The 230,686-nt window shown below is 40.2% G+C and carries 204 protein-coding genes, 6 pseudogenes and 1 riboswitch (2 of these 211 only partly in view); of the genes and pseudogenes, 48 read left to right on the plus strand and 162 right to left on the minus strand.

Translation table 11 applies throughout. From position 1 onward, the window contains the following. Together LC040_15400 and LC040_15405 are read right to left on the minus strand one after the other, a co-directional pair. Nucleotides 1-1,802: the 5' portion of an S-layer homology domain-containing protein gene (locus LC040_15400; protein WLR50633.1), read on the minus strand. The gene continues 244 nt to the left of window position 1, outside the view; 1,802 of the gene's 2,046 nt are visible here — the first part of the coding sequence; the start codon lies at nucleotides 1,800-1,802; the stop codon falls past the left edge of the window. An 84-nt stretch (nucleotides 1,803-1,886) separates the two neighbouring features. Then, the gene (locus tag LC040_15405) at nucleotides 1,887-3,803 is read right to left on the minus strand and encodes a S41 family peptidase (GenBank protein ID WLR50634.1); all 1,917 of its coding nucleotides are present in this window, start codon (nucleotides 3,801-3,803) and stop codon (nucleotides 1,887-1,889) included. A gap of 131 nt (nucleotides 3,804-3,934) precedes the next feature. Here LC040_15405 and secA2 point away from each other — a divergent pair. Both secA2 and LC040_15415 read left to right on the plus strand, forming a co-directional pair. Continuing rightward, a pseudogene (gene secA2, locus LC040_15410) lies at nucleotides 3,935-6,313 on the plus strand (accessory Sec system translocase SecA2). A gap of 57 nt (nucleotides 6,314-6,370) precedes the next feature. Then, complete coding sequence (locus tag LC040_15415; GenBank protein ID WLR50635.1) at nucleotides 6,371-7,279, plus strand: accessory Sec system S-layer assembly protein; 909 nt, start codon at nucleotides 6,371-6,373, stop codon at nucleotides 7,277-7,279. Between the two features lie 84 nt (nucleotides 7,280-7,363). On the opposite strand, the gene LC040_15420 is transcribed toward LC040_15415, so the two are convergent. From LC040_15420 to LC040_15435, 4 genes are all read right to left on the minus strand, one after another. Beyond that, entirely contained in the window at nucleotides 7,364-9,334 is a 1,971-nt protein-coding gene (locus LC040_15420; protein ID WLR50636.1) for a hypothetical protein, read from the minus strand. After that, on the minus strand, nucleotides 9,309-10,211 hold the full coding sequence (locus LC040_15425; GenBank protein ID WLR50637.1) for an ABC transporter ATP-binding protein: 903 nt from the start codon (nucleotides 10,209-10,211) through the stop codon (nucleotides 9,309-9,311). Before LC040_15425 ends, LC040_15420 begins: the two co-directional genes overlap by 26 nt. Further along, the gene (locus LC040_15430) at nucleotides 10,204-10,593 is read right to left on the minus strand and encodes a GntR family transcriptional regulator (GenBank protein WLR50638.1); all 390 of its coding nucleotides are present in this window, start codon (nucleotides 10,591-10,593) and stop codon (nucleotides 10,204-10,206) included. Before LC040_15430 ends, LC040_15425 begins: the two co-directional genes overlap by 8 nt. A 167-nt stretch (nucleotides 10,594-10,760) precedes the next feature. Next, nucleotides 10,761-12,656, minus strand: coding sequence for an FAD-dependent oxidoreductase (locus LC040_15435; GenBank protein ID WLR50639.1), 1,896 nt, complete (start codon nucleotides 12,654-12,656; stop codon nucleotides 10,761-10,763). 148 nt (nucleotides 12,657-12,804) lie between these two features. Here LC040_15435 and LC040_15440 point away from each other — a divergent pair, with 148 nt between their 5' ends. The 3 genes from LC040_15440 to LC040_15450 are packed head-to-tail and all read left to right on the plus strand — an operon-like array spanning nucleotide 12,805 to nucleotide 14,887. Beyond that, nucleotides 12,805-13,842 (plus strand): Ig-like domain-containing protein, encoded by a 1,038-nt coding sequence (locus tag LC040_15440; protein ID WLR50640.1) that lies wholly within the window; start codon nucleotides 12,805-12,807, stop codon nucleotides 13,840-13,842. Then, complete coding sequence (locus LC040_15445; GenBank protein ID WLR50641.1) at nucleotides 13,839-14,519, plus strand: Ig-like domain-containing protein; 681 nt, start codon at nucleotides 13,839-13,841, stop codon at nucleotides 14,517-14,519. The genes LC040_15440 and LC040_15445 overlap by 4 nt, the downstream gene beginning before the upstream one ends. Nucleotides 14,520-14,578: 59 nt before the next feature. Continuing rightward, a complete protein-coding gene (locus LC040_15450; protein WLR50642.1) occupies nucleotides 14,579-14,887 on the plus strand; it encodes a hypothetical protein in 309 nt (102 codons plus the stop codon). Nucleotides 14,888-14,935: 48 nt separating this feature from the next. Here the strand turns inward: LC040_15450 and LC040_15455 are convergent, their stop codons facing one another. The 3 genes from LC040_15455 to LC040_15465 form a co-directional block, all read right to left on the minus strand. After that, nucleotides 14,936-16,414 (minus strand): copper amine oxidase N-terminal domain-containing protein, encoded by a 1,479-nt coding sequence (locus LC040_15455; GenBank protein ID WLR50643.1) that lies wholly within the window; start codon nucleotides 16,412-16,414, stop codon nucleotides 14,936-14,938. Nucleotides 16,415-16,594: 180 nt separating this feature from the next. Beyond that, entirely contained in the window at nucleotides 16,595-17,155 is a 561-nt protein-coding gene (locus LC040_15460) for a competence protein ComK (GenBank protein WLR50644.1), read from the minus strand. A gap of 293 nt (nucleotides 17,156-17,448) precedes the next feature. Next, entirely contained in the window at nucleotides 17,449-18,789 is a 1,341-nt protein-coding gene (locus LC040_15465) for a CAP-associated domain-containing protein (GenBank protein WLR50645.1), read from the minus strand. A gap of 180 nt (nucleotides 18,790-18,969) precedes the next feature. Here LC040_15465 and LC040_15470 point away from each other — a divergent pair, with 180 nt between their 5' ends. Further along, nucleotides 18,970-20,154, plus strand: a complete 1,185-nt coding sequence (locus LC040_15470) for an acyltransferase (GenBank protein ID WLR50646.1) — start codon at nucleotides 18,970-18,972, stop codon at nucleotides 20,152-20,154. A 20-nt stretch (nucleotides 20,155-20,174) separates the two neighbouring features. On the opposite strand, the gene LC040_15475 is transcribed toward LC040_15470, so the two are convergent. From LC040_15475 to LC040_15540, 14 genes are all read right to left on the minus strand, one after another. Continuing rightward, nucleotides 20,175-21,242: an SEC-C domain-containing protein gene (locus LC040_15475; GenBank protein ID WLR50647.1), complete on the minus strand. Its 1,068-nt coding sequence runs from the start codon at nucleotides 21,240-21,242 to the stop codon at nucleotides 20,175-20,177. A 69-nt stretch (nucleotides 21,243-21,311) separates the two neighbouring features. Beyond that, nucleotides 21,312-22,775 (minus strand): S8 family serine peptidase, encoded by a 1,464-nt coding sequence (locus tag LC040_15480; GenBank protein ID WLR50648.1) that lies wholly within the window; start codon nucleotides 22,773-22,775, stop codon nucleotides 21,312-21,314. Between the two features lie 114 nt (nucleotides 22,776-22,889). Continuing rightward, complete coding sequence (locus tag LC040_15485) at nucleotides 22,890-24,821, minus strand: SEC-C domain-containing protein (protein WLR50649.1); 1,932 nt, start codon at nucleotides 24,819-24,821, stop codon at nucleotides 22,890-22,892. Nucleotides 24,822-24,943: 122 nt separating this feature from the next. Continuing rightward, a complete protein-coding gene (locus tag LC040_15490) occupies nucleotides 24,944-26,110 on the minus strand; it encodes a glycosyltransferase family 2 protein (protein ID WLR50650.1) in 1,167 nt (388 codons plus the stop codon). A gap of 40 nt (nucleotides 26,111-26,150) precedes the next feature. After that, on the minus strand, nucleotides 26,151-27,242 hold the full coding sequence (locus LC040_15495; protein WLR50651.1) for a GNAT family N-acetyltransferase: 1,092 nt from the start codon (nucleotides 27,240-27,242) through the stop codon (nucleotides 26,151-26,153). 4 nt (nucleotides 27,243-27,246) lie between these two features. Beyond that, on the minus strand, nucleotides 27,247-28,368 hold the full coding sequence (locus LC040_15500) for a hypothetical protein (GenBank protein WLR50652.1): 1,122 nt from the start codon (nucleotides 28,366-28,368) through the stop codon (nucleotides 27,247-27,249). Beyond that, on the minus strand, nucleotides 28,334-28,966 hold the full coding sequence (locus LC040_15505) for a sugar transferase (GenBank protein ID WLR50653.1): 633 nt from the start codon (nucleotides 28,964-28,966) through the stop codon (nucleotides 28,334-28,336). The genes LC040_15500 and LC040_15505 overlap by 35 nt, the downstream gene beginning before the upstream one ends. Before the next feature lie 24 nt (nucleotides 28,967-28,990). Continuing rightward, a complete protein-coding gene (locus LC040_15510) occupies nucleotides 28,991-29,659 on the minus strand; it encodes a hypothetical protein (protein ID WLR50654.1) in 669 nt (222 codons plus the stop codon). Nucleotides 29,660-29,661: 2 nt separating this feature from the next. Continuing rightward, nucleotides 29,662-30,582, minus strand: a complete 921-nt coding sequence (locus tag LC040_15515; protein WLR50655.1) for a CoA ester lyase — start codon at nucleotides 30,580-30,582, stop codon at nucleotides 29,662-29,664. 6 nt (nucleotides 30,583-30,588) lie between these two features. After that, nucleotides 30,589-31,041 (minus strand): MaoC family dehydratase, encoded by a 453-nt coding sequence (locus tag LC040_15520; protein ID WLR50656.1) that lies wholly within the window; start codon nucleotides 31,039-31,041, stop codon nucleotides 30,589-30,591. Continuing rightward, nucleotides 31,016-31,858: an aldolase/citrate lyase family protein gene (locus LC040_15525; protein WLR50657.1), complete on the minus strand. Its 843-nt coding sequence runs from the start codon at nucleotides 31,856-31,858 to the stop codon at nucleotides 31,016-31,018. Before LC040_15525 ends, LC040_15520 begins: the two co-directional genes overlap by 26 nt. A gap of 269 nt (nucleotides 31,859-32,127) precedes the next feature. After that, nucleotides 32,128-33,930 (minus strand): transglutaminase domain-containing protein, encoded by a 1,803-nt coding sequence (locus LC040_15530; protein ID WLR50658.1) that lies wholly within the window; start codon nucleotides 33,928-33,930, stop codon nucleotides 32,128-32,130. Nucleotides 33,931-34,116: 186 nt separating this feature from the next. Next, nucleotides 34,117-34,722 carry a hypothetical protein gene (locus LC040_15535; GenBank protein ID WLR50659.1) on the minus strand — a complete coding sequence of 202 codons (606 nt, stop codon included), beginning with the start codon at nucleotides 34,720-34,722 and terminating at the stop codon, nucleotides 34,117-34,119. Continuing rightward, nucleotides 34,697-35,209 carry a hypothetical protein gene (locus LC040_15540; protein ID WLR50660.1) on the minus strand — a complete coding sequence of 171 codons (513 nt, stop codon included), beginning with the start codon at nucleotides 35,207-35,209 and terminating at the stop codon, nucleotides 34,697-34,699. The genes LC040_15535 and LC040_15540 overlap by 26 nt, the downstream gene beginning before the upstream one ends. A 252-nt stretch (nucleotides 35,210-35,461) precedes the next feature. Here LC040_15540 and LC040_15545 point away from each other — a divergent pair, with 252 nt between their 5' ends. Beyond that, nucleotides 35,462-37,081: a hypothetical protein gene (locus LC040_15545; GenBank protein ID WLR50661.1), complete on the plus strand. Its 1,620-nt coding sequence runs from the start codon at nucleotides 35,462-35,464 to the stop codon at nucleotides 37,079-37,081. Nucleotides 37,082-37,180: 99 nt separating this feature from the next. Here LC040_15545 and LC040_15550 read toward each other — a convergent pair whose 3' ends face one another. The 5 genes from LC040_15550 to LC040_15570 form a co-directional block, all read right to left on the minus strand. Then, entirely contained in the window at nucleotides 37,181-38,059 is an 879-nt protein-coding gene (locus tag LC040_15550; GenBank protein WLR50662.1) for a hypothetical protein, read from the minus strand. Next, a complete protein-coding gene (locus LC040_15555; protein WLR50663.1) occupies nucleotides 38,056-38,838 on the minus strand; it encodes an ImmA/IrrE family metallo-endopeptidase in 783 nt (260 codons plus the stop codon). The genes LC040_15550 and LC040_15555 overlap by 4 nt, the downstream gene beginning before the upstream one ends. Continuing rightward, the gene (locus tag LC040_15560; protein ID WLR50664.1) at nucleotides 38,831-39,217 is read right to left on the minus strand and encodes an XRE family transcriptional regulator; all 387 of its coding nucleotides are present in this window, start codon (nucleotides 39,215-39,217) and stop codon (nucleotides 38,831-38,833) included. The genes LC040_15555 and LC040_15560 overlap by 8 nt, the downstream gene beginning before the upstream one ends. A 231-nt stretch (nucleotides 39,218-39,448) precedes the next feature. Further along, a complete protein-coding gene (locus LC040_15565) occupies nucleotides 39,449-40,336 on the minus strand; it encodes a tyrosine-type recombinase/integrase (GenBank protein ID WLR50665.1) in 888 nt (295 codons plus the stop codon). Between the two features lie 29 nt (nucleotides 40,337-40,365). Further along, entirely contained in the window at nucleotides 40,366-41,208 is an 843-nt protein-coding gene (locus LC040_15570; protein ID WLR53313.1) for a helix-turn-helix transcriptional regulator, read from the minus strand. A 79-nt stretch (nucleotides 41,209-41,287) separates the two neighbouring features. Between LC040_15570 and LC040_15575 the strand changes: the two genes are divergently transcribed. The 3 genes from LC040_15575 (at nucleotide 41,288) to LC040_15585 (ending at nucleotide 47,326) form a co-directional block, all read left to right on the plus strand. After that, nucleotides 41,288-45,367, plus strand: a complete 4,080-nt coding sequence (locus LC040_15575; protein ID WLR50666.1) for a hypothetical protein — start codon at nucleotides 41,288-41,290, stop codon at nucleotides 45,365-45,367. 338 nt (nucleotides 45,368-45,705) lie between these two features. Beyond that, complete coding sequence (locus LC040_15580; GenBank protein WLR50667.1) at nucleotides 45,706-46,563, plus strand: tyrosine-type recombinase/integrase; 858 nt, start codon at nucleotides 45,706-45,708, stop codon at nucleotides 46,561-46,563. A 13-nt stretch (nucleotides 46,564-46,576) separates the two neighbouring features. Then, the gene (locus LC040_15585; protein WLR50668.1) at nucleotides 46,577-47,326 is read left to right on the plus strand and encodes a hypothetical protein; all 750 of its coding nucleotides are present in this window, start codon (nucleotides 46,577-46,579) and stop codon (nucleotides 47,324-47,326) included. 238 nt (nucleotides 47,327-47,564) lie between these two features. Here LC040_15585 and LC040_15590 read toward each other — a convergent pair whose 3' ends face one another. The 10 genes from LC040_15590 to LC040_15635 all read right to left on the minus strand — a co-directional run bounded on the left by LC040_15590 (nucleotide 47,565) and on the right by LC040_15635 (nucleotide 64,831). Then, complete coding sequence (locus LC040_15590) at nucleotides 47,565-48,563, minus strand: Rpn family recombination-promoting nuclease/putative transposase (GenBank protein WLR50669.1); 999 nt, start codon at nucleotides 48,561-48,563, stop codon at nucleotides 47,565-47,567. 38 nt (nucleotides 48,564-48,601) lie between these two features. Beyond that, nucleotides 48,602-50,128: a YifB family Mg chelatase-like AAA ATPase gene (locus tag LC040_15595; protein WLR50670.1), complete on the minus strand. Its 1,527-nt coding sequence runs from the start codon at nucleotides 50,126-50,128 to the stop codon at nucleotides 48,602-48,604. After that, nucleotides 50,088-50,675: a transposase gene (locus LC040_15600; GenBank protein WLR50671.1), complete on the minus strand. Its 588-nt coding sequence runs from the start codon at nucleotides 50,673-50,675 to the stop codon at nucleotides 50,088-50,090. Before LC040_15600 ends, LC040_15595 begins: the two co-directional genes overlap by 41 nt. Before the next feature lie 272 nt (nucleotides 50,676-50,947). Then, nucleotides 50,948-51,388 (minus strand): hypothetical protein, encoded by a 441-nt coding sequence (locus LC040_15605; GenBank protein WLR50672.1) that lies wholly within the window; start codon nucleotides 51,386-51,388, stop codon nucleotides 50,948-50,950. Nucleotides 51,389-51,406: 18 nt separating this feature from the next. Further along, nucleotides 51,407-53,944, minus strand: coding sequence for an Ig-like domain-containing protein (locus LC040_15610; GenBank protein WLR50673.1), 2,538 nt, complete (start codon nucleotides 53,942-53,944; stop codon nucleotides 51,407-51,409). Nucleotides 53,945-54,651: 707 nt separating this feature from the next. After that, nucleotides 54,652-55,074, minus strand: a complete 423-nt coding sequence (locus tag LC040_15615) for a hypothetical protein (protein ID WLR50674.1) — start codon at nucleotides 55,072-55,074, stop codon at nucleotides 54,652-54,654. A gap of 1,087 nt (nucleotides 55,075-56,161) precedes the next feature. Beyond that, nucleotides 56,162-60,244: an Ig-like domain-containing protein gene (locus LC040_15620; protein WLR50675.1), complete on the minus strand. Its 4,083-nt coding sequence runs from the start codon at nucleotides 60,242-60,244 to the stop codon at nucleotides 56,162-56,164. A gap of 45 nt (nucleotides 60,245-60,289) precedes the next feature. Further along, a complete protein-coding gene (locus LC040_15625) occupies nucleotides 60,290-60,670 on the minus strand; it encodes a hypothetical protein (protein ID WLR50676.1) in 381 nt (126 codons plus the stop codon). Between the two features lie 26 nt (nucleotides 60,671-60,696). Beyond that, nucleotides 60,697-60,948, minus strand: a complete 252-nt coding sequence (locus LC040_15630; protein ID WLR50677.1) for a hypothetical protein — start codon at nucleotides 60,946-60,948, stop codon at nucleotides 60,697-60,699. Between the two features lie 76 nt (nucleotides 60,949-61,024). After that, a complete protein-coding gene (locus LC040_15635) occupies nucleotides 61,025-64,831 on the minus strand; it encodes an S-layer homology domain-containing protein (protein ID WLR50678.1) in 3,807 nt (1,268 codons plus the stop codon). A 430-nt stretch (nucleotides 64,832-65,261) separates the two neighbouring features. Here LC040_15635 and LC040_15640 point away from each other — a divergent pair, with 430 nt between their 5' ends. Then, on the plus strand, nucleotides 65,262-65,783 hold the full coding sequence (locus LC040_15640; protein ID WLR50679.1) for a C40 family peptidase: 522 nt from the start codon (nucleotides 65,262-65,264) through the stop codon (nucleotides 65,781-65,783). Nucleotides 65,784-66,416: 633 nt separating this feature from the next. Here the strand turns inward: LC040_15640 and LC040_15645 are convergent. From LC040_15645 to LC040_15955, 63 genes and pseudogenes are all read right to left on the minus strand, one after another. Beyond that, nucleotides 66,417-69,599, minus strand: a complete 3,183-nt coding sequence (locus LC040_15645) for an S-layer homology domain-containing protein (protein ID WLR50680.1) — start codon at nucleotides 69,597-69,599, stop codon at nucleotides 66,417-66,419. A gap of 230 nt (nucleotides 69,600-69,829) precedes the next feature. Further along, complete coding sequence (locus LC040_15650) at nucleotides 69,830-70,003, minus strand: hypothetical protein (GenBank protein ID WLR50681.1); 174 nt, start codon at nucleotides 70,001-70,003, stop codon at nucleotides 69,830-69,832. A 99-nt stretch (nucleotides 70,004-70,102) separates the two neighbouring features. Continuing rightward, a complete protein-coding gene (gene fabZ / locus LC040_15655) occupies nucleotides 70,103-70,534 on the minus strand; it encodes a 3-hydroxyacyl-ACP dehydratase FabZ (GenBank protein WLR50682.1) in 432 nt (143 codons plus the stop codon). Nucleotides 70,535-70,548: 14 nt separating this feature from the next. After that, a complete protein-coding gene (locus LC040_15660) occupies nucleotides 70,549-70,890 on the minus strand; it encodes a hypothetical protein (GenBank protein WLR50683.1) in 342 nt (113 codons plus the stop codon). Nucleotides 70,891-71,040: 150 nt separating this feature from the next. Continuing rightward, entirely contained in the window at nucleotides 71,041-71,346 is a 306-nt protein-coding gene (locus LC040_15665; GenBank protein WLR50684.1) for a DNA-directed RNA polymerase subunit beta, read from the minus strand. Nucleotides 71,347-71,371: 25 nt separating this feature from the next. Next, nucleotides 71,372-72,214: a flagellar hook-basal body protein gene (locus LC040_15670; GenBank protein ID WLR50685.1), complete on the minus strand. Its 843-nt coding sequence runs from the start codon at nucleotides 72,212-72,214 to the stop codon at nucleotides 71,372-71,374. 15 nt (nucleotides 72,215-72,229) lie between these two features. After that, nucleotides 72,230-73,063, minus strand: coding sequence for a flagellar hook-basal body protein (locus tag LC040_15675; protein ID WLR50686.1), 834 nt, complete (start codon nucleotides 73,061-73,063; stop codon nucleotides 72,230-72,232). 81 nt (nucleotides 73,064-73,144) lie between these two features. After that, entirely contained in the window at nucleotides 73,145-74,146 is a 1,002-nt protein-coding gene (locus LC040_15680; GenBank protein WLR50687.1) for a rod shape-determining protein, read from the minus strand. A gap of 159 nt (nucleotides 74,147-74,305) precedes the next feature. Beyond that, the gene (spoIIID, locus tag LC040_15685; GenBank protein ID WLR50688.1) at nucleotides 74,306-74,578 is read right to left on the minus strand and encodes a sporulation transcriptional regulator SpoIIID; all 273 of its coding nucleotides are present in this window, start codon (nucleotides 74,576-74,578) and stop codon (nucleotides 74,306-74,308) included. A 309-nt stretch (nucleotides 74,579-74,887) separates the two neighbouring features. Further along, complete coding sequence (locus tag LC040_15690; protein ID WLR50689.1) at nucleotides 74,888-75,550, minus strand: 3'-5' exonuclease; 663 nt, start codon at nucleotides 75,548-75,550, stop codon at nucleotides 74,888-74,890. A gap of 33 nt (nucleotides 75,551-75,583) precedes the next feature. Next, the gene (locus tag LC040_15695) at nucleotides 75,584-77,530 is read right to left on the minus strand and encodes a DUF294 nucleotidyltransferase-like domain-containing protein (GenBank protein ID WLR50690.1); all 1,947 of its coding nucleotides are present in this window, start codon (nucleotides 77,528-77,530) and stop codon (nucleotides 75,584-75,586) included. Further along, nucleotides 77,499-79,173 (minus strand): annotated as a pseudogene (locus LC040_15700) (sodium:solute symporter family protein). Before LC040_15700 ends, LC040_15695 begins: the two are co-directional and overlap by 32 nt. An 82-nt stretch (nucleotides 79,174-79,255) precedes the next feature. Continuing rightward, complete coding sequence (locus tag LC040_15705; GenBank protein WLR50691.1) at nucleotides 79,256-79,558, minus strand: DUF4212 domain-containing protein; 303 nt, start codon at nucleotides 79,556-79,558, stop codon at nucleotides 79,256-79,258. An 85-nt stretch (nucleotides 79,559-79,643) separates the two neighbouring features. Beyond that, entirely contained in the window at nucleotides 79,644-79,826 is a 183-nt protein-coding gene (locus LC040_15710; GenBank protein ID WLR50692.1) for a hypothetical protein, read from the minus strand. A gap of 427 nt (nucleotides 79,827-80,253) precedes the next feature. Beyond that, the gene (locus LC040_15715) at nucleotides 80,254-80,559 is read right to left on the minus strand and encodes a hypothetical protein (GenBank protein ID WLR50693.1); all 306 of its coding nucleotides are present in this window, start codon (nucleotides 80,557-80,559) and stop codon (nucleotides 80,254-80,256) included. A gap of 268 nt (nucleotides 80,560-80,827) precedes the next feature. Then, the gene (locus LC040_15720; GenBank protein WLR50694.1) at nucleotides 80,828-81,649 is read right to left on the minus strand and encodes a M23 family metallopeptidase; all 822 of its coding nucleotides are present in this window, start codon (nucleotides 81,647-81,649) and stop codon (nucleotides 80,828-80,830) included. Nucleotides 81,650-81,760: 111 nt separating this feature from the next. Continuing rightward, nucleotides 81,761-82,786 (minus strand): stage II sporulation protein D, encoded by a 1,026-nt coding sequence (gene spoIID, locus LC040_15725; protein WLR50695.1) that lies wholly within the window; start codon nucleotides 82,784-82,786, stop codon nucleotides 81,761-81,763. 107 nt (nucleotides 82,787-82,893) lie between these two features. Next, nucleotides 82,894-84,213: a UDP-N-acetylglucosamine 1-carboxyvinyltransferase gene (gene murA / locus LC040_15730; protein ID WLR50696.1), complete on the minus strand. Its 1,320-nt coding sequence runs from the start codon at nucleotides 84,211-84,213 to the stop codon at nucleotides 82,894-82,896. A gap of 161 nt (nucleotides 84,214-84,374) precedes the next feature. Continuing rightward, on the minus strand, nucleotides 84,375-84,767 hold the full coding sequence (locus LC040_15735) for a YwmB family TATA-box binding protein (protein ID WLR50697.1): 393 nt from the start codon (nucleotides 84,765-84,767) through the stop codon (nucleotides 84,375-84,377). Beyond that, entirely contained in the window at nucleotides 84,760-85,116 is a 357-nt protein-coding gene (locus LC040_15740; GenBank protein WLR50698.1) for a hypothetical protein, read from the minus strand. The genes LC040_15735 and LC040_15740 overlap by 8 nt, the downstream gene beginning before the upstream one ends. Before the next feature lie 224 nt (nucleotides 85,117-85,340). Then, nucleotides 85,341-85,574, minus strand: a complete 234-nt coding sequence (locus LC040_15745; GenBank protein ID WLR50699.1) for a DUF1146 family protein — start codon at nucleotides 85,572-85,574, stop codon at nucleotides 85,341-85,343. 66 nt (nucleotides 85,575-85,640) lie between these two features. Next, nucleotides 85,641-87,149, minus strand: a complete 1,509-nt coding sequence (gene nuoN / locus LC040_15750) for an NADH-quinone oxidoreductase subunit NuoN (GenBank protein ID WLR50700.1) — start codon at nucleotides 87,147-87,149, stop codon at nucleotides 85,641-85,643. A gap of 4 nt (nucleotides 87,150-87,153) precedes the next feature. Further along, complete coding sequence (locus tag LC040_15755; protein ID WLR50701.1) at nucleotides 87,154-88,671, minus strand: NADH-quinone oxidoreductase subunit M; 1,518 nt, start codon at nucleotides 88,669-88,671, stop codon at nucleotides 87,154-87,156. Then, a complete protein-coding gene (nuoL, locus tag LC040_15760) occupies nucleotides 88,668-90,539 on the minus strand; it encodes an NADH-quinone oxidoreductase subunit L (GenBank protein WLR50702.1) in 1,872 nt (623 codons plus the stop codon). The genes LC040_15755 and nuoL overlap by 4 nt, the downstream gene beginning before the upstream one ends. Nucleotides 90,540-90,687: 148 nt before the next feature. Next, on the minus strand, nucleotides 90,688-91,002 hold the full coding sequence (gene nuoK, locus LC040_15765) for an NADH-quinone oxidoreductase subunit NuoK (protein ID WLR50703.1): 315 nt from the start codon (nucleotides 91,000-91,002) through the stop codon (nucleotides 90,688-90,690). After that, the gene (locus LC040_15770; GenBank protein ID WLR50704.1) at nucleotides 90,999-91,511 is read right to left on the minus strand and encodes an NADH-quinone oxidoreductase subunit J; all 513 of its coding nucleotides are present in this window, start codon (nucleotides 91,509-91,511) and stop codon (nucleotides 90,999-91,001) included. The genes nuoK and LC040_15770 overlap by 4 nt, the downstream gene beginning before the upstream one ends. Beyond that, nucleotides 91,508-91,927 (minus strand): NADH-quinone oxidoreductase subunit NuoI, encoded by a 420-nt coding sequence (nuoI, locus tag LC040_15775; GenBank protein ID WLR50705.1) that lies wholly within the window; start codon nucleotides 91,925-91,927, stop codon nucleotides 91,508-91,510. Before nuoI ends, LC040_15770 begins: the two co-directional genes overlap by 4 nt. Nucleotides 91,928-91,972: 45 nt before the next feature. After that, on the minus strand, nucleotides 91,973-92,977 hold the full coding sequence (gene nuoH, locus LC040_15780; GenBank protein ID WLR50706.1) for an NADH-quinone oxidoreductase subunit NuoH: 1,005 nt from the start codon (nucleotides 92,975-92,977) through the stop codon (nucleotides 91,973-91,975). After that, nucleotides 92,977-94,077 carry an NADH-quinone oxidoreductase subunit D gene (locus LC040_15785; protein WLR50707.1) on the minus strand — a complete coding sequence of 367 codons (1,101 nt, stop codon included), beginning with the start codon at nucleotides 94,075-94,077 and terminating at the stop codon, nucleotides 92,977-92,979. The genes nuoH and LC040_15785 overlap by 1 nt, the downstream gene beginning before the upstream one ends. Nucleotides 94,078-94,082: 5 nt before the next feature. Continuing rightward, entirely contained in the window at nucleotides 94,083-95,351 is a 1,269-nt protein-coding gene (locus LC040_15790; GenBank protein ID WLR50708.1) for an NADH-quinone oxidoreductase subunit C, read from the minus strand. After that, a complete protein-coding gene (locus LC040_15795; GenBank protein ID WLR50709.1) occupies nucleotides 95,348-95,866 on the minus strand; it encodes an NADH-quinone oxidoreductase subunit B family protein in 519 nt (172 codons plus the stop codon). Before LC040_15795 ends, LC040_15790 begins: the two co-directional genes overlap by 4 nt. Then, nucleotides 95,857-96,231, minus strand: a complete 375-nt coding sequence (locus tag LC040_15800) for an NADH-quinone oxidoreductase subunit A (protein ID WLR50710.1) — start codon at nucleotides 96,229-96,231, stop codon at nucleotides 95,857-95,859. The genes LC040_15795 and LC040_15800 overlap by 10 nt, the downstream gene beginning before the upstream one ends. A gap of 235 nt (nucleotides 96,232-96,466) precedes the next feature. Beyond that, nucleotides 96,467-96,868, minus strand: coding sequence for a F0F1 ATP synthase subunit epsilon (locus LC040_15805; GenBank protein WLR50711.1), 402 nt, complete (start codon nucleotides 96,866-96,868; stop codon nucleotides 96,467-96,469). Between the two features lie 86 nt (nucleotides 96,869-96,954). Continuing rightward, nucleotides 96,955-98,373 carry a F0F1 ATP synthase subunit beta gene (gene atpD, locus LC040_15810; GenBank protein ID WLR50712.1) on the minus strand — a complete coding sequence of 473 codons (1,419 nt, stop codon included), beginning with the start codon at nucleotides 98,371-98,373 and terminating at the stop codon, nucleotides 96,955-96,957. 81 nt (nucleotides 98,374-98,454) lie between these two features. Then, nucleotides 98,455-99,321: a F0F1 ATP synthase subunit gamma gene (locus LC040_15815; protein WLR50713.1), complete on the minus strand. Its 867-nt coding sequence runs from the start codon at nucleotides 99,319-99,321 to the stop codon at nucleotides 98,455-98,457. Between the two features lie 104 nt (nucleotides 99,322-99,425). Continuing rightward, nucleotides 99,426-100,937: a F0F1 ATP synthase subunit alpha gene (gene atpA / locus LC040_15820; protein ID WLR50714.1), complete on the minus strand. Its 1,512-nt coding sequence runs from the start codon at nucleotides 100,935-100,937 to the stop codon at nucleotides 99,426-99,428. A gap of 17 nt (nucleotides 100,938-100,954) precedes the next feature. After that, entirely contained in the window at nucleotides 100,955-101,500 is a 546-nt protein-coding gene (locus LC040_15825; protein WLR50715.1) for a F0F1 ATP synthase subunit delta, read from the minus strand. Continuing rightward, the gene (atpF, locus tag LC040_15830) at nucleotides 101,497-102,024 is read right to left on the minus strand and encodes a F0F1 ATP synthase subunit B (GenBank protein WLR50716.1); all 528 of its coding nucleotides are present in this window, start codon (nucleotides 102,022-102,024) and stop codon (nucleotides 101,497-101,499) included. Before atpF ends, LC040_15825 begins: the two co-directional genes overlap by 4 nt. A gap of 227 nt (nucleotides 102,025-102,251) precedes the next feature. Next, a complete protein-coding gene (atpE, locus tag LC040_15835; protein WLR50717.1) occupies nucleotides 102,252-102,464 on the minus strand; it encodes a F0F1 ATP synthase subunit C in 213 nt (70 codons plus the stop codon). A gap of 49 nt (nucleotides 102,465-102,513) precedes the next feature. Beyond that, a complete protein-coding gene (gene atpB / locus LC040_15840) occupies nucleotides 102,514-103,224 on the minus strand; it encodes a F0F1 ATP synthase subunit A (protein WLR50718.1) in 711 nt (236 codons plus the stop codon). A 23-nt stretch (nucleotides 103,225-103,247) separates the two neighbouring features. Beyond that, nucleotides 103,248-103,616, minus strand: coding sequence for an ATP synthase subunit I (locus tag LC040_15845; GenBank protein WLR50719.1), 369 nt, complete (start codon nucleotides 103,614-103,616; stop codon nucleotides 103,248-103,250). After that, a complete protein-coding gene (locus LC040_15850) occupies nucleotides 103,616-103,840 on the minus strand; it encodes an AtpZ/AtpI family protein (protein ID WLR50720.1) in 225 nt (74 codons plus the stop codon). The genes LC040_15845 and LC040_15850 overlap by 1 nt, the downstream gene beginning before the upstream one ends. A 220-nt stretch (nucleotides 103,841-104,060) precedes the next feature. Next, nucleotides 104,061-106,256, minus strand: a complete 2,196-nt coding sequence (locus tag LC040_15855; GenBank protein ID WLR50721.1) for a S8 family serine peptidase — start codon at nucleotides 106,254-106,256, stop codon at nucleotides 104,061-104,063. A 108-nt stretch (nucleotides 106,257-106,364) separates the two neighbouring features. Next, nucleotides 106,365-107,510 carry a UDP-N-acetylglucosamine 2-epimerase (non-hydrolyzing) gene (wecB, locus tag LC040_15860; protein ID WLR50722.1) on the minus strand — a complete coding sequence of 382 codons (1,146 nt, stop codon included), beginning with the start codon at nucleotides 107,508-107,510 and terminating at the stop codon, nucleotides 106,365-106,367. A 15-nt stretch (nucleotides 107,511-107,525) separates the two neighbouring features. After that, on the minus strand, nucleotides 107,526-108,155 hold the full coding sequence (gene upp, locus LC040_15865; GenBank protein ID WLR50723.1) for a uracil phosphoribosyltransferase: 630 nt from the start codon (nucleotides 108,153-108,155) through the stop codon (nucleotides 107,526-107,528). Nucleotides 108,156-108,563: 408 nt separating this feature from the next. Then, on the minus strand, nucleotides 108,564-109,805 hold the full coding sequence (gene glyA / locus LC040_15870) for a serine hydroxymethyltransferase (protein ID WLR50724.1): 1,242 nt from the start codon (nucleotides 109,803-109,805) through the stop codon (nucleotides 108,564-108,566). A gap of 218 nt (nucleotides 109,806-110,023) precedes the next feature. Further along, nucleotides 110,024-110,587, minus strand: coding sequence for a TIGR01440 family protein (locus LC040_15875; protein ID WLR50725.1), 564 nt, complete (start codon nucleotides 110,585-110,587; stop codon nucleotides 110,024-110,026). Nucleotides 110,588-110,620: 33 nt separating this feature from the next. Further along, on the minus strand, nucleotides 110,621-111,067 hold the full coding sequence (gene rpiB / locus LC040_15880; protein WLR50726.1) for a ribose 5-phosphate isomerase B: 447 nt from the start codon (nucleotides 111,065-111,067) through the stop codon (nucleotides 110,621-110,623). An 89-nt stretch (nucleotides 111,068-111,156) separates the two neighbouring features. Continuing rightward, nucleotides 111,157-111,609: a low molecular weight protein arginine phosphatase gene (locus LC040_15885; protein WLR50727.1), complete on the minus strand. Its 453-nt coding sequence runs from the start codon at nucleotides 111,607-111,609 to the stop codon at nucleotides 111,157-111,159. A 147-nt stretch (nucleotides 111,610-111,756) separates the two neighbouring features. Next, a complete protein-coding gene (locus tag LC040_15890) occupies nucleotides 111,757-112,314 on the minus strand; it encodes a manganese efflux pump MntP family protein (GenBank protein WLR50728.1) in 558 nt (185 codons plus the stop codon). A gap of 91 nt (nucleotides 112,315-112,405) precedes the next feature. Next, a complete protein-coding gene (locus tag LC040_15895; protein ID WLR53314.1) occupies nucleotides 112,406-113,452 on the minus strand; it encodes an L-threonylcarbamoyladenylate synthase in 1,047 nt (348 codons plus the stop codon). 194 nt (nucleotides 113,453-113,646) lie between these two features. Next, the gene (gene spoIIR, locus LC040_15900; protein WLR50729.1) at nucleotides 113,647-114,252 is read right to left on the minus strand and encodes a stage II sporulation protein R; all 606 of its coding nucleotides are present in this window, start codon (nucleotides 114,250-114,252) and stop codon (nucleotides 113,647-113,649) included. Nucleotides 114,253-114,324: 72 nt separating this feature from the next. Beyond that, nucleotides 114,325-115,203, minus strand: a complete 879-nt coding sequence (prmC, locus tag LC040_15905) for a peptide chain release factor N(5)-glutamine methyltransferase (protein ID WLR50730.1) — start codon at nucleotides 115,201-115,203, stop codon at nucleotides 114,325-114,327. Further along, on the minus strand, nucleotides 115,200-116,270 hold the full coding sequence (prfA, locus tag LC040_15910; protein ID WLR50731.1) for a peptide chain release factor 1: 1,071 nt from the start codon (nucleotides 116,268-116,270) through the stop codon (nucleotides 115,200-115,202). The genes prmC and prfA overlap by 4 nt, the downstream gene beginning before the upstream one ends. A gap of 273 nt (nucleotides 116,271-116,543) precedes the next feature. Then, entirely contained in the window at nucleotides 116,544-116,993 is a 450-nt protein-coding gene (locus tag LC040_15915) for a hypothetical protein (protein ID WLR50732.1), read from the minus strand. Between the two features lie 73 nt (nucleotides 116,994-117,066). Continuing rightward, nucleotides 117,067-117,693, minus strand: a complete 627-nt coding sequence (locus tag LC040_15920) for a thymidine kinase (GenBank protein WLR50733.1) — start codon at nucleotides 117,691-117,693, stop codon at nucleotides 117,067-117,069. A gap of 169 nt (nucleotides 117,694-117,862) precedes the next feature. After that, nucleotides 117,863-118,063, minus strand: a complete 201-nt coding sequence (gene rpmE / locus LC040_15925; protein WLR50734.1) for a 50S ribosomal protein L31 — start codon at nucleotides 118,061-118,063, stop codon at nucleotides 117,863-117,865. A 101-nt stretch (nucleotides 118,064-118,164) separates the two neighbouring features. Next, on the minus strand, nucleotides 118,165-119,448 hold the full coding sequence (rho, locus tag LC040_15930; GenBank protein WLR50735.1) for a transcription termination factor Rho: 1,284 nt from the start codon (nucleotides 119,446-119,448) through the stop codon (nucleotides 118,165-118,167). 323 nt (nucleotides 119,449-119,771) lie between these two features. Then, nucleotides 119,772-120,743 carry a class II fructose-bisphosphatase gene (gene glpX / locus LC040_15935; protein WLR50736.1) on the minus strand — a complete coding sequence of 324 codons (972 nt, stop codon included), beginning with the start codon at nucleotides 120,741-120,743 and terminating at the stop codon, nucleotides 119,772-119,774. 69 nt (nucleotides 120,744-120,812) lie between these two features. Then, nucleotides 120,813-122,096 (minus strand): UDP-N-acetylglucosamine 1-carboxyvinyltransferase, encoded by a 1,284-nt coding sequence (locus tag LC040_15940; protein WLR50737.1) that lies wholly within the window; start codon nucleotides 122,094-122,096, stop codon nucleotides 120,813-120,815. A 262-nt stretch (nucleotides 122,097-122,358) separates the two neighbouring features. After that, nucleotides 122,359-123,009 (minus strand): fructose-6-phosphate aldolase, encoded by a 651-nt coding sequence (gene fsa, locus LC040_15945; GenBank protein WLR50738.1) that lies wholly within the window; start codon nucleotides 123,007-123,009, stop codon nucleotides 122,359-122,361. A 140-nt stretch (nucleotides 123,010-123,149) separates the two neighbouring features. Next, entirely contained in the window at nucleotides 123,150-124,013 is an 864-nt protein-coding gene (gene fba, locus LC040_15950) for a class II fructose-1,6-bisphosphate aldolase (protein WLR50739.1), read from the minus strand. Nucleotides 124,014-124,284: 271 nt separating this feature from the next. Continuing rightward, entirely contained in the window at nucleotides 124,285-124,650 is a 366-nt protein-coding gene (locus LC040_15955) for a response regulator (GenBank protein ID WLR50740.1), read from the minus strand. Nucleotides 124,651-124,924: 274 nt separating this feature from the next. Between LC040_15955 and LC040_15960 the strand changes: the two genes are divergently transcribed. Next, entirely contained in the window at nucleotides 124,925-125,452 is a 528-nt protein-coding gene (locus tag LC040_15960) for a DUF2529 family protein (GenBank protein WLR50741.1), read from the plus strand. 36 nt (nucleotides 125,453-125,488) lie between these two features. On the opposite strand, the gene LC040_15965 is transcribed toward LC040_15960, so the two are convergent. From LC040_15965 to LC040_16005, 9 genes are all read right to left on the minus strand, one after another. Further along, complete coding sequence (locus tag LC040_15965) at nucleotides 125,489-127,090, minus strand: CTP synthase (GenBank protein ID WLR50742.1); 1,602 nt, start codon at nucleotides 127,088-127,090, stop codon at nucleotides 125,489-125,491. A 286-nt stretch (nucleotides 127,091-127,376) separates the two neighbouring features. Then, nucleotides 127,377-127,925 (minus strand): DNA-directed RNA polymerase subunit delta, encoded by a 549-nt coding sequence (rpoE, locus tag LC040_15970; GenBank protein WLR50743.1) that lies wholly within the window; start codon nucleotides 127,923-127,925, stop codon nucleotides 127,377-127,379. A 494-nt stretch (nucleotides 127,926-128,419) separates the two neighbouring features. Further along, complete coding sequence (locus LC040_15975) at nucleotides 128,420-131,668, minus strand: methylmalonyl-CoA mutase family protein (GenBank protein ID WLR50744.1); 3,249 nt, start codon at nucleotides 131,666-131,668, stop codon at nucleotides 128,420-128,422. 27 nt (nucleotides 131,669-131,695) lie between these two features. Next, nucleotides 131,696-132,343 (minus strand): TetR/AcrR family transcriptional regulator, encoded by a 648-nt coding sequence (locus tag LC040_15980; protein WLR50745.1) that lies wholly within the window; start codon nucleotides 132,341-132,343, stop codon nucleotides 131,696-131,698. Nucleotides 132,344-132,421: 78 nt separating this feature from the next. Continuing rightward, nucleotides 132,422-133,561, minus strand: a complete 1,140-nt coding sequence (locus LC040_15985) for an acyl-CoA dehydrogenase (GenBank protein ID WLR50746.1) — start codon at nucleotides 133,559-133,561, stop codon at nucleotides 132,422-132,424. A gap of 44 nt (nucleotides 133,562-133,605) precedes the next feature. Next, on the minus strand, nucleotides 133,606-134,745 hold the full coding sequence (locus tag LC040_15990) for an acyl-CoA dehydrogenase (protein ID WLR50747.1): 1,140 nt from the start codon (nucleotides 134,743-134,745) through the stop codon (nucleotides 133,606-133,608). Between the two features lie 53 nt (nucleotides 134,746-134,798). Next, complete coding sequence (locus tag LC040_15995; protein WLR50748.1) at nucleotides 134,799-135,647, minus strand: 3-hydroxybutyryl-CoA dehydrogenase; 849 nt, start codon at nucleotides 135,645-135,647, stop codon at nucleotides 134,799-134,801. 97 nt (nucleotides 135,648-135,744) lie between these two features. Continuing rightward, entirely contained in the window at nucleotides 135,745-136,923 is a 1,179-nt protein-coding gene (locus LC040_16000; GenBank protein WLR50749.1) for an acetyl-CoA C-acetyltransferase, read from the minus strand. Nucleotides 136,924-137,014: 91 nt separating this feature from the next. Beyond that, nucleotides 137,015-139,129 carry a (Fe-S)-binding protein gene (locus LC040_16005; protein WLR50750.1) on the minus strand — a complete coding sequence of 705 codons (2,115 nt, stop codon included), beginning with the start codon at nucleotides 139,127-139,129 and terminating at the stop codon, nucleotides 137,015-137,017. A 356-nt stretch (nucleotides 139,130-139,485) separates the two neighbouring features. Here LC040_16005 and cls point away from each other — a divergent pair, with 356 nt between their 5' ends. Together cls and uvsE are read left to right on the plus strand one after the other, a co-directional pair. Beyond that, nucleotides 139,486-140,673, plus strand: coding sequence for a cardiolipin synthase (cls, locus tag LC040_16010; protein ID WLR50751.1), 1,188 nt, complete (start codon nucleotides 139,486-139,488; stop codon nucleotides 140,671-140,673). 19 nt (nucleotides 140,674-140,692) lie between these two features. Beyond that, complete coding sequence (uvsE, locus tag LC040_16015) at nucleotides 140,693-141,658, plus strand: UV DNA damage repair endonuclease UvsE (protein WLR50752.1); 966 nt, start codon at nucleotides 140,693-140,695, stop codon at nucleotides 141,656-141,658. A gap of 6 nt (nucleotides 141,659-141,664) precedes the next feature. On the opposite strand, the gene LC040_16020 is transcribed toward uvsE, so the two are convergent. The 5 genes from LC040_16020 to speE form a co-directional block, all read right to left on the minus strand. Beyond that, nucleotides 141,665-142,426, minus strand: coding sequence for an alpha/beta hydrolase (locus tag LC040_16020; GenBank protein WLR50753.1), 762 nt, complete (start codon nucleotides 142,424-142,426; stop codon nucleotides 141,665-141,667). Between the two features lie 146 nt (nucleotides 142,427-142,572). Continuing rightward, on the minus strand, nucleotides 142,573-144,243 hold the full coding sequence (gene argS / locus LC040_16025; protein WLR50754.1) for an arginine--tRNA ligase: 1,671 nt from the start codon (nucleotides 144,241-144,243) through the stop codon (nucleotides 142,573-142,575). Between the two features lie 2 nt (nucleotides 144,244-144,245). Beyond that, nucleotides 144,246-144,677 (minus strand): DUF1934 domain-containing protein, encoded by a 432-nt coding sequence (locus LC040_16030; protein WLR50755.1) that lies wholly within the window; start codon nucleotides 144,675-144,677, stop codon nucleotides 144,246-144,248. Between the two features lie 124 nt (nucleotides 144,678-144,801). Continuing rightward, nucleotides 144,802-145,674: an agmatinase gene (gene speB, locus LC040_16035; protein WLR53315.1), complete on the minus strand. Its 873-nt coding sequence runs from the start codon at nucleotides 145,672-145,674 to the stop codon at nucleotides 144,802-144,804. Between the two features lie 21 nt (nucleotides 145,675-145,695). Then, nucleotides 145,696-146,523 (minus strand): polyamine aminopropyltransferase, encoded by an 828-nt coding sequence (gene speE, locus LC040_16040; protein WLR50756.1) that lies wholly within the window; start codon nucleotides 146,521-146,523, stop codon nucleotides 145,696-145,698. Nucleotides 146,524-146,853: 330 nt separating this feature from the next. Here speE and LC040_16045 point away from each other — a divergent pair, with 330 nt between their 5' ends. Beyond that, nucleotides 146,854-148,902, plus strand: a complete 2,049-nt coding sequence (locus LC040_16045) for a PBP1A family penicillin-binding protein (protein ID WLR53316.1) — start codon at nucleotides 146,854-146,856, stop codon at nucleotides 148,900-148,902. A gap of 216 nt (nucleotides 148,903-149,118) precedes the next feature. On the opposite strand, the gene LC040_16050 is transcribed toward LC040_16045, so the two are convergent. Then, nucleotides 149,119-149,625: a YwhD family protein gene (locus LC040_16050; GenBank protein WLR50757.1), complete on the minus strand. Its 507-nt coding sequence runs from the start codon at nucleotides 149,623-149,625 to the stop codon at nucleotides 149,119-149,121. 172 nt (nucleotides 149,626-149,797) lie between these two features. Here LC040_16050 and LC040_16055 point away from each other — a divergent pair, with 172 nt between their 5' ends. Next, entirely contained in the window at nucleotides 149,798-149,986 is a 189-nt protein-coding gene (locus LC040_16055) for a 2-hydroxymuconate tautomerase (GenBank protein ID WLR50758.1), read from the plus strand. Between the two features lie 40 nt (nucleotides 149,987-150,026). On the opposite strand, the gene LC040_16060 is transcribed toward LC040_16055, so the two are convergent. The 3 genes from LC040_16060 to LC040_16070 all read right to left on the minus strand — a co-directional run bounded on the left by LC040_16060 (nucleotide 150,027) and on the right by LC040_16070 (nucleotide 152,282). Continuing rightward, on the minus strand, nucleotides 150,027-150,545 hold the full coding sequence (locus tag LC040_16060) for a YwgA family protein (protein WLR50759.1): 519 nt from the start codon (nucleotides 150,543-150,545) through the stop codon (nucleotides 150,027-150,029). Between the two features lie 17 nt (nucleotides 150,546-150,562). Continuing rightward, nucleotides 150,563-151,855, minus strand: coding sequence for an HD domain-containing protein (locus LC040_16065; protein ID WLR50760.1), 1,293 nt, complete (start codon nucleotides 151,853-151,855; stop codon nucleotides 150,563-150,565). A gap of 199 nt (nucleotides 151,856-152,054) precedes the next feature. Next, a complete protein-coding gene (locus LC040_16070; GenBank protein ID WLR50761.1) occupies nucleotides 152,055-152,282 on the minus strand; it encodes a DUF1450 domain-containing protein in 228 nt (75 codons plus the stop codon). Nucleotides 152,283-152,584: 302 nt separating this feature from the next. On the opposite strand from LC040_16070, the gene LC040_16075 reads away from it, so the two are divergent. Both LC040_16075 and LC040_16080 read left to right on the plus strand, forming a co-directional pair. Continuing rightward, on the plus strand, nucleotides 152,585-153,217 hold the full coding sequence (locus tag LC040_16075) for an RsfA family transcriptional regulator (protein ID WLR50762.1): 633 nt from the start codon (nucleotides 152,585-152,587) through the stop codon (nucleotides 153,215-153,217). A 159-nt stretch (nucleotides 153,218-153,376) separates the two neighbouring features. Continuing rightward, complete coding sequence (locus LC040_16080; GenBank protein ID WLR50763.1) at nucleotides 153,377-154,201, plus strand: biotin/lipoate A/B protein ligase family protein; 825 nt, start codon at nucleotides 153,377-153,379, stop codon at nucleotides 154,199-154,201. Between the two features lie 48 nt (nucleotides 154,202-154,249). Here LC040_16080 and pta read toward each other — a convergent pair whose 3' ends face one another. Next, a complete protein-coding gene (pta, locus tag LC040_16085) occupies nucleotides 154,250-155,221 on the minus strand; it encodes a phosphate acetyltransferase (GenBank protein WLR50764.1) in 972 nt (323 codons plus the stop codon). Nucleotides 155,222-155,510: 289 nt separating this feature from the next. Between pta and LC040_16090 the strand changes: the two genes are divergently transcribed. The 3 genes from LC040_16090 to gerQ all read left to right on the plus strand — a co-directional run bounded on the left by LC040_16090 (nucleotide 155,511) and on the right by gerQ (nucleotide 157,336). Continuing rightward, on the plus strand, nucleotides 155,511-156,254 hold the full coding sequence (locus tag LC040_16090) for a heme-dependent peroxidase (GenBank protein WLR50765.1): 744 nt from the start codon (nucleotides 155,511-155,513) through the stop codon (nucleotides 156,252-156,254). Nucleotides 156,255-156,429: 175 nt separating this feature from the next. Further along, on the plus strand, nucleotides 156,430-156,861 hold the full coding sequence (locus LC040_16095) for a cell wall hydrolase (GenBank protein WLR50766.1): 432 nt from the start codon (nucleotides 156,430-156,432) through the stop codon (nucleotides 156,859-156,861). Nucleotides 156,862-156,895: 34 nt separating this feature from the next. After that, nucleotides 156,896-157,336, plus strand: a complete 441-nt coding sequence (gene gerQ, locus LC040_16100) for a spore coat protein GerQ (GenBank protein WLR50767.1) — start codon at nucleotides 156,896-156,898, stop codon at nucleotides 157,334-157,336. Between the two features lie 50 nt (nucleotides 157,337-157,386). Here the strand turns inward: gerQ and LC040_16105 are convergent, their stop codons facing one another. Continuing rightward, nucleotides 157,387-157,761, minus strand: coding sequence for a DUF423 domain-containing protein (locus LC040_16105; GenBank protein WLR50768.1), 375 nt, complete (start codon nucleotides 157,759-157,761; stop codon nucleotides 157,387-157,389). A gap of 90 nt (nucleotides 157,762-157,851) precedes the next feature. Next, nucleotides 157,852-158,175, minus strand: coding sequence for a YwdI family protein (locus tag LC040_16110; protein ID WLR50769.1), 324 nt, complete (start codon nucleotides 158,173-158,175; stop codon nucleotides 157,852-157,854). A gap of 99 nt (nucleotides 158,176-158,274) precedes the next feature. Between LC040_16110 and LC040_16115 the strand changes: the two genes are divergently transcribed. Continuing rightward, nucleotides 158,275-159,147 (plus strand): DMT family transporter, encoded by an 873-nt coding sequence (locus LC040_16115; protein ID WLR50770.1) that lies wholly within the window; start codon nucleotides 158,275-158,277, stop codon nucleotides 159,145-159,147. A gap of 46 nt (nucleotides 159,148-159,193) precedes the next feature. Here the strand turns inward: LC040_16115 and LC040_16120 are convergent, their stop codons facing one another. From LC040_16120 to LC040_16150, 7 genes are all read right to left on the minus strand, one after another. After that, on the minus strand, nucleotides 159,194-160,246 hold the full coding sequence (locus LC040_16120) for a DctP family TRAP transporter solute-binding subunit (GenBank protein ID WLR50771.1): 1,053 nt from the start codon (nucleotides 160,244-160,246) through the stop codon (nucleotides 159,194-159,196). 62 nt (nucleotides 160,247-160,308) lie between these two features. Next, nucleotides 160,309-161,583, minus strand: a complete 1,275-nt coding sequence (locus LC040_16125; GenBank protein ID WLR50772.1) for a TRAP transporter large permease — start codon at nucleotides 161,581-161,583, stop codon at nucleotides 160,309-160,311. Between the two features lie 59 nt (nucleotides 161,584-161,642). After that, a complete protein-coding gene (locus LC040_16130; GenBank protein WLR50773.1) occupies nucleotides 161,643-162,158 on the minus strand; it encodes a TRAP transporter small permease in 516 nt (171 codons plus the stop codon). A 403-nt stretch (nucleotides 162,159-162,561) separates the two neighbouring features. Then, nucleotides 162,562-162,957 carry an OsmC family protein gene (locus LC040_16135; GenBank protein WLR53317.1) on the minus strand — a complete coding sequence of 132 codons (396 nt, stop codon included), beginning with the start codon at nucleotides 162,955-162,957 and terminating at the stop codon, nucleotides 162,562-162,564. A 143-nt stretch (nucleotides 162,958-163,100) separates the two neighbouring features. After that, nucleotides 163,101-163,844, minus strand: a complete 744-nt coding sequence (locus tag LC040_16140; protein ID WLR50774.1) for an arylamine N-acetyltransferase — start codon at nucleotides 163,842-163,844, stop codon at nucleotides 163,101-163,103. A 118-nt stretch (nucleotides 163,845-163,962) separates the two neighbouring features. Continuing rightward, complete coding sequence (locus LC040_16145) at nucleotides 163,963-164,118, minus strand: hypothetical protein (GenBank protein WLR53357.1); 156 nt, start codon at nucleotides 164,116-164,118, stop codon at nucleotides 163,963-163,965. A gap of 80 nt (nucleotides 164,119-164,198) precedes the next feature. Further along, a complete protein-coding gene (locus tag LC040_16150; protein WLR50775.1) occupies nucleotides 164,199-165,395 on the minus strand; it encodes a GNAT family N-acetyltransferase in 1,197 nt (398 codons plus the stop codon). Nucleotides 165,396-165,543: 148 nt separating this feature from the next. Here LC040_16150 and LC040_16155 point away from each other — a divergent pair, with 148 nt between their 5' ends. Together LC040_16155 and LC040_16160 are read left to right on the plus strand one after the other, a co-directional pair. Further along, complete coding sequence (locus tag LC040_16155) at nucleotides 165,544-166,353, plus strand: DUF4397 domain-containing protein (GenBank protein ID WLR50776.1); 810 nt, start codon at nucleotides 165,544-165,546, stop codon at nucleotides 166,351-166,353. 238 nt (nucleotides 166,354-166,591) lie between these two features. Beyond that, nucleotides 166,592-166,876: a spore morphogenesis/germination protein YwcE gene (locus tag LC040_16160; GenBank protein WLR50777.1), complete on the plus strand. Its 285-nt coding sequence runs from the start codon at nucleotides 166,592-166,594 to the stop codon at nucleotides 166,874-166,876. 44 nt (nucleotides 166,877-166,920) lie between these two features. Here the strand turns inward: LC040_16160 and qoxD are convergent, their stop codons facing one another. The 5 genes from qoxD to LC040_16185 form a co-directional block, all read right to left on the minus strand. Then, entirely contained in the window at nucleotides 166,921-167,205 is a 285-nt protein-coding gene (gene qoxD / locus LC040_16165; protein WLR50778.1) for a cytochrome aa3 quinol oxidase subunit IV, read from the minus strand. 1 nt (nucleotide 167,206) lies between these two features. Next, nucleotides 167,207-167,821, minus strand: a complete 615-nt coding sequence (gene qoxC / locus LC040_16170) for a cytochrome aa3 quinol oxidase subunit III (GenBank protein WLR50779.1) — start codon at nucleotides 167,819-167,821, stop codon at nucleotides 167,207-167,209. 13 nt (nucleotides 167,822-167,834) lie between these two features. Next, on the minus strand, nucleotides 167,835-169,778 hold the full coding sequence (gene qoxB, locus LC040_16175; protein ID WLR50780.1) for a cytochrome aa3 quinol oxidase subunit I: 1,944 nt from the start codon (nucleotides 169,776-169,778) through the stop codon (nucleotides 167,835-167,837). An 18-nt stretch (nucleotides 169,779-169,796) separates the two neighbouring features. After that, entirely contained in the window at nucleotides 169,797-170,684 is an 888-nt protein-coding gene (qoxA, locus tag LC040_16180) for a cytochrome aa3 quinol oxidase subunit II (GenBank protein WLR50781.1), read from the minus strand. A 283-nt stretch (nucleotides 170,685-170,967) separates the two neighbouring features. Then, nucleotides 170,968-171,978 carry an acyltransferase family protein gene (locus tag LC040_16185; GenBank protein ID WLR50782.1) on the minus strand — a complete coding sequence of 337 codons (1,011 nt, stop codon included), beginning with the start codon at nucleotides 171,976-171,978 and terminating at the stop codon, nucleotides 170,968-170,970. A gap of 470 nt (nucleotides 171,979-172,448) precedes the next feature. Between LC040_16185 and LC040_16190 the strand changes: the two genes are divergently transcribed. Further along, nucleotides 172,449-173,795, plus strand: a complete 1,347-nt coding sequence (locus LC040_16190; GenBank protein ID WLR50783.1) for a YjiH family protein — start codon at nucleotides 172,449-172,451, stop codon at nucleotides 173,793-173,795. Between the two features lie 35 nt (nucleotides 173,796-173,830). Here LC040_16190 and LC040_16195 read toward each other — a convergent pair whose 3' ends face one another. After that, entirely contained in the window at nucleotides 173,831-175,567 is a 1,737-nt protein-coding gene (locus LC040_16195; GenBank protein WLR50784.1) for a sigma-54-dependent Fis family transcriptional regulator, read from the minus strand. A 211-nt stretch (nucleotides 175,568-175,778) separates the two neighbouring features. Between LC040_16195 and LC040_16200 the strand changes: the two genes are divergently transcribed. Beyond that, nucleotides 175,779-177,308 carry an aldehyde dehydrogenase family protein gene (locus LC040_16200; GenBank protein WLR50785.1) on the plus strand — a complete coding sequence of 510 codons (1,530 nt, stop codon included), beginning with the start codon at nucleotides 175,779-175,781 and terminating at the stop codon, nucleotides 177,306-177,308. Between the two features lie 23 nt (nucleotides 177,309-177,331). Then, on the plus strand, nucleotides 177,332-177,697 hold the full coding sequence (locus LC040_16205; GenBank protein ID WLR50786.1) for a DUF779 domain-containing protein: 366 nt from the start codon (nucleotides 177,332-177,334) through the stop codon (nucleotides 177,695-177,697). Between the two features lie 38 nt (nucleotides 177,698-177,735). Here the strand turns inward: LC040_16205 and LC040_16210 are convergent. Continuing rightward, nucleotides 177,736-178,834 (minus strand): annotated as a pseudogene (locus LC040_16210) (NADH:flavin oxidoreductase). A 139-nt stretch (nucleotides 178,835-178,973) separates the two neighbouring features. Here LC040_16210 and LC040_16215 point away from each other — a divergent pair. From LC040_16215 to LC040_16235, 5 genes are all read left to right on the plus strand, one after another. Then, a complete protein-coding gene (locus LC040_16215) occupies nucleotides 178,974-179,186 on the plus strand; it encodes a gamma-type small acid-soluble spore protein (GenBank protein WLR50787.1) in 213 nt (70 codons plus the stop codon). 116 nt (nucleotides 179,187-179,302) lie between these two features. Then, the gene (locus LC040_16220) at nucleotides 179,303-179,905 is read left to right on the plus strand and encodes a class I SAM-dependent methyltransferase (GenBank protein WLR50788.1); all 603 of its coding nucleotides are present in this window, start codon (nucleotides 179,303-179,305) and stop codon (nucleotides 179,903-179,905) included. 334 nt (nucleotides 179,906-180,239) lie between these two features. Continuing rightward, nucleotides 180,240-181,796 carry a BCCT family transporter gene (locus LC040_16225; protein ID WLR50789.1) on the plus strand — a complete coding sequence of 519 codons (1,557 nt, stop codon included), beginning with the start codon at nucleotides 180,240-180,242 and terminating at the stop codon, nucleotides 181,794-181,796. A gap of 119 nt (nucleotides 181,797-181,915) precedes the next feature. Beyond that, on the plus strand, nucleotides 181,916-182,116 hold the full coding sequence (locus tag LC040_16230) for a DUF2892 domain-containing protein (protein ID WLR50790.1): 201 nt from the start codon (nucleotides 181,916-181,918) through the stop codon (nucleotides 182,114-182,116). 234 nt (nucleotides 182,117-182,350) lie between these two features. Beyond that, nucleotides 182,351-183,754: an MFS transporter gene (locus LC040_16235; GenBank protein WLR50791.1), complete on the plus strand. Its 1,404-nt coding sequence runs from the start codon at nucleotides 182,351-182,353 to the stop codon at nucleotides 183,752-183,754. Nucleotides 183,755-183,801: 47 nt separating this feature from the next. Here LC040_16235 and LC040_16240 read toward each other — a convergent pair whose 3' ends face one another. From LC040_16240 to LC040_16260, 5 genes are all read right to left on the minus strand, one after another. Then, the gene (locus LC040_16240) at nucleotides 183,802-185,523 is read right to left on the minus strand and encodes a pyruvate oxidase (GenBank protein WLR50792.1); all 1,722 of its coding nucleotides are present in this window, start codon (nucleotides 185,521-185,523) and stop codon (nucleotides 183,802-183,804) included. 155 nt (nucleotides 185,524-185,678) lie between these two features. After that, nucleotides 185,679-187,532, minus strand: coding sequence for a sodium:proton antiporter (locus LC040_16245; protein ID WLR50793.1), 1,854 nt, complete (start codon nucleotides 187,530-187,532; stop codon nucleotides 185,679-185,681). 244 nt (nucleotides 187,533-187,776) lie between these two features. Next, nucleotides 187,777-188,238 carry a methylated-DNA--[protein]-cysteine S-methyltransferase gene (locus LC040_16250; GenBank protein ID WLR50794.1) on the minus strand — a complete coding sequence of 154 codons (462 nt, stop codon included), beginning with the start codon at nucleotides 188,236-188,238 and terminating at the stop codon, nucleotides 187,777-187,779. A gap of 93 nt (nucleotides 188,239-188,331) precedes the next feature. Further along, complete coding sequence (locus tag LC040_16255; protein ID WLR50795.1) at nucleotides 188,332-189,444, minus strand: stalk domain-containing protein; 1,113 nt, start codon at nucleotides 189,442-189,444, stop codon at nucleotides 188,332-188,334. 90 nt (nucleotides 189,445-189,534) lie between these two features. Continuing rightward, nucleotides 189,535-189,617: riboswitch (cyclic di-GMP riboswitch) on the minus strand. Between the two features lie 108 nt (nucleotides 189,618-189,725). After that, a complete protein-coding gene (locus tag LC040_16260; protein WLR50796.1) occupies nucleotides 189,726-190,244 on the minus strand; it encodes an acyl-CoA thioesterase in 519 nt (172 codons plus the stop codon). 173 nt (nucleotides 190,245-190,417) lie between these two features. On the opposite strand from LC040_16260, the gene LC040_16265 reads away from it, so the two are divergent. After that, on the plus strand, nucleotides 190,418-191,491 hold the full coding sequence (locus LC040_16265) for a lipocalin family protein (protein ID WLR50797.1): 1,074 nt from the start codon (nucleotides 190,418-190,420) through the stop codon (nucleotides 191,489-191,491). Here LC040_16265 and tatC read toward each other — a convergent pair. The 5 genes and pseudogenes from tatC to LC040_16290 all read right to left on the minus strand — a co-directional run bounded on the left by tatC (nucleotide 191,475) and on the right by LC040_16290 (nucleotide 196,677). Next, nucleotides 191,475-192,248: a twin-arginine translocase subunit TatC gene (gene tatC / locus LC040_16270; GenBank protein WLR50798.1), complete on the minus strand. Its 774-nt coding sequence runs from the start codon at nucleotides 192,246-192,248 to the stop codon at nucleotides 191,475-191,477. The genes LC040_16265 and tatC overlap by 17 nt on opposite strands. 68 nt (nucleotides 192,249-192,316) lie before the next feature. Then, nucleotides 192,317-192,496, minus strand: coding sequence for a twin-arginine translocase TatA/TatE family subunit (locus LC040_16275; GenBank protein WLR50799.1), 180 nt, complete (start codon nucleotides 192,494-192,496; stop codon nucleotides 192,317-192,319). A 20-nt stretch (nucleotides 192,497-192,516) separates the two neighbouring features. Then, complete coding sequence (locus tag LC040_16280) at nucleotides 192,517-194,124, minus strand: DUF839 domain-containing protein (GenBank protein WLR53318.1); 1,608 nt, start codon at nucleotides 194,122-194,124, stop codon at nucleotides 192,517-192,519. A 202-nt stretch (nucleotides 194,125-194,326) separates the two neighbouring features. After that, nucleotides 194,327-195,484, minus strand: a pseudogene (locus LC040_16285) (dicarboxylate/amino acid:cation symporter). Between the two features lie 293 nt (nucleotides 195,485-195,777). Next, a complete protein-coding gene (locus LC040_16290) occupies nucleotides 195,778-196,677 on the minus strand; it encodes a hypothetical protein (protein ID WLR50800.1) in 900 nt (299 codons plus the stop codon). A 339-nt stretch (nucleotides 196,678-197,016) separates the two neighbouring features. Here LC040_16290 and LC040_16295 point away from each other — a divergent pair. Both LC040_16295 and LC040_16300 read left to right on the plus strand, forming a co-directional pair. Further along, nucleotides 197,017-198,292: pseudogene (locus tag LC040_16295) on the plus strand (IS110 family transposase). 500 nt (nucleotides 198,293-198,792) lie between these two features. Further along, nucleotides 198,793-199,635: pseudogene (locus LC040_16300) on the plus strand (glycerophosphodiester phosphodiesterase). A 33-nt stretch (nucleotides 199,636-199,668) separates the two neighbouring features. Here the strand turns inward: LC040_16300 and LC040_16305 are convergent. Beyond that, complete coding sequence (locus LC040_16305; protein ID WLR50801.1) at nucleotides 199,669-200,565, minus strand: AEC family transporter; 897 nt, start codon at nucleotides 200,563-200,565, stop codon at nucleotides 199,669-199,671. A gap of 170 nt (nucleotides 200,566-200,735) precedes the next feature. On the opposite strand from LC040_16305, the gene LC040_16310 reads away from it, so the two are divergent. Further along, nucleotides 200,736-201,506 (plus strand): thermonuclease family protein, encoded by a 771-nt coding sequence (locus LC040_16310; GenBank protein WLR50802.1) that lies wholly within the window; start codon nucleotides 200,736-200,738, stop codon nucleotides 201,504-201,506. Here LC040_16310 and LC040_16315 read toward each other — a convergent pair. Beyond that, complete coding sequence (locus LC040_16315) at nucleotides 201,503-201,700, minus strand: DUF2188 domain-containing protein (protein WLR50803.1); 198 nt, start codon at nucleotides 201,698-201,700, stop codon at nucleotides 201,503-201,505. The genes LC040_16310 and LC040_16315 overlap by 4 nt on opposite strands. 226 nt (nucleotides 201,701-201,926) lie before the next feature. Here LC040_16315 and LC040_16320 point away from each other — a divergent pair, with 226 nt between their 5' ends. The 5 genes from LC040_16320 to LC040_16340 all read left to right on the plus strand — a co-directional run bounded on the left by LC040_16320 (nucleotide 201,927) and on the right by LC040_16340 (nucleotide 207,267). Further along, complete coding sequence (locus tag LC040_16320; protein WLR50804.1) at nucleotides 201,927-202,883, plus strand: SGNH/GDSL hydrolase family protein; 957 nt, start codon at nucleotides 201,927-201,929, stop codon at nucleotides 202,881-202,883. Nucleotides 202,884-202,906: 23 nt separating this feature from the next. Further along, entirely contained in the window at nucleotides 202,907-203,551 is a 645-nt protein-coding gene (locus tag LC040_16325) for a YpmS family protein (GenBank protein WLR50805.1), read from the plus strand. A 133-nt stretch (nucleotides 203,552-203,684) separates the two neighbouring features. Beyond that, the gene (locus LC040_16330; GenBank protein WLR50806.1) at nucleotides 203,685-205,340 is read left to right on the plus strand and encodes a methyl-accepting chemotaxis protein; all 1,656 of its coding nucleotides are present in this window, start codon (nucleotides 203,685-203,687) and stop codon (nucleotides 205,338-205,340) included. Nucleotides 205,341-205,538: 198 nt separating this feature from the next. Next, a complete protein-coding gene (locus tag LC040_16335) occupies nucleotides 205,539-205,721 on the plus strand; it encodes a small acid-soluble spore protein H (GenBank protein ID WLR50807.1) in 183 nt (60 codons plus the stop codon). 196 nt (nucleotides 205,722-205,917) lie between these two features. Then, nucleotides 205,918-207,267: an MFS transporter gene (locus LC040_16340; protein ID WLR50808.1), complete on the plus strand. Its 1,350-nt coding sequence runs from the start codon at nucleotides 205,918-205,920 to the stop codon at nucleotides 207,265-207,267. A gap of 22 nt (nucleotides 207,268-207,289) precedes the next feature. Here the strand turns inward: LC040_16340 and LC040_16345 are convergent, their stop codons facing one another. The 5 genes from LC040_16345 to LC040_16365 all read right to left on the minus strand — a co-directional run bounded on the left by LC040_16345 (nucleotide 207,290) and on the right by LC040_16365 (nucleotide 211,644). After that, nucleotides 207,290-207,955 (minus strand): TetR/AcrR family transcriptional regulator, encoded by a 666-nt coding sequence (locus tag LC040_16345; protein WLR50809.1) that lies wholly within the window; start codon nucleotides 207,953-207,955, stop codon nucleotides 207,290-207,292. Between the two features lie 244 nt (nucleotides 207,956-208,199). Further along, a complete protein-coding gene (locus LC040_16350; protein ID WLR50810.1) occupies nucleotides 208,200-208,652 on the minus strand; it encodes an OsmC family protein in 453 nt (150 codons plus the stop codon). Nucleotides 208,653-208,974: 322 nt separating this feature from the next. Beyond that, entirely contained in the window at nucleotides 208,975-209,556 is a 582-nt protein-coding gene (locus tag LC040_16355) for a hypothetical protein (protein WLR50811.1), read from the minus strand. 9 nt (nucleotides 209,557-209,565) lie between these two features. Continuing rightward, nucleotides 209,566-210,792 carry a ParM/StbA family protein gene (locus LC040_16360; protein WLR50812.1) on the minus strand — a complete coding sequence of 409 codons (1,227 nt, stop codon included), beginning with the start codon at nucleotides 210,790-210,792 and terminating at the stop codon, nucleotides 209,566-209,568. A 264-nt stretch (nucleotides 210,793-211,056) separates the two neighbouring features. Further along, a complete protein-coding gene (locus LC040_16365; GenBank protein ID WLR50813.1) occupies nucleotides 211,057-211,644 on the minus strand; it encodes a DNA-3-methyladenine glycosylase in 588 nt (195 codons plus the stop codon). Between the two features lie 123 nt (nucleotides 211,645-211,767). On the opposite strand from LC040_16365, the gene LC040_16370 reads away from it, so the two are divergent. The 3 genes from LC040_16370 to LC040_16380 are packed head-to-tail and all read left to right on the plus strand — an operon-like array spanning nucleotide 211,768 to nucleotide 214,051. Continuing rightward, complete coding sequence (locus tag LC040_16370; protein ID WLR50814.1) at nucleotides 211,768-211,887, plus strand: cytochrome c oxidase subunit 2A; 120 nt, start codon at nucleotides 211,768-211,770, stop codon at nucleotides 211,885-211,887. A 32-nt stretch (nucleotides 211,888-211,919) separates the two neighbouring features. Then, nucleotides 211,920-212,393 (plus strand): cytochrome c oxidase subunit II, encoded by a 474-nt coding sequence (locus LC040_16375; GenBank protein WLR50815.1) that lies wholly within the window; start codon nucleotides 211,920-211,922, stop codon nucleotides 212,391-212,393. Next, nucleotides 212,390-214,051, plus strand: coding sequence for a b(o/a)3-type cytochrome-c oxidase subunit 1 (locus LC040_16380; protein WLR50816.1), 1,662 nt, complete (start codon nucleotides 212,390-212,392; stop codon nucleotides 214,049-214,051). Before LC040_16375 ends, LC040_16380 begins: the two co-directional genes overlap by 4 nt. A gap of 152 nt (nucleotides 214,052-214,203) precedes the next feature. On the opposite strand, the gene LC040_16385 is transcribed toward LC040_16380, so the two are convergent. From LC040_16385 to LC040_16420, 8 genes are all read right to left on the minus strand, one after another. Next, on the minus strand, nucleotides 214,204-215,691 hold the full coding sequence (locus LC040_16385) for a glutamate synthase subunit beta (GenBank protein WLR50817.1): 1,488 nt from the start codon (nucleotides 215,689-215,691) through the stop codon (nucleotides 214,204-214,206). Nucleotides 215,692-215,710: 19 nt separating this feature from the next. Beyond that, nucleotides 215,711-220,294 carry a glutamate synthase large subunit gene (gltB, locus tag LC040_16390; GenBank protein ID WLR50818.1) on the minus strand — a complete coding sequence of 1,528 codons (4,584 nt, stop codon included), beginning with the start codon at nucleotides 220,292-220,294 and terminating at the stop codon, nucleotides 215,711-215,713. 319 nt (nucleotides 220,295-220,613) lie between these two features. Further along, a complete protein-coding gene (locus tag LC040_16395) occupies nucleotides 220,614-221,495 on the minus strand; it encodes an RNA methyltransferase (protein WLR50819.1) in 882 nt (293 codons plus the stop codon). Nucleotides 221,496-221,613: 118 nt separating this feature from the next. Further along, nucleotides 221,614-223,566 carry a TetM/TetW/TetO/TetS family tetracycline resistance ribosomal protection protein gene (locus tag LC040_16400; GenBank protein ID WLR50820.1) on the minus strand — a complete coding sequence of 651 codons (1,953 nt, stop codon included), beginning with the start codon at nucleotides 223,564-223,566 and terminating at the stop codon, nucleotides 221,614-221,616. A gap of 85 nt (nucleotides 223,567-223,651) precedes the next feature. After that, entirely contained in the window at nucleotides 223,652-224,374 is a 723-nt protein-coding gene (locus LC040_16405) for a sulfite exporter TauE/SafE family protein (protein ID WLR50821.1), read from the minus strand. 112 nt (nucleotides 224,375-224,486) lie between these two features. Then, the gene (locus tag LC040_16410) at nucleotides 224,487-224,681 is read right to left on the minus strand and encodes a DUF378 domain-containing protein (protein WLR50822.1); all 195 of its coding nucleotides are present in this window, start codon (nucleotides 224,679-224,681) and stop codon (nucleotides 224,487-224,489) included. A gap of 158 nt (nucleotides 224,682-224,839) precedes the next feature. Further along, nucleotides 224,840-225,370 (minus strand): GNAT family protein, encoded by a 531-nt coding sequence (locus tag LC040_16415; protein WLR50823.1) that lies wholly within the window; start codon nucleotides 225,368-225,370, stop codon nucleotides 224,840-224,842. A 121-nt stretch (nucleotides 225,371-225,491) separates the two neighbouring features. Further along, complete coding sequence (locus LC040_16420) at nucleotides 225,492-226,391, minus strand: LysR family transcriptional regulator (GenBank protein ID WLR50824.1); 900 nt, start codon at nucleotides 226,389-226,391, stop codon at nucleotides 225,492-225,494. 138 nt (nucleotides 226,392-226,529) lie between these two features. Here LC040_16420 and hutG point away from each other — a divergent pair, with 138 nt between their 5' ends. Then, a complete protein-coding gene (hutG, locus tag LC040_16425) occupies nucleotides 226,530-227,465 on the plus strand; it encodes a formimidoylglutamase (protein WLR53319.1) in 936 nt (311 codons plus the stop codon). A gap of 28 nt (nucleotides 227,466-227,493) precedes the next feature. After that, nucleotides 227,494-228,690, plus strand: a complete 1,197-nt coding sequence (gene gltS, locus LC040_16430; GenBank protein WLR50825.1) for a sodium/glutamate symporter — start codon at nucleotides 227,494-227,496, stop codon at nucleotides 228,688-228,690. A 137-nt stretch (nucleotides 228,691-228,827) separates the two neighbouring features. On the opposite strand, the gene LC040_16435 is transcribed toward gltS, so the two are convergent. Further along, nucleotides 228,828-229,697, minus strand: a complete 870-nt coding sequence (locus LC040_16435; GenBank protein ID WLR50826.1) for a DMT family transporter — start codon at nucleotides 229,695-229,697, stop codon at nucleotides 228,828-228,830. Nucleotides 229,698-230,203: 506 nt separating this feature from the next. Between LC040_16435 and LC040_16440 the strand changes: the two genes are divergently transcribed. Both LC040_16440 and LC040_16445 read left to right on the plus strand, forming a co-directional pair. Further along, nucleotides 230,204-230,677, plus strand: a complete 474-nt coding sequence (locus tag LC040_16440) for a ferritin-like domain-containing protein (GenBank protein ID WLR50827.1) — start codon at nucleotides 230,204-230,206, stop codon at nucleotides 230,675-230,677. Then, nucleotides 230,610-230,686, plus strand: partial view of a DUF2202 domain-containing protein gene (locus LC040_16445; protein ID WLR50828.1) — the start only. Its footprint extends 427 nt past the window's final position; the window shows 77 of its 504 coding nt (coding positions 1-77); the start codon lies at nucleotides 230,610-230,612; its stop codon lies off the right edge, out of view. Before LC040_16440 ends, LC040_16445 begins: the two co-directional genes overlap by 68 nt.

A 230,686-nucleotide genomic window follows, 5' to 3' on the forward strand; every position in this document is an offset into this window, starting at 1 on the left:
TAGTCATCCCCACCGAGGAAGCTGTCCGCTCGGAACATATGACCTGCAATTTTTTTACCCCAGAACGGGTCAGAAGCATAGTTCACATTCATCCCAACGCCCTTGTTACCGAGGAAGCCACCGCCATAGACAGAACCAGGCGTTAAATAGCGAGTCTTAATATAGTTGCCTGCATAATCTATGCCTTCATCAAAGTCTTTAAAGCCTGTTGCATACTTTAGTGGATCCGCATCAATTGCTTTAATGCCATATAGATTATGCTTTTGTTGTGCAACTTGACTCATACCCCAAGCACTTTCATGAATCGCATGTGAAAGCAAATAGAGGGCATTCACTCCATGTTCTTCCTCTGCTTCCTTGAATGCTTCCCCTAATCCAATAAGAGGTGACCCTGGCTTCATTTCTTCGACATAGCGATCTAAATCATCTGCACTGTAGCTCGTTTCTGTTCGTAGTGGCAGGAAGTTAAAGTATTGATAATAGACACCATCTTCAAAGTGAACGCCATCTTCACTGCGCGCTTGTTCACCTTCTTTTAAAAATGATGGAGCTTTCCCATATACATAGCTTTCAAAGCCAGTTCGTCGATAGATAACATGGATCAGCTTTCCACCTTGCACTTTATAGTAGGCACGGTTCTCCCCAACCATCATTTCTGGAATTAATACGACATCTTCATGGCGCACATAGCCGACATTATCAACTAATTTTATTTTTACTTTCTCTTCATCTGCCTCTAAGAATGTTAACTCTGTACCCTCTGCAACATAGTTCATATATTGCTTCATATCTTCATTGTAAATTCTTGTGAATTGCTTCGTAACTGCCATGCCACCCTTCATCCAGAAAACTTCACCATTGTTGAGAATAACCTGGTCTTCATCTTGTTCAAGCTCTTCCTTCGCTTCCCCATATGTCTTGAATGTGGCAAGTTTCTTAAGATCTTTTCCAGCTTCTATAACTGCAATGTCATACTGATAACGAGGCTCTTCTTGTTCTTCCTCTTGCTGTTCGTCAGGTTCAGATGGCTGCTCTGGTCTATTTGCTTCTTCTTTTTCTTGTTCCTCACGTTGTTGTCGTTCTTTTTCACGCTTTTCTTGTTCTCGTTGTTCCTTTTCTCGTTTTTCTCGTTCCCGTCTTTCCTTTTCACGTTGTTCTTTTTCTCTTTGTTGTTTCTCTTCTTCTAATCGCTGCTTCTCCAGCTCATGCTCCTTCAATAAACCGAGCATTCGATAAACTGTATGAGCAGCTTGAACACGAGTTACATTATCTTGCGGGCGGAATGTATTATCAGGAAAGCCGTTTATAATCTTCCATTGATACAAATGCTGCACAGGCCATAGAAGCTGAATTTTATCTTTATCTTTAAATGGAAGAGGTGTAATTTCGCGATTTAACCCTCGTAAGCGAATCGAGCGGTCGACAAGTGCCACCATTTCCTCACGTGTTAACGTTCGATCTGGGGCAAACTTTCCTTGCCCAATGCCATTAATCAAGCCGCTTGAAGCTGCTTTGTTTATGTCTGTGTAGTATGGGTGTGTTTCTGGGACATCAAAGAAAGAGGCATCTCCATCTGGCAAAACGAGAGAGCGGGCAATCATTGAAGCAAACTCTCCTCGTGATAACTGCTCATTTAAATAAGCACTACTGTTATCATCTTTCTCCACAATCCCTAACTCATGAAGTTCTTTCATCTCTTGTTGAATTTGCTCCTCGTAGGAACCAGCCGCTGATACGGTTATTGCATTTGGTATGAGTGTTATGATGAACACTGTCATAATCGATGAAAGCATCTTTTTCATTTCTTCAACCCTCTTTTTCTATAGTTTTGATGCTACTAACTAGATAATGCCGCCGCACGATAAGCGACGGCATTAAACAAACGTTTAATTAACTTCTTTAATTTCGAACGGGGCACTTCCTTTATCAATTACCATCGCACGATACAGGAAGGTTGCAAACTGACCGCGTGTGACAACTTTGTTTGGTGAAAATGTCGTTGGTGAACTTCCTGTCGTTATTCCTAAACGATAAATTGTAACGATATCATCCTTAAATTGTGACTGAGCTACATCTAGAAACGGTGCATCTGTTCCGCTTTTTTCAAAATGAAAAGCACGCGCAATAAGTGCCGCCATTTCTTCACGTGTTAGAATTTCGTTTGTACCAAATCGGTCTTCTGAACGGCCTTTAATAATACCTGTTTCCTTCATTGCTGCTACCGCTCCATAGTAGTAGGAACCTTTCTTCACATCATCAAACCCTGGGTTGCTTACATTTTCAGTGTCTAAATTCAAAGCACGCGCAAACATGACTGCTGCATCCTGCCTCGTTAAGTAATGATAAGGACCATACCTGCCATCACCTAATCCGTTCACAACGCCTTGATTTTTCAATACAGCTACAGGGCCTGTGAAGTAATTTGATAGTTTCAAATCATTAAACGGTACATAAGAAAGGTCCCGTCTGCCAAGTTCTTTAACGGTTGTAAATGAAAGAACACGCTTCGTTTCACCAGAACCGATTGTAAGGAGATAGGAACCATTACTCTTAAGCGCTTGTTGCGGGCTAATCTTAAAGGTTGTAAACGAAACAGGGTGAACGTGCAATGGCACCTGATCGCCACCAAGTTCATTCAGCTTAATTTGTTCCATTAATTTTGCAACATCATAGGGATTCTTCACTTGAAGAGTAAACACTGGATAACGTGGCCGCTTGGCAGAATCTTGCTGTACGACATCCCCTTCTGTTGCGAGCAGCAAAGCTTGGTGTGCAGCAAACAATGTTTGTTCTTCTGTCGTCTTCACATCAGGCTGAATTCCTTTTTCGTGAATCACATTTCCTTCAGGAGTATAGAAGCGGGCAACAGACAGCTTAAGCATGCCGCCGCTTTCCACATTAAACAATGTTTGCGCTAATCCTTTTCCATACGTTGTTTGTCCGTAAAGCGTTGCAGCACCATAATCCTGAACCGCGCCTGCAACAATTTCGGAAGCGCTCGCACTTGACTGATTGATTAACAAAGCAACCGGCTTACTTAATTGGATTGTTTGAGCTTCACTTGGGTATGTAAGTTGCTGACGGTCCCGACTTTCAACGATTAAAGAGTTTTTCACACCAGGAAAAAAACCTGCTACCTTCTGAGCACTCTTCAAGTAACCGCCACCATTATCACGTAAGTCAACAATCCAGCCGTCCACACCTTGTAAGGACTGGATTGCTTCTTTCATTTTATCTGGAGCATTTTCACTAAAGCTATAAAGAGCAATGTAGCCGATATTGCCAGACAACTTCTCTACTTCAACCACTGGCATATGGATTTCAGCTCGGTTCACTTGTACATCAAATGTCTTTTCACTAGAAGGACGATAAACTTTCAAGTTCACCTTTGTTCCAGGTAGGCCCTGAATAAGCATTGTCGCTTTCTCGGCAGGCTTTCCTTTCAATGAATGACCATCTGCTTCGATAATAATGTCACCTGATTGCAGGCCAGCAGCTTTTGCAGGACTTTCATCAAATAGAGAAACAAGTGCAATCCCTTCCTCTGCTTCACTGACGACAACACCTATCCCTGTATAGTTACGGTTAATCGAACTTTGAAACTGCTCGTATTCTTCTTGTGTAAAGTAGGTTGAATAAGGGTCCAAACCTTGCAAAATCGTATCAATTTCCGTCTGATCAATGACAGATTCTGACACCTCATCGACATAGTTTTCCTCTATCAGACTTCGTATCTCATCAATGTCAGCTGCTGAAGCAGTGCCAAACATGAAAAGAAATAGGACAAAGGCCTGAAATAACATTTTTATCCTAAAGGACCTATTCACGGAACTTCTTCCTCCATTCAGTCAAATAATAACAATTCACGACAACTCTGTTCATATTTATATTACATGATATACTATATTTAGAATTTTTGTAAGGAGCGAAAAACATGCTAAATACGATCAAAAAGCTTCTTGGCGACGAGCAACAGCGTAAATTAAAAAAATATTACAAAGTTGTTGAAAAGATTAATAGCTTAGAAGCAGAATATGAGCAGCTCTCGGATGAAGAATTAAAAGCGAAAACAGTCGAATTTAAAGAAGCATTAGCGAACGGACAAACGATTGATGATATAAAAGCAGAAAGCTTCGCAGTTGTACGCGAAGCCTCAAAGCGTGTTCTCGGAATGCGTCATTACGATGTACAGTTAATTGGTGGATTAGTCCTAACCGATGGAAATATTGCTGAAATGCCGACAGGTGAAGGAAAAACGTTGGTTGCATCTCTTCCAAGTTACCTTCGTGCACTCGAAGGCAAAGGTGTTCACGTTATTACGGTCAATGAATACTTAGCAAGACGTGACAGCGAAATGATTGGGCAAATCCATCAATTTCTCGGCTTAACAGTTGGCTTGAACGTGCCAATGATGCAGCCTACTGAGAAAGTTGCAGCCTATCAAGCGGACATTACATACGGTGTTGGTAATGAGTTCGGCTTTGACTATTTGCGCGATAATATGGTCGCTGACCCACGACAAAAGGTCCAACGTCCATACCATTACGTCATTGTGGATGAAGTAGACAGTGTGTTAATTGACGAAGCGAAAACACCATTAATCATTGCTGGTAAAACTAAGGTAAGCGCAGAGCTTCATTATATAGGCTCCCAAGTTGCACGTCGTTTCAAAGAGGGAGAAGACTTTACGTTCGATATCGAAACGAAAGCAACAAGCCTGACCGATCAAGGAATTGAGAAAATCGAAAACGCCTTTGGAATCGATAACCTCTATGATTTAGAGCATCAGACGCTTTATCATTATATGATTCAAGCGCTTCGTGCACATGTGATGTTTGAGCGGGATGTCGATTATATTGTCCAAGATGGTAAAGTTGTCCTTATCGATATGTTCACAGGACGCCCGATGGAAGGTAGAACGTTAAGTGACGGCTTGCATCAAGCAATCGAAGCAAAAGAAGGCTTAGAAGTAACGGAAGAAAACAAAACACAAGCATCGATTACGATCCAAAACTATTATCGTATGTACCCGGTTATTTCTGGTATGACAGGTACAGCGAAAACAGAAGAATCCGAGTTTCAACAATTATATGGCATGGACGTTATTCAAATTCCAACGAACAAGCCAAGAGCTCGTGAAGATCTTGAAGACCATGTATACGCAACGAAAGACCAAAAGTATACAGCTGTTGTCAATTTAGTACGTGAATGCCATGAGAAAGGCCAGCCTGTCTTAGTCGGTACAACCTCCATTCTTCAATCTGAAAAGGTTGCCGAATACTTAGATGAGGCAAAGCTTCCGTACCACTTGCTTAATGCGAAAAGTATTGAACAAGAAGTGAAGCTTATATCACTAGCAGGTCAAAAGAATCAAATTACAATTGCAACAAACATGGCAGGCCGCGGGACAGACATTATGCTCGGTGAAGGTGTCGCAGAACTAGGCGGATTATATGTAATCGGTACAGAGCGTCATGAAAGCCGCCGAATCGATAACCAATTAAAAGGACGTTCAGGCCGTCAAGGTGACCCCAGGAAAAACCCAATTCTTCATTTCCCTGCAGGATGACATGTTCCGTCGCTTTGCAAAGGAAGAAGTTGAGAAGAAAGAGAAAAAAATGTAAAAACAGATAACGACGGCTTAATCCAAGACAAGAAAATTCATGAGTTCGTCGATCGTGTCCAACGTATTTGCGAAGGCAGTAACTATGCAGTGCGTGAGTACAACTTAAAACTCGATAACGTCATCAACGAACAACGTGGAGTTATTTATACGTTACGCGACCGCATTCTAGAGAAAGAAGATATTATTTCACTTGTTACGCCAATGATTGATTCATACAGCAAGGCAATGGTGGAAGAGTATTGCTCAGAGGACCTTGTCCCAGAAGAATGGCCGTTAAAAGAACTAGAAACAAAGCTAAACCAAATCATTGTTTCACCACAAGTGAACTTAGGTAAGAATTTTATTGATGTAACAGAAGTCCAAGAAGAAGTTTCAAGTAAGGTCGAAAGCTATAAAGCAAACATTGAAGAGTTAAAAGAAAACCAAAAGCTTCAATTTGCTTTAAAACGCCTTGTGTTAATGGTGGTCGACCATCACTACACGAAACATTTGGAAAGTATGACACGTCTTAAAGAAGGAATCGGTCTTCGCCATTACCAGCAAGAAGACCCAATGCGCCTCTATCAAAAAGAAGGTCTTGAGCTGTTCAGCAAGTCATACAGCGAGCTTGAACGCGATGCAGCCTTCCAGCTTGCCCGCCTAGCGAAGCCTGTTTTTGAACAACAAGAACAAAAAGAAGAGAAATAAGCTATATGGCGGGTCTTACCCGCCTTTTCGGATTTCAATATTAGGAGGAATTCATTTATGCTATCGTTTTTCAAAAAACGCAAAGAAAAGTTAAAGAAAGAAGGTAACGACAGTACAGTTTCGTCTGAGGAACTATTAAATGAAAAAGACGAAAACGCAAAGGATGAAGAGATCGAAACGGAGCTTTCCGTTCATCCAAGCTGGCAGCTGAAAGAGGAACAGCTATATGTATACCGTTTCTTAAGCAATGACTGCGCACCACTCAAACCAAATCAGCTTTCCCTGTCAGGTATTGAGCTAGAAGAAAACGATGAAAATATACGGGTTACAGCGTTTGTACGAAACTCTCTATCTAAAGGTGTACGTTTAAAGGAAACGCCGCTTCTGTTAATCGGTCCTGAAAATGAAAAGCTTGGCCGCAAGACGTTTGACTTAGCGGAAATTGGTGAAATTCCAGCGAGAAGCAGCAGACCATGGCATTTCATCTTTCCGAAAGAGGACCTTTTCACAGAAGAAATTCCGAAAGAAGGCTGGAAGCTTGCATTTGAACTTAAACCTTCTTCTCGCAAGCATGAACTTGACTTAGCAGAAAGCTGGGAACAAAGTCTAGCTGAAGCGGATAAGCAAAAGTTAGGCGAAATGGTTTCCCAAATTACGCCTCCAAAACCGGGCGAAGTGAACTTCATGGGGCTTCAAGCAGCACGTAAAGACAACGGCGATTTGCATATCACAATGCTTATCCGTAACGGAAGTGAAAAGAACTTACACTTAAAACAGCTTCCTTTACAAGTTGAAGATGCTTCAGGCGAAGTTATCGCAAAAGGCGGCTTCACTCTCGGGGAATTCGAAGTAAAAGCAAACACAAGCAAACCATGGACATTTATCTTCCCTGCTTCCCTTCTTACAAAAGAAGACATCGACTTAAGCAAATGGAAGGCATATCCACCTCAACAGGAACAGAAATAAAATACGCAAAAAAGCCGTACCACATTTTTGAAGTGGTACGGCTTTTCTTTGCTTATCGCCTCTGACGCATTAGGACTGACGCTCTTAGCCAGCGTTCTCTTGAGCATCCTGCGAAAGGAATTTTGGCATGTGTTCGTTTGTGAATACGCCGAAGAAGGATTCTCCGTGGTTTAAGTTGAATTTCACGAAATATTGACCATTGCCGTGTTGGGCGGCTTCGTTTAATGCTTCTACAATCACATGGTCTTCATCCGAGGTGATTACTTTTTGAGCTGACTCTTTATTTTTAAATACTTCATATGGTGAATAGTAGTACTGACTTGCGTCTTCTTGTTTGACGACTTCAATTGAACGAACATCCTCAGGGAGAACTCGAGCGTTTGCGAAGTAACCTTTTTCTTTCAACCAGCCTTCGAGTTTCTGATAGGTTTTCTTCCAATCATAGTGCTGTACCATTCTATCTTCTGTATCTACTACTACTTCGATATCAGCCCAGTTTCTCTCAACATTCGCCATCTCTTCATATTCGAGTGAGAGAATTTCTTTCTTTAAAATTTGCTTCAACTCTTCCATTTCTTTTGGTTCAGCGATCACTGCCCTCTTTCGGCCAACGCCTGAAGGTGAAATAATGATTTGATCCGCTTGCTTGTCTAAAATGTGAAGCTGAAAATGACCGTATTTATATGGTTTTGACTCAAGTACAGGCTTTAATTGACTCGTAATCACCTGAGTTGGCACGGTGTATTCACGAACCATCATACTATCATCTTTCATTTTATAAGCAATGACAAAGTGTTGGCCTTGCACATGATTAGCAGGCTCCTCAGGCTGAGTCGTTACCACTTTTTCATGCAGGCTGCGCATATTTTGAATGTATTGCTCATCGTTTGAAAATGCTAATTCATCATTTTCTACTAAATTTCTTAACTCGTAAACATTATACCCGTAATAGACGCCTTCAACGACTTCTCCATCAGGTACATGTGTTTCATAATTGAAAACATCTACCTTAACGGCAACAACCAGCAATGCAATAATAACAGCATAACCAGCCATTTCAGCGGCTAGCTTAGGGCGAAAGATCCGCCATGATTTTTGCAAAATCATTTCAGCAGCACTGAAACCAAGAATTGCCCCAATCACATAGCCAACATACAACCACTCAGATTCTCCAGACCGCATACTAGCAAAATATGAACCTGCTAGGAGCATCGCACAGAAAGTAACACCGTATTTGAAAAGGGGCCGTAAGATTTGGAACGTAATCACTTGGGTAGCTGTTTCAATATGACGAGCTTTGTATAGAAGTAATCCAAACACAAACAGTGCGACTGTCATGACTGGATAGAAGATCATTTCCATTCCTGATAATGTATCGCCACGCATTTCAAAGATTCGAATAATCGGTGACCACTTCTCATACTGAGCACTCATCGCATACTCTGAAAAGCCATATAAAAACTGTGTTAATTGATAATTAATCATTACTAACAATCCTGTCGGTAAGAATAAAAGGATATAAGTAAGAATCCCTTGTGCCACTGACATCCCTGTTACAATCCCGACGAAGATTGTTGTGATAAAGAAAAAGAGTGTTAGCATGGAAACAATAACTGTCCAGCTCATAAGATCGTTAATTGTTAACAAAGTAGAATACGACACCATTTTGCTAACGAAAAATGTGATAACAGCTGTGAGCCATACTGGAAGCAACAGCATAATTACTCCGCTTAATGTATGGTTGAAATAGAGGGTACCTCTCTTTATCGGCAGGCTATGCATCATATCTGCGGCTTCCTTTGTTTGCAAGTAACGGAATAACAGTATACCTGCCGCAACCGGAACGGTACATAAGAAAAATGCTTGAAGCTCTACTTCAATATGAAAATATGTTTCAATATCATCCAGAACACGATATTCGTCTGAATCGATCATAAGCATTTGTGTTGGCAGGGCGAAAATTAAACCAATTAAATAGACGATACTTATCCACCCGTGCTGTCTTAAATCCTGTTTAATAAGCCCTGTATTAAATAAGGATATTTTCGATTTCATAGCCAATATCCCCCATTTCATAAATGAAAATTTCTTCTAGTGTGAGCGGCAGTAAGTCGAATACAAGCGGTTGTGCCGGCTCAACCTGTTGACGAATTTGTGCTTCGCTCCCTCTAACAATACAAAGCAACACACTGCCACGCTTTTCTCGGTACAGTACATCTAACTTGTTTAATACACGATCTGCTGTTTCTTCATCCGCAAAAGCCGCCTGGACCTTATGAGTATCTGCCTTCAAATCGTCGACGTCTTTCTCAACAATTAAAGTTCCTTTATGCATAATGCCAACATGATCACAAATATCTTCAATCTCACGCAAATTATGGGAGGAAATGATAACAGTCAGCTCGCGCTCAGCAGTATCTTGGAATAATAAGTTCTTAATCTTCTGTCTCATGACAGGGTCCAGACCATCAATCGGTTCGTCCAAGATAAGTACATCAGGCATCGCAGATAACGCAAGCCAGAAAGCAACTTGCCGCTGCATTCCTTTTGACAGCCGGTGAACCTTACGTGTCAGTTCGATTCCAAACACTTGCTGCAAACGTTCAAACCGTTCCTCGTTCCAGTTCTCATAAAAGCTTCGATAAAACTCAGCCATCTGCTTAATTGTTGCCTGCGGAAGAAAATAAAGGGCATCCGGAATAAAAATAACCCGCTGCTTTAGGGAAACATTCTCATAAATATTCTGCCCGTCAATATGTACGCTCCCCTTATTCGAACGATAAATACCGGCCAGCATCTTCAACAATGTCGTCTTTCCTGCTCCGTTCGAGCCAAGCAGACCATAGATGGAGCCTTTCTGAACAGACAAGCTTAGTTGTTGAACAGCTTCTTCCCGTTCAAATGCCTTTGTGACTTGCTTCACTTCAATCATCCTGACTTCCCCCTTCCGCTCGTTGCTGTGCTTCTTCAAACAGCTTCAATAAATCTTGTTGTGTTAAGCCGAGGTAGACGGCTTCGGCTAATAATTTCATTAATTCTTCTTTCATATCTGTCAGCTTATTTTCATTGTTCATGATTTCAATAGGCGCCACGAAATTTCCCTTCCCTTTAACGGAATATAAGTACCCTTGTCTCTCCAGCTCCCTGTACGCTTTCTGGATTGTATTCGGGTTAATCGTCAGTTCTTTTGCTAACATTCGTACAGATGGGAGTTTCTCGTCTGGCTGCAACACTTGGTTAATGATGAGTTCCTTCACCTTTTCAACCAATTGTTCATAGATGGGCTTTCTGCTGCGAACGTCTAAATCAAACAAATATCGTCGCCCCCCTTATATCTTTCACGTGTACTACGTGTATTAACTGTATTATTTAACTTAATACAGTTGTTATTGTAACGATAAAGGTAAGTTCTGTAAAGGAATTTTTTCAAAAAAATGAAAAGGCCAGACTCCTTTAGGAAGGAATCCGGCCTTACTTTTTTCTAAAAAAGTGTCGAGAAAACAAGGTAGTGTGGCAGTTTATTCATCGCTGTACCTTGCATGACCATATTCTTTTGTGTTTCGACTCGTTCCATGATAAAGCCGAGCCAGTAGTACGCTTCAGCATTTGTTAGTGGTTCGTTTTTATCTAAACGTTTCGTTAATTCATGGTCAACCCAGCCTTTATTATAGACGGTTTGCCATGGGTCTTCTGTTTGTTCACCCGTTATGCTAGCTACAATCAGTTGAGCCGCTTCATCACGAGTAATCGTCTTACTGTCACTCCACAAGCTCTTGTCTGTCAGAACCTTCTTATCAGCAATTCTTGAAAAACCATTTTGAAGGCTTGCTGCAAATTCTGAGGCTGCCATCTTTTCATCTGGATGAATGTCATTTTTGTAGCCGCCTTTAATTAAGCCCCATTCTAACAATGTCTTGAAAGATGGGTAGAACCATTTACCTTTGTAAGGGTAAGATAGCTTGTATTCTTTCACCTCAGCGCCTTGCTTCTTCAACCTCACTTGCACGGTATCAATTAACCATTTTGTTTTTGAAATTTCACGGAATGTTACATTTTCTTTAATTGCAAGGTCTGCTGCTACACCTGCCGCTTCAGCTACCGCCATCCCTGTTGGAATGACTCGCGCGCTTCCTGATGCGAGAGAATCATAGCCAGCTGAACGGCTTGCAACAAGTAATCCATCTACTTTTTTCGGAACGATAGAGCGGAATGGAATTGCGTATTGCTTCGGGTTCACGACAACCATCCCATAATCATTGACATTGGCTGCTTGAATATCAGCAGGATAACCGCCAAGTGCAATTTGATCCCAATGATCGCGGTTTTCCCAAACATCTCCTATGTCTAACGTATATTCAGCCTCGATGTGGCGTGTTTCTCGAACATACAACTCATTAGGATAGCTTGCAACCTGCGCATTTTCAAAACCAGGAAACTCTTTGCGCAGAAACTTCACAATTTGATTTGTTTCAACCTTGCCGCGCTTAATGGCATTTTGTTTTGATTGCTTGTCTAATCCATCGACACCAAAGATTTGCAATGCATTTATATAGACAGTACCATCTTCCTGTCTTGCAACATTTAAACCACGTAGGCGAGCTCTTTCTTGATTAGGCTTATAGAGATGATGCAAGTCGGTGAAGCCCCATGCCGCTGTTTTGTTAATGCCGCCTTTCCCAAACTTTTTCGTTTTGACGGCTTTCTTGATGCCATCCCAATCGACACCTTTTAAGTGAATCATTAAGGTAACCGCCATCTTATGATTATCAAGGCCAATATCTTCTTTTCCAACTGTGTATGGCACGCCGGCCATTGCAGCTATATCGGCATCTTGGGTCGCATCGATAAATTGCTTTCCATCAACTCTCACTTGATTGCCGTTACGGTTCACAACTAAGCCTGTTAGTTGATTATCTTTTTTGAGCACTTCTTTGACTTCTGTATTCGTCCAAAGGGTAATATTCGGCTCATCCTCCACAAGCTTATGAAATGCTTTTTTACCTTTTTTTACGTCAAATACAGATTTCCCCCCCACCATCTTATGCCATTCTTTGAAAATCCCTTCACTGACTGAGTTCCCATCAGCACCGTTCGGAATATCTAAGTAATTTAACTTTCCATATGTCATCAGTCCTCCAAGACCTTCCCTTGGAGCTACGAGCAATACTTTCGAACCGTTACGAGCTGCTGAAACAGCCGCTGCAACCCCCTCTGGCTCCCCACCAGTCACAACAACATCGTATGAATTTGTTGTGGATTCAGGTTCAAAGCCATTTACAATAAAAAAACCTACAAAAAATACCGATATAAATGTTAGCGGGTAGATCAGCTTCTTCATTTCTCCACATCCGTCCTTTTCTAGTTGTTGTTTCGTCATTATCACCCTGAAAAGAAAGCATCGTCCTTTCCAATAGAAAATCGAAGAAACCATGGTGCAAGTAGTTGTTTCGTAGTACACTTATGGATGAAGAAATCTTTTCCATACAATCAAAAACTTAACTTTTAGATAAAAAGAGTAACGAAAGGTGTGTAAGAAAATTATGAACGCTTCAAGCATTTTTTCGAGAGCGACATCCCTCTTTCTGAGTGTTTTATTGCTATTATCTGTCTTTTTTGCTTTTTCCCAATCAAACCAGGCAAATGCTGCCTCCTATGCAACGATTAAAGATACGAATGTTGATAACGGAGACAAACAGGTGCCGATTGATATTCAGCCGACGATTACTTTTAATGGCACTATCAAAAACTTTCATAAAGAAAAAATTTCACTAGGCCTAAAACAAACAGGTGATAAGTATAAAGAGATTGCGATTAAAGAGATTCGCAAATCAGCTGACAAGCTTATTATCATTCCCGAAAAATACCTTGAATTTAATGAAACATATAAGCTTGAGTTAGAAGATAATGCCGTTGAAATCGAAGGGAAAAACTATTACAAAAACAAAAAGACCATCCGCTTCGAAACAAACTACATTGATTTCTACGACTTAATGGTTGTAAATGACGCGAAGTTAGCAAACATCCTAAATACATATACCCCGCGTGAACTTAAAGTATTCGCCCCTGAGCGATATATTGAAGAAATCACTGTTTTACACAAAAAACGCGGAAAAGTAGAAGAAGATGCGCGCCAACAAGTAACCGACTCATTAACAAACATTGATGTCGTCATAAAAGAAGACACTAAGATTAACCGTGTTTTCATTAAAATTAAATATGACGGTCATACGATGCACTCAGCAAATGGAAAACTTCTTGAAGAAGACACAGGAAACAACAATAATAAACAGCAAACAGAAACCTATACAATTGGCTTTGGAAATTTACCATTAGCCTACGATTTAGTCGTAACAGCCTACAATGTGAAAAATGAAAAGCTTGATGAGCAAACAATTAAGATTGCTGCAGATGATAATTTGTTTTCAGAAGTGAGCGAGAAGTATGACTACAAAACAGCAGGCCTTGGCTATACACTATATGACCTACTGGCAAACGATACAGACTTTAATGACCTGCTAACGGAAAATGATATGCAGAAATTGAAGGTGCAAGTGATCCCATGAGAAAATTCCAGGTAATTGTTGTTAGTATGCTCACATTAGCTGCGACTATGTTCGTTTTGTTCGTAACGCCTATTCATTCTGCTGATTTCTCACGTTGGGAACAACAGCTCACAGAAAACCCAAAGAAGGAATGGAAGATCCATTTCAGTGAACCGGTTAAGCCGACAACTGTTTCAAGAGGAACTGTCTATATTACAAACAGTGATAGCGAAAAAATCAGAGCAACGGTAAAGGTTTCAGCTGATCGCAAATCGATTACAGTAAAGCCGCTTGTCACATATAAGCAAGGAGAAATGTACCGCCTGATAATTAAAAATGGGGTCACATCCAAAAATGCCGATAACCTTACGAATACTGTAGTGATGCCTTTCAAGTACGTAAAAGCAGCAAATAAATCATCATCAAGCTCTAACCCAACCCAATCTTCGAATAAACCAGCACTTAAAGAAGAAGGGTTCGATATCCAGGTGAAGCTCGGTGATTATGTTAACCAAGTAACCGTCACTGCAAATGATTATGTGTCGAAAGTGAAAGTGAATGGCTATGAACTTCACTACTTAGGAGACAATCAATATAAGCTGGGTCTATCCGGCTTAGAGAAAGGCAAACGACTTTATGTCCAAGGCTACAATAACAGCGGAAAGCTGGTTCATCGTGAGTACTATACGATTAAATAAGGGTGCGCGTTCTTGCAAACAAATGTTCGAACCGCCTCTTAACAGTTCGGAGGTTTACTATGCTTAAGAAAGCCCTCATTAGTACAGGCATTATGACCTTAATTATTATCAACTTGCTTCTTTGGCCGCATCTACTTCAAGAACGTGAGTCGAATCAAGGTATGGATAGCAGCAACACAGCTGCTGAAACATCAGCTCCTGCTCAACATCCGAATGAAGAAGATGGTAAATCAGCAGAGGAAGATAGCAAGAATGAGAAAGAAGAAGACGAAGAACAGACCGGAGATTCAGAAGAAGAAACACAATCCACTTCTTCAGACAAAGCCAATAAGACTCAGCCGAAGTTTCGGATTGTGAATATTGAGTAAAAAAAGACACCGAGTGGAGAGAAATTCTCCATACGGTGTCCTTTTGCTTTATTCGAAGTATACGTTTACTGTGCCATATTCTTTATTGTAATCAACTTTCGCGCCAATTTGTTCGGCGATGAAGGAAACAGGCACAAAGCTTGTTCCATTTTTCAACTCTACAGGAGATGTCATCATAAGCTTCTTGCCGTTTACTTTCACTTCTTTGCTGCCCACTTTGAAATCCATGTTTTTCTTACCAATTTGAACTTTGAATGATTGGTCCTTGCCGTTCCACTTCAGCTTACCATTCAGCCAATCTGTTACGTTTGCAATCGGTACCATCACTTCTCCATTTTTCTCATATGTAGCTTGTGGAAGCTCAACCCACTCAGTTCCTAATGTTGCAAATGTTTCATTTACAATGAACTCCGCACTGAACTCTTTCATTAGCAATTGCTTCACTGGTGTTTCATCAGGTAATGCCTTCACACGGTCAAGATCTTGAGCAAGCTCTTCCACATTAATTGCACGCTGAACCTTCGGAAGGTCAACCTGTCCACCAACATTCCAAACTAATGAATCGATATTAATTTCAGCATCTACACCTTCACCGCTTTCACGGTCAGTTACTGAAAGGGAAATCGTTGTATCTTCACTTGCAAGGTATTTCTTTTCTTTTGAAAGTCCTACTTCTGAAACAGCTTTGAAGTCAATATCCATTCCAGCCATTTCCTCAAGGCTCTCTTCTGTAAAACCATCGACATATGCTTTTGCTTGAAGCATGCCATTGCGTACTTCTTGAATTCCTTCAGTTAATTCCTCATCTGATGGCATTCCCGCTTCTTCTGGCATAAACGCCATGAAATCCTTTACTAATTGATCAAGCTTTTCGTATTCAGCAAGGTTTCCAAGTGTATAGGAAGCAAAATCTAAGATATTATTAATATCAAACTGTACTTCTACCATTCTTACTTTCTCATAACCTTCTGGTGTTTGGATATTCTTCCAGCCTTTATCATTAATATTCTCGATTGTATAATCGAACTGCATCATGTAGTCTTCCAAAGCACCCTTCATGAATTCACGGAGCTTCTTCTGATCAGCCATGCTCATTTGCATCGCACTAGCGTTATAACCTTCAGCTTCTGTTGTATCTACTTCGTAGTAGTACGGGTCAGCTGATGTTTTCATGAAAACCTTCTGCCCTTTCACGAGAATTTCTAGAGCTGCCTGCTCTTCGGCACTCCAGTATCCCATATCACGAAGTGGCTGATCATTAACAAGTGTCAGCTTCATATACGCTTCTTCTGCATTTGCTTGCTTCTGTTCCATCGTAATACCAGACTTCAGCATATCGAGAATCTGTTTCTCTTGCTCCTCAAGCTCTGCCCCTTTCACATCTGCGTTAACCGATAAGGTCATCTTTGATTCAAATGATTCATACTTCATGGAATTCATATAGACTTCTTTCAAAGAAGGATTAGTTGATGAACAACCAACCAACATAAGAAGTAACGAAACCATTACAAATAGTAACTTCTTCATCTAAATGTTACCGCCTTCCCTATTAATTTTTTTATGAAGATCATGCTCTCGCAAAACCTCTATCATATATAACGATCAAAAGGAAATATATGTTTCATTTTATTAAAAATTTCTATTATTGTCATTCTTTTTATTCATTCAAAAAGGACTGCCGACAAGGTGTCAACAATCCTCCCCCTACTAATCTCTTAGAGAACGCATCATCATAAACCAAATGGAGGGCGGCACCTCATCTTGAAATCCGTCCATAAAACGACGTATTAGTTCATCCCGGAGAAAAGCTGCTCGATAACGTTTCGTTTCAATGCTATTCGGCTGAAGAGCTACATCTAATTGGTTACCACTTCTAAACGTAATTCGTGTCTGCTTTGCGTCGATCGCCTCGATTGAATCAATTTGAGCTAGTGAGACCCATTCACAATTTGAACTTAACGGAGAACGAAGTGGAATCATCACTAAGTCGTGTAATACTGATAGAGTTAGCGGCAACATTTGCTTTGCTTGCAAAATTTGTTTTGCAACATTCCAGCGGCCCCAAATATCACTACCATAATAGAGACAGCTCTCTTCCATTACTTTAATTGGCGGGCTCTCCAAATAGAGAACTCCCTGGTCATCCAAAATTTTCGAACAATGAAAAGCGTTCTTATTATAATACGACACAACTGCCTCAACCTTTTCATGAATAATAAAAGGTTTCGTTCGTTCTTTTCCCTTAAATTCCTCATTACCGTTCTTCATCCTACCCCTCCCTAAGTTGTTTTGTGAAAGATTTCACAAAACAATGAATAACGAAATATTCTTGAAAAAACACTGGGGATATCACCTCCACCTCGTTCTTGCTGTAGAACGGAGATGCTTTAAATATTTGAGGGCTTTCTGAAGATGAAACTGTGCGAGTTACATGAAGACTTTCAAATGGGGAACCTCAATAATTTACATTATACATGATTATTATCATTTTATGTAAATTATTTGACATTTATAGGGCAAAAAAACAAGAACCGTCGAAATAAACGGTTCTTGTTTCTCTTTTAATAAGGCGTATAGAAATTTTCCGCGTAATATGGCACATTTTGCTCGTTGAATGTGACGCCTACACCTAGGTGCGTAGGGGTATCGTGTAATATATTCTTGCGATGACCTTGGGAATTCATCCAAGATTCATGAACAGCAATGCTGTCGGGTTGGCCGTATGCGATATTTTCACTGGCAAAACGATAAGAAATGCCTTCATTTTTCATACGATCAAATGGCGATTCACCACGCTTATTTGTATGGGAGAAATATTGTTTCTCCGCCATATCCTTGCTATGTTTTCTCGCCGAAACAGCTGCTTTCTCACTCCATGTTAAGATGCTCTTTCCTTCGCGAACACGCACTGCATTAGTCAAATCAAAGATTTGCTTCTCATATGCCCGTGCTAATTTCTGATCAGCTTTTCCATAATAACCTGCTTTTCGTTCCATCATTTTCTTAGAAATAATGCTAAGCGCTGTTAATTGATTGTTCTGATGCTTGTCATAATAGAATGTTGTATACGTATTATTTAAGTCATACGTTCCTCGATTTTCTCCGCTCACACGCACATATGTCCCGTCTGACATTTTCATTGAATTCATCGGTTTGCCAAACTGATTCAACACAGATTGCTTGGATGTTTTCAATTTTATATTATGCTTTGAAGCGATGAGATCTTGATTTGTATACAAGCCAGCTACAGCATCATTCATATAAGCAACCATCACAAAATTTTTATAGTTTTGATGATATGTATGCCATGATAGCTCGTATTGATTCTCTGTGACGCGGTCGGCTTGTCCTAATTTCGCTTCTACCTCTTGCTTAGAATCTCCAATTTCAATTCCTTTAATTGAAAAGGCTTCTTGCTGGGGTGCTGTTTGCTCTGATGCAACAGCTTCTTTATTTTGTTTCGCTTGATTTTGCTCTGAAGCTTGTGCTTCTTGTTTTGGCTGTGCCTGTTTGGCTGTCTGCTGCTTCTCTTGAATTGTAAAATTCATTTTTACTCGTTCACCTAGGCCGCTTCCAGAGGTTGAGGCGATATTTTTTGATAAAACGAGTGTATATGTTTCACCAGGCTCATAAGCTTCCTGGCAGTCGACCACAATGGCTTTCTTGGAGTTACTCAGCTTTACTTCTACCTCTGAAACCCTTTGACCACTGTTGTCAACAACATAGATATTTTCTTTATTTATGGTGGACTGGTTTAACGGTGTACTGAATGTGATTTTCCAATCCTTCGTTGATGGGACATTCTCTTGATGTTCGATTGTCTTTGCTTCAATCGTATGCGGACTGAAGGAAAGCAAACTCGCTGTTAAAGCAAAAACTACAAACAAACGAATACACTTCATGCTGCACGTTCTCCCTTTCCCTCTTTAATGACTCAACAAAATTTTCGAAAAACAATTTGAAAAACTGTCAGTGAAGGGGCTCAGAAAAACTTGGTAACTTCCGACGGAGATATATTCTCCACCTTTTGCGAATGACTAAATGACAGATGATTCATACTAACAAACAAAAGGTGAGCATACATGGAACCAAAAGCAGCACCACCAAAGCGAAAGCAAATTCCAGAAATCTTTCTAATTCGGGCGATTGCCATTATCGCTGTTCTTACCGTTCACTCTACAGGCAGACCTGTTGTCGGTCTAGATCCTCAATCTGACCTGTATGAAACATACAATTTCGTAAATATTGCCTTTAAGTACGGTACACCAACCTTTATTTTCTTGAGCAGCTTTGTAATCTTTTATAGTTATTACTACCGGCCTTTCGACGCAAAGCTTGTGACGCGTTTTTATAAACGACGCTTAATGTATATCTTGCTGCCGTACTTTATTATTTCAATGGCTTACTATGTTGTGAAATGGTATGCCTTTGACGGTGTGTTTCCTGGCTGGGGTCCTTTCGTATCTGAATTTATCATCAAATTGTTAAAAGGAAATGCCCACCCGCATCTTTACTTTGTCTTTATAAGCGTTCAGCTTTATTTGTTATTCCCATTACTGCTATGGATGTTCAAGAAATCAACCTTTCTTGCAAAGAATGCAATTTGGATCGGTTTTGTTATTCAATGGGCATTTATCTTTTATAACCAGCATTTCTGGCAGTATCCTGAGAAAGGGAGTATTTCACTCTCTTACATGTCATTCTATTTCACAGGAGCTTTCTTTGGCATTTACTATGAACAGGTACTTGACTGGCTGAAAGTTTCGAAGGAGAAGTTCTCCACATACGGCCTATCGTGGATTGCCTTATGGGTTACATGGGCTGGAGCTGTTTATTTTCATACGAAGATTTGGTATTTAACACGAGCAGGAATTGCGACTTTTAACAGCAATTTATATGAGCTATTGTGGAACGTACACACGTTAACAACAGCGCTTGTTCTCTTTCAATTGTCGTTCTTCCTGTACAGAAGACTTGCACCTTGGTTTACGAACCTGCTGATTCACCTTGGGGTTGTTTCATTCGGAATCTACTTGATTCATCCGTTCTTGCTCATGTGGTATGAGCAAAATATTCAAGTAGGCGACCCGACTCTGTATCATGCCGTCGTGTTCGGAGAATTTATTATTATGCTGATTCTATGCTGGAATATCGTCGGCTTCATCATGAAGCGGTTCAACCTTTCATGGGTGCTCTTTGGCGCTGCACCAAAACACGTCCCATATCTTGAAACGAACTCGAAAAAGCAAAAAGATTCACTGGCGTAATGCAGTGAATCTTTTCGCTTCTAATTCATCTTCTGCTCTAATTCTTGAACAGCACGATGGAATTCGCCTAATTCATCTTCTAAGACGGTTTCCATCTCACGGTATCTGGATGAAATACTGCTGCTTGTTGCATCGTATAGGTCACTTAATTCCTGCTGTGTCTTCGTATTCATCGACGTAAGCTGTGTAACTAAGTAATGAATTGCCGCTCCGTAAATTCGTTCATTGCGAATCTTTGGTGCTTTGCGAATACAGTACGTGTGCCACAATGAAAGACCGAACTGAGCAATTTCTTCAGGAATATTGTCCTTCTGGAATGCTTCCTTCAGCAAGCTCGCAACAGATTTCTCTTTCTCATTCTTCCATTCAAATTGTTCACCAGGACGAATTTCTAGCTTGCGATACAATGCTTCCCATACAAGCTGGAGATATGAATTCCAAAGCCAGTCTTGAAGTGTCTCTTCACCACTTGATTGGAATAAGCCTTTCAAATGTTGAACCACTAGATTTGTATCCTTATCTTGCAGAATAATACTTTCTTCAAAGACAACCCACTGCTCTTCATATGGCAGCATAAACCCGATTAACACATTACCCTTATTCGGCTGTTGTTCTTTAGTCAAATACTTCACCCTGCGCTCTTCACCAGAAAAGATATCAACGACATCGCATTCTTCCGTTGAAGATTCCACGACTTCACCGAAGAAGGGACCTCCATTATTCCAGCTTTGGACAATGTGACGAACTCTATCACGCTTCCATTTCCCGCTGTTCTTATGGATATACTCTTCCATAATCGTCTGGTCACCAGCTAACCGTTCATGCATTAGTGTCCATAAGATCGCTTGAAAGCTGAACATCGTCTGAGCTTGTTCTGGAATGTTCAATCCTCTTAACGCACTTTCAACAGAATTCCGCACTTGCATTTGATGATTTTTCGTTGTGAAATCAATTACATCTGCCTGAGCTTGTGACACTTCTTCTTCAATTAGCTGTGTAACTGAAACTGTCTGTTCCTTCATACAGCATTTCTTATATTTCTTCCCGCTTCCACATGGACACGGATCGTTCCGTTTGACATTTGACATATGTCAATCTTCACCCCTCTTTTCACATAACAAGAGAGCCGTATAACATTCACAGCTCTCCAATCTCTATCACTGTTCAATTGTGAACTCCATCATGACTGGCTTATTCATTGTTAATCCTGCTGCTGACGCAATATCAGCTTCCAAGTAGAGTGTATACTGCTCACCAAGACGATAACCAAACCTTGGAGGCTTGATCACAACTGTTTCCTTGTCTTCGCTCAACGAGACATCCACATCCACCAACTCAAATGCTTCATTTAATACAAACACATTCGACGACTCGAAGCTGTTTGCATCCATTGGTACATTGAAACGTACATGCCATATTTTATCATAATCAACGTCATAATGGGCATTCCAATTAATGTATAATCGGCTTTGAAGGGCATCAAGCGGCTGCACAATGCCATAACCATAATAATCATCTTTCCCCGGCACACCGCGATCCTCAGCTGTCTTGATGAATGTATTCAACACATCCTGCTGATTCATTTCCGGATAAAAAGATTTTAACACAGCTGCCGTTCCTGCAACGATTGGAGTTGAAAAAGAAGTGCCGTACTGAAATTCATAGCCTCCGTCTCTCGTTGTTGTTAAAATCTTCTCACCTGGTGCCGTTAAAACAACTCGGTCATTAAAATTAGAGAAGGTAGAGACTTTTCCAGATTCGCCAACTGAACCAATCGAAAGGACATTTTGATAGGAAGCAGGATATGAATAAGTATTATTCCCATTATTACCTGCAGCCGCAACTACAATAATTCCGTCCTCAATTGCTGTGTTTATGGCCTCACGTTCAAGCTCAGAGTAAGCAGTTGAACCCATACTAATATTAATAACATCAACCTCTTGCTCAATCGCATAGTTTATTGCACGAATAATATCTGACGTATAGCCTGTCCCATCACTAAACGTAACACGTAATGGCAAGATTTCAATCGGCACCCCACCTGTAACTCCTGCAATGCCTTCACGATTATTAATCGTTGCCCCAATAACACCAGAAACAGCCGTTCCATGGCCGTGCACATCACTTATATCCATATTATTATCGATAAAATTATAACCACCGCTAACCATTCTTCCAAGCAAATCCGGATGATTGATGTTCACGCCACTATCAATCACCGCAATCCGAACAACTTCACTGGAATTGTAATGCCACATATAAGGAAGCTCCAAAAACGGGATACTCCACTGATAGTTTAGATAAGGGTCATTGACCTTCTCTACATAACGCGGCTGATTCTCTTCAACGACCACATCAGGACGTGTCTTCCATTCTTTCATTAACTGCTGCTTCTTCGCTTTATCCTTAACCTTCAACACCCGCATCTGTACATGCTCTAAATATTCTTGCTCCTCACCTTTATCAAACGTAGATACGTTGTTTCCCTTATATTTCACCAACACTTCCTCACTGCGGGCTTCCTGCTTTTCCTTCTCACTCAATTGTTCCGCCGCAGCTTCCCCACTAGCAAAAACCATCACCAAGCAACATAAGACTATCATTCTAGTAAGTTTTCTCAAAGATGCCACCACCTTACTGCTCTAGTATGCTTATTTTACCACGAGAAAAGCCTCCCGTACTATTACGGAAAGCTTACAAGTTGGTGATGGTTTGGTGACAATTCTAATAGTTACTTACCCCCACTGCTTCGCCAACCAGTTCATCAATGATTCTTCACCGACCCATAGATGTGCATGGTCTTGGGCATAGACTTCTGCTTCTGTTACTCCGCCTACCGTAAGTTGAGAATGATAGCGTGAAGTAATTTCGCGTTTTCCTAATAAGAAGTCGAGCACATGTGGGTTTTGTTTCTTTGCTTCTTTTAGTAAATGAACTAGCTCGGTTGTGATGCCATGCTGCTGATAATGAAGATAAGCACGATTGTATTGAAAGCTTGCCATTCCGTCATTATCATAAGCTTCTAACAGCCTTTCCGCTTCCTCAAATAACTCCTCTTCAAGGTACGCAGTTAAAAGCAAGTACCGCACTCCTTGGTTATCATTAGGATTCAGCATTAACATTTCTTCATATTGATGCAGGGCTTCTTCTACATCATCAAGTAAATACAGTTGCTGGGCATAATTCATCTTCACCCGCATATACGGCCGCGTACTAACTTGCATATAGAAATCACCCTTATGCTCTTTAAAAAATGCTTCTCCTAAGTCCTTCTCACCTGCATCAACTCCCCGAGCATAAAAGGCAAGCTCATCTTCAGGACTTTCCGTTAATTCTGCCATAATGTTATATGCATCAGGACTATCTAAATGAAGTGACAATGCTTTCTTAGCTAATTCATACCGCTCCGGCGGATTAGCATCATATGCATCATACAACAGCATTTGCGCTTGATCCCGCTTAGACGCTGGATACCAAGACTCCCCTGGTTCGTCTCTCATAAATTCATTTATTTCTTCAACCGACTCAAAGTTTTTATCAGCCATCGAGCGTTCCATCATAAATAATTGTCTTTCTAGTCCCATTCTAGATGACGATTGCTCTGGCTCTTCTTCCTGCTCAATAGAAAGCATATCGACAATCTTGTCTTCTAATTCATCACCCATATCATTATACTTCGTAGAAATGCTATTCGCTGGCACGCCGTACAATTTACCTAACTCTGACTGGGTATACTGTTCAGGCCTCAAGATATCCATCACCAAATAATGCATCGATGCTGCGTACAACCGCTCGTTGCGAATACGCGGATTTCGTTGCTGACAATATTCAGACCAAAGAATTAAAGCAAATTGAATAAATGACGACTCTAACTTTTCCTTTGCAAACTGCTCTGTTATCAGCTCCGCCACAGCTTTATGCTTTTCATTGTTCCATTCCATCATTTCAGCCGGTTCGACTTCAAACTCACCAAACATTACCGCTCTCAGTATTTCAGCATAAGATGAATTCATCCATTCTCTTACTGAGTCGATTCCGCTGTTTGAATATGAAGTATGTAAATAATTCTTAATGCGGGGAGCATATTTCGAGAGTATATCAACTGATGTTGCGAAAAATGTCCAACTGTCCTCCAATGGGAGTAAAATACCGATACTAACACTTTGAAGTTCAGGCAGGTCCTCCTGACTATCCAGCTCGTAAATTTTACGTTCTTCACCAGTAAGATAATCTTTCAACACATAAGCCTTTTCTGCTTCAGAGGTTTCAATGACTTCTCCGATAAATGGTTCTGAATTTCCCCACGACTCTATTATTTCCCTTACACGAGTCCGCTTATATTTCGAGGCATTCTTCTTAATATAATCTTCTATAATTGTATGCTGACCATCTACAGCTTTCATGGCCATGATATAAAGATTTAACTCAAAGGCATAAAATTCCTCTTCCTCACCTTTACTTTCTATACCCTTTATCATCTGTCTCACTTCACGCCACAAGAACGTCTCATATTTCGTTAACCCATAATTGATGATATCCCTATAAGCATCGACAAGTTCTTTATGTATCAAATCCGTAATCGAAACCGTCTTCTGCTTCAAGCAGCATTGCTTATACTTCTTCCCGCTCCCGCATGGACACGGGTCATTCCGCTTTACCTTTGCCATTAATATTTCCGCTCCTTTCACGTACACCTGCTTTCATTGTAACGGCAGGGAAGAGACTTGTCATTTTAACGCCGAAAAAAAAGAGCAATTGTCTTATTAAGACGATTGCTCTTCTACTTTGTTTATCGTGTACTTTCGGCTTTTTCCCAGAAAGGCTTTGATTTTCCGGTTATTTGCCGGAAGACTCCAAGCATCTGTGCTAGCACTGTGATGCTATAATAATAGATCATATTTGGTATTCGGTTATTTATTTTGGCAATGTGCTTCACCAAGGCTACGCTATAAAAGATAACCTGGAAAAGCAATGTTAATTGGAAAAAGAAATGGAAAAATGCCAACGGAATATTGAGCAACAGAACCATCAAATGTGCTGACCATAAATTTTGCCGACAGAAACGATGACCAAAATAACAATAGCTAAACCACTTATGCTTGAAGAAGTTGTATAGTTGTAAGTTTGAAAACAAGGCTGTAAAGATGCTTCTCGACATTCTTACCTTTCGGCCAAATTCATCCTCAACAGTTGCGCCAGCCTTTTCATAAGCAATCGCATCTTTATTATAGATCGCTCTTTTGCCTTCTAACACATAATGTTTCGGCATGGCACCATCGTGGCACTTGATTGGGTCGAATTGATAATAGTCTTTCGTTCGGCATGCATATAACGCACCGTTCCCTGCTGTGACCGAGTGCAGCTTTGATTCAATCTCACGCATTTTCAAATCCCATTCCCAATAAGAGGACTCTGATTCACTCGTCCATTCGGCTTCTGCATTTACATATTTAAGCCTTCCTGTCACATAAGCAATATCGTCAGATGCGAAAGCAGACACTAATTCTTTAACAGCTTCTTTATCGAGCATAGCGTTTGCATCGGTCATCACGAGGATGTCACTTTTTGCGGTTAAGGCAGCTTCATTTTGTGCATTTGTTTTACCTTTTCGTTCTTTCACTTCATATAAGCGGATATTGAAATCCTTATGTTCCTTTATAAAGGCTCGAACAATTTCATTTGTCTGATCGGTGCTATGATCAGAGGAAACGAGAATTTCCAATTTTTCTTTCGGGTAATTTAGGCCAGTGACATTCTTCAACTTATTAAGAATCACTTTCTCTTCATTATGCGCAACAATCATAAGCGTTACCGTTGGTTCATGAGTTCGAGTTTTTATAATAGAAGGTTTGCGATTATATTTGTCAATAACCCTTAAAGATAGAGGGTAACCAACCATTGCCCAAACGATGATGAAAGCATTTATAACAAATAAAACGATCAACAGAACATACATCCCATTTTTCTCCTTTCAACCGTTCTGCCATTCAACAACCTTAAGATTTCAGTGCTGTCTTTGCTACAGGCTTTTTCGCCCGATACTGAGGAAAGAAGGTTGTCTCCAGATCAAATTCATCGTCAGCACTCCTAATTCCCATTAACTCCGTGTATTTCTGTTCGTCAAACACCTTTCTTCCAATTGAAAATGTATTGGCTGAATGTTTGTTAAAGGCTTTTTTGAATTTATATAAGCTGTCTTCTTTTCCGCCAAGACCGCCGCCTAAATGGAAGGTGGTGTACCCATTTTCAGCTCCCCAACATGCTGCTTCATACAGCAACAAGTTTGTAGCGGCATAGCTTTGGTATTCACGATCAGACGCTGACAAATGGTAATGAAGTTGTTGATTGCAAGCCAAAATAATGGACATCGCAATGATTTCACCTTGAAACATCGCATAGAAAAGGTAAGAATGATATTTCAAATCCTCCAGCACACTATGGTAAAATTCTTCTCCAAAGTAATAATAGTCATCTGCGTTATCCTTATCCATCGTAGCGTTATAAAGATCAATAAACTGGTCAAATAATTCAGGATTTCGTCCCCAGTAAATTTCCACTCCTAGCTTCTTTGCCTTCCTTATGACATTTCGATTTTTACCAGTCAGTTCATTCCAAATTTGTTCCGGACAGTCCAGATCAATGGAGATCGTCTTGCCTACTTGGAGCACATCATAGAGAGATGCAGCATTCTGATCATTTTTAAGGATTGGGTGAAAGCGCACGAACTCACTAATGATGCCATTGCTTCTACAATATGAATGATAGGCTTCCTTAAGTGACTGCAAGCTGCTGGCAGATGTGTCACCTTCGATTAAAAAACCCCCATATCCATACGGGGTGACGAGGTCAAAATATGAACGTTGAGGAATTTCACCTAAGAAATTCTCATCTCTTTCGATATCACGCTTCATGACCACATTGATTGCTCTTATACATTGATCCTCGTAATAGAAAAGGAGCGGTTCACCGTCTCCGTGAATGTGAAAAGCTTTCGTATAGCCAGATAAATAATATACATCAAAGTTCCGAAAGCTCTTAACAATCTCATCCCACTTCTTAGCTTCATTTATCGAAATAACCGATAGCATTTGTTCACTTCCTTATTTCTCTGTTCACTTTATGAAGAACCGATAGAATTCGCTCCATCTCTTTCTTTCCGTAACGCTGATCACATGGGATTGAAAGAATTGTGTTGTATATGTATAACGATTGTTTCAAGTGCTCAACTTTGATTTGCTTCGGTATCGGCCAATGAACCGGGCAATAAATCTTCTCCGAAATTAATTCGTTTCGTATCTCTGTTCTGCTCTTATTAATACGCACCGGAAAGAACATCGGACAATACTCTTCCGAAAATTCAGATAAGAACGGTTCTATCCCTGCAACATTCACGAGGCCTTCTAACAATGTATGATAGTTCGCTCGTCTTCTTTCAACTAAATCAGGAGCATCTACCAAATTGAGCACGTCCATCGATCTCTGCTCCATACAATAAGGTGCAAGATCGTCATCTAATAAAGCTTCAGCTTCAGAAAAACGCTGTAAGAAGCTTTCTTTCATCCGCTCATCATTGCTTTCTATAAATTGCCCCTTCACACATAAAGCTTCCCACCTTAACTTAGAGAACATTTCATTCGTAGTGTGCGGTGCTTTCATCTCTCTCTTTGGAGAAGCAGCAAAACCGCCGCTTGGAATACCGAACCACTTTCTAATGCTTCCTACATAAAAGTCATTTTGTTCAAACCTTTCAAAGCTAGAAAATAACGTATGTGTAACATCTTCGATAATGATTGTTGAGCGTTTCTTAAAATAATTAAGTACATCCGTTACATTAGCGTTCGTTGGAAAACCGTAATAGCCCATATGAACAAAAACGCCAATCTGTTCATCTTGGACGAGACTATCGATATTAGGTGATAGATCATCATTCAGTTCATAGAAATAACAAGTGTATCCTTGTTCAATAAATGGCAAAATAACAGATTCACAAATGTAAGCAGGCAACAAGACTGATTTAGATGTTGGGACGATTTGCTGCAGTATAAGTGTGATTGCTCCTCTACCGGATGAAGTTAAGACGGGGTTCCCAAACGTCGTTAACCACTTAGGAAATCCATCGATAGGAGCCTCTCCTACTGAATCTATCCAGAATTCACTGCCAATTTCCTTAACCGTTACTTCACATGACTGAATTTTGTTTTTTTCGATGTTCATGAAAATCCACTTCCATACTGCCTTCCCCTCTCGTTTGCACGCCGCTCTTTTGCAGCACCCTTACAATCGTGAGGAAGAATATTTTCAAATCAAAAAGAAAGGATATCCGTTTCACATATTCAACATCAAATGAAAATTTGTCTTCCCAGCTAATCGTGTTTCGACCATTCACTTGAGCCCAGCCGCTTATTCCAGGCCGAACGTTATGCCGCTTGATTTCTTCTTCATTATAGTAGGGGAGATATTTCACGGATAATGGACGTGGGCCGATAAAGCTCATTTCCCCTTTTAGAATATTCACCAGCTGCGGGAGCTCATCAAAGCTTGCTTTTCGGATAATTCCACCGATCTTCAACATTCTTTGGCTGTCAGATAGACGAACACCATCTTTGTGCGTCTGCGTTCTCATACTTCGTAACTTATAAATGTTGAACTCTCTATTATTAAACCCAATTCTCGTTTGCCTAAAGATTGGTGAAGCAGAGGAGTCCTCTAACATAATGAAGAGAGAAAGAATAATCAGAAGCGGTGATGAAATAACCAAGAGAAAAAAAGCCATTATTTTATCAAGAAAACATTTCATTTGGATATAATTCACATCTTCCCACTCCAATAAAGGTTCTTACAACGGCTTAATTGTTTTGTGAAATTCCTTTGCTGGATTACCGTACACCTTCTGATTTGAGTCCAAGTCTTTGATCACATTAGAAGCCATTCCAACAAAATTAAAGTCACCGACTTTTAAGTAATTATTGAACGTGCTATTTAAGCCAAAGAAATTCCCATCCCCAAACACAGAGGAGCTGCCTACAACATTATGAGCAGCTAGAAAGTTATAGGACCCTAGCTTTGTGTCATGACCGATTAAAGTGTTTGAATGGATTGTGCAATGATTGCCAAGCACAGTATTAGGGTTCACCACTGAATTAGCCATAATCGCAGTCCCATAGCCAATCTTGGCAGACCTTGCAACAGTTGCTGAATGATGAATGAATGTATAAAACTTCTCATCTGGAATGTTAAAGCTATGTAACAAGTCAATTCGTTCTTTCATTAAATCAGGTCGATACAATTGATAGATAAACTTCACATCATCATACTTCTTATATTTTTCATATGCTTCATACGTTTTGCATAAGATCGGAAAGTCATTAATGCTATCTCCTAGCGTCTCATCATCGAATGCAAACCCTAAGAATTCAACGCCACCGCTCTTGATTTGTGTGTCATAAATTTGCTCTGCAATTACAACAGCCGAGCCTCTCCCACCAATCATGATTACTTTCTCCACGACTACCCCTCCAAACCAATTGTCCTAACCTCAATTCCATCCTTCGCGAGTATATTTTCATAGCTACTTAACACTTTATAAGCGTTCTTCACTAGTGGTGGTCCGACAAACCTGCCATCCACGATCGCTACTCCTGAGCCATTTCGCTCCGATTCTTCGAAAGCTTCAATCATTTTCCTTGCTTCAATTATTTCTTGTTCTGTCGGCGAATAATACTTATGAACTAACTCCAATTCCTTTGGGTGCAGCACAAGCATCCCTTCAAAGCCTAATTTCTTAGCAATCTGTATATTTCTTTCAAGGTCTTCAAGATCATGTACCTTAATGTGAACCGTGTCGATCGGTATTACATTCTGACTTCGAGCTGCCATCGCAATCATCGAGCGCGCTGTAAAGATCGTGGAAGCTGTTTCATCATTTACTCCTTGAATATCCGTTAAATAATCTTCATTTCCGAATGCAATCGCAATTACTCTATCCGATGCCGCGCTAATCTCCTCTGCGTGCAGTACTCCCGATGCTGTTTCAATCAATGGAATAATCTTAAAGGTTCCAATCGGAAAGCCTTTTTCATATTCGATTGTTTCAAGGAGCTTGTCGATGAAATAAATATCCTGCCCGATGTTAGACTTCGGATAGACAAACCCGTCAACCCCTTCAATCGTTAGCTGACTGATATCTTTCAACAGTTCACCGCTTTCCCGGTCATTAATTCTTGGGAATATACGGCGGTTCGAAAACTTATTATTCCGAACAAAATGAACAATATTGTCCCGTGCGATCTGTTTATTAACCCTCGGCTGTACTGAATCTTCTAAGTCAAGCAACAATACATCTGCATCTGTCTTTATAGCACTTTCGATTAACTTCAGCTTATGACCAGGAACAAACATGAGTGAACGCATTGGATAATTGACGGTCATGTAGGCTTACCCCCGCTTTTTCAATAAGACTTTTCTTCGGAATGATAATACTTTCTCTTTGTGTTGATTCATCGCGACTGTTTCCACGTAAACAATCCCTCGATCATTTTTACTATTTGATTCACGCTTATCTAAAATTGTCGTTTCGGCATAAATCGTATCGCCAATAAAAACTGGTGATAAATGGTCCACGTTCTCATACATAAGGTTTGCAATTGCTTTCCCGCTAATGTCTGGTACTGTCAGCCCTACTGTTAAGCTAAATACAAGCGTACCTACGACAAGAATCTTCCCATGCTGTTGTTGTGACGCGTAATCTGCATTTGTATGTACAGGATGGTGATTCATCGTTAGTAATGAAAACAAATTATTATCACTTTCAAAGATTGTCTTAGAGGTCTTATGCGTAATCACTTCGCCAACTTCAAACTCTTCAAAATATCTCCCCATTTGTTCCATAGAGCGTCTTCCCCCACCTTACAATTCGTTTGATTTCTTCAAGGTGCATCTTTTCATAAACCCGGTCATTATAAGAAAAGAGCGCTTCTTTCCCCCTGATATTTTCTTCATAATATTGAAGCACCTTCTTATATTCATTGACTTCTTCCTCGGTGTAGAAGGACACAGACTTTAATACTTCTAATTGAAAAGGATGAATAAGAAACTTCGCTCGATACCCCATTTCAAACCCATCAAAGATCTCCTCTGTCAGAAGCTTCTCATTCCTTAAATGCGTCGAAACTACATCAATTGGTTCCACTCCATACGCCCGCGCAAGAAGCATGATATTCATCCGAATATGTCGCAAAAGCTTATAATCATTTTTCATACCTGTATCATAAGCAAAATCATGAAGGCCTAAGCTAACACCGTGAATCGACTGACTAAACGCTGCAAGTATCTTCTCCAATTCAATATAGGACCGGGCGTTTTCTAAGAGTAAAAGTACCTTCGCATCTCGATTGATTGTTAGAATCTCTTCGATAATACCTTCAATCTCTTGAAAACCAGCAAACTTCGGAATGACATATTGACTTATCCCAATTCGGCTGCTACTTAAAATAACTTGCCTTATCCCACTTTCAAGCAACGGAATGCGCAGCCAATCGGTTTCCTTAATCTCTATCTCCGAAAGCAGCCTTAACGATTGTTCAATATTCGAAGCTAAAACAGAATCTTCCAAATCAAACACCCGATAGTCAACCTGAGGAATCTTAGCGGCCTTCTCTATAAATCTTTGTTTATTTGCAGGTATGAATAAATAGCTCTTAAACATGTATCCTCCAACACCGTTTCTACAAAATATGTGCTACAATTCACAAACAACACCTTTATTCTTCAAACTACATTATGAAATTTTATGCAATACTAGTATTATTTTCACTGTTTTCTGGAAATATTTCAACCTTTTTTATTGAAATTATTACACTTTATTACATTTAAGGAGGTAATAAATACTACATTGTTTGTAGGAAAGGATAGAGTGAATGTTTCCTGCAAAAAAAAGAATGGCTAGGGAGGAACCCAAGCCATTCTTCAAAACGTTTAATCTACAATTGTAAACTTCATCGTCACCGCTTCCACCAAATTCTTCTCTTGAGCGGATCGTAAAGATTTCTCAATTACTAAGTAATATGTTTCACCATTTTCATATCCACCTGTTGGTGCGTCAACCTTTAATGTTTGCGGATCTTCATAATACATCCAGTTGATTTGCTTGTTGCCAAACCGGTCTAGCACATACACTTCGCTATCGCTAAGGTAGCTGTGCATATCTGTATTGAACTTAACCGTCCATTCCTTTGATGCTTCCACATCTGTATATGTGGCAAAGTGTTTGTATCCTTCTATTGGGTAAGTCAACTCTTCAGGAGCTTCCTCGACTTGCACAGTAAATGTTGTTTCGTGATTTTGATAGGTCACTGTAATCGTTGCCGTTCCACCAGAAAGTGAGATTAACTCTCCATTTTTGACACTCACTACTTCTGGGTTACTTATGGTAAATGCAGCGTCGTTTGTTATATCTTTTTGCAGGCCATTGCTTAATGTTGCGGATACAAGTAACGGCACGTTCGTTCCAACTTCTAGAGGTTCTGTCGGAAGCATTAACATATCAAGACTTGTTACCGTGATTGCATCTGAATACTCGATATCAAGTAATGTGAGCACATAATCTGTTTCATCAGTTCGACTATAAGCATCAATGCCATAATATAAATTCTCCGCTTCAGATTGGGATCTTGCATCATCAATTGCTTCAAGTAATATTTCTTTAACCGCATTTTCAGTTACATCCCCAACGAAACGCACGGAAAATTCATCTTCCATTTGTTGAAAGTGTTTTAGAATAAATGCTGTCAACTCAGCTTTTGTACTTACCGTATATTCTGAGGTTTGAAGGTGAAGCTCTAAACTTTTCGCTAGTGTATCATAACCGTTTTCCTCTAACGCCGCTACATAATCTGCATCAGCCGTTGGGTATGGCTTTTCTCCACCGTTCAGGCCGCCTTCTACCCAGTGATGGTCCTCAGCAATCATTTCATCTGTTAGCATGTAATAGTTATAAAGAGTACGCCCTTTTTCATCTGGAACCGGGTCATCCCATGTGGCGTCGAGGTGGTACCACTCACCATCTAGTTGGACGAGGTTCCAAGCATGTCCGATATCGCCTGCTGTCCCACTGATTAATCGGACTGGAATTTGCAATTCTTTTAACATATCATATACAAGCATCGCATAGCCGTTACATAAAGTCTCTCCGCCAGTAAGAGCGAAATATGGCGCATTCACCCCTTGATTATACGACTCATCATAGGCGACATTTAAAACGATATAATCATGTACTGCTTTTACTTTCTCATGCGTATTCATGCCTGGTGTAATGATTTCGTCAAGTATTACTGGAATACGCTCTCTTACATACTCTATTTGTTGTGCAGATTGATAATAATTAGCTGTGAAATTAATGCTATAGCTTGCCGTCGTTCCTGAGCCGCTATAACTGTATCCCCTCACATCATAGCTTAAATACTCATTCTCCAATAAAGTTTGTTCAATTGCTGTATCGATTTTGATCTTTAAATCCGACATATCTCCTGTGTACATAACGGTAAAGGAATTTTGTCGTGTTTCAAATCCTTCCCTAATTCGTTCTTTTAACTCTTCTTCATTACTTGCATCATAGATTTCAAGAATCGTTGACTTCTGCTTAGCTTCAAGATTAATCTTTCCGCCAAGCTTATTCGACCATTGGCCTTCTATCTTGGGTAATTGTTCAGCAGATACATTTCCTGTGCCCCAGACAGTGATGGAACAAATGAGCCCTAAAATAAGTATAATTTTCTTCATATCCCCCAACCTTTTTCTACAAAATAATTTCTTTTTTTCTATATATCTTATATCGGATGATTGAAAGAGGGATAAAGGATATAGTTAAGATTAAGTGAGAATTGGAGACAGCCTTCTTATTACCATTTAAAAAGATCCTTCTCATTTTTAACGAAAAGGACCTTTGAGATATTCTTTTCTACCTAACTATTTCACTGCTTGTAAAATGGCCGAAGCTGCGTTGACTCTTACATTGGCATCTGTAGATTGCAATTCTTCCTTAAGCACTTGCCATGCTTTCTCTACAAGTTCAGACCGGTCAAAAGAAGCTTTAGAAGGAGTTCCATTTAATAAGGACTCTAATTCAGCCAGATGAAATGGATATTTAAATTTTGTTACTGTAGCGCGATTACGAATATGTTCTTGTACCTTTTCATTTAACTCATTACGAGCTACTGTTACGAGCCATTCCACAGGTCGTTGGTGACACATGCCTTCTGAATCCGTATCAAACTCTTCTACATACTTATATTCACCGAGCTTCCCAATATGAACGAAGTCGCCTTCTGTTATCATCACAATATCCCCTGGCTTCATCGTATTCACAAAGGCATTCACAATTCCTTTATAATACGCCATCTTTTGACCAACATATGATGGATAGGCATGTGCCAACCGTGTTTCAATCTCTTCACTATCAACATCCTCAAGCGACCCGATATGCGGCCAGCCAATTGCGACAAATCCTTCTTCTAAGAATAACTGTAACCGTTCATACCCATGAGGCTTACTTTTCATTTGAAACAAATTCATTCTCGCGCTCTCCTTTCTTCTTCAAATGTATCTCAAGGTCTAACTCTTCAATCTCATATTTACATTTTGTAACGATCCCTCGATGATTGAGTGTTTCTAAGAGCTTCTCATTATAAAGGGATGTTCTTTCATTTATGACAAGCCACTTTACTGAACGTTGATGACAAAACCCATCATTCTCATTATCAAGTTGTTGAACATACTTGTAATCACCAACAATTCCAATACTAAGTAACGTTCCCTTACGAATAACAACTATGTTACCTTCCTGCATCGTATTAGAAAATGCCCAAACCGCTCCTAGGGCATTTCCAAGTTTCGCCCCACTTAGGTCATACACTTCACGCAATCGGTCCCGCAATTCTTCTTTCCTGATATCCTTTAAGCTTCCAATACCTGGCCAACCAATTCCAATACAGTCATCCGCTATAAATTGCTCATAACGCTGCACCCCATGGGGCTTTGTTTTCACTTGAAATAAATACACCCTAAACACTCCCTTAAAACCGTAATGGTTTATGTATTTATCTTACAATGAAATACATTTAAAAACAACCCTAAATACTCCTTTGGGTCCCAAAAGAATTAAACCTATGAATTAATGCTAATGAATCTTTTCTTCCTACGAACATTCACTATAAAAATACTATCATTTTTCCATTATAATCTATTTTGCTAATGTTCTTTTAGGTTATTTTTGCTATATTAGTTACAGATACTAGTATTTGGAGGGGGATAAATGAAGCGGTTATTCTTAATGTGTTTGGGTATACTGTTCTTTCTTTTGACAAGCACAAGCACTTATGCAGAAAGCATTAATCTTGTGCCTTATACAATTTTGGACAAGCATGAAAGCAATGTTTCGGCAATTGCTTACAGCCCAGATGGAGATCTAGTTGTGTCGGGAACGGAAGATGGAGAGATGATCATCTGGTATGCAAAATCTGGAGCAGTTATTGAGCAAATTCCAGCCCATTCAGACGAGGTAACAGATATTTTATTTACATATAACGGAAAGACAATTATCACAGCAAGCAGTGATCAAACAATTAAGATGTGGGATACGACAAGCGGAAGCGAACTTATAACGTTAGAGGGACACACTGGAACAATTGCAGCACTGACAATTGTCGATAATGGCGATACGCTCGTCTCAGGAGATTCGAACGGGGGATTATTCTTTTGGGATATCGGCACAGGTATTGAATTATCATCTGTTACAATGCCTGGAGGCGTTACAGATATCGCTTACTTAGAAGACGACGAAATACTTGCGATTGCGCTGGACAATAATAACCTGCAATTACGAAATGCAGAGAACGGTTCATATATTCGTAATATCCAAAACATCGTCGCGCAATCGAATAGCCGTGGTCTTAATCAAATTGTCTTCACAGCCGATGACAAACAATTATTCGGAAGCTCAGACTCGCTTATCAGCCAACCAATTGTCTTAGATGTTACGAATGATTATGAGAACATGACCTTAGAACCAGAACAATTCTTCAATGGTTATACAGATCGTGATGGGTGGAAGAACCTTATCATTAGTGCCAATAGAAAGTATATTGCATCCTTAGGCTCTTCAGCTTTCTCACACAGTGAAAATGTTTTCTATATCTATGATAGTTATACAGGAGAGCTTGTAACAAGCCTGTCGGTTAATGACCTTGAGAACAGTATTGAAGCAATTGCCTTTCACCCTGAATTAGATGGGTTTGCAGCTACGGACGGATCAGTTATTCGCTTATATGACACGAATAAACTGAAGGAAAGAAAGTCTCTTCGAAAGCTCGAATATTCACCTATTCATACTGTAATGGATATTGATTCGATCCAAACTATAACAGCTACCGCTACTTATGATGACGGCTCAACTGAAATGATTCCAGCCGATGAGATCGTATGGAGCACGACGAACTTCTCAGTGGCAATCGGAAATGAAGATACAATTATTGCGCGCGGAGAAGGAAAAGCAACACTAACCGCAAAGTACAAGATATTCAAAGAAACATTTACACTTGAAATAAAAGATTTCAAATTCACACCTCCAACCACTTACACAACATTCGAAACAGAGGTGGACATGCCTGTCAAAGCAAATAAGGAATGGAAGATCGAGTTCAATACAGAACTTGATGGAAATACAGTTAATGAAGAAACGGTCGGCGTTATAGCTAAAGACGGAACAATTATTGAAGTTGACGTCGTGCTTAATGAAGATAACAAAACAATTTCCGTGACACCAGCGTCTAACTATGCAAGTGGGGAATATTACTTGTACGTAAAGAAAGAAATCATGTCTCGGAATGAAGTTCAGATGAAGGAAAGCTTGCGGATGTGGTTTGAGGTAGAATAGAGGAAGCAAGTAGGAGGGGGGATTCCCCTCCCGACCTCTTACCTCACCGTATGTATGATTCCGTTATACTGCATGATCGGAGACTGCCCTCCATTTACTCTAATATATAACTTCAATCCCATCATTCATTACCATATGTTGAAAATCTGAATTGCTTATTTTCTCTTTTTGTTGATTTAAGTTCAGCAATTTGTTTACTTTTTTGAAATAACGAGTCTTTCTGTCTGCTTTTCTGTAGATCGAAATCAACTGAGCAAAGTCTTGTTGGTGGGAGTTGCTGCTGTAGGTGCTGTATAAAAGTCTGTCATTACTTGAAAAGTAAATATCGTTTGAAAACGGACTAGCTTTGGTAGTTGAAAAGTAGCTTCTTTCTACAAAGTCATATAAGTCATGATCCATGCCCACAAACGTAACTTGTGTTTGGCCCGGTAATTGTTCAATGATAGTTGAAACCCACAACAAGGATAGTTCTCCTCTATTTACATTCCCGTTCTCTAAAAGGAAGTCGTCATAAGCATTGAAAATCATTTGATCTGCTTTCGAAAAAAATTGTTTTGTTTCTTTTACTCGCTCTTTCAAGAGTTGGATACTTGTAAAAGCACGCTCGCTAGCTATGATAAATTTACTTCTTGCAGCACTTAGCTCGTAATCGACTTTAAGCAAGTCAATCAAATTTTCTTCCTTCACGTAGAGAACTTGATTGAATTGAGACAAGTAACTTAAATATCGACGTTCCTCATCTTCAAGCAATCTCATTTCTTTGGCAATTGTATCTGTAATCAGGATAGGTGTATTCTGAGCATAAGATAAAAAAAGAAGGGCATTATGATTTTTAAATGCTAATTCATGCGAGGATATCCCAGAAGTGTCATATAGATAAACTTCCTTTATCTCATCTAATACGTCCACAATTTCTTCAATATCTGTGATAAAGGATGTTTCTGTGTTAATGAATTGATTCAGAATACTTGTCGTCAATTTCTATTCTCCTTCCCATGAGTGAGAAAGAAACTGCGAATATCCTCTAACACATTCTCATTTGAATGCTGAGCTACAGCGGGTAAAGGATTATTCTTCATCAGTATTTCTAAACTTTTAAAGTTTGTATTGTTACTTGCCTCAAAGATATATGTGTCTTTGCCAAGGTTTTGAAATTCCTCGATAAAGTTAATCTTCTTATGAAATAGAACTTCTAAATCTTCAATTTCAATAAGGTTAAGCTCATATAGTCTAATTAATACTGCTTTATAAGGTGCCTTGAATGCATTCATACAAAGTAAAACCTTATGAAAGAGCGTTTCTTCCTTATTTTCTGGGCCTGTAAAAAAAGCTCGCAGTTCATGCTCGTCTAGTAATAACAAAGAGGAGAAGTAATCCGCTTTTCTTTCACTGCTTCTATTATCAATATCAACCTCAATCAGATGCAGTTTACCTAATACTTCATTAATTGTAATCAAATGATATAACTCATGAAACAAAACAAAGTTTTGATAGATTCTTGGCTGAGCAGAATTAATATAACAAATGCTTTTCTTCGTATTGGTTGTCCGAATAAAGCCACCAAATGTGAAATCTTGAATAGGGGCTTCTATTAGATAGTGGTGTTGTTCAATATACTTTTTAACGCCATCTATTCTGTTCCAACCTTTTGGGTGGTAGTTTTGAATATACCGGTTCGCTGCCATATGGACTTCTGAGCGAATCTCTTTATTCTCTTGTAATAACTGAGGTAAATCTTCAAAGATAATTTCAGGCATTCGAGCTTTCCTCCAAGTTGTATGTTTCTATTAATTCACACACTCTTAAAAGCTGATGTAGACCTTCTTCTCCATCTTTCGATAAAGGCCCCGCAGAGAAAGCAATCGCTCTTAGATCTTCCTCTTTATTTGATTCATATTGAAAATGTGGATTTATAAAGTAGGTACTTTCAAGCCCTAAGACTTCCGCTAATCTAACTGCAAAATCAAGAACATTTGACCTTTTCTTATTCATGTAATCAGAGAAGTTAGATTCAGACATCCCCAGCTTCTTGGCCAGCCTTTTTCTTTTCAAGCCTTCTCCTTCGATAAATGTATGGATGTTTTCCAACGTTTGGGTCACGCGATGATCGAATGAATGTTCTTGTTTACCTTTCATGTTCATCATCTCCTTACAACTAGTATATCATGTACATCTTCCTTTCATCCATAATTACCGAATTAATATGCGAATATAACTATCCTATAACTAAAAAACCATTTAAAATTCCAAAATAATTCGTTATAAGTGAATTTGCACAGCAGGCTATCCACAATTATCCCTCTCAATTAGCTGCTGAGTCTCTCTAAAAAAGTGATCGCCTGTCGCAATCACTCTTCTTCATTCAAGTTATAATTTATCTACACATTCACGTAAGTCTTCCACTTTCAATTGTTGATACCGGGCGGTCGAGCGTAAATCTCGGTGCCCAAGTATCGATGCGATATATTTCTGATCCACACCTCGTAGTGTTAAATGTGTTGCTGTACAGTGACGCAAGGTGTGAGGGGTTACTCTTTTTTCTATTCCTGCTAACTGGACAATTTTCTTTAAGTTCTTCCTAGCATCTGAAGCACTGACTGGTTGATGGATACTTCTTGGTGAGCGAAAAACAAAAGTGGATTGGTCATGTTCATTTTTTGCGAGAAAGAATTCAAGGAGTTCACACAACTTCTCGTTTAGAGGAAGATATAAGTCATGGCCGTTTTTCGTTTTTGATAGATAGAGCTTTTTATTCTTTAAGTCAATGTCTTCTTTCGGGAGAACTCGAATTGGGGTAATCCGACTGCCTGTGTAGTAAATTAAACTAAAGAATACGTGGTAAAATTCAGAATATTCCTTAGCAGCCTGTAATAATCGTTGCACTTCTTCAAAGTCCAAAACATTTGGCAGCTGAGAATGTACTTTCGGATGCTTGATTCTTGCTGCAACATCAATTTTGAAATCCATCTCATAGACGAGAAATTTATAGAATGATTTAAGAGTTGATAAGTTTCTGGCAATTGAGCTTGATTTCAATCCTTGCTCATCCAAGTACGTAAGGTAATCCAAAATATCTTCCTTCTGAAGCTCTTCTGTAAATACCCTGCCCTCATAGGAAGTAAAAATAAATTCGTTAAACTTCTTTAAGTCCTTTGCATAACCACTTATCGTTTCGTCTGAGTATTTTTGCCGTTTCAAGTGACGAAGAAATTTTTGTGAGTAAATGTGTAGATCAAACTGATTATGATGAAACATGGTCATTCCTCCAAACTACTTGCACTAAGTTATGATGAGACCTCTTCCGCTTCCTCGAGGAAATGATGCTGGCGCAGGAACCATTCAATTTTCGGGTCGCGAAATGTAGGCGATTGTTCGAGCCACCCATGGTTAATGACATGCTGATACATATCCACCGTGTTCAACAATGGACAGAACCATACAGCATGGATAACTTTGGCTTTCACTTCCATCGTGGGCAGCTTGGCCTCGTCTAATAAATAGAGACTGCACTCCCCTAGCCAATGTTCAAAATCAGCTAAACTTAGTTTGTCATTATAATGAAGAAACACGTCAAAACTTTGTGCATTAAAAGTCATTCGAAAGTAGACATCGCGCTTATCTTTATAGATATAACCTTCTGTTTCTGGTTCTGGTTTGAAGTCGAGCTGTTCTTTTTTGCTTTGGACAAGATTCAGCCAATAGTTTTTGATATCTAGGACCATTCTTTTTACTTCTTTAAGCTCGTATGGTTTTAAGAAGCTTTTCTGCACTTCGATAATACGCTTCTTAAATTCAGGTAATAAACGCAATCGTATAGCAGGGTGAACAGATTTGATTAGTTCCATAAAATCTGCAATATCAGTTTCTTCTATTATATAGGGCCCTGCTACAACATCTTCTATTTCTTGTTCTTCAGTTTTCTTACTGCGTAATTGATACAATTCTTCAACCTTCACTTCAAACACATCCGCCAGCTTCTCAAGTGTTGCTCTGGAACCTCCCCTTCTCCCTTGTTCCATTAATGTAATCATTTGATTGCTGACGCCGATTCTTTCTGCAAGCTGCACTTGTGTTAAGGAATTTTTCTTGCGATTGGACTTAATGAAATTTCCAAGTGCTGCAAACATTTTATCATTTGGCTTGTTCATCAATAACACCTCCAACCATTTGTTACCAATATGTACAGATTGAAGGATTTTTAAACTGTTGTTTGTAGGTCTTTTGGTCTATTATCTGTTAATTCTACACTTTTCTGTATCGTTAACGGCGATTAATGATACAAAGGAAATAAATGTAAGTTTTTCTGACGCAACTTCAATCACAGAAGATTCATTAGCACAAACTACATTAACTCTAACCCCTGCTGAAGGTGATGCTTTAACTGCATCTTACAAAGTCGGAAGTCTGGCTGAGAATTCAGCAGTTTTTGTCATTGATGCAGAAACTGTTGGGGAAGGTACATATACTGTAACTTCTGATTCTCTTATGATTCCTGAAGGTACAACAACAACGTATACAATGACAGCAACTGCTCTTGAAGCTGTTAACAATGCAGATGCTGAAACAATTCAAGCGGTATTAGAAGCTAATGCAGAAACTCTAAGCTTAAGCTTAGAAACTTACAATACCTTAGAAGATACGTATAAGTCAAAAGTTGGCACAGTTGTGTTAAATGCTAAGAGCATTCAACCAGGTGGCGAATACAGTGATGTAGCTGCAGTAAAGATTGCTTTTGATAATGCAGTGTCAAACCAAGCTGCTCTTCAAGCGAAAGCAAATGCAACAGTAGCCGTGAATAACGTTGAAATTGATGCTGAAGCTGAGGATATGGAAGCAGCAACTGCAGCTGCAATTGAAGAAATGCAGCAAGTGCTAGCTGAGAATGCAACAGTATTGGGTATTGACTTTACTGATTACGAAACACTTGTTCAATTCTCCAAAGATGCAGTAGCAAAAACACTTGTTGATGCTGCGGATTATACAAATGCAGCAGCAGTAAAGGCTGCTTTTGAAGCAGCTGTTAATACAGAATTGACAGCACTTAACGATGCGGTAGATGCAGTGAATGCTGCAAATGATGCAGCTGCTATGAAAACTGCTTTATCAGATAACACGGATGTATTAGCACTTGCAACTGGCGCTGATTCTGATTATGCAATGCTAAGTGAATCATCCCAAACAGCTGTAGCGAATGCTGTTCTTGAAAACCGTCCAGAAGATGACGAAGCAACTGAAAATGTTGATGAAGCTGGTTATAAAGGTCAAGCAGCGATTCAAGCAGCGTTTGATATTGCAGTAGCAGACCAAAAAGTAGAAGCTACAGCAGCAGCCGTTACAGCTGTAAATAATGCTTCTACAGCATCAGAAACAAAAGTAGCTCTTGAAGCAGGAGCAGAACTAATGGGGCTTAACCTAGAAGCTTACAGCGCGTTAGGTGATGATTCTCAATATCAGACAGCTGTAGCAGAAGCTGTTCTTGATGGAAAGGCAGTTCAAGCGAATGGTGAATATGCTACAGCAGAAGCTGTGAAAGCGGTATTTGAGGTAGCAGTTGAGAATGAATCTAGTGCAGCAATTAGCGATGTTGTAGCTACAGTAAATAATGTTGAACTTGCTGGAGAAGAAGCTACAGCTGAAGAAATCGCAACAATGAAAGCTGTATTGGAAGCAAATGCAGATGTACTTGGTCTTGAGATTACTGGTGAAGATTCAGCTTATGTCGCGTTAGGTGATGATTCTGCATATCAAACAGCTGTAGCAGAAGCAGTGTTAGAAAACCGCCCAGCTGAAGGGTATTCTACGACAACAAGTGTGAAAGCAGAATTTGATACAGCAGTCGACACACAAGCAGCAACGAAGCAAAGTGATGACTTAGCAGATGCAATCGCAGCAGTTAATAATGCAGCAGATGCAGCAGCATTAGAAACAGTGTTAGAAACAGAAGCTACTTATTCAGCTCTTGGCCTAGCTATAGGTGGAGAAGAAGCTACAGCATATGACCAATTGACAGATGCGGGACAAGATTATGTAGCTCAAGCAATCCTAGATGCGAAGTTATTACAGGACAATCAAGTGTACGCAAATGCTGAAGCAATTCAAGAGGAATTTAATACAGCGGTAACTTATCGTTCTCAGGTGGAAGCTGGTAAAGCTGTAACGGATGCAATCGCAGCAGTTAATGGCGCAGCAGATGCGGCAGCATTAGAATCAGTATTGGAAACAGAAGCAAACTATTCAGCTCTTGGTCTTTCTGTAGAAGAAGGCTCAGCATATGCTGAACTTCGCGACAATTTCCAAACAGAAGTTGCTGCAGCAATGCTTGAAGCAAAACCTGAAACGAACTTTGCAACAAAAGCAGCAGTTCAAACAGCCTTTACTACAGCAGTAACTGAGCAAACAGAAGCTCAAGAGGCTGAAAATGCAGCAATCACTGCAGTTAATGAAGTTAGCGTTACTGGAGAAACTGCAACGGATGCAGAAAAAGAGGCTATGGTAAGCGTATTAGAGGCAAATGCAGCAATCCTTTCTCTTGGTGATGAAGAAGCAGATATGCCATTAGCAGATTTCAATGCATTAAGTGAAGCAGCGAAGCTTTCAGTAGCAGAAGCAGTATTCACAGCTAGACCAGCTGAAGGGTTTGCACTAGATGTCGGTAAAACAGCGATTGAAACAGCATTTGAAGCAGAGGTTGCTACTCAGGTTGCTGCTCAAGCAACAGCGGTAAATGCAATTAATGCTGCAAGCACGACTGAAGCAATGATTACTGCTCTTACAGATAATGCAGATTCACTTGCATTAGACCTAACAGACTTTGAAGCTTTTGAAGAGCCAGTAAAAGCTGAAATTGCCCAAGTAGTAATTGACGGTAAGCTGGCTCAACCATCTCTTAGCTATTCTGGTGCAGCGCAAATCAAAGCAGTATTTACGAATGCTGTAGATGCTGTTCTTGCAGAAGAAGCGACAGAGGATCAAATCCTTGAAGCTGTTAATACAGCAACTGCAGAAACAATGCAAGAGGCTCTTCTTCAATACGCAACTAACCTTGATCTTGCAGTTGGTGAAGGTTCTGATTATGATAACTTAGGCGATGCTTACAAATCAGCAGTGGCAGTTGAAGTATTTGAGAATATTCCAGAAGATAATGCTGAGACTCCTGATACAAATGAATTTGGTTATGATACATTAGCAGCTATTACTGCAGCATTTAATACAGCAGTTAATAATCAAGAAGTTGCAACTGCAGTTGATAAAGTGAACGCTGCGTTAACTGTGTCGTCTACGCAAACAGCTCTTGGTAATAATGCTGAGTTGTTAGGTCTAGAAGGTTATGCAGACTTAACTGCTGAACAAAAGCTAGAAGTAGCAACAAAGGTTAAGAATGCCAAAGCGATTCAACCAAATGGTGAATTTGCAACTGCAGAAGCAATTCAAACAGTATTCAATAATGTTATCTACCCTACAAGTGCTGCTATTTCTGGCACATTAGCAGAAGCGACGTTAGATGGTGGTACTGTAACCGTTACTTTAACGAATGAAACATTTGAAGATACTTCATTAGACTTAGCAAACTTTGCGTTAAACAATGCTCCAACTGGTCTAACAGTTGAAGGTGTAACTTATGTAAACGATACTGAAGCTACAGTAGACCTTGCATTTGATGGTACTGACTTTGATACAGATGTGACGAACTTCAGTGTAACCGTTAATGCAAATGAATTAGCTGGTTCAGCAAACGTAACAAGTGATGACTTAACAATTAGTGCCGTGGATGAGGGCTTTAATAGCTTTAACTTAGCTGCAGCTGACGCTGGTGAAAAAGCAGATGGTACAGCTGGAAATGCTCTAACAACACCTGCAAATTCGCTAACATATGATACAGAAAACGATAAGTATGTATTAGATGTTTCTGGAGATGCAGCTGATAATGCTTTTGAGCTTTCTCTATCTGGTACAACTACAACTGATGTAGAAGATGCGACAGGAGCTAGTGCATACGAAGTATTCTTTAAGCAGGTCCCAGCAAGCTTTGATTACTATGCGGCATCTCCACAATATATGAAGGATACTTTACCATCTGCGGATACGCAAACAGCAATTGCTCGTATTACGGATGTAGGAGATACTCCAACATTGTTAGATGGTTATCGTTATAGCTCTGATAACAGTATTACTACTGGTATGTTGATTCCAAATGACTTCACACCAGGAATTTATGTCCTAGAAGTAGTACTTACTGACACTCGTGGTAACACAGTTACAAAAGAAATCACTCTTGAAGTTCAATAAGGGGACAGTCCCCCACCACAGTGAAGGACTAAAGTGTTAAAATAATATTTTTGATGAGGAATAGCTATACTGTTCCTCATCTTTTTTTGGACTTATACTTCCATATTTTACACCTTTAAAGATATTATGGATAAAATCTAGGTTTTTGACCTATGTAATGAGAATCATGATATTTCCATTTTAACTTCAAGACTATGCGTTTTAGCACACATCAAATGATCGTGTTTTGCCAATGAGCGTTAATAACCGATTAACAGTACAGTTTTTATAGATAAATAGTATTGGTATTGTTATTTGCATGTGATTAACGATACAAAAGACCTAAGGGGGAGATTGAGATGTTGTTTACGGATTGTGTGGAGCGATATTTGCTTCATTTACAGAGTAAGAATAAGAGTCCGCAGACGATTAATGGCTATAAGAAGGACTATCGCTATTTCAATACGTTCTTGGAGGAACGTTATAACGGTGTTGTCTATATCGATGAAATTACACATGAGGACCTTGAGAATTATCAGGTGTATTTGAGCTTTGAGAAGAAATTGAAGCCGCGTAGTGTGAATCGTTACTTGTCTAGTGTGCGTTCTTTGTTTGAATATGCGATGAAGAAGGATTGGATTGAGAAAAATGTAACAAAGAACTTAGATAACGTTAGCGTTCCTGTGAAAGAGCGTTCCTATCTAAATCATGACGAGTTAGAAAGGCTGTTTGAAGCGATTGACCATGATGTGATTAAAACGACGATTATTACGATGGCTTATACAGGGCTGCGCATTTCCGAGGCTGTGAACCTTACATTGGATGCTGTTAAATTGGATGAGCAGTATATCCGCTGCTTAGGAAAAGGAAATAAAGAACGTCATATTCCGATTTCAGGTAAGCTACTTCCAATACTAAGAGATTACTTGGAATACGTACGCGAAGCTTCATCAGAGTATTTCTTTGCGACGAGTAAGACGGGAAGCTTGTCTGCTGTATACGTAAATCGTGTTCTTCATCAGGCAGCTGACAAGATTGGGTTACAGAAAAGAGTATCTGCGCATATCTTAAGGCACAGCTTCGCGACGAACCTTGTGCATAAAAACGTGAATATTGTCGACTTGCAGCGACTTTTAGGGCACTCCTCTCTGCGGACAACTAGTATCTATGTACATACAAACCAAGAGCGCCTTAAGAGCGCTGTAGACTTGCTGTAGAGGGGTCTTTTTGATGGCAACTACAAAAGAATTAGAAAAACGAATAAATACGATACTGTTTGATTTGTCAAAAGGAATGGATAAGGATGAGGTTGCGCAAAAGTATGGGTATGCGACGTTTGAAACGTTAAGTACCGTTCTTAATCGACATGGCTATCGTTGGGATAAAGGAAAGAAGAACTTTGTAAAGCAGCCAAGTATTATTAACGAGGATATGAGAATGCAGATGAAGCCAAGAGGCAAGGTTGGAGAGGTTATTCAGCGGTTCGAGAAAGAAAAGGATGCTAGGAAGATTGCGAAAGAATTAAGCTTTAAGACACATCGTGATATGGCGAATTATATGGCTGAGAAAGGCTATACATGGGACAGTACAAAACAAAATTATGTGCTAGAAACAGGTTATGAACCAGAGCCCCAAACAACGGTTGAATATGAACCAGTTACTGTTGACGTCAATGACGTTCCTTCAAGCGAAGGTCTTAACCCTGAATATCTAGAGATCCTGCAGTTTCTGCAATTAAAGAGGGATAAGCTGTATGAGATTTTGTTGGAAGGAGAGATTGCGAGAACATTTCCGAATTATATTATCCCAGGGAAGACATTCACGAAATCGATTCAGATTACTGAAGGGTTAGACCAGCTGTTGAAAGCCTATAGTGAGGAGAAGAACGTGCCACAGAAGAACATTGTGCAAGTCGCATTGGTGGAGTTCTTTAATAAATATGGGTATGAGCATGAGATAGAGGCTTTATTTGGAAAATAGTGAGAAGCTAGATGCCTATTAGAAAGGGTAAATACCCTTTCTAATACCTTCGTATAGCGAAGGGTTGTTAAATGGGTGTAAGCGGAATTTGAGGCGTTTGGTATGGGTGTTAAGTATAAAGGTAGGTCTCTAGATGTGTAATAAATAAGAGAATGGCTCTTTACGGAGTCCATCCTCTTATTTTTTATTCAATATTGCTACCTGCCTTTATCACTTTATCTTAGTGGGAATGATTTGATTATTTCAGTTCTTCAATCTCCTCGACCGTTAACTTAGTGAATTTCGCAATTGTCTTCACATCAAGACCTTCTTTTAACATACTTAATGCTATCGCTCTTCTTTCTTCTGTCTTGCCCTCAACAATACCTTCAACTTTCCCTTCAGCTCTTCCTTTAAGCATTCCTTTCTTAATTCCTTTCTTAATTCCTTTCTCAATTGCTTCTTTCTCCCTCAGCTCAGCTTCTACTCTTGCGGCTTCTTCGTCCAGCACTTGCTTCAGGCGTGCTTCATAAGCCAATACTTCTTCATGTGAAGCACTCAGCAACTCCCAGCCTTGAAATGCTTGTTTTAGCGTCTTATCTTTCATGGCGATCTCCTCCAATTCTTTGTAGATGTCTTCGTAGACTTCTCCAATCCGGTGATCGACTACTCCTAATAACAACAGCCACCTGGCAAGCACGTCATTCCACGGGTCTAATTTATTTTCTTTCCAGTCACGAATCAGCTTCGGTATTTCTAAAAAGTGAAATTCCATGACATCGGTTAATTTAAATCGTTCTTCATCTTCATAAAGATGATAAATGGTATGAAACTTCTCCGTTTGATTAAACAAATTGAAATTCAAGATGTTAATCGCAATCACGGGTTGAAGTGTTTTATATGACATGTTCTTTTTGATGGGGGCACGATAAATACCTGACCAGTAATAGATAGAACGCTTAATCATATCATATTTATTACTAAACTGAATTTCAATGTTAATTTGTTGCTCATCATTCGTAATAGCAAGAATATCTAAGCGGGACTGCTTATCCTCCTGATATTCTCCGCCGGCTTCTGTATTGTAAAACGTAATGTCCTTAATACTTTCTCGACCGTTTCGGTTCAAGACAGCATTTAAGAATACAACGGTTATTTGTTTATTCTTTTTTGTTCCAAACAATTGTTTGAACGCATAATCCACCTTAAGATCCATCAACCGGCTCAACGGCACGCGTTTCAGCAGTCTTGTTTTCACTTGTATACCAACATCCTTACATCTTATTATACCACTTTTTATGCTTTCTTCTTCTGTCTGTCATGTTTATTCATTCTACGATAGGTCATCGCTTCCCATAATGCTTCATCTGTTATGTGTTCTTCATCTTGCAGGTCTGCTATTGTTCGAGCCAAGCGGATAATTTTCACTTGAACACGGTTGCTCCAATGCTGCTTCGTTGAAAGCTGTTGCAGCATGTGCTTCTGATTGGTTGTGAGCGGGGTTGTATGCTCAATTCGTTCATATGACACCTCTGCATTGCACTGTTCTTGCTGATATCGTTCATATTGCCTGTGGCGGGCCTTGGTCACTCGCTCGCGAACTGTTTCAGAGTCTTCATTGACTTCTGTACCGGCTTCCATGTTCACTGGACGCAGGCTTAATAAGAGATCCATTCGGTCGTGAATAGGACCCGAGACGCGGTTCTGATATGCTTTCACTTGCTTTGGGGAACAGGTACAGTAGTGTGTCTGGGAGCCGAGATGACCGCATGGGCAGGGGTTCATTGCACCGATGAGAATGAACTTAGCAGGGTATGTTACTGTCGAGTGGGCGCGGCTGATAGTAACTTTGCTTGTTTCAAGCGGTTGCCTCAGCATATCGAGTGTCTTCTTTGTAAACTCTGCCATTTCATCGAGAAAAAGGACGCCATGGTGAGCTAATGAGACTTCTCCTGGCTTCGGGTAGGAGCCGCCGCCAATTATCGCAACGGAAGAAGCAGAATGGTGAGGGTTACGGAATGGAGGATAGACGGTGGAATGAAGTGGTGCACCTGCTAATTGATAGAGACTGATTGTTTCCAGCTTCGCTTCGTTTGTAAGCGGAGGCAAGATTGTTTGAAAGGTTTGAGCAAGCAGGCTTTTTCCGCAGCCCGGTGGACCTGACATAAGCAAATGATGCCCGCCTGCCGCCGCTATTTCCATCGCTCGTTTGGCTTGCTCATGGCCGATAATGTGTTTGAAATCCTGATCATAAGCTGGTTGAATAGTAGTTCTTGTTTTACTTGGGGGAAGTGGTTGAAGCTGGAGGCTTTGCTGTCCTGTTAGGGAGTGGATAACGTCTTGTAGGTGTTGGACAAAGTGGAGCTTCACGCCGTCAATATATTCGAGCGGCAGGTTCTCATCAAAAGGAAGATATAAGTGCTCAATACCATTCTTCTTTGCAGCCATAATGGCAGGCAGCATCCCTTCGACAGGGCGAATTGTGCCATCTAGCGATAATGCACCTAGAAAAGCGGTTTTAGCTGGCAGGTCTTCAGCAAAATGATTGACTGATTTTAAAATTCCGATGGCCATGGCTAAGTCAAACATCGGTCCATTCTTCTTTTGTTCTGCGGGTGATAGGTTTATGATGATTTTTTTGTCAGGAAGCTCGACTCCAAATGAATGCAAGGCAGCTAACACGCGTTCTTTCGACTCCTTTACAGATGTATCCGGCAAGCCGACAATGCTCATTGCTTCCATGCCGGGAATCATTTGGACTTCCACATGCACAGTGTAGCCCTCAAGACCTTTCAATCCAATGCTCTTCACTGTTACGGCCATCAGCATCACTCCTCGTTTTCTCTTCGACAAAGCGGCGGTAATGTTCTTTCTCTGGTTCGGAAAAATAGGATAAAATTTTTGAAGTGGAGATGTGGTGGTTATCTTGATTGGAGATATATGAACGATAACTGCTCCAGCGGTAATTCTCTGGCTTACTCACCATGTTTGCTTCCAGAGGGTTTCGATGAATATAGCGGCTTACTTCGAGGAGGTAGTCAGATGTAGCAATAATTTCTGCCGCATAACGGCCTTGGAACACGTGTCCGACAAGGTGGTGACGGCGGTTGAATTCAATTGCGTAAAGCGAATGCCATTTCTTCATAATCGGTCCTGGTGGTGTCTTCGTCGTTTCAAGCAGAAGGTGAATGTGGTTTGTCATAAGGCAGTAAGCGTGGAGAATAAAGGGGAATTCAAAGCGGGCTTCTTCTAACAGTTCTAAATATCGCAAACGGTCTTCATCGTCATAAAACAAACTTGCACGTCTGTTTCCACGGGCAGTAATGTGATAAATCGCACCCGGAAACCAAACCCTAGGCTGTCGCGCCAAACGCATCATCCTTTCTTTCTAGCTTATCTTTCATTTATTCAATATCAAGGTGGAAATTCCTGCATAAAAATTGGAAAAGCAGAGAGTATTATCGAGGTTAACACGACCACCCATCCGCTTTATGTAGTTGCTAAATATGATTCTAGCAAGAACGAACTCAAAATCTATAATATTGTAAAAGGAGAGTCAATCATCTCGCGTGAATGATTGACTCTCCTTTTTATTTACAATAATTTAGCGCATTAACGCAGCGGGGGAATGTCCCCTTTCACTTATGGCATCTCACAATTCCAGATCTTCCATTCACCATCAATTCGTGTGAAGACCGCAATATTATTGTCGCCTTCTTTTGCTGCAAAATCACCGCTTTTGAAGAGGACAATCTTTTCTACCTGTTGGTCACCGAAAATTCCAACCTTATAAGTAATAGGCTCTTTGTACGTTATGATGATCCCTGACTCACTTTTTAGCGCTTTTTCCATTTTGCTATCATCATAGTAAAGGCGAAAGCGGTCGACCGCATTTTCTAATAAGCTACTAACATTTTGTTCATATTGTAATTGCATATCGCTTTCTTCTACAAAAGCTAACTTTCCGTCTTCAAATACTTCTACTGTAAATGCCACTTGCTCTACTCCTTTTGCTTCTTCTGTTTCGTTGCATCCAGTAAGCACTCCAACTGTCATGAAGAGAGCGAAAATCAAAGCTTTCATATTTTTACCCCTATCTTATTATTGTGCTTGAACACGCACATCATCAATTAAGACAGCAGTGTCATAGACTGTATCTGTAGCATCTGCAGCTGTGAATGTAAGAGTAACAACTTGGCCTTTGAAGCTTTCAGGAATATCAAAGCTATGTGACTGCCAATCAGTCATCCATACATCCCCTACATCAAATATTAGGTCAGGTGATACTGGAACAAGGTCTCCGCCAGGTTCTTCATACGAGCCTTCAGTAGGTTCATACCCTTCTTCCCATTCATTGTAATAAGAGTTTGAAGCTCCAAATTGTTCTGCTAACGAGTTGATTGTTAGATTAAGAACTAGAACTTCTTCTCCATCCTTAGAAGAAAGCGTAACATTGAATGGATCATCATAGTTGCTTCCTATATACTCTAAGAATTCCTCTGACATGTAATTCCAATCAAATGTCAACTTATCCGCAGTCTCACTAAGATAAAACGTCTGTTCAATCTGTCCAAGTGCTTCCGTATAACCTAAGCCAGTTGAAATGATTGCCATTCTATCTCCGTCCACGGGAGTTGAGACCACAGGGCTTCCGAGACTGTAAATGGCACGACCATCTCCAATTGCTTTCCAGCCTTGAAGAGAACTTTCGAAGCTTCCATTAATAAGGTTAGAAGCTACCCCAGGTTCTTCTTGTGGTGTGCTGAACTTAAGGTCACTGTCGCCTTTTAATTCCCACATAGCATTCAAAGAGTAATATGGATCATAAGCTGGCATTGCAAAGTAAGCATCACCGGTTGTCTTACCTTCATTAACTAGAAGCTCAACTAAACGGATAGACTGCTCATAAGCGAACTTACTCGTTACACTCTTATCATAACCGTAGTAAGCGCCTGCGCCTTTTTCACTGAAAGCATTCCAAAGGCTATCTGACATTGTACTTTCACATGAACTATTTACAATCACTGTATCATCAAACTGATCATCTAAATGCTTATTAAACCATTCATGATTAACAGCGTATACTGGCTCTTTCACTTTAACACCATTGTTTTCAGTTACAATCATATGCTGCGTTAGAACAACTTGTCCTAAGATTTGTTCTACTTCATATTTTGTGTTGTCGACTGTCTCACCTGTTAAGATCCACTTTCCAGCTGACCCGTGAGTTGAAATGACAACTAGACCGTAATCAGTCATTTCTTTAAGTGACTCAATATCCGCTTCTGTATTTGTTTTCTTTGTTACGTTGAAACCAAGCTGGGAGCTTGTAAGGATGTCGGCAATTTCTTCTGTTTCATCCCATGGATAGAATTCATTTTGGAAAGGAGCCCATAAGAAGGCTGAACGAGAACCAATTTCCTCATAATCTCCATCACTTTGCATTACGTTAAGTTGAACTGTCTCTATCGGAGGTGCCTCGGGAGCATTTTCTCCTGTTGTTTGCTTGTCAATTGGAACTTTAGGTTCTCTAACTCGTTCCTTCTTTTCTTCTTCTCTATTTTGGTCAGTAACTTCACTGCTATCTGCTTTCGGTACTTCTAATGAACGGATTCCTGCTTCTACATCTTCCTCTTGTACGATCTGAATCATTGATTTCAAGCCGTTTGTATGTTTGACTTCAATAACGCCCTCTTCTGTCTCTTCGTAGCTTTCTACATTGGCGTCTGAAGCTAGATTCGTCTCAACGATGTTAACAATTTCTTTGACTTCAACTTGAGTATTAGCTAATTGTTTCACCGCATCTGAAGTCTTTGTATGCGTTTGTACTACTTCTTTAACATCTTCCCCGTTGGAAGTTTGAATAATTGCTAATTCAGTTTGCGCAGACTGAGTTGTTCCTTCCTTTGTTGTTACGACAACTTTGAAGGTTATGTCTGCCTCTTGCGAATTATTAATCTTGTCATTTAACTTAATGGAGTATGTACGGTCTCCACGGATTTCATCCGCATGCTGTTCTAAGTCTCCGCTATCGAATAAATAATCAACTAGTTCCCAACCATTTGCTGTCTCTTTGTATAAAGCAACAGGAGATATACCAGTCGTTTCATTCGTTTCGGCTAATTCGCTCTCAGACTTATCCACTTCTATTGTCAAACGAATATCTTCGTCTGAATAGCCAACTGGGATACTTTCAGATGGAAGGAGCTGAACTTCATTAATAAAGTCCGTATCTGGTACACTTGGCGCAGCTACTGTTGTAAATTGCATACTTACCGGAGTAGTCATCGCAACTTGCTTTGTCGAATAAATCCCAGGCCCCACATAAAGCGTATAAGTTGTATTATATTGATAGGAACCACTTGGAGATACTGTAATCAAATCTCCATTTAATGACACACTTGTATCTACCTTTGTTCCATCATTTTTCTTCACGTAGACGGTATTACTATTAACCGATGAATCTTGTAAATCCACATTAAATGAAATATTCCATGTTTTATTGATTGGTTGGTCAAAGCGTGGTTCTAACGGTGTCCATTCTGTTCCTTGCGCAGCAGCTGATAAACTAGAAAATGATGCTACTAGCAAGATAACAGTAAGTAAGACTGATAAATGCTTTAATAATTTTCTTTGCACGAACTATATCCTCCTCATAATGTATCATAAAATTTCACAAATATGGTATTTCTACAAATGTGTAACTATTCCTGCCTTTATTTAATTGAACACAAAAAAAGTGATCGCTTAATTTTGAAAATATAGGATTATTTTATAGTGGTGCAATGCCAGTGGGACTGTCCCCAGTTACCTTATTAACAATCCCTTTCGCTTACATACATTTGTTTTCTATTATTTTTTAAAAAAGAAAAAGCTAAGCCCCATAGATTTCTCTACCGAGCTTAGCTTTATGAAAAAAGATGACATTTAAACAGTAACCAAAAAAGAAAAAAAGGCAAAAGAGCAGATTTGCCCTTCGCCTTCCTCTTTAGCACTTCACAGTACCGGGGGACAGCGCCGGGGGACTGTCCCCAAACCTGATTTAAATGATTAACGGAAAGTTGAAATGTAAGACTATAACAGTAGAATCGTTAACTAAAAAGCGAGGCACCCTAAGAAGAAAGAAGGAAAGGGTTAGAAAATATTAAATTAACGTAACAATTTCTGCTTTGCTTTAATATTTTCTATAAAAAAATGTAATAACCTCTTCGAAAATCTATAAAACTTTCGATAAATTTCAACATATTTCGGGGAGTGACAGGCACCCTATCAAAGCCCTTTCAAAAATTTTGGGAGTGACTGGCACGATTCCTTAGTTTCAAAATTTACAACACTATGATAAAATCTTATTCTAGGTACATCTTAATAAAGCTAGCTGTATTTGTAAGAAGATTTATTAATAACACACCAATTACCAAAGAATAAACGGGTATAATAAAGGTATTAAATGCTTCGGTTGGCCAATAAGAAATAAATATTGCAAGTAGGTTTAATCCACATATAACCAATAGTTGTCTAAAATAGTTTAGTAATGGCTCAGTTGATACTCCTTTTTCTTTAAGTAAAAAATTAAATGAAATTGTTACAGCTCCCAATCCTACTACAACTGCCATGCTTATACCCACAAATGATCTTAAAAACTGGACTAGAATTTCCTGAGTTTGTCCTACTACCAATAGAATCAATGCCGCTACAGCTAATATTAATATGATGCTTAATGTTAAATAACTACCTGCAACTTTATGAGTCAAATTCCAAACTTTTTTCATTTTAAAACCTCCTTATACTTCTATACGTTCACGAATACTTACTAGTTTCAAAATTTTAGAATTAATAGATTGTTTTAATACTCAAACTAACACAACTTTTACTCATATTCTTGCAGAAAGTGCGGATGCAGGAATAGAAGATGGTTGGAAAGACTATCAAGATTGTGAGTATTGCTTTGTGTATGGTCGTGATTATCTCGTATTCTTTGATGCGGATCTTGAGTGTCCTGATTATTCGGGGCTAGAAGAAGTCGTTAAGAAGCATTTCAGCAATTCATAAGCAAAATGCCCTCTAACCTAATGGAATGGCTAGAGGGCTTTGTTATTTCTTTTTTTTAGAAACATAGAAAAAGTCCTGTAGAGCTTTTCTACTAAGCTATCACTCTTCGACAAAATTCGGAGAGTGACAGGCACTGTTCCCATTGACTCTCCTTTTCTTTTACTCTATAAAACTTTCGACAAAATTCGGGGAGTGACAGGCACTCTTCCTTTACCAGTTACCCCATAGAAAAGACGGAGAGCATTTATCGCCCTCCGCTTTCCCTTTAGCACTTCACAGTGCCGGGGGACTGTCCCCAATACCCGAAAAGAAAACACCACCGTTTGGAAATGTCGCATTGTTAAAGAGAGAAGGAAAGAAAAAGAAAGATAAACATACACGCCGAGAAAAGTTAGGAAATTATTAATAAAAGGTAAAAAAAGGGAACAAGGTCAACTGAACACCCTGTTCCCTTTTTTTCTTATAAAGTCGAGAATTATATGGTAATTTTTTATATACTTTCAATTTATTAACTACAATGCAATGCCAGTGGGACTGTCCCCAATTTCCAGGTCTGCTAAACTATGAAAATGATTGATTTAAAACCATTATTAACAATCCCTTTTGCTTATATACATTTGTTGTCTATTATTTTTAAAAAAGAAAAAGCTAAGCCCCATAGATTTCTCTACCGAGCTTAGCTTTATGAAAAAGAAAGGTTATAAAAACAATAAGGCTGAAAATAAAAGAAGACAAAGAGCAACTTTGCCCTTTGCCTTCCTTGTTAGCACTTTACAGTGACGGGGGACCGTCCCCTAATTTTCAAAATTAATTGCCTTTTGAAATAGTAACTGTACCGCTGAAGCCGTTATTATTATCATCCATAAAGTCATCACCATCAATTGTGATAGTTGTAGTACCTGTGAATAATGCTGCGTTATTACCAAGAGTAATAATAACTTGATCATTTTCTGAATCATAAGATAGTGAAGCTTGATCCGCAGTTTTTAAAGTGTCACTAAATTGAGCAACACCAGATAATTCAAATCCAGAATATGGAAGCACTTTAGAAACTTCAATGCTATTGTCAGCAGAACCAGGTGTAGTATCTACGATAAGATCATTTAAGCTTCCTGTAGTTCCATCAGTTTTTTGAATTTCACTAAATACAACATTTCCTGTAGTAGAATTTACAGATTGAACAACAGCATAGCCTGTAGTTGATGCAGTTGCATCATGAATTCTTACATAGTCACCTGTCTCGAATTTGCCTGCATCCCCAGCTGTACTAAATGTAAGGTCATCTCCATCTGTATTATCAAATGCAAGTAAAGCATCTGTAACTGAAACAGTTGGTAATGCATCACCTTTAAGATCAGTGTTAAGTGAAAGAATTACTTTATCACCTTGATCCATACCATTACCATCTAAGTCATATGCTACAGCAGAAGTTAACTCAGGTTTTACAGAAGCTGTAGATTCAGTTTGGAATTGGATTTCGTAATCTGTACCTAAATCCTTAGTCGTATCTGCACTATCAGAACCTACCCCACTATCTACACCTAACTTATAAACTTTACCAGCTTCTAAGAATGTATCTGGAGTAACAATGATTGATTTTTTGTCGTCACTTAATTTGTAAGAACCAGCTACTTGAGTTGAATCAGTTACATTATAAAGGATAACGTCATCAGTTGAGTCTGCAGTAGATTTATTTGCTAGTGCTTGACTTCCTGTAGCGATATCAGCTGTGTCAATGGCTGTATTGAAATCAATTTTAATTTCCTTATTAACAGGAACATTTGCTTCTCCATCAGTGACTGTCGCACCAGTAACCGATAATGCTGGAGCTGCTCCTGCAGCAGTTGTGAATACATACTCAGTAGCCTTTAACGGATTACCAACTTTATCTCTAATTCCATTATTTGCTATTACTTTGTATTGAGTTGTACCTTCCAATGTTGCATCTGTTTCAGGAGTTAACATAACAGCCGGGATACGAGTAACTACGCTATTGTCAGATACTGTAACCTTGCGGTCAACTTTGATTGTAGTCTCACCAGTTCCTTGAGTAACTTCTACGACTTTAACAAATACATTATCAGTAGCAATCTTCAAGATGTCACCAGCAGCTACATCATCTACATTTGTTGTAGTTGAACCAGTACCAGCATCATCAATTTTAATTGTATCAACATTAGTGAAAGAACCTTTTACTGCAGCTGTATCACTTAGAGCAGTTGTAGTAGCAGATTTAGCAGTAATCTTATAAGGTGCTTTCGTTCCATCTGCTTTTGCGATATATAAAGTTTCATCAGTAACTGTTGTTAAATCAACATCAGATTGATCAAACTGAATAAATGCAGTTTCTGTTACACCAAATCCAGTATCAAACTTGAATGGTGTAGATGCAGTTGCGTCTGCTACACTTAGAGCTGGAGCTGGACCTGTAGTAAATGTTAACGATGAAGACTTAGCTTTATTACCATCAGCATCAGTGTACGCATCTGTTAATTTCAAAGTATAAGTATTGTTATCAGCTACTTCAGAAGCTACACCTGAAGCGTCTAATGTAACAACAACTTTATATTTACCAGTAGTAGCATCATTAACAATTTGTAAAGGTAGAATTGCTACCTCATCAGTTGTAGCAATTGTAAACGGTAATGCTTTATTAACAGCCATAGTTGTATCATTATCAGTATAAGCAGAAGCTACTGTACGGTAATAAACCTTATTACTATCAGATACATCCTTGATAGCAATAACTGTACCAACTGCAACGTCTTGGTTAAGGTCAATCATATTGATAGTTGTACCAGTGTCATTTACAGAGTCACCATCAGTATCAGACCCAGCAGTAGTACCTGCACTAGTTAATGCAGCAAAGTCCTTAACCTTACCCAATGTCTTTGTAGTACCGTCAGCAAGTTTTAAATCGTATAAGCTTGTAGCATCTTTATCAAGTACAAGTGCTTCATCATAGAAGAATTCTAATGTAGAAGCTTTAGATACTGATTTCGCATTGTTTTCTAATACTGTAGAACCTTGCTTCACTTCTGAAACTTTAGGAGATGTAGTATCACCTTCACCAGTTGCAAAGCTTAGCTTGTAATTTTCAGCTAACTTAACAGCAGTATCACCAGCAGCAGTATAATCTGTAACTGTTGAGCCAGTATCGCCACCACGTAAAATTAGTGAGTAACTGTTTGTTTTAGATAGTGATTGACCGCTTTTTAGCTTGAAAATAACTGTTTTCTTATCTGCAGAAAATTCTACATTAAATAATGCTGAAGCATCAACATAGTTACCAGTAGTTTCATTCTTTAAGAATACTGTTTTAGTTGTTACCGCAGTTGGACCAGCAGTAGCTTCATTACCAGTAGTGCTACTTAAAGAAATAGAACCAGTAGCAATTGGTTCACTAAATGTAACTTCTAAGTTATCTGTTAGAGCAATACCTGATGCACCATTTGAAGGTGTTGTGCTTACCACTGTAGGTGCTTCTACATCAGCTGTAGTGAAAGATACTGGATCTTGCTGAGTAAGCTTGTTGCCAAAGATATCTTTGATGCCATCATCAACAGATACTACTAATTGGTAGTTTGTTAAATCTTCTAGGTCTGCAGCTGGTGTTACCTGAGCAGTTTTAGCATCTGCATTATATACAACAGAAGCCTCTACAACTTCACCGCTATCAGCATTACGAAGTTTAATTGTTTCTTCGTTTACTGTGCTAGGATCGACAGCAACATTGAAATTAACTAACGCATTAAAACCGTAATTTGCAACAGTTCCATCGTTATTATATTTTGTGTCTAGTTTACCGTAAATGTTATTACCAGTTAGGTTTGTAGTACCGTCAGCAAGCTTAACACTTGATACTCCTACAGCCCCACTAGAAACACTGAAAGAATGAGTAAACGCATCTACAGTACGTCCATCCGCAGTTTTTAGTTCATTAACTTGAAGCTTATAAGTCTTACCAGTATTTAATGCTACTGAAGCGCCACCTAAGTCGATTGTAAGAGTAGACCCACTTGCTGAAACAGTATCAACTTCAATTGCTTTTCCATCTTCATCAACTAAAGTAACATTTGATTTAGAACCAGCAGCAAAGTTTAATGAACCGTTGTAAGTTACTACTAATTGGTTAATTGAAGAGCTTACAACAACTTCTCCAGCTTTTACATCTGTATCAATATTTGTTGGAGTATTATCTTTAACTGTTAAGTTTGTAGCGATTGAGTGGTTATTAGTAGAGAAAGTGTGTTCATAAGCTTCTTCAAGTGCAACGCCTTCAGCATCTTTTACAGCTGGCTTAACTACTAGCTTGTACTCTGTATTTACAGCAAGGTTTGAAGTAGGAACAACTTCTACAGTCTTCTTATCATCTTTTAAAGTTACTTTTACAGGAGTTACTGCACCGTCCTTAAGTAACTGAATGTTTGTAGAGTTAACTGTATCTGCATCTAATTCATTATTAAATGAAAAAGAGAAACCTTCGTTAATGCTAACTACTGAAGTATCTGTACCGTTAATCGCCGTTACCGATTCAACAGCAAGCTCAGCTGAAACTTCTTCACCATCGCCAGCTTCGTATTGAGTCGTTTCACCAGTTTCTGGATCTTTATACTCAACTGATGGAATTACTGATTGATCATCTAATGTAGTCGCATCGTTGTTGTACCAAACACCATTTGGTGCTTTCACGTAGACTTCGCCACCAGTGATAATTGCTTGTTGGATTTCTTGCATATTAGCTGCATCATTTGCATAATCAAGATCATAAGCTTGACCACCGATTACAACTGTTCCAGTTGGAAGTGCTGCAAATACACCTGGAGCAACTACTGATGCTGCTACAGCTGTTGTTACGGATGAAACTAGAAACTTTTTATAAGATTTCATCTAGGAATGCCTCCTTAGAGATTTTCAATTTAGTCATTAATGTTACTATTCAATGCCAATTACTTCTGGGGCTACAGGTGTGCTATCAGCTATTTCATTTCCATCCCCTGCTTCATACGATGTTTGAGTCACACCATCAGTGTATGTAACAGAAGGAATTAGAGAAATATTATTTAGCTTCGAAGCATCATTATTAAACCAAACCCCATTTGGTGCTTTTATATATACTTTTGGTGCCGGGCTTTGAAAAAGGTGAGATTTAATCTCATTGAAGTTGTTAGGATCATTAGCATAGTTTAAATTAAATGCATTTTCTCCAACAACAACTGTGCTATTAGGCATTTCAGCATAAGCTATATCGCCCAAACCTATAGAACTAATAACTATTGAAGAAGAAAAAATAATAGCCTTTACAGCTCTCTTCATAATTTTACTCCTATACCACACATATTTTAATCTAAAATAATCGTGTCTTCTTTTGTCACAGCACCATCATTATTTACAAACTTAACAACTACTTTACTTCCCTTTTCAGGCATAGGGAATATTGTAGTTGTTTGATTAAGTTCAACCTTTTTACTTAGTGGGTTGTTTTCCAGATCGAACACTTGATAATAATGAGCACCTGCTGGATCTTCTGTTCCAACAGTTATGCTGCTTCCAAAGAGCGCTTCTTGTAGAGAATATTGAATTGTTTGGCTCATTGGAATCTACCCCTTAATTCATTTTTAAGATTTAGGGTGAGGGGGAACTCCCCTCTCCCTAAACCTCTTCATTAATTTAGTCTAGAGTAACTACTTCTGAAGCTACTTCTGAACCGTCAGCTGCTAATAATTTAACAGTAACTTTTCCGCCATCAACTTGAGCTGGGAATGCAGTAGTAGATTCACCAACTGCAGTTTCAGCTGTTAATTGCTCAGCGCCGTCTTCAGTATAAACTACATAGTTCACAGCTTCGTCGTACCCAGTAGCTGTTACTGTAATTGTGCTACCGAACATTGCCGTTTCATTAGAAGCGCTGATTTCTTGAACTGTAGTGCCTTCTGGTTGAACAGTTACTACAAATGTAGTTGAAACTGTATCTTCACCATCATTTGCTGTAACAGTGATTGTTGCAGTACCTTCAGCGACAGGAGAAACTGTTACTGCTTCACCATCAACTGAAGCAGTAGCAACTGCTTCATCTTCAGAAGCAACAGAATAAGTTAACTCATCGTTATCAGCATCTGCAAACGTGTTGCTTATATCAACAGTTAGGTCATTACCTAATACTACTGATTTATCTGATACTTCATTAGCAACTGTTGGTGCATTGTTTGGAGTTTCACCACCACCAACGATATCAGCATTTACTGCTTCATCAAGGTCAACGCTTGTGCTGAACTCAAGAACTTTGTTGTTCGCAAGGTCAGTGAATGCATTGTTTTCAGAGAAGCTGATGTCAACATTGTCAGTATCGCTATCTTTAACGATAAGGATTAACTTATCATCTTCAACAGCTAGCTTGTAAGTTTCGTCTTCTCCAAGACCAGCATCATAGCTTACATCGTCGCCATCGCTCTCGATGTCAAGAGTTGTTGCAACTTTAGCTACGCTTACTGTGTCATCAAGCATTTCAGAGAAGCCAAGCGTGATACGGTATAGGTTATCTTCTGTATCTTTCTCTACATAGTAACCATCTTCGTAACCGTCAGTGTTTGCTTTATCATCATCTTCAAAGTACTCATCATCGAACTCAGGAGCAATTTCATCAGATACTAAGTACTTGCCATAGTCAAGTGTTTCGCCATATGCAGTATCAGTGTTATCATCTGAAAGCTCAGTAAGAACTAAGTATACATTTTCGCCGTTTAATTCAGCGTTATCTGATAGCTCATCATCTTCATCAAGAGTGATTGTAACTGTTTTGTCGTCATCACCGATTTCGATGTCATAAGCTAACTCAGTTCCATCTTCTGTTTCAAGGCTGAAGTTATCAGCGTTGAAGTTGTCGATACGCTTAGTGAATTCGAATTCAATTGTATCAACAGCAGTTGCTTCAACTTTGTTGTCGTCGATAGCAAGCTCGTTAGCAGTATCAGCTTCTACTAATGTTTTTGTTGCGTATGCAGCGTCAGTAAGGTCGCCATTCGCATCTTTCACACGTAGCATTGTGAAGCCTGGAAGCGTGAACTTACCTTCAGCATTCTTCCAAAGGTCATCTCCATGCTCATCAGTGTCAGCATAGATTTTGATTTCAACTTCTTCGTCATCGATTGTATCGATTTCAACGTCGAAACCATCTTCATCAGCAAGATCTTCTAATGTGTAATCCTTGCCATCCCACTTAACTGTGTAGTTAGCAAGATTGTCGATTGCATATTTGTCATCGCCAACAGTCATTTTGCGACCGAAGTCAGCATTAACTGTATATTCGATTTCATCTTCATCTTCATCGTCTACATAAAGTGCAGTATCTTCGTTAAGAACTTCATTAAGATCTACTGGATCTTCAACGTCAACTTCGAACTCTTCTTCAAGGCCGTCAGTTGCGTTAGCTTGCTCATCTTCTACACCATCGATAACTAATGTGTAAGTAGCAGCGCCTGAAAGCTCATCGCCTTTAAGGTCGATTTCAACAGTCTTGTCATCATTTTTCAATGTAACAGAGCTGATTTCAGTATCTTCTACTTCTTCACCATCAGCATCAAGGATTTTGTAGTTATCTTCATCAGTTGCAGAATCTTCGTCAACTGTTTCATCAAATTCAACTACGATTTCATCAGTAGTTGCTTCGATGTCTTCTACTTTTGGAGCTTCGTTGTCAACTGTTACGTCAACTGCAAAACGAAGAGTTTGCTCGTTTTGGTTACCCCAGTAATCTTCTAAAGCTTCATCTTCAATGTAGATATAAGCAGTTCCATCTGGAAGCTCGTTATCACTGTCAAAGTGAAGAGTTAACTCATTACCATCAAGTTCAACTTTATATGGGTTTTCTTTGCTGTTTGTATGGTAATAGTTGTCTAGGTCTGTATCAACATCACGAAGGTCTTTGTTGAAGATTAGAGTTACTTCATCTTCTTGTGCCTTACGGAAACCAACGATTTCAATTGGCTCATTGTTTTCTTCAACTGTTACATCAAAGCTTTCTTTCACAAGAGCAAAGTCAGCATAATCTTCGATACCGTTATCGATTGTAACTGTTAGTTCTTCGCCATCTTCGAAAGTTCCACCAACTTCGATGATTGCTTCTTTACCAGCATCTACAGCTTTCACATCGCGAACACGGTATGTTTTGTCACCGTCTTTTGATGTTACTTCATAGCTGTCATCATCAAGAAGAGCAGATTCAAATACGTCCATTGGCTCACTGAAGATTACTTTAACTGAATCTTCACCAATTACTTGAACATCTTCAACTTCTGGTACTTCTGTATCAGAGAACTCAAGGTCATATTCAAGCTCTTCACCAACTACAGCTTCGTCGATAATGATTTTGCCTTCTTCTTGGTTATCAACAGCATCATTTAATGTAAGAAGTGCGATGTTTCCATCCATGATTTTAACGTCAACAACTTCTACATCTTTGCCATTGCGAGTTTCAAGGTCTTTACCATCTGTATCTTCGAAAGAGTAGTTATCTTCATCTTCTACATCTTCGTTACCAGTTACATCTTGGTTGAATACAACCGCAACTTGACGAAGGTTTGGAGTTTCTACTTCAGCAACTGCAAGAGAAGTGAAGTCGAAGTCAAGCTCTACGCCGTTAACTTCAACAGTACCAACTTCACCGTCAAGGTCAGCGTGTGTGATTACAACTTCTTTACCGTTAGCTTCTACTGATTCTGGAGTAACTTTCTCTCCATCAACTAGAACGCGGAAGTTGTCAGCAGTTACTTCTTCACCTTCAGCAGGCATGTCTTTCAAAGTAACAACAAGAGTTTTGCTGTCTTTGAAGCGAAGGTCTGCTACTTCAAGCTTAGGAGCAACTAGGTCGCTATTAAGAGTTTCATAAATTACTTTTGCTGCTTCAGCACGAGTAATTGTGTTGTTCGGTTTGAAAGAGTTATCTTCGTAACCGTTGATTACACCTTCGTCAACTAGAGCTGCGATGTAACCTTTAGCCCAGTGTCCGTCGATGTCAGTAAGGCTTGAAGTGCCAGTTTCGCCTGCGTCATAAGACTCAGCTACCATCTTCGCAACTTCAGCACGAGATACTTTCTTGTTTGGTTGGAAAGTACCATCTTCGTAGCCATTGATTACGCCAGCTTCTGTAAGAGCTGCTACATAATCGAAAGCCCAGTGTCCAGCTGAAAGGTCTGAGAAGTTTGGATCTGCAGCACCTTCAGTGTCAAGGTTAAGTGCAGTAGCAAGAATTTTTGCTGCTTCAGCACGAGTTAGTTCACCTTGTGGTTTGAAAGAACCATCTTCATAACCATTTAAAATATTTTCGCTTGTTAGATAATCTACTGCTTCACTGAACCAGTCACCTGATTGAACATCAGTAAATGATGCTGCGCTAGCAAGTGGTGCTACAGCTGAAGCTACAACTGCAGTCGTCACAGACGTTGCAAGAAATTTACGGAACGATTTAGGTTGATACGCCATTCCTTAATTTGCCTCCCTTTATGTACTACATATTTTTTAATTTGACTAACCATCGGAAGATTCTGAACGAACTTCCTATAAGATTAGTAATTCCTGTCTTTTTAGCAAACTACAAAGCTAGTATAATTTCCAGTGGTGGAAGTGTCAACTAAAACGAGGAATCGTTTTCCATTGAATATTCTACCTATACCTGAAAATTAATGCAAGTGAGGAAATAAAGTTTTCTATTAGTAAATATTTATTCTTTCGACAATATTTCTCTCGCCTTACATTTCTCATTATATCTAAAACTGGAAGAATTTCGAGAGGGTGAGGCTATTTGTTACACAACTGTAAAATTAAACATATGCAAAATATGCTAAAATTCGCATTAGTGAGCTTGTTTTCCCTACTATTCTGACAATTAAATAACAAATCCGGAGGTGGTACTTTGCGATGTAAAAAAATCCTTGTAAAATTATTAGCGGTTTTTGTTACAATTTTTACACTCGCGCCGAATGCATTTGCAGCAGGTAACACAGAAAGCTTACTGCAAAATGCACAAGCATTGAAAGGAACACCATACGCAACTGGCGGTTCCTCGACGAATGGTTTCGATTGCTCTGGATACACTCAGTACGTATTTAATAAAGAAGGAATCAAAATTCCACGTACATCGAGCAGTCAATACAGTGCGGGAAAGAAAGTTTCAAAGAGTTCTTTAATAGAAGGAGATCTTGTTTTCTTTAATACAAGTGGAAATGGGATTTCACATGTAGGAATTTACATAGGGGAAGGTAAATTCATTCACTCTGCAACAAGCTACGGTGTGAAAGTATCAAGCATCAACGATCCATATTATTGGGGAAGCCGTTATGTAGGAGCTCGCCGCGTTCTTTCAGAAGAGAAACAGACTGAACAGCCGGTCGAAACGATTGCTTCTTCGGTTCAGGCAGTGGCAGTTGAACAATAGGTGTAAGTGATTTAAGTAATTACATACATAACTTTTTTATCTCTTGGCGATTTTGTCAGGGGATTTTTTGTTTTACAAATGTTGCAGGAATGTTACTTAAGTAAAGTGTTGGCAAGTGGGGGTGTAAGACTCCTAGGTTCATTCAATGATGGAAAACACGTGGGGCGGGGTGTGGGTGGTGACGCCGGTGGCGGTGTCAGACCCCTCGAAGGGATGAGTGGTTATTACGGTTGAGTAGGGTGCAGTTACACTTGGAATTGTGGAGGGGTCAGACACCTTGGTTTACTCAATGATGGAAAACACGTTATCCGGGGTGTGGGTGGTGACGCGGGTGGCGGTGTCAGACCCCTCGAGGGGATGAGTGGTTATTGCAGTTGAGTAGTGTGCGGTACCGGTTGGGATTGTGGAGGGGTCAGACACCTTGGTTTACTCAATGATGGAAAACACGTGGGGCGGGGTGTGGGTGGTGACGCGGGTGGCGGTGTCAGACCCCTCGAGGGGATGAGTGGTTATTGCGGTTGAGTAGGGTGCGGTTACACTTGGAATTGTGGAGGGGTCAGACACCTTGGTTCCCTCAATGATGGAAAAAATATAAAGAAGCAGCTGACTTTTGAGAGTCAGCTGCTTCTTTTTTTAGTCTAATTCGTCGATGTCTTTGTCGTCGCCTTCGGCTTGGATTTTGATATCCAAGTCTTTAATGACGTTATCATTTTCATCTGCAATTGGTGCTTTTTGTTCGATATATTCGCCGACTAGGTCTTCAACTACATAGTCTTCTAAGTCAACGACAAGATAAATTGTTTCGTTATCGACGTAAGCTGATAACACTTCATAGCGGCCATCGCCGACGTCGAAGGAAAGGCGTGTGACTGTTTTCGGATCAATATCGTCAGTGAATTCAATGCTGATCACGGCTTTGTCTGATTCTCCGATTGCTTCATGAACAAAGACTTGTTCTTCACCATCGTCTTCTTTCACCTTTGGTGCCACACTATCGGAAAGCTCTAAGCGGTCAAAGTCGAGCTTCTGACCGAAGCGATTTCTCGTATAGGTTGTGGAAGCTGCGGTAATATAGACTTTCTCTTTATCATATCTTCCGTCAGAGTCCAGCTTATCATCTAGTGTGATTGTAACAGTGACATCATCACTCTCTAGCTCAACATCTTCAATATCAATCGCTTCGCTTGAGGAATATTTGCCATTGTTGTCTTCATCAGCAAATACGATGAAGTCATCTTCTTCGAAATCATATACTTCATCTTCTAGTTCGAGCTCTAACGTGTCCTCGTCGATCATCTTGACTGTGTCATCTTTTACACCGAATGTAGATGTTGTATCGAGTGCCACTTTGTTTGCAAAGCTTGTTGTTTTGTTGCCGTCTGCATCTGCTACGCGGCCTACTGCAAGGGAAACATTGTCAAGGTCTGCATTTTTTGCGGCGTCGATAAGGTCTTCATAGAATGTTTTGACTGTGCCTTCTAGCTCGTCATCTTCTGCGATTATGATTTCAACTTTTTCGCCTTTGTTGTATGCGTTGATATCCACTTCGATATTATCTTCATTTTTTAGCGATTCAAGTAAGTAAGTATTGTCATCAACAGTTAGTTCGTACTTATCAAGTGAAGCGACAGAATAGGTGCCTGTCTCGGCCATTTCCCGTCCGTAATCAACGACAAGAACAACCTCTTCTTCATCGTCATCCCAGATTAAGCTTCCTTCGAAGTCACTTGGTGCGTCGATACTGCCCGCTTCAAACTTTAACGTTAGTTCGTCGCTTTCGTTATCATATAAATCTTCCATATTATCAACGAATAACGTATATTCACCATTACTGAATTCACCGTAGCGTTTATCAATTGTAAGGAGAACTTTGAATTCATCTGTATTCGTATCAGCAATCTCTGCCGTTTTGATGTAAAGGTCGTCGCCATCTGCATCAACTAATTCGTAGTTACGCTTGTCTTCTGCAATGTCTTCCTTAACCGGCTCATCGAAAATCACTTCAAGCTGCACATAGCTGCTGTTTGCATCGTCTTCATCTAGCATCTTTACTGATTTTACACTTGGTGCTGTGTCATCGTCTTGCAGTGCGACCTTCTTGCGGATTGTGCTATTTTCATTGCCCCATAGGTCTTGAAGGGCATCGTTATCAATAATTAACTCACCATCACCTGGGATCGGCTCGTCCTCATCAAATGTAATCACAATTTCATTACGCTTCGTAAGGGTAACGGATGCTGCGTCAATGCCTCGGTCTGTATGATGGAAGAAGCCTTCAATGTATCGCGTGTCTGCTAGTTCAATATCTTTGTTGAATACAAGTGTCGCTTTATTCGGATAGATATTCTTCACTTCGATAAGCTCTGGAGCAGATGTGTCGTAATCAACGTTGAAATCAAATTCCTGCTCTTCAAGCTTGAAGCCGAAATAATCACGTAAGTCATCATTTACAGTTAGGGTGTATGTTTTATTATCATCTAGTTCGTCGTATAGTTTTAAATTAGCCACTTTTCCATGTTCATAAACTTTCACTTCTTTCACACGCGGGCCATCTTCTAGATCGAATGCATCCTCAATATCGCGATTCGTTACTTCCTTGCCGTTCTCTGTCTTGAAGTTCATCGGTTCTGAGAACTCTACTTGAATAATATCCTCAGCAATTGCTTTTGCGTTTTCAATTTCAGGCGGTACGGTGTCACGCAAACGAATATCGAAATCTTCTTCATCGCCGGTAATGGCTTTATCAACTATCAGCTCGAACTTTCCTTGACGCGTTTCTTTTACCGTTAAGATAAGCTTGTTGTCCTGCAGTGTTGCATCTAATAGTTCAACCTCTTTGTCATCTGAATCTCTTAACTCATAGTATGTCAGGTTCTCAGGGTGTCCTCCGTCGAAGCGTGTATGGTTAAATGTTAGTTCAATTTGCTTTAAGTTCAGGGCTTCTGCTTTCTCAATCGCTAAGTCCAATTCTTCCACGTACACGGTAATGTATGCTTTCTCTTCTGTTCCATCTACTGTTCCAGTTAGTTCATATTTGCCTTCTTTGCTTGTATCGATACTGCTATTATTCCATTCGACGTTCGCTTCTTTTTTTGTACCGTCTTTGTATGTAACTTGAATTTTTTCTGGTAAATCGACCTTTCCGCCCACACTAATGACAAGATCATCCACTCGTTCTACACCAGCAATTTCACTTTCATTATGGTTGAAGCCTCGGAAGAAGAACGTCGCAAACTGCGCACGTGTCACCCCTTCATTCGGCGCGTATGTACCGTCAGTGTTCCCGGTTGTAATGCCATTCTGGTAAAGAATTTCGATATTCTTCCGGTGTTCATCTGATGCCTGTTCTAAGTCTGTCAGCGGCACGTCTACACCTGGTTTTTCTTCTAAGTTAAAGGCACGGACAAGCCATGTTGCCATAATTTCACGAGTTAATGCCTCTTTCGGTTCGAATGCTCCTTCCGCACCTGTAACAATTCCCGCTCCAAGCATCGCCGCAATCTTATCCGCATTCGGGGTTTGCGCATTAACATCAGAATAGGCTTTCAGCTTCTCAACCGCATCAACAGGCACGTCCAGCTTCAACGCACGCACAAACATAATCGCCGCATGCTCCCGCATAATCGTTTGATTCGGTTTGAACGTCCCGTCTGGATACCCGGTAATGACCCCTTTATCAACCAATGATTGAACAGGCTTATAATAAACACTTGTATCTTTCAAATCAGGAAAATAAGCTGCTGAAGCAGACGACACCGCAGTCGTCGCCGCTACCGCAGTAACCGCTGCTGTAGCTAGAAATTTTTTATATGACATCTTCATTCCCCTTTCCATTCATAAGACTCTAGATTCATAGATTAAGAACTAACTTGAAATAGAAGAAAGTTTTGGTAACTTTAGCTTACACTATGCAACAAGGCATAGGCAAGAAGACGAAAGCCCTTATCTATAGGACGAAGAAAATAATGGAAAGTTTTAGGGGAGGAGTGTGAGCCTTTCTCCAATAAAAAAGCCTGACCCCTCAATTGAGAGCCAGACTTGTTGAGTTATTCTGTCATTTCACCTTCGCCGCCGTCTTCACCATTGCCGCCATTCTCTTCTTGTTGTTGCTCCATTTCCTCTCCGCCTTCTTCAGGCTCTTCACCACCGCCGCAAGCAGTAAGAAGTGTTAACGCCATTGACGCTGAAAGAAATGCAGCAGCCCATTTTTTCATTTTCATCGTTCATTCCTCCTTTAGTATGTAAGCTCATAGATAGCCTACCCAGCAAGGAGGAAGAAAATTCTTAAGGTTATGTAAGGAATTTGTAAATAGCTATGATTATTGCTTGTCACCAAGCGCAAAGGTAATTTCTGTTTCACATACGACTTCACCATCAACCGTCGCAACGCCTTTACCCTTACCAATTGTTGCTTTACTGCGTGTTATTTCTACTTCTAAGCGCAGCTGGTCCCCTGGCTTCACTTGACGCTTGAATCGGCATTTATCAATTCCGCCAAAGAATGCAAGACGGCCTTTGTTTTCTTCTTTCTTCAGCATCGCCACTGCACCAACCTGAGCAAGCGCCTCAACAATCAATACGCCGGGCATAACCGGGTAATCAGGAAAGTGACCGTTGAAGAAATCCTCATTTGCCGTCACATTCTTAATCCCAACACAGCGTTTTCCTTCTTCAATCTCAACCACCTTATCCACCAACAAGAATGGATAGCGATGCGGAATAATCTCTTTGATTTCATTAATATCTAACATGATCTTCAGCTCCTTTAACAAAATGACAGGGAGAGCAATTTACTCCCCCTGCTTACTTCTTGCAGTTGTTGAATTTCCTTTATAGAAAGCTCTGTATACTTGGCAATTGACTCTAAGTCCATACCTGAAGCTAATAAGTTAAGAGCAATTGCTTTAGCTTTGGACTTTTCACCTTGAGCCAGCCCTTTTTTTAGTCCCTCTTCCCGACCTTCTTCCATTGCTTTCTGAGTTCGCAGCTCCGCTTCGCGGTGAAAGGAATATTCATCCAACACTTCTTTCAGCCTTGCTTCATATTCTAGCCTTGTGCGTTCGTCGCTACTCATCTTTTCCCAATTTCGAATGGCATCAATATCCAAGACACTCGCACACCATCCTCTAGCTTTTCCTCTATTATACCACACCCCACCCAACTAACCCCTAACCAACTAACCAATAAAAAGAACCAAAAAACAGGCACCCTAAACAAGGCCCCTGTCTCTCTTAACTTCTATTCTCTTCCACACCAGTTACTCAACTGGCGGGACATCTTCTGTAATCAAGTCAACGAGTTTCGTCCATGTTGACGTCTTAATTGCATCGAGTGGTTCTCCGTCACCAATCACTCCGTAGCCGACCATGAGGCCAGCTGTAAGGCTTAGTAGCATAAGTAGAATCACGATAACTAAGCGCATCCAAATTGGAATGAGGCGAGCGCGGCGTTTGCGAGGATACTTCTTTTCTTCTGAAGTTGATTGCTCCTCTTTGTGTTCTTGATGGCTCTTATTAAAGCGATTTGGCGGATCATCTGTTTTAAGCTGAACATCTGCTGACATTAGAAGTACCCTCCTTTCCTTTAGGTTATGTGCGAAGCCCGTTTACAAGCTGCATCATTTGATCAGAGATCGAAATGGATTTGGCGTTGAATTGATATTGACGCTGTGACGTCATCAATTCGGTCATTTCTTGCCCCATATCAACATTCGACATCTCTAGTGCACGCTGCTTCACGCCTACTTGCTGTGGGTCAGCTGGCGCAACAACGTCTTGCTCTGCAATCCCTAGTTCTTGAAGATTTGGCAGGGCGAACTGATTGTCACCTGCAGAAACGAGCAGCTGTGGGCGGATCACTTCACTTACAGCAATTTGCCCGGCATTTTGCTGCGGTCCTGTTGGCATGTCAATCATAATTTGCCCGCTTTCATCAATATTAATCTTTTCAAATCCAGCGGGGATCTGAATTGGGCCATTCGTGCCGAGCACACGATCACCATTTGCAGTGACTAAGTCCAGTACATTCGGGTTGCCTGCAGATGGTGAGACATAGAATGCTCCATCACGCGTATAGCGTGTTGTCACTTGTCCGTTATTATCGACAGACGAGATTTCAAAGAAATGATTTTCTTTTGCTAGCGCAAGGTCCAGGTCACGATCCGTTGTCTTAATACCGCCTTGTTCAAGCACAAGCTCTGTTTCAGACAAACGGGCTCCGACGCCTGTACGGATCCCATTTGGGGTACGGCGGCCTGTCTCTTCTGCTTCACGTCGTTGATTATCGAACTGCTGTACGAGCAAATCTTGAAAGTTCGTTTCGCGGCGTTTGTAACCGTTCGTATTCGAATTGGCCAAGTTGTGTCCGATTGTATCAATCTTACGCTGTAACTGTCCCATTGACACTGACGCATTAATCATTGAACGATTCATACTTTAAACCCCTTCCTATCTTACACGGCCTACTTCATTCACAGCCTTGTCCATGCTCTGGTCATATGCACGAAGGACACGCTGGTTCACTTCAAACGTCCGGTAAGCCGTCATCATATCTGTCATCGTCTGCTGCACATCAACATTCGAACGCTCTTCAAATCCTTGCTTTAAGGAATAAGCAATATCAGCATTTCCGATTGCACTGTTCAACGCACCACCGCCGTCAACTGCAAATAAGCCGTTTCCTTCCTTAATAAGCGCATCAGGATTATCCGCAAAGGTAACATTAATTTGCGCAACTTCCACTCCGCCTTCTAATACCGTTCCATCATCTCTTACCGTAAAGTCATTACCAAACAGCTGAATCGGATTTCCATCTGCACTCAGCACATAGTTCCCTTCGTTTGTCACAAGGCTTCCATTCGCGTCCAATGAGAAATCCCCATTACGAGTATAACGCGGCTCTCCATTCGCATTCTGCACTTCAAAGAACAAAGCACCCGGCAGATTTGTTTCTTCATTAATCGGTACATTCTGTGATAAGAGGGCAATATCCGTATTCCGGCCTGTTTGACGCAAATCTCCTTGCGTCATATTCGGAATCGTTTCCTGCAAGTATACCCCCGTATTAATCGGCCCTAATAATTTCGAATTCTTAAACGTACGATTATTTGGCATTTCTTCTGTATTATACACGCTCATTAACATCTCTGGAAACGCACGCAAGGATGCCCGGTCCGCCTTATAACCTGGCGTATTGGCATTTGATAAGTTATTTGTCAGCATTTCTTGACGACGCTGCTGCGCCATCATGCCTGCTGCTGCTGTATAGTAACCACGAAGCATGGTTTAGCCTCCTCTTTGCTTAGGGTCAGACCCCTCTGCTATATATGGAGTAGCCGAAAGGTTGGGTGGAGGGGTCAGACCCTATCCTAATCTATTCTTCGGCAACTTATCGATATTTTCAAGCATCATTCCTGTTCCCATTGCGACACAATTCATTGGATTTTCCGCAACGAATACAGGTACTTTCAATTCATCTGCCAGTAATTGGTCGATTCCATGCAGGAGTGCTCCGCCTCCAGTTAGAATGACACCTTTATCGATAATATCTGCCGATAATTCAGGCGGCGTTCGTTCTAAGACACTCTTTGCTGCTTGTACAATTAATGATACAGGCTCTTGGAGTGCATGTTCAATCTCTTGGGAACGGACGGTAATCGTTCTCGGCAAGCCGGATACCATGTCACGTCCGCGAATATCAATCTCTTCGTTGCGAGCTCCTGGAAATACCGTCGCAACTTGAATCTTAATATCTTCAGCTGTTCGTTCACCGATCAGCAATTTATATTCTTTCTTAATGTACGCAAGGATTTCATTATCGAACTTGTCCCCTGCCATTTTAATAGAAGAGGCGGTGACAATATCGCCCATCGAAAGAACGGCAACATCTGTTGTTCCACCGCCGATGTCGACAACCATATTTCCGCTCGGTTCGAATATATCCATCCCAGCACCGATTGCCGCAACTTTCGGTTCTTCTTCTAGGAAAACACGCTTACTGCCGCTCTTCTCAGCCGCTTCACGAATCGCCTTCTGCTCAACCGATGTAATATTAGTCGGGCAGCAAATCAATACACGCGGCTTCGAAAGAAATCCTTTCACATTAATCTTATCAATAAAATGCTTCAACATCGCTTCCGTCACTTCAAAGTCAGCAATTACGCCATCTTTGAGCGGACGAAGTGCAACGATATTTCCAGGAGTTCGACCTACCATTCGTCGGGCTTCTTCACCAACCGCAAGGGCCTTCCCTGTATTTCGATCGATTGCTACAACGGATGGTTCATCAAGAACAATCCCTTTTCCTTTCACATGTATGAGCACATTAGCTGTACCTAAATCGATGCCGATATCTCTCGCAAACATTCCTTTCGTTCCTCCCTATTCCATATCAGAAACAATTGTTCGAACATATTTCACTAATCATATATTTTACCACATAATCAATGGAAACAGAGAGATTCTGGCAAAAGTTTTGTGAAAATGTAACGATGTCTGAAGTCATCGAGAGATATCAGCATGATTTTATTTTACAAGTGTTTCAGTCTTTGCTGTTTGCTGGTACTTCATCTTTGTTGCTTCACCGCCTCGTAAGTGACGGATTGATTTATGATAATCTAAGATCTCCTTTACTTCATTTGCCAAATCGGGGTTAATTGCAGGTAGCCGCTCCGTCAAATCTTTGTGGACGGTACTTTTCGACACACCGAACTCCTTGGCTATCACGCGAACTGTTTTTCTCGTCTCCACGATATACTTGCCAATCTTGATTGTACGTTCTTTGATGTAATCGTGCACACCACTCGCCCTCCCTGGATTGGATGTGAGAAGTGTGAAATGAGACCTTGTGTGAAGCTCGAAGAACCAGTGAAGCTCGTTCACCTAAGAAAAACGAAAGCATCCATCTGACACCCCTGTTTTTCAAGCGGAAAATATGCTACAAACACTCTTCGAAGTCTACCCACGCTGCTCACCTCAACCACTCTCTTTGTCAGGTTTATAACAGTTTATTAACCAAAGAGTTCCAATATGCTAAAAAGTCAAGGAGGACAAGGGTTTTCGCGAAAAAAAGACTCCAAACTCACTAGCAGTTTGAAGTCTCTCTCGTTAAAATGACAGCGAACGTGTTTGACTGTCTGTTTCTTTCAATAATTCGCCCCACGTGTTACAGCCTCTATCCTGGAACAGGCGTAACAGCTCACTATATAAATGGGCGGTTGTTAACGCATCACCGATTGCGCTGTGACGCTCATAGATACGCGTGCCGAACGCCATCGCATAGCGTTCAAGCTCACGCATTTCCCATGAAGGTGCAAGGAAGCCAATTAAGTCGAGTGTATCAACGGTTGTCGGCTTCTTGAAGGCAAGCTTCTGCCTGCGGAGCTCATTCTTCAGCACCATAATGTCAAATTCAACGTAATGGCCGACAAGAGCAATACTTTCGTTACTTTGCACGAAGTCAAAGAAACGTTCGATCGCTTCCTGAGGCCCACTCGCTCCATCTACTTTATCTTGTGAAATCCCTGTTAACTCAACAATTTGCTGCGGAATTTCACGCTTCGGGTCGACATAGATTTGGAATGTTTCTTTATCCAGCACGTCGAACCCTCTCATATTCACCGCACCGATTTCAATCATCCGGTCAGTGGTGGCAACTTGAAACCCCGTCGTTTCTGTATCATAGACGGTAAAATTCAATTCTTCTAACGGCTTATTCAATGGAATGGACTCATCTAATGGACAATTTAATGATTTTCGAAGCCAGAACAAGCTTTCTCCCCCTCCCTTGTTCTACATTCTTCGCTAAGCCCGCAGTGCAAAGTCTGCAAGCATCTGACTTTGCAGCTCACGGAATGTCTTTAATGTGAGATCGAGATCGTCTTTCTCACGTGTTGTAATATGGGCAAATTGAAGAACGGACGATGTTTTTTCGCCCCGTTTATGTTGTTCATATTTCTGACGGACATAAATTTTCATAATTTCGTTGAATGCAATTTTCAAATCAGCCGCAAAGTTTTCTGAGATAACCCCGCGGGCAACCAAGCCTGAAATACGCTGCAGCGGTGTTCCTTCAACGATACCGTGGGCAAGCGAAAGAATTTGCAGGCTATGGTGAAAAGGAAACAGAATTTCCTTCTTCATATCGATCTTCTTGCGGTCCATGCGAAATAAGGCACGGAATGGATGTTCGAGCGATGGCACTGGGTGTTCCTTCTCCACTTCGGCCATTCGGTATAAGAAGATTTTCGAACGCTCCAGCTGGTCTTCAATCTGACGAATAAACTGCTCATGCAGATCGTCATCACCATACAGCTTGCGGAAAGAGAAGAAGTTCTGTGCAAGCAGGATATTGTCATTGGTTGTCTGCATAATCCATTGGCGCAGACGGCTGTTCCAGCGCGTTAATGAACCGCGCCACATCTCTTCACTTGCCATCATTTTTCCAAGACATCGAGCATAGCCAGCCGCTTCAAGGAATGAGACAATCTCAACCCCAAGCTTCTCGAAGTAAGCTTTAATTTCCGCTGCCTGCTCCTCTGTTCCATCTTCATAGACAAGAAAATGGTCTTGGTCTGTTAAGATAAACTGTTCGCCGCGCCCTGAGCTTCCCATCTGATACCAGCAAAACGCAACAGGCGCTGTAAGTCCTTCTCTTTCCTCTAATGACTGCACCGCCAGCTGTACGCAGCGCGTAACAAGTCTGTCATACAAGTTCGTAATCACTTCTAGAGCGTGCGTCATCGGCACTTCATCATTGATCATCGTCTCTAAGACGGAGTAGATCGCTGTTTTCACCTCTGGCAAGCTTTCCTCTGCCGCATGCTCAACCTTCTGAATTGTTTTCACCATGCTTTCGTTCCGCTTGCGCATTAAGTCATCGAACGTGACAACCCCGACGACTTCATCTTCTTCATTTACAACAGGCAGATGCTTAAAGCCGCTAAGAAGCATCATCGTAAGTGCATCATAATAATAAGCAAAAGGTGAAACAACCTTTACGTCCGAGGTCATAATATCAGTGACAGTTGCACCGAGCGGCTTTTGCTTCACAATTAGTCGTTTGACAAGGTCTTGTTCTGTAATAATCCCAACAAGTTCTTGACCTCTCATCACTAAGATCGAGCTTGTCTTATGATTGACCATTAGTGAAGCCGCTTCCTGGACCGTGCTGTCAGCTTCAATTGTTAACGGCGGCGATGTCATCAAATCCTGTACGCGCATCATGAACCGTTCACTCTCACCAGTCCGTCGCGCTAACTGAACCTGCTCGGCTAATGATGTGTAAATGTCCTTCAAGCGGGATACTGAGCTCCGCAAAAGGTACTCTTTCACCTCATTGTCATCCCAGCGCCTTTCAATCACTTCAAATGGAATGAACAACCCTGTTGCTTCTTCAACTGTCCGTGACGCCACCAATTCTTCATAACGTGATGTCGCCGAAACGCCTAAGAAATCAGCCATACTCGTAAAGCCAATCAGCTCACCAGACTGAACAACCTCCAACACTTCGATCTGATCTTCTTCATGATGATGCAAATAAATTTCCGCTGTTCCCTCTAGTAGTAAAATTAACCCGTCACGCGATTTGCTTACTTGAAAAATCACCTCATGCTGAGCATATTCTTGAATGCTACACAACTCCAAAAGCTCCATAACTTGGCTTAAGGCCACCCCTTTAAAGAAGGGGTGACCTTTCACAAATTGATATACACTTTCCTTATCCAATCTTTGTTTCTTCTGGGTCTTCATGCATCCATACCTCACCGTCTTTATAAGTCATTTGTTCTGGGTAACGCAGGTCAATAACTTCTTCCTGAATTTTCTGAGAAGGTGCTTTTGTCATTAAAGATACAACAACGTTAGCCAAAATACCTGCTGTTGCACCAAAAATTCCTGCGCCTGTGTCGATAATTCCCAAAATTGTGAAGCCGCCGAATTTCGCAGCAAAGATATAAGCCAGTGTGACAGTCAAGCCTGAAATCATACCTGCAACAACCCCAGGTCCATTCGCTCTCTTCCACCATACACCGAGAAGCAGTGCCGGGAAGAAGGAACCAGATGCAAGCGCAAACGCCCAAGCAACAATTTGCGTAATCGCACCAGGCGGGTCAAGTGCAACAAGACCTGCAACAACTGTCGCAATAACAATTGACCAACGACCAACAAGAAGACGTTTCTTATCTGTCGCTTGCGGATTAATCGTACGATAGTAGATATCATGTGCTAATGCTGATGAAATCGCGATCATAAGACCGCCTGCTGTTGATAATGCAGCCGCCATCGCACCTGCAGCCATAAGACCAATTACAAAGATTCCTAAGTTTGCAATCTCTGGTGTTGCCATTACGACAATATCATTACTAATTGTAATCTCTGTCCATTGAAGAACGCCGTCACCATTTCCATCTGCTAATGCAAGCTTACCTGTATCAATCCAAGCCTGTGTCCAAGCTGGTAATGAGCTAATTGCACTTCCAGCAACTTGCGTCATCAAGATAAAGCGTGAGAATGCCGCATAAGCTGGTGCTGAAAGATATAGCAAACCGATGAAAAGAAGTGCCCAAGCACCGCTCCAGCGAGCAGCTTTCATTGTTGCAACTGTGAAACGAACAATAACGTGAGGAAGGCCTGCCGTACCAGCCATCAGCGTGAACATTAACGCAATGAACTGCCACTTGGACCCATTTTCAAATGGTGTAAAATATTCTGAGAGGCCGAGTTCCCCTGTCAATTTGACCAATTTCATTCACAACTTCCCCATAAGAAAGCCATGGAATTGGATTTCCTTTTAATTGCATTGACATGAAGATAACTGGAACAAGGTAAGCAATGATTAACACGATATACTGTGCAACCTGTGTCCACGTAATCCCTTTCATTCCACCTAGTGATGCGTACGTTGCAATCAGCACAACCCCGATTAATGTACCAATCTTCGCATCTACTTCTAGCAAACGTCCGATTACAACCCCTGAACCAGACAATTGCCCGATTGAATATGTGAAACTAATAATGATTGTGGCAGCCGCAGCAAGCAAACGTGCCGTATTACTGTTGTAGCGGTCACCAATGAACTCTGGTACCGTATAGCGTCCAAATTTACGTAGTTGAGGCGCTAATAAGAATGTGAGGAATAAGTAACCACCTGTCCAGCCCATCAAGTAGGCTAAACCATCATAACCGAGAATCATAACAGTACCTGCAAGACCGATAAATGACGCAGCACTCATCCAGTCTGCCCCGATTGCCATACCGTTATAGATTGGCGGTACACCGCGACCTGCAACATAGAAATCAGATGTTGCTTTCGCTTTGTTATAAATAGCAATTCCAATATACAGTGCAAAAGTAGCAACTATAAGACCGGTTGATACAAGAAATTGAGCGTCCAATGATACTCCCCCTTTAAAAGTTGACCAAAATTGTAATGCAGTTCTCCCCCCTGCATCTATTTCTGTCTAAAACTTTCTTGAATCAGTGGTCTAGTACTTTGCCACTGCTTATTGTTTTATTTTTCGATTCGTCAATTCCAAACTTGCGGTCAATCGCATCACTTACGATTGCATTAACAAATAATAGAATGATAAAGACGACAATTGCACCTTGCGCTCCCATGAAGTAATGGAATGGCATTCCGTTAATCGTCATACCTGAGAACATATTTGCTCCAATAACAACGCCGAATGAAAGAATCATCCCAATCCCAATGTAAATGATGATGCTTGTCGTTCTTGCCCGAAAGTAAGCATCTGCTACTTGCTTGTCAATCTTTCTCAACTTATCTCTCCCCCTTGAATGTAAAGTCATCACATAGCAATCCAACAACTGCCGTCACTTCCCTTTGTCCATCACCCCCTTAAAGCTACTTTAGACTAAAGATAAACTGTACCGTTTCCCAAAACGGCATCGGCACCATTGCAACTTTGATAACCATATAAGCAAACAGTGCAGCAAACGGTAGTGCAAAGAAAATTTGTTTTTGTTTTTTCAATGCATACACAACTGAGAACACTGTGATTGCGCCAAACATTATGACAATCCACATATACTTTCTTCCCCCTGTATATCTTAAGTTTTTATATAACTTTATTAACGTGCTAAAGATAATGATCATGTGTATTCATGATAACGTTTTCATTTATGTAGAACAGGATAATTTCATGATGTTTTTTTTGCAGATGAGAGGTTGGCTTACTTTGTTTATATGATGAGCTACTAAGAAGTATTCGAAAAACATTGGCCAAGTGGATAAATTTGTGTAAGCGTTAACATTAGGTGAACGGGAAAGCTCTCCAATACGGAGAGCATTTGTTGAAATTTTCTGTTAATTGTATTTCATATGATATATGAGGTTATGACCTACCGTCAATATATTTTTTTGCACTTTTGTTATAAAATTTTGCAAATGAGATTAAAATCCAAAAAAATAATCAGCTATTGAGAACAATAATTGCTGCCTAGTTAATGCTTATTTATTTATACCTGGAGGCACGCCGTTCCTTTACGATCAGTGTTGCCACAACAGCAACAACCGCTATGACTACCAGCGCTAAAACGAATAAAACAGAGGTCTCATACATATTCACATCACCATTCAAGTTGGTTGTGTCCGAGGGTGAAAGATTTAACGAAGAGGAAATCGATGGCTCTGAACTAGCCCCACCTGAAGACGAAGAAGATGAGCCTTTCCGACTGAACCCATAATAAAGCACAAAGCCCCAAATCCCTACACTCATTGGGAGCAAAATAATTAACAGGGTTATTTTTATTTTTTTCATCAAAGGCGCTCCTCCGTTCCCACTTATCTAATATTATGATATCCCGAACCCCCTCACTCCGTAAGCGGCTTTCCACCTAGGACATTTTACATATATTAACTCTGATGATTCTAATGAAGGCGGTGTGAGCGAAGCCTGCTCTTGCTTCCGTTCAACGCCCCAATGAAAGGGAAGGCTCTGTTTCAGTGATACCTATTAACAACCTTAGCGCAGCTCCGCCCCTTTTCCATTAAAAAACCGTAAGCGGAATCCCGCTTACGGCTCTGTTTTATGCACCTTGGTTGTCTGTGTCAGTTGCTTCTTCTTGCTCTTGTGGTTGCTCTGTCGGTTCTTCCATAACAGGTTGTTCTTCTTGCTTCTCATCTTCTGTTACAGATTGCTGTTCTTGCTGTTTCGCATCTTCCACTAATTGTGAAAGCGGCTTATTCAAGTAATCAACAGGGTTAACCGCTACATCATTTGAACGAATTTCAAAGTGTGCGTGAATACCTGCTTCTTGATTGTAGACATTACGGCCAGCTGTACCAAGTACTTGACCTTGTTCAACTTCAGCACCTTGTTCAACTTTAACGTTTTCAAGGCTTTGGTAGACTGTTACAATTCCATCTTCGTGTTCAATTTCAACAACATTGCCAAGCAATGAATCTTTTTCAGCTTTCACGACTGTACCACTTGCTGATGCGACTACTTCAAATGCTTCCCCGTTTTCTGTTGCAAGATCGATTCCTGTGTTTTGGTAGTAAGTATTATTATAGAAAACGAGTGCTGCTTGCTGTTCTTCAGTCGTTGCGTCATAGTCGTAGAAATGCTTTTGAATGAACACACTGTTTTCGTTTTCTGCTGGCATTTGGAAGAATTCCTCTGCCATGTTAACAGGTACAGCTTCTTCGTCGCTGTAAGACACATCTGATTGACTTGGCTCTTCTACTTCAGCTGGAGATGTTTGGTCGTTACTGTTTTGGAACCAAAGCACTCCTGTCAGAATTAATGCTGCACTTGCTAAGTAGATTGCTGGAAAGACCCATTTTTTTCGAAGATAAGACTGAACCTTTGAACCTTGAGAAAGATTTTGTTTTTCTTCATCTCTCATGTTTTATCACCTCACGAATCATTCTGATCAGATCGGAGGTGTTATATACATTTTGCAAAAACTTTTTTTCGTTTATTTTTCGACAAATCTTTTGACTTTATGCATCGTTACTTATTTTTTCGCTGTGTACTTTGCGGCGAACGGTTCAATTGAAGAAATATTTGTGCCTTGATAATAATGAGCGATGATCTCTTGCACTTCTTTGCCTTCTGAAGCCATACCATTCGCCCCGTACTGACTCATGCCAACTCCATGCCCCCAGCCGCGCGTCGTTACAACAATTCGGTCACCACTTCGAGATAATGAAAAATCAGATGAGTTCAAATCAAGCTTCGTGCGCACATCACGACCGCTAAAGACTTCACCATTAATAGAAACCTTTGCAATTCGCTTTCCTTCTGTTCGTTCAATCACATTTCCGACCGCTTGATTTGAACCGAGCTGCACGCCAAGCTTCTTTTCAAATTCTTTTACTGGAAAAACTTTTGTAGCTGTGAATTTCGGTGATGTTTTGTCCCAAGGACTCTCTACACTGCGTAGATAAGGAAACGGATTCTGCCAATAATCCTCAGAATTCTCGGTATATCCGTTACTTGTCGAAAAGAAAGATGCCGTAATCGGTTGACCCTTATACGTGATCACTTTTCCTTTCGTTGCTTCGATTGCTTCATGTATCCGCTCCATCTTCCATTCATAATCCGCTCCCCAAATCTTCTTCAATTCGGCAGGACTCTTATACACTTGGTGCATGACGGTATCAGTGACAAGCGCTCCTTCTGGAAGACCAATTTTCTCATCATTCATCATTTGCTTCACAATATACGTTCGTGCAGTAAGGGCTTGGGCCTTCAATGCCTCTAGCTCAAACTCCGCCGGCATTTCCGAAGCAACCACCCCTGCTACATATTCTTCAAGAGGTACATTCTCGATGAGTTGGGCATTACTTCGATAGACAGCAACCTCCACAGCGGGGGCTGAGGTAGTTGTTTGTTTCTGAGAAGCTGCTGGTGTTGCTTCAGGCACAGGTTCTGGCCCTGAAACCTCTGATTTAAAAGGTATAACAAGCAAGCTTGGTAAGACCAATACAACTGCAAAGAAAATTGCGGCGAGGATAAGTAAAGGTTTCCATGCTCTCATTCATCCATTCCTCCAATTCAATATCGCTTGCACTAATATTGCTATGGGGATGGACAACCTTTTAGAACAAAAAAAGAAGAAGCCTTTGAATGACTTCTTCTTCTTTCTTATGCTAGGTCTTTTGCTTCGATTGTTACGCTTTCTTCACTAGCTGGCATTTCTGCCGGACCTTCTTTGATACGTTCGATGTCAGCCCCAAGTGCAGCTAACTTCTCTACGAAATCAACATAGCCACGGTCTAAATGATGAAGTTCAACAACACGCGTATAACCATCTGCAATAAGTCCTGAAATAATAAGTGCTGCTGCTGCTCGTAGGTCAGTTGCTGCAACTTCGGCACCTTGTAGTGAGACAGGTCCGTTAATAATAGCTGAGCGGCCTTCGATTTTGATATTACCATTCATGCGACGGAATTCCTCAACATGCATGTAACGATTCTCGAACACTGTTTCCGTAATCATACTCGTTCCGTTCGCCTGTAATAGCAACGCCATCATTGGCGCCTGCATATCAGTTGGAAAACCTGGGTGCGGCATTGTTTTAATATCAACCGCTTGAAGTTCGTCAGTAGGAAGAACACGAATGCCATCCTTCTCTACTGCAAAACGCACACCCATTTCTTCCATCTTAGCGATTAGTGAACTAAGGTGTTCAGGAATTGCTCCTTCTACGAATAATTCGCTTTTCGTTAAGGCTGCTGCGATTAGAAATGTTCCTGCTTCAATTCGGTCAGGAATAATGTTATGTTCAGCACCCTTTAACGACTTCACTCCGTCAATGCGAATCGTTTCAGTACCGGCTCCACGCACTTTGGCACCCATTTTATTCAAGAAGTTCGCCAAGTCAACAATTTCAGGCTCTTTTGCCGCATTTTCAATAGTTGTACGACCTTCTGCCAAAGTAGCAGCCATCATAATATTTTCCGTTGCTCCAACACTTGGGAAGTCGAGGTACACTTTCGCACCTTTCAACTTATCAGGTACAGTTGCTTCTATATAACCATTCCCAACTGTTACGACTGCTCCCATTGCTTCGAATCCTTTCAAGTGCTGGTCAATCGGACGAGATCCAATATTACAGCCGCCTGGAAGAGCAATGCGGGCGTGCCCAACACGAGCGAGCAATGAGCCCATCACTAGGACAGAAGCGCGCATTTTTCGCACGTATTCGAATGGTGCTTCAGTCGACAATGCACCAGTGGCATCTACGGTCACTTCTTTATTATGAAAGGAAACATCCGCATTCAAATAGCGTAATACTTCATTAATTGTGTAGACATCTGCTAATGGGGGTGCATCTTTTAGGATGCTTTTTCCCTCACTTGCTAATAAAGTTGCTGCGATGACAGGCAGTACGGCATTCTTAGCCCCTTCGACCTTTACGGCCCCTGAGAGACGCCTGCCGCCGCGGACAATGATTTTTTCCAAGACAGTCCCCTCCGCGTCAATAGAATCACTTATTTACTCTGTTTTAAACTGTTTACCACTTAGGTAACATGTCATAAACGGAATATAACAGAAAATTCAGGGAATTTAACTAAACCTTCCCTTGTTTGACTTCTTAAGCCAAACTTTCAACATGCACTATATTAATATTCAAGCGTAATAATAGGTGTGCCTATCGTGACCGATATCACACCGCCCAATCCTTGTTTACGTAATCCAAGTTGTACATTCATTTTTTCATTTTCAACTGAAATCATTTGCGATAAATCATTTGAATAAGCAGATATCGAAATAAATCCGTTTTCTTCAACCCTTTCAATTGGACGAGCTGATACATGATTGAGTATCCTTTTTGCATAAGAATGCAAAACACCTTCCATCATACCACCCGCTTGTCCTTTCACACAAGAATAAAATGAGGGAGTTTTTTGGAATAAATTAGACGACATTTCATCCGTTTCATGGGTAATTAATCCCCATTCTTGTTCTCCAAGGCTCTCGCCACTCATTTCATATATAAGATACGTATTATGCATATCTTTCTGGGGGGTGTGCAGTTAAGAGAATTCTCTCTGATAAGTTGTTACTTCTTCGTAACAGCCCTACTGCTTTCCATACATCAGCATTCTGTTCAACTGTCCACTGAAACTCGGGAAATCTCTTTGCAATTGACTTCCACTCTTTTTCGAACTCTGCGAATTGCTGCACTTCGCCTCGTTGCTCTCTCGCATATATCTGCCATTCCTTTACGTCAACATCATTCGCCTTCAAAGCTTCTACCAGCTGGTGCAAATCATGTTCTTTCCCTACTGTTTCTCCGTATTTTCCCATCACAAGTATTGAAATACTTATAATTGCAAACAAAAGAATATGAGATAATTTCAACTTCTTCACTCCCTCTCCCTAAGTACAGTGTTTCCGCTATAAAAAACACCATACATGGAAGTTAACGTCATCTTTCGACGTTAAGGAGTAGTAAGCGAATGTTCGATAACCAATTACCTAAAATAAGGGCTTACAAACATATACCCCCTATAAACACTACTTATTTCCTAGTTACCAAGCCATATTATGCCAATAAAAAAAGACCTGCCTAATTTTAGGCAGATCTAAAATAAGTATTTCATTTGTTTGGCCCAGAACAAGTAATCAAGGAAGAAATTCCCGACTGTTGAACCAATTGCAATTGTTAATAAGATAAGTAATGCCTTTGCATGACCTGTCTTCCCAGACTTAATCAATACATCTATTCGAATTCCTTGGAGCGCCCACCACGTAATTACGAAGAAAAGCAGATGAACGACCATCCCTAACATTGCCTGTTGCGCAAAATCAGCTCCCATGTTTTCTTCACTCCCATCAAAAAAAGAGGGCAGAATCGCCCTCTTTTCATTGTACCCGATTATCACTTATTGACCAAAGAAATCGGTAAAGTTAAAGCTTCCATAGAAGAAATCCATCGCTACGTTTGGCAAGATACCGAACAATACCGTACCAAGCGCACAGATAATGACAACTGTAGAAATGCCTGCTGGAACTTTCACTGCTGAATGGTCTGTTGCAGGCCGGAAAAACATCTGTTGCATAATTTTAAAATAGTAGAAATATGAAATAACCGTTCCTGTCATCATAAGTGCCGCTAAGAAATAGTGTGACGGCTGAGAAGCAAGGACTCCAATAAAGATATTGAATTTACCCATGAATCCCATCGTACCCGGTATACCTGCTAATGACAGAATGAAGACACTCATAAGAACAGCCATTGCTGGTGACCGTTGATATAACCCAGAGAATGCACTTACATCTTCACTATCAGAACGCTGGATAATCATTTGAATAATCGCAAACGCCCCTAAGTTCATGAATAGATAAGCAACGAGGTAGAACCACATGCTTTCAAACATCAACGCAGAAAATGCAACAAACGGAACGAGCAAGTACCCGGCATGCGCGATACTTGAGTAAGCGAAGAGCCGCTTAATATTACGCTGTCTTAACGCGATTGTATTTCCAACGATAATCGTTATACCTGCAAGAACAGCTAAGAATTGCTGCATGGACATTAATAATGGAATCTGTCCGCCGATACCTGGTGTCTGAACAAACGCAACGAGGAACAGACGCATTATAATGACAAAGCCTGCTGTTTTCGATACGACACTTAAGAATGCAGTAACAGGTGTCGGTGAGCCTTGATACACATCAGGTGCCCACATTTGGAATGGTACAACAGCAATCTTAAATGCTAGACCGACAAATACCATTAAGAAGGCAATTGAAATAATGTACTGAAGGTTCCCTGTCATTAAGTTGCTTAATTGTGTACTAATCTCAAACAAGTTTGTCGAGCCAGACAATCCATAGATATAGCTCATTCCGAACAACGTAATGGCTGTTGAAATTCCGCCGTTAATCACATACTTCATAGCCGCTTCATTTGAGCCATGATGCTTCTTTCTAATACCAGCTAAGATATAAGAAGAAATGGACAGAAGCTCTAAGCCGACGAATAATGTAATCAGGTCAGCACTTGATGCCATCATCATCGCACCAAGCAGAGCTGTTAAGAATAAATAGTAGAACTCACCGCGATAGGCCATCTTCTCCTTCGGCTCATAGCTCGCAGCAATAAGCAGAACAAACCCCGCTCCTACTAAGAAAATAAACTTAAAGGCTTTTGAAAATGAATCCAGCCGATATGTATCATGCAAAATGCTTGATACAGGGTGATCCAATTGACCAACTAAGAAGAATAACGCAATGACGATCCCGCCTAAGCCGATCCATGCTAGTATTTTTCTATCTTTATCGCGCCCCATGAACAGGTCAATAACTGACAGGAGGGTTGCAACACCAAGAATCACAAATTCTGGAGCCATAATCCCCCATTCATAGCTTAACAGTGTTTCCAGGTTCATATGCTTACCCTCCTATCCCGATTAAGATCGTTTCAAGTGTGGCTTGTAGTGACTGAACAAGTATGTTCGGATAGACACCGATTAAAATGATAAACGCCAATAAGACGATGACAGGCACCATTTCAATTGGACGAATATCAATCGCTGATTCATAATCAGCTGCTGTCTTTCCAAACGTTACATTTAATACAGCACGCAGTAGATATGCAGCAGTTAGAATAATCCCTAATGCCCCAACCGCGGCAATACCCGGCATTGTGCCAAATAAACCGAGGAACGCCATGAATTCACTAACGAACCCTGACATACCAGGAAGTCCAAGCGAGGCCATTGCACCAGCTAATAGAAAGCCTGCTGTGATTGGCATTACTTTCGCAAGACCACTTAACTTATCAATGCGTGATGTTCCAACACGTTCGTACATCACACCAATTAAGAAGAACAATAGAGCTGAAATCAAGCCGTGTGAAATAACTCGGAAGATCGCGCCTTGAATTCCTGATTCATTCATTGCTCCAAGCCCGATTAAAACGATCCCCATGTGGGAAATACTTGAATAAGCAAGCACCATTTTGAAATCGGTTTGAATTAATGCAAGAAAAGCCCCATACAACAAGTTAATGACACCTAATACAGCTAGCACGACGGCCATGCTTTGAAATTCCTCAGGAAATACACCCATTCCTAAGCGAATCAAACCGTAAGCACCGATTTTTAGCAGAATACCAGAGTGAATCATAACAATTGCCGGTGGCGCCTGCACGTGCACACGCAGCATCCAGCTATGAAGCGGGAAGATTGGCAGCTTAACACCGAATGCAATCAGCAATGCTGTCGCAATTCCGAAACGAAAACCTTCTGAAATGCCATAATAAGCAAGCTGATCATTTGGTAGAGCCATAACCTCCACCAGCTCGTTAATATTGAGTGTGCCTGTTTTTACAAAAAGTGCTGCAAATGCAATTAGTAGAATCGCAGAGCCAAGACCATTATAAATAAGGAAAGAATATGCTGCACGTTCTTTCTCATCATAGCCCCATTTTCCAATTAAGAAGAACATTGGGACAAGCGTTAACTCAAAGAAAACGAAGAAGAGCAATAAATTTTCTGATGAAAATACACCAAGCATTCCGAGCTCAAGCAGCAAAAAGAGCATAAAATAACCCTTCCACTCTTTCTTAATATGAATGGAAGCAATCGCCGCAAGTGTTGAAACAACAGCGGTTAACAATACAAGCACAAGTGATAACCCTGTTAAGCCGAGCTCGTAATTAATGACAAGCTGTTGAATCGGCAAATCTGAATCACCGAATGCAAGCCATTTATGCTTTTCAATAAACTGACTGCCTTCTGCATTGTTCGTAAAGCTTCCGTAGACAATGAACGAAAGAAGAAGCGGCAGTAGTGTTGCAAGAAAACCAACTAATTTAATTTGTTTTTCATTATGTTTTGGAAGTAAGGCTAATATCGCAATCCCAACCAACGGGGAGAATACCAGCATTGATAATAGATATCCGCTCATCCGAAATACCCCCCTGTCAACGCAAGGATGACAACTAACACAGCCAAGCCGATGAACGCGACAGCTCCGTATGTTTGTACCTGTCCGTTTTGCAGCTTTGAACCGACTTTCCCAAGTCCTTGTGTCATGGCTGCTGTTGCGCCAACGATCCCTTCAACAACAAACTCATCAATATATTTAAGTAAATAGCCAATCGCACGTGTTGCATAGACGACTGTATATTTATATATTTCATCGATAAAGTATTTATTTAGAAGAATGGTATATGGCGTAACCGTATGTTTTGTAAGCCAATCACGTTCAATGAATTGATTTCCGTAAATCAAGTACGCGATGAAGATGCCAAGCATGGAGACACCAACTGCAAGAATCATAATCCATTCGCTTCCTGGAATATGTCCGAGCTCATGGCCCATCGTCGTACCTTCAGTCAACCAATCACCTAAGAATGTTCCGAACCACGGTGTATTCACATAACCTGAGAAGATAGCCAAGATACCGAGTATAATCATTGGAAAGGTCATTACAAATGGAGACTCATGAACATGTGACTGTTCGCCTCTCGCTTCTCCCCCAAAGACCATAAAGAATAAACGGAACATATAGAACGATGTGAAAAATGCAGCAACAACTGCCAATGTAAACAAACCATAATTTCCATGTGCCCATGCTGCTAATAAGATTTCATCCTTACTAAAGAAGCCTGAGAAAAATGGAAAACCACTAATAGCAAGCGTTCCAATTAGAAACAGCGGGCCTGTTAACTTCATTTTCTTCCACAAGCCGCCCATTTCCTCGATGTTTTGTGTATGAACAGCATGGATAACACTACCTGCCGCTAAGAACAATAACGCCTTGAAGAATGCATGCGTCATAAGATGGAATACACCTGCTACATAACCAGCAGAACCGAGTGCAAGCATCATATAACCAAGCTGACTGACTGTTGAATATGCGAGTACGCGTTTGATATCCTTCTGAACAAGACCGATACTCGCTGCGAAAATGGCAGTGAAACCACCAACAACCGCAATCGTATTCATCGCTGTTTCACTTGCTTCAAACAGCGGGAATAATGAAGCAACGAGATACACACCAGCCGCTACCATTGTAGCTGCGTGAATTAATGCTGAAACAGGTGTCGGACCTTCCATCGCATCTGGAAGCCATGTATGAAGCGGGAACTGACCTGACTTACCAACTGCTCCAATGAAAATTAAAATGGCACTAAGCGTAATAATTTCCGTGGAAATAGCCCCTGCTTCAACTGCCTTGAAAATCTTATCATATTCAAAGCTTCCAACCTGCCAGAATATTAGAATCATCCCAATGAAGAAACCAACATCCCCAATACGAGTCACAATAAATGCTTTCTTTGCTGCAGCCCTCGCTTCTCCTTTAAAGAAGTAGAAACCAATCAGCAAGAATGAACCTAGACCAACAAGCTCCCAGAACATATATACTTGAAGTAAGTTTGGAGAGATTACGAGCGAAAGCATCGCAAAAGTAAAGAGACCAAGATACGCATAGAAAATGCCGATTCTGTCGTCATCACTCATATAACCCCGTGAATACATATGTACAAGAAAACTTACAAGTGAAACAATTACAAGCATAAGAGCATTTAACTGATTAACTTCAAATCCAAATGTTAAGTCAACATTTCCGATTGTTAACCAAGTATTTTCTACTTTGACATTACCGCCCTGAAATCGAGCAAACAATACGCCGAATGACATAATACAGGAAGCGAGTGTTGCAATCATTCCGACTATGGCGCTGCTTGCTTTCATTTTCCTTCCAAATATCACTAAGAATATAAACGAGAGAAGCGGAAAGAGCGGTATAAGCCATGTATTTTCCATCATCTATCACAATCCCCTTCTTGGCTCACAGGATGTGAGTCATTCTTCTTCTCCACCCGGTTGTACTACTCCAAGCGGACTGTTCGAAATGAATTAACCCTATCCCCCAAAGATTTTCCTCTCTACCTAGCCATGCAGATGTTTCAAAAGACTAGTTTTTCAAAGAATTCATTTCATCTACATTTACAGTCGAACGGTTTCGGTAAAGCGCAATTAAGATCGCAAGCCCAACCGCTGCCTCTGCCGCTGCAATGGAGATTGTAAATAGAGAGAAGATTTGCCCTGTTATACTCGGGTTCACTCCATATTTACTGAAAGCAACAAGGTTAATATTTACCGAATTCAACATCAGCTCGATACAAATTAATACGATAACGGTATTTCGCTTCGTCAAAGCTCCGAATAAACCGATACAGAAAAGCGCCAGAGCAACAACTAAATAAACCGATAACGGGATACTACTCATTCACTCTCCGCCTCCTCATCATCACGTTTTGCTAAGATAATCGCTCCAATAAGTGCAACAAGGAGAACCACAGACGTTAATTCAAATGGAATCACATACTTCGAATAAAGCTCCATCCCAATTTTCTCTGTATTATCCACATGCAAATCCGTTGCTTGCTCACCTAACACTAAATCGTTAATTCCGAGGTAAACAACAACGAAGAAGCCAATGACGCCTGCGCCAACTATTACCTGCTTCAGCAAAGGCGCTTTCTCTTCACTCTTATCGTTATAGCGGGTTAACATAATTCCAAATAGCATAATAATCGTGATTGCGCCCGAGTAGACGAGTACTTGAACGACAGCTACAAATTCTGCAGAAAGCATGACATATAGTCCAGCAATTGATAAGAATGTGAACACGAGTGCGACAACCATGTGTACGACCTTCGTCAAATTCAACATGAGCACACCGCAGATAATTGCACAGAAAGCCAAAATAGCAAAAATCAAAAACTCTCCGCTCATGCCTTATTCTCCTTCCGTACATTGTTATCGTTCTCATCAAGCCATTCGAGATTCTTGAATAAATCGTCACGGCTATATTCTGCCAGCTCAAAGTTATTCGTCATCACGATCGCCTCTGTCGGACACACCTCTGTACATAAGTCACATAAAATACAGATTTCAAAGTTAATATCATACGTATCAATGACTTTTCCTTTTTTGTTCGGGTCAGGGTGTTTCTTCCCTGTTAACTGAATACAATCTGTCGGGCAAATGTTCGCACATTGGTTACAGACAATACACTTTTCCGGGTAAAACTTCTGGATCCCGCGGAACCGATCTGGTAACGGTAACGGTTTGTCTGGGTAGTCATATGTGACGCCTTTTTTCGTTAAATTTTTAAGGGTATATTTTAAACCTTTGGCTAAGCCGAGCATTTTACCACCCCTTTTACATTTTGCCGGCCTTTTCCGGTGTCCATTTTATTTAAAGAATAGCTCTTTCACGACCGCTGTAAGGAAGATATTTGCGAGCGCAATTGGTAATAACACTTTCCATGCAAATTCCATCAGCTGATCGGCGCGGACACGCGGGAACGTGGCACGGAACCAAATCATGATGAAGATAACCGCACTGAACTTCAAGGCGAACCATACTGGCCCTGGAATGAAACCTAAATAAGGAATTGGGTTCCAACCACCTAAGAATAGAACTGTAATAAGAGAGCCCATTGCGAAGAAATACACATACTCTGCAAGCATAAAAAATGCCCAGCGGAAGCCTGAGTATTCAACATGGAAACCGGCTACAAGCTCTGATTCTGCCTCTGGCAAGTCAAATGGCGCACGGTTCAACTCTGCAACTGCTGAAATAAAGAATACAACGAATGCAATTGGCTGTAAGAAGATATAAGCAACATTTTTCTGTGCATCAACAATGTCCATTAAGTTCAAGCTGCCGGAAAATAAGATAACACCGATAACAGACATAACAAGCGGAATTTCGTAGGAAATCATTTGGGCAGCGGCACGCATACCGCCGAGCAAGGCATATTTATTGTTCGATGCCCAGCCCCCAGTTACAACACCTATTGTCGTAATCCCTGAGACAGCAATGTAATAGAGAAGCCCAACTCCAATATCTGCAAAATGAAAGGCATTTGTAAACGGCATAACCGCTAACACCATAAATGCCGGTGCAAATGCAAGTACAGGTGCAAGAATAAAGAGCGGCTTATCCGCTGCTTTCGGAATCGAATCTTCTTTCAATAATAGCTTTAATACGTCGGCAACTGTTTGAAGCAGTCCCCAGCGCCCACCGACACGCGACGGACCTAAACGTGCCTGCATAAAACCCATTACTTTACGTTCAGCAAGAATACCATATGTTACGAAGCCTAATACAACTGCAAGTAACCCCGCGCCGAGTGCAAAGAACGCACCGAATGTTAACAAACTCGGAGGTGATTGCAATAGATTGTTAATCATTATCCATCGACCTCCCCAAGTACGATATCAATGCTACCAAGAATCGCAACAACATTAGCAATATTTTGACCCTTAAGCAACTTGGATAGAATCTGTAGGTTATAGAATGACGGCCTACGGAACTTCAAACGATATGGCTCTTTCTTTCCATCGCTGGCAATGTAGCAGCCAATTTCACCACGCGGCGATTCAATGCGGACATATCCTTCACCTTTTGGCGCTTTGATAATTCGCGGCACTTTTGCCATAATTGCCCCTTCACTCGGGAACTGTTCAACCGCTTGCTCACAAATGCGGATTGATTGCTCGATTTCTTCCATTCGAATCTCATAACGGGCCCAAGCATCTCCACCCGTTCTTGTCGGTACCTCAAAGTCAAACCTGTCATAGATGGAATATGGTTCATTCTTACGAAGGTCCCATTTCTCTCCTGTACAGCGCAAGCCGACACCGCTTAATGAGTATTGAAGGGCATCTTCACGTGTGTACTTACCGATACCTTTTACACGGTTCAAGAAGATTTCATTCCCTGTTACAAGCTCATGATAGCCTACCAGCTGCTCTCGCATATAAGGAAGGAATTCTCTTACCTTATCAATCCATCCATCCGGTGCATCCCACTTCACACCACCAACACGCATATAGTTGAATGTAAGACGCGCTCCTGAAAGTTCATTTAATAAGTTAATAATCATTTCCCGCTCACGGAATGCATATAAGAAAGGACTTAGTGCTCCAATATCAAGCAAGTATGTTCCATACCAAACAAGGTGACTTGCAATACGCCCTAGTTCCATGGCGAGCACCCGTAAATATTCTGCACGGTCTGGGATTTCAAGACCCATCATTGTTTCAACTGCGTGCACAAGCACATAGTTATTCGTCATCGCCGAAAGGTAATCCATTCGGTCTGTATACGGGATTATTTGCGTATATTGCAGGTCTTCAGCAAGCTTTTCAGTACCGCGGTGTAAGTAGCCGATGACAGGTGTAGCTTCGACAACTGTTTCTCCATCAACCTTTAATACAAGCCGGAAAACTCCGTGTGTACTGGGATGCTGAGGGCCGACGTTTAGCAGCATTTCTTCCGTTCTAAGCATGCTAGCTACACCTCCACATCATATGGCTCATAATCTTTACGAAGCGGATACCCAATCCAATCATCAGAAAGCAAAATGCGCTCTAAGCATGGATGATTGTTAAACACAATGCCAAGCAAATCATATGCTTCGCGCTCAGGCCAGTTTGCTCCCTGCCATACAGGAACAAGTGAGTCAATGACTGGCTTGTCACGATCAATTTTCACCTTAAGCGCCACAGATTGCTGGTTTTTATATGAATATAAATGGGTATATACTTCCATGTGAGTTTCGAAATCTGAGCCATGTAATTCACTTAAATATTCGAAACCTAATTGTTCGTTGTATTTCAGAAACTCTGCTAGTTTGAAATATGTATCAGGTTTTGCGACAAGTGTTGGAACATCTTTTGAAAGTCTATTAATATAGGAATCTTCAAGGATATCCTTACCAAGATTGTCTTCAATCACTTTTACATATTTATCAAGTGTTGGTTGGTTTGGTGATGGCTTCTCTTCTTCTGCTGGCGCTTCTTTCGCTTTCCCTGCAGAAGCAGCTTTCGCTTTCGCAGCGGCTGCGGCCTTCGCTTTGGCTTTAGCGGCAGCAATTGCTTTCGCCTTCTCATCATCCCCACCAGCAGAGTCTCCTGCTTGAGCCTTTGCTTTTGCAGCTGCGGCTGCTTTCGCCTTAGCGGCTGCAGCGGCCTTTGCCTTCGCTTTGGCCTTTTCATCATCTGTAGCTGGTTCTGCGCTCTCTTGTTGCTTTACCTTCTGCTTGGCGAGCGCAGCTGCTTTAGCTTTTGCGGCAGCGGCGGCCTTCGCTTTGGCTTTGGCTTTGGAATCGTCATTAGAAGCTGATGCTTCACCTTCTTGAGCCTTTGCCTTTTGCTTAGCAAGTGCCGCAGCTTTTGCTTTAGCAGCTGCTGCCGCTTTGGCCTTCGCCTTAGCCTTGTCATCATCTTCGCTTGGCGTTTCACTCTGTTGTTCTTTTGCCTTCTGCTTGGCTAAAGCAGCGGCTTTCGCCTTAGCTGCAGCGGCAGCCTTGGCTTTCGCTTTATCTTTATCGTCCTGTTCATCAGTGGAAGCGTCTTGCTTTTCAGCTGCTCGTTGCTTAGCTAATTCTGCTGCTTTCTTCTTTGCTTCTTCAGCAGCTTGCTTTTTCGCAGCGGCTTTGTCATCTTCTGAAACCGCTTTCTTAGCATCGCTTGCTTTTTGTTCTGCAAGCTTTTTCTTCGCTGCTTCCTTGGCTTTGGCAGCGGCTTCTTTCTTTAGCTGCTCCTTGTCCTTATCTGTCATTTATTAATCACCCGCTTCCCAGTCTTTGCTTCGTAGCGGATTTTCTCTTGTAATTTATTAATTCCATAAATTAATGCTGCCGGATTCGGAGGACAGCCCGGAATATAGACATCAACAGGTACGATTTGATCGACACCTTTTACAACGGCATATGATTTAATATATGGCCCGCCTGCCGTCGCACAGGAACCCATTGCGATTACCCATTTTGGCTCTGGCATTTGGTCATACAGACGTTTGACAATTGGGGCCATTTTCTTTGTTACTGTACCCGATACAATCATGCAGTCCGATTGACGTGGTGATGTACGGAAGAATGAACCGAAGCGGTCAAGGTCATAGTGAGATGCCCCAACGCCCATCATTTCAATCGCACAGCAAGCAAGCCCAAAGGTCATTGGCCAAATTGAATTACTTCTTGCCCAAGCTTTCAATTGTTCTAATGTTGTAAAGAACACGTTTCGTTTCAGTTCATCATGTTCTTCTGGTGTTACATTCTCTAAGTTCAGCTCCATTTTAACACCTTCTTCTTCCATGCATAGATTAGCCCGATAAGGAGCATGATGACGAATATCAACATTTCAATTAATGCAAAAATACCTAACTTATCATAAGCAACTGCCCATGGGTATAAAAAAACAGTCTCAACATCAAAGATGACAAACATTAAAGCAAAAATATAATAGCGTACATTAAAACGAATACGTGCATCATGAAAGGGTTCAATACCGCTTTCATAGGTTGTTTGCTTCTCTGCAGTAGGCTTATTTGGCCTCAACAATTTCCCTGCTGTCAATGCAACAGCCGGCAACAAGATACCTAGCATCAGAAAAGCCACAACAATTAAATAATTGTTCTGGTATTGAAAGAAATCTCCCATACCCTCCCCCTCCAAACCTTGATTTTTCACAATTTTGTGTAACCGCCCCTATTATAGCAAATACCAATATTTGTGTCGATAAATGTTCAAAAACTACTGAGAAATGTTTAAGGGCTTTTCATTTTAATCTTCCACATTAATGTTATTATCATTTTCTTCAGGTCATGCCTATTGTCCTGTGAAGAATTTCGTAATAAAAAGAGCCCTAAGGACAGATCAATCCTTAAGGCTATCATTATTTCCCGGTTACATCTAAACGGTTAACCGCGCGCTGTAATGCTGACTCAGCACGTCTGAAATCAATATTATCTTTTTGTCCACTTTGAAGACGGCGCTCTGCACGTTCTTTTGCAGCCTTTGCCCGCTCGACATCAATGTGATCAGGTAACTCAGCTGCTTGAGCTAATACTGTTACTTGTTCTTTGCGAACTTCGACAAAACCGCCAGAGACCGCAATCATTTGTGTACTTCCACTTTGCTTAAGCCGAACAGCACTAACTGCAAGCGGAGCAACCATCGGAATGTGTCCTGGTAAAATACCAAGTTCCCCGCTTAGTGCCTTTACGCTGATCATTTCCACATCCGAATCGTAGACAGAGCCGTCGGGTGTAACGACACTAACTCTCATGGTACTCATAAAGAACCCTCCTATTATTAGCAGTGAGGCAGGAGAAATAGCATATTCGATTAACCTATTTCTCTCTACTCACTCTTAGCTAATAATTATGCTCCTTGCATTTCCTTTGCTTTTTCAACGACTTCCTCAATGCGACCGACTAGGCGGAACGCATCCTCTGGAACATCGTCGTGTTTACCGTCAAGGATTTCGCGGAACCCTTTGATTGTTTCCTGAACTGGAACGTATGAACCAGCTTGGCCAGTAAACTGCTCTGCAACGTGGAAGTTTTGTGATAAGAAGAACTGAACACGACGTGCACGGTGTACAGTAAGCTTATCTTCATCAGAAAGCTCATCCATACCAAGGATAGCAATGATATCTTGCAACTCTTTATAACGTTGCAATGTTTGCTGTACCTCACGAGCCACTTTGTAATGTTCTTCTCCAACAATTTCAGGTGCAAGTGCACGAGAAGTTGAAGCAAGTGGATCCACGGCAGGGTAGATACCCATTTCAGACAATTTACGTTCAAGGTTAGTTGTCGCATCTAAGTGGGCGAATGTCGTAGCCGGTGCCGGGTCAGTGTAGTCATCGGCAGGTACGTATACCGCTTGGATAGATGTGATTGAACCTTTGTTTGTAGATGTGATACGTTCTTGCAATTGACCCATTTCAGTTGCAAGTGTCGGTTGGTAACCAACGGCAGATGGCATACGGCCAAGTAGCGCTGATACCTCAGAACCTGCTTGTGTGAAACGGAAGATATTATCGATGAACAATAGTACGTCTTGACCTTGCTCATCACGGAAGTGTTCAGCCATTGTCAAACCTGTAAGGGCAACACGTTGACGTGCACCAGGTGGTTCGTTCATCTGACCGAATACCATTGCTGTTTTATTGATTACACCAGAGTCTTTCATTTCATAGTAAAGGTCATTACCTTCACGTGTACGCTCACCTACGCCGGCGAATACTGAGATACCACCGTGCTCTTGAGCGATGTTATTGATAAGCTCCTGGATAAGTACCGTTTTACCTACACCGGCACCACCGAACAAACCGATCTTACCACCCTTTACGTAAGGGGCAAGAAGGTCAACGACTTTAATTCCTGTTTCAAGAATTACAGTCTCTGTTGATAGTTGGTCAAACGTTGGTGCAAGACGGTGAATTGGATCACGAGGTGTATCTGCAGGAAGATCCTCATCAAGGTCAATCTTATTTCCTAGAACGTTAAATACACGGCCTAGTGTAACTTCACCAACTGGGACAGAGATTGGGCTGCCAGTGTCAAGAGCTTCCATACCGCGCATAATACCGTCAGTTGAAGCCATTGCAACTGTACGAACCATATCGTCACCAAGGTGAAGAGCTACTTCTAATGTCAAATCAATGTCAGATTCTGACTCTGATTGAGCTTTATATACGACTTTTAGGGCGTTATAAATATCCGGAAGTTGGCCATTTTCGAACTTTACGTCAACAACTGGACCCATAACTTGGGTAACGCGTCCTTTGATCATCGTTTTCCCTCCTTACTGACTTCATACTGGTTTGATGATGAACAAGAACGATGCGTTCATCACGACTTTCTGTCTTAACCGTTATTCTAACGCTGCTGCACCGCCGACAATTTCCGTGATTTCCTGGGTAATTGCTGCTTGACGAGCACGGTTATAGGAAAGCGTAAGTGAGTCAATTAACTCGCCTGCGTTATCTGTTGCATTCTTCATCGCAGTCATACGAGCAGCATGTTCACTGGCTTTACCATCGAGCAACGCACCATAGATGAGACTTTCCGCATATTGCGGTAGTAACTCTTCTAAAATTTCTTCTTGAGAAGGTTCATATTCATATGAACTTAAAGCAGTACTTCCTGTATCTTCAGCTAAGTCAGTTAATGGTAACAGCTTCTTGACTGAAAGATCCTGCTGAATTGCACTTACAAAGTGGTTATAATACATAAATAACTCATCATAAGTTTCTTCGGCAAAGTACTGTACCGCTTGACTAGCAATATCTTTCACATCTGAAAACATTGGCTCATCCGGCATTCCGGTAATTTCTTTAATAATCGGCATATTGCGCTTCTTAAAGAAATCACGTCCTACACGGCCAATAACAAGAATTGCATATTCATCTGTTGAGCGATGGCGCTCTTGGATCGTTTGGTATACACTACGAAGAACAGTACTGTTGTATGCACCAGCCAAGCCACGGTCAGAAGTGATGACAAGATAACCTGTCTTCTTCACTTCGCGTGTCTCCATCATTGGATGGCTTACATCATTGCTACCAGTAGCGATGCTTGCTACAACCTCTTGAATCTTCTCCATATACGGGTTAAAAGACTTTGCGTTTCCTTCCGCGCGATTTAGCTTGGAAGCAGAAACCATTTCCATCGCTTTTGTAATTTGCATTGTTTTCTTTGTCGAAGTAATCCTCGCTTTAATATCGCGTAAAGACGCCACTCGATCTCACCACCTTCAAGTCGTGTTCAAAAAGTAAATCAAGTGTTCGCTTGACTTCTTTTTGAACACGCAATTTTCGAATCTATCGTTGATGAGGGTATCAATTAATTATTAGACGCAACGAACGTTTTCTTAAATTCATTGATTGCCGCTTTGAAGTCATCATCTTCAGGTAAGTTACCTGTTTCACGAATGTGGCTAAGCAACTCTTTGCGGTTATGCTCTAACCATGTATGATACTCTTCTTCAAAACGTTGAATATCTTCAACAGCTACATCGTCTAAGAAACCTTTTGTTAAGGCATATAGACTTGCTACCTGCTTTTCAACTGGTAGTGGCTTATGAAGTCCTTGCTTAAGTACCTCAACTGTACGAGCACCACGGTTCAATTTAGCCTGAGTTGCTTTATCCAAGTCAGACCCGAACTGCGCGAATGCTTCCAGCTCACGGTATGATGCAAGGTCAAGACGTAGAGTACCAGAAACCTTCTTCATTGCTTTGATTTGTGCTGAACCACCTACACGTGATACGGAAAGACCCGCGTTCACGGCTGGACGTACACCAGAGTGGAACAAGTCAGATTGCAAGAAGATCTGTCCATCAGTGATTGAGATAACGTTTGTTGGGATGTAAGCAGATACATCACCTGCTTGTGTTTCGATAAATGGTAGAGCAGTTAAAGAACCTGCACCCAATGCGTCACTCAATTTCGCTGCACGCTCTAGTAAGCGAGAGTGCAAGTAGAATACGTCCCCTGGGAATGCTTCACGACCTGGTGGACGGCGAAGTAGCAATGAAAGCTCACGGTATGCAGCAGCTTGTTTTGATAAGTCATCATAGATAACAAGAACGTGCTTGCCGTTATACATGAACTCTTCACCCATTGTTACACCTGTATATGGTGCTAGGTACAATAATGGTGCTGGTTGTGATGCACTTGCTGTTACAACGATTGTGTAATCAAGTGCTCCATGGTGACGAAGTGTTTCTACTACACCACGTACTGTTGATTCTTTCTGACCGATTGCAACGTAGATACAAATCATATCCTCGTCTTTTTGGTTAAGGATTGTATCGATTGCTACAGCCGTTTTACCAGTTTGGCGGTCACCGATAATCAACTCACGCTGACCACGACCGATTGGAATCAAAGCATCAATCGCTTTAATACCAGTTTGAAGTGGTTCGTGTACTGATTTACGTGCCATTACTCCTGGCGCTTGTCCTTCAATTGGACGAGTATTTGTTGTTTCGATTGGACCTAATCCGTCAACTGGTTGTCCGAGCGGGTTAACAACGCGGCCTAGTAGTTCCTCGCCTACAGGTACTTCCATGATGCGACCAGTACGACGTACTTCGTCACCTTCACGGATATCTGTGTATGGTCCAAGGATAACGATACCAACGTTATTTTCCTCTAAGTTTTGTGCCAGACCCATGACACCATTTGAAAATTCAACAAGCTCACCAGCCATGACATTGTCAAGTCCATGAGCACGCGCGATACCGTCACCAATTTGGATAACTGTACCGACATTACTTACTTCAATATCTGACTGATAGTTTTCGATTTGCTTTTTTATCAGCGCACTAATTTCTTCTGCGTTAATGCTCATGAATTTCACCCCTATCTTCAGCTTTTTGCAGAAACTAACTGCCGTTCAACACGATCAATTTTACCTTTGACGCTACCGTCGAAAATCGTATTACCGATGCGTAATTTTACGCCACCGAGCAAGTTCTTATCTACAATATTTGTAATGCGAAGCTCTTTCTTACCAACTTTCGCAGCGAAAGCCTCCGAAAGCGCTTTTTCTTCATCTGTTGCTAATGGACGCACAGTGTACACTTTCGCCTCTGCAACACCTTGCGCTTCATTCGCACGTTCAAAGTAATGCTCAATGAGTTCAAAAACAACACCTTCACGTTTTCGGTCAATCAGCAAGTAAAAGGTATTTAAGATAAGTACAGAGCATCCAGCGAATGTCTCTTGAATCATGCCTTTCTTTGCTTCCTTCGAAAACTTAGGATGTTGAAGCAATACAAAGAACTCTTTGTGCGTAGTAAGCACTTGATAAACTGTTTTCAACTCTTGATACGTTTCTTCCAGTTTATTTTGTTCTTTGGCTGCTTGGAAAAGAGCTTCAGCATAACGCTTGGCTACTACATTTTGGCTCATCGCTCTTCTCCTGCCTCTTTGATATATTCATTAATTAATTTTTGTTGATCTTGTTCATCAAGCTCTTTTTCGATTACTTTAGTTGCAATCATTACAGACAATGAAGCCACTTGTTCACGTAGCGCAGAGATTGCCTGTTCTTTTTCTTGCTCGATTTCTTTCATTGCAGCTTCTTTCAGACGAGCTGCTTCTTGGCGTGCTTTCTCAAGCATATCTTTTTCTTGCTGTTCACCCATTTTCTTCGCATTTTCAATCAATGCTTGGGCTTCATTGCGTGCTTCTTGTAAAGCTTCACGCTGTTGTGTCACAAACTGCTCAGCTTCCTTACGGCTTTGTTCAGCTTGCTTAATTTCACTTGAGATATGTTGTTCACGCTGTTTCATAATGCCCATAAGTGGACCAAATGCATATTTACGCAAAAGTGCTAACAAGATTAGGAACATTACAAGCTGGAAGATGATATCTCCACCATTAATGCCACCAGTACTAGCACCAAGAACAAAAAGGTCTGCACCAAACTGCACGGTGTTCACTCCCTTCAAGAGTCATCCAATCCCTCGTATTCAAGAGAATTACGAAAAATCGTTAATCAATTATAAAAACATGTTTTTAATGACCATAAACAGGGTAAAATGATAATGCTGATGGTTCAAATCATACGTACATAAAGGAATGGCGAAGGTTATCGCGTGTTACGATCTTCGCCATTATGAACTATTGTATAAGTTCAGTATCTAATTACTTTATGTAATTAACCACCCATTACGATGAATGCGATAACTACCGCGATGATTGGAATCGCCTCAACCAATGCTACCCCGATAAACATAGTTGTTTGAAGAGCACCACGAAGTTCTGGTTGACGAGCAATACCTTCTACTGTACGACTTACGATAAGACCGTTACCAATACCTGCACCTAGTGCTGCTAGACCAATTGCGATTGCAGCTGCTAAAAGATTCATTGAAAAAGTCCTCCCTCTTATTTGAAAAATTTTAAACTTTTATTAAATATTAATGGTCATGACTCACTTTGTGGGCCATATAAACCATTGTTAACATAGTAAAGATAAATGCTTGGATAGCACCTACGAAAAGACTAAATCCTTGCCACACAAGCATCGGAATGATTGCTCCCAATGTGCCGGCAACACCACTTGTTGCTAGACCTGCTAGCAAGCCTAATAAAATTTCACCTGCAAAGATATTTCCATAAAGACGTAAGCCAAGAGTTAGCGTGTTAGCAAACTCCTCGATAATCTTTAGAGGGAATAAGAAAGGCATCGGTTTAAAGAAATCACGCCCGTATTCAGCTGCACCCTTTAGTTTTACACCATAGAAATGTGTTAACGCAACAACCATTGTAGCAAGTGTCAATGTAATTGTTGGGTCAGCAGTTGGTGATTTCCACCAAAGGTCATGTCCTATAATGACGGAAAATGGAAGACCTAGCATATTTGAAACAAAAATATACATAAGTAATGTCATTCCTAGTGTTAAGAAACGACCCCCTGTTTTCCAATCCATTGTACTTCCAATAATTCCTTTAACGAAATCCATGACCCACTCAAGGAAATTCTGCATGCCCGTTGGGTTCATCTGCAATGAGCGAGTAGCCGCAACAGCAATTAGGAAGGTAATTAAGGAAGCAACAGTAACCATGAGGACATTCGACATACTAAATGTGAGACCTAAAAACTCGACAGTGTAAGCACCATGTTCCACTTCAGTTTCACCTCACTTTCAAACTACTTACGAAAGGATTGGACTAAGCTATCTATCATAATGACAAGATAGGGTGTCATTATTCCAATAATTACACTAATGAGATGAAGCCGTTCTGGATATTCCAAAGCAATTAGTACAGCTAGTCCTGCTAAAGCCATTCTTGAAATCATTCCAAGTGAGCGTACGCTCTGCCCGGAAGCAGCGGCTTTACCAAAGGAATCTGTCTTCCTTGCCATCATCCAGTAGTTATACATCCCAACAGCGGCACCTAAGGCTAAGCCAAGAAAAATAGGCTTATAGGAGGTAACGCCCCAGCCAACTAGAAAAATTGCAAGCACGTTCATTATGTATTTTCGATGACGTTTGAACATGTCTTCAAATTGAGGCATTAGCTTTCTTCTCCATAAAAGTAACGAATTGTTCGGTATGTACCGTAAGTTCCAGTTGCTAAACCGAGTAGGAGTCCTATAATAAGGAAGAGCGGAGATGTTTCTGCTAATCGGTCAAGCCATCTTCCACCGAAGATACCGATCAATACAGAACCCGCCAATTGTGAAAGGATCGTGGACATTAAAGCTATGGCTTGCAAAGGACGCCGCTTATCATCACGCAATTGAAACGCTCCTTCGGCATTAATTTTTCAGAATATACAAAATATTGCTCATCTAAATCTACATGAATCCTTATTATGAAAACCTTATCATTTAATATCCTTTGTAAGCATACAATAGGGTTTCCACAATGTCAATGCGTTTACAGTATAAATGCAACCATTTTGAACTTGTTCAAAAATACGTCAAATTTTCAAAGAAAATCTATCATTTTTTACTACATTATCGCAAAGAAAACTTATGGTTTTTTGTTCCTGTACCTACCTGCGTATATATTTGCTGGGTGCTTATTTTTCCTTCATTTTCGATTAACACAATTGCTTGATACACACCATCAGGTACTTCTAATTCTTCACGCAAATAAATACCTTCTTTTCGTCCTCGTTTCACTTGCTGTTCTTCATGAAGAGTCGTTACTAATCGCAAAGTATCTGGATCAAATAACATCACCTTTAATTGCTCTACATCTTCCGGTAAATATAGCTCATACTTGTAGCTATTTTGGTTATCATCTAAGCCAAAATGAAAGCCCATTACTTTTTGATAGGAAGTATCTTCTATTATATATAAGTAAGGAACAGTTAAGATATCCTCCCCACCACGTACTTCTAAGTAACCGCTATACATTCCTGCCTGTAAGAATTCCGGTTGTAGATCGACCACAACCTCTACTTGCTTTTTCGTGTATGGCTGCAAAGTAAATGTCTTCGGTACTTTCCATTGGACACCCTTTGTTACGCCTGGTATTCCGAATGTATATCTTCTTTCTGTGGCACCTTTGTTTTCAATTGTAAATGGCAGCTTCTTTTTCACACGACCGAACTTTTTATCGAACAACCCAAATGAAAGTGAAGAAGGGTAAGCAAGGCTTTCAGTCTTCAATGCCCGGTCAATTTGAATACGGCCTGCACCTTGCTCATATACCTCGTACAGTTCACCTTCTTCGTTATATAATTTCTTTGCTGTATTCATTAGTGCTGCTTTTACTTCTTGCGGAGCCCAGTCTGGGTGTTTTTCTTTAATAAGTGCAGATGCACCTGCAACATGAGGGGCTGCCATACTCGTTCCGTTCATTGCTTCATATCCAATTGGAACTGTACTGTTTATCGCAACACCTGGAGCTGTTACATCCGGCTTGATCCCCCAATCAACTGTGACAGGCCCACGGGAGCTAAAAGACGCGAGCTGATCTTCAATGGATACCCGCTTTGTCTCCAAATAATGATGTCCTGAAGAAATATCTTGAAGCAAATGTTTTCCTTCTTCCTTCGTCAAAGAGGCAACAGGAATTTTGAAGGTTCCTTCTAATAAACCTTGAAATGCACCTTTTTCATTATTATAGATTAGCAAGGCCTTAGCACCTGCATTTTCGGCATTAATGGCTTTTTCAGTAAATGAAATTTCTCCCCGTTCTACTAAAGCAACTTTACCTTTTGCATTTTTATAATCAGAAGGAAGTCCTTTTCCTGCTGTAACAATTTCGGTGTCTCTCGTCTGGCTCCATGAAGGTGAACCTTGAAGAAGTCTTATTGGCACAAGCTTATCTTCTGAAAAAAGCTGAATGAATGGTATTTTTAATGGAGGGGCAGATGCACCGACAGAAATTGCTTTCTCTGAAGTACCTGGTGAACCTACCGTCCAGATCCCCGGTCCTGAATTCCCCGTGGATGTAACGGCGATCACACCTTTTTCTACTGCCTTATTCAAAGCAATACTTGTCGGCCAGTCCGGTCCATTCACATCATTTCCAAGCGATAAATTAATAATATCCATTCCATCCTTCACTGCTCTTTCGATGGCTGCAATTACTTGTTCGGAAGTTCCCATTCCTCCTGGGCCTAGCGCACGGTAAGCATATACCTCTGCCTCAGGAGCAACGCCTTTTAATTTTCCATTAGCTGCGATAATACCAGCTACATGTGTGCCATGACTTGTCGGCATGCCCTGCTTAACTGTCGTTTCAAGCGGATCGTTATCTTTATCCACTACATCATAACCCCCGCTATAGCTTGTACGAAGGTCAGGGTGATGATAATCAACGCCTGTATCAATTACCCCAACTTTGACCCCTTTCCCAGTCACTTCTTCAAGATCGCCAACAGCCTTTCGGATATGCTCACCGCCGAGGAAAGGAACACTCTCATCAAGCTTTACTTTATATGAAGAAACTGGGTGAATTTTTTTAATGCCCGTTTCTTTTTCCAGATTTATTTTATCTTGAACAGACCCTGTCATCGCAAAGCCATGAAAGACTGTATCATATCGCTCTGTTACTTGGAATGAAGGGTACTTTTCAATCATACTGTCAACCGAAACAGACTCTTCTAATTCCACCAGAAACTTTTGCTGAGCTACTGCTTGGCTTTGAAAGCTAAATATAGGGAAAAGAATCATAACAATTAATACCGTTCTGAACATGGATGCTCACCTCTATGTGTTAGCATGCCACATCTTCTTAAAAAGAATTAAAAAAAGAGATTAACTCAAATGAAGTGTAAATCCCACTTTGAGTCAATCTCTTATTTGTTATGGTGTAAAGCGTTTCGGCCGTTCATTTGACTGTTCGAAATGGTAACGAATCGCTTCAGCAATTCTCGCAGAAGCATCGCCATCACCGTACGGGTTTGATGCTTTGGACATTTGTTCATATACTTCTGGATTTGTTAACAGCTCTTTTGCTAGCTGATAAACATTTTCCTCTTCTGTTCCTGCTAATTTCAATGTACCCGCTTCAATTCCTTCAGGACGTTCTGTGGTGTCACGAAGCACGAGAACAGGAACGCCAAGAGATGGAGCTTCTTCTTGAACTCCGCCTGAATCGGTCATGATGAAATAAGATTGGTTTGCAAAGTTATGAAAATCAATAACACCGAGCGGTTCAATAAGATGGATTCGCGGATCATCGCCAAGAATTTCCCCGGCAATTTCACGAACAACAGGGTTAAGATGTACAGGGTAAACAACTTGCACATCTTCATGTTCATTGACAATTCGTTTAATTGCTTTGAACATATTACGCATTGGCTGACCAAGGTTTTCACGACGATGGGCGGTAAGAAGAATCATCTTATCGTCACCGATTTTTTCAAGTACCTCGTGCTGGTAATCATTGCTGACCGTTGTTTTTAACGCATCAATTGCCGTGTTTCCTGTTACGAAAATTGCATCCTTCTTCTTATTTTCATTCAAAAGGTTGCTTTCCGCTTTATCAGTTGGCGCAAAGTGCAAATCTGCAAGCACACCTGTTAATTGACGGTTCATTTCCTCTGGATACGGAGAAAACTTGTTCCATGTACGAAGGCCTGCTTCCACATGCCCGACAGCCGCTTGGTTATAAAAGGCAGCAAGTCCAGCCACGAATGTTGTCGTTGTATCCCCATGAACGAGGACAATATCCGGCTTGACATCCTGCATAATCTTCTCTAAACCTTCTAATGCTTTTGTCGTAACATCTGTTAATGTTTGGCGTGCCTTCATAATATTTAAGTCATAGTCCGGTTTCACACCAAAAATATCCAACACTTGATCAAGCATTTCTCTATGTTGAGCAGTAACCGTTACAATCGACTCAAATTGTTCTGGACGCTTCTCTAGCTCCAGTACAAGTGGTGCCATCTTTATCGCTTCAGGCCGCGTACCGAAAATAGTCATGACCTTAATCCGCTTAGCCACACAATCACCTCAATTTTATTTCGTTCCGAATAAACGGTCGCCGGCATCACCGAGACCAGGTACAATGTATCCTTTTTCATTCAGTTTTTCGTCAAGTGCCGCTAGATATATGTCCACATCTGGATGTTCTTTTTTCACAACTTCTACACCTTCTGGGGCTGCGATAATACACATAAGCTTAATATTTTTCGCACCGCGCTTTTTAAGTGATGTAATTGCCTCTACTGCTGAACCACCAGTCGCAAGCATCGGATCTAACACGATAAGTTCACGCTCTTCAATGTCAGAAGGTAACTTTACGTAATACTCTACTGGCTTCAATGTTTCTGGGTCACGGTATAAGCCAACGTGTCCAACCTTTGCAGCCGGAATAAGCTTCAAAATGCCATCAACCATTCCAAGACCTGCACGTAGGATCGGTACTAAGCCAAGCTTCTTCCCTGCTAACACTTTTGACTTCGCTTCTTGAACAGGTGTTTCAATTTCAACTTCTTCTAATGGAAGCTCACGCGTAATCTCGAATGCCATTAAGCTTGCAACCTCATCTACAAGCTCACGAAATTCCTTTGTACCAGTTCTTTTGTCACGTATGTATGTTAATTTGTGCTGAATTAACGGATGATCAAAAACATATACTTTTCCCATTGATGTATCTCTCCTTTTTCAGTCCAGAATTTTCGACAATAATCCTCTCTGTCTCCATTCCTAAAAATTGTACAGAAAAAACGATTACACTGCAAGCTTTGCAGAGAAATCTCCACTGGGAGATAAACGTTTTCCCCTTATACAACTGTTATACCTCACCCTTTCAACCTATACACAAATTTTTTTCGTGACAAATTTCTTAGAAAAATATAGCCAAAACGGAAAAAATTTGGTATGTTCACATTGATACGTCGTTCTTTTCTTTTCCTTTTTGAATAGAACGCAATGACAAAACTTGCTGTATAGCAAAACCGCCGTTCTTTTTATGAACGACGGTTTTTTCTTGGAAGAAAACGAGCATAAAAAAAAGGACTGACTCAACATTTTCGAGTCAGTCCTTTGTTTATTTTAGCGCTCTGGATATAGTTCGAATCCGCTTGTTAACTTCGCAACACGCTCTTTCGCTTCTTTTAACACTTCTTCGTTGTCGATGTTCTTCAATGTAAGAGCAATAATCTTAGCGATCTCTTCCATTTCTGCTTCACCAAAGCCACGGCTTGTTACTGCCGCTGTACCGATACGAACACCGCTTGTTACAAACGGGCTTTCTGGATCGAATGGAATTGTGTTTTTATTAACGGTTACACCGATATCATCCAATGCTTTCTCAGCATCTTTACCTGTAATATTCAAGTTGCGCAGGTCCACAAGTAATAAGTGGTTATCTGTGCCGTCAGAAACAAGCTTAATGCCTTCAGCTTGAAGACCTTCCGCAAGCTTCTTCGCATTGTTGATAATATTTTGTGAGTATGTTTTGAATGAGTCATCAAGTGCTTCACCAAATGCTACTGCTTTCGCTGCAATCACATGCATAAGTGGTCCGCCTTGAAGACCAGGGAAGATCGATTTATCGATTTTCTTAGCATATTCTTCTTTACATAGAATCATACCGCCACGAGGTCCGCGTAATGTCTTATGTGTTGTTGTTGTAACAAAGTCAGCAAATGGCACAGGATTTTGATGATGTCCTGTCGCAACTAGGCCAGCAATATGTGCCATGTCAACCATTAAGTATGCGCCAACTTCATCTGCAATTTCGCGGAATTTTTTGAAATCAATTTCGCGAGGATATGCACTTGCACCTGCGACGATTAATTTTGGTTTGTGCTCTTTTGCTTTTTCTAAGACTGTTTCGTAATTAATTGTACCTGTTTCTTCGTCAACACCATAAGCAACAAAGTTGTATTGAACGCCACTGAAGTTTACTGGGCTTCCGTGTGTTAAGTGACCACCATGTGATAAGTCCATACCAAGCACTGTGTCACCTTGCTCAAGAATTGTGAAGTAGACAGCCATGTTCGCTTGAGCGCCTGAATGAGGCTGGACATTCGCATGCTCTGCACCAAAGATCTCTTTTGCACGGTCGCGCGCAATATTTTCCGCAACATCGACATGCTCACAGCCGCCATAATAACGGCGTCCTGGATAACCTTCTGCATATTTGTTTGTTAGCACCGAACCTTGTGCTTCCATAACCGCTTCGCTTACGAAGTTTTCTGATGCAATTAACTCAATTTTTTCTCGTTGTCTCACTAACTCATCCTGCATTGCTTCAAAAACCGCTTTGTCTTGATTCTGTAAATGTTTCATGATCTTCCCCCGCTTTCTTAATCTCGAAGATAAAAACACTCGGAACGTTCGTCTTTTCACTGAACCAAAATTCTAATTTGCCATTTTTCTTATCTTCATTCTACAAAATACGAAAAATAACGACGTTTCTATTGTAACATGTTTTCGCCAAACTTGAAGAATTAGATTTAATTTTTTGTTATTTCCAAACATTTCATAACAAAGAACAGAATGAAAGCTTAGTGACAGCTTTCATTCTCCTTCGTTACGCGATAGACGGCTCGTGCCCCGCCAATTAACTTCGGACGGACTTTCGCCATTGTAATATGAGCAAAACCAACTTCTTTTATTTCACTGCGGATCGGCACTGCAACGTGTTTTAAGTGCATGCCTATCAATGTGTCTCCGATATCAATACCGGCATCTGCCTTAATATGCTCGACCATTACTGGTTCTTTGAAGTGATTATACGCATAGGCTGCCATAGATCCGCCTGCAGACGGAACCGGGATAACCGCGACAGGGTCCAAATCTTGCTTACGGGCAGTAGAGCTTTCGACAACGAGAGCACGATTGAGGTGTTCACAACATTGGAAAGCCAGCTGAACGCCTGTCTGCTCTCGAAACTCTTCAAATACTTCATACAGCTCTGCCGCTACTTCGGTTGTCCCTGCACTTCCAATATGTTTCCCGGCAACTTCACTTGTGCTGCATCCGACAACGAAGATATAGTCTTGTGAAAGTTGTGCCTCTGCATGTAAATCCGCCAATGCTTTCTGTAAGGATTGACGCATTTTCTTCATATCTAGACTCATGGCACTTGAACTTCCTTTCAATTAAGAAGATTTATTTTCGTATTCTGTAATTTTTGCTACACGACGTTCGTGACGGCCACCTTCATAATCAGTCGTTAACCAAACCTTTGCAATCTCACGTGCAAGACCTGGCCCGATTACACGCTCACCCATTGCAAGCACGTTACTATCATTATGCTCTCTTGTTGCTTTTGCACTGAATAAATCATGAACAAGTGCACAGCGAACTCCTTTTACTTTATTCGCTGAAATTGACATGCCAATGCCTGTCCCACAAATGACAATACCTCGGTCAAATTCGCCGTTTGCGACTCCTTCAGCTACCGGAAAGCCATAATCAGGATAGTCGACAGAAGTATCACACTCACAGCCAAAATCTTTATACTCAATATTCATTTCATCCATTAAGCTTTTTATTTCCTCGCGAATATTTATGCCACCGTGATCAGAACTGATTGCTACTTTCATTTTATTCGTCCTCCCTATTTAAGAGCTTTTTTATTTATTTTGAACGGGTATATCGTTTCTTTCAACTTTTGTGCTTCATCTTGGCTAAATTATCTCTCTGTTTTTGAGAGTTTTTCAATTAATTTGTCGATTAATACATCAATTTCAAGCAATGTATCTCGATATTGTTCAACTGAACCTCCGAATGGATCAGAGATATCAGGATTTTCATTCTCTGTTTCAACGAACTCTCTTAGAACATAAACCTTTTCCGTAGATTCAGGGACATGCATGAGAAGCATTTGCTTATGGCCTGTTGTCATCGTTAAGATAAGATCTGCCCAATCAATTAATTCAGGTTGAAGCGAACTCGAGGAATGAACAAATTCAATTCCTTTTTCCTTCAATACCTCTAATGATTGTGGAGACGCTTCACTTCCATCCGAAGCAAAGACACCCGCTGACTTGGCTTCAAACTTTCCAGCGGCTTTTTTATTAAAAATCGCTTCTGCCATCGGGCTCCGGCATGTATTTCCAGTACAGACGAACAACACATTCTTCATTACTTTACCTCCTTCCAACGCCAAACTCTGCTATACACATTATAAACGATATAAAAGTATTGGCATACATTTGAAACGCAAGAAATAAGCTGGTCCACCTAAGGAAGTTCGCAACACAAAGAAACCAGCATTTCCTTCATGCTGGTTTTAGACAAACAATAATTTAATTCCGATTGCCAATAATATACTTCCTCCAAGCGCTTCTCCATAAGAACCAAGCCATGATTGAACTTTCCGCCCAAGCAGTAAGCCAGCCCAAGTCAATGCCGTACTGAATAGACCAAACATTGCAATCGCAAGAATCACTCGTGCTCCATAGATTCCTAGACTCAATCCTACAGAAAAACTATCAAGGCTGACACTCAAGGCAAATAGAAGCAACCCGAACCCGACAGGCATAATGAGTGATTCTTCACTTGAACGAAATGAAGAAATAATCATCTGTACGCCTAATATTAGAAGCAATGCGCCCCCAATATAAACGGCAATCCCTTCAAAATGTTCAGAAAGCAAACTACCGAAAAACATGCCAGACAGCGGCATAATGACATGAAAGAGACCAATCGTCAAACCAATAACAAAAATTCGTTTAAGCCTTAGCTGGAGCATTCCCATACCAAGTCCTACAGAGAATGCATCCATTCCTAAGGCAAATGCCATTACTGCTAATGTGAAAACTTCAAACGCCCATTCTGTTACATTCATCTCAAACCCCCTAGGACTTGCTAATTCAACATATGCTAGTCCTAAGGGGAATAGAAGTATCTTTTCTGCTTGAAAAAGAAAGAGATTTACACTAGGATTCTGTACGGATCACCCGATGCCCTGCTGCTTTAAGCAGACGATTCATAACCGCCTCGCCTACCTCCGTTTCAGGGAAACGTTCACTAAGAATCACATCTAATTTATGCGTATCAAAGTCACGCAACACACCATACAAGTGCCGGGCAACAGTTTTTAAATCAGCTCGCGTTCCGCATGATAAAACAATATCAGCTTCATAGAAATCTTTATTTTCTTCGGTTGTTAATATACCAACACGTCGCCCTTGCTTTTTCACTTTATCTACAAGCTCCTGGATCATATACTTGTCACCATCTACCACAGAAAGTTCAGCGTCCGGTGCGTAATGTGTATATTTCATTCCTGGAGATTTCGGAGCTTCTTCAGCCTTCTGCAAGGATGGATCGAATGCAATCTTACCTATGACTTGTTCAATCTGACTCTTCGTAATACCACCTGGACGAAGGATCATCGGCGGCTCACACGTTACGTCAAGAACCGTTGATTCAACACCCACACCTGTTTCACCGCCATCAAGAATCCCCGCAATTTTACCGTCAAGATCAAACTCTACATGTTCAGCCTTCGTCGGACTCGGCTTACCAGAGCGATTTGCACTTGGCGCTGCTAACGGAAGTCCGGAGGCTTCAATTAACGCTTGAGCAACAGGATGATCCGGCATACGCACAGCAACCGTTGATAATCCAGCAGTCACCTTCTCCGATGCTTTTCCATTCGATTGAAAAATCATCGTCAGTGGTCCCGGCCAATAAGCATCAATCAATGCTTGAGCTTTTTCATTTATATGTGCAGTTAATTGCTTTAATTGTTCTACATTCGATATATGGACAATTAATGGGTTGTCACTCGGTCTTCCTTTCGCTGCAAAAATCTTCTCCACAGCCCTATCATTTAACGCATTTGCTCCTAGACCATAGACCGTTTCAGTTGGAAATCCAATCACTTCATTCTCTTTTATCCACAGTGCTGCCTCTTGAATCTGTGGATTTTCTGTTATTATTTCACTTTGTTGGTTAATTTTCCATCTAATTGTTTTCAAGTTATCCACAGGAATCACTCCTACTTTCAAAAAATATCCACATGGCTGTCTGTAAATTCGCTTATTTTTCTGAATTATTCGTTGTTTTTGCGTGTTTCCTAAGAAAAAGCAAAAGTTACCCACTATTTTGTGGATAACTTAGTGGATAGTGTGTATAAGTGAATGATACTCGACACTTTATCCACACCTTCAAATTATGAGAACAGCTCTACAGCTTTTTTCAACCATTCGAACACAAAAAATTTAATTTCTGTTTCATCTTTTTCTTCTTCCTTATCTGGCGTTTCAGCTTTAACTGCATCACCATTCGAGAAATCTAAGAAACAAAGCGGCGGAAATAGCACACACCACCAGTTCGCTCCTTTTCCTTCTCCAAGTGTAATGACAACTGCTTCATATGTCCCAGCAGGATAAATAAATTGACCGTACATCTTTGTTGGAAACTTCGCCATTTCAAAATCAACGGAATAAATTTCATCACTCTGTTGTTCAGCTAGTACAGCTTCTACAATGGCTTCAATTTCAGCTTGGCTTGATTTAATCTTCGTTCTCGCTTCCTCAATTGATGTCATATCTGCTACCCAAAGGTTAATTTGTTTATTTACTTCATCACGAACAAGTCGTTTCACTTGCTGGTCTTTCATAGAATCACTGTTTGCTAGAATCCGAAGGCGAATCGCCTCTTTCGGAATTTCAAATGCTCCCTCATTCTGCTGACCTGCTGCTTGAACATCATATTGCTGAAATAGAACAACACCTACATATGAAAGTATAAAATAAATGATTGCTAGTTTCTTCATAATTATTTCTCCCTCCGTCTCTATAAAAACATTGTGGACGGAAAAGGAGAAATCTATACATTGATTTAAAGTTTAGTTCTCATCATTTAGAAAAGCAAAAACCATTCGTTCTTTCCCATTGATATCATCTTCGATTTCTACAGTTGCTTTTGGATATTGCGAAAGAATGAATGCTTCTAAATCTTTACCTTGGCCGGAACCAATTTCAAATGCGATAAGTCCATTTGGCTTCATCACCTTCGGAAGCTGGCTAATAATCACCCGATAACAATCTAAGCCATCATCTCCACCTGCAAGTGCTAAAATCGGCTCATGGTCTCTCACGATATCTTCTAATTTCATTACTTCCTCACGCGGAATATAAGGGGGATTCGAGACAAGAATATCTAATTTCACCCCACGTTCCATAATCGGCTCAAGAAAGCTGCCATTGAAAAAGGTCACTTCCGCTCCAAGCATCTTCGCATTGTGTTGAGCTGTTCCCAATGCTTTTTCAGAAATATCAACAGCTAACACATCCAAATTACGTGCTTCTAATGCCATCGTCGTCGCAATAATCCCACTACCAGTCCCGATATCGGCAAGCTGAAACGCTCCATCTCGAGATTGAAGATCGTCCATTCGCTTTAAGACACCTTGTACCAATTCTTCCGTTTCAGGACGGGGAATAAGAACATGCGGGTTTACTTGAAACATTCGCCCATAGAATTCTTCTCTGCCTGTTATATGCTGAACTGGCGTACCATCTGCATACTTCTTAACATCACGTACGAACACCTCAACCTTATCTTGCGGAAACGATTCACGCATATTGAAAAATAATTGAGAGCGCGTTAAATCAAGGTGATAACAAAGCAACAATTTCGCTGCTTCTTCTTCACGGCCTGCTTCCTTCAAAAAAGAAGAAGCCCAATTAAGGGCTTCAAAAATCTTCGAAAAAGAATGCATCATTGCTCGGCACTCTCCATACGTTTTGTTTGATCTTCCATAATAAGCGGATCAATAATTTCATCTAATTTCCCTTGTAAAATCTGGTCAAGCTTTTGAAGCGTTAAACCAATTCGGTGGTCTGTTACACGTGTTTGCGGGAAATTGTACGTACGAATACGCTCTGAGCGATCACCCGTTCCAACTGCCATCTTACGGTTTTCAGCATACTCCGCCTGTGCTTCCTGCTGGAACTTATCATAGATACGAGCACGCAATACTTTCATTGCCTTCTCTTTGTTCTTAATCTGGGATTTCTCATCTTGGCAGGAAACGACTACACCAGTCGGAACATGCGTTAAGCGAACCGCAGACATTGTTGTATTAACACTTTGACCACCAGGACCACTAGAAGCAAACGTATCAACACGAATGTCTTTTTCATTAATATCGATTTCAACCTCTTCCGCCTCAGGTAATACCGCGACTGTTGAAGTTGACGTATGAATGCGGCCGCCAGACTCTGTCTCAGGTACACGTTGCACACGGTGTGCACCATTTTCATACTTCAATCTTGAGTAAGCACCATTTCCGTTAATCATAAAAATAATTTCTTTGTATCCGCCAAGTTCTGTCGAGCTCGCTTCAATCACTTCTGTCTTCCAGCCTTTTGCTTCAGCATAACGGCTGTACATGCGATAAAGGTCACCTGCGAACAATGCTGCTTCATCACCACCAGCAGCACCACGGATTTCCATGATAACGTTCTTATCATCATTCGGATCTTTCGGAACAAGCAAGCGCTTAAGCTGGTCAGAAAGAGTCTCTTCACGTTCAGCTAATTCAGAGATTTCCTCTTTCACCATTTCTCTCATATCCGCATCAAGCTTATCTTCAAGCATCACTTTTGCATCATCGAGCTGCTCTTTCACATCTTTATATTCACGATACACTTGCACCGTCTCTTCAATGCTAGATTGCTCTTTCGAATATTCACGCAGCTTGTTGCTGTCACTAATCACATCTGGGTCACTCAATAACTCATTTAATTTCTCATACCGGTCTTCAATTGACTGTAACTTATCTAACATGTCAATCACCTCATCGAATCAAGTCCATAACATTCTAATTATATTATACTCAGCATATGTAGTCAAAAGAAAAGCGGAGGCGGCTTGTTCAGGGGTGACAAGCATAAGGCAGAATGCGGAGGGGACCGCCTTTTGTCCCCGCAGCAGGCTGACTTATGACCTCGAGCCCCTAGCCGCCGCAGCTGGACACCCCGAAAAGCGGAGGCGGCTCGTTTCAGGTACGTCCACCGACCTCCAAAATATAAAGAAAAAACTCGTTCCAAATGGAGCGAGTTATTTAGCATTTCTGACTCTCAGTACAACTTCGTACCTTTGTACAGCCATTGTTAATTTCTTTTCAAGCTCTTTTCTGTATTTCCGAAGCTCTTCTTTGGAATAATTCTCTTTAGGTCTAACATAGACATATGCTTTTCTGCCATTTGTGAAAATCATTCCTGGGTTGAACTTTCCGTCTGTGACGACAACGCCGCGAAGCATATCTTGTGAAGCACCAGTTGTATTCTGTGTTTTCCGTTCTCCAATGTTCAAAAAGTTCGGATTCTGGTCTTCATATAATTCTTCGCCTTCTTCAGGCCGGTAGCTCGGATTTGTTTGGTTAATTTTCATTTGGCCTTCCAAATCTTCACCTTGAAGAATTTCAGTTTTTTCAGGATTAGCAGGCGTACAAGCTCCTGTAAAGCCAATCAATCCCGCTAATACAGCTATTGAAAATGTTTTTTTCATTTGAGATTTCCCCCTTTTATGGGGTAGTTTCTCCAAACGAACATCGAATACTTAAGTAAATATTGGTATAATACTAATCCTGAGAATGAACGGAGTCCTTTTCTGCAAAAAGCTTGTTCACAGGATGTTTAGGCACTTCATGGCAATGGCGACAACGTGGCTCATATGCTTCTGATGCTCCAACTAAAATAATTGGATCATCATACGAAGCAGGCTTTCCATTAATTAAACGTTGCGTTCTGCTTGCCGGCGACCCGCAACACGGACAAATGGCCTGTAGCTTCGTAACTGATTCTGCAATGGCCATTAATTGCGGCATACTTCCGAACGGCTCTCCACGAAAATCTTGGTCTAATCCAGCTACGATAACTCGATAACCGCGATCTGCTAGCCCTGCTGCTACATTCACAACCTCTTCATCCAAGAACTGTACTTCATCAATTCCAATAATATCAACTTCTGGTTCAACAAGATCTAGAATCTCACGCGCTTTTGCTACGGGAGTAGCCATATATGACGTGCCGTTGTGTGAAACAACCGCTTCATTGTCATAACGATTGTCTATTTGTGGCTTAAAGACTTGGACAGTCATCTTTCCAAATTCAGCTCGTCGAATACGCCGAATTAATTCCTCAGACTTTCCCGAAAACATACTGCCGCAAATCACTTCAAGCCAACCATTGTGTTTCATCACATACACGATCTTACGTCCTCCTTTGCCGGCGCAGCATTATTAATATTTTCAAATAAAACCAATCAATGTATGAACATACAAAAAGCAGGCAAGAATCCTTGCCTGCTTCGTTTCATCCAACTGCTCAACGCTTTGAACAAAATGAAACAATCCGTCAACCGGTATATTGAACCGATTACTTAAGGTTGTATTTTTTTCTAAAGCGGTCAACACGTCCACCAGCGTCAGCAAATTTCTGACGTCCAGTATAGAACGGGTGGCACTCTGAGCATACCTCAACGCGTAATTCGTCCGTAACAGAGCCCGTTTCAAACTCGTTACCGCAAGAACATTTAACCATCACTTTATTGTATTGTGGATGGATTGCTTGTTTCATGTGATTCCACTCCTTTTTGCCCTGAATCCTTTGGAAACAGAGTTATCGTTGCACACTGAGAGAATTATATCAAGCTTGCAGATGTTTTGCAACTTGAATCTTTAAGAATAAGAACGTCTTGTGATGTTATTACCTTTCGGCGTTGTTTTCACAAGTTCAAAAAATTCTTCATTTGTTTTCGTTTCCTTCAAAGCTTTCAAGAAACGATCCGCAAAATCCGGTGAGTCACTCATTGTTTTGCGAATTGTCCATAGCTTATCTAAATGTTTCTTCGGAATCAACAATTCTTCCTTACGTGTTCCAGAACGGCGAATATCAATTGCCGGGAAGATACGACGCTCAGCAAGGCCGCGGTCTAAGTGTAATTCCATATTACCTGTCCCTTTGAACTCTTCATAGATCACGTCGTCCATGCGGGAGCCTGTATCAACAAGAGCCGTTGCTAAAATCGTTAAGCTTCCACCTTCTTCAATGTTACGAGCTGCACCGAAGAAACGTTTTGGGCGATGGAATGCTGCTGGATCAATACCACCTGAAAGCGTTCGGCCACTTGGTGGAATAGTTAAGTTATAAGCGCGCGCCAAACGAGTAATACTATCCATTAGAATGACAACATCTTTTTTGTGCTCAACAAGTCGCATTGCTCGCTCAAGCACTAACTCAGCAACCTTAATGTGATTTTCTGGCACCTCATCAAACGTCGAACTAACGACATCACCATTGACTGAGCGCTCAATATCAGTAACTTCTTCTGGGCGTTCATCAACTAATAAGACGATTAATTCTGCATGTGGATAGTTTGTAGTAATACTGTTGGCAATTTCTTTTAAGAGCATTGTTTTACCAGCTTTAGGAGGAGCAACAATTAAACCACGCTGACCAAATCCAACCGGAGCGATCACATCCATAATACGTGTAGATAAATGATTAGGTGTTGTTTCAAGTACGATGTGGCGGTCAGGATAAAGCGGCGTTAAAGCTGGGAAGTGAACACGTTCCTTTGCTGTTTCAGGGTCTTCGCCATTAACTGCTTCAACATGAAGCAAACCGTAATAACGCTCATTTTCTTTCGGCGGTCTTACTTTCCCAGAAACTTTATCCCCATTACGCAAATCAAAACGTCGAATCTGCGATGCTGAAATATAAATATCTTCTGCACTTGGCGAATAATTAATTGGTCTTAAGAATCCAAACCCTTCCGACTGAATAATTTCTAAGACACCTTCCATGAAAAGAAGGCCATCTTGCTCTGCTTGCGCCTTTAAGATTGAGAAAATCAATTCTTTTTTATTTAGCTTGCTGTAATACGAAACTTTATAATTACGCGCATGCTCATACAATTCTTTTAACGTTAAATTTTCTAAGCTAGAAATTGTTAAAGCCATTTAGACACCACTCTTTTTCAATTTTCAATCTAGTAAATCAATCTAATAAAAGTATAAAGGATATAATAAGATAGAGGCTGCAGCCGTAAGAAGGTTACACATAAACTCTATGATTAGTGGAGTTTCAGAAGATTTAGCAGCAGATATTTTTCTCTATAGACTATATGTTTCTTATTTTAACCAAAACATAACGCAGTATTCAACATAAAACTAGCAAAAGAAGCAGACATCATGTGACTATCAAAATGTCACTATACTTTCTTGTCCCCGATCTTTCTAAACAGTAAACGAACTCTCGCTTTGTACGAGAGCTCGTTTTCATGTTAGCCTTCTTTAATAACAAGGTTAGGCTTTTTCTTCAAGCTGTGGCGACCGTCCAGAAAACGAACTGTTCCTGATTTGGCACGCATAACCACAGATTGTGTCGTTCCAATATTCCCTTTAAATTGGACACCCTTCAGAAGTTCGCCATCTGTTACTCCTGTTGCCGCAAAGATTGCGTCATCACCAGCAACTAAGTCGTCCATTCGTAATACGCGGTGAATATCATCGATTCCCATATGTTTGCAGCGCTCAACTTCTGCTTCATCCTGTGGTAACAGCTTTCCTTGCAGCTCGCCTCCAAGACACTTTAATGCGACTGCTGCTAGAACACCTTCAGGAGCGCCTCCGCTTCCAAACAAAATATCTACCCCAGTATGGTCGAAGGCTGTATTAATTGCACCTGCAACATCTCCGTCTGAAATCAATTTAATACGTGCACCTGCTTCACGCACTTCTGAAATTAACTTTTCATGACGTTTACGGTTCAAAATTGTTACAACAACATCTTCAATGTCCTTGTTTTTCGCTTTCGCAACCGCTTGAAGATTTTCTAGAACTGGTGCATTGATATCAACTAGCCCTACTGCTTCTGGACCAACCGCAATCTTCTCCATATACATATCAGGCGCATGTAATAAATTACCGTGATCAGCTACTGCCAAAACAGCTAAGGCATTCCAAGTCCCAAGGGCAACAATATTAGTTCCCTCTAGTGGGTCAACTGCTACATCAACACGAGGACCATAGCCTGTCCCAAGCTTTTCCCCGATATAAAGCATCGGCGCTTCATCCATTTCACCTTCACCGATTACAACCGTTCCTTTCATCGGAACGGTATCAAAGACATCGCGCATAGCGGTTGTTGCTGCGTCATCTGCTTCTTCTTTCTTGCCTCTTCCCATCCAGCGAGCTGATGCTAGTGCAGCGCCTTCTGTCACACGTACCAATTCTAAAGATAAACTTCTATCCATCGATGTTTCCTCCCCCATATTACTTAACCAGACCTGGTTTTCTTTGTTGTCCACTTTCTCCCTGATTCATTATGAATACTGGTTTACTTGTCTCTCTTGATAACTTTTTTCTCGCCAAACCTTTGCACCTAACCCATTTAGTTTTTGTACGAGGCCTTCGTAACCTCGGTCAATATGCTCTAGGCCTGACACTTCTGTAATTCCATCTGCCATTAATCCTGCTACCACTAAGGCTGCTCCAGCTCGAAGGTCACTTGCTTTCACCTTAGCGCCTTGCAATTGAATAGGACCACTAATAATCGCTGAACGTCCTTCAACCTTAATATTCGCATTCATTCTACGAAGTTCATCAACATGTTTGAATCTTGCTCCGTAGATTGTATCTGTAATAATGCCTGTCCCAGAAGCTTTCGTCATGAGTGATGTAAGTGGTTGCTGCAAGTCTGTCGGGAAGCCTGGATAGACGAGCGTCTTTATATCTACAGCTTTGATATCATCTGATTTCGTTACGAAAATTTGGTCATCTGTCGTTTTAAGGCGAACGCCCATTTCTCGCAGCTTTGCAAGAAGCGGTTCCAAATGCTGCAAAATGACATTATCAATAAGTACTTCTTCTCCCATCGCCGCTCCAGCGATAAGATAGGTACCAGCTTCAATTCGGTCTGGGATGATCGTATGTCTGCACCCATGCAGTTCACTTACACCTTCAATCCGAATAACATCTGTACCAGCACCTTTAATTTTGGCACCCATACTTGTTAACAATGTTGCAACATCGATGATTTCTGGTTCCTTTGCGGCATTTTCAATAATTGTTTGGCCTTTCGCACGCACTGCAGCAAGCATAATGTTAATTGTTGCTCCGACACTAACCACATCAAGATAAATTCGTGCACCTCTTAATTCTTTGGCACGTAAGTATATAGCGCCTTGCTCATTTGTAATCTCTGCACCAAGTGCTTCAAACCCTTTAATATGCTGATCAATTGGACGAGGTCCTAGATGACAGCCACCAGGCAACCCGATTACTGCCTGCTTAAAGCGACCAAGCATTGCACCCATTAAATAATAAGATGCACGCAGTTTTTTTACTTTTCCATTCGGCATAGGCATTGAAATCATAGAGGACGGATCGACAACAACTGTATCGTTTTCAAATGATACTTTACCACCGATCTCTTCAAGAAGATCGCACAGGATATGTACATCTGAGATATTTGGAAGGCCGTCAATCGTAACAGTTGATTCAGCTAGAATTGCAGCAGGAATAAGCGCTACTGCACTGTTCTTAGCTCCACTGACTCTTACTGTCCCATTTAAACGATGTCCGCCTTCAATCATCAAGCTTTCCATTTCTTTCTCCCTTCTTTGCGACAGATATGAATTTCCACTTCATTGAAATTCCTTCTGTTATGCGGGAACTATGCGATTGCCAACACACACAAGCAGCAAACAATTTCATGACGAATTGTTCATCTAATGAATTGTTCGCTGCAAGTATGGAAAATTTGGTGCATTTCCAGCATTTCCAAGTACTTTTTCTTATGATGTCTCGTTTTATCTCTAATCATACCATTTATCAACGGTCGATTTGTGATAAACCTTTAAAACTTTATTAATTTTGCTCGCGTTTATTCCAATCTGCTAAAAACTTTTCAATCCCTTGATCCGTTAACGGGTGTTTGAATAGCTGCATAATGACGTTATACGGGATTGTCGCAATATGAGCACCGCGTAATGCACTTTCTGTAATATGCTGTGGATGACGGATTGATGCAGCAATAATTTCCGACTTAATTTCATGTACGTCAAAGATTTCAGCTATTTGTGAAATAAGAGCCAAGCCATCATGACCAATATCATCGAGACGACCTAAGAATGGTGACACATATGTTGCTCCGGCACGAGCTGCCATCAACGCTTGGTTTGCTGAGAAAACAAGCGTGACATTCGTTTTAATGTTTAACTCAGAAAAACGCTTCACTGCCTTTAATCCATCTGGTGTCATTGGTACCTTCACCGTGATATTAGGAGCAATTGCTGCAAGTTCTTTTCCTTCTTCGATCATTTCCTCCGCCTTTAAGGAAACAACTTCAGCACTTACAGACCCCTCTACCTCAGCTGTAATTTCACGTAAACGATCATGAAATGAAACATCTTTTTCCTTTGCTACAAGACTTGGGTTTGTTGTTACACCTGCAAGAAGTCCAAGTGCATTTGCCTCACGAATTTCCTCAATATTAGCTGTATCGATAAAGAATTTCATTACGCTTCCCCCTAATATATAATTAATTGTATTTTAAATTTTCGCATATTTGATTTTAATAAAATGCTGCTTGAATAGAAAGGAAACCGCCTAATGAGTAAGGCGGTTTCCTGCTAATGATCTGTGTCATCTTTCTATATTTAAGCCTTGTTTGAAGAGCCGAAATCGCGCATTTTACCTTTAACTGTATCTTTAATAGCATCGCGAGCTGGACCCATGAACTTACGTGTATCATAAAGGTCTGGCTTTTCAGCAAGCACTTCGCGAACAACCTTCGCTGAAGAGATTTGGTTTTCTGTGTTTACGTTGATTTTTGCAGTACCTAGTGAAATTGCGCGTTGAACATCTTTCAACGGAATACCAGTACCACCATGAAGTACTAATGGCACACCAGTTGTTTTACCGATTTCCTCCATGCGATCAAAGCCAAGATTTGGCTCACCTTTGTATGGGCCATGTACTGAACCAAGTGCAGGAGCAAAGCAATCTACGCCTGTGTCACGTACAAGTTGATCACATTCAGCAGGAATTGCATAAGCAGCTTCAGCATCTTCAACGATTACATCGTCTTCTTGGCCGCCGATGCGTCCAAGCTCAGCTTCAACAGACACACCATGGATGTGTGCAAGCTCTACTACTTTTTTAGTAAGTGCAATGTTTTCTTCAAGCGGATGATGAGAACCGTCAATCATAACTGATGTGAAACCAGCATGAATTGCTTCAGCACATTTCTCAAAGCTTGAACCATGATCTAAATGAATTGCGACAGGTACAGTCGTGCCATACGCCTTCATAAGACCTTTTACCATATATACAACCGATTCGAAGCTACCCATGTAACGAGCAGCCCCTTCAGATACACCCAAAATAACAGGAGATTTTTCTTCTTCTGCAGCTTGTAGAATAGCTTGTGTGTACTCTAAGTTGTTAAGATTAAATTGACCTACTCCATAGCCCTCTGCTTTGGCTTTATCAAGCATCTCTTTCATTGATACTAAAGGCATTTTAATAAAATCCTCCTTTAAATATGCGACAAATATTTCAGTTGCTTGTGAACCCTTCACAATACCAAATACAAGTATAGCATACCAACAACATAAATAAACGGCAACAATACACATTAACTCCGCTTAAAAAATGTTTGTTACATATTTTCCATTAACATCTATGGAATTTTTAAAACCTCATTACAACTTTTATTTAAGAGCAAATATTATAAGACCGTTGTTAGATAACACAGTAATAATTATGTTCGTATCAATGTTATGAGTAGGTTTATGCGTAAATATATTTTTTCACAGCATCGCGGATATCATCAATATCAAATGGCTTTGCGAAATGAGTTAAGGCACCTAGGTCTTTCGCACGCTGGATCATATCTAATTCACCATAAGCTGTCATAATAATAACTTTAATCGACTGATCCATCTCCTTCATCCGCTTTAAAATTTCAATTCCATCCATACCAGGAATTTTCATATCTAGGAGCACTAGGTCAGGATTCTCATCTTTCGCAATACTTAACGCTTGAACCCCATTTGATGCTTGAAAAGTAGCGTATCCTTCATTTTGGAGCACTTCGTTCAGCAAAACACGAATGCCATATTGATCATCAACTATCAATACCTTATTACTCATCATTACACCCCTAACCTTTTCATCAGCAGTAAAACGCTTCTTGTTATGTAATAGAAGGCAGACACTTCGAAGTAAAGTATCGTTTTATATATATAATTTCTAAATTAAACTTGATTTAGTATTAACTTTCGCTAAAATAACGAATTCTTCCTGCTTTCTTTTTGTAAAATCAGTATCTTTTCTTCTTTCTCATTCGACAAGAGAACATGATAAAGTGTAATTTGGGAGAGAAAGAACCCGTATCTTTGGGATTTTTATCAGAAAGGATGAAGGCATCATGCTTCGAATTTTCACTACCCAGCTGATGGGGATTTTCCAAAACATTCAAGAAGATGAGGAATTAAATATCGAAGAAGCATCTAGAGCATTAGCACAAGCTGTAGTAGGAGATGGCACAATTTACGTACACGGCTTTGACGAAATGGCTGCTATTACTGCTGAAAGCTTGTATGGAAAAGAAACACTCTCAAATGTTAAACCGCTATTTAACGAGAACCAGCTAGCAGATATTACATCGCTTGATCGCATCATTATCGCTTCTCGAACAGCAGATAATGAAGAAGCCACAGCATTAATTAAGCAATTAAAATCGTCTGGCGCCATAATTGTAGTACTCTCTTCTGTTATGCAACAACAAGCTCCACTTAAAGAGCTCGCTGATTTCTTCATCGACACGAAAGTGACACAAGGACTTGTACCACAAGATGATGGAACAAGAACTGGCTTTCCAGCGACACTTTCAACCTTATATGCTTACCATGCGTTATTACTAACAACAAATGAAATTTTACTCGAACATGAATAAAAGCTGCCGATCACTCGGCAGCTTTCTCTATCACAATTATTGATTTTGTTTAATGCTCGCCTCAATAAAGTCACGGAATAACGGCTGAGGACGAGTTGGTCGAGAAGTGAACTCAGGATGGAACTGAGAAGCTACGAACCAAGGGTGATCTTTCACCTCAACGATTTCTACTAAACGGCCATCAGGGCTTGTACCAGAGAATACAAAGCCTTTCTCCTCCATCATTTGACGATATTGATTGTTAAACTCATAGCGATGACGATGACGCTCATAGATGACTTCATCACTATATGCTTCAAAAGCAGCTGTATCTTTTTGTAACTTACAAGGATACAGTCCTAGACGAAGTGTTCCACCTAAGTCTTCGACATCTTTCTGTTCAGGTAGTAAGTCAATTACTGGGTAAGGTGTTAGTGGATCAATCTCAGCTGAATGAGCACCTTTTAACCCAAGCATATTACGAGCAAATTCAATTGATGCTAATTGCATACCTAAGCAAATCCCTAAGAAAGGCACTTTATTCTCACGTGCATAACGAATCGCTTCAATCTTCCCTTCAATACCACGGTCACCGAAGCCACCAGGTACAAGGACACCGTCAACATCTGAAAGAAGCTCTGTTACATTTTCCGCGTTCATTTGCTCAGAGTTAATCCATTTCACTTCAACATCCGCATCAAAGGCAAAACCAGCATGACGCATTGCTTCTACAACGGAGATGTAAGCATCCTGTAATTCAACATACTTCCCAACAAGACCAATTTTCACTTTGCTCTTAAGGCTTGACACTTTCTCAACAAGTGCTTTCCACTCACCCATATCAGCAGGATCACTTGTTAGGTCAAGATGTTCACACACAATCTGGTCGAAGTTTTGCTCTTGCAGTGTAAGTGGTACTTCATATAGGTTCTTCGCATCACGCGCTTCAATAACTGACCGCTTGTCAATGTCACAGAACAACGCAATCTTGTCCTTCATATCTTCTGAAATCGGCTGTTCTGTACGCATAACGATAACATTTGGCTGAATACCAAGCCCACGAAGTTCTTTCACACTGTGTTGCGTTGGTTTTGTTTTCATTTCGCCTGCTGCTTTAATATAAGGAACAAGCGTACAGTGAATATACATCACATTGTTATGACCAACATCACTTTTGATTTGGCGAATTGCTTCTAAGAAAGGCAAGGATTCGATATCCCCCACCGTTCCACCAATTTCAGTGATAACAACATCAGCATTCGTCTCACGGCCAGAACGGAAAACACGCTCTTTGATTTCATTTGTGATGTGAGGGATAACTTGCACTGTTCCGCCAAGATAGTCCCCACGGCGTTCTTTCTTCAATACAGTTGAGTACACTTTACCAGTAGTGACATTGCTGTATTTGTTCAAGTTAATATCAATAAAGCGCTCATAGTGGCCAAGGTCAAGATCAGTTTCTGCACCATCATCTGTTACGAATACTTCCCCGTGTTGATAAGGACTCATTGTACCTGGGTCAACGTTAATATACGGGTCAAACTTTTGAATTGTCACATTCAATCCACGGTTTTTAAGTAATCGACCTAGAGATGCAGCAGTAATCCCTTTTCCTAATGATGAAACAACACCGCCAGTAACGAAAATATATTTAGTCATCTATGTTCCCCCTCATATTCTATAAATCATTATTTACAAAAAATTGTCCAATTATCATCCATGGGGGTTATATTTTGCATACAACCATATCAAAGCACCTTTGCCCTATAGATTTGAGAAAAGCTGTAAGGTGATTTAAAAAATAAAAAAACAAAAGTGGCACACCTAAAGAAAGTATAGGGAGCACTTTTGTTTTATATTTTAACTAGTATTATGGTTCAATATTATTTTTTAGAGCCCAAAAAGTATTCTACCGTTACTCTAAGATTAAAGTCAAGACCTTTTCTTATTGTTCGTCTTCTTCATCATCATCTTCGTCATCATCATCATCATCTAAATCAAAGTCATCTTCGTCGTAGTCATCTACTTCATACTCTTCTTCGTCAACTAAATCGTCATCATCTGTATCATTTGTTACGAAATCGTCGTCATCATCGTCATCTAAATTATCGTCACTGTCAGATTCAAGATCATCTGTATCATCTTCATAAATATCATCATCATCTACAAGAGGCTTAGCAACTTTCTTCGATGACTTCTTCTTTTTCTTCTTCGGCATTGTCATTTCTTCATCAATTTGCTCAACTGGATACCAGCGGCGTAATCCCCATAGATTATTACCTAAGTTGAGGAAACGTCCATCAATATTGATATCTGTGTAGAACTGGGCAATACGTGCATCTAAATTCTCTTGTGAGAACCCTTTATGCTCTGCCACTTTCTTTGCTAATGTATAAAAATCAAAAACTTGACGCTCTTCTTCTAATAAGTAAAACGCAAGGTCAATCATAGACATTTCATTCAATTGTTCCGGAGAAAAATCTGCAATACTCACATTAACCCTTCCTTTCTAGTGCATTTTTCAAATTGCTGTGCTCATGCTATGTATGCTATTACTTCAACATATCACGTTCAACATTCGAAAAAACATATCTTTCATTATAAACAAAAGGAAACGATTTATGCTAGCTTACAAGCATAATTTTTGAAAAGAAAACTTGCCGAAAGCATACACAACTTAAAAACATGATCTGTCCTTTTTCCAAGGGAAACTTATGAGCTTACTTTCATCTAAGACTGGAATCAAGAATACGTGAAACACACCACTAACTTAATAAAAGCGGTGTGAGCGGAGCTTTCTTTCTATAAAAGCCCACACTTTTTTAAATATTTATGGCATATAGTACAGCTTACCTCTTCCATTCCTAAGCGTAGCTCCGCCCTTTTTCCATAAGAGTCCAATTTAATTGTATGCCTATTTTCTTTATTCAGCAACTATTGTCTGTCAAAGACAAAAGCACCCCACAAAAGAATGGGATGCTTCTAATGTTACATATTACGACGGTACTGTCCGCCAACCTCATACAATGCTTGTGTAATCTGTCCAAGGCTTGCATATTTAACTGTTTCCATTAACTCAGCAAAGACGTTTCCGCCGTTTACAGCCGTTTCTTTCAAGCGTTGAAGGGCTTCTGCATTCATATCACCATTGCGCTCTTGGAAAGCACGCAAGTTGTTAATTTGCTGCTCTTTCTCTTCTTTTGTAGCACGCGCAAGCTCAATGCTATTAAGCTCCTCTTCAGAAGGTGGGTTTGGATTCAAGTATGTGTTTACGCCGATAATTGGAAGCTCACCTGTATGCTTCTTCATTTCATAGTGCATAGACTCATCTTGAATTTTTCCACGTTGATATTGAGTTTCCATCGCGCCAAGAACGCCACCACGGTCATTAATACGCTCGAATTCTTGTAATACTGCTTCTTCAACCAAGTCTGTTAACTCATCAATGATGAACGAGCCTTGAAGTGGGTTTTCATTTTTCGTTAAGCCGAATTCTTTTGTAATAATCATTTGAATAGCCATTGCACGACGTACAGATTCCTCTGTAGGTGTCGTAACTGCTTCATCATAAGCATTTGTATGAAGAGAGTTACAATTGTCTTGAATCGCAATTAAAGCCTGTAACGTCGTACGAATATCATTGAAATTCATCTCTTGAGCATGAAGTGAACGCCCAGATGTTTGAATATGATATTTCAATTTCTGACTGCGCTCGTTTGCACCATATTTTTCACGCATAACAGTTGCCCAGATACGACGTGCTACACGGCCGATAACCGTATACTCTGGATCAAGGCCATTACTGAAGAAGAACGACAGATTCGGTGCAAAATCATCAATATTCATACCGCGGCTTAAGTAGTATTCTACATACGTAAAGCCGTTTGCCAATGTGAAAGCAAGCTGTGTGATTGGGTTTGCACCCGCTTCTGCAATGTGATAACCAGAAATCGAAACAGAATAGTAGTTTCGTACTTTATGATCAATAAAGTATTCTTGAATATCACCCATTAAACGCAATGCAAATTCAGTTGAGAAGATACATGTATTCTGTCCTTGGTCTTCCTTCAAGATGTCTGCTTGAACTGTACCACGAACGACATTTAATGTTTCTTCTTTAATATTTGCATATTCCTCTGGGCTTGGCTCGCGACCATTTTCCTCTTTGAAGTAATAAACTTGTTGATCAATTGCAGTGTTCATGAACATTGCCAAAATAATTGGTGCAGGACCGTTGATTGTCATTGAAACAGACGTTGATGGTGCACAAAGATCAAAGCCAGAATACAGCTTCTTCATATCTTCAAGCGTACAAATGCTTACACCACTTTCGCCGACTTTCCCGTAAATGTCTGGACGCTCATCCGGGTCTTGACCATACAATGTTACAGAGTCAAAAGCGGTACTTAAACGCTTCGCTTCATCATCTTTCGATAGGTAATGGAAGCGGCGGTTTGTACGCTCTGGTGTTCCTTCACCCGCAAATTGGCGCTTTGGATCTTCCCCTTTTCGTTTGAACGGGAATACACCAGCTGTGAATGGGAAGTAGCCAGGAGCATTCTCACGATAATTCCATTTCAGAATTTCGCCCCAGTCCTTGTACTTTGGAAGAGAAACCTTTGGAATAAGTGTGCCTGACAAGCTCTTTGTTTTTAATTCTGTCACAATTTCTTTATCACGAATTTTCACGACATATTCATCTGCCGCATACTTTTTCAAGCGTTCAGGCCACTCTTCAAGGATTTTCTTCGATTCAGGTGTTAACTTTTCTTCGTATGAATGTTTAACTGCTTCTAATGAAGCAACGACTTCTTCATTTGTTTCACGCTTCTTTACTTCCTCCAGAGTACCCTCAAGCTGATACAGCTTACGAGCAACATCTGCTTGCTCAGTAGACTTATTGTGGTAATCACGCACTGTCTCAGCCAAGTCACGCAAGTAGTAACGACGGTCATTTGGAATAATGACATTTTGCTTTTCTACTAGGTTAGATTTGTTGAAGCTCGTCTCAAAGTCTGTACCACACTTCTTGTTAACAGCTTCAATCAACGCTGCAAACAATGTATTTGTTCCAGCATCATTAAATTGACTTGCGATTGTGCCGTATACAGGCATTTCTTCTAAGTCTTTATCAAAAAGGTTATGGCTGCGTTGGTATTGCTTACGAACTTGACGTAACGCATCCTCAGAGCCTTTACGTTCAAATTTGTTAATAACAATCAAGTCAGCAAAGTCGATCATATCGATCTTCTCAAGCTGTGATGGTGCACCAAATTCGCTTGTCATCACATACATCGATACATCTGTCACTTCCGTAATCTCTGCATCCCCTTGACCAATTCCACTCGTCTCAACAACGATAAAATCAAATCCAGCTGCTTTAACAACTTGAATGGCTTCTTTAATCGCAAGAGAGAGTTCTGTCTTTGAACCACGAGTTGCTAAGCTGCGCATATAAATTCGTGGGTTAAAGATCGAGTTCATACGAATACGGTCACCAAGAAGGGCACCGCCAGTCTTCTGCTTTGTTGGGTCAACAGAAAGAATCGCCATTTTCTTGTCAGGAATTTCGTTTAAGAAACGACGTACAAGCTCATCTGTTAACGAGCTTTTACCTGCTCCACCTGTACCTGTGATACCAAGAACAGGAACCTGTTTCAACTCGACATTTGCCATCTTTTCTTCTAAAACAGATGCAGCTTCCGCATTTCCTGTTACAGTATTTTCTGCAGCAGTAATCCATTTTGCAACCGTTTTGAAATCATTGATTGTCAGATCTTCAAGATCCTCTGTCGCAGTTTGGAAGTCACACTCTTTCACCATTAAGTTAATCATGCCTTGCAAGCCAAGCTCACGACCATCTTCAGGTGAGAAAATTCGCGCAATTCCGTATTCATGCAATTCCTTAATTTCACGAGGAACGATTACACCACCGCCGCCTCCGTATACGCGGATATGGCCTGCTCCTCGTTCTTGTAATAAGTCATGCATATATTTGAAAAATTCTACGTGTCCACCTTGGTAAGAAGAAATTGCAATCCCTTGTACGTCTTCTTGAATTGCAGCATTCACGATTTCTTCAACTGAGCGATTGTGACCTAGATGGATAACTTCGGCTCCACTTGCTTGAATGATACGACGCATAATATTAATTGATGCATCATGCCCATCAAACAAACTTGAAGCTGTAACAAAACGCACATGGTTCTTCGGTCGATATACCTCAACGTTTGCCATTCACTTTCTCCCCTTTTATGTGAAATACTAATTCGTAATCCCCTTTGCCTTACGTTTATAAATAAGACCTTCAAGCAGGTTATCAATTTGAATTGCTGTGTATTCCTCTAACGTATAGAGCTTTTGCAAAATCCAACGTCGGAAGCCCCACATTTGACCTTGCACAAAAATGTTATGAGCAATAAGCTTAATTTCGTCTTCGTTCAAATCAAATTCACCATTGTCCACACATCCGCGTAGTACCTTTTCAAACATCGCAACCATTTCCACTTCCTTTTGTAACACGTAAGGAAGTGCATCTTTTGTTAATGATTTTGCTTCTTGATACATAACAAGTACTTCATCTTGCATTTCATCCATGACAATAAAATATGAAGTGACAGCTTCCTTAAGACACTGAATATCACCACGGTCTAAGTCCATTGAATCTTGTAAACGCTGATGTACCCGTTCATAGATCGAATCGCATACTAAATAAAGCACGTCTTCTTTCTTCCGGATATATTCATATAATGTACCAATGCTAAAACCAGATGCTTTTGCAATCTCACGGGTGGTGCTGCGGTGAAACCCTTTTTCAATAAAGAGTTTAACGGCTCCTTTAATCATTTGATCGCGCCGTTTTTGTACTAATTTTTCGTCTTTCACTGAAGCAGGAACTTCCCGTTTACTCACCCTCATCCCTCTTTCTGCTGCCTTCTCAACGAATGCGCCCTCCCTCAAAAACAAGTTTGAAAGAGGGCATTTGAAAAATTATTTTGTTAGCATTCTTGAAATGACAAGGCGCTGAATTTCATTTGTTCCTTCATAAATTTGCGTAATCTTTGCATCACGCATATATCGTTCAACTGGATAATCCTTAGTATAACCATAACCACCGAATACTTGCACAGCTTCCGTTGTAACTTTCATCGCTGTGTCACCAGCAAATAGCTTCGACATTGCAGACTCTTTTCCGTATGGAAGGCCTTCAGATTCTTTCCATGCTGCTTGATATGTTAACAGTCGTGATGCTTCTACAGTTGTTGCCATATCAGCTAGCTTGAAACCAATACCTTGTTGTAATGCAATTGGCTTGCCGAATTGAACACGTTCTTTCGCATATTCAACTGACGCATCTAGAGCACCTTGCGCGATTCCAACTGCTTGAGCAGCGATACCATTACGACCACCGTCTAATGTCATCATTGCAATTTTGAACCCTTCGCCAAGCTCTCCAAGCATGTTTTCTTTCGGTACACGGCAATTGTCAAACATAATTTCAGTTGTAGGTGATGAGCGAATACCTAATTTCTTCTCTTTCTTACCTACTGAGAATCCAGGGAAATCACTTTCTACGATAAATGCACTCACACCTTTATGCTTGCTTTCTGGATCAGTAACAGCAAATACGATATAGATATCAGCAATACCGCCGTTTGTAATAAAGATCTTTGAACCATTTAGGATATAGTCGTCTCCATCAAGCTTTGCAGTCGTCTTCATACCACCTGCATCAGAACCTGAACCTGGCTCTGTTAAACCGTATGCACCAATTTTCTTACCTTGAGCCATTGGCTTTAAGTATTTTTGCTTTTGTTCTTCCGAGCCGAATTTGTATACAGGCCATCCAGCTAATGAAACGTGTGCTGAAAGTGTAACACCTGTTGACGCACAAACGCGTGATAATTCTTCAACTGCGATAACATATGCTAAATAATCAAAGCCACTTCCGCCGTACTCCTCTGGCCACGGTACCCCTGTTAACCCTAGCTCTGCCATTTGGTCGAAAATTTCACGATCAAAGCGTTCCTCTTCATCACGCTCTTCAGCAGTTGGTGCAACGACCTCTGTCGCAAACTCACGGACCATTTTTCTTAACATTTCGTGCTCTTCAGAAAGTTGAAAATTCATTGTACATAATCCCCCTTTAATTTACTAGCAGAAAAAATTTCTAATTATTTTATTAAACCACGGCTAATAACAAGACGTTGAATCTCACTTGTTCCTTCATAAATCTCAGTAACTTTCGCATCACGGAAGAAACGTTCAACCGGATAGTCTTTTGTATAGCCATAACCGCCATATACTTGGATCGCTTCTGTCGTAACTTCAACCGCTGTACGTGAAGCAAACAACTTCGCCATTGACGCCTCTTGACCACATGGGATGTTAAGAGACTTTAAGTTTGCAGCTCGGTAGACTAAGAGCTTCGCACCTTCTACAGCTGTTGCCATATCAGCCAACTTAAAGCCTAAGCCTTGTTGAGCTGCGATAGGCTTTCCAAATTGGACACGCTCTTTTGCATAATCTGTTGCATGCTCTAATGCAGCCTCTGCAATTCCTAGTGCTTGAGAGGCAATTCCGATTCGCCCTACGTCTAAATTGGACATCGCAATTTTAAAGCCTTCGCCTTCTTTTCCAAGCATGTTTTCAGCAGGAACTCTGCAGTTATCAAATGAAAGTGTTGTTGTCTTCGAGCCATGAAGCCCCATCTTGCGCTCATTTTTACCGACTGAGAAACCAGGTGTATCCTTCTCAACGATAAATGCTGTAATACCCTTGCTTCCTTTTTCCGGTTCAGTTGAAGCAAATACGATATACGTTTGTGCTTCGCCCCCGTTTGTAATCCACATCTTCGAACCGTTCAATACATACTCATCGCCATCACGAACGGCACGTGTCTTCAAGCTGCCTGCGTCAGACCCTGCGCCTGGCTCTGATAAGGCGAAAGCACCGATATATTCTCCAGCTGCAAGTTTCGGAATATATTTTTGCTTCTGTTCTTCTGTTCCGAAGTAAAGTATTGGGTTAGTCCCTACGGATGTATGAACTGATAGAATAACCCCAATTGTTGCACTTACTTTCGATAACTCATTAATCGCGATAATGTAAGAAGTGAAATCCATTTCAGAACCGCCGTACTTTTCTGGAATGGTAATCCCCATTAAGCCTAGCTCTGCCATCTTTTTGAGAATTTCACGTGGGTATTCATCGTTTTCTTCCATCTTTTCAATCATCGGTGCGATTTCACCTTGAGCAAAATCACGTACCATTTTTCGCATCATTTCTTGTTCTTCAGTGAAACGTAAATCCATAACTGCCCCTCCTGTTGGTTTGTAAGCTGATTGAATAGCTCGTTCAACGAAAATTAATATTGATAGAAGCCGCGTCCTGTCTTACGTCCAAGCCATCCAGCTTTCACGTATTTGCGAAGTAATGGGCATGGACGGTATTTGTCATCCCCAAATCCTTCATGAAGCACTTCCATAATGTATAAGCATGTATCTAACCCGATAAAGTCAGCTAGCGTTAACGGTCCCATTGGATGGTTCATACCGAGCTTCATGACTTCATCAACTGCTTCAGGTGTAGCAACACCTTCATACACTGTGTAAATTGCTTCGTTAATCATTGGCATTAAGATACGGTTTGAAACGAAGCCAGGGAAGTCATTTACTTCAACAGGTACTTTATTTAATTTCTTCGTCATTTCTTCAATTGCAGCGTAGACTTCGTCTGTTGTTGCAAGCCCACGAATAATTTCAACAAGTTTCATTACTGGTACAGGGTTCATGAAGTGCATACCGATTACAAGCTCAGGACGTTCTGTAACAGCCGCAATCTCAGTGATAGGAAGAGATGAAGTATTTGTAGCTAGAATTGCATGGTCTGGTGCAATTTGATCTAGTTGTTCGAAGATACTGCTCTTAATTTTCATATTTTCAGTTGCTGCTTCAATAACAAGGTCAACTTTAGCTGCACTGTTAATATCAGTGGATGTTTGCATGCGTGAAAGCACACCGTCTTTTTCCTCTGAAGTCATGCGTTCTTTGTCGACTTGACGTTGCAGGTTTTTGTTGATATTCCCTAGACCGCGCTCTAGAAATTCTTCTTTTAAATCTTGCAAGATAACATCGTAGCCAGCCATTGCACATACTTGTGCAATCCCTGAGCCCATTTGTCCTGCGCCAATTACCATTACCTTTTCAATTTTCATTACCTTTTCCCCCTTAATTAAGAATACTGCTAATCTATGAAACATACGGACAGGAGCTTAGAACTTCTTCTAAACTCCTAATCCTTTTACATTCAGCTTACACTTCCACCATTACTGCATCGCCTTGTCCGCCGCCGCTACAAATCGCTGCGATTCCAATACCGCCGCCGCGTCGCTTCAATTCATGAATTAATGTCAGAATGATGCGTGTTCCACTTGCACCAATTGGATGGCCAAGAGCAACTGCTCCACCATTTACATTAACCTTCTCTGGGTCAAGGTCTGCAATTTTGCTGCTTGCAAGTGAAACAGCTGCAAATGCCTCGTTAATTTCAAAAAGATCAATATCACTTAATGACTTACCAGTCTTCTCAAGTAACTTGTTAATAACAAGTCCTGGCGTCTCAGGGAAGCGATGTGCCTCAACTGCAAGTGCTGTGTGACCAAGAATCGTTGCCATCACTTCTTTACCTTCTTTGCTTGCCCGCTCTTCTGACATTAAGACAAGTGCTCCTGCACCATCATTAACACCAGGCGCGTTTCCTGCTGTAATCGTGCCATCCTTACCAAATGCAGGACGAAGCTTTGCAAGTCTCTCGGTAGTTGTGCCTTCGCGAGGTGCTTCATCTGTATCTACAACGACAGGGTCACCTTTGCGCTGTGGTACTTCTACTGCAACAATCTCTTCAGCTAGCTTGCCGTTTTTAGTTGCTTCAAGAGCTCGTTCATGACTACGAGTAGACCATTCATCTTGTTGTTCACGTGTTAAACCAAATTCTTCAGCGGTTCCATTTCCGTATGTTCCCATATGTACACCTTTAAAGGAACAAGTCAAGCCGTCATGTACCATTGAGTCAACAACTTTTCCATCACCCATACGCATTCCCCAACGAGCTTTTGGCAAGAAATATGGGGCATTACTCATTGACTCCATACCACCTGCAACAATTACTTCTTGGTCGCCGCAACGAATGATTTGGTCACCTAAGGACACGCTTCTCATTCCTGAAGCACACACTTTATTAATTGTTTCAGTTTGTACTTCCCAAGGGATTCCTGCATTACGGGAAGCTTGGCGAGAAGGGATTTGCCCTTGTCCCGCCTGCAATACGTTCCCCATTAAGACTTCGCCGACATCTTCAGGTGCTACTCCAGCTCTTACTAATGCTTCCTTAATTGCAAGTCCGCCAAGTTCTGATGCTGTTAATGAACTAAGAGCTCCTCCAAATTTTCCAAAAGGTGTACGAGCCCCGCCTACAATTACTGTTCGTGTCATTGTTTTTCCCCCTTGTTATGATTGAACGCTCGCTCAGCATAAGAGAGAGGCAATGTTTGTCACATCACCTTTCCCCCATCCTAGCATTCTATTATTGAACGATTGCTTCTTCTCTCGGACCGCAAACAGAACGCTCTAAGATTTCCGCAATATCCAATGTTTGTACGTCCTCTTCCACTTCTTTCGCTTTCGTTCCATCGCTTATCATCGTTAAGCAGTACGGACAGCCACTACTAATGACAGAAGGATTGACAGAAAGAGCTTGTTCTGTACGCGCCACATTAATACGCGTTCCTGAATCTTCTTCCATCCACATCAGTCCGCCGCCAGCTCCACAGCACATTCCATTCTCACGGTTACGATCCATTTCAACGACTGTAACACCCGGAACAGCTTTCAAGATTTCACGAGGCGGATCATACACTTCGTTGTAGCGGCCTAAATAACATGAGTCATGGAAGGTAATTGTTTCATTAACTTCATGTGTCGGCTTCAATCGACCTTCTTGAATCCATTGTGCAAGTAATTCTGTATGGTGATAAACTTCCCCTTCAAAGCCAAAGTCAGGGTACTCGTTTTTCAACGTATTGTATGCATGAGGATCAATTGTAACAATTTTCGTTATGCCATTCTTTTCGAACTCTTGAATGTTCTTACCTGCTAAATCTTGATATAAAAATTCATTTCCAAGACGGCGTGCTGTATCGCCTGAATTTTTCTCTTTGTTACCAAGAATAGCAAATTTAATGCCTGCTTCATTCATTAGCTTAGCAAATGATAAAGCAATCTTTTGACTGCGGTTATCGTAAGAACCCATTGAACCAACCCAGAAGAGATATTCAAATTCTTCGTCTGACTTTTTAAGCTCTTTAATTGTTGGTGCATGTACATCCTCACGAGCATCGCGCCAGTTTTCACGCTCTTTACGGCTAATTCCCCAAGGGTTACCTTGACGTTCAATGTTTTGCATCGCGCGCTGTGCTTCAGGGTCAAGCTTACCTTCAGTAAGAACAAGGTAACGACGAAGGTCGATGATTTTTTCTACGTGCTCATTCATAACTGGGCATTGATCTTCACAGTTACGGCACGTTGTACAAGCCCAAATTTCTTCTTCGGTAATTACGTCACCGATAAGGCTCGGACTATAATCAAGTGCAGCAGCACCTTCTTCTGCGCCTGCAGCAGCTGACTGCATCGCAAGCTGGTTACCTTTTGTGTTATTAAATGCGAATGTTGGTACCCAAGGTTTGCGTGATGTTACAACAGCACCTTTTTCTGTTAAATGGTCACGCATTCTTGTCATAAGTTCCATCGGTGAAAGCATTTTACCTGTGCCAGTAGCAGGACACATATTTGTACAGCGTCCACATTCTACACAGGCATAGAAATCAATCATTTGACCTTGATAGAAATCTTCAATCTTTCCAACACCAAATGATTCAGCTTCTTCATCTTCGAAATCAATTGGACGAAGCTTCCCTGGTGCATCAAGACGGTTGAAATAAACGTTTGCTGGTCCTGCAATTAAATGTGCATGCTTTGATTGCGGTACATACACTAAGAAAGTTAAAAGAATGAATAAGTGTACCCACCAAGCAAAATAGAAGATACCTGTAGCAACTGTCGGGTTAAGCCCCGCAGCCATTGTGGCAATCGCAGATGCGATCGGTTCACTCCATGATCCTTCATGACCATGCCAGATAAGATCCATTCCGTTACCTACAAGTACAGAAACCATTAATGTTCCGATAAAAATCAATACTAAACCTGCTTTTAAACCACGCTTTAAGCGAACAAGCTTTTCAATATAACGGCGATAAAACGCCCAAATAACCGCGACTAAAATGACTAACGTCACAATCTCTTGGAAAAACGTAAATCCAGGGTAAAGCGGCCCTAACGGCAGGTGTGTACCCGGGACAAGACCCTTCCAGATAAAATCAAGTGCTCCAAATTGAACAAGTAGAAACCCGTAAAACATCATTACGTGAATCGTACCGCTCTTCTTATCTTTCAAGAGCTTTTTCTGACCGAAAACGTATATCCCAATTTTTCTCATACGTTCTTTTACATTTTCATCAAACTCATCTTTTTTCCCAAGCTTGATATATTCAAGACGTGTTTTTACTACATAAGCAAATAGATAAAGCCCGTAAGCCATAACTACTAAAAATGCAATCCAGTTCACTAGAAGTAATGAACCCACAAATCACAACCCCTTTCCTGTCCACATACTGAAGTATGCGACAACGGTGCTTCTCCCTGTCGAATATTTCCTGACAGCGCTTTCTAGGCTGTCAAATAAATTTAGTGACTTATTTCTGCCTGACTTAGGTCGTTTCGATCCCCCCTTGAGTGCGAAAAACATTTTTAACCGCGTTAATTTTCTGACAACATTATAACATAAATTTAATAATGAATGAGCATTCAGTCAACAGTTTTTTATAAAAAATTTCGGAAAAAAGATAAATTTATTTAAATTTCTTGTTTATAAAGGGACAAATACCAGGGAAAAATACTTAAGATAACAGCATTAAATCCATTATAAAGGGGTTCTCTAATATGTGGGTACTTATCCTTCTATTTTTTATAATTTATTTTTATTTTGACTTTCGACTTGGACAACGAATTCATAATCTTGTAGCAAAACCACGCAATTATTCCGAAAAAATGATGGATTGGGAATTATTTGGCGATGGTCAAACACTATATGAAAAATTATTTAAAGATATTCATGAAGCAGAACATCATATTCACACACTTTTTTTCATTATTAAAAACGACAATATAAGCAAGGAATTCCTACAATTGTTAAAACAAAAAGCACAACAAGGTGTGACCGTTCGCCTGCTTCTAGACCGAATTGGCGGCATTCGTCTCCCTAAAAAACAAATTCAATTGCTTAAAAAAGCAGGCGTACAGTTTGCCTATGCAAACAAACCTGCTTTCCCTTTTATCTTTTTCTCCTTACAAAAGCGTAATCATCGAAAGGTAACTGTGATCGATGGGAAAATAAGTTATTTTGGCGGGTTCAATATTGGAGAAGAATATTTAGGGCGAAATCCAAGGCTAGGCTTTTGGCGAGACTTCCATATGCGGATTACTGGTGAAGCAACCCATATTTTACAAAAAGAATTTTTCAATGATTGGAAACGGGCGACGAAAGAAGAGCTTACAACAGAGGATCAATATTTTCCTTTAGCCTCTACTGGACAAACACCGTGCACATTCTTGCCGACCGATGGAAATGGCATTCAATCACCATTGCTGAAAATGATTCAACGTGCAAAGAAAGAAATCATCATTGCCTCGCCTTATTTTATTCCCGGCAAGATCATTAATAGTGCACTAATTGAAGCTGCAAAGCGCGGGGTCCATGTCATCATTCTCGTTCCTCTTAAAGCCGATCATCCGCTTGTAAGAGAAGCTGCCTTCCCGTACTTTTACGGCCTATTGAAAGCAGGTTGTCATATTCATCGCTATGATAAAGGCTTTTATCACGGGAAAGTTGTTCTCGTTGACCATGAAATTTGCGACATCGGCACAGCCAATTTTGACAAACGCAGCTTCTTCCTTAATGATGAACTTAACTGCTTTATTAAAGACCCGAGCTTTCTTAAGCGTATCTATGCTGAAGTGATGGAAGACTTGGACAATGCAAGAGAACTTACACTTGATGATTATCGAAGACGCTCTTTCATGCAACGACCAATTGAATTGGTTTCAAGCTTATTGTCAGGGCTGTTATAAGAAATGGGGGAATGAAATCGTGATCGTTCGTTTTGGGTATGTTGCTCATGCCCTCTCCCTTTGGGAAGCATCACCTTCTCGTACATTGACCTTCACAAATTGGAAAAAGTTAAACAAACAGGAACGAGCAGATAAGCTTTATTCGATTGCTAAAACCAATTTAGTAAATACAAAACGTGCTCTGCACTATAATATTTCTCAAGGAATACCGCTGTATCGATTTTCATCAGCGCTTATTCCTCTAGCTACGCATCCAGAAGTGGTGTTTGACTACTTAACAATGCTCCGTGAAGACTTTCAAGAAATTGGTGAACTCGTTCAAAAGCATAATCTGCGTGTAAGCTTTCACCCAAATCAATTTACCCTTTTCACAAGCGAGGATAATAACATTACAAACAATTCTGTAGAAGATATGCTTTACCATTACGAGATGCTGCAAGCAATGGGTGTTGAAGAAAACGCTCTGATTAACATCCATGTCGGAGGCGCTTACGGTGATAAAGAGCAGGCTATTGGTCGTTTTCATAAGAATATAAAAAAGCTCCCACCAGAAGTGAAAGCCGTAATGACGCTTGAAAATGATGACCGGACTTATAACGCCGAAGAAGTACTGAATATCTGTGAAGAAGCAGCAATCCCAATGATCTTTGATTATCACCATGAACAAGCAAACCCATCATCCATTTCATATGAAAAATTGTTACCACGAATCTTTGATACATGGGCAAATCGCGGCCTTCTCCCAAAGGTTCATCTGTCATCACCTGAATCAGAGAAAAACTACCGAAAACATAGTGAGCTAGTAGCTACAGATTTTATTACGCCTTTTATGAAAGTTGCCCGGCAAATAAGCAAAGATTTCGATGTAATGATTGAAGCGAAAGGAAAGGATAAAGCTGCTCTTCAATTAATGGATTGGTTCGAAAAGCAGCGTGGCGTTAAACGAATCAACGGTGCTGTTATTCAATTCCCAACTAAGCGTTAATATGTTTTACTGACTAAGCTCATGAACAATTGTACGCAAGCAATGATTTAAAGCTGGATAACCTTTTGTTGGTAACTGATGAAATCGATCAGCAATCAAATACGGATGACTTTCAGTTAAACGCCCACGATAGATCCCTAAATAATAATGCAGATATTCGTCCTTTTCTCCGTACAATAAATAGAATGGCATCCTTAATTCGGTCAGTCTGTCCGTACAGCTATACCTTAACCCTTCTTCATACAGCTTAATAGCTGCTTCTTTTTTTGATTTTAACGCGTAGTGATACAGTAGACCGAAGTCACCCCGGTGGACGGCATGACCATTTGCTAAGATGCCTGCCAGACTCCGTCTGTAGCCTGTTTTTAATATCCCAATTCCGATTCGAAATTCCTGCTGTAGCCAAAAGGTTCGCACTTCGGAAAAACCTCCGCAAAGGATGACCCCCTTTGTGCGTTCTGGGTATTTCAGGGCAAATTCTTGCGCGATGTAGCCTCCACTTGAATATCCGCATAAGACTACTTCTTCAAGGTTTAACCCTTCTACAATTTCAAATAAGTCCTCTGCCATTTGTTCAATTGACATATTATCAGCTGAACAGCTTGTTCTGCCATGGCCACGCTGGTCATACAAAATTACCCGGCATACACCAGCAAGCATTTTCTGATAATGAAAAACAGCATGCCCCATATACGGAGGGTGAATGAAAATAACCGGTAACCCTAATTTCCCGTGCTGCTCTACATAAAATCCTTTTATTAGCCCCATCTATGCAGCCTCCTTTTGCCTTTAGTTTTGATAATCTTTCCTACAATTACGCAATACAAAAGTTGGCAAAAGAAAGGCGGTAAACCCTCCACTATGCTCTGAACAAAAAAAAGAGGCCGACTATGTTCAGTCAACCTCTTCATAAGCTACATCTTCTCTGGAGCTGTTACACCGATAAGACGTAGAGAATTTTGTAATGTAATTTGAACAGCTTTCATAAGTGCTAGACGTGCTTTTGTCTTTTCACTGTCATCTTCATGGATAACTTTTTCAGCATTATAGAAGCTGTGTAATGCAGATGCTAAGTCATACGTGTAATTTGTCACACGGTGTGGCATACGCTTTTGAGCCGCTTCTGCAACCGCTTCTGGGAACTCACCTAGCTTCTTAAGCAAGTCGAATTCTTTCTCTGTATTCAGGTGAGAGAGGTTTGCGTTATCGTCAATTTCGATGCCCATCTCTTCACCTTGACGAAGCATGCTGCAAATTCGAGCATGTGCATATTGAGCATAATACACAGGGTTTTCGTTCGATTTCGAAACAGCTAAGTCCATATCAAAATCAAGATGAGAATCCGCACTTCTCATGGCAAAGAAGTAACGCATTGCATCAATGCCGACTTCCTCCATTAATTCACGCAATGTAACAGCTTTACCTGTACGTTTACTCATTTTTACTTTTTCACCGTTTTGGAACAAGTTCACCATCTGGATAATTTCAACTTCCAACGTATCTGCACCGTACCCAAGTGCTTGAATGGCAGCTTTCATACGTGGAATATAGCCGTGATGGTCGGCACCCCAAATATTAATCAATTTATTAAATCCACGGCTTAGCTTGTCTTTATGATAAGCAATATCAGGTGTCAAATAGGTATATGTACCATCCTGCTTGATTAATACACGGTTTTTGTCATCATCAAACTTTGTCGTTTCAAACCATGTGGCACCTTCTTCTTCATATACATGACCGTTATCTTTTAACGTTTGAAGTGCTTCTTCAATCTTGCCTGTTTCGTATAAAGAAGTTTCTGAGAACCAATGATCAAATTCAACACGGAATGCACGTAGGTCCACTTTAATCTTTTCTAATTCATAATCTAATCCATGCTGGCGGAAGAAATGATAGCGTTCTTTCTCCTCTTTCTGTAGTAAAGAATCGCCATGCTCCTCAGCAAGCTTCTTACCAATGTCTACGATATCTGCACCATGATACCCGTCTTCTGGCATGTCCGCCTCTTTGCCAAGTGCTTGAAGATAGCGCGCTTCAACTGAAAGTGCAAGGTTATGAATTTGGTTACCTGCATCATTAATGTAATATTCACGTTCAACCTCATACCCAGCTTTATCTAACACGTTACATAGCGCGTCACCAACAGCTGCACCACGAGCATGACCAAGGTGTAAGTCACCTGTTGGGTTTGCTGAAACAAACTCAACTTGTACTTTTTCATTCTGACCTGTATCAGTTTCACCATAAGCTTTACCTGCCTTTAATACAGTCGGTACAAGGTTAGTAAGGTAGCTGTTGTCCATGTAAAAATTAATAAAACCAGGACCAGCAATTTCAATTTTTTCAATCGATGCCTTTGATTTATCAAAGTTCGCAACAATATCGTCAGCAATTAGACGTGGTGCCTTCTTTGCCACTCGTGCAAGCTGCATCGCCATATTTGTCGCATAGTCACCATGTGCTTTGTCCTTCGGTAACTCGAGAATAACCTCAGGTACTTCTTCTGCTGATGCCAGCTCTGCCTTCAAAACAGCTTGCTTAATCTCTTCTTTCAAACGTTCTTTCACTTGTTCAACGATATTCATCCTTAGACCTCCTTAAACGTTAACGTCAGCCTGTGACGCCCCGCTTCTTCCCCTTGCATACTTAAACGGTAAGCAATATCGAGCTTTCCTTTCTTGCTTCTTTCGTCAAATTGATACGAGATACGTTCTGTGTTGGTCTTCATTTGCATTGCTCCATATGGGCTTTGGTAGACGCCAGAGGTTTCTTCACCTTTCTGAAATGTCTGCCGCATCGAGACCGCGCCCGAACGCATAATGTAAAGCTCTTGTTCATTTAATTTCATGATCGTCTTCACTTTCCCGGCACCTTCGATTTCTTCATCAAAAGTAAGAAAGAGCGCGTCATTTTTCATATATTTCATTCCTGATGATTCGATTGCGATCGTTTCACGCTGAGCAGAGTCACGAATTTCAGTCACAAGTTTCACTTCAATAGGCTGTTTTGTGTCAGTCATTCCTTACACGCCCTTATTATAAAAGTTACGATGTTTAACTTTAATATTCTAACATATTTCCGAAATGATTATACAGAAAAAAAGCACCTCCCTATCAAATGATAAGAAGATGCCTTAGAAGATTTTATTTTACCCAGCCAAGCAGCATTTCACGAATGAACTTACTTGCCGCAATTTGTGTTTGTTCACTTGGGTCATATTGTGGTGCAACTTCAACTAGGTCTGAACCGATCACATTTAGATCAGAGTTTGAAATAGCTGTGATTGCTTCTAGAAGTTCTTTTGAAGTAATACCGCCTGCTTCTGCAGTCCCTGTGCCCGGCGCATGAGCAGGGTCAAGCACATCGATATCAATCGTTACATAAACGTTACGACCAGCAAGCTTTGGCAATACTTCTTTTAGCGGCTCTGCCACATCAAACTTCGCCATATACATACCTGATTCTTTTGCATATTGAAACTCTTCACGCATTCCTGAACGAATACCGAATGAATAGACATTTTCAGGACCCAGCAGGCCGCATGCTTTGCGAACTGGTGTTGAGTGAGATAACGGCTCACCCTCGTAATCTTCACGAAGATCTGCATGAGCATCAATATGAATAAGAGCCATGTCTGGATACTTACGGTGCATGGCTTTAATAACCGGCCATGTCACAAGATGCTCCCCGCCAATGCCAAGCGGATACTTTCCTGCTTCTAATACTTTGTCTACAAATTCTTCAATCATATCAATACTGCGCTGCGGATTCCCGAATGGAAGTGGAATATCGCCTGCATCAAAGTATTTTACTTCTTCAAGATGACGGTCAACATATGGGCTATATTCTTCAAGTCCTAGCGACACTTCACGAACACGTGCCGGACCAAAGCGCGAACCAGGACGAAAGCTAACTGTCCAATCCATCGGCATCCCGTAGATAACGGCTTTGCTTTCTTCTAAGCTTGGATGACTCATGATAAAAACGTTGCCAGAGTATGCTTCATCAAAACGCATCATTCTCTCTCCTTTCCCCGATTACTTCGTTAAATCTTGGACAAACTTCGGCAACGCGAACGCTGCTTTGTGCAGGTCTTTTGTATAATATTTTGTTTCGATCTCATGGAAACGCTCTTCACTCACTTCTAACGGGTCATGCTTTTTCGAACCAATTGTGAATGTCCATAGACCGCTTGGATACGTTGGAATATTTGCTGTATACAATCGTGTAATTGGGAAAATCTCTTTTACATCTTTATATACTTGTGAAATTAAGTCTGCTTTAAACCACGGATTATCCGTTTGAGCAACGAAAATGCCATCTTCTTTCAACGCTTTTGCGATTCCATCATAGAACCCTCTTGTAAATAGGTTTGCTGCAGGGCCTACTGGTTCTGTTGAGTCAACCATGATCACATCATACTCATTTTCACTTTTTGCAATATGCATGAAGCCATCGTCAACCTTCACTTCAACACGTGGGTTGTCTAATTCACCTGCAATTTCAGGCAGGTATTTCTTTGAATATTCAATGACTAAACCATCGATTTCTACTAGAACAGCTTTCTTCACACTTGGGTGCTTTAATACTTCACGAATAACACCGCCATCTCCACCGCCAACAACAAGCACGTGCTCTGGGTTTGGATGGGTAAACAACGGAACGTGTGCCACCATTTCATGATAGACAAACTCATCCTTCTGAGTTGTCATCACCATTCCGTCCAGTACAAGCATATTTCCGAATTCTTCTGTTTCAACCATATCTAATTGTTGAAAATCTGTTTTCTCCGTATGTAAAGTACGTTTAATTTTCGCCGTAATTCCGAAAGATTTTGTTTGTTTTTCAGTGAACCATAATTCCATTTCACTTATCAATCCCTTCAATTGGAGTCTCAATATTTTTCATAAAGGCTCTGTTACGCAGCCTTCATAAAAAAAGATTTATTCTAAAGCTTACAAGAATCAGCTAATCGACCTCACCTTTAATTGCACTGTCGACGCAGATGTTACTTAGCATCGAGCGTATAGCTTAAACCTTTTACCACAGAAAAAGTATAAGGCAATTGCAAAAAAAAGCAAGAAAAATTTTCACCTCTTAAAAGAACGTTTAAACCTACTAGTATTTTCCCATACTGATCACAACTTAAGCGTATTTTTTTCAATCAAGAAAGGGGGATTGAATGCGTGGAATTGATGACAGAACGACTGAAACATACGTGGAAGTGGCTTCGCGCCCTGCTTTTTATCGGCTTATTCCTATTAATCTGCTTGACTGTCGTCGTAGGAGGAGCGATTGTTTATGGCTTAATTCAAGGCCCTCCACCTTTGAACGTCTCCCAGACCTCTGTAATCTATGCAGATGACGGCACATTAATAGGGGAAACACACCATGGCCAAGAACGCTATTGGAAGCCGCTTTCTGAGATTTCTCCAAATGTAATTGAAGCAACCCTAGCAGTAGAGGATCGAAAGTTCTTTGACCATTTTGGCTTTGATATAAAACGAATCGGTGGAGCTGTTATTGCCGATATTAAAGCAAAAGCAATGGTGCAAGGGGCTAGTACAATCACTCAGCAATATGCACGAAATCTCTACTTAAGCCATGAAAAGACTTGGAAACGAAAGTTAAATGAAGCACTCTATACAATTCGTCTTGAAACAAATTACTCGAAGGAAGAAATTCTTGAAGGCTATCTTAATACAATTTATTACGGAAACGGTGTATACGGAATTGAGGCAGCTGCAAAGCATTATTTTAATAAAAGTGCTTCCGATTTGACCTTAAGCGAAGCTGGAATGCTAGCCGGCATACCGAAAGGACCAAGTCACTATTCACCTTTTATTAACTTTGAAAATGCAAAGGGCCGGCAGGAAGTTGTCCTTCAAACAATGGTAACAGCAGGATATATCCCACAGGAAGAGGCAGTGGAGGCCCTTGCAGGCACATTGCAATTTAATAAAGAACAGGAAAACGATATTGAACCGCTTGCCCCTTATTTCCAAGATGTCGTCAAAGACATATTAAAAACAAAGTTGAAGCTTGATGAGCAAACAATCGCCCAAAGCGGGTTAAAGGTCTATACAACTCTCGATCCAAACATGCAAAAAGCAGCTGAAGCAAAAGTAGATGCTCTGATAAAAGATGGCTCTGATATTCAAACAGCTCTTGTCGCGATGGATCCACGTACAGGGGAAGTAAAAGCTCTTATTGGCGGCAAAGATTATACCGAAAGCCCATATAACCGTGCAGTACAGGCAGAACGCATGCCGGGATCAACTTTCAAGCCACTTCTTTACTATAGTGCCGTAGAAAACGGCTTCACACCATCAACAACGATGCGTAGTGAACCGATGAGCTTCCGCTATGATGATGGACGTTCAACTTACACCCCGAGTAATTACAATAGTTATTACGCAAATGACTTTATTACATTAGCACAAGCAATTGCTCTATCAGATAACATCTACGCTGTGAAGGCTCATATGTTTATCGGAATGGACAAACTAAAAGAAACAGCTCAAAAAGTCGGGATTAGGAGCAAATTAACGGAAGTACCTTCTCTAGCACTCGGCACATCCTCGGTAAAAGTAATCGACATGGCAACAGCATACAGCCATTTTGCAAATAACGGTAAAGCAGTCGAACCCATATTCGTAAAGAAAGTGGTTGATTACCACGGTAACGTCCTTTATGAACAACCAAAAGCTGAACAGGAGCAAATTCTAAAGAAGAATGCAGCATTTGTAACAACCCAACTCATGACAGGGATGTTCGATCCAAGCTTGAATGATTACACAACGGTCACAGGCCGTGATATACGCCACAAATTAACACGTCCTTATGCTGGTAAGTCTGGTACAACAGAAGCAGACAGCTGGATGGTTGGTTATTCTCCACAGCTTGTGGCAGCAGTGTGGGTCGGCTATGATAAAGGCCGCACCATTAATTCACCAAAAGAACAACAGTATTCGAAAATTCTTTGGGCTGACTTTATGGAAGCTGCACATAAAGGGAAACCTGTTGTTTCATTTAAGAAGCCAAGTGGTGTTGTTGGAAAATATGTGAATCCAGATAATGGTTTGCTGGCCACAGAATCGTGTCCGAAAAAACGGTTGGTCTATTTTCTAGAAGGTACAGAACCAACCCAATACTGCACAGACCACTTACCTGAAGATGCAGAGGAAGCCACGAAAGAAGACAAGCAAGAGAAGAAGCATTGGTGGCAAAAGTTGTTCCAGTAACTGCATGGAACTATATTTACCTTTCCAATAGGAATAAAAAGATGCAAAAAGACCGAGGTCTGGGTGGCCTCGGTCTCTTTGTGTCCTAGTCTAAAGTGTGTAAGTAGACTTTAGAAATAGTTTACTTTCTTTTTCAGAAAAGCTCAAGGCTTTCACATAATGTTCAAAAAAAATTCATACATCTTCCGACAAATTTTTCATGATATCGGAATTTATTTAAGAAGGAAAGGCATTCTTGACTTCGTCACTTGAATTGTTCCAGATTGCTCCATCTTTGAATGTTATTAAGAAGTCACGCAGAATTTCTTTAGACTTCTCATCCATTTTGTCCATAACAACTTTTCCTTTAAGCGCTTTATCCATATTGTTAACATGTTCAGGCAACAGCTTATAGCCACGTCTAGCTTCTGCATCAATTAGCATTTCACACGCGCCAATTCCGCTGTATGCTGGTCCTTGCTCATTTCCACCGACTGTTACCCATACGAGCCAAACCAATTTTCCGTTTGGAACATCTTCTTTCTTGGCTGAGAACTTAATTCGTTTTTCGACTGCACTTCTTGCATGCAGTGCTCCCATGTCTACATATGCTTCTTCATTTTCTACATCAACAATTACAGGTGATACATTTTCTAAGCTTAATGCACCTGTCCCGTAACCTCCATGTCCATCTGTTGGGTCGTTTTTCAAAATATTAAAGCCCATTTTCTTCTTCTCACTCATTTCATATCGCTCCTTTTCTTAACCGCATATGATTGTACCGTTATTCTAACATACGGAAAATATGGAATTCACCTTTAAGCCATGGTCTCAATATTTTTACGATTCTTTGCAGGAGATTAGACATTTTTTGCGAACAATTACAGTTGAGATCTTGCTCAAAGGAGAGATTTACATGCCAATTGTAACAGTGAAAATGCTTGAAGGTCGTTCCGACGAACAGAAGAAGGCATTAGTTGAAAAGGTAACAGAATCTGTAAGCGAAACAACTGGTGCACCGAAAGAAAAAATTAGTATTATTATCGAAGAAATGTCTAAGAATCATTACGGCGTAGCTGGAAAGCGCGTTTGTGATACAGAGTAGTAATGACAAACAGAGGTTGACGCTAAGGTCAACCTCTTTCTTAATGGGAGGAGTTCTGCTGTGTCTCTTTCTGAAGTTCTGCAATATACGTATACGCTTCTTCTATTTCTTCCTCTGAATAATTTTGTTTCCTTTTCAAGGTGAACACTTTCTCTTTCACTTGCTCTTTTGGCAAATTGTCAAAGTAAAGAATTGTAGAAACAAGTTCTAAGAAACGAGAACTTTGTTCATTCACCCGATCAATATACCCGTCCATCGATGGCATCTCTAATTGATATTGCTCTAAGAACTGCTGTCCTTGCTTTGTTAATGAATAGCGATATTGATAATAACCGCCCTTCTTCTCTCTTACTTCATTCAAAAATCCTAAATTCCCTAATTCTTCAATGCGCAGCGTCAATTCTTCTGAATATGGTCCGTAAAAATGGAAGTTATATTTTTCACTGAATGGATAGCTTAATTTCTTTGCGATGTAGATGATTTTTTGCAGCTTTTTCCGTCCGATAATCTCTTCCGCTTCATCCAACACTCTTAATAGTTTTGCGTGATGCTCAAACAAAACCCCTTCAGCTCCTATCATTGCAGAATGTCTAAAATTTTTCTCTTTACCTCACTGTCGTCTGGTAATTCATTAATTTTATCTTGCGGGAAATAAAGTTTATGGTCTGTGCGTGTTTTACCCGAAATCGCTTCAACAATATCAGATTCACGTGATAATTCTCGCAAATCACCATTTGGCATTGATAGATAAATCGGCACACGTTCCCCTTCTTCACCCGGCCGGTAGAAATCATACGGCAGATCAGAGGACGAATCTAAGACTAGATAGTAATCTGTATCAACGCCTGCTTGTTGAAATAGACTCTTCAACTCTTCCCAGCCTGTTAAATCAATCGGATTAAATTCCGCATACTTAAACAACTTTCGATTTACAAAGCGTTGGCATAAATCACTTAAGATCTCATCCTTCTCTTCCTGCCACATCTGGAAGTAATACAAAACAATTGATTCGTCCAGACGCAAGTAATCCTGTAGAGATACATCCCCTTCAAAAAACGCATAGAAATGTAACGGTTCATATAAAAAATGATAGTCTTCATCAAATAATTTTTTCACACGCCTAAAGATCTTCGAAAGAATGACCTCAGCACTCCGGGTCACAGGATGAAAATAAACTTGCCAGTACATTTGATAGCGGCTCATAATGTAGTCTTCTACCGCATGCATGCCTGTCTTCTTAATAACAGCTTGGTCTTCTGTTGGACGCATGACACGTAAGATCCGCTCCATATCAAAGTGACCATAGCTCACACCTGTATAATAGGCGTCACGCTGCAAATAATCCATTCGGTCAGCATCAATCTGGCTTGAAATCATACTGATTACAAGCTTATTCTCGTATGTCTTATTGATCACATCCGCTACTTTCTCAGGAAAGTCATCACTAACCTGTTTCAAAATCTGATGAATCTGCGTGTCTCCTAATATAATCTTTCTTGTCCAATCTTCATGATCAACTGAAAACACTTTTTCAAAAGAATGCGAGAACGGACCATGCCCCACATCATGCAGGAGTGCCGAGGCTAAGCATAACAAACGTTCACTGTTGTCCCACTTCTCATAGTCTTTAAATACATTAATAATACGCCTAACAATTTCATAGACGCCAAGGGAGTGATTAAAGCGACTGTGCTCCGCCCCATGAAACGTTAAATAAGACGTTCCAAGCTGCCGCACCCTTCTCAGACGTTGAAATTCAGGCGTACCAATTAAATCCCAAATAAGTGCATCGCGGACATGTACATAACGATGAACAGGGTCTTTAAATACTTTTTCTTCTTCTAATTTTTTATTTGCATAATCACTCAACGTAAAGGGCCCCTTCCCTTCCGATTAACGATCTTGTTCTATTATACATACTATTTCTACTTCCTTAAAATGAACATTGAACGAAAATAACTAACATTCTATGTACATTGCTTCGCTTACGATCATTCGTTTTCCTCTAGAAAATATCCTTATCCCTAAAAAAACCCGCCTTCTAAGTTCAAAGCGGGATTTCATCCATTTATTTTTTGACTTTCTTCTTTACCTTTTCTATCAATGCATCTTCGTCAGGAGCAGATAGGGGGCGATTATTTACAAATGCAAAAGCTTTCTTGCGCCCTGGTCCGCAGTAAGACTGACAGCCGATATCGATATCTGCGTCAGGGTCTATTTCCTTCAAACGTGGCACTAATGTTTTGATATCCACAGCTTTGCAATCATCACAAACTCTGAATTCATTCTTCGCCAACTCTGTTCACCCTCTCTTCTTTCAAAATTAATCTATATATCCGCGACTCATCATAAGTATTATCATTTTGCAGATAACGTTTATTTTATCACTGGGACTTCTGTCGTTGCAACTGTTCAAAGCGATGCTGAATTTTATAACTTTTTTCTAGCACACTTTCAATCAGCTTGTATAAACTTCTGTAAAACTGGTCAATATAGTAGTACGAACAGCGGATTACAACTATGAAGAAATTATTTATTTGTAAATTTACAAGAAACGCGCTGATTATTAAATAGTGTAAGAGAGAGGGGCATATATGTATGAAAACAAGGCAAGATGCTTGGAGCGAGAAGGATGATAAGTTGCTTGCAGAAACTGTACTTCGTCATATTCGAGAAGGAAGCACACAGCTAAATGCATTCGATGAAGTTGGAGACGTACTGAACCGAACTTCAGCAGCATGTGGTTTCCGTTGGAATGCGATTGTACGTGCAGAATACTCAAAAGAAATTGCTCGTGCGAAGAAAGAGCGGAAGCAACGGATGCGCGCATTAAATTTGAAGACACAGCCGCTTTATTCACCACCTGAAGCGACATTGGACTTTTCAGAAATTGCTAGAAATACAGAACAAGAAGTTTCCCTTGATGATGTCATTGCATTTTTACAAGAATTGAAAGACGGTCAAGACACGAATAACGGTGAATTTGCAGAACAGATTGAACGCCTGCAAGCTGAAAATGACACCTTATCAAAACAAACCGAACAGCTTGAAAAGCAAATTCTGCAAAAAGAAGAAGCTTTTCAGATGATCGAAAAGGATTACGAAGCACTCGTTAAGATTATGGACCGAGCGCGCAAGATGGTGTTATTTGAAGAAAGTGAACCGAAAGCGAACACATTCAAGATGGACCGAAACGGGAATCTTGAGCGTGTAGCAAACAGCAGTATTTAGAAGTACTATTCCTCCCTTTATAGTACTTTTATAATAATTAGGGAGCTCGGTGTGAAGCCGGGCTCTTTTTAGCGTAAACAAGTGGACAGCACGACGCTTATCTTATGCTATAATGGTTGGCGTTCAAGTTATTAAGCGTATAATTGAGGTGCTTTCATAATGAACCATCCGTTACTTAAGCAAGATACATGGCGTATTATTGACCAAACAAGCCTTGGTGAATCCTTTCATGCCATGCAGTCATTTGCAATTGATGACACTCTTTGTCGTATCGTTGGTGAAGGAAAAACTCCTCCAACGGTTCGTTCCTGGGTTCATCACAATACGATTGTATTAGGCATCCAAGACACAAGGCTCCCATATATTAATCAAGCCATTCAATACTTACAAGATGAGGGCTGGAATGTGATTGTCAGAAATTCTGGCGGTCTATCTGTTGTACTGGATGAAGGCGTTCTGAACGTCTCGCTTATCCTTCCAGAAGAACGTATTGATATCGATAGCGGCTATGAAGCGATGTACCATTTAATACAGGACATGCTTCAAGACTATTCAGTTGAAATTGTAGCAAAGGAAATTGTCGGCTCATACTGTCCTGGCAGTTATGACTTAAGTATAGATGGAAAGAAATTTGCAGGAATTTCACAACGTCGGCTTCGAGGTGGGGTTGCTGTTCAAATCTATCTTTGTGCAAGCGGAAGCGGCAGTGCTCGGGCAGAAGTGATTCGTAATTTCTATCAAATTGGATTGCAAAATGAAAAGACAAAGTTCACTTACCCTTCCATCCAGCCTGAAACGATGGCTTCCCTAAGTGAACTGCTAGAAGAAGAGATTACAGTACAATCGCTTATGTTTCTTCTACTAAACAAACTAAACGAGAAAAGCAACCGTCTTATCTCAGAACAACTGTCCGTGGAAGAGTTCCAATTATACGACTACAATTACCAGCGTATCTTGAAGCGAAATGAAAAAATCCTTGATTAAGAAAAAACAGCCTAACAAGACGTGAAAACCTCTTGTTAGGCTGTTTTTTTATAGTGCTTGAGCGGCAGTAATAAGTGCTAGCTTGTACACATCTTCAGAATTACAGCCACGTGAAAGATCGTTTACAGGACGGTTCAATCCTTGAAGAACGGGACCTACGGCTTCAAAGTTTCCGAGACGCTGTGCAATTTTGTAGCCAATATTTCCAGCTTCTAAGCTTGGGAATACAAATACATTTGCATCACCTTGGATCACGCTGTCTGGCGCCTTCTTTGAAGCTACAGAAGGTACAAACGCTGCGTCAAATTGGAATTCCCCATCGATCACAAGATCATCACGTTGTGATTTCACAATGTTGAGTGCTTCTGTTACGCGCTCTGTTTCTTCTGATACAGCTGAACCTTTTGTTGAGAAGCTAAGCATTGCAACACGCGGATTAATATCAAATAATCGAGCCGTATCCGCACTTGCAATTGCAATTTCTGCAAGGTCCTGGCTATCAGGAGAGATATTAATTGCACAATCTGCAAAGACATATTTTTCGTCACCTCGTACCATCACAAATGCTCCTGATGTTTTGCGCATGCCTTCTTTTGTTTTAATAATTTGTAGTGCTGGACGAACTGTATCAGCTGTTGAATGGGCTGCACCACTGACAAGGCCGTCTGCTTGATTCGTATAGACAAGCATTGTGCCAAAGTAATTTTCATCTTTAAGAATTTTGCGTGCATCTTCTTCTGTTGCTTTTCCTTTGCGACGTTCTACGAAAGCTTGAACAAGCTCGTCCATTTTTCCGAATGTTTCTGGGTCGTAAATTGTTGCGCCATCAAGCTCTACATGAAGAGAAGCCGCTTTATTATGAATAGCTTCTTCATTTCCGATTAAGATTGGCGTCACAAGACCCTCCTTCGCTAGTCGGCCAGCAGCTGTAAGGACACGCTCATCCATGCCCTCTGGAAATACAACCGTCTTCCCTTGTCCTGCTAGCTTTTCTTTCATACCTGTAAATAAATCGCTCATTTTTATACCTCCAATTAAAAGGTGTTTTCTATGTTTCTTAAAACGATGATTTTCTTTCCTACATGTGCTTCTTCTAACTAGGATACTGCTTTTTAGAACGTTTTAAAACCTTGCACAAAAAAAGAAATCGCTTCCAAGAAAAAGTTCTTCTATTTTAAAAATAGGGAATTTTGCGTGAGGTCTCTGAACTTCTGCTTACAATATTCGGCTTTTCCCCTACTAATATGTTATATTTATTATGTGATTGATACATATTACTATTGTGAATATTAGAAGGAGTGACATGATAATGAGCGAACCGGCAAAAACATTAGACGGTTGGTATTGTTTGCATGATTTCCGTACGATGGACTGGGTTGCATGGAAGCAGCTTACAAGTGATGAACGTGAAGCAGCGATTCATGAATTTCGTGCTTTCTTAGACAAGCTTAATGAAACGCAAGATAAGGAAGAAGGAAGCCATGCTTTATATAATATTCTTGGACAAAAAGCAGATTTTGTTCTAATGACACTTCGTCCAACTATGGATGAATTAAGTGAAATCGAGAATGCTTTCAATAAAACAAAGCTTGCTGAATATACAATTCCTGCTTACTCTTATGTGTCAGTAGTAGAATTAAGCAATTATCTTCCTGCAGATAAAGACCCGAATGAAGATCCACAAATTCAAGCACGCTTAAAACCAATTCTTCCAAAATGGCAGTATTATTGCTTCTATCCAATGGATAAGCGTCGCCAAGGAAACGACAATTGGTACATGCTTTCAATGGAAGAACGCATGAATATGATGCGCAGCCACGGTATGATTGGCCGTCAATATGCAGGTAAAGTAAAACAAATTATCACAGGTTCTGTTGGCTTTGATGATTGGGAATGGGGCGTAACATTATTTGCTCATGACGTTCTGCAATTCAAAAAGCTAATCTACGAAATGCGCTTCGATGAAGTAAGTGCTCGTTTCGGTGAATTCGGTTCTTTCTATGTCGGTACATTGCTTACAGAAGAAGGTCTTCCGAAGTTCCTACAAATATAAGAACAAGGCTCCTTATGGTCATTCATAAGGGGCTTTTTCTTTGCTTAAAAAACCTTATTGTCATAAACTCCTCATTCCCCTCATAACTTTAACTACTGAAGCATGCCCGCTTATTGTTCTTTGATTATCTTTGCTGTGACTGTGCTTCTTGTCAGCAGTAATACGAGGTGAAGGCATGGGTGTTATTCAATACAATGAGGCAGATGTAAACTTATTAGCCCGTTTAATGAGGGCAGAGGCTGAAGGTGAAGGAAAGCTTGGTATGTTAATGGTAGGAAATGTTGGTGTAAACCGTGTCCGAGCGAACTGTCTTGATTTCACAGATATCACCAACATTACTAGAATGGTATACCAATCCCCAGGAGGCTTTGAAGCAACACAGAAGGGATACTTTTACCAACGAGCACGAGAATCTGAAAGGCGTTTAGCTCGAAAAACCATTAAAGGGGGACGCTATCACCCTGCAAGCTATGCATTATGGTTCTTTAAACCAGAGGGGAGCTGTCCTGCACAGTGGTTTGACCAATGGAATTCTGGGCGCTTTAAGTCTCATTGCTTTTATACACCGCTTCAATCAAATTGTCCGAGTGTTTATTCAACGTTCTAACTTACTTAACACTAAAAATTTGAGGAGGTAAACTATGAAACAATCTTATTCAAATCCCTATCAAATGATGTATGGGGGTTATCAGCAGCCTTCTTCTTACGGAATGAGCCAAATGCAATCTCCATACACAACAGGAGGAGCAATACCATCTTTTCCACCTGGTATGAGTGGACCACCTAAATCCCAGTTCTCAAATATTCCAGGTATGCTCCCACTTGAAGAATCTTATATTGAAAATATTCTACGTTTAAATAAAGGGAAGCGGGCAACAGTCTATATGACGTTTGAAAACAATGTAGATTGGAATGCTAAGATTTTTCGAGGAATTATTGAAGCTGCAGGCCGGGATCATATTATCCTTAGCGATCCTCAGACTGGAAAGCGCTATTTGCTCTTAATGGTTTACCTTGATTATATTGTTTTCGATGAGGAACTCGAATATGAATACCCTTTTAATGGAATGCAAATGGGATAAAAAAAAGAAGCTAACTCAAGTTGTGTTGAGTTAGCTTCCTTTCGTTCAACTTAAAGACCTTTATAAGCGGCAAGTGCAAGTAACGTCCATCCTACTAGGAAGGAAACGCCTCCAAGTGGTGTAATCATACCTAACTTTGTAATGCCAGTGGTGCTTAATACATATAGGCTGCCAGAGAACAGAATAATTCCAATAAACATCATCCAGCCAGCCCATGACACCATTGAAGAATCAGGCAATTTTGCGGCAATCAATGCCGTAATAAAAATCCCTGTGGCGTGAAACATTTGATAAGTGACACCTTTTTCCCAAATGTTCATCATTCGCTCTGATAATTTACCTTCTAATCCATGCGCCCCGAAAGCACCTAAAGCAACAGATAAAAATGCGTTAATACTTCCTAAAATAATAAATGTTTTTAACATAGCTCTTCACCTTTTTTGATTATTTCTTCTTTACATCATAAACAACTTGTTCCGATAATGCTAATCGTTCGCCCTTCGTTCACGAGATCGTTAAAAATCAAATAATGAATCTCCATTTGCATCATCTTCCTCAAGCTTTGTCCCCTCTATCGTTTTGGAGGTTTGGCTGGCAGGCTGAGGTGGTTTTGGCCGAGAGCCATGCTCCATCAAATGAAGATGGTCTTGGAAGTCCATCGAAGGTTTTGAAGATGAAACAGGCTTTCCTTCTGCTTCTTCCTCTAATACAAGCTCACACAGTGAGTGTAGAGCACGAATATATTCCCGTACCTCCTGTTCATTTGAACCTGCAGCACGTTCTGCGGCTTCGACTTGATTCTTCATTTGCTTTAATAATCCCTTGACTGATATATTCATCTTCTTCATCCTCTCAAATTCATTCAATTCCATATTATATGGAAAAAATGGTACACTACTAACGGGCATAAGCTCAAGTTCTCAAAGGTTGTGATTTGTTTGTTGAAAGCTTATATTCTTTTACTATTAGCCATTACATTTTTCTCAGGTAATTTTATTGTAGGTAAATCGGTTGCGGATACGATCCCCCCATTTACTCTTGCCTTGTGCCGGGCATCTCTTGCCTTGTTCTTCGTCTCATTATTTGGATTCCGCCAATGGAAACGTCACCTTCTCCTTTGGAAAAAAGAGTGGAAGCCGCTTGCTGGGATGGCGTTGACAGGAATCGTAGGCTTTACAGCACTTGTGTATTTATCATTACATTATACAACAACGATTAATGCTTCAATTGTGGAAGCATCCACACCAATTGTTGTTGCTCTCTTCAGTATAATATTCTTAAAGGAAAAACTGCAAAGACACCAGTATGTAGGAATCATTCTTTCTTTTATCGGGGTGCTTTGGGTTGTGACAGAGGGTTCTATTCAACGATTACTCTCGCTCTCCTTAAATACCGGGGATTTCATTATGGTTCTTGCTGTATTCAGCTGGGCGATTTACTCGCTCTTAGTAAAAGAACATAGCTGGAAATTCCCTTTGTATGGAAGTTTACTTAGTATGCTATTTATTGCTGTCCTTGTCCTTTTTCCACTAGCATTAACCGAAGCACAGCAATGGTCCTCTATTAACTGGTCTACTCCTGTGTTACTGCAGCTATTATACTTAGGTATCTTCCCATCTGTATTAGCTTTAACATCTTGGAACAAAGCAGTGGAAATTATCGGTCCTTCAAAAGCATCGACGTTCTTGAACTTGATTCCTGTTTTCACTTCCATCGGCGCTGTCCTTCTATTAAATGAAACCTTCTTGTTTGTGCAATTATATGGAGGGTTATTAGTGATTATTGGAGTGTTCATTACAACTAGAAGATAACGAAAAAAGGGGATTGAATCAATAAGTGATTCAATCCCTTTTTTCTTTATTCGCCTGTAGCTTCTTCAATTTCTTTTTGGAACTTATCTAAGATTTCACCATTTACAGTAGAAACCTCATTTTTGTAATAATCACGGATAGGTAATGCTTTTTCTTTAAATGCTTGACGTTCTTCTTCTGTTAACTCCACAACCTCAGTTGGGTTTTCAGTATCTTCTTTAATCTTACCAAGTGCAGCTTCGTTCATTTCAACTTGCTTATCAAATACCCAATCCTGCATCTCAGTAACTGTTTCATCAACCATTCCTTTCACATCATCTGGAAGGTTGTTATAGAATTCTGGGTTAACTGTAGTCATCGCAACATATACGTTGTGACGAGAAAGTGTTAAGTGGCTTTGTACTTCATGGAAAGAAGCATCTTCAATAAAGAACAATGGGTTTTCTTGCCCATCTACTACGCCACGGTCAAGAGATGTATAAAGCTCAGACCAGCTCATTGCTGTTGGGTCCGCACCATAAGCTTTGTAAGACTGTAGGATTAGCGGAGATTGTTGTGTACGCATTTTGAAGTTTTCAAAATCCGCAGGTGTTTTTAATGCTTTGTTACCAGTCCACTGCATAGCACCTTCAGACCAGAATGAAAGTGGCTTAATGTTATTTTCTTCATATTTCGCAGCTAAATCTTTATTTAATGCTTCACTATCTTTTAAAATATTGTGTACTTTCTCTTGGTCATCTGGTAGTAAGAAATGAAGGGCAAAAATTTGGCCTTCTTTTACCATTGTACCTGTGAAACCTGGTGATACGATTGCAAACTCAACTGCACCATTTTGAAGCTGCTCAACTTGGTTTACTTCACTTCCCAATCCACCAAATTCATAGACATCCATTTCAATTCTGCCATCTGATTTCTCTTTTAGGCGCTTTGCAAATTCTTCAGCATATTCATATTGTAATTGACCATCTAACTCCTCAGTAATGAAGCGCCATTTATAAGACTTTTCACCATCTTCTCCACCAGCTTCTTCTGAGTCGCCGCCTCCTCCACATGCAGAAAGCACTAAACTAAGGACAAGCGTTAATACAAGCGCCAACATTGATTTCTTTTTAAAAATTGTAAAAACCCCCTTATGGTTTTTAATTATTTAACTCACGCACCTTAAATAAAGATGCGGTAAGCAAGCGATATTTGTTCAAACAAAATTAACAATACTGCAATTGCGACAAGCATAATAATATATGGAGGAGTCCCCCGTATTACATCCAAATAGGACTTATTAAAGACGGCGCTGGCGGTGAATATATCAACCCCAAATGGCGGTGTTGCTGAACCAAGCGCAGCCTGGAAGGTAATTACGATTCCTAAGTGAACAGGATCGATCCCCGCTTCCATTGCAGCCCGATAAAAAATCGGTGTAAGTACCAAAATTACAACAATCGGGTCAACAAACATACATCCAATAAAGAAGAAAATTGTAACGATTACGAGAACATATAATGCAGATGGGTCTGTTCCAAGAACCGTTTCAGTCACCATCTGTGGTAACCGAGCGTATGAAATCATCCAAGTAAATGCCTGTCCACCTGCTACAAGAACGAATACAGCGGATGTAACTAACCCAGTAGATAAGGCGATTTTTGGGATTTGGGTAATCTTTATTGAACGGAAAATAACTAATTCTAAAATAAGGGCATACAAGACGGAAATACCTGCTGCCTCAGTCGGACTGAAAACACCTGCATAGATACCGCCGATAATAATAATCGGGAACCCTAATGGAAGAAGTGCCTTTCTCGTTACAACAAAGCGTTCCTTCCAACTTACCTTTTCAGCCAACGGAATATTTTTTATTTTTGCGTAAATAAAACTATAAAGTGCAAAGCTTCCAAAAACGATTAAGCCAGGTAATACACCTGCTAGGAACAGATCACCAATAGAGGTTCCTGTTACTAAACCATAAATGATCATCCCAATACTTGGTGGTACAAGTAAGGCAACATCACTGGAGTTAATAATAAGTGCAATTGCACTGGAATCTTTATAGCCTACTTTTAGGAGTCGTTCCCGCATTGGCTTACCAATCGCTACTACTGTCGCCTGCGTTGAGCCAGAAATAGAGCCGAATAACGTACATGCCGCAGCAGTTGTAATAGCGTAACCTCCACGTAAATGACCGACAAAAGCACCGACAAAGTCTAATAAGCGATTCGATGTTTTACCTGTAGACATAATATCTGCCGCAAAGATAAACAACGGAACAGCTAATAAGACATATGCCGAAATCCCTTCCATCATCTGTTGAATCATAAGCATCGGATCCAACAATGGGAAGAATACAATCACGACCACGAGTGGAGCTGCAATAAGCGGGATCATCATCGGAAATCCTAATAGAAGTAGGACAACCATTATCGTGAGTAATGTAGCAACCATATTTTAATCCTTTCCTCGCTTATTTTTATAGTAGATTTAATCTTAATCTTTGGATATTTTTATGAATAGTCTTTTTTCTCGGATGCGAGATACACTTCTTTATTTTTGATATTTACCCACATGTTTCTTAGGAACTGTACACCACCTAGAAACAAGCCTACTGGGACGAAGAGCATCATGACCCATACTGGCAGTTGTAATGCTGGTGTTACACGGCCAGATGCATGCACTGACATGAGATATATGTATGAGTAGTAAGTCAGCGCAAAAAGAACAATTGATGTTACAAAGGGGATAAAAATAGATAAGGCTTTTTTTATAGGGTATGGAGCTAAGTCAAAAAAAGCTGACATATTAATGTGCCGCCCTTTTCTTGCGGCATAACCGATTCCCATAAATGTGGCTAAGATAACGGAAAATCGGCTAATTTCTTCGGCGAAAGACCAGCTGGAGCCGAATACTGAACGATTGATTACGTTCCCTATAACCATAAGCGCGATTACGATAATCGCATAGCTGAGTATAATTTCCTCGACTTTCATTAAGAAATTATCCAATTTCTCTATTACCTTCAACGAAATATTTCCTCCTCAGAACAACCTAATTTTTGTGTCCCTGAATTGGGAGAATGATGAAAAGTTGTTACACCTTATGATCTTACAGTTCTTTGGAATTAGTCACAAATCTCTTGGAATGTGAAATTTTCTGATATATCATGATTATTCAAGCTGAGCGGAAATTGAGTGTAGTATCTGCAAATATGCTCTCCACAACTCCCAAATCATTTGTTATACTCTATTTTTCCCCTCATTCGTCATAATATTTCATTTTTCTTTTGTTTTTGCACATAAAAAATGTAATACGATAGTTATATTCCCTAAAATACGCTTATACAAACGATATAATCAAAATTTTCAGTCAATTATTCCTATAAAGAAACCCCGTCTGAAAATAATTACGGGGGTACTTTCTTGAACGTTACGCTTTCTCCCAGTGAGCTTCAATTTCTACATCTGCAGCCTTTAAAATTCCGTACACAGGACAACGCTTATCTGTAAGGCGCTTCAATTCTTGAATTCGCTCGTCTGATTCATTCGTCTTTACTTTTGCATGAATGGTGATTTTTTGAAAATAAGTCCGCACATTCGGGTCTCCCATTAAACCACGGGGATCGAATTCTCCACTAATCTGAAACTCGATACCTTGCAAATCAAACGCAAGCTCTTTTGACACAATGTTTGCGACAATGTTCTCGCAGCCTGCCAATGAAACAAGCATATTTCCAAGCGGGTTTGTTCCTTGATCTTGGCCACCCATCTTTGCTGGTTCATCTAGGATAAGCTCATGACCGTTAGAAACCGCCTTTGTTTGCATTCCATGACATGGCTGTAATTGTTTCAACTTTTCTTGCCATTGGTCTCCCCCCCCTTATCGTATTTTTTATTACCTTAATCCTAGCATATTTATAGTGTTAATCCCAATAGCATCATCTGGATATCACTATGGTCATTGGCATTTTAAAGAATGATTGCGAAATACTCTCGAAGTAACCCTTTTACTTCTGCTTCTTGAATTGATTTTTTTGTCTTAGCTTCTCGGACTGTTATCGTTAATGAGTCATCTGATAAGGTAATTCTACCGGCATTTGTTGCAATTGTCACAATACGATTTCGAGTAAAATGAGAGTCAGGAGATGTCTGATTATAGTGACACATTTCTTCAAATTCATATAATGCTTTTCCCTCTGTAGTAAAACGAAATTGTGTTCTCCAACCGTTACGATCCTTTTTCTGAAGTTCAAAGCTTTCTTCTTCTAATTTAACTACTCGGTAAGTTCCACTCACATCTGTATATTCTTCACCCGTTAGCGGAAGAGGCTGCCGAAATGAATCTCCAAACCCTACATCTATTAAATAAGGTTGGTCAAGATATACAATAATACTTGCATGACTACCGACAGGCGACCATTTATCGTCATCAATTTGAACAGTTGCGGATACTAAGGATGCTTCATAGCCAAGCTGAACAATGAGCCAATGAAACAAACCATTTAACTCATAACAGAAGCCGCCTCTTTTTCGTTTAATGACTTTTTCATAGATTTTTTCAACATTCGGAATGATAGGAACGCCATTTAATACATCAAGATTTTCAAACGGAATCGAATACATGTGAGATTTTTGTAAAGCATGCAAATTTTTATAATTTGCTTCACTTATACTACCCATCCCAATTCTTTGTAAGTAATCAATTACACGCATCTGCAGCCCTCCCTGCCTTTTCTCTTATCTTATCAGTATTAAAAGGTTCGTTCATTGATTGTGCACATAAAAAAGCTAAGTACCCATCCAAATGGATTGAGTACTTAGCTTTTTAATCCTAAAACATCGGAAGAATATAATTAATCAAGAACCATAAAATACCGAAGAAGATAATAAGATATGCTACATATTTTATAAACGTAGCACCTACTAAACTGTTATTAGTTTTCTTTTCTTTCCGTTCTACTTCAATATTTTTATCTTCGTCAATCATCTTGTAACACCCCTTTATAGTTTGGTGTCGTTACAAGATTAATTACCCACTAATCCAGTCTTCCTAAACACTTTCTTCATTTAAAAGAAATCTAAGAAGAAGGTTTTATTACCTGAAAGTCGCCCTTCAAGCGCTTTTACCTCTTCTCTCTTACCTTCTAGCTTTCCAAGCTCATATAGAAACGATGGACTTTTATAACCGAGGAGAAGAACAGTTAGCGTTTGAATATCACACCTTAATCCTCGTTTAGGTGGGTGAGCACAAGCCATCTTCTTTTTATTTTGCGGGAAATAGTGAACCTCATTTTTCGATGTGTCTGTACGATGAATACGATAGACCCCTGTGTTCCATTGAGCAAAGTCATCTTTAATATGAAAAAAGAAGTCTGTTTCTTCTTCTCCCCAATCAAACGAAAACTTTTCTAAGAAGCTTTTTACATCTACAATTCTTGCCATAAAATATGGTTCAATCTCTTGTTTGAAAGTTGGTTCATCAAACAAATATGATAAGTTATCGTATTCCGGAACCATCATTACTTTAACCGTACGAGCCATGGAATCATGCTGACGAACAAATGAAAGCAGTCCTTTTCTTGCACCTTCATCTAAGTGAATCCATTCATGGATGAGCATTTCTTTTTTATGAACATGATAGATAAGAAAGCCTCTTGGCTCATCTTGCTCATTAAACCAAACAGTGGCTTGCTCCCCACTTGAAAACACACGATTCTTCCACCACCATTCGCTCCTCTTAAGCGGACCATTATATTGCTTCGCAAACTGCTCATACACATGATTTAACAATTGTATATCTTGGCCTACGCGTTTAACGGTACCCTTCGTTACATAATTCGTAATTGTATTCATTGGAATCGTATATTTTTGAATTGACGTTAACGTGTCCCATCCATACCTTCGATAGAATGAAAAGGAAAACGGGTGAAGAAAAGACAGAGTCACCCCGTCTTCCTTCATTCGTAACAATGCTTGAGCCATTAAATCCTTAGCCATTCCTTGTCTGCGATATTCAGGCCAAGTTGCTATTGCTGCTAGCCCTCCAACCTTCCATACTTCATTATTTAAATAGCAATTCAACGAAACCATATGTAATTTTGAAGCTAATGTTTCTCCATCATAAATACCGAGCATCTCATGTTGGCCGTACCATTCTTTTTGCTTTTCCAGTGCTGATTCGTCTAATTGATATTGGAAAGCAAACTGTGAAAGAGCTAACACTTGCTCATAGTCCTCACTCGTTAACTGTTTAATTTCATTCATTCAGATCGCCTCCTCTAATTCTTACTATAAAACAACTCTTTCGATTGTGCGAAGAACCGTTAATCGGAAGCAATTTTACATAATATGAATATTTCATCCATTCAAAGACAAAATAACCCCGACAATGCTGATGAAGGAGTGACCATTTATGAAAAAATTTGCTTATATTTGTAGTAGCATGCTTGTACTTTTACTTGCGTTCACTTTACCGACAAATGCGTTTGCTAAGGAAACTGTGAAAGAATCGATGGTACGTATCATTCACGCTTCCCCTGATGCACCGGCAGTAGACATTTATGTTGATGGAAAGCTTGTTGCAGAAAAGGCTGCTTTCAAAGATGTAACAGATTACTTAAAGCTACCTGCTGGTAAATATAAAGTAGAAGTTTTCGCGTCAGGTACAAAGGATGAACAGGATCCAGTAATTCAAGCAGACCTTACAACTGAGGCAGGTCAAGCATATACCGCAGCCGCAGTAAATACTGTTGATAAAATTGAGCTTGTTGTTACAAAAGACGACCTTACCCTGCCAAAGGGAACCACAAAGATTCGTGTTGGCCATTTCTCGCCTAATGCCCCTGAGGTAACTGTGAAATTAAAAGACGGAAAGCCTGTTTTCGAAAATGTTGCTTTTAAAGATGTAACAAGCTTTACTCAGTTATCTCCAGGAATTTATGACTTTGTCGTCAATACAGCTGTAGGAAATCAACAAGTACTTGATTTATCAGGCACAAAGCTAGAAGCTGATACAATTTACTCAGTGTATGCGGTTAATACAGCTGATAAAATCGAGCCGCTTATCGTTACATATTCATTGGATATGCAAACCATTGCAATGAATGGAGGAGCAGATGCACTGCCTGAACGTCCTTCTTCTACTCCTTATATTGCAGCAAGCGCTCTAATTGCCGGGCTGGTTCTATTTGTTGGAATGAACAAAGCACTACGAAATCGATAGAAGATAAACGCCGATTCTCTTAGGAGGATCGGCTTAATTTATGAAGTGGTTTTGACGATGAATACGATTTACAAACCCTATAAAGACAAGGAATTATCGCTTCTTTATGAATTATTGCTGTGTAATTTTTTCCTTTTACACTATTGTAAGATGATTAAACAGAATGTTATAATAATTGTCACAAAACGTTCACTATTTATGAAAGCGTTGACATAAACCTTAAAAGGAGGAAGCGCATATGGATATTTTAGCAATGTATCTTGTCTTCAGCACATTGTCACCCTTTTTCCTATGGAAAGAAAATCGTTTAACTTCAATTATTCAAATACCTTTTGCAATGGTAATGTGGGTGTACTTTGTTCTTTACATTCATGGAGATGTGATGTCTTCTACTGTTCATAATGTATTATTAGCTGGTGTTTTTGCTAGTGTTATCCTTTCACATGTGGGAATTATCATTCACTTCTTTGGTGATGAAATCAAGCGAAAATATAAAGGCGAAAATTATTTGTTGGAGAAATAAAAGTATCCCCTTGCCGTCGATAAAACGGTAAGGGGATAGCTTTATTAGAACCACATTACCCAGATAGAGCCTGCCACAATTGCAAAGGCCACAAAGGCTGAGAAATACATCATTCCAGATTGAATGTTCCCACTATCTGTTTCATTTACATGCATAAACATAAACAACTGAATACTTGCTTGTACGACAGCGAGCAGCACAATAATTGTTAAGATGACCTTAATCGATAGTGATGTATAGAGTGCTACCCAAAGAGCAATTAACGTTAAGATAATAGATAGTGCAAATCCAATGACGTGCTTCCATGGGAAATGATTGTGTCCAGCCATGTTACAACACCATCCCTGTTAAATAAACTGCAGTAAAGATAAAGATCCAAACAACATCAAGAAAGTGCCAATATAAGCTTGAAATAAATACTTTCTTCGCTGTGGCTGGATTCAAACCGCGTTGTTTCAGCTGAATTAAGATTAAGGTGATCCAGCCGATACCAAGTGATACGTGTAATCCGTGTGTTCCTAACAAAGTAAAGAAGCCTGACCAGTATGCACTCGTTCCGATTGTTGCACCCTCATGTACATAATGAATAAACTCATCAATCTCAAAATACAAGAATCCGAGCCCAAGAAGCAGTGTCATGATCATCCAAGTTACAAGGCCCTTTAAGTTATTACGACGCATTTCATGAATGGCTATCCCGCATGTAAAACTACTTGTCAAAAGTAGAAAGGTTTCAATTAGAACGCCTTTTAGTTCAAACAGTTCACCTGGAGCAGGGCCCTCGCCTGTTCGCCCCCATAATACAAGGTATGAACCAAACAGCGTCGCAAATAAGGCTACTTCTGCCCCTAAGAAAATCCAAAATCCAAGAATATTTAAACGTCCTGTTTCTGACTGATATTCCATTGGCATATCTTTATATTTATCTGGATGAGCAGTTTCCATGTTCAGCCCTCCTTTACGCTTTTACAGCCTTTTCTGTTTTCTCTACTTCATCAACACTGATATGATAACCCTCATCATAATCGAAAGAACGCATTATCATTGTAATTAGAACGCCGATTGCTCCGAGGATTCCGACTGTATACCAACTAAAGACAAGCCCAAAACCGCTAATAAAGAAAAAGATCGACATCACAAAAGGCCTTCCCGAATTGCTAGGCATATGAATCTCTTCATATTTTTTCGGATTCATAAATGCTTCTGCTTCGCCGTTCTGCTTCATTTTCCAGAAAGCATCTAGACTAGTTACAGTTGGGATTTTCGCAAAGTTATAATGTGGAATCGGCGTATGTGTTGCCCATTCAAGTGTACGACCATCCCATGCATCACCAGTTGTTTCACGCTTCGCGTAACGTGCGCTCCAATAAATGTTATAGACAAGGATTAAGAAACCAAGTCCCATACCAAATGCTCCTACTGTTGCAGTCGCATTCATCGTAAACCAGCCGCTATCTGCCGCATATGTGTAAACCCGACGCGGCATACCATCTAACCCAAGGAAATACATCGGGAAGAAACAAACGTTAAAGCTGATTGTGAAAATCCAGAATGCCCACTTTCCTAGGCGTTCATTTAATTTATGATTAAACATTTTCGGATACCAAAATACTAAACCTGCAAAACAAGCAAATACGGTACCAGCAATTAACACATAATGAAAGTGTGAAACTAAGAAATACGTATTGTGATACTGATAGTCCGCTGCTGCCATTGCAAGCATTACACCAGTTACGCCTCCGATTGTAAAGTTCGGAATAAATGCTAATGCCCAAAGCATCGGTGTAGTAAATTTAATTTTTCCTTTGTATAACGTAAAGAGCCAGTTAAAGATTTTGACCCCTGTTGGTATTGCAATTGCCATCGTTGTAATCGAGAAAACTGAATTCTCTGCCGCACCAGCACCCATCGTAAAGAAGTGATGGACCCAAACGACATAACTTAACCCTGCAATTCCGACCATTGAAAAGACCATTGCTTTGTAACCGAAAAGGTTCTTGCGGGCAAATGTACTAATAATTTCAGAAAAGATACCGAAAGCTGGCAATATAACAATGTATACTTCAGGGTGCCCCCAAATCCAAAAGAGGTTTGCCCAAAGCATTGGCATTCCCTCCCCTGCAAGGGTAAAGAAATGTGAACCAAACAAACGGTCAAGTGTCATCATCGCTAAAGCAACTGTTAACACAGGAAACGCGAAGACGATAATAACGGATGTAATCAGCGTAGACCACGTAAAGATCGGCATCCGCATCAATGACATGCCTGGTGCACGCATTTTAAAAATTGTTGTTAAGAAATTAATTCCCGTTAAGAGCGTACCAATACCTGAAATCTGTAAGCCTAGTAAATAATAGTTCTGGCCCGGCCCTGGGCTTAACTCATTACCTGCAAGCGGCATATAACTTGACCATCCCGCTTGTGGCGATCCACCAATTACGAATGAGATATTAAAAAGCATCGCTCCAATGAAGAATGTCCAGAAACTAACAGCATTTAAATATGGAAATGCAACATCCCGTGCCCCAATTTGCAGCGGCACAACAACGTTCATAAGCCCAATTAAGAAAGGCATTGCCATGAAGATAATCATGATTGTACCGTGCGTTGTGAAAATTTCATTATAGTGACTCGCTTCTAAGAACTTTACCCCTGGCATTGCAAGCTGTGTGCGCATCATTAATGCATCTACACCGCCGCGGAATAGCATTAATAAAGAAGCGATAATATACATAATTCCAATTTTCTTATGATCAACTGTTGTTAACCATTCGCTCCAAAGCCATTTCCACTTCTTAAAATAAGTAAGGACAAAGATAACCCCAATCATTGTCAACGCTATTGATACATCTGCTGCGTAGATAATGGGTTCGCCCGTGACAAAAAACTCATCGAGCCTCATTGCTTTCGCCTCCTGATGTTAATGGGATTCCTTCGCTTCGCCATTATTGTGCTCTTTACGAACTTTTATCGCATAATCAGCTTCTTTGGCGTGATCTACCCATTTCGAATGTGTTGATGAAAATGTCATGTTGTCTGTGTTACCTTTTAGCATCAGTTGATCATATTGATCTTTCGTCAACTTAGGCGCTGTTTGCTGAACTTTTTGCACCCAACTTTCAAAGTCTTTCTCTTTCTGGGCATATACTTTGAAACGCTGTTCTGCAAAGCCTTCCCCTGTATAGTTAGCGTTTCGTCCTTTGTACACTCCAGGCTCATCTGCTTGTAAATAAAGTTTCGTTTGCATACCTGCCATGTTATATTTCTGACCACCTAATGAAGGGATCCAAAGTGCTGCCATCGAATCGGCTGATGTTAACTTAAACAGTACAGGTCTATCTTCAGGAATGTGCAAGTAATTGACTGTTTCAATATTCTGCTCTGGATAAGTAAAAATCCATTTCCAATCCACAGAAGTCGCTTCAATAACCAAAGGCTCTTTGTGAGCTGTTGCTTTTGGTGCTTCTTCTAATGCATAGATCGTTTTTACTGTCGGTACTGAAAGCGCAATAACAATTAAAATAGGAATAGCTGTCCAAACAATCTCCAACACTTTACTTCCTTCTTGCTCTACAGTTTCTCGATCTTTGTCACCAGGTCGTTCACGATATTTAACAATAAAAATAGTAAAGAGAACAAAGACGACACCGACGATAAATAGCATGAACCAAATTGACAGCATGATTAAGTCTCTTTGGGCGGCGCCAACAGGTCCCTTTGGGTCAAGGACTGTCAATTGACTACAACCGCTTAATGCTAAAACTACCGCCATCGTGCTTAAAGCTAACATTTTCCTTAACGCATTCATGATGTCGGCCACCTTTCTTTTATCACTTTGACAACATATCTATGGTAATAACCTCTTGAAAAAATAGCCACTTGCAATACCATTACCCCTCGCAATGTATTACAAACGCGGTCTCTTTCATTATCGTAGCAAAACAAAAAAAGGGATGCTTGAGCATGTGAAAAGTGACACAAAATGCTCAAGCATTATTCACATTTCCGACAAAACTTTATCAACGTTTATTCATCATTTTGTTAGTGATTTTCTTTTAAGGAATTTAAGTTCCATTCCTGTCAATTGCTTTCTACCTTTGTCCGATTTCAGTGCGACTGGATAAAAGGTGACGAAGCTTCGTTGTCTTAAACTCGATAATCGGCTGTGTAACGATATAAACAACGCGACTGGATAGCAAGAACGTAAGTCCAAGCGCTACAAGTGAAAGTAGTACAAAATCTTGCCAATTATTTAAGTCAAACACATTTGCATTTCGGACATATTGAATAATAAATCCATGCAGCAAATATACATACAGCGTTCTTCCACCTAAATCTGTGAAGAAATATTGCTTAGAAGGAACAAGCGATAAGAAACTAAACGTGATGATAAATGTTCCAATATACCATAATGAACGATATAATCCTCCAAGCGCTCCTACATTCAATACTTCATAAGATTTCGAACCTAACAGCCAATCCGAATTGAATTCTGGTATGAAGTAAAATACTAAAAAGCCTATCGAAATAACGGAGATCGCTCCAATTCGAACTCGAATATTCTGCAGCCATTTAAAATGTTCATGTTTCATATAGAAACCTGCAAGGAAAATAGGTAAAAACACAAATGTACGAGACAAACTTAAATAGTTTCCAACAAAACTGATATAACCTACTAGCACACCAAGCACTAATGTTACCGGCAAGGTCCACTTCCAATCGAATTTCGTTACAACGTACAGTAGAAGGTTCCAGAAAAATAAGCTTAGCAAGAACCACAACGACCATTGCGGATCGAAAGGGTCAACAACAAAGGAATCCTTCTTATGAATAAATACATAGTAGATCGCGTAAATTGCTTGGAACATAAAATACGGAATGACAAGCTTCTTAGCGATTTTCCCGACATACCCTTTCTTACGGAACCCTTTCGCAAAATAACCTGATATTAGAATAAAAGCAGGCATATGAAACGTATAAATTAACCAATAAAAAGTGGAACCAATATGACTCTTATCAGTAAATGGTGTTAATAAATGACCAAACACAACTAACAATATGAGCAGAAACCTTGCATTATCGTAATAGGCTTCGCGTTGCATATACCTCACCCTTTTTTATAATTTAGTAATGTTAGAGATTTGAATTTTAATAAAGCATTCGATTATATAACCTTTTTCTATAGGTTTTAAACAAATGTAATTATATGTTAAACAACCTAATTTTCTAGAAATAAAGCGTTTCTCCTCCTATTCACACTACTTTTCACACTAAAAAAGCCCCTTTCAGCCATAGCGTAAAAGGCGCTTCTGATTAATTAATAATAGCAGGAATGGAAGGTTTACTCACTAATTATTCCAAACCCAACACTCATTACGATTCCAATCAGAACGAATGAATATTTATAAGATTAAGCCTTTGAGATCCCCTTGAAAAATGAATAATTATCAACTATATTGATATAGTGCAAATAATGCTTTGTGCATACAACATTCATTTAAATACATGTCACGAAGCAAAATTCAAATTATTTCAATATATTAAATGCGTAATTAATAAAGGAGCATTCAACATGAATACAGAACGTCCACAGCTTAAGAGCTTTCTCATGTTTCTTATTCCTTCTCTAATAGGGATTTTCCTGTTTATGACCCCTATTCAATATAAGGACCAGATTACGATTCCAATTGCAATTTTCTCTAATTTCTTGCAAGACCTATTAGCGGGCTACTTACCGCTAATTATGACAGGTATCATATCACTTACCTTTCTTATTACACTGGCAGCAAAAATCATTCCATCTAAAACAGGCAAACCAAACTTCTACCGAAATCTATTTGATGTTCATCCAATTTGGGTTATCATTCGTGGGCTTGGAATGGTCTTTGCTGTAATGACCCTGCTGGAAAAAGGACCTGAGGCTGTTACATCAGGTAATACAGGAGGACTTCTTCTAAATGACTTGTTACCGGTTTTATTTGCAGTGTTCTTATTTGCCGGTATGTTTCTACCGTTGCTTTTGAATTTTGGTTTACTCGAATTATGCGGGGCGCTTCTCACAAGGATTATGCGGCCTATTTTCACTCTTCCAGGACGTTCTTCTATTGACTGTATGGCTTCTTGGATGGGTGACGGTACAATTGGTGTACTACTAACGAGCAAACAATATGAGGAAGGATATTATACGAAGCGTGAGGCTGCAGTTATTGGGACAACCTTTTCTGTTGTCTCTATCACCTTCAGTCTTGTTGTTCTTTCTCAAGTCGGTCTTGAAGACTACTTTGTTCCTTATTACTTAACAATTCTTGCGGCTGGATTTGTAGCAGCCCTCATTTGTCCGCGTATCCCACCGCTTTCAAAGAAAACTGATACATTTTACAATAAAGAACAAAAAGGAAGCGATGAAGCAATCCCTAAAGGCTACTCACCCATGCGCTGGGGCTTACTGCAAGCTTCAAAGAAAGCTGAAAAAAACAAGAGCTTGAAAGGCTTCCTACTTGATGGTGTGAAGAATATTCTTGATATGTGGATGGGCGTTGCCCCAATTGTTATGGCACTTGGTACATTAGCGCTCATTATCGCTGAATATACACCTGTATTCGAATGGCTCGGTATGCCATTTATTCCATTCCTTCAGCTACTGCAAGTGCCAGAAGCTGCTGAGGCTTCGAAAACCTTAGTTGTCGGCTTTGCAGATATGTTCCTGCCATCCGTAATTGCAACTGGCATTGAAAGTGACATCACACGCTTCATTGTGGCTTGTGTATCTGTAACCCAGTTAATTTACATGTCAGAAGTCGGTGGTTTATTGCTAGGTTCAAAGATCCCGATTTCTATTAAGGAGCTATTTATTATCTTTATTGAACGCACAATTATTACCCTCCCTGTTATTACACTTTGTGCGCACATTATTTTTTAATGATAAGAAAGCCTGTCACATGATGTGGCAGGCTTTTATAAATGATATTCTTTCATTTTTCGATACAATGTATTTCTCCCTACTCCAAGTATTCGTGCGGCATGTGAGACATTTCCTTCTGTTGTATGTAGGGCATTTTCAATTGCGGACTTTTCAGCTTGCTTTAAGGTAAGCGGTGCTTGCTTTGGTGGCTCATTGCTTTCAAAGTGTAAATGCTCAGCATCGACAACCTTTTCTTCTGCATGAAATAATGCCTGGACCATCATACTTCGTAATTCACGAATGTTGCCCGGCCAGTGATACTCCTGTATTTTTTGGGCAGCCTTTTCTGTTAGAGAAGCACCATGATACTCCTTATTGAGAAAGTACTGTGCAAGCTCTCCTACATCTGTTCGTTCACGCAAAGACGGTAATGAGAGTGTAATTTCTTTCAAGCGATAATAGAGATCTTCCCGAAAGTTTCCTTTTTTCACTTCTTCTAGAAGGTCCCGGTGAGTAGCAGATATGATGCGGACGTCGACCGCTTTTGGTGTTACAGCACCAACAGGCATAATTGTTTTTTCTTGAAGTACCCGCAGCAATGCCGCTTGTCCTCTTAAAGACATATCTCCAATCTCATCAAGAAAAATCGTTCCACCTTGGGCCGCCTCGAACTTTCCTTTCTTACCAGAACGGTTCGCACCTGTAAATGAACCTGCTTCATATCCGAATAATTCACTTTCAATTAAGCTGTCAGGAATGGCACTGCAATTCACTGCTACGAATGGCTTTCCAGCTCTTTCACCACTATTGTGAATCGATTGGGCAATTAACTCTTTTCCTGTTCCGCTTTCTCCTGTTATAAACACATTATAATGATAAAAAGCTGCTTTCTGGGCTGTTTTCTTCACGCGTTGGATAGAAGGACAAGAACCAATAATGTCAGAAAAATGATAGTGATTCGTCTTTGTTGGCTTCTTTCCTCCATCATAGACGGCAACTGAACGAAACTGTTTTCTTGTTCTGTCGAGGATTGTTTCGATTTCAAATCCTTGAAGACCTTTGAATGGCTTACCTGTACAATTGTCACCGAGAAGTCTGCGAGCGGCTTGATTTGCTCTTACGATTCTTCTTTCTTCATTAATCGAAATAATAGGCTTGGGATGATTATTTGAAGTAACTTCGAGTTCTTTAAGTGTGAGGAGATGTTCTGATTTTGTTTCTTCGAGTAAGATTTTATTTTGGATCGATTCAGCGATCATTGTTGCAAACATAAATGATGAAGGTGAAAACGATTCATAGCGGCTGCTAATATCAACTACACCAAGGAGTTCTCCGGCTGAATCATAAATCGGAGATGCCGCACACGAAAGAAAATGATTTTCCTCATAAAAATGTTGACCTCCAATGATAATGTTCGATTCCCTTTCCATTAATGCCACACCAATTGCATTGGTCCCTTTACGATCTTCATTCCAATTAGCACCTACTTGCAGCTGAACACGCTGTGCTTTTGTTGCAAAATCCGTATGCCCTGCTGAATAGATAATATGCCCCTTCGGATCAACCATAAGCAACACATGTTCTGACACTTCAATAGCTGGAAGCACCTTATTAAGAACAGTTTCAGCATGTTCTAGTAAAAGATGATTTTCTTCCTTCAATTGTTTAATTTGATTTTCCGTTATGATTTGGTCATCAGCTGGATCAGAAGGCTTTAAACCTGCTTGCTGGCAACGTTCCCATGAATTACGAACAAGCTGTTTTGAAGTTTCCGCAGTCGGAAATTGCATTGGCACACTCCTTTTTTTCTTAATATTTAAAATTATTATAAACCATTTTTAAACGTTTTCATATTCGTAACTGTTCAAAATCAATACATTTACATGTTCCAAAATGACACAATCTTTCCTTACTACAACGATAAAACCTCGTAATTGTAAGCGTTTACTTAGTTGGCACAATATTTGCAATATTGAAAGTATAATCTGAAATGGAGGGATCATGATGGCGGTTTATGCACGACCAGGAGAACCTGAAGCAAAGGTAAATTTCAAAAAGCGGTACGAAAATTTTATCAATGGGGAGTGGGCAGCGCCTGAAAGCGGCGAGTACTTCGAAAATATTACACCTGTTACAGGGCAAGTTTTCTGTGAAGTAGCCCGCTCAAATGCCTCAGACATTGACAAAGCACTTGATGCGGCACATGCTGCAAAAACAGCGTGGGGCAAGACGTCTGTTGCTGAACGTGCGAATCTTTTAAACAAAATTGCTGATCGAATGGAAGAAAACCTAGAGATGCTTGCTGTAGCAGAAACATGGGATAACGGAAAACCGATCCGTGAAACAAAAGCAGCAGACGTTCCGCTCGCAATTGACCATTTCCGCTATTTTGCAGGCGCGATCCGGGCACAGGAAGGAACATTGAGTGAAATTGATAATGACACTGTTGCCTATCATTTTCAAGAACCACTTGGTGTTGTCGGGCAAATCATTCCGTGGAACTTCCCGCTTCTAATGGGAGTATGGAAGCTTGCACCTGCACTTGCTGCAGGCAACTGTGTTGTATTAAAGCCTGCTGAGCAAACACCTGCTTCCATTATGGTATTTATTGAACTGATTGGAGATCTCTTGCCTGCTGGGGTTGTGAATGTAGTGAATGGCTTCGGTGTTGAAGCAGGAAAGCCGCTTGCCTCAAGTGATCGGATTTCAAAAATTGCTTTCACAGGGGAAACAACAACAGGACGTCTAATCATGCAATATGCTTCGCAAAACACAATTCCAGTTACATTAGAGCTCGGTGGTAAATCACCAAACATCTTCTTCGAGGATGTTATGTCAAAGGATGATGACTTTCTAGATAAAGCCATTGAAGGCTTCGTTATGTTTGCATTGAATCAAGGGGAAGTTTGTACGTGCCCTTCTCGTGCGCTTATTCACGAAAACATCTATGATAAATTCATGGAACGAGCACTGGAGCGTGTCAAACAAATTAAGCAAGGTAACCCATTAGATGAAGCAACCATGGTCGGCTCCCAAGCATCAAATGAGCAGCTAGAAAAAATCCTTTCTTATTTTGACATTGGTCAACAAGAAGGTGCTGAATGCTTAATTGGTGGTGAACGGAATACCTCTCTCGAAGGGGATCTTTCATCAGGTTACTATGTAAAGCCAACCATTTTCAAAGGTCACAATAAAATGCGTGTCTTCCAAGAAGAAATCTTTGGACCTGTCGTGTCTGTAACAACATTCAGTAGTGACGAAGAAGCAATGGAAATCGCAAATGATACATTGTACGGGCTAGGTGCTGGTATTTGGTCGCGCGACATTAATACTGCATACCGCTTTGGCCGCGGCATTCAAGCTGGTCGTGTCTGGACAAACTGCTATCACACATACCCGGCACATGCCGCATTCGGAGGATATAAGAAATCGGGTATTGGCCGCGAAAACCATAAGATGATGCTTGATCATTATCAGCAAACGAAAAACCTTCTTGTCAGCTATAGTCCTAAAGCGATGGGCTTCTTCTAAAATCACCGAATTGAGGTGAAACAATGAGTGAAGTAAAGCGTGTGCTTGCAACAGATGAAGCACTCAAATTAATCGAACGGTTGAAAGATAAGCATGGTCCATTACTCTTTCATCAATCAGGCGGCTGTTGTGACGGAAGCTCACCGATGTGCTACCCGAAAGATGATTTTCTTACAGGCACAAATGACATTTATTTAGGTGAGATTGGTGATTGTCCTTTCTATATTGGTAAGGATCAATATGAATACTGGAAACACACACAGCTGATTATTGATGTTGTTGATGGAAGAGGGGGCATGTTTTCACTAGAAGGACCTGAAGGAAAACGTTTCTTAACACGTTCAAAAGTATTTACCCAAGAGGAAATTGACCAGATGAAAGAGGAATAACAGAAAGAAGGCACCTGAACCTAGGTGCCTTCTTTCTGTTATTGAAGTTCTTCATCTTTAATATAAGCAAGCGGCATTAAAATTGCTTTCGCATCGAGTTCAGCAAGTGGTTCGCCTTTTTTTCACTTTATGCGGAAGATTTGGATTAGCAAGCGCTCCTTTTGCAACACTTACAAAGTCCGCTGCACCTGAACGAATAAGTCGGACAGCTTTTTCAACATCCTCTAATTGACCATTTGCAATAACAGGGACACTGCTGTATACTTCTGCAGCTTTAGCTAAGCTCATCGTTCCTTCACCAAAACTACTTTGCTCACCATCTGCATCCGTTACATGCAAATAATCGATACCACTCTTCCCGAGCATTTCAAAGACGTCTTTCGCTTCTGTCTCTCCGCCTGCCCACTTATGTTCGGCATCATTTACTTTCCCTTGTGAAATTCGAATGCCCACAGGAAACTCTGCTCCAACCGCTTCTTTTACGGTTTGGACAACTTCTATCATAGGTTGTAAACGCTTTGTGATATTACCACCATATTGGTCATCGCGTTCATTTGTATAATCTGTTAAAAATTCATCTAATAGATACCCATTCGCGCCATGAATTTCCACGCCATCAAACCCCGCTGCTTGCGCACGCTTTGCAGCCTCTGCAAAGCTATTGATAACATCATGGATGTCATCAATTGTCATTTCTCGTGGTGTTGGGAACTCCCCTTTTCCACCATAAAATGCTAACTGCTCACCTTTTGGTTTTACTGCTGAAGGCGCTACGGTTTCATTTGTGTAGCGATTATATTGGACGAGTGCTCCTGCATGCATTAGTTGAGCGAAAATTTTACTTCCATGCTGATGGACAGCCTTTACAATCGGTTCCCAGGCTTTTTCTTGCTCACTATCGGCCAAACCAGGCTGGTTCTTATACCCTTGGCTATACGTTTTATCGATATACGTACCTTCTGTGATGATAAGCCCGAATCCGCCTTTCGCGTAACGTACATAATAATCCTTCATACGGTCGTTTGCCCTACCATCATCTTCAGCACTAATCCGTGTCATCGGCGCTACGACATAACGATTATCCACGTTAATTTCATTAACCTGTGCACTTGTAAATAATTTTTCGCTATCTATCACTGAAGACACCCCTTTAAAAATACAATTACCTATACGTATGTCTTTAACCTAAAAAATTACTCACCAAACCCGGCAATCTGTTCCAGGCAGAATAAGCAGGACGGAAACTTCCCACATTAATATTACGGAGGTGGATACATTGCAAGATAACCAACAAGACCGCATCGCTTCTTCTGGTACAAATATTGACGCAGTAAAAAGGCAAAATGAACGCTCTGGCATGAGTTACAACGAAGTAAAAGAGTTACTTGCCAAAACAACCGGCGGCCACGGTACAGAAATATATAGCGACACAAATATTGAAGCTGTTCGAAAGAATGTCCAACAATCAATGTCTCATAAGCATTCCTAATGCCAAAGAGGCTGACTCAAAGCAACAGGGATAAAAACCTGTCTTATGAGTCAACCTCTTCTTTTGTTTACTTAACAACTTTTGGGGTTAAAAAAAGGTAAAAAGAGGTGAAAACATTGTTAGCACTATTCTTTGAGCAATTCGCAAAGCCAAGAGGCTGGTTTGGCTGGATTATTGGCAAAGTGCTTGCAACAAGTAATCAAGACATAAATGAATGGACAATTTCACTCTTGGACATCCAACAAAATGACAATATTCTCGAAATCGGTTATGGACCTGGTAAAGCAATTCAATATATCAATGATTCTTTCCCGACTGTTTTCATTGCTGGCATTGATTATTCAGATGTGATGTTTGAGCAAGCAAAGAATGAAAACCATAAAGGAATTGAAGAAGGAAAAATTGATTTGTATCAAGGAGACGTGAAGGACCTTCCTAACTTCGGATGCAAGTTCAATAAAGTATTTTCAGTTAATAACTATACTCTATGGGAAGACAACATGACGTGCCTTAGAAATATACACGCTATGTTGCAGCCAAAAGGCCAGATCGCCATCACTCTTCAGCCCCGCGCCAAGGGTGCAACAGATAACACGACCGAAAAAGTTGGCGATAAAATTATGAATGATTTAATCATGGCTGGTTTCTCTGACGTTAAATTAAAAATTAAAGAAACAAAACCAACAGATACTGTTTCCGTAATTGGGAAAAAAGATTAATCCCTCTAGGAAATGCGGCCCTTTTTCAATAGCAGAGCCTCCCTTTACTATTTTTCCATAACATTATTCTTTTTGATTATTAAGGGAAATATACAGGACTTTAAGAGGTTTTCAGTTGTTATTTTGTTTTTTAAGTAACTTAAGAACAGCTTTTCAAACACTTAATTATCCATTTATTTACTACAAAAGGTTTGGATTGGACTAAATTTAAAAACCGTGCAAGCCACTCATTGTCAAATTTTCATCTTTGTTTTACGTTTTCTAATAGGTGTTTTTGGGAATGGATCTTGGGTCTACAAAACACTATGCCCCTTAATTTTAGAGGAGGAACACCATGGACAACAAACCAGAGTATCATAATCCCGTTTTTTGGGTATCTGTTATTGTAACCACTGCTTTCGTCATTTGGGGAGCGCTCTCTCCGGATAGCTTATCTAATCAAGCTACGAAATTATTTAATTTTACAACTATTAACTTTGGGTGGTTATACTTAGTATCTGTATTATTCTTTGTGCTCTTTTTACTTTATTTAGCCTTTAGTAAGTATGGCAAGATAAGACTTGGTCATGATGATGAACGGCCGGAGTATTCATTTTTCACGTGGATCGGCATGTTGTTCAGCGCAGGTTTTGGAGTAGGTCTTGTTTTTTGGGGTGTCGCTGAGCCAATGGAACATTTCATGAATCCACCGCTGAAAGAAATGGACCCGCAAACTCCAGAGAGTGCTAGATTAGCAATGAGATATTCTTTCTTTCACTGGGGTGTCCATCAATGGTCAGTCTTTACTGTTGTAGGTCTAGCTCTTGCTTACCTTCAATTTCGTAAGAATCAAAAGAGCTTAATTAGTGAGTCATTCCGCGTATTCTCAAAAACAAACTCGAAACCGAAATTTAGTAAAACAATTGATACACTAGCAGTTATTGCAACTGTTACAGGTGTTGCAACATCACTTGGGCTTGGAATTATGCAGATTAATGGCGGGATGCATTATGTATTTGACACGCCAAATTCTGCTGTCTCTCAAATCGTTATTACGGTTATTCTAACGGTTTTATATACGATATCTTCAACTTCAGGCCTTGATAAAGGAATCAAAATTTTAAGTAATGTGAACTTAGCATTAGCTCTTGGATTAATGCTCCTATTCCTATTCTTAGGTCCAACCGTCTTTATCCTAAATAGCTTAGTTGTTGGAATCGGTGATTATATTCAACATTTCTTTGAAATGAGTCTTCGTCTCACCCCTTATCAAGGCGGAGGAAAGTGGATTCGAGACTGGACAATTTTCTACTGGGCATGGGTCATAGCATGGTCTCCATTCGTCGGCTCATTCGTAGCTCGTGTTTCAAGAGGGCGTACAGTTCGTGAGTTTATCATTGGGACGATGATTATCCCACCAGCTCTTGCTGCAGTTTGGATGGCAATCTTTGGAGGAACAGCCCTCCATATGGACTTATTTAAAGGAACGAAAATTGCTGAAGCTGTTCAGAACGATGTGACAACAGCCTTATTCGAAACATTCTCTTATTTCCCATTTGATACAGTTCTTTCTGTATTGGCAATTACATTGATTTTTACTTTCTTAATCACATCAGCAGACTCTGCAACATTTGTGTTAGGAATGATGACATCAAAAGGGACCCTTCACCCTAATATGCCAGTTAAAATGATTTGGGGTGTCTTACAAGCATCGATTGCAATAGTTTTAATTATTAGCAGTGGTTTACAAGGCTTACAAACTGCTTCACTTGTAACAGCCTTGCCGTTTACGATTATTTTGATCTTTATGTGCTTTTCCATTTATAAATACTTTAAGCAAGAACCTCATATACCAAAACGTCAAAGAGTTAAAAAACATAAAAAGAAAGCAGAAACAGAAGCCGTTGAATAATCAAGAAGCACAACTTCTATCTAGAGGTTGTGCTTTTTATTATTCCTAAATTGTACATATTTTCTATCTTTAATATACATATACGTGTATTACTATATAGATAAAGGGAGGTTTAAAAAATGCCAAAAAATATAGGTAAAACGGATAAGCTGATTCGTATTGTATTAGGTCTTGTACTTCTTTCTTTATTTTTTATTGCGGATTCTGCTGTAAAGTATGTAGGCTTTGTTGGCGTCATTCTGCTTCTTACTTCGTTTATTAACTTCTGCCCTCTTTACACATTATTTGGTCTAAACACATGCAAAAATAAAAGCTGTTAAATGAGAAAAGACGCCTGCATTTTAATGTAGGCGTCTTTCTTCTATTATATAAGTTTTGAATGCAAGGCACAGCTTTGGACCTTTTTCTACCTATATATCTATAATAAATTTCTCTCAATAAATGCATATTGCTTTGCAGAATGTTTCGTTTATCTATATGATGAAACAAGTAACGATTGCCCACAAAAGCTTTCATATTACATATAAAAAGATTTAGAAAGGAGGCACTGCCCTATGCAGACCAATGAAACGGTTGATTTAGAACTTGATGCCGGGCAAAAGAAACGTCTTATTATCTTAATTTGTACGATTCTTGCCTTTTCAGTTATGAACGGTACGATGTTTAACGTAGCCATACCCGATATCTCAGATACTTTTCAATTAAAACCGTCAGAAGTTAGCTGGGTCATGACGGGCTATATCTTAATCTTTTCAATTGGTTCCTTAATGTACGGAAAGCTTGCAGATATCTATCCAATTCGTACATTGTTAACAATTGGAATTGCACTATTTTCTACCGGTGCTTTCATCGGCTTTCTTTCGCCTAACTATGGCACATTAGTTGTTGCACGTGTCTTACAAGCAATCGGAGGAGCAACGATTCCAGCGTTGTCTTTTTTGATCCCGGCACGTTTTTTACCTAAGGAAAGAGGGCGTGTCTTCGGAATTGTTTCTTCAACCGTCGCTTTCGCTTCTGGTATCGGGCCGATTCTCGGTGGCGTTGTAACAAGCCTGTTAAACTGGCGCTTTTTATTCTTACTATCAGTGGCTGCTTCATTTGCGATTCCATTATTCCGCAAATGGCTTCCACAAGAAGAGAAACGTGAAGGAAAGATTGATTATATCGGGGCTGCCTTATTAGCAATTGCTGTCGCGAATTTATTGTTTTTTATTACGACCTTTTTATGGTATACAGCAGTAACTTCTGCAGTATTTATGGGACTATTTGTATGGAGAACCATCTCAGTTGATGAACCATTTATTCAACCTGAAATTTTAAAAAATATACGCTATTCAACAACCGTGTTCACAAGCTTCTTAAGTATTGCTGTGTTATTTGGCTTAATCTTTGTGATTCCGATTATGCTAGCGGACTTATATGGATTCACAGCCTTCCAAATTGGATTGGTGTTATTTCCAGGAGCAATGACCTCTGCTTTTATTGGACAAGTTGGCGGGAAAATTATTGATGAAAAAGGCGGCGTTCCTGTCGTTAAAGCAGCTTTAATGTTAATTGGCACTGGAACTATTCTCATTTCAACCTTCGCAGGCGCTTCTGCATGGGTCATTGCAACGTGCTTGCTTATTTCATACCTTGGCTTTCCGCTTATCCAAAGCTCGACGGCAGATTTACTTTCATCTGTCTTACCCGACAAGCAAAACGGCGTTGGGATCGGTTTATTTAACTTATTAAACTTTCTTGCTGGTGCGCTAAGCAGTGCTATCTTGGGAAAAGTTTTAGACTCCAAATCAGTGGAAATAAGCTTAAATCCGTTATCTGCTAGCGGAGAGAATGTCATCTACAGCAATGTATTTCTCATTCTGACGACAATTGCCGTTATCGCTTTAACAACTTTTACGATTATGTTCATTAAAACCGAACGAAAACACAATCAAGTTCAAAATAACTTTTCTTAAAAGAAAGGGATTAACTCAAAGCTGGTTTTGAGTTAATCCCTTTTTTATTAAAACAAGCGTTTCATACTCTTTTTAACAGACGGCAATTCAATTTTCCCATCTGCAAAATATTTTTTAATCATAAATTTTGTATAATTGGCCGCTTGAGAATATCCGATCTTACCTGGTAATGGCGGGATTTCTTCGATTTCAACATCGATGATGACAGGCTTGCTTGTGAAGGAGGCTTTTTGGAAGGCTGAAACAAGCTCTTCATAATTATGTGCGCGGTAGCCTTCTCCACCACAGCTTTCTGCAAAGGCAGCAAAGTTCATACCACCTAGCTCTGTCACATATTCCAAGTGTCCCATCGCTTCCTGTTCATACTTAATCATTCCGATCTTTTCATTATTTAAGATAACGACGATGATTGGAAGCTTATATTTCACAGCCGTGATGAAATCCTGCATCACCATTGAAAACCCACCGTCTCCACATACTGCAACAACTTGTCGTTCAGGTTCAGCAATTTTCGCGGCAATCGCACCTGGAAGTCCACATCCCATCGTGGCCATTGAGCTTGAAATCACCATTTTATGATGATCCATCTTAAAGTGACGTGCCATCCATACAGTTACATTCCCTACATCAACAGAAAGGATGGCATCTTTTTCAATTGTCTTTTGCAATTGATGAATTACTTGCGGTCCTTGTAAAGGTGCCTCTTGTCTTTCTTCCTGTATTGTCAGTTCATGATTCCATTCCTGCATCTTTTCTTGATACTTCTCAAGGAATGAGCGATCTCGTTTACGACTAATTCGGCCGTTTATCCAATGTAATGTCTGCTTCGCATCACCAACGAGCCCGAGATCAATCGGGTAGCGCTTCCCAATTTGAGTCGGGTCTAAGTCAATTTGCACAGCTCTTGCTTCTTTCGGCAGAAATTCTCGGTATGGAAAGGACGTACCTACCATTATAAGTAAGTCTGTTTCTTGCATGGCATGATAAGAAGGCTTCGTACCAATTTGTCCTAGGTGCCCTAAGCAAGATGGATGAGTATCTGGAATAGCTCCTTTACCCGGCAAGGATACAATAACTGGAGCTCCCGTTACCTCTGTCAGCTCTAATAGTTCTTCACGTGCTTTTAATGCGCCTTTTCCGGCAAGAATAACTGGCCTGTCTGCTGCATCAATCATTTCCACTGCTTTCTCTAAGTCTGATGCAGCCGGTGATAGGTTGATTTTTGGCTTAACAGACGACGTTAGTGGAACTTCAACTTTCATTTCCCGCGCAATAATATCATCAGGCAAAATAAGCACTGAGACACCTTTCTTCGCATATGCTGTCCGAATCGCTTGGTTCATTAAGTCAGGTAGCTGCTCTTCTGATACAACTCGTTTCTTATACACAGCTACATCGTCAAACATTCGTTCAAGGTTTATCTCCTGAAAGGCATCTGTACCAATCAAGTTACTGTCAACTTGACCTACCAGCACTAACACAGGTGCACCATCCGCTTTCGCATCATACAGGCCGTTCATAAGATGAACAGCACCAGGACCTGCAATCGACAGACACACACCAAGCCTACCTGTCAGCTTTCCATATGAAGCAGCAGCAAGCGCCCCGACTTCTTCATGCCTTACTTGAATAAAATTAATATCATCTTTTGCTTTGCGTAAGTCTTCAATTAACTCATTAATCGAATCACCGGGTAGTCCATATACGTGATCTACGCCCCATTCTTTCAATCGATCTACTACAATTTCTCCTGTTCGCTTATTAAACAAAGGAAGACCTCCTATGTGATAGATTCGTTATGTATGTCATTCCCTTCCCACCACAATAAAAACGAGCAATTCCTCATAAGTCAAAAAAGTAGCTAAATAGTCCCTTCTCTTCAAAAAAAGCCCTCTTCCTACACCGGAAAAGGGCTTCATCATGATTAATTAGCTTCTGACGATTGTCGTCGTTGCTCTTCTAATCGTTCATTTATTTTCTTGTATTCTTTACTTGGTGGCATTAGGCTTACAATCACATCACCTGGTTCACCTTTTATATCAATTTCCTGCGTGAAAAATTGTATTTTACCAGATTCCTTCTTAATAAATAACAAGGTTGTTTGCGGTCCGCAATCAGCTAAATAATCTTTGAACCTGTACTTCCCTGTTAGATTTGTTTTGCGAAAGATAAACCCGCTTTCAATTCGCTTATTAAGCTCTTCCCATGAGGAGTCTTTATTAAAGAGAATTCTCCCACCAATTGTATAAACAAGGTCCTCAAGATCATCGCCGTGTTCATTACGCAGACTTAATTGAAATAAGTTGTTGCGCCCGAAAGAAGGAACAAAAGTCGTACAGACAAGCGCATTGTATGAATCAAGCTCTGTAGCAGAGATAATATACTCATATGGGGTCATATCTAGATGATACTCAGTTTGCTCTGATAAAATCTCTCCACGGTATGAAGGTAGACCAGCTTTTCGAGCTGGAAGAAGCCGTTGCCATGAAGAATCAGAAATCAGCACTGGGATTTTCATTTCTTGCAGCACCTTAGCTAACCCTGTACTGAAGCTACTTCCCCCTACAATAATAACGCCTGGTTGTTCATCATTCGCAAGTCCAAGCTTCTTCGCAATAATACTAATTGAAAAGCCATGGGCGCATACTGTTGCAAATACAAGAGCAAATGTAAGTGACATAAGAATTGAAGCATCTTCAAATCCTGAACCGAGCAAGGCACTGGCAAAGTACCCCGCCACAGTGAGCGCCACAATCCCCCGGGGCGCAATCCAGCCAATCAACACTTTTTCTTTGAAGGTCAAATCTGTGCCAATCGTCGATATAAATACGGATAATGGACGTACAACAAATAGCATCAGCAACACAAAAGCAATAATTTCCCAATGAAAAATTTCAAGCAATGTCTTTTGCGTCAATGAAGCCGTCAACATGACAAAAATTGCCGAAATAAGCAAAACGGAAATGTTTTCTTTGAAATGACGCATATCACCAATTGAAGCAATATGCATATTAGCAAGTGTCATTCCCATCGCAGTTACTGCAAGCAGCCCAGTTTCATGTGCTACTTCATCGGCAGCAGTAAAACAAATAATAACAACTGTAAAAACAACAGGTGATTTCAAGTACTCCGGCACATAGCCTTTTTCAAACATCATGCCTATGCCTTTACCCAAAGCATAACCTAAGATAATTGCAAATAATGAAGCAAGGAAGAAAAGAAAGAGACTGCTTATTTTTTCTTCTTCAAGCACTAAAAACTTAATAATTTCATATGCAAAAACAGCAAGCAAAGCGCCGAATGGATCAACAATGATTCCTTCCCACTTTAAAATTTTTGCTGGACGAGGCTTCAGCTTTGCTTGTCGTAATAAAGGCAAAATAACAGTTGGACCTGTTACAATAAACAATCCACCAATGACAAAAGCCACAGCCCAGGATAGTCCGGCAACATAATGAGCAGCCAATGATCCAAGCAGCCATGCCAGCGTTGCACCAAAGGTAACAATTCGAAATACAGGACGACCTAAGCCACGCACTTCCTTCATATCAAGGTTCAAACTGCCCTCAAATAAAATAATCGCAACAGCAACCGAAATAATCGGTTTAAATAAATCTCCAAAGTCTTCTTTTGGATTAATAATTCCAAGAATCGGCCCGGCAAGAAGACCGGCTATGGACATGACAACAATGGCAGGCATACGAAAACGCCAAGCAAGCCACTGTGATCCAACACCAAGGGTTCCAATGACCATAAAGTTAAATAGCATTGAATCCATTCATATCCCCCCTTTATATCGCAACATCTCTTATTGAGATATCTTCTATTATCTTTCTTTACCATTCCATTTTTTACACACTCACAAACCATTTCCCCAAAAAGTTTTTATTTTTTATACAATGATTATATATGTATTATACAAAACCTATGTTAAACAAATAATTATCCTGTGTCGATCAACTTGTTTCGAAACCACTAAAAAAATACACCCACTTTATTTAGTGAGTGTTTCATTTCTATGGTTATATACTTTTTTCGTGTTCCAGCAACCATTTCTTACGGTCAAGGCCCCCGGCATATCCTGTTAATGTTCCGTTAGCACCAATAACACGATGACACGGAATAATGATACTGATTAAGTTTTTACTGTTTGCATTTCCTACTGCCCTGACAGCTTTCTCATTTCCTATATTTGTCGCAAGCTTCTTATAGGACCATACTTCTCCATAAGGAATATCTCTTAACCCATTCCACACTTTCTTTTGGAAATCTGTACCGTCCAAAGCAACTTCTAAATCAAAGGTCTTCCGTTCAGCACGAAAATATTCTTGAAGCTGTTGATAGGCATTCTCCAAAATAAGCGGAGGATTTGCAGCTGAACTTTGCTTCTTTTCTACAAAGTCTACAGATAAAAGAACACTCTCATTCGTACAAATTTCAATTAACCCGATTGGAGAATGTTGATAAGCGTAATATTTCTTCATATTGTGCCCCCTCACACATGCAACTCTCTTCATTATATAAAAAGACAGAAAAAACCCAAGTCATGCATCATAGCAAGACTTGGATCTGATCTCTTATTCTTCTGTTACCTCTTCATCTTCTACAATGACAACACTGCTTGTTTCTGGCTCCCATTCAACCTTTGCTCCAAATGCTTCACTAATAAAACGTAATGGTACTACTGTTCGCTGATTCAAAATATCAGCAGGAGCATCAAGGTTAACTTCTTCACCATTCACATATGCTTTCTTTACCCCAATAACAAGCTTTATTTCAATACCGTCTTTCATGACATACACAGCTCTTTCTTCTTCATTCCATTTTACATCTGCATCTAAAGATTCTGAAATGGCACGGAACGGCACTAATGTACGGCCTTCTTTAATAACAGGAGGTACATCAAAGTTTGGTTGTTTTCCGTTAACGAATGCCTTAATGCCCTTATGGCCTTTTTTCTCCATTAATTTTGCGAGTTTCTTATATCGATCCAGGTTCTCTAAATCTTCTTCTACTGCTTCTTGTTGAGCCTTAACTGCTTCATCTAATTCGCCTGCTTCTTCATAAAATTCCGCAACTGATTCTAGCAGTTCTTCCTTCGCTTCCGTTTCTTCCTTCATTGCCTCAATTTCTTTGCGTAATTGTTCAGCATACAATTTAAGCTCTTCTTTGTTTTCTTTAAATTGCTTTTTAATTAATTCACGTTCTTGTTTAATTTGTTCTTTAAGAGCCTTTTCAGCCTCTTTCTTCTGTTCGTGAAGTTGTTTCTTTTCTTCTTTCAATTTTTCAAGCTCTTCTTTGTTTTCATCTTCTTTCTCTACTTCATCATCGGCTTCTTCTTCATCTTCCTTCTCTACTTCATCATCAGCTTCTTCTTCATCTTCCTTCTCTACTTCATCATCGGCTTCTTCTTCATCCTCCTTCTCTACTTCATCGTCGGCTTCTTCTTCATCTTCCTTCTCTACTTCATCATCGGCTTCTTCTTCATCCTCTTCCTTCTCTATTTCATCATCGGCTTTCTCTTCATCCTCTTTGTCTTCTCTGTCTTTTTGATCTCGATCTTCATGCTTTTCTTTATCTTTTTTGGCGATTAAGTTCTCGTCATTCAAATCTAACGCATAATCTGCACTTGCAACCCCTGGAGATACAGCTAACAACAAAGCTAACGTCAGTAAGATATACTTCTTCATATGATGTTCCCCTCTCTGATTGTGTTTTTTTAATGCAAAATAGACTTATCCTTCCCGAATAAGCCTGTTTAACCTTGTATCGAAGGTTTATTCGGCAGCTGGCTGGCATATCGTAAGAGTTAGCCCCTATAGCTTTGCGTCGCCACCTTTCGATGGGTTTGCCATTATCATCTATTTATAGATATTTTAATATGAACTGATAAATAATTCATGGTCATTAAGTCCTGTTTAAGTGACAAAAAAAGCACCACCCCTTAAAAATAAGAGTGCTGCTTTCAATATTATCTTTTATCCCAAGGTAGGCTCGCTCCAAAGCGGCTTGCAAGCTCTTTGGAATTGTCTCTGCGTTGCTTACGATGTTCTGCCCTAGCTTCCCCACCATCAAATAGCCACTTTTCCTCCTCTGTTTCAGGATATACAGGCGGGACAGGTATAGGTTTATTATCTTCATCAACCGCCACCATTGTTAAAAATGCCGTTGTACATACTCGCCGCTCTCCAGTAAGAAGGTGTTCAGTAACAGCCTTCACAAACACTTCCATTGATGTATTATGTGTCCACGTCACAAATGCCTCGAGGCAAATTGCATCTCCTTCATACACTGGCTGTAAAAAATCAACGGAATCAGTTGAAGCCGTAACAACACTACTTCTGGCATGGCGAGTGGCAGCAATCGCACCGATATCATCAATATACGCCATTAATTTTCCCCCGAATAATGTCCCATGATTATTTGTATCAGGAGGAAGCACATGTGAATTCTTAATTGATAATGAAGCCCGACAAGGTTTTGCTTCCATATTTCAATTCCTCACTTTCATGATCGTACATAGCTTTTATACTTAGTTTATCATAGTTAAAACATTGTTATCCTATTAGACAACTACTTATAACAACTCACTTATTTCCTTCTTTATGTACCCTTTTTGTACCACTCGCATACCTTATTAAAAAATAAGGTGTGTGTAATATTATGTTAGCAAGAGTGAACCTTCCAAAGGATGCCGGGCCTCACGCTAGCTCTAATGTGGAATGGTGGTATTTTTTTACGTTCTTAGATGGTCACAAAGGTAGCAAATTTGCCTTGATGGCTTCTTTTTTCCGAGTTGGAGAATCCGATTGCATTAAAGGGCACTATCTTATTCATTCCTTAATTGACTTAAAAGCAAAAACACAAAAAAATTTTTCAGGAATTGATAAGAAATTGTACCTTCAAATGCTGGGCTTCTACCTTCCAAGCTACTTATTATTTCATCCTTCAAACATGCAGATGTGGAAATTATCCAAGCAACTACTCACAAAGCACCTCCCTCGTCCCCATACTCTCTTGAAGGATATTTCAATCGGAAGAAATCCGACTGAATTGTGTTATGGAGAAGCAAAGCTTTCCTTTCAAGATGAGGAAAAAGGTACATTTCAAGTGAAAATGAAGGCCAAATCAAATTTTATCAATCTAACTTTTACGCCAACTAAGCCCGTTGCCTTAATTGGTGGTGATGGCAAACCAAGTGATCTCTATTATTATTCTTATACACGTAACGATGTAGAAGGCCAAATCAAAAGACGGCATACAATCGAAAACCTTAAAGGCGAAGGATGGTTTGATCATCAATGGGGAAGGGATTATGGGCTACTTAAAGATAGAGGTTGGAATTGGTTTGGTCTCCAACTGGATGATGGCCGAGAATTGCTTATTAGCGAAACACGTTTGATAAAAACAGGGAAAACATCTTCTCACATGGCCAATCTTATCTCCCAGGATGGTTCCCTCCAATTTACAGACAATGTTGCCATTGAACCTCTTTCATACTGGACCAGCTTAAAAACAGGAGCCAAATATCCAATTAATTGGAGAATCCGAATCCCCGCCTTTCAAATGGAAATAAATGTTGAAGCAATTTTTAACGCGCAGGAAATGCCGATTATCGGACCTCTTCAAGCCATTTGGGAAGGAGCTTGTACGGTTATTGGCGATGAAGCATTACCAAATGGGCAACTCGTTAAGTTAAAGGGGAAAAGGATTTACCGAGCTAGTCGGTTATCCTAAAAAATAGGAAGCAGTCCCATACTGCTTCCTTCATTATTCCAGGGAAAGTTCCTTTTTTTTCACGCCGACGTAGGACAACCTTCGAAAGTAAAATACTGCATTCATACAATAACAATAACGGAATAATCACAAGAATTTCAGACAATAAATCGGGCGGTGTAATGACAGCTGCAATTATGACAAGTACAAGATAGGCATATTTCCGTACTTTCTGTAATCGGTATGGATTGATAATTCCTAAGCTTGTCAAAAACATTGTCACAACAGGAAGCTCAAACAAAAGTCCAAATGGCAGGGTCATATTTAATAGAAAACGAAAGAATTTTTCGGTTGTAAAATACGTTTGCATCATCTCTCCTGACAGCTCCATCAGGAAATTAAGCACAATAGGCAAAATCACCACATAACTAAATGCAAAACCGAACACAAATAATAGAAATAATGCTGGAATATAAGCAAGCGTCACCTTTTGTTCATGTGGATAGAGTGCAGGACGAATAAATAACCATAATTGATGTGCTGCGACCGGGATAGTCAGAGCGATTGCACAAACCCCTGCAATCATAAAATACACCCAAAGAATCTCTGTCGGTGCTAAAATGGCAAGCTTTACAGAAAAATGATTAACAATCATTTGATAAATATCTTCCACGAAAATAAATGTTGCAATTAAAAATACGGTAAATGCAAGAAGCACAGTAATTAGCCGTTTTCTTAACTCACCTAAATGATCAACAAGTGACATTGTTCGTTCCATTTTTCTACCCTCACTTTATAAGAAAAAGATGCAAGTTAATCGAAGCCCTTGCACCTTTTTCATTGAAATTACTTATTCTCTTTCTTTTCAGTCTCTTCGTCTGAGACGAGATCTCTTGTTGAATTTTTAAATTCTTTTAATGTATTTCCGAACGCCTTCCCAATTTCTGGAAGCTTGGACGGTCCGAAAATAACAAGCGCAATGACTAGAATTAAGATTAAGCCTGGAATTCCGATATTCGTTAGCATGCAAATCAACTCCTCATTTTTTAGAATCCAGTGATAGCAATGACACCAGGGCGTGGAATTGTATCACCAGGTCGGTGCGGCCACATGCTTGTTAGGTTGCTTAAGCTTTCAGATTCTTCACCTGGGTGCTGAACGGATAGGAATAATGTCGTTTCATTTGGTGTAAACCAAGGTCCTGTCATTTCAGCTTCAACTGGTGCTGAGGCAAATTGATAAGCATCCCCCATATTTTTACCCATTGTTGGGATGACGAACATGCCGTTATTTTTGAATGATTCATAAATTCCTTTATTATGTTTGCTTGATGAGATATCAGTCACTGTCCAAAGGTTTCCGTTTGTATCAAATGTAAGGTTATCTGGTGCACTGAAACCACTTTGTCTTCCACCTGCTGCAAAGATTTCAAAGTTGAATGTTAGAGAACCTAGGTCATCCTTGTCTTCGAAAAGCCGTGTGATTTGGCCATGGAAATTCCCATGATCGCTGTTATTTGTATGTGCGATAAATACTGTTTTGTCAAATGGGCTGATTTCTAAGTCTTCTGGACGATCTGTCGGTGTCCCTCCAATTAGTTTTGCTGCTTCATCAGCATTCACTAAAACGTCCGCTTGTGTTTGGAACTTTTCAAGCAATTCTTGGTCATCTTTAATTGCATTGCGTACATTTTCAATTGTCATCGGTTCCCATCTACCTTTTCCAAAGTTGGCAGCATAAAGGGTACCTTCTTCAAGAAGCTTGCTGTTATTTGTTCCTCTTGAAGCGACATATTTTCCTTTACTAATAAATTTATATACGCATGCATCGCGCTTATCATCACCCATATAAACAACAACTCGTCCATCATTTGTAAGACCCATAGCTGCATTTTCATGGTGGAAACGACCAAGCGCTGTATGTTTACGGACTGCAAAATTTTCATTGAATGGGTCAACTTCAATTACCCAACCATAATGAGTTTCGTCAAGACCTGCATCTCTTGCCGTATATTCATAGTTCTCCTCACAGGATAAAAGCGTGTTCCAAAGTGTCTTACCACCAGAACAATTTGCAAATGTACCTTGTACTTTCTTTGCTCCACCGACAGCTTTTGAGCCGCTTGCTGCTCCGGTTAATTGAAATGGCGTTAGGCCTGTTACACGACGTGCATAGCTAGAAGTCGTGTCCATCTCCCACTTACCCTCTACACGATGCACTTTAATAATTGAACCACCTTGATTATAAAGTAGCTTTTCGATTTGCTGATTTGTGTACTTTCCATTTTTCTTTTCACCTTCAACAAACATTGCGTTCGTATATTCGTGGTTTACCCATAGAAGGCCTTCTTCACTTGAATTCTTAATTGGGAAATAACATGTGAAATCATTATTAAAGCCGAACGTATCGCCTTTTTTATTGATTACATCTCCATATGCTGCTACCACATCGTATTTATAACCACGTGGCAACACAACATCATCCTTAGCTGAAGGAGCAATTGGCTTAAACTTCATTCCAGATACCTTTTTCTTGTTATCAAACATGTGACTCTTTGCTGCTGCTTTATCTGCGAATGCACCTAATCCTGTAGAGGCCACTGTTAGTGCTGCTGCTCCAGTTCCCATATAAGTCAAAAATTTACGACGATCCATATCTGACACATGAAACACCCTTTCGAAGTTTAATTATGTAATCCACTAACAGCATAAAACATGATTATTAATCCTCTATCTTTTAAACGTTAATTTTTTAAAGATATCGTTAACGAAAAGTTAATTACGGTGTTAATAGTAATAAAAAACCTCCATTAAGGGTAAAAGAATCCTTAATTGGAGGTTTTTAAAATACGGATTATTAATTTTGAATTACTTCCATTGAAGAAGAACGTTTCTTTTCAGATTTATCAACGATTGCAGACCCTACAAGATCCCCTGTTACATTCAACGATGTTGCTGCCATACCTAGCAATGCATCAACTGCTGCAATAAGGGCCACGATTTCGATCGGCAGACCCGCTTGAATTAATACCGTGGATAAGGTGATTAGACCTGCTCCGGGCACACCGGCTGTTCCGACTGAGGCGAGCGTTCCAGTGACGATAATCATCATGATCGTCCCAAAGCTTAGTTCCATGTCTACAACATTTGCTGCAAATATAACGGATGCACCGACACGCAATGCCGCTCCGTCCATGTTCATTGTCGCCCCAAGCGGAAGGCTAAAACTGTATAACCGCTCGCGGATCCCTACATTTTTTGCAGCACGGATTGTTACCGGAAGTGTTCCTAAGCTGCTTCTAGTCACAAATGCCGTAAAGGTTGCTTCTTTTACATTTTTAAAGAATCCAATTGGCGAAATACCAAAGATCGAAAGCAGCACGCCATAGATAAGGTATTGCACCACAATTCCTACATATACGACACCGACAAAACCTAGCAATGACGTTAATGTTTTTGCCCCTTGCTCTCCTACCGTAACTGCTGTAAGAGCAAAGATCCCGATAGGTATTGAAGGATCCAATCCATAATTCGGAATGTTGCTTCACCACCTGCTTCTGATAAATCATACAACATGTTCCCCCCACTTCTTATGCTGTTCTGATTCAGAGTGGCGAATCGCTCCGATAGCCAAACCAAACACTAATGCGATAAAAATAATACTTAATAAGTTGAGATCAACAAAAGCTTGAACAATATTTGTTGGAACAATCTCAAGCAGAATCTCGGTAAATGAAGGCGCATCCGGTACATCAACCTTCGCATCAGAAGGAATGCTTAATCCGACTCCAGGATTAATAAGATACGCAACAATTACCCCTAATACAAGCGCCGATGCGGATGATACGATATAATACATCAACATCTTTCCACCCATACGCCCTAACTGGTACGGATTTGTTTGATTAACCCCAGAAATTAATGTAAACAAAATCATCGGAATCACGATAAATTTAAGTAAACGTAAAAATAAGTCCCCAAGTGGTTTAAAGAAAACGGCATCTTCCCCTAACAAAAAGCCCAAGAGAATACCTAAAATAAACCCTATTGAAATTTTCCATATTAACGGAACATTACGATAAGCAGTCCATAGACGACCCAATTTATTCAACCTCCTTCATTTATTTATCATAGTAAACCAAGTATTTATATAAGATTTTAATACTATATCATCATAAGAAAGGAAGCCCATTTCGTCAATCCGAATGCACTTAAATGATATTTCGCTTTCAACATTTCCCTAAATTACACTAACTTATCCATCCTTTCCTTGAAAAAGGACATAAGAAAAAGGGCAACTGGGTGCCCTTATGACAAATTCGATAAAACCTTACAAATATTAAATTCAGCCTCCCTCTTCTTCTGCTCTGACAAATCTTTAAAAAGTGAAAGAGCCGAGTAAGGTACCTTAATGCTATGTGGGTCTGTGAAGGTCTGACGCCAATAGCTTTCATCAAATACTGATGAATAAGTGGGCTTAACCACCACTTCACGGAGAACCTCTTCTGGACGTTGTCTATTCAAATGCATTTGAATGCGATGAATAGCTAACCCCTTTTTGACGAGGGAGTTATAACCAAGCTTATCTAATTCCACAATAGCGTGGGCAAGTGTAACACCATGCTCTAATTCTCCGCTAAAGAAATAAAAACGATTGCCAACCTTTCGATCTGGCGCTGCAAATCGGCACTCTGCAAACGCTACCTCCACCATATCTACAATTGAATGATATTCAGGAATTCCGAACACATCATTACTTTCTACAATTCGGTAATCATCATAACCATAATAGCGGTCACCTCGATCATCTACTGCATTTTCTACTAAAAGAGTAATGCCCTCAACGATCTTCTCTGTACAGAGCTCAGGCCTTTCTAATAAAGCCTTTAATGCTAATACGCCTAAGATAACCCCATGACCAGAAGAGCGCAATTGGGCTAAATTTAAATCAATACTACGAACAAGTTTGTCTACTAAATCTTTTGAAGCTGTTGCCTGCTCAAATAACTGAAAAAATTCTGAATGGCTCTGTTCGATTTGTTCACAGTTTCGAACTAAGCCTTCTTGTACATAACTCGGTAGATCATGACTTTCATTCATGAAATAAGCAGCCAAAAATGCTGCGCCATAATGACCTGAAAATACTGATTTCGTCCCGGCATGCGCTAATGCTGTTAACCCCTTCTCTAAGTATGACTGATCAATCACCTGGTTCTCTCCTCCGTCTTTTTCTTTATTTTCTCACAATTAAATTGAAATTTCTTCTTTTATGTTTAACACAGTGTAAAGAATGTTAACGCAACCTAAGTATTCATTAAGGTTACATGAAAATCATTCAAAAGCTTCTTTCTTTTTCTATAATGAAAACTGAGAAATCTGAGTTCAGCCTAGTATGAATTTTGGTTTCTGGAGAAATTACATATTGAGGAGCATTCCTGTTAGAAGCTTTTTCGGGGACTTGAAATAAAAAGAGCCCTCTTGGTATGATGCGGGGTGTCAATTCACGGACGAAATGACCCCTAATTTGGATACCAAGGAGGACTCAATATGAATTCTACGCAAAACAATAAAATTAATCAAGTCACCGAACAAACACTCGTTGTCGGTATGGATATTGCAAAACGTACACATTACGCATGCTTTGTCGATGAACGGGGCAGGGTGCTTAAAAAGCTTTTCCGGTTTCTCAGTCCCCAGATGGATTCGATAAACTGTATCAAAGGATATTGAAAGCAATGAAGGAACATCAGAAAACGGAAGTCATTATTGGGATTGAGCCGACCGGTCACTACTGGCTGAACCTGGCGTATTTCCTTGATGACCGAGGCATTCCTTTGGTGATGACGAATCCAATGCATGTGAAGCGTTCCAAAGAGCTGGATGACAACCTTCCAACGAAGCATGATGCCAAGGATGCGCTGGTGATTGCCCGCCTTGTGAAAGACGGACGATTCAGCTATCCGCGAATTCTTAAAGGCATGGAAGCCGAGCTGCGCGTTGGTTCAACGCTTCGTTCAAAGCTCATAGAGGAACAAGGCGCCGTCCGAAACCAGATAATTCGCTGGCTTGATCGCTACTTTCCAGAGTTTACTAAAGTATTCCCGACCTTTGGCAAAATGGCGCTCGCTGCACTGGAAACATCGCCATTTCCATGCGATCTAGCAAAAAAAGAAGTCGAAGAGCTATTAGATGAACTTCGGCAGGTTGAAGGGATGAAATCACCCCAAGCGCCAAAAGTAGCGAAGCTCATTAACGTCGCTCACCACTCGATTGGCGTAACAGAAGGACAACAGATGGCCCGTGTTGAAATCGCCACACTTGTCCGCCGTTACCGCCAGCTTGAACAAGAGGTTGCGACCTTGACGGATCAGTTAACAGAGCTTGTCCGAACATCTGTTGAATATGAATGGCTTTCGACTGTACCAGGTCTCGGAGATGCGACCATTGTCGAACTGCTCTCTGAAATCGGCAGTTTCTCTCATTACCGCCACCCACGCCAACTACTCAAACTTGCGGGGTAACGTTGCGAGAGAACTCATCCGGTCAGCACAAAGGACAGAAGCGAATCTCTAAGCGTGGAAGGAGACGGCTGCGCGCCCTCCTCTTCCGTGTCATGATGCCGATGATTCGCCATAACGCAGCCTTTCGCGAGCTGCATGATTATTATACAAACCGGACAACAAACCCATTACGCAAAAAGCAGTCAATCGTTGTTCTATGCGGTAAGTTATTGAAAGTTTTACATGCGATCAGCACGAAGCACATAGCCTTTGATGCAAAGCGAATGATGCAAGATATCCCTCTCCTCGAAGAGGCACACTAAGCTTACACATTTCTTTTGAACCTAGACAACAGGATGACACGGAGAAGCTGGCACTATCTTTTCCATTCGACCTATGAGTCCCCAGAGGAGCATCGCTGGCCTCTGCCTTATGACTAGACCGAACGAAGGAATGTAGGCACTTAGATGCCCAGAGACATGGGAGGGTACGTCATCATAAGCGACGCAGAGATCCAATGTGCATCGATATAGAACACACTATCGCAACCAATTATATCCAATTGCGACCGCGTAGCGTACCCTTAGACTGTTATAGTTTCACATATTTAAATAATACTGTTAGAACAGGTGTCATAAAAAAATTTTTGGCACCCCTAACAACGGCCTAAACCGTTGATATATCAATATTTATAGAGGGAGGAATGTTTGTGAAACACCTTATGAAAAGCGCGGTTTTAGCTGTCCTGACACTATCCTTAATTCTTGGAAATGTAACAAACCTTGCTTCTGCGAAAGAAAAAGACCCGACAATGAATGATGAACGTTTTCTTGTGGTAGGACACCGCGGCGTTAGTGGACTTGCACCTGAACATACCTTACCTGCTTATGACCTTGTAAAGGAACAGAAAGGCGACTACATTGAAGTTGATATTCAAATGACAAAAGACGGCGAACTTGTTGCAATGCATGATACAACCGTTGATCGTACAACAAACGGTACTGGCGAAGTTCGTGACATGACACTTGAAGAAGTGAAACAGCTTGATGCTGGAACTTGGTTTAATGAGAAATATCCAGAGAAAGCACACCCTGACTATAGTGGGCTACAAGTTCCAACACTTGAAGAGGTATTTGAACGTTATGGAAAAAGCGCAAACTACTATATTGAAACAAAATCACCTGATGTATATCCAGGTATGGAAGAAAAGCTTCTAAAGCTGTTGGCTGAATATAACCTTGTTGGTCCTAATGAACAATCAAGCAATGTCATTATTCAATCATTCAGCCAAGAAAGCTTACTAAAAGTACATGAGCTAAATCCAAACATTCCGTTAGTGCAGTTATTATGGTTTGAACCAAATGAAAATGGAAAATTCGTTGAAGATAAAGGAATTGTGTCTAGTCCTTCTGAAATAACAGAACAAGAAATGCGTGAAATTGACCGCTACGCAGTTGGGATCGGAATGAATTATCGTTGGGATAATCAAGAGCTCATTATCGATAAGTCATTCATTAACAAAGCTCGTAAATTTGACTTACTCGTTCATCCTTATACGGTCAATACAGAGGAAGATATGAAAATGTTACTGGACTGGGGAGTAACAGGTATGTTTACGAATTATGCTGGTTTGCTAAACGACGTTGCTCGCTCTTACAAAAAGTAAAACTAAAGCCCGCTGAAATAGGCGGGCTTTTATTTATGCTAAGAGCACCAATAAGGTTGTAATTGTTACGACACTAATAAGCGTGTTGATAAACGTAATACTTGAGACCATTTCAGGCTCTGCATCAAATTGAACAGCATACATCGTAGTCGTCGCTGCAGACGGCGTCGCCGATAATACGATGAGAACCTTTTGTAGCAGCGGCTCCATTGGCAATACAAGTGTAATGAGAAATGCGATAATCGGAGAAATCAACAAACGCATCATCGTTCCATACATTATTTTTCCCCACTGAAAATTTCGCACAGCAATATTCGCTAATTGCATACCTAAGATGAGCATGACTGTTGGAATTGTCGCCTTCGCCACTAGGTCAATAGATGAAAAAATATTTTCAGGCATTTTAATATCGAATACATTCATCACCAAAGCAGTCAAAACAGCATATGTCGGCGGCATTTTCAAAACAGAACGAACTGCAAGCTGCACCCCTGCTTGTCCTCTTGCAGCATAATACACACCAAAGAAGTTCATAATAATGGCTTGCAAAACCATGAACGAAACGGCATATTCAAAGCCTTTCTCTCCGTATGCAAACAAAATAATCGGAGCCCCATAATTGCCTGAATTCATAAAAGCAGTCGATAAAATCAAACCACTCTCAATCGACTGTGAATAGCCCCTCATCTTTGCATAGATTTTATTTACAAAAATAATCGCCACTAACAAGAGCAGTGCAAACCCAACCATTTTCAAATATTGCATATTTAGCTCTGCCGTATAAAAGCTCTTAAATACAAGAGCTGGCGTCATAATGTATAATCCAACCGTTGAGAGCGATTTGATGTCTAGTTGCTTCCACTTTTGTAAGATGAATCCTGCAATAAATACAAGTAATACTGGAAAAACGACTTGGATAAAAATATTCATGCCTACTGTCCTCTCGTTATTTTCTGTCTCTTAAACCTACCATGTTTCCATAAGACAGCAAACCGCTAAGCTTTCCCTATTTTTCACCAGCATATCCATCATTATTTTTGCAGAAAAACAACAAGGATGAAAAATACTATAGCTATCTTCATAAAGAAGGTGGTGTTTTTATGAGTAGAGGGCGAATATTTGTAGCCCTTCTGATGCTTCTTTTAATTTTTCTCTCACTCCCATTACCATTTGCAAAAGCAGCTATAGTGCCGCAAACATATGAAGCAACAGTTGATCATATCGTTGATGGGGATACACTCTATATTGATAAACCAATCCTTGGTACGAGAAAGGTCCGTTATGCCAATATTGATACACCTGAAACTTATCATCAACCTTCATACAAGCAACATCTTATCGATGACCAATTAGATCACTCACAAAAATATCACGGTGAACGTGCAAAAGAGCAGCTACAATCTTTGCTTCCCCCTGGTGAAGAAATCATTCTGGAAGTTGGACAAACAACAAAGGATTACTATGGACGCTTATTAGCGAAAGTCATCCGCAAAAAAGATCGGATTGATACAAACTTGGAAATGATTCAAAGGGGATTAGCTGTAACTTATTTCATCTGGCCAGTTGACGATAAGCACACGTATAATCAATATCAAAAAGCGTTGAAAAACGCAAAACGATTTCATCTCGGGATTTGGGATAGAAACCACCCCCTAATGGAACTTCCTTTTGTGTTTCGAAAGCGCGATCACCGTTCCACTTACAAAAAATATGTTGGAAATTCTGAAACAAAAGAATATGTATTACCCCAATATTGGTATAAGGTACCGGTCGAAAACCGAATTTTCTTTAATGAGATGCAACAAGCGCAAGATGCTGGCTATCAAGCAAAAGAGGTGCCGACACTTTCGCCGGCACCTCTCTATCTTTAAAATGTTCTTTCTTCAACGACTTCATGATATTTGTCTTGAATAAGTAATCGGCTTGGACTATTGTCCTTTGCAATTTCCTCTGCTTTTTCAATTGCAGCCGAACGCTCATCATATAGATCTGTAGGAGCTGTGTCCTCAATCTTTACGTACCAACCTGTTGCATCTTTGTTTGGAACTACACTATATTCTTTCATGCTATCGCTCCTCCTCTTGTCTATTTAGTAATCTGTTTCCCAGCTATTGGAGCGATAAAACATTCAACCTAATTAGAATGAATATTCAATAATTCACCTTTCTATTCCCTCAATACCAATTATATTATAAAATATTGTCATAAATATGCGATCCGTTTTCTAAACTTTATTAAAGGGTAATTAACACTAGCATTGAAAAATGATTCTTATACAGGTGTGATGAACAATGCGGAAATTTTTCAACGGAGCAATAATCATTATTATATTCTTAATCGCAACAACATTATTGTATACAAACATTAATAATACAAATCAACCTTCTGATTCATCTCAGTCAAGTGAACACAGTAGCAGAAACGAGATTAATACAATCGAGAAAGCACCCGAAGAAGATATCGAAAAAAAGGACAAACAATCTGAAGAAGAACCAAAAGCCATTACAGAAGAAGTTCGTGAAGCATTTATCCAAGGTCTCGAAAGTGCTGTCGGATTATTTGTGAAAGATGACTTAGAAATTGTTGCCATTGGTGATTCCTTAACTCAAGGTGTTGGGGATAGCACAGACAGCGGCGGATATGTCGGGATTATAAAGAACACTCTTAATGATAATGAAAACAATCAAAAGGTTAAGGTAGAAAACTTCGGAAAACGCGGCAACAGAACAGACCAACTGCTTAAGCGAATGGAGAAAAAAGAAATTGATGCCGCTATTAAGGAAGCTGACATCGTCTTAATTACAATTGGTGCAAACGACGTCATGAAAATCGTTAAAGAGAATTTTACGAATTTAAATTATGAAGATTTTACGAAAGAGCAAGAAGGATACAAAGTAAGGCTAAGGGAAATCTTTTCAAAAGTTACTGCAGCTAATCCAGATGCAAAGGTGTATCTGCTAGGTATTTTTAATCCATTTGATAAGTATTTCAATAACATTAAAGAACTGGACCAAATTATGCGTGATTGGAACAAGATAAGTGAAAATGTAACGAATGAGTATAGTAATGTAACATTTATTCCAATTGCTGACCTTTTTCATAATACAGAAGAGAATTTACTGTACAAAGAAGATAACTTCCATCCAAATGAAAACGGCTATAAGAAAATGGCTGAACGTGTCCTTGAATACATTAAGCCTGAAATTGCACAAGAAAGTGAATCTGCCAAAGAAGAAGCGGCAAATTAACAAACTTACACAGGTGAGGTCGTATGTTTGAAAAACTAAAAACACGAAATAAATGGAAGCTTTTATTTATCAGCCTAGGCGTCGTTAACCTTGCAATCATCACATTGCTCATATTCCTATTATTTGTGCCCAATTCACCTGCACGCCTGCCTTCAGGCAATAACCCTGAAGGCGAAGTCGCTGAATTTACCATTTCTTCCTCTAAACAAAATTTAAATCAGATTATGAATAATTTCTTAGAGGAATTACCAAAGAAGAAAAACTTTGATTACTCGATTTCCTTAAAGAATGATCTTGAGTTACGAGGTTCCATCGTTGCATTTGAGCAAAAGATTCCAATGGCAGTAACGTTTGAGCCTGTCGTACAAAAAAATGGCGACCTTGTTTTACAACAAAAATCCATTAAGCTGGGACGATTACAGCTGCCAAACAAGAAAGTCCTCGAATATTTAAAGGACAACTATGAGCTACCTGAATGGGTAGTCATTAACCCAAGTGAAGAAAATATCTATATTGCTATTACGCAAATGGAGACGAAAAGCAACCTAAAAGTAGAGGTAAAGAAATTCAATCTTGAAAAGAATGAACTTGTCTTTAAAGTGAAAATCCCTCATGAAGCCTTTAATTATGGTAAAAAGGGAGTTAACTTAAAAGGGTTCTTTAATTAATCGCTTAGACGCTTGTCAATTCGACAGGCGTCTTTTTATTTTATTTTAATGTAATGTTCATTTTTGTAGTACATTTACAATATATAACCATGATAGAATAAATTTTGAAATAGATAGAAAGAAGGAGAAAATAATGTTTAAAAACAAACCAGTCGGATTTAAGATTGCTTTATTCTTTATTATCCTTTCAATTATAAGTGCTGGAAGCTTTATATTTACAACAATGTTTCTTGCCAATCAAGAAACAGATGGAAAGGTAATAAACATTGCTGGAAGACAGCGGATGCTAAGTCAAAAAATGAGTAAAGAAGCACTTGAAATTAGTGCACTTAGCAATCAACAAAAGCGTGAAGATTTGCAGAAAACGATGGCCTTATTTGATTCATCCCTTAATGATCTTATCAACGGAAATGAAGAAGAAGGAATTCCACAAGCATCACCTGAAGTAAATCAACAGTTGAAGAAAGTCGAAGCTCTCTGGAAACCTTTCAAGGAAAATATTGAAATCATCATTTCAGACCAAGACAATGCTGAAGCCGCAATTGAAAATATCGTTTCAAGCAATGTTCCTCTTCTAACTGAAATGAACACAGCCGTAACGATGTATGAGGAAGAATCCAAACAAAAAGTTGGTTCATTAAAAGCAGAGTTGTTTGTTTCCATGCTAATTACTATCTTCGTTAGTTTCATTGGTTGGCTCTTCTTAAATAAACAAATTACAAAGCCACTTGAAGCTCTATCCTACGTTGCAAACCAAGTGGCACTAGGAAAGCTGAATGTTAAACGAATTGAACATCACACTAATGATGAAATTGGACAATTGAGCAGTTCTGTTAATAGTATGCTGGAGAATTTACGCAACCTTATGAGTAAAATTAAAGGCACATCTGAAAGCCTTGTCCTTTCCGCAAATGACTTAAATGGTAGTATTGCGGAAACAACAGTAGCTGCTGAACATCTAACACATATTGCTGAAGAAACGTCAGAAGGCGCTGATGAGCAATTACGATGCGTAAAAGAATCAATCGATATTGTAAACCAGCTTACTGAAAGAATGAATACTATTTCAGCCTCTAGTCATGAGATGTCTGAGCTTTCATCTGTTTCTTCTGAAAATGTGAAACAAGGCGCAGAAGCAATTGACTCTGTCGTCAAACAAATGGCCGAAATCCATAGCAGCGTCGATAGTATGAGTGGTTTTATTCACAATTTGAAAGAACAATCCCTTAAAATCGGGAAGATTAGTTTAATGATTACTGATATTGCAGAGCAAACAAACTTATTGGCATTGAACGCTTCTATTGAAGCAGCAAGAGCTGGAGAACACGGAAAAGGATTCGCAGTCGTTGCAAGTGAAATCCATAAGCTTGCTGGACAGTCTAAGCAATCAGCAGACCAAATTTCCAGTATGATTTCAGATATTCAGCAAGAAACAGGAAAAATCAATACGTATATGGATGAAGGAAAAGAGAAAGTGAATTCTGGTATTGAAGCAACAGAAGTCGTTAATCATGCATTTGATAAGATTGAAGAAAACACATACTTACTTGTCTCTCAAGTAAGCGGAGTTTCCAAGAGCTTAGAGGAAATGACAACAAGCAGCCAAGAGATTGTTGCTTCTATTCAAAAAGTAAAAGAAATTGCTGAAAAAGAAGCAGCCTCCAGCCACGATGGTTCAGCTGCTACTGAACAAGAGCTTGCCACGATGGAAGAAATGCGTGCATCAGCTGATATGCTTGCAGAAATGGGGCAAGAACTCCAACAACTCCTGAAAAAATTTGAATTATAAGAACCAAACAACATGGGGCGCTTAAGAATAACCTTAACGCTCTTTTTTTATCCCTTCCCCTTCCCCTTTTCGACAAATTGTTCCACGTGAAACAATTTCACCGCCAGTATTTGCGTTTTTTCTTCATGTCTTTTAAGTATATGCTGTTTCCTTTGCACACAAAATAAAAGCATTAAAAATAGAAGGAGGTATGAACGTATGGATGCACGTCGCGCCCAAAGTATCGCAGAAGCACCAGAAATGATTAATGTCACCTATAATGGTAAGCCAATCTATATTCAACATGTTGATGAAAAAAGCGAGATGGTCAGAATCTTTCCTCTTGGACAGCCTGAAAGAGAAGAAGAAGTACCTGTACAAAGCTTAAAAGAAGAGTCTTAAATAAAAATAAGCTGTTGATACTCAAGTAGAGGAATCAAACAGCATGCTAGCCTGAATAGGAAGGACAGATTGTTCATTTCAATCTGTCCTTTTCATTAATATTTTAGACTAAATAAGTCAAAATAGTTTAATATGTTCAGCGGTTATGTTATAGTACATCGAGTATTTAACGCTTTTAACATGAGGAGGCGTTCTTATGATGCATAACTCTGAAGAAGCGGTCCCTTCCTCCTACAGGAAAACGATTCTTGTACTTAGTATTTCAGTTTGGCTTGTCGTAATGAACACAACAATGTTTAATGTAGCACTGCCTAATGTTTTGCATGACTTTTCATTGAGCCCATCTCAAGGGGCATGGATTGTTTCCGGATACTCCATTGTACTTGCTATTTTCACGATTACCTATACACGTTTATCTGATTATATCCCGATTCGCTCACTACTGATTACGGGAATTATTATTTTGGGGGTTTCCTCTCTACTAGGATTTTTTGCAACGAATTTTATTTGGCTCCTTATTGCTAGACTTTGCCAAGCATCAGGAGCAGCTGCCATACCAGGCCTATCTTATGTCTTTGCAGGTCGGTATATCCCCCTAGAAAATCGGGGGCGGGCCATGGCAATGATTGCTTCAGCTTCATCACTTGGGTTCGGCTTAGGACCAGTGGTAGGCGGCATTATTACCGAGCATTTAAATTGGAACTATTTATTTGCGATTACCCTATTGGTTTTAGCAGTTATTCCTGTTTTATTTCGCCTTTTACCAAATCAAGCAACTCACAAAGGTTCCTTTGATCTTCTAGGAGGAATGTTAACAGGCTTAAGTGTGACCTCATTTTTGTTATTTATCTCAACTCTTCAATGGACATTCGGCATCCTTGGGATAATATTCATTTTCTTACTTTGGTTACGCATTACCAAAACACCTGTCCCGTTTATCCAGCCAATATTATTTAAAAATAGTGATTATCGAAAACTTGTGTATATGAGCTTCCTTGGATTTTGTACTCATTTTGCTATCTTGTTTTTGATGCCCTTAATGTTGAAGCATATCTATGATAAACAACCTACAATGGTAGGGTTTATCATTTTTCCAGGAGCTATGCTTTCGGCTATAGCTGCTATTTACGTTGGTAGATTAATTGATCGATATGGGAACATGAAAGTGATGCTATTAGCACATATTTTATTAACCATCTCGACCATTATTTTTTATCTCTTATCCCCCCTTAACTTTTACATGATTATGGTTGCCTATATGTTTACAAGCTTTGGATTTTCGAGTCTATCGTCTAGTTCTACAAATGAGGTTTCTAAAATTTTACCGAAAGAGTTAATTGGCTCAGGTATTGGGATGAAGCAGTTAATCCAGTTTGTCGGCAGTGCCTCCGGATCTGTAATTGGCGGGATTCTACTTGAATTTCTTGGAGAAGGATATACAGTAAACGCCTTTCAATCGACATTTTTAATGATTCTGCTTTTAATGCTACTATCTTGCCTTATCTTCTTCATCTATCTGAAAACAAACAAAACTACTCAAGGCTAGATGTCTCTTGAGTAGTTTTCACTTAATATGTATTCGATAATTTCCGTATAATGTATGCAATCATTTCATGGATAGGTTCATCATTCACTTTAGACAGGACATTGGGCTGTAATAACTGAACTTTCTTTACCTTATAATAATCATATAAGGCCTGCTGAATTGAAAGTCCCTCCTCTGTTAAGAAGTTCGGATCAACTAAGCGGCGAAATGTTACCTCATCCTGCATGATAATGAGGGAAGCATTCAACGAATGAAATATCCCTTCGTCCATTCCCTTTTTATAAAATGTCTTGATGCTTTCTAATCTCTTCTTACGAGCTACCATCATTTCTTCATATTGCTGCGGAAAGCTTGCTTTCAAATCATTCAAAAAAGCCTCTGATGCATAAATGGTCGACAGTACACCCTGTTGAAAGAGCTTCTGGAAACGATAAGTAAAGGACAAATCATCATTTAAAACCATTTGATCAATTTCTTGAATATAATCAAGGTAATGATTAGCCACCTCTTGAATGATATCCTCTTTTGAAGAAAAATAATTATATAAAGTCGCTTTACTGACATTCATAATTCGGGCCATTTCTTGGATTTTTAAAGAGTGAAACCCTTGACTACTTATAACATTCAGAAGCTTTCTTGCATAAATCCTTCTTAGTTCAATCCGCTGTTGAGGTTCAATTCTCCGCACCCTACTCCCCCCCTTTTCCGCACAATTATAACATAACCGTCTTCTTACTTTAGACACCTTAAATCATTTTAGTTTATAAAGTTAAATGATGTTGTTACCTTGCGGGGAAGCAAAACATTCAAATAGACGGCAAACAATACATTGAAGTAGTCGTAACAGTTCCTGCTCAAAGTACAAAAGAAGTCACGATTCAGTAGTAAGCTAATTAAAGCCCCCTTGAATACTCTCAAGGGGGCTTCCATTATTATTGTTTACTCCATTTACTTTCGATATCGACACCTGCGTCCTTAATTAAGTTATACACTGGACATCTACGTTCTACTTCTTCTTTCAATACTTCTAATCGCTCATCACTTTCATTTGTTTTTATTTTTACTTCAAAGTTCACTGTTTGGAAATGCGGTGATACACCCTCTACGCCCATTAATCCTTGCAAATCAAGCGTACCATCATTTGCAAAATCAACAGCTTCAAAAGAAAATTTTTGTTCTCTCGCAATCAAGGCAATCATGACAGATGTACAGCTTGTTAAAGCACCTAACACATATTCAACAGGATTAGGACCTTCATCTGTTCCACCGAGATTTTTCGGTTCATCTACTAGAAAATCTTCGAAATCTCTCACTGAAATTGATGTTTTTAATCCTCCTAACCATTTTCCTGCTGATTCGACCTTTAATAATTGTTTTGTTGACATTATATCTCCCCCTGATATCCAAGTAATTTTATAGACTTTATTATATTACGAAGATTCAGAAGAGTAAATGCATAATATTTTCTATTTTCTAAATTTTCAACCTCCAAATATGTTTGTGATCAAATTTGTAATCATGATTTCATTTATGTATACGTGATCACTTATTTGTATACATCCCTTCATATCAATAAGCATTCATATTTGTATACTTGTAAACATAATTGTGTTCATACGGAATACAGTTTGTATACATGTTTTCTTTTCTGTAAACATTAAGAAGATAAAAATAGAGAGCTTCTTTCAGCTCTCTATACCCCTTATTCTAATTATTCATTTTTGAAAGGAAGCCACCAAGTAAGTCATCATCGTCTTCTTCATCTTCCTGCTCTTCTTGTGCTGCATGTAAATCTTCTTTTATTTCATCTAAGTTAAAGTTACTTAAATCATCCTCTAGCTCATCTGAGTGTTGTTGGATTTCTTCTGCCTGTTCTTCTTTCTCCTCATCTATATGGGAAGGCGTAGGGATATTTTCTTGAAGATATAGTGCTTCATCAATATCGGTTGTATTGCTGTTTAGAGAAGCTAGTAATGCTGTAGCTCGTATTGGGTCAGCTAATAATTGATGAAGAATGCTACCAATAAGTGCTTCTGAATGCTCATGCTTCAGCCAATTTCGCTGTGCTTTTGTCAGTTGCTGCGGCATTGGAATCGTTACTGTTTCTCTTTCTTTGGAGAGCGATTCACTAACTCCTTTGAGAACGAACTCTGCAATTTTACTTGAAAAGTTCCTTCTTTCCGTTTCTTTTAATCTTTGTAATTGCTTAATGAGGTGATCAGGCGTATCAGAGGGGATGCGAAATGTAATCGCTTGCCCCCGCTGAATGCCTTTACCTGATTGACTCATACAATCACCCTATTTAGAAACAGAAGCTTGATGTTTTTGATGTTTGTTATGCTTCCCATTCTGCTGATTATGATTGTCGTTTTTGCGTTCCATTTCTTTTTGATTTTTTCTCGCGAAATCAGAAATCAATTTATAATAAGCATTTGCCATCATCCAGATGCTTTCCTTCTCATCTTCAAAGAAATCGATGTTAAAACCATCTAAGTTATTATTTAATGTTTTCAAGTAATCCTTCAAGACACTTGAACCACCGCCAACGAAATAGCAAATTTCTGTTTGAGAGTTTCTCTGCCAAACATTACGTAAATAGCGATACTGCTTTTTCGCTAATTCTAATAAAATACGATCCGTAATATCATGAACGCTTGTCCGGCTTCCTCTCACCATGATATGGTTCCGGTCATTCTTTCTTGTAATAATATCCACGACATCTCTACGACTATCTAATTCGACACCGTGTTTTGAACGAATTTCCTCACGAATGGCTTCTAATGATTCAGACACACCAAGGTTAAACCCTTGCGCTTTATCATCATCAACATTTCGGTTGCGAATGACCGCGATATCTGTTGATAGTCCACCGATATCTTGGATAAGAATGCGCTTATCGATTAAGTCTTTGTTAATGATGTTCAGGTCGTTATCCATGACAAGGTTGATATATGCTGCAAAACCCTCTGGATATATTTTGACTTCATCAAATTTAATGTTTACTTTCAATCCTTGATATTTCGGTGTAACAAGAAACTCAACCTGATGCACAGAACCTAGCAGCTGTGCCCGGTAGCCAACATCTTTTCCTTCTTTAACTTCTCTAAGTGGTAAGCCTGTTCCGAGCGTATAGTTCGCATCAATGATATTACTCATTTTTTTGAACTCATGATTGTTACCTTCATTTACCGCGTCTAATGCAATAGAAGCAAATAACATAATGAGTGTTTGGTCCTCTTCAGATTTGCTGCTGCCAGGATCTAGTTCAGTTGAATTTGAACTCTTTGTTGCTAAGTTTCCGACACGATAGATTGCATTATTCTCTTGTAAAGCAGGTGAGTGAACACGGATATGTATGTTATCAAGTGGGTCCTTTTCATCTAAATCTTCAATTCCAATGACAGGTCGGTCCTCAATATCTCTTGCTACTACATTCGGTATGTACAAGTCAGAGTCTAACTTTCCAAACAATGCTTTAACGGCATCATTACCTACATCAATCGCTGCTATTCTAGAATTACTCACAATACATCATTCCTTTCTATATCGTACTCATCACAAGATTCGTATCGCTTATCGATTTTTCGTATCAAAAAATAGAAAGGAATGACGCTTAGTTTTCGTTTACTTTTATGTACACTTGTTTTCATTTATGTATACATTTAAACGGTAATTGTACACCTCCTATAAAACCAGTAAGCGTACTCATTTGTTTACAAGTATACATCTTTGTATTCAATATGTTTTCTTGTTGTGTACTTGTAATCTTTTTTATATTCAATGGATTTTCTACCTAGAAACAAACCGATTTCCCTTTTCCCAAAAACGCCATGGATAATCTTTTGCCTCCCCACTGTTGGCAATTCCAATCCGTGGGCCTGCTACAATCTCTTTAACTTCGCGTCCTTCGGCGATGTAGAGCGGACTTTCAGAGAAAGACCTTCCGTAATCACTTTTTGTAATGCCAAGCGCTTTTGTCAGCTTGCCTGGTCCGCTTGTAAGGTCTGTTTCTTTTTTATTCCTTCCTCGTCGCTCATACATTAGCTCAATCCCCATATGAGGTTCTACAGCTCGAATAAGCACAGCCTCTGGCTTGTCCACTCCTTCACTCACTACGTTTACTAAACAATGCGTATGCATGACATACGTATAGACATTGCCCGGCAATCCGAACATAATTTCAGTCCGCGCTGTCCGTCTATTGTTATAACTATGTGCAGCTCGATCCATCGGTCCTATATAAGCTTCTGTTTCTACAATCCATCCTGAAGCTGTCCCCTCTTCTGTTTCTTTCACAAGAAGCTTCCCTAACAAGTCTTTCGCTAATTCAAGTGTAGGCTTTTCGAAATAGGATTGTTCTAACGGCTTTAAATCCACAAGCTCACCTCCAAAAATCTCTCCAATAAAAATAAAACTGTATGAAAGTGATATACGTCACATCCAATTAAAGATTTTACCATTAATATTAGCTTAATAAGAGTGTTGAAAGGGTGAACAAATATGAGTAATAAGAATCATACGGATAGTAATTTAAAAGGGACATTAGTAAGTGTTTTTGTACTCGGCTTCATTATTCTTGCAATGTGGTTTGGTGCTTATGCACTTTATTTAACACGTTAAACGCATTTCATTAAATAGAAAAAGGTGATTTTATGCATTTCCATAAATATGAAAAAATCTGGTTAACTTTCGGTATTTTTTCATTGGTTTTATTTTTAAGTATTGTTGGCGTTAGTGCCTTTGCCTTTGACCACCATCCATCTGGTGGCCTCGAAACAATTGATCCTGAGAAAGTGGCCCAAACACCTCCTTTTGATAATCCAGGAGTTAAAAAGATTGATGAAGACACCTATGAAGTGGCAATTGTCGCTCTAACATTCGGCTACAAACCTAACAAAATTGAAGTTCCTGTAGGTAAAAAAGTCATTTTCAAAGTAACGAGCCCGGATGTTACTCACAGCTTTTCGATCGTTAATACAAATGTAAATATGATGGTTGTGCCCGGCCAAGTCAACACAAAAAGCTATACCTTTAAAGAGCCCGGAAATTATTTAATTATCTGTAATGAATACTGTGGTACAGGGCATGAATTTATGAAAACCGCAATTGAGGTGGTTGAGGAATGAAAACAATAATTGGTGTACATGACCGAAGATTAGCACTATCACATATTGGCGTCGCCTATATTGCCTTTTTAATTGGTACGTTTTGCGGGTTACTCCAAGTATTTATAAGAAATGATGCCTTGGAGCTGCCAGCTTGGCTTAATTATTATCAAATCCTGACTGCTCATGGCGTTTTACTTGCACTTGTTTTTACAACCTATTTTATCTTTGGATTCTTAATCTCTGGTATGAGCAAAACATTAGGAGACTTCGGACCAAAGGTGCGTTTATTTTCATGGATTGGTTTTTATGTCACAACGCTTGGTACAGTATTAACTACAATTATGATTGTATCCGGTGAAGCTTCTGTTTTATATACATTTTATGCTCCATTGCAAGCAAGTGGCTGGTACTATGTCGGCTTAGCCTTGTTTGTTGTTGGTACTTGGATTTGTGGATTTGCTTTAATCGGCCATTATATGACGTGGAAGAAAAAGAATCCAAAACAAATTAGTCCATTGTTTGCGTTCATGACTGTCGCAACCATTATTCTTTGGGTAATTGCCTGCCTTGGTGTAGTTGCAACTGTTTTGTTCCAGTTTATCCCTTGGGCGTTTGGCTGGGTTGATACCATCAATGTGGAACTGAGCCGTTCACTCTTTTGGTATTTCGGTCATCCACTTGTGTACTTTTGGCTGCTTCCTGCTTATATGGCATGGTATGTCGTCATTCCGAAAATCGTTGGCGGAAAAGTGTTTAGTGATTCACTTGCACGACTATCATTTATTTTGTTTATCCTATTCTCGATTCCTGTTGGCTTCCACCACCAGCTCGTTGAACCTGGGATTGCAAGCTTTTGGAAGTTCCTGCAAACATCCTTAACATTTATGGTAATTATCCCTTCATTAATGACTGCTTTTTCAATCTTTGCTACTTTTGAGCTTGCAGGAAGAGCGAAAGGCGCGAAAGGATTATTCGGTTGGTTTTTCAAGCTGCCGTGGAGAGATGTTCGTTTTACTTCTATCTTTATTGCAATGCTTTTCTTCATTCCAGGTGGAGCAGGCGGAATCATTAATGCAAGCTTTCAGCTAAATGAAGTCATTCATAACACACTTTGGGTTGTTGGTCACTTCCATATCACAGTTGGGACACCTGTCGCCATGACGTTCATGGGCTTAACATTCTGGTTGGTTCCTTACTTAACAGGACGAACAATGACGAAAACAATGCAAAAGCTTGCATTTATTCAAATTATAACGTGGTCAATCGGGATGTTATTAATGTCCACATCACAGCACATTTTAGGCTTATTAGGTGCACCAAGACGTACAGCATATTCTGCTTATAACGACCATCCAGCTGCTTTAGAATGGTTTAACGGAATTCTTTCAAACCACGTCACAATGGCGATTGGCGGTTCAATTCTTTTCTTATCAGCTATGCTGTTAATTTACATTGTTGTCTATTCTTACTTCTTAGCACCAAAAGTTATAAAACTAGAAGATCAAGTCGAGTTCCCGCTTGCTGACAGCGACACTGAAGCTACACCTAAGTTCTTAGAGAACTGGTGGATTTGGATTGGCATTTCATTTGTACTAATTGCAATCGCTTATACAATTCCATTATCAGATATGATTCAACATGCACCACCAGGGTCAAAAGGATTTAGAACATGGTAGGAGATGAGGAGATATGGGGTTTACTGTAACTTTTGCTTTAATCATTGTTAGTATGCTATTAACTATCATGTTAGTAGAGCTTAATACTACAGAAGAATAATAACGATTAAAAAACCGAGGGCTTAATTTTAGCTCTCGGTTTTTAATCATGCCTAAGGCAGTTCAGTTGTTCCCATTAAATAGCGGTCACACTCTCTAGCAGCTTCTCTTCCCTCATTGATTGCCCAAACAATTAAGCTTTGTCCTCGACGCATATCACCTGCTGCAAACACACCTTCGACATTTGTTTTATACTTTCCGTACTCTGCTTTTACAGTGGAACGCTCCCCTGTTTTAACACCGAGCTGTTGAATAAGTTCTTGTTCAGGCCCGCTGAATCCAATTGCGAGCAGAATGAGATCCGCTGGCCATACTTTTTCTGTACCTGGGATCTCCTCACGTAGTCGATTCCCATCTTCATCTATTGTTAGCTTGACACCTATTGTATGGACTTCTTTCACATGTCCATTTCCATCGCCGACAAACTTTTTTGTCATCACAGCATATGCACGCGGGTCATCACCGAATACCGCAGCCGCTTCCTTCTGACCATATCCAACACGGTGAATGATCGGCCATTGCGGCCAAGGATTATTTTCAACATCTCTAACAGATGTTTTCTTATCATAGATATCAAATTGCGTTAAGCTTTTGCAATTATGTCTAATAGAAGTGGCAATACAATCCGTCCCTGTATCTCCGCCTCCGATCACAATGACATCCTTATCCCTTGCAGAGAGATAATTGCCATCTTCTAGGTTCGAATCTAACAAACTCTTCGTATTCGCATGCAGAAAATCCATCGCATAATGAATCCCTTTCAGCTCCCGACCTTCTACTTCTAAGTCACGATGGACGGTTGCCCCTCCGCATAACACACTTGCATCAAATTCTTCCTGAAGCTTTTCTGACGGGTAATCCTTGCCTACCTCTGTATTGGTAACAAACTCAATTCCTTCTTCCTCTAAAATATCAACACGCCGTTTTACGATATCATATGAAAGCTTCATCTCTGGAATCCCGTATGTTAACAAACCACCAACTCGGTCATTGCGTTCAAATACAGTAACTTTGTGTCCAGCCTTATTAAGCTGAGCTGCTGCTGCAAGCCCTGCAGGTCCCGACCCAATAACAGCTACTTTTTTGCCTGTACGGCTTTTCGGCGGTTCGGGCACAACCCAGCCTTCTTCAAAGCCTTTTTCAATAATGGAGCGTTCAACGGCCTGGATCGCCACAGGTGGTTCGTTAATTCCTAACACACACGCTCCTTCACACGGTGCAGGACATGCGATGCCTGTGAATTCAGGAAAATTATTTCGTTCATGCTCCTTCTTCAACGCTTCTTTCCATTGCCCCCGGTAAACAAGGTCGTTCCACTCTGGAATTAAGTGATTTACCGGACATCCTGTTGTGCCTCCGCTCAATTCCATTCCTGAATGACAGGTCGGCACACCGCAGTCCATACAGCGTGCCCCTTGCAATTGTACCTCTTCTTCTGACATCGGAAGAGTATAGTCTTCCCAGTCAACTGTCCGTTCTGAAGGGTCACGTTCATGTCTTGGCTGGCGTTGATATTCCATAAATCCAGTTGGCTTTCCCATCGTATCCCCTCCTTTTAATTTAAGCTTTCACCGCTTTTTTGCTTTCTTCAAATGCTGTCATTTCTGCTTCAAATTTATTAAGACCGCTTTCTTTCAATTCGTTAATTCGTTCATTCATTTCAAGATATGCTATCGGGATCACACGAACAAATTTCGGAATGAAAGCCTCCCAATTTTCTAAGATCCTCTTACCGTTTGCACTTCCCGTATAGTGCACATACCTTTCAATCATTTCCTGCAATGCTTGTATTTCTTTCTCATCTGATAATGCTTGAAGGTGAACGAGCTCCTTGTTGCACTTTGTTTCAAAAGGCTCGTCCGAATCATTCAGAACATAAGCAACTCCACCAGACATCCCTGCAGCAAAGTTTCTGCCTGTTGAACCTAAGATAACGACTTTTCCGCCTGTCATGTATTCACATCCATGGTCGCCGATGCTTTCGACAACGACATTCGCACCACTGTTACGCACACAAAAGCGTTCGCCCGCTGCGCCGTAAATATAAGCTTCTCCAGACGCTGCACCGTACAAGGAAACATTTCCGATCACCGTATTCGTTTCTGGGACGAAGGTAGACTTAGGCGATGAGTGTACAATGATTTTGCCGCCTGATAACCCTTTTCCTACATAATCATTGGCATCTCCTATAAGTCTTAGTGTCATTCCCCGCGGAATAAATGCACCAAAGCTTTGACCTGCCGAGCCTCTAAAGGTTAAGCGAATCGTATCTTCAGGTAACCCTTCCGCTCCATATCGTCTTGTAATTTCACTACCGAGAATAGTTCCTGTTACCCGGTTGATGTTTCGAATCGAAGTTGTCGCTTCAACTGGTTCTTTGTTTTCGATTGCTTTCTTACACAATGGGATTAATTCCTGTGTATCTAACTTCTCATCGAGTTGATGATCTTGTTCGATCATTGCATATTTACCAACCGTTTCAGGAACTTCAGGCTGATGAAGAAGCGCTGATAAATCAATCCCTTTTGCTTTCCAATGGTTAATCGCTGTATTTGCTTCTAAGACATCCGTTCTTCCGATCATTTCATTTATTGTTCTAAACCCTAACTCAGCCATCAGCTCTCTCGCTTCAGCTGCAATAAAACGCATGAAATTCGCTACATGCTCAGGATCACCGGTAAATTTCTTTCTCAACTCAGGATTTTGCGTCGCCACACCCACAGGACACGTATCAAGATGACATACGCGCATCATAACGCATCCGAGGACAACAAGGGGTGCTGTTGAAAAACCATATTCCTCAGCCCCAAGTAATGTTGCGATCACAATATCTCGTCCCGTCATCATTTTTCCATCTGTTTCTACGACAATTCGATCACGAAGATGATCCAGTACAAGTGTCTGATGCGTTTCAGCTAAACCAATTTCCCAAGGCAGTCCTGTATGCTTAATACTCGTCCGCGGAGCAGCACCTGTTCCCCCGTCATAACCGCTAATTAAGACGAGATCTGCTCTTCCTTTTGCTACACCTGCAGCAATTGTTCCTACACCTACTGCAGAGACTAGCTTAACACTGATCCGTGCTTTTGGATTCGCGTTTTTCAAATTATGAATCAGTTCCGCAAGGTCTTCGATTGAATAAATATCATGATGCGGCGGTGGAGAAATCAATTCCACACCTGTTGTTGAGCCTCTGACTTCTGCAATCCACGGATACACCTTTTTCCCTGGCAGGTGCCCACCTTCTCCAGGCTTTGCACCTTGGGCAATTTTAATCTGAATTTCATCGGCGTTCACAAGGTAATGACTTGTTACCCCGAATCGTCCAGAAGCAATTTGTTTAATCGAGCTTCGGCGTGAGTCACCATTTTCATCAGGGGTAAAACGTGCCGGGTCTTCTCCACCTTCGCCTGTATTACTGCTCCCGCCTATTCGGTTCATCGCCACAGCAAGTGCTTCATGAGCTTCTTGGCTGATTGAACCATATGACATCGCCCCAGTCTTGAACCTCTTGCAAATCTCCTCAACAGACTCCACTTCTTCTAATGGGACAGGCTCACGTTTTTTAAAGGAGAGCAGGCCGCGAAGAGATTGTAAATTATTTTTCTCATCTGTCAGTAGCTTTGAATATTGCTTAAATAGCTCATAATCATTTGAACGACAAGCATGCTGAAGCATATGAATGGTTTGCGGATTGTACTGGTGATCTTCACCATCCTCGCGATATTGGAACTCATCGCCTGAATCTAATGCTTTTTCAACGCTTCTCCCTTTACTGAATGCTCTGCTGTGCCTCATGAGCACTTCCTTCTCAATAATATCTAAGCCGATCCCGCCTAGCCTTGAAGCCGTTCTCGTAAAATATCGTTCAATAACATCTGAGTGGATCCCAACCGCTTCAAAAATTTGTGCACCGCGGTAGCTTTGGAACGTGGAAATCCCCATTTTCGATAAAATCTTTAAGACACCTTTTGTTGCTGCCTTAATATATTTCTCCACTGCTTCTTCAAGCGAAGTGACAGGTAAATCATTCTTTTCAAGCAGATCCCCTAATGAATCAAATGCTAAGTAAGGGTTGATCGCTTCTGCTCCATATCCAATCAACGCTGCAAAATGATGGACCTCGCGTGGTTCAGCTGACTCAATCAGAATGCTTACCTTTGTTCTTGTCCTGCTTCTAATCAAATGATGATGTAAGCCTGAGACAGCAAGCAAGGCTGGAATCGCCGCATACTCTGCATCGACTCCACGATCAGATAAGATTAATAGCGTTGTACCTTCTTCAATTGCTTGCTCAGCTTGTTCAAACAGCCGTTCCAATGCTTGTTCCATTGCACCTGGTTCTGTCGCCTTGAATAAGATTGACAGCGTTGTAGAAGTTAACCCATCAACGCTTTGCTGACGCAGTTTCTCAAGCTGAGAGTTTGTAAGGATCGGTGTTTCTAAGCGGATATGCCGGCAGCACTCTGGTCCTGGCTGTACAAGGTTTCCTTCCGCTCCAATAGTCGTGCCCACAGCTGTTACAATTTCCTCCCGAATCGCATCAATCGGTGGATTCGTTACTTGAGCAAAGAGCTGCTTGAAATAGTTATACAGAAGCTGAGGCTTTTTTGATAAAACGGCAAGCGGTGAGTCATACCCCATTGAGCCGACTGGATCTTTTCCGTCAGACACCATTGGTTTCAAGATCTTATTCAGTTCCTCAGTCGTATAACCAAATGCTAGCTGCTGGTCAACCAGCTGTTCACCTCTTGTCACTCCTGTTTCTTCAGCAGGGTCTGGCAAATCATCGAGGTCCAGCATATTCTCAGCAATCCATTCCCCATAAGGTTCTTCTTTTGCAATTTGCATCTTAATCTCTTCATCTGGAATGATTTCGCCTTTCTCCAAGTCAACTAACAGCATTTTACTAGGATGAAGCCGCTCTTTGTATTCAATTTCATCATCAAAGAAGTCCAATGCCCCGACTTCCGAACCAAGCACAATCATGCCGTCCTTTGTCACATAATAACGTGCAGGTCGCAGGCCATTCCGGTCTAAACATGCACCAATTTGCTTTCCATCTGTAAAGACTAATGCCGCAGGACCGTCCCACGGCTCCATTAATGTACTATGGTATTCATAGAAGTTCTTCTTCTCTTCATCAATTGTTTTATCATTTGCCCAAGGTTCAGGCACCATCATCATGGCCGAATGTGCAAGTGAACGGCCTGATAAATGAAGAAATTCAAAACAATTATCAAACATCGAAGAGTCACTGCCATTGGAATCAATAACAGGTAGGATTTTTTGCAAATCTTCTTGATTAAAATACTCTGATTCACAAAGCGCCTGTCTTGCTCTCATCCAATTGACATTGCCTCGTATTGTATTAAATTCACCATTGTGGATTGTATAGCGATTTGGATGGGCTCGTTTCCAGCTTGGAAACGTGTTTGTGCTGAAGCGTGAGTGAACTAATGCGAGTGCTGATTTGAAATCAGGGTGATTCAAATCGATGTAAAATGAGTCCAATTGTTCTGGAATAAGCATGCCTTTATAGACGATTGTACTCGTCGATAAACTGCTTATGTAGAAATCATCATGCCCTTCCATACTTGAAATCTCAATTTCTGCTCGTTTGCGAATGATATAGAGTCTTCTTTCAAACGCCATCCGGTCGTTCAGCTCATCTGACGGGGCAATAAACACTTGTCGAATGTACGGCTGTGCTTTCTTCGCGTTCTCCCCAACGAACGACCCATTTATCGGCACTCTGCGCCAGCCGAGAAGCTTCTGACCCTCTTCTTCAATTACTCTCTCAAATATGTCTACACTATTTGCTCTTACTTCATCATCCTGCGGAAGAAAAACCATGCCAATTCCGTACTTTCCTTCTTCAGGAAGATAGATTTCTTCTTTTTCACATTGCTTTTGAAAGAAATGGTGAGGAATTTGCGTAAGAATACCGGCTCCATCTCCTGTATTGATATCCGCTGATTGTCCGCCTCTATGCTCTAAGTTACAAAGAATCGTGACAGCATTTTCGACGATATTATGTGATTTCGTACCATTAATATTAGCGATCATCCCAATTCCGCAAGCCTCATGTTCATTTTCTGGATGGTATAAGCCTTGTGGAACTGGATATCCATGCTTTCTCATCGTTGCATCCCTCCTCTAATATTTGAAGATACCCCTTTCCGTTCTCAAAAATGCTAAAATTCTGTCTTTTTTTATCAAGTATATCATGCAAAAATAGCTTCAATACAGCTCAAGCCATGAACTGGTCATATAGTCCTTTCATCTGTTACAAAAAGACAGCGCTTACATTATCCCTTTTGTACCAAGGCTTAAGAGCTCCTGTATCAATTGTTTAAGAAGGTTGTATCAAAAGGAGGTAGGAGATTAGAAGCAATTCGAAATTAAACGAAATAGCATAAGAAAACCACCTGAACATACATTCAGATGGCTATCATTGAAGCTACTCACACACTATGATTTCCCGAGCAAACGGGCCTACACGTCTCTTCCTGACAATACAGCGGTCGACAATCGTAAATCCCGCTCTTTCAATAATCGAATCAATCGGTTCAATTGTGACGACAACTAACTTACTTGCAAATCTACGTGCACTTTCAAGGATTTCAAGCTGCTGCGTCGGTGTTATTTCTGAACATAAGTTGTATGGCATATCAATAATCGCGGCATCATAATCATTCGTAACCTCTCGAATGTCACGAAGCTCTACTTCTCCTTCAAGACCAAAATATGCAATGTTCTCTCTAACACCTTCAATAATAAGCGGATTCAGATCACTGCCAACAATATCAATTCCCATTGACAGTGCTTCCACTAATACTGTCCCATTTCCACAGCAAGGATCGATTGCTTTAACCCCTGTTGGGTCTGGAACAGCAATATTCCCTACAGCTCTTGCGACACGCGTGCTAAGTGCTGTCGAATAACTTTGCGGCTTCCATTGATGCTGCAGCCAAACCGGTTCACTTTCGATATACGGACCGAAGACCCAGCTCCCGTCCATCTTGATAACGCCAAATAATTGGTCTGGCTGATGAAGATCAGCTGTACCAGGTATGTGCAGGCCAACCTCTCGTTCGATCTTACGTCGTTCTTGAAATCTGATTTTCTCATGTGATCCAAGTTCACTGCTTTGGATAAGACGTACTTTAAATGTGGCTTCAGAAGCTGGAAGCCTCCCAACCCTATCTATTAACTCTTGCAGGCTATCACCCTTAACGACGACATCAAGCCTTTCTTTTATAAATGGGCTTCGGCTTGGATCAATTTTTCGAGTGCTTTCTAATAGACCACCATTCGAATCCATTCCAAACAGCGAGCGCATTTCTAACCGGCATAGCGATCGCTCATTCTTATCACACGTATATGAGTAAATATAAGAGCTTGGTTCAAAGTTGAATAATGTTGATATAATCTCCAAATCCTTTCGTTTTTAAAAAATGCTACAAGCCATGCATCTCCGCTTCAGCCTTGTCCCAAGGTACTGTATACCCTTGTCCTTTGGAACAGAATATCGAAGAGGAGGTATACTTTGGATCTGCGTCTTTGTTATAACCGATCTTCTCAATCACTTCTGCTTCATTATGGCAGCGGTCATATCCCCCAAAGACGAGGCGAATTGAGCCTTTTCCTTGTGTTATCGCGGCGAATTCAGTTGTATAATCCATAAATGTGCTAACCGGCACTTTACCAGTGACGGCAACTTTATCGCCTATATTTTCAGGAGGATTGAAATGACCATGTGCTGTTTGGATATCAGACAATACTCTGCCAATATAATCCGTTTCTACAACGATCTTAAAGTCATAATACGGCTCAAGTAGGATATTGGTTGCCTTTTCTAACCCTTGCCGCAGCGCTCGGTATGTTGCCTCGCGAAAGTCTCCGCCAGACGTATGCTTATTATGGGCCTTGCCTGTTAGAAGTGTTACGTTCACATCGGTAAGCGGTGAACCAGTCAAAATCCCGTGATGTGCTCGTTCAAATAGATGATGACGAATTAAGTTCTGATGCCCGACTGTTAAATCATTTGCATGGCATTCATTTTCAAATGTTATACCACTGTTCCGCTCACTAGGTTCGATTCTCAAGTGCACCTCTGCATAATGGCCTAACGGTTCAAAATGACCGTATCCTGTTACATCTGCTTCAATGGTTTCTGCATACAGAATTTCCGGCTTATCGAATGTAACTTCAAAATGAAATCGTTCCTTTACAATGTGCTTCAGAACTTCCAGCTGAATCGGTCCCATGACATGAATATGAATCTCTTGAAAGCTCTCCTGCCACGTTACACGCAAAGAAGAATCCTCAGCGTCCAATAATTTAAAGCATTGGTAGACTTCCTTTATATTCAATGAAGGATCAACATTCACTTTCGACCTTAATGTTGGCACCATTTCATAATTTGATTGTCCTTTTAATTGACCAACACCATCCCCATCAGAAGCCATCGTTAATCCTGTTACCGCAAACAGCTCTCCCGCTTCTGCTTCTTCAACTGTCTTAAATTTATTACCGTTATATATTCTTATCTGTGTTACCTTTTCAGAAATAGACTTGCCGTCCCGCTCATAACTCATTTCATCCCTTACCTGTACACGGCCACTCAACGCTTTAATAAATGTCACTCTTGCCCCGTTCTCATCATGCCGAATCTTGTACACGCGCCCGGCAAACGGTTCTTCAGCTGAATAGCTTGTATCAGTTAACCGATCAACACTTTCAAAGAAATGGTCGATCCCGATATCTTGCAGGGCAGACCCACTGGCACAAGGGAAAATTTTATTATTCTTAATCAGATTTTTAAACGTTCGAAGCCATAATTTCAGCTCAAATCCTGCTTCAAGATACATTTCAAGCAAATGTTCATCTCGCTCTGCCACAAATTCAATCAGTTCTTCAGTCATTTCTCCGTTAGAAAAGGCGTTCGTTAGCTCACAAATATCCGCTGAAAAATTAGCGCGAATTTCTTCGATTACACGTGCCGGCTCCGCACCAACACGGTCTGTTTTGTTGATAAAGAAAAAAGTCGGCACTTCATGGTTGCGTAACAGCTGCCAAACGGTCTCCGTATGGCCCTGCACCCCTTCAACAGCACTTAGAATCACAATTGCATAATCCATTACTTGAATCGAACGTTCCATCTCTGGAGAGAAATCGACATGCCCAGGCGTATCAACCACATAATAAGTAGAGCCATTATATGATATGACACCTTGGTCCGAGAAAACCGTAATACCTCGTTCCTTCTCGATCTCATGGCTGTCTAAGAACGTATCCTTATGGTCAACCCGCCCCCGCTGTCGAATGCTCTTTGTATGATAAAAGAGCTGTTCAGCAAATGTCGTCTTGCCGGCATCAACATGCGCTAATATCCCAATCGTCTTCTTCACTTCCAAAACCTCAATTCATGCTTAAATAACGAAATGTCTATTGCTATTATACACTTATGAAAAACTGACCTCACTTCACCGCCAGTTAGAAGCCCTGCCAATTTTCAATAAACAAATAAATCCCTGTGAATAACAAAATAAAATATGTAAACATCCGAAATAGGCGTTGATTAATCCGTTTAAATAACCGTTGACCTATATACAGTCCTAGCAATACAAGCGGTAGAGCAAAACCGCTTGAAATCCAAATGGTTTTATTCGTTCCAACAAACGTTATTTGAATAACTAAGCTCATCAAATAGATGAATAAGTAAAAGCCTAAAGTAGTGCCCCGTAATTTTTCTTTTTGCGTATTCGTTCCTGAAAAGTAAAGCAAGATAGGCGGACCGGGCATGCCTATACTGCTTGTCAATGACCCTGAGAGCCCTCCAACGACCAAATCTCTGTTCTTACTTTGCTCAACACGAAACTTTAAGATCAACAGCATGGTTAACAGCAGAATAATCAAGCTTATCCCCAGCTTCAGCTTGTTCATATCCAAAAATATAAAAATCAAAATTCCTACCGGCAAACCAGCAGCACTGCCTACTACAAATCGCTTTAATATACCGTAATCAATATCTTTTTTGATACTGCTTATTAATGCAATCGAGATAAACAACGATAAAATTAAATTAATCTGGATCGCTTCCCTCGGCTCAAACAGCAAAAGAAGAAACGGCGTAGCCAAAATCGAAAAGCCAAACCCCGTGCTGGTCTGTAATATTGATGCCAACAATATAATGACAATAAATAATCCAATATCCAAAGCCATCTACCCTTTATTATGATGTTAACGTTAATGCTAACATATTTAAGAGCAGATGATGTCGAAACCAAAAAACCTCTCCAAAGAATTACTTCGGAGAGGTTTTACGTCCTTATTTTACTTTATTGAGAAGAGTTAACGAGTAAATTGCAGCCAAGCCTACAAGTATATATACAATTCGTGCAAGCGGGCTACCCATACCGCCAAAGATACCGCCTACTAAATCCCATTGGAACAGTCCGACCAACAACCAATTTAATCCACCTACAATAACTAATACCAGCGCTATAACATTTAAGCCTTTCATCGTTACATCCTCCTTTCATGTTTTGTATAAATATTGTTTACTATTTGTATAAACGTTTTGGAAATATCTTAAACTTATCGCGCCAATTTCTTAGAAAATTCATACTCTCGTATACAGAGAAAAGACGCTTTCCCTTAAGAAAAGCGCCTCCTCTACAGTTATTCATCTCTCAACTTAGAATACATGTTCAAGTCAATGAAGGTGCCGTTCACCTTTTCGTATTGTCTTAAGGTGCCTTCAAATGTAAAATCTAGCTTGTACAACAGTTTAATGGACTTAACATTTTGCGGCTCGACCTTCGCCTCCATTCTATTCACATCCAGATCATGAAACCCGTAATCCAGCAAAGTAGGAATCGCCTCTGAAGCATACCCTTTCCTCCAGAAGTCTCTCCCTAATTCATAAGCAATCTCAGCTCGATTATGTGCAAAATTAACATCGTTAAATCCGCATGTTCCAATAATTTGATTGGTTTTCTTAAGAAGCAACGTATAACGCATCGCCTGTTCTTTCTCAGCTAGCTCATTAAGATAAGCAATCATTTCTTCCACTTGCGCAAGACTTTGAAACGGTTCAATGTTCATGAATTTCGTAACCTCAGGATCAGACCAATAGGAAAACAAGGTTTGAGCATCGCTCAATTTTACTTGCCGTAAAACTAATCTTTTTGTTTCTAATTCAGTATTCAATGACGAACAACCTCCATATTTTCTTTTAGGATTGGTATTGTGTACGAATACTGTTAGCTACGCATCGTTCAGTCCCTTCAAGGAATTAATGGAAATGTTTGTTGAAATTACTTAGAAAGGTTCATGAGCCTTTCATCTTTTCGAAATAATCTTGAATGAGGTTAATAAATGTTAACACAATAGGGGGCAAATAATGATTCGTGTTTGTCGTTAAATACACAGTACGTGATATATTATGCGACTTATGAATCGGTTTAATGTGAAACTGATATTTTGTCGTACCCTTCACATAATTTTCTGGCACAACAGTTATACCTAAGCCGTTCTCAACTAAACTAATAGCCGTTTCAAACCGCTCAATCTCAAACTGAAGATTCGGTTTCACCCCCACTTTTCGAAATGTATTTAATATATCCTCACGAGTTTGAAAACCTTCTCTACAGACGATGAAAGGTTCTTGTTCAAGGTCATGAATCGTAAGAGCCTCCTTGTCAGCTAAGCTGCTCGAACTTGGCAGCAGCACGACAAGCTTCTCCTCATAGAGTGGGAGTGATTGAATATCGGGATTATCTATATATTGATTGGTAATCGCAAGGTGAATTGTATAGTTATCAAATGACTTTACTACTTCACTCGAGCTTAAAATGTCAAAGATTTTCATATGTACATTTGGATATTGCTGTTTGAATGCATATAGTACCTTTGGCAGCCAATATTTCGCTGATTCAATTAACCCAAGTGAAATTTCCAGAGGACCATCCTTCTTCAAACGAATCATTTCTTCCCTTACATGCTCCGAATGGTTTAATAGCTTCTTTGCTTCATGATATAAAATCTTCCCTTCCTTCGTTAGACGAAGTTCTCTAGAATTTCGATCTAACAGTGAGAACCCTATATTATGCTCGAGCTTTTTAATCGTAGCGCTTAATGATGGCTGTGAAATATGCAATTTTGCTGCTGCAGCAGTAAATGTCGTATGCTCTACTATCGTTACAAAGTACCTCAGCTCTCTCAAATCCATACAGAATTTCCCTTTCTATAGTTTGTATCTATTAATTCATTAAAAACATGTATTAGTAATTATATACTGCATTGCTTTAACATAAAAGAACGAACTATTTAGAATTTTTCAAGAAATGGAGGGATCCTGTTGTACACGCTGCCAAGTACGGAATGCTGGAGAGGTAGAATCGATAGTAAAACAGATCTTGCACAATTTCGCCTACATCAAATTGTCCAAATGACGAATCTAAATGAAGCAATGACGAAGGAAAGCTCATTTTGCATCATTGGCTTTGAAAGTGATGAAGGAGTGAAACGAAATAAAGGAAGAGTCGGAGCAAGTGAAGCACCAAACGAAATTAGAAAAGCACTAGCCGCTATTCCTGTTACCTTGGGCTCAGGAAAGAAACTAATGGATGCTGGTAATATCATTTGTGAAAACGAAGACTTAGAATCAGCACAAGAAGAGCTCGGACAACACCTTTCACGATTATATCAATATAACAAAACCCCGCTTATTCTTGGCGGCGGGCATGAAACCTTATATGGCCATTATCTCGGTGCTAGGAATTTTATAGGCCCTGATGCTTCTCTCGGAATCATTAACATCGATGCCCACTTTGACCTAAGAGATGATGAAAGACCTTCCTCGGGTACGATGTTCAAACAAATTTTAGCGAATGATCCAAACAGTCACTACTTATGCCTAGGGATACAAGAGCTCGCGAATACGAAAGCATTGTTTCAGAGCGCGAATGAGTACAACTGCAAATATATTTTGGAAGAAGACATCACAAAGAATCATTATGAAGCAACATTCAAGGCTATTGATGAATTTTCTCAGCATGATTATGTCATTGTTACCTTATGTACAGATTCAATTCTTGCATCTGCTGCCCCTGGCGTCAGCGCCCCCTCTCCATTTGGACTAGAGCCAAAGGTCGTTCGAACGCTACTACGATATATAGTGTCCAAACGAAATGTATTAAGCTTTGATCTATCAGAGGTAAATCCTCGCTTAGACCTTGATGGACGAACAACGAAATTAGCTGCATTATTAATAGCAGAAGCAATGAATCATTTTCATAAATAACTAACCTCATATAGAAAAGAGTGATCAAATGGAATTCGAAATCAATCAGCTGACAACAATCTTTCTAGCTGTAGCTGTTTTTATGGTAGGAAAATACTTGAACTCAAAAATTCATTTCTTAAATAAATTTTGTATTCCTGCACCTGTTATCGGTGGTCTCTTATTCGCAATCATTGCAACCGCTTTCAGAGGGTTGGGCATCGTGAACTTTGTGTTAGACACCTCCCTTCAAAGCTTATTCATGCTAACCTTCTTCACGACTGTCGGATTAGGAGCTAGCTTCGGATTAGTAAAGCTTGGTGGAAAATTATTAGTTCTCTACTGGTTATCATGTGGATTCCTCGCACTTGTTCAAAGTGTTATCGGTATCTCGCTTGCCACTTTGCTTAATCTAGATCCGTTGATTGGGGTTGTTGTCGGCGCTGTTTCAATGGAAGGCGGGCATGGAGCGGCAACTGCATTTGGTACTACAATTGAAGAAATGGGGATAGATTCAGCATTATCTATAGGACTAGCTGCCGCAACTGTTGGTCTTATCGCCGGAGGTCTGATTGGAGGCCCAATTGTTAAACACCTTATAAACAAATACAACCTGCAGCCTACAGAAGAAGATTATAGTCAAGAGGGACTCTCTATTAACAATGGCGAGAATACTAACATCGATTCAAAAACATTCATGATACAAGTATTCATTATTACATTCTGTATGGCCGCCGGCTCATATCTAGGTGAGTTATTCACTCAAACTACTGGTTTCTCGATTCCAAGCTATGTGAGCGCAATGTTCGTCGCAGTCATTGTTAGAAATATCATCGATCTATATAACAAAGACCTCATTCAAATGAAGAGTATTACAATCATCGGAGATGTGACATTAGGAATCTTCTTATCTATGGCACTTATGAGCATCAAGCTATGGGAAGTTGCGAACTTAGCTCTGCCACTGCTCATCATCGTTCTTGTCCAAGTTTTATTTATTGCTCTATTCGGTATGTTCGTCCTCTTCCGCTTACTCGGCAAAGATTACGATGCTGCTGTAATGGTAGGCGGCTTTACTGGGCACGGCCTAGGCGCAACGCCTAATGCCATTGCAAACATGGATGCAATCGTTCACAAGTTCGGTCCATCCCGCAAAGCTTTCTTAATCGTTCCTATCGTTGGCGCTTTCTTAATTGACGTATTTGCAATGCCAATCATCATCACCACTATTAATATGTTCAGTTAACGATGTATTACTATAAAACGCATGACAGCCCTTTGTTACTATACAATGGCTGTCATGCGTTTTTTTGATATAGCTTGTATCATTCTTTGCGAAATACTAAGGAATCCTGGGAGCAAGACACCAATAGTCGATATTTTTCAGTCGGACTGCTTTACACTAAGTATGGTGATCGTAACCAGGATGAGCCCCATTCCAAGGATTTGAATGATAGACAAATGACTACCAATAACCAGAACGCCGAATAATGAAGCTGTCACCGGCTCTATCATAGCAACCATTGAAGCAGTTGTTGGTGCTGTCTTTCGAAGGCCAATCACATAAAATATAAACGAAATTCCAGCCCCAATGATCCCTAATAGAATAAACCACCATATGTCACTTGACGTCACCACCCTAGCTGCTTCCCCATTGTTCATATAAAGAAAAAGGATGAGACAAAATGAAAGAAAGGCGACCGTTAAGGCGGTCTGCGGCTTTCCAATAGAAGAGGCATTTTTAAACCCGAAGATAAACAAGGCATAAGAAAGGCCAGCCGCAAGACCCGTTGCCGTTCCTATAAAACTCGCAGAAATCGATTCGATGTCGTAGGCACCTGTAAGCAAGATAATCCCAATAAGTACAACGAAAATGCTTCCCCATTTAAACCAAGTCGAACGTTCTATTCGTAATAAAAAGGAGATTAAAAGGACGAACACAGGTGCGGTATACATTAAAGTAGCCGCCACAGCAATGCTGGCAGATTTGATACTTAGAAAATAAAAAGTGAAGTTTCCCGCAACACCAACACCCGCTAAAAGAGCCCACATGTAAAAGCGAGTAGAGCTACTCCAATTTTGTTTAAAGCGAAAGAGGAACCATGCGAAAAAACATACAAATCCAACAGCCCCTCGGTAAAATGCAATTACAATAGGATCCCAGCCCTTGTTCATTAATATTTCAGCAATTCCTCCACTTATGCCCCAGCATATAGCAGCTAGTATAACTAAGCCTACACCTGCAAATCTCATCGTATGCCTCCTAATGATAAGCCATAATACGAATTTTCAATCACGCGGTTAAAAACCTAACGTGCAAATTCAATAGCCAAACCATTCTCTTTCCGCTGCTTTCCAAATATATGTTAATTTAAAAAGGTGTTAACGGTAATTCCTTTTATATCTCTTAATTAAACATAAATTAGTAATGGGTAAGGTAGTGTAGGTATACAGGGCGACTAAAGTAAATAGCAAAAAAGCGTCAAGAAACATGTAAGTTTCTTGACGCTTTTTTACTTATGGAATGGTTCCCCCCCCCCGATTAATCCGAAACGCCCGATAAATCTACTCCACCGAGATAAAGGTCCCTGTGATATTATCTCCACATAGTAAAGTATTACCGCACTGGGGGACAGGCACCAATAGTTCTCAGTAAAATTCTTCATAATTCTTTTCTATACAATAAAATGAATTCTCCTGCACACTTACCTATATACAACGAATAAAATAAGTAGAAAGTTAAAAACAGGAGGACAATCATGTATTCAAATCAACAATATTTTGTTCCATATTATAATGATTATTATCGGACGTTACTAGATACTCAACTTTTAAATGATATCCAAAAGGCAATTAATGCTGAGTATAGTGCCATTGCTTGTTACGAGAAAATAGCCAAAATGGCACCAACACAAGATGAAAAGAACAAAATACTTGAAATACAAAAAGATGAAAAACGACATCTTCAAGAATTTAGTAGGATTTATACAAGTTTAACAGGGAGTCAGCCATCATATCAAATCATTGAGGAATGTCCAGACAATTATAGAGCAGGCATTGAATTTGCCTTTAAAGATGAACAAGAGGCTGTAGATTTTTATTTAGATATCTCAGATAATGCACAGGATATTACAATCAAAGACAGATTTCGACGTGCAGCGTCAGATGAACAAAATCACGCTGTTTGGTTTTTGTTTTTTCTCGAAAAATCCGAAGGGAATGCAAACCCATAGGCAAATTGA

The sequence above is a fragment of the Bacillus tianshenii genome (assembly GCA_020524525.2).
In the GTDB taxonomy this organism is placed as follows: Bacteria; Bacillota; Bacilli; order Bacillales; family Bacillaceae_N; genus Bacillus_AV.

Bases quoted from the DNA above. Each gene is read 5' to 3' on its own strand.
- speE (WLR50756.1), bottom strand. From the start codon at position 146,523: ATGGAATTATGGTTCACTGAAAAACAAACAAAATCTTTCGGAATTACG.
- LC040_16110 (WLR50769.1), bottom strand. From the start codon at position 158,175: ATGAATATATCAGTCAAGGGATTATTAAAGCAAATGAAGAATCAAGTC.
- argS (WLR50754.1), bottom strand. From the start codon at position 144,243: ATGAATATCGTTGAACAAGTGAAAGAACGTTTGAAAGAAGAGATTAAG.
- LC040_16120 (WLR50771.1), bottom strand. From the start codon at position 160,246: ATGTTGGCGCTTGTATTAACGCTTGTCCTTAGTTTAGTGCTTTCTGCA.
- nuoK (WLR50703.1), bottom strand. From the start codon at position 91,002: ATGAGTAGTATCCCGTTATCGGTTTATTTAGTTGTTGCTCTGGCGCTT.
- LC040_15615 (WLR50674.1), bottom strand. From the start codon at position 55,074: ATGAAAAAAGTTTGGAATTTGACTCATAAAGTTGCAGGTAGTTATTTA.
- LC040_16245 (WLR50793.1), bottom strand. From the start codon at position 187,532: ATGGATTCAATGCTATTTAACTTTATGGTCATTGGAACCCTTGGTGTT.
- LC040_15445 (WLR50641.1), top strand. From the start codon at position 13,839: ATGAGAAAATTCCAGGTAATTGTTGTTAGTATGCTCACATTAGCTGCG.
- LC040_15940 (WLR50737.1), bottom strand. From the start codon at position 122,096: ATGGAAAGCTTGATGATTGAAGGCGGACATCGTTTAAATGGGACAGTA.
- LC040_15855 (WLR50721.1), bottom strand. From the start codon at position 106,256: ATGTTCAGAACGGTATTAATTGTTATGATTCTTTTCCCTATATTTAGC.
- LC040_15435 (WLR50639.1), bottom strand. From the start codon at position 12,656: ATGACGAAACAACAACTAGAAAAGGACGGATGTGGAGAAATGAAGAAG.
- fba (WLR50739.1), bottom strand. From the start codon at position 124,013: ATGCCTTTAGTATCAATGAAAGAGATGCTTGATAAAGCCAAAGCAGAG.
- cls (WLR50751.1), top strand. From the start codon at position 139,486: ATGTGGGTACTTATCCTTCTATTTTTTATAATTTATTTTTATTTTGAC.
- LC040_15785 (WLR50707.1), bottom strand. From the start codon at position 94,077: ATGCTTAGAACGGAAGAAATGCTGCTAAACGTCGGCCCTCAGCATCCC.
- nuoN (WLR50700.1), bottom strand. From the start codon at position 87,149: ATGAACCTGGAAACACTGTTAAGCTATGAATGGGGGATTATGGCTCCA.
- LC040_15555 (WLR50663.1), bottom strand. From the start codon at position 38,838: ATGCCTGAAATTATCTTTGAAGATTTACCTCAGTTATTACAAGAGAAT.
- LC040_15420 (WLR50636.1), bottom strand. From the start codon at position 9,334: ATGAAATCGAAAATATCCTTATTTAATACAGGGCTTATTAAACAGGAT.
- LC040_16230 (WLR50790.1), top strand. From the start codon at position 181,916: ATGCCAAAAAATATAGGTAAAACGGATAAGCTGATTCGTATTGTATTA.
- LC040_16250 (WLR50794.1), bottom strand. From the start codon at position 188,238: ATGAAGAAATATTACGCTTATCAACATTCTCCAATCGGGTTAATTGAA.
- LC040_16105 (WLR50768.1), bottom strand. From the start codon at position 157,761: ATGTTAAAAACATTTATTATTTTAGGAAGTATTAACGCATTTTTATCT.
- LC040_15580 (WLR50667.1), top strand. From the start codon at position 45,706: ATGTTGTTTACGGATTGTGTGGAGCGATATTTGCTTCATTTACAGAGT.
- LC040_16440 (WLR50827.1), top strand. From the start codon at position 230,204: ATGTATTCAAATCAACAATATTTTGTTCCATATTATAATGATTATTAT.
- LC040_15560 (WLR50664.1), bottom strand. From the start codon at position 39,217: ATGAAAGGTAAACAAGAACATTCATTCGATCATCGCGTGACCCAAACG.
- LC040_15800 (WLR50710.1), bottom strand. From the start codon at position 96,231: ATGGGAGATTTCTTTCAATACCAGAACAATTATTTAATTGTTGTGGCT.
- LC040_15525 (WLR50657.1), bottom strand. From the start codon at position 31,858: ATGTTTAAGAGCTATTTATTCATACCTGCAAATAAACAAAGATTTATA.
- LC040_15665 (WLR50684.1), bottom strand. From the start codon at position 71,346: ATGTCAGCAGATGTTCAGCTTAAAACAGATGATCCGCCAAATCGCTTT.
- LC040_15565 (WLR50665.1), bottom strand. From the start codon at position 40,336: ATGTTTCATCATAATCAGTTTGATCTACACATTTACTCACAAAAATTT.
- LC040_15520 (WLR50656.1), bottom strand. From the start codon at position 31,041: ATGGAACAAATGGGGAGATATTTTGAAGAGTTTGAAGTTGGCGAAGTG.
- LC040_16140 (WLR50774.1), bottom strand. From the start codon at position 163,844: ATGCGTGTAATTGATTACTTACAAAGAATTGGGATGGGTAGTATAAGT.
- gltS (WLR50825.1), top strand. From the start codon at position 227,494: ATGGAATTCGAAATCAATCAGCTGACAACAATCTTTCTAGCTGTAGCT.
- LC040_15490 (WLR50650.1), bottom strand. From the start codon at position 26,110: ATGTATGTTCTGTTGATCGTTTTATTTGTTATAAATGCTTTCATCATC.
- qoxC (WLR50779.1), bottom strand. From the start codon at position 167,821: ATGGAAACTGCTCATCCAGATAAATATAAAGATATGCCAATGGAATAT.
- LC040_16435 (WLR50826.1), bottom strand. From the start codon at position 229,697: ATGAGATTTGCAGGTGTAGGCTTAGTTATACTAGCTGCTATATGCTGG.
- LC040_16185 (WLR50782.1), bottom strand. From the start codon at position 171,978: ATGCAACGCGAAGCCTATTACGATAATGCAAGGTTTCTGCTCATATTG.
- LC040_15755 (WLR50701.1), bottom strand. From the start codon at position 88,671: ATGAGCGGATATCTATTATCAATGCTGGTATTCTCCCCGTTGGTTGGG.
- LC040_15595 (WLR50670.1), bottom strand. From the start codon at position 50,128: ATGGCCGTAACAGTGAAGAGCATTGGATTGAAAGGTCTTGAGGGCTAC.
- LC040_15500 (WLR50652.1), bottom strand. From the start codon at position 28,368: ATGAACATCGAAAAAAACAAAATTCAGTCATGTGAAGTAACGGTTAAG.
- LC040_16125 (WLR50772.1), bottom strand. From the start codon at position 161,583: ATGGTTGCTACATTACTCACGATAATGGTTGTCCTACTTCTATTAGGA.
- LC040_16325 (WLR50805.1), top strand. From the start codon at position 202,907: ATGTTTGAAAAACTAAAAACACGAAATAAATGGAAGCTTTTATTTATC.
- LC040_15465 (WLR50645.1), bottom strand. From the start codon at position 18,789: ATGAAGTGTATTCGTTTGTTTGTAGTTTTTGCTTTAACAGCGAGTTTG.
- atpD (WLR50712.1), bottom strand. From the start codon at position 98,373: ATGATCAAAGGACGCGTTACCCAAGTTATGGGTCCAGTTGTTGACGTA.
- fsa (WLR50738.1), bottom strand. From the start codon at position 123,009: ATGAAATTCTTTATCGATACAGCTAATATTGAGGAAATTCGTGAGGCA.
- LC040_15745 (WLR50699.1), bottom strand. From the start codon at position 85,574: ATGGGAGCTGATTTTGCGCAACAGGCAATGTTAGGGATGGTCGTTCAT.
- LC040_16155 (WLR50776.1), top strand. From the start codon at position 165,544: ATGAAAAAATTTGCTTATATTTGTAGTAGCATGCTTGTACTTTTACTT.
- LC040_16315 (WLR50803.1), bottom strand. From the start codon at position 201,700: ATGAAAGAATATAGTGTAGTTCCAAACAAAGATGCAACAGGTTGGTAC.
- spoIIR (WLR50729.1), bottom strand. From the start codon at position 114,252: ATGAAGAAACTAGCAATCATTTATTTTATACTTTCATATGTAGGTGTT.
- LC040_16310 (WLR50802.1), top strand. From the start codon at position 200,736: ATGAGTAGAGGGCGAATATTTGTAGCCCTTCTGATGCTTCTTTTAATT.
- atpE (WLR50717.1), bottom strand. From the start codon at position 102,464: ATGAATCTTTTAGCAGCTGCAATCGCAATTGGTCTAGCAGCACTAGGT.
- nuoI (WLR50705.1), bottom strand. From the start codon at position 91,927: ATGCTCGGCTTAGCCAAAGGTTTAAAATATACCCTTAAAAATTTAACG.
- LC040_15695 (WLR50690.1), bottom strand. From the start codon at position 77,530: ATGAAGACCCAGAAGAAACAAAGATTGGATAAGGAAAGTGTATATCAA.
- LC040_16090 (WLR50765.1), top strand. From the start codon at position 155,511: ATGAGCGAACCGGCAAAAACATTAGACGGTTGGTATTGTTTGCATGAT.
- LC040_15455 (WLR50643.1), bottom strand. From the start codon at position 16,414: ATGAAGAAGTTACTATTTGTAATGGTTTCGTTACTTCTTATGTTGGTT.
- LC040_15545 (WLR50661.1), top strand. From the start codon at position 35,462: ATGAAGCGGTTATTCTTAATGTGTTTGGGTATACTGTTCTTTCTTTTG.
- spoIID (WLR50695.1), bottom strand. From the start codon at position 82,786: ATGAGAGCATGGAAACCTTTACTTATCCTCGCCGCAATTTTCTTTGCA.
- LC040_16050 (WLR50757.1), bottom strand. From the start codon at position 149,625: ATGAGTGAGAAGAAGAAAATGGGCTTTAATATTTTGAAAAACGACCCA.
- LC040_16195 (WLR50784.1), bottom strand. From the start codon at position 175,567: ATGCAATTTCCGACTGCGGAAACTTCAAAACAGCTTGTTCGTAATTCA.
- LC040_15770 (WLR50704.1), bottom strand. From the start codon at position 91,511: ATGAGCGGAGAGTTTTTGATTTTTGCTATTTTGGCTTTCTGTGCAATT.
- LC040_15985 (WLR50746.1), bottom strand. From the start codon at position 133,561: ATGAATTTTCAACTTTCTGAAGAGCACGAAATGTTAAGAAAAATGGTC.
- LC040_15585 (WLR50668.1), top strand. From the start codon at position 46,577: ATGGCAACTACAAAAGAATTAGAAAAACGAATAAATACGATACTGTTT.
- LC040_15715 (WLR50693.1), bottom strand. From the start codon at position 80,559: ATGAAAAAAATAAAAATAACCCTGTTAATTATTTTGCTCCCAATGAGT.
- LC040_15965 (WLR50742.1), bottom strand. From the start codon at position 127,090: ATGACTAAATATATTTTCGTTACTGGCGGTGTTGTTTCATCATTAGGA.
- LC040_15630 (WLR50677.1), bottom strand. From the start codon at position 60,948: ATGAGCCAAACAATTCAATATTCTCTACAAGAAGCGCTCTTTGGAAGC.
- glyA (WLR50724.1), bottom strand. From the start codon at position 109,805: ATGAAACATTTACAGAATCAAGACAAAGCGGTTTTTGAAGCAATGCAG.
- LC040_15990 (WLR50747.1), bottom strand. From the start codon at position 134,745: ATGGATTTACGTTTCACTGAAGAACAAGAAATGATGCGAAAAATGGTA.
- prfA (WLR50731.1), bottom strand. From the start codon at position 116,270: ATGTTAGATAAGTTACAGTCAATTGAAGACCGGTATGAGAAATTAAAT.
- LC040_15875 (WLR50725.1), bottom strand. From the start codon at position 110,587: ATGAAGAAAATGCGTCAATCCTTACAGAAAGCATTGGCGGATTTACAT.
- LC040_16145 (WLR53357.1), bottom strand. From the start codon at position 164,118: ATGATTGACGAAGATAAAAATATTGAAGTAGAACGGAAAGAAAAGAAA.
- qoxB (WLR50780.1), bottom strand. From the start codon at position 169,778: ATGAGGCTCGATGAGTTTTTTGTCACGGGCGAACCCATTATCTACGCA.
- LC040_16080 (WLR50763.1), top strand. From the start codon at position 153,377: ATGAACCATCCGTTACTTAAGCAAGATACATGGCGTATTATTGACCAA.
- qoxA (WLR50781.1), bottom strand. From the start codon at position 170,684: ATGAATGCGTTAAGGAAAATGTTAGCTTTAAGCACGATGGCGGTAGTT.
- LC040_15845 (WLR50719.1), bottom strand. From the start codon at position 103,616: ATGCCTCAATTTGAAGACATGTTCAAACGTCATCGAAAATACATAATG.
- rpmE (WLR50734.1), bottom strand. From the start codon at position 118,063: ATGAAACAAGCAATCCATCCACAATACAATAAAGTGATGGTTAAATGT.
- LC040_15670 (WLR50685.1), bottom strand. From the start codon at position 72,214: ATGAATCGTTCAATGATTAATGCGTCAGTGTCAATGGGACAGTTACAG.
- LC040_15735 (WLR50697.1), bottom strand. From the start codon at position 84,767: ATGCATAATACGTATCTTATATATGAAATGAGTGGCGAGAGCCTTGGA.
- rpiB (WLR50726.1), bottom strand. From the start codon at position 111,067: ATGAAAGTAGCAATCAGTTCTGATCACGGTGGCATAAATATTCGCGAG.
- LC040_16385 (WLR50817.1), bottom strand. From the start codon at position 215,691: ATGGGAAAGCCAACTGGATTTATGGAATATCAACGCCAGCCAAGACAT.
- LC040_15450 (WLR50642.1), top strand. From the start codon at position 14,579: ATGCTTAAGAAAGCCCTCATTAGTACAGGCATTATGACCTTAATTATT.
- LC040_15995 (WLR50748.1), bottom strand. From the start codon at position 135,647: ATGAAAATTGAAAAGGTAATGGTAATTGGCGCAGGACAAATGGGCTCA.
- speB (WLR53315.1), bottom strand. From the start codon at position 145,674: ATGCGTTTTGATGAAGCATACTCTGGCAACGTTTTTATCATGAGTCAT.
- LC040_16000 (WLR50749.1), bottom strand. From the start codon at position 136,923: ATGACACGAACAGTAATTGTAGGCGGGGCTCGTACACCTTTTGGAAAA.
- LC040_16150 (WLR50775.1), bottom strand. From the start codon at position 165,395: ATGAATGAAATTAAACAGTTAACGAGTGAGGACTATGAGCAAGTGTTA.
- LC040_16020 (WLR50753.1), bottom strand. From the start codon at position 142,426: ATGGGGCTAATAAAAGGATTTTATGTAGAGCAGCACGGGAAATTAGGG.
- LC040_16280 (WLR53318.1), bottom strand. From the start codon at position 194,124: ATGGATCGTCGTAAATTTTTGACTTATATGGGAACTGGAGCAGCAGCA.
- LC040_15710 (WLR50692.1), bottom strand. From the start codon at position 79,826: ATGTGGATTGTCATAATGTTTGGCGCAATCACAGTGTTCTCAGTTGTG.
- upp (WLR50723.1), bottom strand. From the start codon at position 108,155: ATGGGAAAAGTATATGTTTTTGATCATCCGTTAATTCAGCACAAATTA.
- LC040_16275 (WLR50799.1), bottom strand. From the start codon at position 192,496: ATGCTAACGAATATCGGAATTCCAGGCTTAATCTTAATTCTAGTCATT.
- LC040_16045 (WLR53316.1), top strand. From the start codon at position 146,854: ATGACAGAACGACTGAAACATACGTGGAAGTGGCTTCGCGCCCTGCTT.
- LC040_15605 (WLR50672.1), bottom strand. From the start codon at position 51,388: ATGAAAGCTTTGATTTTCGCTCTCTTCATGACAGTTGGAGTGCTTACT.
- LC040_15570 (WLR53313.1), bottom strand. From the start codon at position 41,208: ATGTTTGCAGCACTTGGAAATTTCATTAAGTCCAATCGCAAGAAAAAT.
- LC040_16305 (WLR50801.1), bottom strand. From the start codon at position 200,565: ATGAATATTTTTATCCAAGTCGTTTTTCCAGTATTACTTGTATTTATT.
- LC040_16420 (WLR50824.1), bottom strand. From the start codon at position 226,391: ATGGATTTGAGAGAGCTGAGGTACTTTGTAACGATAGTAGAGCATACG.
- LC040_15720 (WLR50694.1), bottom strand. From the start codon at position 81,649: ATGAGAGATGAAGAAAAACAAAATCTTTCTCAAGGTTCAAAGGTTCAG.
- LC040_16260 (WLR50796.1), bottom strand. From the start codon at position 190,244: ATGGAAGCAAAACCTTGTCGGGCTTCATTATCAATTAAGAATTCACAT.
- LC040_15625 (WLR50676.1), bottom strand. From the start codon at position 60,670: ATGAAGAGAGCTGTAAAGGCTATTATTTTTTCTTCTTCAATAGTTATT.
- atpA (WLR50714.1), bottom strand. From the start codon at position 100,937: ATGAGCATTAACGCAGAAGAAATTAGTGCGCTGATAAAAAAGCAAATC.
- glpX (WLR50736.1), bottom strand. From the start codon at position 120,743: ATGGATAGAAGTTTATCTTTAGAATTGGTACGTGTGACAGAAGGCGCT.
- LC040_16255 (WLR50795.1), bottom strand. From the start codon at position 189,444: ATGAAGAAGTATATCTTACTGACGTTAGCTTTGTTGTTAGCTGTATCT.
- gltB (WLR50818.1), bottom strand. From the start codon at position 220,294: ATGAGAAAGCATGGATATCCAGTTCCACAAGGCTTATACCATCCAGAA.
- LC040_16075 (WLR50762.1), top strand. From the start codon at position 152,585: ATGAAAACAAGGCAAGATGCTTGGAGCGAGAAGGATGATAAGTTGCTT.
- LC040_15680 (WLR50687.1), bottom strand. From the start codon at position 74,146: ATGTTTGCGAGAGATATCGGCATCGATTTAGGTACAGCTAATGTGCTC.
- LC040_16395 (WLR50819.1), bottom strand. From the start codon at position 221,495: ATGCGCTCGCTGTTTGGAATGGATTCGAATGGTGGTCTATTAGAAAGC.
- LC040_15620 (WLR50675.1), bottom strand. From the start codon at position 60,244: ATGAAATCTTATAAAAAGTTTCTAGTTTCATCCGTAACAACAGCTGTA.
- LC040_15475 (WLR50647.1), bottom strand. From the start codon at position 21,242: ATGTCAAATGTCAAACGGAACGATCCGTGTCCATGTGGAAGCGGGAAG.
- LC040_15415 (WLR50635.1), top strand. From the start codon at position 6,371: ATGCTATCGTTTTTCAAAAAACGCAAAGAAAAGTTAAAGAAAGAAGGT.
- LC040_16340 (WLR50808.1), top strand. From the start codon at position 205,918: ATGATGCATAACTCTGAAGAAGCGGTCCCTTCCTCCTACAGGAAAACG.
- gerQ (WLR50767.1), top strand. From the start codon at position 156,896: ATGAAACAATCTTATTCAAATCCCTATCAAATGATGTATGGGGGTTAT.
- LC040_16225 (WLR50789.1), top strand. From the start codon at position 180,240: ATGGACAACAAACCAGAGTATCATAATCCCGTTTTTTGGGTATCTGTT.
- LC040_16265 (WLR50797.1), top strand. From the start codon at position 190,418: ATGTTAGCAAGAGTGAACCTTCCAAAGGATGCCGGGCCTCACGCTAGC.
- LC040_16095 (WLR50766.1), top strand. From the start codon at position 156,430: ATGGGTGTTATTCAATACAATGAGGCAGATGTAAACTTATTAGCCCGT.
- qoxD (WLR50778.1), bottom strand. From the start codon at position 167,205: ATGGCTGGACACAATCATTTCCCATGGAAGCACGTCATTGGATTTGCA.
- LC040_16380 (WLR50816.1), top strand. From the start codon at position 212,390: ATGAAAACAATAATTGGTGTACATGACCGAAGATTAGCACTATCACAT.
- LC040_15825 (WLR50715.1), bottom strand. From the start codon at position 101,500: ATGAGCCAAAATGTAGTAGCCAAGCGTTATGCTGAAGCTCTTTTCCAA.
- LC040_16200 (WLR50785.1), top strand. From the start codon at position 175,779: ATGATGGCGGTTTATGCACGACCAGGAGAACCTGAAGCAAAGGTAAAT.
- fabZ (WLR50682.1), bottom strand. From the start codon at position 70,534: ATGTTAGATATTAATGAAATCAAAGAGATTATTCCGCATCGCTATCCA.
- LC040_15535 (WLR50659.1), bottom strand. From the start codon at position 34,722: ATGAATTTGTTTCAAATGAAAAGTAAGCCTCATGGGTATGAACGGTTA.
- LC040_16330 (WLR50806.1), top strand. From the start codon at position 203,685: ATGTTTAAAAACAAACCAGTCGGATTTAAGATTGCTTTATTCTTTATT.
- LC040_15485 (WLR50649.1), bottom strand. From the start codon at position 24,821: ATGGCAAAGGTAAAGCGGAATGACCCGTGTCCATGCGGGAGCGGGAAG.
- LC040_16205 (WLR50786.1), top strand. From the start codon at position 177,332: ATGAGTGAAGTAAAGCGTGTGCTTGCAACAGATGAAGCACTCAAATTA.
- LC040_16370 (WLR50814.1), top strand. From the start codon at position 211,768: ATGAGTAATAAGAATCATACGGATAGTAATTTAAAAGGGACATTAGTA.
- LC040_15915 (WLR50732.1), bottom strand. From the start codon at position 116,993: ATGAAAAAAACATTTTCAATAGCTGTATTAGCGGGATTGATTGGCTTT.
- LC040_15650 (WLR50681.1), bottom strand. From the start codon at position 70,003: ATGAAAATGAAAAAATGGGCTGCTGCATTTCTTTCAGCGTCAATGGCG.
- pta (WLR50764.1), bottom strand. From the start codon at position 155,221: ATGAGCGATTTATTTACAGGTATGAAAGAAAAGCTAGCAGGACAAGGG.
- tatC (WLR50798.1), bottom strand. From the start codon at position 192,248: ATGGAACGAACAATGTCACTTGTTGATCATTTAGGTGAGTTAAGAAAA.
- LC040_15530 (WLR50658.1), bottom strand. From the start codon at position 33,930: ATGAAGAAAATTATACTTATTTTAGGGCTCATTTGTTCCATCACTGTC.
- nuoH (WLR50706.1), bottom strand. From the start codon at position 92,977: ATGATTAACAATCTATTGCAATCACCTCCGAGTTTGTTAACATTCGGT.
- nuoL (WLR50702.1), bottom strand. From the start codon at position 90,539: ATGATGGAAAATACATGGCTTATACCGCTCTTTCCGCTTCTCTCGTTT.
- LC040_15890 (WLR50728.1), bottom strand. From the start codon at position 112,314: ATGAATGTAACAGAATGGGCGTTTGAAGTTTTCACATTAGCAGTAATG.
- LC040_15975 (WLR50744.1), bottom strand. From the start codon at position 131,668: ATGGCAAACGTTGAGGTATATCGACCGAAGAACCATGTGCGTTTTGTT.
- LC040_15675 (WLR50686.1), bottom strand. From the start codon at position 73,063: ATGCTTCGTGGTTACTATACAGCAGCAGCAGGCATGATGGCGCAGCAG.
- LC040_16030 (WLR50755.1), bottom strand. From the start codon at position 144,677: ATGACTGACACAAAACAGCCTATTGAAGTGAAACTTGTGACTGAAATT.
- LC040_16135 (WLR53317.1), bottom strand. From the start codon at position 162,957: ATGCAAACAAAGGCGGTTTCTAACGGTCATGAGCTTATCCTAGATGAA.
- LC040_15495 (WLR50651.1), bottom strand. From the start codon at position 27,242: ATGCTATCGGTTATTTCGATAAATGAAGCTAAGAAGTGGGATGAGATT.
- LC040_16355 (WLR50811.1), bottom strand. From the start codon at position 209,556: ATGAGTCAATCAGGTAAAGGCATTCAGCGGGGGCAAGCGATTACATTT.
- LC040_15470 (WLR50646.1), top strand. From the start codon at position 18,970: ATGGAACCAAAAGCAGCACCACCAAAGCGAAAGCAAATTCCAGAAATC.
- LC040_15425 (WLR50637.1), bottom strand. From the start codon at position 10,211: ATGATTGAAGTGAAGCAAGTCACAAAGGCATTTGAACGGGAAGAAGCT.
- LC040_16320 (WLR50804.1), top strand. From the start codon at position 201,927: ATGCGGAAATTTTTCAACGGAGCAATAATCATTATTATATTCTTAATC.
- LC040_16055 (WLR50758.1), top strand. From the start codon at position 149,798: ATGCCAATTGTAACAGTGAAAATGCTTGAAGGTCGTTCCGACGAACAG.
- LC040_15460 (WLR50644.1), bottom strand. From the start codon at position 17,155: ATGAAGAACGGTAATGAGGAATTTAAGGGAAAAGAACGAACGAAACCT.
- LC040_16235 (WLR50791.1), top strand. From the start codon at position 182,351: ATGCAGACCAATGAAACGGTTGATTTAGAACTTGATGCCGGGCAAAAG.
- LC040_15790 (WLR50708.1), bottom strand. From the start codon at position 95,351: ATGACAGATAAGGACAAGGAGCAGCTAAAGAAAGAAGCCGCTGCCAAA.
- LC040_16160 (WLR50777.1), top strand. From the start codon at position 166,592: ATGGATATTTTAGCAATGTATCTTGTCTTCAGCACATTGTCACCCTTT.
- rho (WLR50735.1), bottom strand. From the start codon at position 119,448: ATGGCTTTAACAATTTCTAGCTTAGAAAATTTAACGTTAAAAGAATTG.
- LC040_15795 (WLR50709.1), bottom strand. From the start codon at position 95,866: ATGGAGCTGAACTTAGAGAATGTAACACCAGAAGAACATGATGAACTG.
- LC040_15635 (WLR50678.1), bottom strand. From the start codon at position 64,831: ATGGCGTATCAACCTAAATCGTTCCGTAAATTTCTTGCAACGTCTGTG.
- LC040_15645 (WLR50680.1), bottom strand. From the start codon at position 69,599: ATGTCATATAAAAAATTTCTAGCTACAGCAGCGGTTACTGCGGTAGCG.
- LC040_16190 (WLR50783.1), top strand. From the start codon at position 172,449: ATGAATACAGAACGTCCACAGCTTAAGAGCTTTCTCATGTTTCTTATT.
- LC040_15955 (WLR50740.1), bottom strand. From the start codon at position 124,650: ATGATGAGTAATAAGGTATTGATAGTTGATGATCAATATGGCATTCGT.
- LC040_15805 (WLR50711.1), bottom strand. From the start codon at position 96,868: ATGAGTACCATGAGAGTTAGTGTCGTTACACCCGACGGCTCTGTCTAC.
- LC040_15405 (WLR50634.1), bottom strand. From the start codon at position 3,803: ATGTTATTTCAGGCCTTTGTCCTATTTCTTTTCATGTTTGGCACTGCT.
- LC040_15515 (WLR50655.1), bottom strand. From the start codon at position 30,582: ATGACCGTCAATTATCCAATGCGTTCACTCATGTTTGTTCCTGGTCAT.
- LC040_16410 (WLR50822.1), bottom strand. From the start codon at position 224,681: ATGAAAGGCTTAAATGTTATAGCGCTGGTATTAGTTATTGTAGGTGGA.
- LC040_16335 (WLR50807.1), top strand. From the start codon at position 205,539: ATGGATGCACGTCGCGCCCAAAGTATCGCAGAAGCACCAGAAATGATT.
- LC040_16375 (WLR50815.1), top strand. From the start codon at position 211,920: ATGCATTTCCATAAATATGAAAAAATCTGGTTAACTTTCGGTATTTTT.
- prmC (WLR50730.1), bottom strand. From the start codon at position 115,203: ATGATGCATTCTTTTTCGAAGATTTTTGAAGCCCTTAATTGGGCTTCT.
- LC040_15960 (WLR50741.1), top strand. From the start codon at position 124,925: ATGCTTCGAATTTTCACTACCCAGCTGATGGGGATTTTCCAAAACATT.
- LC040_16350 (WLR50810.1), bottom strand. From the start codon at position 208,652: ATGTCAACAAAACAATTATTAAAGGTCGAATCAGCAGGAAAATGGTTA.
- LC040_15885 (WLR50727.1), bottom strand. From the start codon at position 111,609: ATGAAGAATGTGTTGTTCGTCTGTACTGGAAATACATGCCGGAGCCCG.